This is a genomic window from Clostridium sp. FP1, from assembly GCF_011065975.2.
Classification (GTDB): domain Bacteria; phylum Bacillota; class Clostridia; order Clostridiales; family Clostridiaceae; genus Clostridium_AD; species Clostridium_AD tagluense.
Window position 1 is genome coordinate 4925586 of record NZ_JAAMNJ020000001.1, and the last position, 221379, is coordinate 5146964.

Genomic DNA, 221379 nt, shown 5'->3' on the forward strand with positions numbered 1-221379 from the left:
TTCTATAGAAATATTTTCTAGAAAGCGCTGGCAAATATATAGATCTAAACGCTCTAATCTTAATGCTTTTACCCATGAAGATTTTTCTGGCATAAGAGTAGTTCAATCTTTCGCCACCGAAGACAAAACCTCTAAAACCTTTGTAACCTATGTTGGCGACATGATGAATGCCTTTATGAAGGCTGTTAGATTAAATGATTTGTTTTGGCCCATGGTAGAATTATCTTGGGGACTTGGCAGTTTACTCGTATACTGGTATAGCGTGCCTCTTATAAAAGCAAAAACCTTAACTATTGGTGAACTCGTTGCATTTACTGCTTATATTTCAATGTTTTGGAGACCAATTATGAACATCAGCAATTTTTACAATACATTAATAACAAATTTCTCTTCTGCAGAAAGGATTTTTGAAATACTAGATATAAAACCAGATATTATAACTATTGATAAGGCTATAAAAATGACTAAAATAAAAGGTGATGTTGAATTCAAAAATGTAGTTTTTAGCTATGATAATGATGTTTCTGTATTAAATAATGTTAGCTTTAAAATAAAGGCTGGAGAAACTGTAGCTTTAGTAGGTCCTACCGGGGCTGGCAAAACTACTATAATAAACTTAATTAGTAGATTTTATGATGCAGGCAGCGGAGAAGTCTTAGTAGATGGTAAAAATGTATCTCATGTTGATATTGAATCCCTCCGAAGTCAAATGGGCATAATGCTTCAAGATACATTTCTCTTCTCTACTACTATTATGGAAAATATTCGTTATGGAAAACTAGATGCCACGGACGAAGAAGTAATAGCGGCGGCTATTGCCGTTAACGCAGATTCTTTTATCATGAAGCTAGATAATGGTTATGCTACAGAGGTAAATGAAAGAGGATCTAGACTTTCCGTTGGTCAAAGGCAGCTTATATCCTTTGCTCGCGCCTTACTTGCTAATCCAAGAATATTAATATTAGATGAAGCTACCTCTAATATTGATACTACTACAGAAAAGCTTGTACAAAAAGGCATTAAAAAACTCCTATTTAACAGAACCTCCTTTGTTATAGCACACAGACTATCAACTATAAGAGACTGCGACAAAATAATGGTTATAGATGATGGGAGAATAGTAGAGGGAGGCACCCACGCCGAACTTATAGACCTAAAAGGATTATATTATGATCTTTATATGTCTCAATATAAATTCTTAAATGAAGGGGCTTAAGGCATCTTAGATTGGAGTAAGAAATCAAAATAAAGCTATTAACAATTTATGATATTAAGATTTAAACCTACAACTTTCAGATGTAGGTTTATTTTTTATTTACATACTGCCATATTGGAACTATATTAGATAATATAGTCTGAAAATAAAAATTTCGCATTAGAAAGGAATGAATTATTTATGAAAAAAGTTATTTATGGAGTAGACGCATTTTCAGCTGTACCCTTTGGAGGTAATCCAGCTGGTGTAGTGCCTAATGCAATTGGTTTAAATCATAGGGATATGTTGAAAATTGCAATGGAAATGAATTTATCGGAAACTGCCTTTATTTTTCCACTACAAGATGATGTGGCAGATTACGAAGTAAGATTTTTTACACCTACTCAAGAGGTAGATTTATGCGGACATGCTACAATTGCTTCTTTTTTCGCCTTAGCTTCAAAAGGTATAATTACTGGAACTAATAATGTCAAAATTGTAAAACAAAAAACTAAGGCTGGTATTTTACCAGTTGAACTTTATTTTAAAGACAGTAAAATCCATAGTGTAATGATGACTCAAACTAAACCTAATTTTCTTTTTACGGTTGAAGACCTGTGTGAACTTGCTGAAATCATGGGAATAAATGCACAGGATATAGGCATTGACGGATACCGCCTTATTCCTCAAGCTGTATCTACCGGTCTTACAGATATTATGCTCCCAGTTAAAAGTCTATCTGCATTAAAGTCCATAAATCCAAACTATGATAGATTGGCACAGTATAGTAATAAGCTAAATATTATTGGAGTGCATGCCTTTACTCTTGAAACTGAAGAAGATTCCTCTACTCTAGCTTGTAGAAACTTTGGTCCTGCTGCTGGTATAAATGAAGAAGCTGCAACAGGAACTTCTAATGGAGCACTTGGTGCCTACCTAGTAAAAAATGATATGCTTAAATTTGAAGATAATATAACTATAATCTGTGAACAGGGCTACTATATGAATAGACCCAGCAAAATAGTTGTAAGACTAGAAGGAACTAAGGATGACTTAACAGTAAAGGTTGGAGGTGAGGCAGTTATTGTTATGTCAGGGGAAATACGCTGCAGCTAATATTCATTATCTATGCCACTAGAACACTTCTTCTAGTGGCGTTTAAATTTTCAATATATAAAATTTTATTTTATAAATAACCTAAAGCGTTTACTTATTCGTAATATCTACCTTGCTGCATTGCTTCAACTCTATCTATTATTTTACCTTCCAATAACCCAAAGATTCTCTCTCCTTTTTCCACTGTTGCTAAGGTAGCATCTCCAGTAAGTGCATCTTGAAAAATAGTTTTTCCTCTATCCTCAAATCGTACAGGTATAAGTTGCTTATTAGGATTTTTCATTGCTTTGTCCATTTGTACAAGCTCTTCATCGTAATATAAGATAGCTGAAGTTTCATCCTCCCCAGCATGCCCTTGACCTTCAGTGATTGTAAGTATATCCCTAGAAAAATCTAACCACCAATTTATTGTCATGACAGCAGCCCCAAGAGGTACCAACTTTTCAGCTGCTAAACTAAGCGCCGTTATGTTGCCTCCATGCCCGTTTAAGAAAATAATATTCTTAAGTCCATTTTCATAAAAGCTTTTTCCTACATAATAGACATACTCTGCCATAACTTCTGAGGGCATAGTCACAGTCCCTGGATAAATGGACAAATCATAGCTCTGCCCATAAGGTATTTCTGGAGCAATCCATATTTTATTACCTATTTTTTCATTTACTTTATCACAAAATAATCTTGGTGAAAAAATATCTGTTCCTAAAGGTAAATGATGCCCATGTGCTTCCAATGATCCTATAGGAATAATTATTGTATGGATTTTTTCACTATATTTTTTAAAATCATCAGAGGTATATTCTATTATATACATAAATTGTATTTAGTGGAGCACTATAAATCAAGTACCCAAACCCACTAAATATTCACTTCCTTTCTTAGTTAATTTTAAAACTATTTAGTATTATTGGCTTTATAAAATGATAGTAAAAATAAAATGAACAATATAAAAGAAATTCTATTACCAATTATATTATTAGGATATATGACGGTAATCATATCTACAGTATTATATATAGCAACAATAACAAATGTTATTATAATATATGTATCGTTAATCTTTTTTCTATATAAATATGTTAGCAAGAGTATAGCTAAATTTAATGATAATGATATAGATATTAGGAGTAATAAACTTATCATATTTTTTAAATAAAATAGTTTTAAGACAAAAACAATAGTAAATAAACATAGTAAATACACAGCATACTTATTTTTAATGATCTTTTTCATAATGTCACCCTTTCTGACTTATATTAATATAAGGACTTTACAAATTCTATATATTTATCAATATATAAAACTACACAACCACAATTAGGGCAAACTGCTGCTTTTACTTTGGCATACTCAGTATTAAAAATAACCCCTTTGCCTTTCTTCGAAATTGTAACTCCACCATAAGATTCCACCTTACAATCCTCTATCATTTCACTCTGGCACTGATTACATATTTTTTTCATTTCTTAATCCTCCAATTCCCATGATTATTTTCATATTGATGATTTTTCATACCTATTATATATATTTCCATATAAGTTTATTAAATCCTCTCCATAAGCTTATATAAAAAAGTAAAACTCATATCCTTATAATAAAATAAGGATATGAGTTTGTTATTATCACTATTACATTATTAAATTTAGGTAAGCAACCTAGGAAGAATAACAATTAATAGTTGTTTTGTGCCCCAGAGGAATCGGGAGTGCTACTTTAAATAGTATCTCCATAGTAAGTATGAAATTCGACCTAGTGACTTCCAAACGAAGCGAAAGGACTATTGAAATTCCATTTAGAAATTCTTGCTTTGCAAATATAAAATTCTCGTAAGCCTTCCAGGACGGCAGGCTAGCGAACCCGAGGCAGGACGCCGAGTGTGAGTGTTAGAGCCTTTTATATTTGCAAAACATTAGAATTTCTAAATGAAATTTCCAGTCCCGAGCTCGTTTGCAAGTCACGACGGAGAATTTTCACACTTTTATTTTCTATTATATTTCATAAAAAATTTTTCTACTTCTTTTCTGTTTTCAATCTCAATATGTTGAACAAGAATATTATAGATTTTTTTATCTACCTTTATTGCTATATATTTATTTGTTATTTCAACCTTACTTATATCATTAAACAGAATAACCTTACCCTTTGACGCAAAGTTACTATTAAGTTCGAATCTATCTTTTTCAAAGGTCAAATAATTTAAATTTTCTAGTCTTCTAAGTTTTATAATAAAGGATATTGAAAATCCTATAGATACAAGTGTTACCATTAAGAAGATTGCTGCAATTTCAGTTCTTCCTCTAGCAAACGATCCTATCACTCCAATTAATAGTGCAAAACTCATTAAAATACTAAAGGCGCCTTGCTTCATAGCTATTTTTTTTGTTACTTTACTAAATTTAATTTCTTTCATGTTTTCCTCCTACGAATATCCTTTTTAAATGTGATTATTTAATATAACAATCTTATATTATCATAAGCTAATCCCTTAGGGTGAATTAAGATAAGTGAATTTACTCCCCAAGCATTCTCATATCCACAAAATATTCAGTATTTCTTACTTCTATATATGTTTCACTATAATCCATCTCAAAGTTCGCCATAGTGGAATGAATTCCACTATCACTTAAAAAGTGCAGGGTACATGTATTATTATCTTCTATAGTGCAAAATCTAATAAGTATGCTTTTAACAGATGGAAATTGCACTCTTGACTTCATATATTTAGGCGCATTGTGTAAATACAGATTTACACATCTATTGCCTATTGGAACTATTAAATCCACGTTATGTTCATCCTTTTGTATTTCCCTTACCTCAAAATCACTTTCTATTTTCAAATTACTTTTTTCATAAATCATAGTTGCCTCCAATAAAATACTTAATATAACCATTTTATTCACAATATATTATTTCATAAGTTTCTTTAGCAATTTAATTTTATCATTATATGGAGCATATCTAACCTTAATATCTATAATATTACTCTTCTTTATTACGCTCTTTTTATGAGAAAACAGATCAAAACTTCCTTTGCCATGGTAACTTCCCATACCACTAGCCCCTACTCCACCAAAAGGTGCATAGGTAGATGCTACATGTATAACTGTATCATTTATACATCCTCCACCGTAAGAAATCATTTTTATTATTCTTTCTTGATGTTTCTTGTTATTAGAAAAGAAATATAATGCTAGGGGCCTAGGTTTTGAATTAACCATTTTTATAACTTGCTCTAGGTCTTCAAATTCTATAATCGGAAATATGGGACCAAATATTTCATTTAGCATAATTGGGTCTTCCCAAGTTATATTTTCAATAATAGTAGGTGCAATATATCGTTCTTGCTTATTGTATTCTCCTCCCGTTACAATATGACCTTTATCTAAAAGTCCTATAAGCCTGTCAAATTGCCTTTCATTTACTATTCTAGGGAAGTCATTGCTTTTTGATGGATCTTCTCCGAAAAACTCTTTTATACAATCCATTAGCTCATTTAAAAACTCTTTCTTAACGGTTTTATGAACTAGTAAATAATCTGGTGCAACGCAAGTTTGTCCTGCATTTAAAAATTTACCCCAAGCTATTCTTTTTGCAGCTAGTTTTATTTCAGAATCTGAGTCCACTATACAAGGACTCTTTCCACCTAATTCTAAAGTTACAGGAGTAAGATGCTTTGAAGCTTTCTCCATTACTACTTTCCCAACAGGTACACTACCTGTAAAGAATATATAGTCAAACTCTTCCTCTAAAAGTGCTTGAATGGATTCGCGACCACCATAAGGCTCTACCACAGAAACAAACTCCTCTGAAAAACATTCTGCAATAATTTTAATCACAATTTCAGTGGTTTTAGGAGAATATTTTGATGGCTTTAACATAGCACAGTTTCCAGCCGCTATGGAACCAATTAATGGTGCCATTGTTAATTGGAATGGATAATTCCATGGTGAAATAATTAAACTCACTCCATAAGGCTCTGAATAAATATAACTAGAAGATAAAAAATGTGTTATTGGAGTTCTTACTTTTTTAGTTTTTGACCAGGACCTTAAATGTTTCATAACAAAATTTATTTCTTCTAGGATTATTCCTATTTCAGTAGCATAAGCTTCAAATTCTGATTTATGCAAATCAGACCACAATGCATCTAATATATGTTTCTCATTTTTTTGTATAGACTTTTTTAAGGTATTTAACTTCTCCATACGAAAATCTAAATCTCTTGTAGCTCCTGTATGGAAATAAATCCTTTGCTTTTCTAAAACCGTCTCTATATCATTCATTATTCAACACTCCCCCTATAATGATATTTTTTTCTTGGTATATTCAGATAAATTTCACTAACTATTTAATAATACAATTTTTTCTATGGAATCTAACAGTTCTTTTAACATGCTTACGGTGGCTCTAAGAGTTAAAAAATAATAATTACCTGTGCCTCTGATCCATATCTACAAGTCCAGTCAGCTTTAGGCTCTTAAGATGATGTGAAATAGTGGCTCTCCGTTCTTTTGTTTAACCTATTAAACATAGTCTAGTATCCTTTATTTAATTTGTCAATGCATGGTTATAATTTAATTTCCTTACAAATCATTTACAGTAATCTATATTACCTATGAATAAGCCCTTTTTTGTTTTTCATTATTTTTACATTTTAAAATTACATAATTTTACACTGTAAAAGTAAGCTACTAATTCAAATACTTGTATTTATATAGTTTAGTTTCACTTTTTATAATTATATTGCGTAAAAGTATTAATCTTTGGTAACACTAACTAGGAAAAATTGTTTTGGAGGTATGTATAATGAAAAATTTTCTAGTTTCGGCTATAGTAGATATAATAATAATATTCTCTTCTTATTTTCTATTTAGAAGTGTTATAAGCGGACCAACTCGTCATAGATTATATGAAAAATTTATGAGTTCTTTGGCAAAATTTGTAATTATCATTTTTGTAGCTAGCGCATCAATCACTGCTCTTACTGCACTAGTTTTGTACAAAACAAGGTATATTGTATATATCAACGTAATTGCTCCTGCCTTAGTTTCTATACTGGTAGGTTTTGTTATGTCTACTGTACCCACAAGAGGTGTGGGTGATAAAAAAAAGGTTGCTAAAAAATAATTATACTAAAGAGAGCAGTTTCTCATATGATGTTATTTTACTATCATATGAGAAACTGCTCTCTTATTTTACAAATCCTTTTAGATAATCAATTTAACAAAGGAATATGCTAATTTAAATCCATATACAATTATAACTACTCCACATATTAAATTTATTATCCTAATAACCTTAATATTAAACTTAGCTTTAAATAGTGAAACAACTGTAGCTAATAAAGTAAACCAAATTAATGAAGCTAAGCATACCCCTATAATAAAGTAGCTTCCCATATCTACTGGTAGCACCGCTCTACTTCCCCCCAGTAATAATGAGCCGTCAATTATTGCTTGAGGGTTTAACCAAGTCACTGCAAAACATGTCCCTATTATTTTTATAATGGATTTATTCAGATCCACAGCCTCTTCAGATTTAACTTCTGGTACTTGCCTCACAAGCCCTGCTCCAATGTAAACTACAGCTATACTTCCTAATAAAAGAATAAGCATTTTTAAAAGGTTGAACCTTTCCATAAGTGCTCCTACCCCAAAAAAGCATGATACTGCAAGCGATATATCAAAGAATATAGTAATAAATGCAACTTGATATGTCTTTAGTATACTTTTACGTATAGCCGTATTTATTACAAATATGTTTTGTGTACCTATAGGTGCTACGTAAGCAAAGCCTACAAGCAATCCTTCCATTAGATATTTATACATCCTTTCCCCCCCTAACTATTACCTCTACAAAATTACCATACCCGCATCTACAATATTGCTTTTTTATTTTAAATTATAACTTATACATATTATCATGTATATACTGAAATATTTTATTGATTTTATTGTGGTTAAATCCTACCTTCCATGCTGTAATATTAACAACTTGAGAAAGAGATATACAATATATAAACCCTATATTTCTTGCATTTGGAAAAATGCTTGTAAATACTGTTGACATTTACCCCTTCCTATTATATAATAAAGAAGTCATCGGGGTGTAGCGCAGCTGGGAGCGCGCGTGGTTTGGGACCATGAGGTCGCAGGTTCAATCCCTGTCACCCCGACCAAAAAGAGTTGTCTAACGACAACTCTTTTTTTATTATAAATTTTTCATGGCTTAAGTATAAAATCACTCCTTTTTCACAAGCTAAACAATGCTTCACTATTTTATTGTTTTTTCTAAATATTATGCTAACATTATTACATAGCTAATAACAACTTAGGAGTGATTATTTTGAATAAAATGTATAATGAAATTTTTAAGACCCTAATTAAGTCCTATCATGAAGATAATTTTGAAAATAAGCTACAGGAATTACTATCAAAAGACAATATTAATAAAACCGAGTTAAGTTCTATAATTTCTTCACTTTGTGGAGTTAATGTAGTCTTCTCAAATAATTACATAAATGATTTAAAAAAAGCTATCCAATATTATGAATCAAATCACAAGATTGTAAATAAAGTTAAACATTGCGACATGGAGTGTGCAGATACGTCTGGAAAAACCCTTTGTCAAGCTTCTTGCCCATTTGATGCCATATTAATAGATAATAAATGTAATACTACCTATATTGATAATGATAAATGCATAGACTGTGGATTTTGTGTAGATGCCTGTCCTACTGGTGCATTAATGGATAAGGTAGAATTTATTCCCCTTTTGAATTTGTTAAAAGGGAATTCTACAGTAATAGCCGCTGTAGCCCCCGCCATTACTGGCCAATTTGGAGAAAGTGCTAATATAGATAAGCTTAGAACCGCCTTAAAAAAAATCGGATTCACAGATATGGTTGAAGTTGCTTTTTTCGCAGATATGCTTACATTAAAGGAAGCTATTGAGTTTGATGAACATGTTAAAGTAAAAGAAGATCTAATGCTTACCTCTTGCTGTTGTCCTATGTGGGTAGGAATGGTAAAGAAGGTATACCACAATTTAGTGAGACATGTATCCCCCTCCATTTCTCCTATGATTGCTGCTGGTAGAGTTTTAAAACAATTAAACCCTAACTGCAAAGTAGTCTTTATTGGACCCTGTATTGCAAAAAAAGGTGAAGCTAAAGACCCCGACCTTTTAGGCGACATAGATTACGTGCTTACCTTCTCCGAACTTAAGGATATTTTTGATACATTAAATATTGAGCCTGAAAAACTTAAGGCAGATGTATCTAGTGAATATGCGTCTAGAGGCGGTAGACTTTATGCTAGGACTGGAGGAGTATCTATAGCTATTGGAGAAGTTATAGAAAGATTATTTCCTGAAAAATACGATTTATTTAATCCTATTCAAGGAAATGGTGTAAAAGAATGTAAGGAATTGCTTACTAAAGCTCAAAACGGGGAAATCAATGCAAATTTTGTAGAAGGAATGGGCTGTGTTGGAGGTTGCGTTGGAGGACCTAAATCATTAATCGATGCAAGCTTCGGAAAAATTAGAGTAGATAAATTTGCACAAAATTCAAAGATTAAAGTAGCCATTGATAGCGATTGTATGAACGAAATCCTAAATAGAATTGGAATTAATAGTGCTGGGGATTTCAAAGATAAAGATAAGACCAAAATATTTCACAGGGAGTTCTAGTTAATATTTCACAATGTAAATCGGATCTAAAATATGATACAATATTAAGTAATCAAAAAAAATAATTCACTGTGCAGATTGGAGGTTTTTATGAAAGCATTATTTGAATATATAAGTCATAGAGATATTAACATACTTAGAATTATAAATAATTCTTGGAAGTGTAAGTTCTTAGATATTGTAATGCCAGCTATGACTTACTTAGGCTCTTTTACTTTTATGTTTATATTTTGCACTTTCGCCTTTTTGTTAAGTAACGCGCTGCTTCATGTCATGGCTATTCGTGCTATGGTTTCTATAACAATAAGTACTGGCATTGGCAAGCTTCTCAAGATAAGTGTTACTAGATTAAGACCATTTATAGATATTCCAAATTTAAATATAAAAAAAATAGGTATAGATAAATACTCTTTCCCCTCAGGTCATACTACCGGTGCATTTTCATTAGCTGTAATAGTAGCTTTATATTTTCCTATTTTTGGCTTTATATCTATACCCCTAGCTTGTTGTGTAGGGATTTCAAGGATGTATATAGGGGTTCATTACCCTACAGATGTAATTGTAGGTGCTTTATTAGGAATTACCTGTTCTTTTCTTACTTACAGGTTCTTTTAAGACCTATGAAAATAACTAAGAGTAGCTATCAGCTTAATTGTCCTGGTAGCTACTCTTAATTAATGCCCATAATTCCTTTTCAAATCTGAGTGTATTACTATATTTATTCATGTTATAATTTTATAAGAGGTGATTAAATGCTAACAAATATTAAAGCTGCAATTTTTGATTTAGATGGTACCCTTATCGACTCTATGTGGGTTTGGGGCAAAATAGATGAACATTATTTTAAAAAGATGAATATGGATTTACCTTCCAATCTTAAAAGCCAAATAGAACATCTTAGCTTCGATGACACTGCAGCATATTTTAAAAGTAATTTTGGTATATTAGATACTATAGAAGAAATTAAAAAGGAATGGACAGATTTGGCCTATGTGGAATATCTTAACAATGTAAAGCTAAAGCCTGGAGTAGTTGAGTTTTTATCTTTGCTTAAAACTCTGAACATAAAGATTGGACTTGCCACAAGTAATAGTAAGGATCTGTTAGAAGCTGTTCTTAATGCTAATGGTATATACCATTACTTTGACTGCATAACTCTTACGAGTGAAGTGTCTAGGGCGAAAAACTTTCCTGATGTATATTTACTTGCCGCTGAAAGATTAGGTGTAGAGCCATCAGAATGTATTGTATTTGAAGATATCCTACCTGCAGTTAAAGGTGCAAAAGCTGCTGGAATGAGGGTAGTAGGCGTATATGATGATTTTTCCAAAGAACAAAGAGAAGATATTATTAGTCATGCAGATATGTTTATATTTGAATATCATGAATTAACTACAGCTATTTAAAACTCATGTAATTACATGGGTTTTTTTTATGAATTTTTTTCATTTCTATAGAATAGTATATATTAAGCATATGCACAAATCTTTCAGTTAACCTCTATTATATTAGTACATAATTGTTGTGAATAAGTACTTTAGAAGGAGAGATACTATTGATTATTTTTCTATTCTCAGTTCTTTTGATATGTTTTGGCATATATTATTCCATCATGAATCAAAAATTATCAACACAAAAAACTCAACTAAAGATTATTTCTAGGCAAAATAGAGAATTCAAATCAAAAATAGCAAGCGTGCGAAGTGCTGAGGGTCCTATTATAATAAAATACAAGGCACCACTTTTTAAATCAGGAACTACAAAAGAAGTTTGCAATCTATATCTAAGCCCCCTGGAAAATTCGCTAGTTCTATCTAGCTTAGTTAAACTTACTCCTGTAGAAATTAAGGATTGTGCTGAGATTTTTGATATTGCATGGTATGAAGTATCTATAAAATCTCAGACTAATATTAATAATAAAGGATGGATAAAAAAAGATAGCATAATTACCCAAGATGACACTGTTAATAATCAAGATGATACAGTTACCTAAATCATCTCCTGCGGAGCTGCATATTAACGACTTCAGAAGGATATTTAGACTCCCACTGAAGTTTTCCCTCTGTTACAGGGTGTAACTCCCACTTATAGACGTAGGCGACTTTCCTTCTGAAATGTCGTTAAAATCAGCAAAAGGCATATATTTTTCACAATATATGCCTTTTAAAATTAATATTAATATCAATCTTTTTTATGTGTCTTTTTATTATGCTTAGCTCCTAAATTATTTGCTTTTTTCTCCTTTTCTTGTTGGCTTGCACAAGAAGGATCTTTTTTTTCGCCCATAGCATTTTTTCCTCCTTTTATAAAAAATTAATCATAGTATCCTTACTATTTTGTTCAATATACAAAATATAATGCTATGAAATTAATAACAAAAATATAATAAGCCAGCATGCTTGGCTTCTTATATGGACTAATTGTATGATTTATTAATAAAAAAGCTTTTCATATATCTTTTTCAAAAATTCTTTTTCACTTAGATTAGTAAAATCTTTCCTAATCTCAACTACTTTATCTTGTGATACTACTACAAATGTTTTTTTCACACTATCTGAATAGACCACAATATTATTAGGTAGTTTAGTCCTCTCTTCCAATAAATTAGCACCATAACGATTAAATTTACTTAATAATCTATTTTCATAGAATTTAATTATTATAGGATAGTCACTTTGAAACATTGTATAGCTTAAATAATTACCGTCGTTACCACCAGAATAGCCTACTCTTTGGGCTATTATACTTTTATCAAATTTAATATAAGGACTTTCATCATTATTTCCTACAACCCCAAAATCCTTAGTTGTTAAATTAAATTTATGGGTTGGCACATCATTTTGTAAAGTTTCACTACTAAAAAGAATTGAACCAATGCCAAGTATTAAAACTAAATATATTGAGACTACTACACTGCCTATAGTTATACCCATATTAATGTTTTTTGAATGCTTTTTTTTATCAATAAATTTTCGCACACAAATCATAATTATTATAGAAATGCATATTGTTATTATTATTAAGAAAGAAATATTAAATCCTGTAGTATCAAAAATTAACAGTTTTAAAAATATAAATAATATTATTAAGCCATAGCTATTTCTTAATATACTTTTTATCCTTACTTGCTTATAGTTACTATAATTCATGCCTTTATCCTTTTTTAACTTAGCCCTAACTTTTATGACCCAAATTAAAAAGCTAATAAATCCTCCACTATTTATAATTATAAGGGAAGACATTGTAACTATTGATAAGATGCCCATATTAGATGCTAGTACAAAACCTCCATCTCCCATAAATAATTGGATATATAGATTGAAACTCAATAGAAGAGTTAAAAAAAACTGAATTCCCATATTATATAATGAAGCTTTGAAAACTAATTTAAACTTTTCCTCTTCATCAGTATGAATAGAAATAGCTTCCTTATCCCCATGTGTATAAAATATTTGAGTTTTTACATGCTCACATACATATGTCCATCCTGCCGCCTCACAATATTCCCTATATTCTAGAGCTACATCACTATCTTTATGATCAAAAACAGAAACCCTATTAAGTACGTCTACTGAATACTTTATTTTCTCTATTTCTGTTTTCTTAAACTTAAAAAAAACTCCTTTTATAGATTGTAATAACCATCCTTTTTTTGCCATTTCATCAAGATATTCTTCTACAGCAGAACATTCATAGGGTAAATACATAAATATTGTTGTCTTTGTATCCTTACTTCTCATAATCTTACACCTCCACTCTATATTTTAAAATTCTCTTTATATCTCTCCATATACAATACTCCATCATTGGCCATAGTAATTAATCTTCTATACTCCTCTAGTAGTATTTCTTTTCCCTTATCAGTAATTATATAACTTCTTTTTCTGCCTTTCACTTCTGTTTCTATTATCATATCTTCCTTTTCAAACTTAGAAAGAAGCGCATATAACGTCCCAGGGCCAACCTTTACACGGCCTTTTGAAATTTCAATTACAGCCTCCATAATATCTACCCCGCACATTTCTTTGAGTAAGGACATTAATATATAATACATTGGTTCTGTTAAATTTTGAAATTGCTCTCTTGCCATTTCTTATCACCTCTTCAATATCGAGTATCGATATATATAATCTCAGTATATTATCGACACTCGATATTGTCAATGTATTTTTCCATTTGTTTAAATTTTTATATCATTCACTAAAAAAAGAGATTTGCCACCTTTGGATTATTGGGTAATCAGCAAATTAAATTGGACTTCATAAAACCATTAGGTATTTTTGTTATGATAGGTGGTATAATTATATTCAAGTTAAAGTTGGAAAATCAAGCAAAGTTATTAAAACTACAAATATAAGTATTTTATATTTTGCTAAGGGGTTTGTTGATGCAAGTTAGAAGCAATTTCTTTCTTTATCTCTTTCCTAAACACAATTCAGCTCACCACCTAAGCGGTTGGAGTATTCTTGTGAAATTTGATAAATCAAACTAACAATCTTGTTAGAACTAAAGGAGTTTACTATGCGAATAATATCTGAAAACAACCTATGTACAAACAGACCATATATAAATTTGAAGAAATTACCAATAAAAAGTTCATTGAGAGTTGGTGAAATTACTGGAGCTGGTTTTAAAAGTACTTATATAATAAATCAAGATACACAAAACTTATCTACTAATGAGAATTACACTATAGAATTTAGTAACGGAATTGAGAAAATAACACTTGATACGGCACTATTGAATGAAAGATTATTAGTTGAAGTCAATTATTCATCTAAAACTAGTAATAAATCTGCTAAATTCAAGATTTACCTTGTTTTAGATTGTATAAAATACGCCTTACCATTTAGTTCATTTGAAGATATTTATGATAATTGTATGAATATCTTAGCTAGAGAACTCCATGGAAAAGAAGAATTAACTTACATAAAAGAAAGTTTTAAAAGTTTAGAAAATGATGAAATCTCAGTAAATGTAGAGTTAAATTTAGAAAGATTAAAAGAATTTAAAGATAGGGTGAATTACAAAAGAAATATTGATTATTTTGTTGTAAATAACATTTCTTCAACTACTTCAAAGTATGATATAAACACTAAACCTAAAAAAATACTAGCAAGTAATATTTTAAAAGTTCTAAGATATGACTATCCTACAAGACTTTATAAAATAGTCGAGCCCATTGATAACATGACTAAAATAAAATTATACGAAACCGACATTATTTGTGACCTGGGTGAACTTAATTTCCCTACTGTTAGCATCTACACCGAGTATGGACTTGGAAAATTATTAGATGTTAAAAATAATGTTATCCCAAATACTAATTCCTTATTATTATTTGCTAATATACTAGACCTTGGACTCGAAGTTTTAAACTAGAAATACTATAAAAAAAGAGCTAGAAATTTATTCTAGCTCTTTTTTTGATAAATTATACTATTTTAGTTGTCCATTCTTCACAGTTCCATACATCTGTTACTATATCTTGATAAAAGTCTGGCTCATGGCAAACTATAAGTATACTTCCTGTATATTCTTTTAGGGCCCTCTTTAACTCATCTTTAGCATCTACATCTAAGTGATTGGTAGGCTCATCTAGGATTAATATATTAGTTTCCCTGTTTAGGAGTTTCGCAAGTCTTACCTTTGCTTGCTCTCCGCCACTAAGCACAGTAACTTTACTTTCAATATGCTTTGTAGTAAGTCCACATTTAGCAAGTGCAGATCTTACCTCACCTTGAGTAAAGCTAGGGAATTCTTGCCAAAATTCTTCAATACAATTATTGCGGTTGACTCCCTTTATTTCTTGCTCATAGTATCCTATATATTGATAATCTCCTAAGTTTGTATGACCCGAAAGAGCTTTTATATCACCCATAAGACTTTTTAGTAAAGTTGTTTTTCCAACACCATTAGCACCAGTTAAAGCAATCTTTTGTCCTCTTTCCATATATAAATCTAATGGCTTAGATAAGGGGCTATCATATCCAGTAACTAAATCTACAGTTTTAAATATTATTTTCCCTGAAGCTCTTGCAGATTTAAAATTAAATTGTGGTTTTGGTTTATCTTTTGTAACTTCTATTCTATCAATTTTATCCAATTTCTTTTGTCTTGATTTTGCCATTCCACTAGTAGAAGCTCTTGCTTTATTTTTAGCAACAAAAACCTCTAGTCTAGTAATTTCCTTTTGCTGTCTTTCATAATCAGCTTCCATTTGTAGCCTTTTAGCCTCATGAATTCTCAAAAATTCTTCATAAGAGCCTATATATCTAGTTAATTTTTTATTTTCTACATGATATATTATATTAATTGCATCTTTTAGGAATTCAATATCATGGGATATTAGGATAAATGCGCTTTCATAATTTTGAAGATATCTCTTAAGCCACTCTACATGCTGCTCATCCAAAAAGTTAGTAGGCTCATCAAGAAGCAAAACATCTGGAGCTTCTAATAAAAGTTTTACAAGGAGAACTTTCGTCCTTTGTCCTCCACTTAAATCTGCAACATCATTTTCAAGGCCAACATCTTTAAGTCCAATTCCTGCAGCTACCTCATCTATTTTAGAATCAATAGCATAGAATCCATTGTTATCCAATTGATCTTGAATTGTTCCCATTCTATCTAATAATTTTTCTAGCTGCTCAGGTGACGCATCTCCCATCTTGTCTGTTACATCTATCATTTCCTCTTCTAAATCAAAAAGATATTTAAAGGCCTCCCTTAAAACTTCTCGAATAGTTTTTCCTTTTTGCAAAACAGTATGTTGATCCATATATCCCACTCTTACGCTGCTCGACCATTGAACTTCCCCTTCATCTGGCATAAGCTTACCCGTAATAATGTTCATAAATGTTGATTTACCTTCTCCGTTAGCACCTATAAGCGCTATGTGTTCGCCTTTAAGTAATCTAAAAGATACATCTTCAAATATTGCTCTGTCACCAAAGCCATGGCTCATATTTTTTACTACTAATCTACTCATTTGTTTTTCTCCTTAATATAGTGTAATTTTTTATATTTGTAATTTTTTATATTTTAAAAGCATTTCTACTCATGCACTTATTTGTTTTTAATAACTGGATATTGTATACGGATTCCCACTCAAAGAAAATCCCTCCAATTTTTATCTAAATACCCTTAATCCAAGTGTGCATTTAAAAATGGCACATATATTAGTGTAATTTATAACTGCACTTTTGTCAAAAGAATTTTATGGATTTTATATTAGAAGTTAATTCAATGTGGTATACTACTATAGATAAATAACTTGATATTTTCAATTAAGAATTGTTTTATTACCCTAAACATATAGATAGTGTTAACACTGTCTAACAATACAGGAGGAATTTAAAATGAGTTGTAAATTTTACTTATATAGAGGTAAAGGCAGAAATGCAGAAAATGGTCACCTTTGGATATATGCCAACGAAATCGAAAATGTTGATGGTGAATATGAAAATGGAGATATAGTTGAAGCATATAATTTTAGAGGAGAGTTTATTGGAAAAGGATTCATAAACGACGTTTCTAAAATTGCCATAAGAATAATGACCCGAGATATTAACGAAGAAATAAATGAAGAGTTTTTCAGAAAAAGACTTCGGGCCGCTTGGGCATATAGAAAAACAGTTATAGACACTTCTAGTTGTAGATTCCTATTTGCAGAAGCAGATTTTGTGCCTGGAATGATTATAGATAAATATGAAGACTATTATGTTATTCAATCCTTAGCACTAGGTATAGATAAATATAAAGATATAATTGTTAAGCTACTAACAGATGAATATAATGCAAAAGGCGTATATGAAAGAAGTGACGCTAGAGTCCGCGAGCTTGAAGGGATGCAGCAGACAAAAGGCTTTTTAACAGAGCCCTTCGATACTAATTTAGAAATTATTGAAAACGGTGTTAAATATCACGTTGACATTGAAAATGGTCAAAAGACTGGATTTTTCCTAGACCAAAAAGAAAACAGAGCGGCTATCCAGAGATTATGCAAGGATGCTGAGGTTTTAGATTGTTTTACCCACACAGGTTCTTTTGCGCTTAATGCAGGTATAGCTGGTGCTAAAAGTGTACTTGGAGTAGATATTTCTGACTATGCAGTAGAATGCTCTAGAAAAAATGCAGAGCTTAACGGACTTTCAGATATAGTTAAATTCGAATCTCATAATGCCTTTGACGTGCTACGCGAATGGTCAAGAGAAGGAAGACAATATGATGTAGTAATACTAGATCCACCTGCATTTACAAAGTCACGTTCTACTATAGACGGTGCTACAAGAGGATATAAGGAAATAAATCTACGTGGTATTAAATTGGTTAAAACCGGCGGCTATTTTGTAACTTGCTCTTGCTCTCATTTTATGTACCCTGATTTATTCAGAGATACCATAGCTGAAGCGGCCTTAGATGCTAATCGAACACTTAGACAAGTAGAGTTTAGAACTCAATCAGCAGATCATCCAATACTATGGAATTCTGATGAATCTTACTACTTAAAGTTTTATATATTCCAGGTGGTTTAAAACGGAAAAGGTATAATCTATTATTATAGTGTTTTATCAAAAGGAGCTATCTAGAAATAGTAATTACTTCTATTTTCAGATAGCCATTTTCTTAAACTATAATCCCATCCTTATATTCTGGAACCTTATCTATAATGTCTTTTTTGCAGCAGTATTCCAAATCTGCTTCAAGTCCTAGCTCTGTAATCCTTTTGTAGTGACTTGCATATTTTATAAAACTATGAATATCTTCATTGTTTTTATAAATATAGTGAGAAGTTACAGCAATGTCTGTTAGCTCTGCTTGTACCAAGCTTAATACGCAATCTATTATGTACCCACTACATAAAAAATCATCTATAGAAAATTCACCATAAGTTCCAGCATTAACTATTACTACATCTTTATTTAATTCCACTATTCTTTTTGCAGTAGCCTTAGCGTTTACCATGGCACCTATTATAATATTGCTGGCACCCACGCAGCCCTTTATAGCTTTAGTGCCATTAGTTGTAGTCATAACAAGAGTTTTGCCTTCTATAGTCTCTCTGGTATATTCTAATGGAGAATTAGAATAGTGAAATCCCTCTATTTTCAATGCATTTCTCTCTCCGCCAAGCATAAACTCCTCTTTGCTATTTCTCACAATACCCGCAGCATCCTCCACTGTTAAAACAGGAATAACACCTGTGCATCCATTATTCATTGCAGTAGTTATTACACTAGTAGCCCTAAGCATATCTATTACTACCACTGTTTTGTTTGCTATTTTTTCTTTTTTTATATCATCAGCAGAAACTATTATATCTATTCTCATATCCTTCGCTCCCCTTTAATATTTTTTTGTCTTATGTCACGCACATATAATTATAGTACATATTTCTATTTTATATAATAGTCTAGGATGAAGTACCCCTATAAAATTTCATTTGTAGGCGTATAATACTATCCCCATGGATTCCATTCTAAAATTTATTTAAGAATCAAAATTAATTTTCCTCATATAAAGCTAAATATCTCTTATATCCAAATTTATATAATAGAAGCACTCCAAGTAACATTAATATTAAATCATATATTATTACACTGAGCCCTTTTGTATTGTTATTCATTATCAAATTGAACAATTTTGTCACATTAAGGTCAACTAGATTATTGAGTGGCCATATCTCAAATAAGATTCCTGTAGCTATTACATAAAATCCAAGTAATATATATGCTATAAACTTCTTCTGCGTAGCTGTTATTACTCCCAAAACAAAGATTGAAAAAGCAGCGGAAGACAGAGATATAACTACCAATATTAGGATAATATATGATATTTTTGAAACGTTATACACACTCATAAATGCACCGGTAGCAATATCTTTTACAACTGTATTGCTTACCCCTTTGATAATAATAAGATACAACATAAAAATACCATGGCTTACTGCAAAAACAATGAAAGTTATTAAAGTATTTACTGCTAATTTAACTTTAAAATAAGTTTTTATATTTATAATTTCCAGTAACTTATTTATAAATCCCGACTCCTTATCTTTAATTATTGATGTAGAATAAATTAAACCTGCTAGCACTGGTCCTATAAACCCTATATAGGAAAAATTAGAAATTCTCATGTAATAATCCACCCCATCTAACCCTGGAAATGGAAAAGCTATTTCTGCTAAATAAGGTATCACAAGTGATGTTAAAATTATTAAAATGAAAATTATAGTTCGCAAGGAAAATATGTTTTTTTGAAATTCTAGTTTAAAATATATCTTCATGTATGTGCCTCCTTTACTAATATTTATCTGTTACAGCGCCTATGGTAGCTGCCTTAATATACTTTTTATCCTTTAAGGCTTTTAAATCCTCCACATTTCCACTTACAACTACTCCTATTATTTTTAAATCCTCTTTATTAATTTCATCATTTCCATTGCTTAAAGTGTTATAAAGACGTTCATATCTACCGCTATAATCTTTCTTTCCTTTTCCTCTAATAATTGCATCTATGAAGTCTTTCTCAGGATTCTTAATTGAAATTCCTTGTCTATCTAAAGCTTTTATACCGTATACATCGTATTCCTCAAGTATTGATTTACTTGAATCATATTTATCATTTTTAGAGAAGGTATTTACCCAATACCAATTTAAAGTAATATCCCTTGGAATCATCGTTTTAACTTGTTCAAGGCTATAAGTTTTATCAAAGGATAGTGATATCTCCATTAATTTATTGCTACCTATTTCATTAAGATCTACTAAATCATTTATATAGCTTTCATATTTTGTAGCTGGATTATAAAACTTCATAACATGCTTGCCTACTTTGTTAAATTTTGTGATTTTGTCTAAATCTTCTGTTGATTCAGCAGCGCTTTCAAATAAATAATCACCCATGTCACCATAAATACCATTAATCAAAGGCATATAGGTATAACCCTCTTTATAACTTCCATCAGTTATAGGCTTACTTCCTAAAAATCTATATCGAACATAATCTATTTGTCCAACCATAATTCTGTCATCAACCTGGGTATTTCCAACGTAAGCATTAGGCATAGCTACATTAAACCAATCTTCTAATTCATCCTCCGTTTTATTACTCATCGTGTTTAAAATAGTGGCATTTAACATTAATACTATAAAGCTTACAATAATTAATATCATAAAACTTACTATTATAGTTCTTATTATTGAAAAAGTTTTAGCTCTTTTAATGGTATTATTAAAAGTAGGTTTTTCTTTCACTTCAAACAATTCTCTTAATTTTTCATCATCACTTTTCATACTTGTCCCTCCAAACTTTTTTAAATTGCTCCCTAGCTCTAAAGAGATAGGTTTTAACTGTATTTTGATTTATATCTAAGAGTTCCGCTATCTCCTTATAAGACAAGCCCATGTCGTATTTAAAAAACAACAGATTCTTATGAATATCACTAATTGAATTTAGAATCACAAGAATTTCTTCCCTTTTTTCTAGATCCAATATAAAATCTTCAACTAGCTTACTATCTGTTAGACTTTCTTTAAAAATTTCTTCATCAATACTCAGATGAACACGTCTATTGTTTTTTCTACACAAATCATAATATTTATTGGTTGCTACCTTAAAAAGCCATGAGGACAACTTATCATCCTGTATACCATCAATGTACTTTAGTGCATTATAGAAGGTATCTTGGACTATGTCTTCAGCATTGACTTGGCTACAGCCAAGCTTAATCAAATACTTATGTATGAGATTCATCTTTTTGTCGAACATCTCATTGATTAATTCATTGCTCATCATATCCCCCTTCCATAAAACAAGTTAGTTAATAGTTTTAGTTTTGAAGTACTTCTGTTATTATGACGTTTCAAATATAAATATGTATACATTTATTTTACACTAAATAATAAATCCACCAAACATTTAACTATTTGGTGGATTTTTAACATCTAATATTTACTTAATAAATTAATTTTCAAATAGTAAAACGCAATGTGCATTTTTGAAATAAGCTCTTTTTTCTTAGAGGATGCTAACAAAAGTATATATTGCGCAGAATGCATTTGAGTAAGCTCTAGTAATTCAAAATTTATTTTAATTACAGATGCGTAAAGAAAAATGCATGTTTGAGTGAAGCGAGTTTGCATTTTTTAGCAGCTATAATTAAAATAAATTTTAGAATTACTTAGCGATACGAAAGCATTTCTAGCAATATATACTTTTCGTTATAGCATGCTCTAAGAAAAAAAATATACCTATTCCTTATTTTCTTTCCATATTAAAAATCCTATAAGAAACACCGATGCATCTTTAAAGTCTCTTATATCAAAATTTGTTTCTTTCTTAATCTTATCTAATCTATAGATAAGAGTATTCCTATGAACATATAGTTTCCTAGCAGCATCACTTATATTAAGACCACAATTTACAAATTGCTCAATAGTTACTATCATTTCACTGTCCATAGCATCGAATTTGTCTTTGAGCATTCCTAACAGTTCTTGCTTAATTTTAACATCTACATTATATACAATTTTCTCAAATAGCATCTTATTGTAACTAAATGTATGGTCTTTTATATCGAATTTTTTACCTAGTTCCATACATTGAACAGCATCATTATAAGCTTTTTTAAGTCCTTTTATATCATAAGTTCTATCTGCATAACTTACATAACATTTGCAATACAAATCTGATGAGATAGATTCCTTTATACTTTCTGCGTGCTCCTCTACTTCATCAAAATCACCAATTACAATTATGCTATCATTATATATTAAACTTACAACTGGCTCATTATCATATATTTGTTTTATGACGCTCAGCGATTCATACTTACTTCCATCTACGCTCACTAATAGGGTATAACACCCATCTTCAAGAAAAGGTAAATTGTGATTAATATTATCAATAGAAATTTCTCTATTTTCTAAAATATCAATAACCGCTTGTTCTTTAGTTAAAAAATGCTCTGTATATTTGTTTTCAATAACATATTGGAGTAAAGATGTACAATTTCCATACTTCTTTTCTAAACTTATTATGCCTTTAACACGTCCAAGCATAATAGTATAGTTGGTTATATGTGAATTTTCAATATCTAAGTCACTAATATATAGCGCAATTCCATCTTCTGTAACTACATTAAATGGTATATTTGAAGAATGACTTAAATCCCTCAAGAATTCTGTAAAATTGTACATATTGAATTTCCCCCTATATTATTGTGTTTTCCGTTTCTTTGTCAAAGACATGAATTTTATTTGTATCTAGTGCAATTTTAATTTTATCGCCAACTTTGGCTGACGACGATCCGTTAACTCTAGCTACAATACTTATATCTCCTTTTGACAGGTAAATATTAGTCTCTGCACCCATAAGCTCAGTAACTTCAACTTTCGCTTCTATAACTGAATTTTTATTCTTGGAAAGAAAGTCAATACCATCGTCAATGTCTTCTGGTCTAATACCCATTAAAACAGTTTTGCCTATAAATGATTTTTCTTTCAAAATTTGAGCTTTATCCTTTGGTAGTACTATAATTTCATTATCAAAAGATAGTACTACTTCACCCTTTTGTTCTAAAACCACAGCTTCCATAAAGTTCATTTGAGGACTTCCTATAAATCCGGCAACAAACATATTAACTGGATGCTCATATATATTATGAGGAGTATCTACTTGTTGAGCAAGTCCATCTTTCATTACAACTATTCTTGTTCCCATAGTCATAGCTTCTGTTTGATCATGAGTTACATATATAAAAGTTGTTTGAAGTTTATGATGAAGTTTTGCTATTTCTGTTCTCATTTGAACTCTAAGTTTAGCATCTAAATTTGATAGTGGCTCGTCCATTAAGAATACCTTTGGATTTCTTACTATAGCTCTTCCAAGTGCTACCCTTTGCCTTTGTCCACCTGATAATGCCTTTGGTTTTCTATCAAGTAAATGTTCTATATCAAGTGTTTTAGCTACATCAGTAACCTTTTGTTTTATTTCATCTTTTGGCATTTTTCTTAATTTTAGCCCGAATGCCATGTTATCATATACAGTCATATGAGGGTATAATGCATAGTTTTGGAAAACCATAGCGATATCTCTATCCTTAGGCGCCATATCATTTACGAGTTTATCACCAATATATATTTCGCCTTGTGATATTTCTTCAAGACCTGCTATCATTCTTAAAGTTGTTGATTTACCACAGCCTGATGGTCCTACAAAAACTATAAATTCTTTATCTTCTATTTCAAGATTAAAATCCTTAACCGCTGTTACGTTTCCAGTATAAATCTTGTATAAATGCCTTAATGATAAATTTGACATAGTATATTCCTCCTAGATTTACATTCTATATATTTTTCTATATATACATATTGTAAACCTTTAAACTGCAATTATCTAGTTGCAAAACACCCAAAAGTGGTAAAGCTAATTTGTAGAAAGACACAAATGTCCTTGTGCTAGATTTCAAAATTTTTCCCTTGATATAGATCTAATTCCTTTAATTTATTATCTATAGAATTTAAAACTTCCCATTTTTTCAAACTCCACATCGGACCTATTAGCAGATCCCTTTGCGCATCCCCTGTTAATCTATGAATGACCATATTTGGTGGAAGCATAGCTATTGACCTGGTAATTATATCTATATACTCATCTTTTTCCAAAAACTTAAGCTTTCCAAGGTTGTATAACTCAACCATTGGTGTATGCTCTACAAGATAGAGCAAATGCATTTTTATACCCTTTATATCACTATGTGCCACATAGTCTATTGTTTTTAACATGTCCTCTTCAGTTTCGCCAGGTAGGCCAAATATAGTATGAACCACCACATCAATATTTCTTTTATTAAGCCCTTTTAGCGCCTCTTCAAATTTTGATAATTTATATCCTCTATTAATAATTTTTGCACTTTCGTCCTTACTGGTTTGAAGCCCTAATTCTACCCAGGTATATACTCTACGTGAGTATTCTTCTATAAGGTCTAATACATCCTCATCTAAGCAATCAGGTCTAGTAGCTATAGCAAGTGCCACTACCCCCTCTTGTGATATTGCTTCCTCGTACTTTTCTCTTAATACTTCTATAGACCCATATGTATTGGTATAGGCCTGAAAATAAGCAATATACCTTCCTGTTTTCCACTTTTTACTCATCATATTAACTATATCTTCAAATTGACTTGTGATAGAAAATTTCCTATCCCCACCAAAATCTCCTGAACCTCGCTCGCTACAAAATAAACATCCTCCACTGCTAATAGTTCCATCCCTATTAGGACAAGAAAATCCAGCGTCCAAAGCAACCTTAAAAACCTTATCACCAAACTTCTCCCTTAAAAAATAATTCAAACTGTGATATTTTTTGTCACCCCATGTTTTCTGCATTAATCTCATCCTTTCTCTATTAAATCATCATCTGCGATGCTGTAATTAACGACTTCAGAAGGATATTTACCCCCTTGTAGACCTCTGGAGTAGATAACAATTCTCAATTGTTATCCCCCCACTTATAGAAATGGGAGACTTCCTTCTGAAATGTCGTTAAATCATCTCCTGGGTCGCTATAATTAACGACTAATCATTAGCCTAGTTATTTTATAAGAGACTAGGCTAATTATACCTTATAGTCTATAGAGAATGTATTAATTATAATTTATCTACTGTAAAGTCTTTTAAATTTAATTTCCATTTACCAATAATGTCTGTTTCTGAACTATTAATATTTGATTTAGGAATTACTTCATATGTCATACTATCCTCACCAAAAGAAGAAAATACTATTTGCACTTTTTCTATAGGATAATCTTTTTCAAAATTAACAGGAATCATATCTCCATTCTCTACTGTATAAACTCTAATATATTTTCCCATGTTTTCCTTAGTATATTGGACAAGCAGAAACTTTTCATCTAAAGAGAAGGTCATAAACTCCACTTTGCAATTAAAAAGCAAATCTAAAGTGATTAGCTCTTTTCCAATTGGTTTCTCCTTAACTATTATATCAGACCCTCCACCTTGCGATGACTGATTCCCTGATTTTCCAGCATCTCCTTGGACTGCTAGAGACTCATCAATACTCACAATTCCAATAAATGAATTTTTATTATAGGTACTAACTGCAAGTTTTTCTCCTTCATAACTAAAATTCATTGGGCTGAATTCTTTTAAGGGCACCATTATTTTATACAACTTCGCTACATCATCTCTTGAATATACGTATTTAGGAAATCCCGCTACATCAATAATCAAATTAGTTTTTACATTTTTTTTGTCTCTATATCTAATACCTACTCCTTCAACAAACGCTTCTTTTTGTGGCATATTATTAATTTCACTTATTTTGTATTCTGCACCATCTTTGACAACTTTAATAGAATATTCATCCAAGCTACACAATGGACTAACTATGGAGGTTCTTGTAACTCTAACCTTAAAAATCCCACTCCTACCAACTTCATTACTCTCTGTAACTTTATAGCCCTTTATCTTTACATCATTAAGTTTCACCTGGTCATTTTTTTTCGATAATTCCTTAGTATATAATTTCTTACCATTTTCGTAATCTTCCTTCATTAGGAAGCTCATATAATTATCAACTACATTAGTTGCACTTTTAATTTCAAAAGCATTTACTTTTGCCTTTTCTTCACTCTCTTTTTTTGCACATCCTGTGAAAGATAAAATATAAAATACTATTAATAAACAACTTAAAATTTTTTTCAATATTTTCACTCCTTTTTAATTCAATTTTGATTAATGATATAGCTTATAATTACCTTTACACTTATGATTTAAAAAATTAAATCATCATCTGGGATGCTGAAATATCATTAAATTCATTATTATAATTATAGTTTCCCACTAAATAAAATTTTAATTTATAAAATCATTATTTATTATTAATCAGTATACATATATTTATAAAGATAACATCTTATTTGTATATATTTAACAATTCAATAATTTTATGGAGGAGATATTTTGAAAAAAAACATCAGTTCAATATTTCAAACTGCAGCTGTATTTATAGGTACTATAGTTGGTGCGGGCCTTGCTTCTGGCCAAGAGATAACTCAATTTTTTAGCACTTATGGATATGTGAGCTTTTGGGGAATTCTCATATGCGGTTTAATCTACATTGTAATTAGTTCTATTATAGTTTCTATTAGTCTAAAATATAAATTAAGTTCCTATACTGAACTTATAACTATTGTAAGCCCAGGTTTTTTTGGTGTAATTACAGATATTTTTACCAGTTTCTTCTTAATTACTGGTGCTGCCATCATTTTAGCTGGAAGTGGTGCACTTGTTCATCAATATTTTGGTATTTCAAAATGGATAGGAATCTTACTTATGTCTATAATTTCTTTGTATACGTTGCTTAAGGATACCAAGGGGCTAATAACTATAAATTCCTTCATAGTACCTATTCTTACCACGATTATTATAACTATATTCGTTTTATACTTAGTACTTTACAAAGATATGGTAAACGCTTCCTATATAAAACAAATACCTTCTTATAAAGTCAATACCATTCCTGCTCAATGGTTTTTTTCAACCTTACTATATGCTGGTTTTAATATGCTGTGCTGTAGTGGTGTGTTAGTTCCAATTAGTCAAGAAATAAAACATAAACGTATCCTTATTCCCGGAGTTATAATAGGAGCTTTAGGCTTAACCATATTATGCTATTTGATAAATATAATGCTTTTATTAAATATACCTCAAATTTTCAAATACGAGATTCCACTACTATACATAACAAACCGTTTTGGTATGTTAATGCAAATTCTTTTGCTTTGCGTAATTTGGTTTGAAATGTTTTCCACTGAGGTTTCTAATATTTATAGCGTAGGCAAAACTTTGGAGAAAAAGTTTAATATATCTTATAAAAAAGCTGTATTTTTAATACTTATTATAGCTTTGCCTATTTCGCAAATTGGATTTAAAAATTTAATTAGAGTCCTTTATCCTGGTTTTGGTGCAATAAGTCTTATTTTTATGATCCAATGTATTATATTTTATAGTAAAACCACTAAAAAACATAATTGACATTATATATATCCAATTGTACAATTCTTATATATCGTAAGATGCATAAAAATAATTATTAATTGAAGGACTCTAACCATATTTATTTAAATGCACCTGTAAATTAAACTTGTAGTACAAGGAGATTAAAATGATTAATAAAGATACAGAAGAATTAAACAATTCCAATTTTTTAAGTGTGCTAGAAAAATGCTCTTTATGTCCTAGGAGATGCTCTGTTAATAGATTAGATGGAGAATTAGGCTTTTGCACTGCTTCTATGGATGTTAAAATAGCTAAAGTCAGCTTACATCAATGGGAAGAACCATGTATTTCTGGTACATTTGGTTCTGGAACTGTATTTTTCTCAAATTGCAATCTAAACTGTGTATTTTGTCAGAATCATACCATAAGTCAGAAAGGTACTGGGAAAAGAGTATCAATAGATGGCCTTAGTGAAATCTTTTTAGAGCAACAAATGCGAGGTGCCCACAATATAAATTTAGTTACGCCAACCCACTATGTACCACAGATAATAGAAGCACTAAAAATTGCTAAAAGTAGGGGCCTTACCATTCCTATTCTCTATAATTCAAATGCATATGAAAGTATAGATACAATTAAATCCTTAAGTGGTTTTATTGATGTTTATTTACCAGACTTAAAATATTATAAAAATAAATATGCTCTTAAATATTCAAAAGCTCCTAATTATTTTAACATAGCTAGCGAAGTTCTTACTGAAATGGTTTCCCAAGTAGGAGAAGTTAAATTTGATGATGCAGGTCTAATTCAAAAGGGAGTAATAATTAGACACCTAATGCTACCAGGCTTATTATTTGATTCTAAAAAAATAATAGATTTTATATATTCTACCTTTCATGATTCGGTATATATTAGCTTAATGAATCAATATACACCTATGCATAAGGCGGCTAAATATCCTGAAATAAACAAACCTTTAAACCCTAATCATTATGATACTCTAATTGACTACTGCATAAACCTAGGTATCACCAAATGCTTTATTCAAGAAAGTGGAACTGCCTCTATTGACTTTGTACCTGATTTTGATTTAAATGATGTATAAATTTTCTATAAGTAAAAGGTCTCCATGATTTTAATCATGGAGACCTTTTAAGATATAATCATCCTGTATGCTTTCATTTTGGTCCCTCATAGTAACCTTCATAAAAACTATATCTTATATCTTTTCAATTCATCTTTAAATGAGCTTGTTATCTTCTTAAATTCAAATATACTATCAATAAGCTTCTTTATTTCATTTGTATAACTTCCAACACTTGCACTTACCTCTTCTGAAGATGCAGAATTTTCTTCTGCAATTGCAGCTAGAGACTCTATTGTTTCATATATACTTGCAATAGATTTGGCTTCTCTATCTAAATCATTTATAGTATTTATCATTGATGTTGAAACTGTTCTAACAGACATTGTAGCCTCATAGCTTATGTCTCTTACTTCTTCTAGCCCCTTAGTTTCATTTTGGAGAATATCATACTGATCACCAATTTTATCAACAAGTGTATTTATCTCCTTAACAAATTGTATTAAATTACTATTAATTTCCTCTACAGCACTTTTAGACTGTTCTGCAAGTTTTCTAACCTCATCTGCAACTACAGCAAAACCCCTACCTTGTTCGCCTGCACGAGCTGCTTCTATAGATGCATTTAGGGCAAGTAGATTTGTTTGCTCCGCTATCTGGGAAACAATTGATACTATATTTGTTATGTCACGAGCCTTTGTTTCTAAGCTAATACCATTATCCTTAACCTCTTGAAATTTCTCTAGTGTTCCAAGTATATTTTTGCTAGTACTATCAACACTTTCATAGCTATTATTTATCTTTACAATAGCTTTTTCTAATTCATCCTTATTATCATTTTCATTTTTAACAATATCCTTCAATGATCTAATATTGTCATTTAAAATTAAAACAGCATTTTCAGTATTCTCTGCTTGACTTACAGAACAGCTAGCCATTTGATCAACCACTCCTGATATGTCTTCAGAGGTATTGTTCATAGTATGTGAGATTTTATTTATATTTTCAGCGAAAGTATCCATCTCATCAGTTACACCTTTAAACTCAACAAAATCTGTTCTAAACCCTTTTTTATACCCTTTAAGTTTTTTATATAGCTCTTCATATTCATCCCCAGTGACTATATCTCCATCTTCAACGTAATTATTGCTATTGATTTGGTCTATAGTTTGTGAAATTAGCTTTGCAGGTCTTCCCATTATAAAAGAGGCAAGGCTTGAAGTAGCTCCAGAAATTACAGCAAGGCCTAATACCTTTGCCATATTATCTAATCCCACTATTGGCATAGCTAAGAGTAAAGATATAATAAAAGTAAATGCCCCTACCTTTCCAGGTATATTCTTAATAAAGCCTAAAGATAAGATTTTATTAATTTTATATGTTTTCTTATAATAAATATCCTTTTCAAAGGTAAGCTTTAAACTTAAACTATCTGATGTTTTTTCTAATTGTTCAATTTCAATTTTCTCATTAAAGTACTCACAAGTTCCATCTAAAAGCCCTAGAAAATAATCAAACATTCCTCTTTTAGAATTGTAAGTAAAGATAGCCTGGCGACTTGAAATAGGTGTTATACCTACTAGTGGTGGTTTAGCTCCAGCAAATTTTTTCGTCATTACTACATGTATATCAAATAGCGATTTTAAAAATGAATATACATTTTCAGTGTCAAAAAACGCAGGGAAGTCTCTATGAAAAGCCACTAAATTGTCTTTTCCTATGATTCCCCACAATTTATCAATGGGTATATTTTGTTTTTTTGATATATTGTCAATTACACTTTTAACTTGTCCATCATCTACATTCTCTACTGGTGAAAATATCTTACTAGAATTCCACCCCACGGATTGCATAGCACTATCAACTACACTCTCACCGTAAAGTTTTCTACAAGTTTTCATCCAAGTAGCTACTACTGTTCCCTTCATAAAGCTAATCCCCCTATTTTATCTATTGTTTATCTTTCATTATCTAGGTTATTAACTGACTCTTCTCTTTGACATACCACTTTTTTCTCTAATATACATTATAACCTAATAGAGGTACTTTGTTAATAACATTTATCATTAATTTATGATTTTTTTTTATTTTCTTATTAATTAGTGTTAACTATACCTTAAACTCTACTCTATCTAGCCTTGCAATTACTTTAATATCTGTATGTTTAACCGTGTCAGTTCTTATAGAGCTTCTATTGCTTAAAAGCAATATTTTATTGGCCTCCAGTTTTTTTATTTGTCTTAATACTCTTTCTCCATTATAATCAACTAGTGAAATAGAGTTATTTTCTATTTCGTGTGTCAAATGAGCAAAAGCAATATCTCCCTTGCAAATTCTAAACCCACTCATATCATCATTCTCTATTTCTAAAAATAATACTTTATCTTGAGCATAGCCGTCTACTTTATTAGATATTATAGGCATTTGCTTTATACCTATAGCTTTTGCTAAATCATATTTATAAATAGCAACATCTTTTAAAACTGAGCTAAAGGCATCATTCCACACCTCTTGTACTTTTTCTGTACTAGGCCTCTCAAATTTAGGTTTTCTTTCCTCTACATGCTCATCCGCTTGAAAGGATACAGATGTATCTTCAATTTCTTCTCCTAAAATTTTAGATATTTTTTCTAAAAATTTTTCATTTATAACTTTTTTACCCAGTTCTACTTCATTGATAAAACTTTCAGAAACTCCAATTTTCTTACCTAATTGTTTTTGAGTTATTGCTTTTGATTCTCTTACTTGTTTAATCCTATCTCCTACTCTGCTCATAATTCTCCGCCTTTCCAATTGAATAATTTTTTTTAAAACATTTCTAAATATTTAGATTTTATGAAAGTATAAACCATTTTGAGTCCATATAAAAGCCTTTATTCCATTTTAGCACAAAATATAAATCTTCTACATATAGCAGAAGATTTATATTCCAATGTGTCTTATTACCTTTCCCTGTAAGCTTCTCTTTCTTCTATCAAGTGCTGCAAAAGATACCTAAGGGTCCAGTTTATAGATGTCGGTGTTACAGTGGCTAGTATAGTCTGAGGATTTTTAACTTCTTTTATGCTATCAATTAGAGCATATAGCTGCTTATCTTGATAGTTGTTAAATAAAAGTAATTTTTCATGGGGTAATTCAATATTACTTTCCTTAGCTTCTATGTTACACAATATTTCTTTAATTGTTAGTTCGCCCAGGTTTTTCTCCATTACTTTGCAAGGTAATATACCTTGTTTTGATAGTACACTATTAAGTTTTTCTTTTTCCATGTCATTTAGTCCATATGCAAGGATAAGTCTTTTATTAATAAGCTCCAAACTATCTTCCCCCCCCTGTATTCAATTTAATATTTTTTTAGGATTAGACACCTATAATTTTATTACATTTTATCTGGCTGACTATACTCAATATCAAAAGTTTCTACGCTCATACTTTTTATTTTTTGCTCTTTAGCTGGCTTATCTCTAAAATCTCTATCCACCTTAGCTATTTCTAAAGCATGCTCCATGCCCTCTGTTACTTTTCCAAAAGCTGCATAACTTCCGTCTAAATGATGAGAATTAGCTACCATAATAAAAAATTGGCTTCCTGCTGAATTTAAATCATTAGATCTAGCCATTGATAAAACACCTGTTGAATGTTTTAAATCATTTTTAAATTTATTAGTAGAAAACTCACCTTTTATTGAATATCCTGGTCCGCCAACTCCTGTTCCTTCAGGGCATCCACCTTGAATCATAAAGCCTGGAATTACTCTATGGAAAGTAATCCCATTGTAAAACCCCTTGTTTATAAGACTAATAAAATTGTTTACTGTGTTGGGTGCAACCTCCGGGTACAATTCCGCCTTTATGATATTACCATTTTCCATATTAATTGTTACTATTGGATTCATATATTTATCTCTCCTTTTATTATGTATTCACTATAAATTATATCACATTTTATAGTATTTACTATTTTTTATATATTAAGCACCTAAAAAAATAACTCGTATATAACCCTAGTCATTTTTTTTAGATGCTTTAACCAATAATGGCTTAAATAACTTGTTGACCCAGGCTTATTTTCAACATCATCTTTTCTTGAGGTTCCTCGAGTTTTATGTGAATATTTCCTCCTGGAAGTATTATTAAAAAATGTTCCTCTAGCATATCTATCTCTCGATTTTTATCAATATTAACTATATCTATTTCTAAATTACCAGAAGCTTCTGCTCGATCATACTCATAGCCAACATTTAAACTACCAAATCTAGTTATATCTTCTACCTGTTTATCCTCACTTGCAATGATTAGATGTGCAATATTTTTATTTTCTTCAGATTTACATACTAGATGATTTATAACACACAAACAATTACTTTGCACTGGATTATTGATTATTATACAATTGATTTTTTTTCTTTCTTCAATCTTCATGTTAAATATATCATGACCTATGTGATGTTCATTGTTTTTTTCTAATTTGAATACTTTCATTTCATCACCTTATTTCCGATGTTTTTTTATATAAGGCAAAAATAAACAAATAACAAGTCGGTATGCTAGTATGGATTGACTTGTTATTTATTTTTATGTGCCTAATTTAGTGTATTCACCTAGTGGTGATGTTGCTATACTTAATTTAGTTTTAAAATATTTTTACATGTATACATTATTAAAATCTATTTATGACTTTAATAATGTATAACTTAAATCTATCATGTTACTACTTGTAGCAGAACTGGTATTTATAGCAGAGCTGCTACTTGTAGCCGAACTGCTACTCGTAGCAGAATTATATATAGTTACAATTCCCTTTGTTTTCTTTTCATTTAACATATTATTAAGAGTAAGTTGCCTTTTTAGTTGATTTACTGTCCCTACACTTCCATCAATTATAATTGTTTCTTCTCCAACTATTTTGCTTAATTCCTTTTTTATAAATGGATAATGAGTACATCCAAGTACTATAGATGCAAGGTCTATTCCTATAAACTCTTTTAACTTATCTCTTAAATAACTTTGGATTTGATCTCCCTCTATAATTCCATTTTCTATTAATTCAACAAGGCCCGCACAAGGTAGAGATATCATATTTACTTCTTTATTGTATCTCTTCATTAAATTACTAAACTTCTTTTCAGAAAGTGTCATTGGAGTCGCCATAATAATTATACTTTTACCCCTACTTATTTCTACAGCAGGCTTTAGGGCTGGCTCTATACCAATTATAGGTATGTCCTTATATTTTCTTCGAAGGTCATCTATAGCTGCACTAGTGGCAGTATTGCAAGCAATTACTACTACTTTTGCCCCTTTTCCCAAAAGAAAATCTACTGCATTAAAAGTTAATTTTTTAACTTCATTTACATCTTTAGTTCCATAAGGTGCATTTAATGAATCTCCGAAATACACAAAATCTTCATTTGGCAGTATTTTTAGAGATTCCTTTAAAACACTTATTCCACCCACACCTGAGTCAAAAAATCCTATTGGTTTTTCTTTATTATTCACATTATCACCACCATATTAAGATTATAAATTCTACATTTAATTTATACAAAAGCTTTATATTACATAATCACATTTTTTAGTAACATATATACGTTACATTAAATAGTATATTATTAAGTCTATCCATTTAGTTAAATAATAACATAAAGGAGGAAATATTATGCCTTCATCGCATAATTTAAACAAAATAAAAGATTCTATAAGCAATGGGTTTGATGTTATCTCAAACAAATCTGAAAATCTTATTGAAATATCTAAACTTAAATATAAAATTCATTCTGAAGAGAACAGTATGGATGATCTCTACAAAGATATGGGAAAGGAATTATACACAATTTTCAAAAATGATAAACACATTGACGATTCCCTAATAGATTATTGCAATACCTTAAAGAAAATAGAAACCCGTATAAAAACCCTTCAGAAGGAACTTTATAAAGTTGATAATAAAAAATAATACCTTTCTATAATAGAAAAAATAGTAACAATCATACATTACTATTTTTTCTATTTTTTTTTAATGTGCCTTATATAGCTACTTCATTATCCTCACCATGTAATCTATTTAAATGCTTAATTTCCACAAATAAGAATATCGCTGTTAAAATTGATGCTAATGCATCGGATATAGGCCCTGACATCCATACACCATTTAATTCATAGCATCTTGGCAGTATAAATAGTAATGGTATAAGGATTATCACTTGCCTACTTAAGCCTAAGAATATGGATATTTTAGCTTTACCTATAGCTTGGAAATAATTAGAACTAACTATTTGAAAGCCTATTATAGGAAGCATAAATAGATATATTCTAATGCCATGAATTCCTATTCCTATAAGTTCTGGATCATTATTAAATATGCTTATAAGTTGTTTCGGAAATAACTGTATAATTATATATCCACTTGTAGTAATTATTGTAGCTGACAATATAGCGAGCTTTAAAGCCTTCTTTACACGATTATACTTTTTAGCTCCATAGTTATATCCAATAATTGGTTGCGACCCTTGATTTATTCCAAAAATAGGCATTAATACCATCATTACTATACTCGTAATAATTCCCATGGCTCCTATTGCATAATTGCCACCATATTTAAATAAACTTTTATTAGAAATAATAGTTACTACACTTGCTGCTATTTGCATGAAAAACGGAGACATACCTATAGCAAAAATACCCTTTACAACCTTAAAATCTAATTTTAAATTTTTGTAACGTATTTTCAATACACTACTACCACCAAAGAAATAGTATAATACCCATATTGTATTTGCAGCTTGTGAAATAACAGTTGCTATAGCTGCTCCTCTAGTTCCCATATGAAAAACAAAAATAAAAATAGGATCTAAAATTGTATTTAATATTCCACCAATCAACATGGTAAACATAGCTATTCGTGGATTTCCTTCAGATCGTATAGTATTATTCAATCCAAACCCTACGTTTTGGAAGATTACACCGATAAGTATTACTGTTATGTACTCCTTGGCATAAGGTAAAGTCTCACTACTAGCTCCAAATTTTAGTAACATGGGTTCTAAAAATATAAGCCCTACAGCAGTTACTATAATTGAGGTTATAATAATAAGGGTAAGGGCATTTCCTAAAATATGTTCTGCCTCTTCTTTTTTTTGTTGCCCAAGCTTTATAGATATAAGTGCAGCAGTTCCAATTCCCACTAGCATTCCAAAAGCCATAATTATAGTAGAAATGGGAAAAGTAACTGTAACTCCTGTTAGGGCAATTTTCCCTATGCCTCCCCCTATATGTCCTATAAACACTCTATCTACAACATTATATAGTGCATTAACTAGCATGCCTACAATTGCTGGGATAGAGAACTTCATAAGTAACTTACCTATACTTTCTTCTCCTAATTGTTTTGATTTATCCAACTAATCGCCTCCTAATATATTTAACTTTATAAGTTTATCACAAAAACTATGATTAATACAAAAAAAGCCTATATTATTACAAATACATTAGTCATAATATAGGCTTTTAAACCTACTAAAGAATATAAGTTATGAAACAAAAAATACCAACATTACATTAACTCCTATATTGATTATCATTTATTTATTAATTCCTTTAGTTTTTCTTCTATGTATTCATTAAGTTCAATCTCTCCGATATATGTTTTACCCTCTAAAAAGTCAGGCCTTACTCTAAAGAAATTAACCACTAATTTATTTCCTGTAATTATATACTCTTCTGAATGCAATGGTGAAAATATAACCTCTACTTCATCATATTTATTAGCACCTTCAAGCTGCGCGAGTTTTCCTACTAGGTTATCTAAGTTAAGTTTCTTTACAGGAGAAGCCATTGCATTTGTATATTCGAAATCCTCCATCATCCACATGTTATTATTCCAAAACTTTAGCTCCTTCTTGTTTCCAGCAAAAGGCTCCCTATTTTTTATTGCACTTAAAGCTCTTCTTACTGATTCCCCATTAAATTCCTCATCATAGGCACAGATTAAACTTGGCATATCAGCTACGTCGTAGAAAAATTTTTCTGCTACATTTTCTTTTTCACTTGCAGCCATCCAAAAATAAAGCATAGCCTCTACCGCTTCTAAATTCACTTTAATTCTTTGTAACATTTCATTTCTCCCTTCACTATCAAACGTCTAGTAAATAAATTATTTGTTTTATTAAAACTACTCATATATAATATTTCTACACCTAAGTCTAAAACCCTTTGGATAAGATAAAATTTATAAAATTTCCATCTCTACTTTTTCCACAATCTATGGTAAGCACATACTTATCACTCATTTTCTTCCTCCTACAATCTGATTATAAATTTGCAACCTTTCTCTTTATCCTGCACTAAACATATATTTCCGCCATGCTTTTCAATTATAGACTTTGATATTGCAAGCCCAAGGCCTGTACCACCATTTTTCGAGTTTCTTGTAGTATCTACTCTAACAAAAGGATCGAAAATATTCCCCTCAAATTCTTTAGGTATTCCTATTCCATCATCTTCAATAATAATTACAGCCCCTCCCGCATCCATTAAAAATTTGATGCTAATAGTAATCCCAGGGCTATTATATTTCATACTATTTAGTATAATATTACTTAAGGCTCTATCCAAGTTTTTCCTATCAAATGAAAACTCTACTTCATCTTCTGCAATATCAAATTGGTATTGCACACCCTTTTGCTCCATTACGGGTACATAGCCTGCAATAAGTTCTCTTAAAAACTCACCTATATCATGCCTTTCTATATCTAATTTGTATTCCGTACTTTCAACACGTGAAAATTCAAAAAGATCTTGAATTAAGTCATTTGCGCGTCTGCTATTATTATTAATAACTTTTAATAACTTATTTTTGTCTTCTTGTAAAACATCATCATTTTCTAATAAAAACTCTGAATACCCCAAAATACTTGTTAATGGATTCCTTAAATCATGAGATATGTTAAGAATCATTCTTTTCCTGTTATTCTCTGCTTTTTTCTTTAATAATTTCTCTTGTTGTATTTTTTCTGCCATTAGATTAAAAGCATCCTTTAATTGACCTATTTCATTTAAAGAATTAATTTCAACCCGCGCTGAATATTCCCCATCTTTTAGTGTATTAACCCCTTCTAAAAGTTTTTTTAAGGGCTTAACAAAAATCCTTGATGTAAGTTTAGAATAAAGTACCATTGTAGATATTAAAAATATAAATATAATAAAAGGAAATATTCTTAAAAAAGTTAGCCCACTCTTTTTATGATTATTCACGCCTTCTAGTTGTTCTTTATGTTCAAGTCCCCAGGTATAGGTGTCAAAAATACTGTTAGGCATAGCCGTAATTAAAATAAAGTCTTCCTTCTCCCCATGTTTACTAGTATAAAAATAGCCATCCTTTAAATTATTAGTAATCATATCTTTATAATATTTCTGTGAGTATTTAAATCCGATTTTATGCTTACTTCCATTTTCCATAATAATAACTAGGTTTTTATCAAGCACTTCCACATAGCCCTTATACTTTATAAAATTTGAAACATTAATATCCTTATAATTTTCCTTTATAATATATAAGGCTTTAGTATTATCTCTTGCGGCGCCCATATAATTAATAGAGAAATAAAACAATAACGATCCCATAGTTAGAAGGAATATTGCAATTAAAATAATCAAAAACAGAATGTAATTTTTAAATAATTGAGTCTCCATTTTTTTGCTTTTAAAGTATGTAGCTACTTTTTTTACTTTTTTTCTGTTAATCATGATGCTGCTCCATCTTATACCCTATGCCTCTTATAGTTTTTAAATATTTAGGATTCTTAGGATCATCTTCAATCTTCTCTCTAATATGACTTATATGCACCATAATAGTATTGGAATCTCCATAATATAGGTTTTCCCAAACTATTTCATATAGTTGCTTTTTAGTGTATACCTTTCCGGGATTCTCTAAAATAAACCCAAGTAGCCTATACTCCTTTGGATTTAAAGCTAGCTCTATATTGTTTTTATAAATGCTACAACTTTCCTTGTCCAGCATTAACTCCCCAACTATTGTTACAGTTTTATGAGCTTTATTAGAATATTTATAATACCGCCTCAGTTGAGCCTTAACCCGTGCAATTATTTCGATAGGACTAAAAGGTTTTATAACATAATCATCTGCACCTAGTCCAAGGCCCAGGATTTTATCCGACTCTTCCTCTCTTGCTGTTATAAAAATTACTGGTATTTCACTAGTCTCTCTAATCTTTTTTAAAACATTAAATCCATCAATTCTCGGAATCATAACATCAAGTAGTGCAATATCTATATCTTTATTTTGAAATATATCCAAGGCTTGCATTCCATCTTCTGCTGTGAAAATTTTATATCCTTCTTTTGATAAATGGATCTCTAGCAATTCTCTTATATCCTGTTCATCTTCTACAATTAGAATATTCATCATCTACGCCTCCCCTTAAATCCTATACACATTGTAACTCGAAAGTACACTTTAACTCAATTAAAAAAGTATATATTACTACAACTTCATTTCGTTTCGCTGAGAAATTCTAAACCAATTTTAATAAAAGATGCTAAAAAGTGCAAACTCGCTTGCGCTCAAACATGCACTTTTCTTAACGCATCTTTCATTAAAATTAGTTAAGAATTTCTATAGCTCGCTCAAATGAAGCTTACGTAATATATACTTTTCTTAGCCACTAAAAGAATAGAACGTAAAAATAGAAGGTATATACCCTCTATTTTTACGTTCTAAAATATTTACTTAATATCTTGTTATCCCATCTTTTGTAACAATACCTTTAATTAATGGCTTAGCTTTTATTTCTTCTTGTACTATTTCATATGCATCCAATACCATTTTTACAGATATTTTTTGTTTTTGCCCATCATTTGCGTAAATAGTTGCAATAGCCTCGCCCATCTTTACAAAATCACCGATTTTCTTATGAAGAACAATACCCACTGCTAAATCTATTATACTTTCTTTAGTTTCACGGCCAGCGCCTAAAACTAATGCTGCTCTTCCTATGTCATCCGCTTTTATTGCTTTTACATAGCCTTCAACATTTGATATAACTTCCTCTACAATAGCTGGCACTGGGAATAATGATGGATCATCTACATAAGCTGGATTTCCACCTTGTGCTACTACAAGTTCTCTTAATTTTTGAAGACCTTTTCCTGATTTTATAATGTCTTTAAGTATTTTTCTTGCTTCCTGTGCATCCCTTGCTTTTTTTCCTAATACAAGCATATGTGCTCCTAAGGTTAAACAAAGTTCTGTAAGATCTTCAGGACCTTCACCTTTTAATGTATCTATAGCTTCTTTTACTTCTAGTGCATTACCAACTGCAAATCCTAATGGTTGGTCCATATCAGTTATTACACCAATGGTATTTCTACCAACGTTATTTCCTATATCAACCATTTCTCTTGCAAGTTCAAACGCATCATCTTCATTTTTCATAAATGCACCGCTACCTGTTTTTATATCAAGTACTATAGCATCTGCACCTGAAGCTATTTTTTTACTCATTATGCTTCCTGCAATTAAAGACATATTATCAACCGTTGCAGTAACATCACGAAGTGCATATAACTTTTTGTCTGCTGGTGCTAAATCAGCAGTTTGACCGCCTATAGCAATTTTAACTCCATTTACATTTTGCATAAACTTTTCAATTGACATAGCTACTGAGAAGCCCTCAAAAGCTTCTAGCTTATCAATAGTTCCACCAGTATGTCCAAGTCCCCTTCCTGACATTTTAGCAACTGGCACACCAGCTGCTGCAACAATAGGCCCAAGTATTAGTGTAGTTGTATCACCTACTCCACCTGTACTATGTTTATCAACTTTCACACCCTCAATAGCGGATAAATCAATAGTTTCCCCACTATTAACCATTGCCATTGTTAAATCTGCTGTTTCTCTCTTATTCATCTTTTGAAAGTATATAGCCATAAGCAGTGCTGAAACTTGATAATCTGGAATAGTCCCATCTGTATATCCACCTATAAAAAAATCAATTTCTTCTGTAGTAAGTTCGTCGCCATTTCTTTTTTTCATTATTAAATCGTACATTCTCATGGTACTCAACCCCTAATTATTTATTTTTTTGCATGTATTCAAATTTAATAATTAGAATTTGAATCCTTAGTTCCCTCAACTATTGCTATAGAACTACTAGCCCCTATTCTACTAGCACCAGCTTCAATAACGGCTTTTGCATCTTCAGTTGTTCTTACTGCCCCAGAAGCCTTAACTCCCATGTCAGGTCCAACGGTTTGTCTCATTAATCTTATATCATGAACTGTTGCTCCGCCTGTTGAGAATCCCGTTGAAGTTTTTACAAAGTTTGCATTAGCTTCTTTAGCTATTTCACATACCTTAATTTTTTCCGCGTCAGTTAAAAGACAAGTTTCTATTATTACCTTTACTATTGCGAGGCCCCTCGCAACTTCAACAACCGCTTGGATATCTTCTTTTACTACATCATATTTATTTGATTTTATAGCGCCAACATTAACTACCATATCTATTTCCTCTGCACCATTTTCAATTGCTTGTTTAGCTTCAAAGGCTTTTACTTCTTTAGTAGTAGCTCCCAGTGGGAATCCAACAACGATACAAGTTTTTATGTTACTTCCTTTCAATTCACTACTTACAAGTGGTGCGTAATATGCATTAGCGCACACTGAAGCAAATCCGTATTTTTTAGCCTCAGCACAAACTTTTATAATCTCTTCCTCACTTGCTTGTGGTTTTAATAGTGTATGGTCTATATATTGTTCCATTTTCATATTAATCTTCTCCTTTATATTTTATAAATTTATTTTATTCTCATTTTTTTCTATATATTTTTCTGATCCTTTTAAAATGAGCTCTGGCAAAATAGTTTGTCTTTTTATTGACCTGGGCTCTTTGCTATTCAGATTTTCTAATAACATTTTCATACCAATTCTACCAAGTTCGGTGGATGGGCCATTAACAAAACTAATATTCATACCTATTATATTTAAAACATCAACCTTATCAAAGCCTATAATCGCCATATCACGCGGTATATTTATCTTTTCTTCATATAAAGCTTTTATGCACCCTAAAATCATGGTATTGCTACTTACAAAAATAGCAGTAGGCCTATTGTCCATTTTCAATATTTTCTTTGTAATTTCATAAGCAGTCTGGTGTGTATAATCACCATAAAAGATATATTCATTATCTATAGGGATATTATTAGCTTCTAAGGCTTTTTCATATCCTAGCAATCTTTCTTTTGCTGGTCTAGACTTCATGTCTCCTGTAATTATAGCCATTTTTCTATGACCCGCTTCTATTAAAGCAAGGGTTCCATCATAAGCTCCCTTTATGTGATCTATAAAAACCCCACTAAACTCCAGATATTCAACATGACCATCTATTAAAATTATTGGGATTCCTAGGTTCTTAAGCACATTTAAGTTTTCACTATTGTCTGAGTTCCTGTAGAAGGTTGGCGTTATAATGAGGCCTTGAATCCTTTGCTCTTTGAGAACATTAATAGCCTTTAATTCTTTATCTTTATTCTCATCAGTGTTGCAAAGAATTATATTTAAGTTATTATCATCAGCAATTTCAGTAACACCTTTAATTATCTCACCAAAAAATAGATTGTTTATATCCGGAACTATAACTCCAATAGTATTAGTTTTACTTGTAGACAAGCTCCTAGCTATAGCACTAGGCGTATAATTTAGATCTTTTATTGCCTTTAGCACTTTTTCTCTTGTTTCATCCTTTACATAACCTGAACTATTTAGAACTCTTGATACCGTTGCATGTGATACTCCAACCCTTACCGCAATATCACTTATTGTCACTGTCATTTTAATCCTCCTCACACTAGAGAAAACGCTTACAGGACTCTGAATAAATATAAAGCTTAGTTTATAATCCAGTATACAAGTATTACATCATAACCTAAGTATGCTATATTAAATACTTAATTTTCTGAAATATGTTACCGCTTTCATATTTAGTATACTTCAAGGTTATCTAAATTTCAATAGGATTTTTTATGAATTTTACAATTAGGTGTCTTAAAATAAATAACAAGTCAAATATGCTAATATATTTTTTTATACTTGAACTATTAAAATAATAATAGTATAATGAACACAGTTCATAAAAGAGGTGACAAGATGCCCAAAGTTATCGAAAATTTAAGAGAAACTATACTCTTAGAAGCTAAAAATATTCTATTAAATCAAAGTTTTAAAGATTTAAGCATAAGAGAAATTGCTAAAAGTTGTAATATTGGCACAGGTACTTTTTATAATTATTTTTCCACTAAAGAAGAACTTGTAACCGAAATCTTTAGAGAAGATTGGAAAAAAGTATCTAATCTAGTAGAGGACTTAAAGCTTACGAATGAGCCCTGCAAAGAAAAAATCAGAAAAATATATATATCTATTGGAATATTTGTAAATAGTTACATACCAATTTTTTATGAAATGGCTATACTTAGTGGAAATGATTATAGATGTAGAGAAGCTAATAGGTATGATGTTCTATACACTAAAATAAGCGAACTACTAGATATTGAAAAATTTAAAGGTAACGTAATCTCCACTCTTTCTTCTTATAAATTGGCAGAACTTATTATTTCTAACTTGATGTATCTTAACAAAAACAAGTTTATAAGTTTCGATGAGCTATATGACAATTTGAGAATTTGAAAATTTAATAGTTTTTTTATCTTATATTAGAAAGTAATATAAGATATTCTTTTAAAATTATATGAACATAGTTCATATAATTAATGTTGTTAAAAAATCTTATTTTTATTCTAAATATATATAAAAATGGAGGATGTAAATATGTTAATTTATGCAATTGTTTTTATAACCTTAGCTCTTGTATTCTATACCATCGGTGTTTGGAGTGAGAAACTTCAAGGAACTCTTAAACCTTGGCATTTGGGTTTATTCCTACTTGGCCTCCTATGTGATACAACTGGCACACTCCTTATGGAAAGTATAGCAAACAGTTCAGCTGAAATAGCCTCAGGCTTTAATTTACATGGAATTACTGGTGTTATTGCTATAGCCCTAATGCTTATTCACGCTATATGGGCCGCAGTGGTTCTTATTCGGAAAAATGAAAATATGATATCAAAATTCCATAAATTCAGTATAATAGTTTGGATTATTTGGCTTCTTCCTTTTATCTCTGGAGCTATGTCTCACATGAACTAATAAAAAATTTAGGCACATGAAAATAAATAAAATAGACAAAAGACAGGGTATAAATTTCACCCTGCCTTTTGTCTTCTAGATTTTATTTATTTTTTTCTTTATCAAATTCAGAAAGATTGTGCTGCTTCCATTGAATACTTGCTTTGCTATAATTTATTTTACTTATAGTAGTATTTCCCCAGATGCTATTTACTTTAGCTTTGTTGTTTGATGTCATATTAGAAACGGGTAGAGTTATACTTTCAGTATAAATATCTTTTCCTGTTTTTATGATATATTCATATTGGTTTTTTAAGCTTTCTAAATCATATATCTTGGTTTCATCTTCTTTTACGAATTTCCTAATAGCATTCAAATCATATTCTTTTTCGATATAATATAGTTTCGCCCCCTTGTATTCACCTGATTGAATCTTGATATTTGCGAGTCCCATATGGATTTCGTCATCCTTTAAATAGATCTCAATCCTATTTTTAATAGTTTCACTCATTTCCTTTGTATCAAGTCCTGAATACATATCTACACGTATATTACTAGTGGGTTCAAGTGCACTAAGATACTCATTGTTACTGATATCCCCTCTATAGTTTGGATCAGCATATAAGTCAATACCAGAATAGCTATCATTAAAGTTATATCCATTTCTAGAAATATTAAAGCTTCTCGTTAATTTTGTTCCAAAATCATACTTTTTCATTTTTACTTCTTTTGAATCATTTAAATTTATTAAAGACTTAGCTGTAATAATTTCACCTAAATATTCACTTATACCCTCTTTATCTAAGCTAAATGAATTTATCATACTTTCAAAAGCATTTTTCTTTTTTGCATCATTATACTGCTCTTCCTTCATTGTAGCAGTCACTAAGTATTTATATCCATTTCCTACAGCATACAATTGATGTACAATATACTGATTTTTAGTAACTGTTTTATACCGAATTACTACATGATGAACATTAATATTTGCCTGTGTTTTTGTTTCATTTCTAAGTATTTCATAAACTTCACTATTATACTTATCTTTTAATACTTGTATTTCTTCTGCCGCCCATTTTGAAGCAGTTTCATCTTTTCCTGCTGAACTTATTAAGCTAACAGATACTCCTTCTGGTACTTTAAATTCTTTTTCATCATTTTTAACTTTCTTTTCTACCTGTTCTAGCTCCTCATCGCTATACACTGGAGTAAATTTTTGAGTACGTGCATTAGGTATTCCTTCCACTCTCCAGTAAGGACTCATAATCATTTTCCAACCATAGCTTGTATTTTTATATTCTCTAGTTGTACTAACTGAGTCTGATAATTCTTTAATAAATGCATTTTTCTCATCAAAAGAAAGTTTAAAAGAAGATGTTAATTTATCAAACATTTCTTTATGCTCTCTATAAAAATCGCCTTTCATAGTTATTGTTAAATTGTATATATAATTATTTTTTATATAAATTCTATTTTCCACATATTCTCCTAACTGCTGTGCTGCCTCGTCCACTAAAAGATAATCTATAAATGGATTAGATTTAATTATACGAATATATTCTTCTCCTGAACTATCTTTAGCAATGTTTATAACCAATTCTTTTTCCTGCTCAACCCTATATAAATCCCTTGTTGTAGCATTTTGCATTTTATATAGTAACTCTTCCAATGATAGCTCATCCTTGTTTTTCTCCACTTGTAATTGAACCCCAGCCTTATAACTAGCTGTTGCCATATTGAAAAAATTTGCTCTATCTGACTTAAAAACAATCCCATCATCAGGTAGGTGCATAGACCATTTATATATGCGGCTTCCTACCCCAGTTTTCATTTGATCTGCTTTATTAGAAAACGCTTGGTATAAATCAATTTTCCCATCATCCACTTTAGCTTGGACTGATGGCGCAGTTAGCCCAATTGATAAACAAAGAGTAAGTACAATTGCCGTAGCTTTATTCTTATTCATATTTATTACTCCTTTCCTTTTTTCTTTTCTTTACTTGTTTCTTCCTTTAAAACCACTGTTACATCAAATTTTTTACCTTCACGACTAAAGGTTAATTTCACCTTATCACCAGGCAAATGTCCTTTTAAAATCTCGTTATAATGAGCTATGGAATTAGTAGGCTTATTATCTATAGCATCTAATATATCTCCTTCTTTTACCTGACCCACCGTTACCACTGCATCCTTTTGAAGTGTCACTACTTTTAGCCCTTGATTAGTAGGAAGTCCAAGCATCGCTGCCCAGTTTTCTTCAAACTCAACACCAGTAAAGCATCTTTTTATCCTGCCAAATTTATTATAATGGTCTAGGAAATAATTAATGTTTCCCACAGGAATTGAAAAGCTCATTCCTTGATAGAACATATACCCTAATGTGTTTATACCAACTAACTCACAGTTCATATTAATAAGCGGGCCTCCACTATTACCTGGGTTTATAGCTGCATCCGTCTGTAAATATGTGTACATACTTTCTACAGGTCTATCTAGTCCACTTACAATTCCTTTAGAAGCACTATTTCTATATCCAAAAGACAAGGGTGTTCCTACCGCTACAACATCGTCCCCAACTTTTATTTCACTTTCAATTGCTAATTTTATAGGCTTTAAATCCGTCTTATTAATCTTTAATAATGCTAAATCAATTTCCTTATCTGCATATAAAAGTTCTGCTTTATAAACATTACCATCATATGTAACCACATAAATGTCCGCCAGGCCATCTACTACGTGGTTATTAGTTAGAATTCTTCCTTCCTTTCCTATTACAACTCCAGAACCATGTTGTAAATTTTTAGGTAATTTTGAGAATATTTGCTCCTGTTCTCTATAGTTTGTATTTTTTCCTATGACAGCAACTACGGATTGATTTACTTCTTCAATAACGCTTGATACTTTTTTTGTTTCCTTTTGGGCTGATTTTTGTGGTTGCTCAATTGTCTTCTCTGGTGACTTAGGCACTAATTCATTTCCACCTAATGCAAAAACAGGTGTTGTGTTTAAAAATAATGTAGCCATGATTAAAATAGATGATAAAATTTTTTTCATGTTAATCCCCCTTTTAAATAAGTAATTGAGCCACCTATTACTAAGTTCAAGCTCCTTGAGTTTTCATAGTTTATTAATAATTACTTGTATATAATACCATATTTAAATATATTTTCCAACTTATTTTTCAAGAAAATAGTTTTTTAAAATTGTTAAATAATCATCTTCGATATTGAAATATTAAGGACTAAAAAAGCAGTAGGGAAGATTATTAATTTTCCCTACTGCTTTTTTTATGTTTATATTGTAAAGTTGAGTATAGTTTTCGACCCAACTTTTAAGAACCCACATTTTTTATACATTTCTTTGGCAGTATCTTCGCTATCTGTTAATACATATGCTGTCTCTACGCCAAAACTATTAGACCGTTTTAGCAATTCTTTCAAAACAGAGGTACCAAACCCTTTTCTTTGATATTTCTCTAAAATATCAAAATCTTCAATTTTAGCAGTTTTTTTGTTAAAAAATAACTCGCAGTTACCAATAGGGACTTCATTAAGATAACACAGAAAAAAATCAAGATTATTTTCTGCTCTATAAGCCATTGCTTTTCTTTGGATTCTCTTAATTGCGAAATCTTCTCCCATAGCATGTGAATTTGCCTCAATATCAACTCTAATACCATCTTCCATAACATCTTCTGTTTTCGCAGATTTTATAGTGCATTCATTATTGCCACATAAAACATTAAATTTATCTGATGTAATATACATATAATCCTGTATTGTTACTTCAGGTTTAATTTCAAAGGAATTTAACAGCTCACTGTTTATATTAAAATTATATTCAACTTGCAGGAAACTTTTACATTCTTTCTTACTGCGCATAATCTCTTTTGTTATTAGATCATATATTTCCTGTTCAGACATACTGCACTTTACTAAAGTATAGTTATGAGCAAACATATTACAAATATGCTCATCTCTAAACCTAATAATTTTCTCATCTTCAAAGTATTTAGAAAAGCATTTTGTATATTCTATTTCAGTATCTATTAAAAATTTTAACATAATTCAATTCCTTCCATATGTATTATAAAATTTATAATTTACACACCCGATTAATAAGAATGATTTTTTATATGCATAATCAAAAATAATAAATTTAAATATATTAAATTTATGAATTTCTATACTCCCCAAATGAGAATTCCTACACGCCAAAAAAATATTGGCCAAAATAATAATATAAAATTAATTGCTATTAAGAATAACCCTAATTTCGTTTTGTGTTTAATTAATCCAAATATTGAAAGTATTCCGCCAATAATTGCAAATATAGATGGTCCAAAATACAATAATAATCCTTCTAAAGCTGTAGACTGAGTCGGTATTAGTTGAATAAACTCATTTACTAATACCAAAAAGGATACTATTAAAATGCCTAATGAGCATTTCGTAAATATGTTTTCTTTTTTCATAGGCTACCTCCTTAAACTATAAATACTTTTCACTTTATTCTACAATTCCAACCTAACTTTATGGAAATTATAGCATATTATTCATATTTATACATTACTATATTTCTATATTAGAAGAAACTCATGGTAAATGCACAATTCCCCTCCTTATTTAGTAAAGTGTATTTTTCCAAAAAATAATTAATTTAGGTCTATTTCAAGTTATTAATTATATAATTAATACATATTTCAAAGTTAAGGAGATGAAACTATGTTTTCAAATGAAACAGGCTTATTTAAACAAACAAAAGCAGCTAAATTTTTACCCCATATAATTTTAGCTCCTATCTTAGCTATTATTTTCATGATTGTGGGTCAGCTTATTGGCGTTGTTACGTTTTCATTATTGAGCCCTCTAATTCATGCTTCTATAGCAAAATCACTATTTTATCTTTCATTTACTTTCTTATTTATATCTTTATTAGTATTTGCCTGGGTAAAATTTATTGAGAAACGTGATGTTTCTACCCTAGGTTTCTGCAAAGAAAATTTTATAAAAAAGTATTTACTTGGTTTTGTTTTTGGATTTATAATGTTTACTGCAGTAATTGTATTACTTTCTATAACTGGTCATGTTGTAGTCGATAAAAATCCAGTAATTCCTGTAGGAATATCTGCTTTAAGTAGCATATTTATTATTTTACCGGGATGGATCATACAAAGTGGAACGGAAGAAGTGGTAACAAGAGGATGGCTTATGAATGTAATAGGCGCAAGGTACAATGTGCCTATAGGTTTATTTGTTTCTTCATCATTATTTGGTTTGCTTCATATATTCAACCAGAATGTAAGTATTATCGCTATTATGAATATTATCCTTGTAGGAATATTCTTCGGGCTTTATGTAATTAGAACCCATAATTTGTGGGGAGCTTGTGGGTTACATTGTGCCTGGAATTGGGCTCAAGGTAATATTTTCGGATTAGAAGTAAGTGGATCAAGTATAGATACTGGTAGCTTACTAAAATTAAATTTAACAGGATCCCAATGGTTTACAGGTGGTGCATTCGGTCCTGAAGCAGGTTTTGCAACAACTATTATTTTATTAATGGGCATAGTTATTGTATTTGTTATGTTAAAAAAGAAAAGTAGCCTGTAAATTTGCTCAGGCTACTTACGATTTATATTTCAGTACTACATACATACCTAGTTTTTCTAAAGAATTAGGTACACTCAATAAAGATATTTTTTATCATTAACCAGTTTCAGTCCATAATTTCTTTTCCTATTTTCTAATTCCAATATTAACAAATTAGGATAAGAAATTATATTTATAAATGTTATTATATAGTTACCGTACGGGAATTAATGATTTCAAATGAGGTGACTTGATGGAGTATATTAACTTGATTCAAAAAACTATTGATTATATTGATGATCATATCCATGATAATATATCTGTAGATATGCTAGCTTCAATTGCAGGTTTTTCAACCTATCATTTTTATAAAATATTCAGTAGTTTTGTCCATATGTCTGTAATGGATTATGTGACAAAAAGAAAACTGCAATTCGCTTTACATGATTTAAGCACTGGAGCAAAGATAATTGATATCGCAATGGATTATGGCTATGAAACTCATGGAGGTTTTAATAAGGCCTTTAAACTTGCTTTTGGTTATCCCCCAAGTCTATACAGACTTCATGCTCCAAAGGGGTTACCCCCAAAAATTAATTTAGTATATTTAAGAGAAAATTTAACTGGAGGGATTATTATGGAACCTAAAATGATTGAAATGCCTAGCTTTAAGGTGGTTGGGTATAAATTTAAGAATAACCTTAAAAATATATTACGTTCAAGCGATATTCCAGCATTCTGGGCCCAACGTGGTTTTGATGATAATAATTGTGAAGAGAAATTGTATAAGCAGCTAAATCCGCCAAGGCATGGAGAGTATTGCATCTGTATTAATACCAATATGGCTACTGATGACTTTTCATATCTAATGGCCGTTGGTGTTGATAGCTTTGATAAAGCCACTGATGATATGTGCAAACTAGAGATTCCTGCTGCTACCTATGCGGTATTTACATCGCCACAGGTACATGAAGATGACTTTGTAGCTTCCATAAATGGAACCTGGACCTATATACTTCAAGAATGGTTCCCAAATTCACAATATGAAATTGATGAAAGTAAATTTGACTTTGAGCACTATGATGAGCATTGTCATCCCTGGGAATACGATAAAGTTTCAATGAAAATTTATATTCCAATTAAAAACATATAAAATCTATAGGGACTATCTCAAAAAAATATTTTGAGATAGCCCCTATAGATTAATTTCAACAGTCTTCTAAAAATATTCTTAAATCTTAATCATAGACATATTTATGTGATTTACTGGTAATGGATCAAATGTGTATTGTATTACGCCTGGTATTAATTCTCTTTTTAACATTTCCCTTAAAACTCCTTAAATTTATATAATTTTAAAATATTGTTAATAACTATGGAAAAATGCTAATTTTATTTTTTATCTTTAATATTTTTTAACCAGTTATAATCATCTTTAATTTCCTCATCATTTTTATAAATATTCATTACTTTGCCAAGTTCAATAGAGAATTCAATAAACGCTTGTCCAATTGAGGTTATACAATTCCCATCTCGAACCACATCCTTATCTACTATAATTACTTTTTCATATATATGCTTATTGCTTTCATCTACTCTAAATCCCTCACCATCACCGTTAGCCTCTTTATTATCAAGCAATCCGTAATATGCCATAAGTTCAGTTCCACCACAAATACCTGCAATAAATTTATTTTTTTCATTTAATTTTAACATAAACTCTTTTAGTTCTGTTTTCTCATAAAGTTGCACAGGGTTTCCACCAGGGATAATAAAAAGATCAATATCATCTGGATTTAATTGTTGTATTGTTTTATCTGGCAAGTATTTTTGGTTTTCTTCACTTATATACACACGATTTTCTAAAGCTACGGAAAAAATATTATTCCTAAACTTAGCAAAGGCAAAAACAACTTCAAATTCACAAAACCCATCATAATAAAGAACACATACATTCATCTCATAACCTTCTTTCTTTTATTTTATAGCTCCCTAAGTATTTTTTTAATTTCTTCAAAGTTCTATTCTTCCATTATAAAACACAATGACTGACACCTATATGTCAGTCATTGTATTTACTGTATATATTTTTTATGTATTCCACCATTTTTTTTCTTAATTTATCTGGCCCTATGACTTCACAGTCGTTACCAAATCCTAAAATAAATTTCTTCAGTCCTTCATCCTCAGGAAAGAAATCTTCAACTATATACGTTCCATTTTCCAAAAGTGTAATTTTTTCTTTTGAAAAATATTCACTTAATTGCCCACCTATTTCACTAGAAAACTTTAATGTAACTAAAATACTATTTTTTTCATAACTTTCACTAAATATTTTTTTTATTTCCTCTTTTGAAATTGGATTTTTTTTAAATACACCACCTAGCTTCATATTTCTTACTCTAACAAGTTTAAACTTTCTATAGTCTTTTCTTATTGTGCAAAATGCAATAATATACCAATGCCCATCCGTGAATTCTATCTGAATTGGTTCCACTACTCTCTTTAAATATTCCATTTTTCTATTTATATATTCAAACTCCAATATTCTATTTTCTTCAATTGCTTTATTCATAAGGAATAAATATTCTCTAAGTTCTTTCTCCATACTAAAGTGAGACATATCTATACTAAGATTATCACATTCCTTTTTTTCAGTGTTACGTAAAGTTTCAAACTTAAGTACTATATCATTAAATTGTGGGTTATTCCCAAATAAAAACTTTAGATTATCCATTACAGCAATCAAAGGCTCAATTTCTTTTCTATTAAGGAATAGGTTATTTAAAGTATAGTTTTCCATAATATAATAGCCTCCACCCTTACCACCAGTAGCTGCTATGGGGACTCCTGCTTCACTTATTTTTTCTATATCACGATATATTGTTCTTAAAGATACTTCAAAATGCTCGGCAAGCGCTCTTCCTGTTACCAAACCTTTTTGAGAAATAATTATTAAAATTGATAAAAACCTTTCTGCTCTCATAATATAAACGTTCCCTACCTTCCCCTCGAAGTTTACGTTCTTTTAAGTTTATTTACCCTACGCATGGACAATTAAAATTTTAAAACTCCCCTTCATATTTAAAAATTAAAGATAGACTTAAATAAGTCTATCTTTCAAACAAGAACTTCAAATATATTTTTATCTTCTACATAATATTCACTATTGGTATATTGTTTATTTTCATTAAAATTAAATATCAATAAATATCCCTTACTTAACCCTTCTATTTCAAGATAATTTTTCAATTGATTTAATCCATTCTTATGCGCTCTTTCACCATGCCATATTTTTGTTTCTATAACATATTTACATTTATTATATTGAATAACAATGTCCAATCTTCTTTCTTCAGAAATCTGAACCTCTTTATAATCAAATCCAACACCGTTAATTATTGGTTTTATAAAGGATAGAAACAAAAGAACTCCTTGTCTTTCTAAAAAATCTATATCTTTAGAGCTGTAATTTTCTTTCATAAACTGCTGAAATCTTAATAATACCTTTTCCATATCAAGTGTATTATCTTCCTTTATGAAATTACTTTTAAAATTGTATCTAGATATAGTCCTAGTATCTGTTTTAGATATCATATAACTATAAATAACTTCCTTAAGAATTTGATTAGATACTACAATATTATTATCTTTATCTGTTGTTAAGTATCCGAGCATATGTCCAAGTTCTATTAATGGATTATTTATATTAAATACTTGGTTTATGTTTAATATAAGTACATTATATATGCACTCGTATAAATCCTTATTATTTTCCATATTCTTTATAAGGTCATCAAAAAGCATATTTTTTTCATTTATTATTATTTTTACTGCTTTTTGAATTTCATGTATTGTCCACGGTTTTTTATCATCTATTAATATCTCTTCATCTATAACTTGACATATTCTAGATACTAAAAATGGATATCCATTTGTAAATTTAAATATTTCCTTACTTAAATCCTCTACATCTAATTTTAAAATATTTTCTTTTGAATAATCATTTAACATAGTTCCTATTTCAAATTCATTAAACGTCATATCTATATCGAAATTTACTGCTATGTTCCAAGGGGAATTATATCTTATATCTGCATTATCTCTAAACTTTAACTTAAGGTTTTTAATATCATGAACTCCAGCTAGTATTACAGATTTAAATGTTGAACTTTCATTTGCCGCTCTTGATAAGTATAATGACCTAAGCATCCCCAAGAAATCTAAAAATAATTTATTATTTGAAGCCTTATCAACCTCATCAATAATTAATATTATGTCCATAGTATCAGTAATTTTCTTGATAGAATCACCTAAATCTACAAAACTAAAAACCTGTGGTAATACTATATCAATTGATTTATTTATTGACTTTATAAAATAACTACAAAATTCTTTCTCACAATCCAATATAGAACCTAATCCTTCAAAATCTAACTTAATCACTTTATATCTACTTTTTAAAATTTTTTCAAGCTGGTTAATAGTTGTTGTTTTTCCATACTGTCTAGGTCTATTTATTACAAAGTAATTCTCTCTTTGAACTAACTTAATTATACTTTTGAGTTTATCATCTATATTAACCATATAATGCTTACCTGGTATACACAAGCCTGTTGTATTGAAAAATCTGCCTTTAAACTCACTCTCAGCAAAAAAATTAATATAATCCTTCATAGGGTTCCCCTCCTAACCTTACAATAAAGCTTAAACAACAACTTCAAATATATTTTTATCTTCTACATAATATTCACTATGGTTATATTGCTTATTTTCATTAAAATTAAATATCAATAAATATCCCTTACTTAATCCTTCTATTTCAAGATAATTTTTCAATTGATTTAATCCATTCTTATGCGCTCTTTCACCATGCCATATTTTTGTTTCTATAACATATTTACATTTATTATATTGAATAACAATGTCCAACCTTCTCTCTTCAGAAATTTGAACCTCCTTGTAATCAAATCCAACCCCGTTAATTATTGGTTTTATAAATGATAGAAACAAAAGAACTCCTTGTCTTTCTAAAAAATCTATATCTTTAGAGCTGTAATTTTCTTTCATAAACTGCTGAAATCTTAATAGTACCTTTTCCATATCAAGTGTATTATCCTTCTTTATGAAATTACCTTTAAAATTATATTTAGATATCGTCCTAGTATCTGTTTTAGATATCATATAACTATAAATAACTTCCTTAAGAATTTGATTTGCTACAGCAATATTATTATTTTTATCTTTTACTAAATATCCAAACATATGTCCTAAATCTATAATAGGATTATTTATATTGTATGTTGTTGGTAACCCACTAACTAGTATATTGTACATATAATCATATAGCTCAGAGTTATTTTCAAGACTCTTAATCAAATCATCAAATAAGGTATTCTTGTCCTCTAACAACAATTTTACAGCTTTTTGTATATCTGGCACTCTCCATGCTCTTTTATGTTTTGATAATAAATCCTCATCTACTATTTGACATATCCTTGATACCAAAAATGGATATCCTGATGTAAATTTATATATTTCCGTACTAAGTAATTCTACATCTAGTACTAAATTATTTTCATCAGTATATGTCTTTAGCATAGTGCCTATTTCTACTTCACTAAAACTCATATCTATATTAAAATTAACTGCTATGTTCCAGGGTGAATTATATCTTATTTCAGAGTCATCTCTAACCTTTAACTTTAAATTTTTAATATCATATACTCCTGCTAGTACAACTGATTTAAAAGTTGTTGCAAGGTCCTGCTCTCTACTTAAATATAATGATCTAAGCATTCCAAGAAAACTTATAAATAATCTATTATTAGAATTTTTATCAACCTCATCTATGATAAGTATAACTTCATTATCTTTTGTTAAGTCCATAATTATATAAGAAAGTTCTGTTAAGGTAGATGCCTTCTTAATATCTCTATTTATAAATCTAGCCATATAATTTACAAAGGTCTCACAAAATCTTTCTTCACGTGCAAAATCTTCACCTATAAGTTCAAAATCCATTCTTATTACACTATATTTAGTATTTAATCTTTTATATAGCTCATTTAATGTTGTTGTTTTTCCAAACTGTCTTGGCCTATTTATAACAAAGTAAAATTCTTCATCTACAAGTTTCTCTATCTCATCTATCTTATTTGATATATCTACCATATAATGTTTTCTAGGTATACATACCCCTGTTGTATTAAATCTTTTCGCCATAATTTCACTCCCTTCTAAGAGTTACTTTCTAATTAATTAGTTTAATTATACCACAACTATATAGTCATCTTGACTATCCTTTCCGTTGTATAACTGAAATTTTTGGTAGCTTGAATTAACTCATTACATTTAGCTATAGTAATATGTATTAATATCATTAACTGCAATCTAAATGTATAATTAATGTAGTATGTATATGTATAAAAATCCTTTTATAACAATAATTATACTAAATAAATATCAATTCAAATATTCAGTAAGCTTTCCATAAAAGCCATGTAGTAAATATTTTTATTTTTACCTAAATTTTCTTTTTATTTTAAAAAAAGTATTTACAACTGAGAAAATTTAGGTTAAAATAAATACATAAAATATATTAAAAACTTCTGAAAGGAGACTGTAAAATGTTAATTTATAAAGATAAAATTAAAGTACACTCAATAAATAAAATATACAGTCTGCTGTCAGTAAATTAGGTATATTAAGATTTAATATACTATGTTATTTGATGTGTAAAAGTTTTGACCGCAGACTTCATATCTGCGGTTTTGTTATATTTTAAGGATCCAATTTAGAAATTGGTTCTATTAAATAGAAAGTAAGCTGGATTTTTTCAGTTTTTGCATCTATTTAAATTTATATACCATTACCGCAGAGAAAATCTGCGGTTTTTTGATTTCCATCAATATTTTAGCCGCAAATCAATGCTAAACTTCTATAGTTTACATTGTTTCTGTGGCTTTTATATATTTATCCCACTTCAAAAATAGCTAGCACAAAATACCTTAGGGGGAGTTAGAAATGAGCCTAAAATAATAATATTAACCTGAGCAATAAAGTTGAATTTTTAAATAGGGGGCAAAAAAATGAGGTTAAAACTTTTATAGATAAAAACGAAATTAAGATAGTTATATTATAAATATCTTTTGATGGGAGGAAATTATATGATAACAGGAAATATTAATGGAATTAAAAAAATAATACTTGAAAGACTAGAAAACTTATATGAATTAACAATAGATAATGACAGCGTTTTTTCTTATGAATTGGTAAAAGAAATGAATGAAATTAGTAGAATAATAAAAAAAGAACTATGTGTGGTTATTAATAGGCGAGGTAAACTCACTGGCATTTCAGCTGGTAACATCAATAGTGCTAAAATACCTTCTATGGATGCTCCGGGTAAAAAGTTAAGTGGATTTCGGGTAATTCATACCCATCCTACTGGTGATAGCACACTGTCTTCAATGGATACTTCAGCTTTAGTAGACCTAAAATTAGATGCTATTGCTGCAATTGGAGTTAAAGAAAATATGGAAGATGTTAAGATAAATATAGGTTTCTGTGATGTTTACAATAATATCCTAACCTTTAGCGAGCTTGAAAGCTTAAACTTAGAAACTTCATTACAATTAAATTTTAGAGATAAAGTAGCTTATATTGATAAAATAACTAGTAACCTAATCAAATATGAAGATGATATAGAAAGAGCTATTTTAGTGGGGACTGATGGCGAAGAAAGTCTTGAGGAGCTTTCCAATCTTGCTGAAGCTTGCAATGTTACTTCTGTATGCAAGGTGATTCAAAAGAAAAATAAAGTAGACTCTGCTTATTATGCAGGGCAAGGTAAAGTTCAGGAAATAGCGCATTTAAAACAGCTAAAAAATGCGAATGTAGTAATATTTGATGATGAGCTATCAGGTTCTCAGGTTAGAAATTTAGAAGGAATTATTAAATGCAAAGTAATAGATAGAACTACCTTGATCCTAGATATATTTGCAAGACGTGCTAAGAGCAAGGAAGGTATACTTCAAGTTGAGCTTGCTATTCTTAATCATAAGCTTCCTAGATTAAGAGATGCAAATGCAAACCTTGCAAGAATTAAAGGCGGTGTCGGGGTAAAAGGTGGCGTTGGCTCAAGGGGCCCTGGAGAGAAAAAGCTTGAAACTGATAGAAGACACATAGAATACAGAATAGAAGAAATAAAGAATACGCTGTCTAAAGTTATAGAGCAAAGAACTGTCAAAAAAACAAAACGAACTAAAAATAATATCAGCAAGGTAGCTATTGTGGGCTACACTAATGCAGGTAAATCAACTTTAAGAAACAAGCTCTGTGAAATTTCTTCATCCAATAATATAAATAAACAAGGCATTCTAGAAGCTGACATGCTTTTTGCAACATTAGATACTACCGTTAGAGCTATAACTTTAAGTGACAATCGAAAAATTGCTTTATCGGATACTGTTGGTTTTATTAGTAAACTTCCTCATGAGCTTGTTAACGCTTTTAAATCCACCTTAGAAGAAGTTACTTCTGCTGACTTACTTTTACATGTGGTGGATGTGGCCAATGAAGAGGCAATAAAACAAATACAATCAGTAAACATAGTTCTTAATGAACTTAATGCTAAAGATAAAAACACTATAGTTGTTTTAAACAAAGTTGATAAAGCCTCCCATAAAAATTTAAAGGGAGTACGTGATTTCTTAAAAGGTAAAGAAATAATAGAAGTCAGCGCTCTAAAAGAACTAAATTTACATGAATTGCTGCATATTATAGGCAGAGAAATTCCAATTAAATTAATAGAAAAAGAATTTATTATCCCTTATGATGAGCAAAAATTAATTTCATTACTTCATGAAAATTCCAATGTTATTAGTGAGGATTATATTGAAGGAGGAACTCATATCAAAGCTTTGGTTCACGCGGAAATCTATAAAAAATGTATGAACTTTGAGCTACCAGCTTTATCTTAACAAAAAGGACTCCTTAAAATTAAGGAGTCCTTCGCTTTTAATAACATCTATTCTATAGACGCTAAAATTTCTAAAATAAACGCGTTGCTTAGAAACATCTTATATTTATCTTTCAATAATATATCTTTCAAAAAACTCATTTACATTCATACCTGTTTCTTCTTCCATCTTTTTATTTAAGTCAACAGTTATTTTTGTCATGTTTTCCATATATTTTTTATAATCTTCATTAAGAATAATCAAATATTCACTAATTTTTTTGTGTAAGCGTCCAAAAATTTTAGAATAATCTTTGGAAAATGAACCGAATTCATTTATTTCTTCCTTTTCTTTTTCATCTTCTTTTAACAATAGGTACCCGTCTATAGTCCTTTTTATATACTCTTTAATGTATAGTTCATCATAATTTACTATTTTTCCAATGCCAGACAAATGTCTTCTCTTATCTTCTTCTGAAATGACTTCATTTATAAATTTATTTAAATAGATATTATCTAAAAAAAACTCTTCTGTTTCATTTATTTCATCCAATGCCTCCACAAGCTTTAACCACACTCTTCTTTTTTCCTCATTATCAATAACAATATTTAAAAATGGTTCAAAGTTCATAATTAAACTTTCCCCATATATTCCCGGAAATATTCTGCGCAGAGCATTTGAAATATATTCTTTCTTTTCCCCCATGGACAATTCTAAGGTTTCGCGAAGTAGCTTTATATGTTCTCCCGCAGTATCATAATCAGTTAAATTTTTCTCGATAATGTTTAAAATAATTAATCTACTTTTTTCTAAATTGTCAATATCACTATCTATTCTGGAAAGAGCTTGTCTCATAACTTCAGGAATACTTTTGTTACCAGAAGTCACAGTTTTGATTTGCGCAATGGAAATATCCACTGCTCTAAGCGCCCCTATCAAATTAAGCTTTATAACATCTTGACAAGTGTACTCTCTATAATTATTTTCAATATTTTTTAAAGGTGTAATTAAGCCTTCACTTTCATAATATTTTATTGCCCTTTTAGTTAATCCCGTTTTTTCAGCAGCAGCTTTTATATTCATACAGCACCCCTCCCTTGTAATTCAATTTTAAACCTTACAGTAAGGTACATGTCAATACTTTTTATAGTATTTCTAAATATCTGAAGATTCTACCTCATTAGTATTTATGAAAAATTACAACATAGGCCAAGAATACATTGACCCTAATATATATATCTATCTTTATTATCTAGGTAAATGTTACAATTATACTAAACAAAGCAATTTTCACTGAAAATTTTAAGATTTTTAATCTATATAATATTAGGCGAAACTAACCATTCAGGTTTCACCTTATTTTAGGGGTGTAAAAAATGTATAAGATAATGATAGTTGAAGATGATAAAGCGCTGTGCACCAATATGAATCAAATGTTGATAAAATGGGGTTTTGATGCGGTGGCTGTGGATAACTTTGAAAACATAACTGCAGAGTTTGCTGCCAAGGAGCCTCATTTGATTATTATGGATGTAAACCTACCTTATTTTGATGGGTTTTACTTTTGTAATAAAATTCGCGAAATATCAAAGGTGCCTATCGTATTTGTTTCTTCCAGGGATACAAATATGGATATTATTATGGCCATGAATACTGGGGGTGATGATTATATAACCAAGCCCTTTTCTATGGATATTTTAATTGCTAAAATAAATGCACTACTTAGAAGAGCCTATTCTTATGGTGAGCAACCTTCTGATTTAATAGAATGTGATGGAGTAATCCTAAACTTAATGGAAAATACTCTTTTATATAAAGAAGATAAAATGGAACTTACAAAAAATGAGTTTAAAGTAATGCTACTGCTTATGAAAAACAGGGGAAAGACCATATCTAGGGAGAAGATAATGAGAGCACTTTGGGATGATGATAATTTTATTAATGATAATACTCTCACAGTAAATATTAACAGGCTTCGCACTAAACTTTGCGACATAGGCCTTAAGGATTATATCGTTACTAAAAAAGGATATGGGTACATGCTACTATGAATATGATGGTGGCATATATAAAAAATTCTACCTTAAAGATATTATATTTCATCTGCATTTCGTTTACTATAAATATAGTCCTATTGTGTAGCAAGCCTATTAATTCACAGTTTACTGATATAGCCTACATGGATTTTTTACTGCTTTTTATATCATTAATCTTTGCATTTATTGATTATAAAAGGTGGCATCATAGTTATAAGGGACTTTGCGAAGCTATAAATAAAGAAGATAATATAGATGCAAGTTTGCCTAGTAGCAGTTATTATTTTGAAGCTACGCTTATGAAAGACATAATTAATCTTAAAAATGCTGAAATGGATGGGAAGGTTCAAGAAGTAAAGTCAGCTCTTGAGGAAATGGATGATTATATAACAAAGTGGGTTCATGAAATAAAAATACCTGTTTGTGTATGCGAGCTCCTTTCTGATAAAATAGAAGAAATAGATGTATCAGAACAGCTTATACTTGAATTTAACAGGATAAAATTTCTTATCAATCAGGTGCTATATACAAGTCGCGCCTCTAGCTATTCGGAAGATTTACAAATCAATGAAATTAATATTCAGCGGCTAGTTAAAGAAGTTGTAAAAAGAAATGCTACCCTTTTCATATCAAAAAATATAAGTTTAGAACTTGGAAACATAAACTGTACTGTTATATCAGATGAAAAATGGCTTTCATATATTATTGATCAGCTTATTAATAATGGCTGCAAATATGTCCCTAAGAATGGAAAAATAAATATTTATGCTAAAGAGGAAGATAAGGTTATTGTGCTTTATGTTAAAGATAGTGGTGTGGGAATAAAAACGAAAGACATAAATAGAATATTTGACAGAGGTTTTACAGGCGAAAATGGAAGAAGCCTCGCAAAATCTACAGGCATGGGTTTATATTTATCTAAAAAGATGGCTCATAAACTAAGTCATGATATATATGTTGAATCTGAGGAAGGAAAGGGTACAGAATTTAGCATATGTTTTTATAAACTATCAGATTACTTTAAGGTTACATAAATGTAACCTTAAAGTACTAAATGTAACCTATATTCAATGGCAGGCTATGAGCCTAACAGGTAGAATAGTGGTAAGATTTTAGTTTGTGAGGAGGATTTTTTATGAGTATTGTTATTGAAACTAAAGATTTAAGAAAAGTTTACGGCTTAAAAGGTATGATGTCCAACGCTTTAGATGGCCTTGATCTGCAAGTGGAAAAGGGTGAGTTTTTAGGCATAATGGGACCTTCTGGGTCAGGTAAAACCACTCTTTTAAATATTATTTCTACCATTGATGAACCTACTAGCGGAAGTTATTTCTTTGAAGGAAAAGATATGAAAAATACTAAGGGACACGATCTTGCATCTTTTAGGAAAAACAAAATAGGTTTTATATTTCAGGATTTTAACCTACTGGATACAATGTCTGTTCAGGATAATATAGCCCTTCCGCTTGCCCTTAGTAAGGTAAATCATGTTGAAATACTAAAAAAGGTAAATGAACTTGCTACCTTTTTAGGTTTAAAGGATCATCTAAGCAAATATCCGTATCAACTTTCAGGAGGACAAAAGCAAAGAACTGCCGCAGCTAGGGCACTTATAACTTCACCTTCTGTTATATTTGCAGACGAGCCTACCGGAGCATTGGATTCAAAATCAGCAGCAGAACTTTTGCAATGTCTTACGCAGCTAAACGAGAAATTTAAAACTACTATAATAATGGTGACTCATGATGCCTTTGCTGCCAGCTACTGCAGAAGAATAATGTTTATAAAAGATGGTAAGATTCATGCAAAGCTCCATAAAAACGGAGAAAGAAAAGAGTTTTTCCAAAGAATTATGGACATGGGAGCATCCATGAGTGGTGGTACAGATTATTACGGACAAAGTGAAGAAAACAGGGGGGATTTTTAATGAATTCCTTCAGCATAGCTTTCGATAATTTTAAGAGAAATATAAAAGTTTACAGCCTGTATATAATGTCTATGATTTTTTCTGTGCTTGTTTTCTACAACTTTGCAGCACTAAAATATAACCCAGATTTTCAAAAAGCCAATGAAACCAGTTATTATATTAACGGTGTATCAATTTCAGTTTCTTATTTGCTCCTTATATTTATTATATTTTTTATCTGGTTTTCAAGTTCTTTCTTTTTAAATCAAAGAAAAAAGGAAATAGGCATTTATGCTTTTATGGGAGTATCCAATGCTCAAATAGCTCTTATTTATTCTATAGAGCTTATTTTTATGGGTATAGTAGCAACGGCTACGGGACTTTTACTTGGAGTTGTATTTTGTAAGCTATTTCTAATGATGCTGGCTAAAGTGGCTATATTAAATATGAAAATAGGTTTTTTCATATCTACTAAAGCAATAATTGAAACTTCCATCACATTTTTTGTAATTTTCTTTATAAATGCAGTTTTAGGTTATATAAATATATCTAAAAGTAAGTTAATTGACTTGTTTAATGCGTCTAAACGAGAAGAAAGACTTCCAAATGTTAATTATGTAAAAGGTCTATTTTCTATAATATTCATACTGGTGGGATATTACTTTGCAAAAAATGCTATTGGTATGCATTTTATTAGGAACCTACCTCTTGCCATTATATTTGTAGTAATAGGCACCTATTGGTTTTTTGGCTCTGTGTATTCTATAATAATGAAATTTATAATAAATAGAAAGAAAATATTATATAATGGAATAAATATAGTGTGCATGTCTAATATTGCCTTTAGAATTAAAAATAACTATAGAACCTTAGCGGCAGTTGCCATATTAGCTACAATTACTTTAACTTCTTATGGAACAGTAGCATCTCTTAAGTATTTTATTGGAATGAGAGATTATATACAAGCTCCTTATGAAATTTCCTATGTTTCTTCTGATAATACAGTAAAGCAGAAGGTAAGAGACAAGTTAAAAGAATATAAAAAAGATATAATCCTTGAAGAAAACACTGAATTTCTTATTATAAAACCTCATATTTATGTAGAAAATAAATTGCCCATTGAAGAAACAGTAGCCTTAAAATATTCAGATTTTATAAAAATAAGTTCTGACCTAAAAGTAAATAATATGAATGATTTAAAAAAAGAGACCTTGTCCAAAGGTGAAATATTATATGTATCCCCACCTACTGTGGTAATGAGTCTTTATGCTTATAAAAACGAAAAAGCTTCTGTAAATAGTAAAGACTACACCATAAAGAATTCACTTAAAACTCCTATTTTTGGTATTGGTATACCTATGGCGTGTCTAATATTAAATGATGAAGACTATAATTTGCTTAGAGCTACTTCTCACATATATGAGTTTAATGGAATAAAAATAAATAAAACAGACACTATGAAATTGCTAAAACAGGAATTATACAAAATTGACTCCTCTAAAGAGCCTTTGCGTTCAAAGGTGAGTGAGAATGTATCTTCTTTACATGAATTATTTACAACTAATTCAATTAAAGATTCTTTACGTGTAAATGTGAGTAAGGATACATCTTCTTACAGTATTTTCGGGATAATTTATTTTCTTGGAGCTTTCCTTGCACTGGTTTTCATAATTGCAACAGGGAGCATAATATATTTCAAACTTGTATCCGAAGCCTATTTAGATAAGGATAAATATGTTTTGCTAAAAAGGCTTGGAATGACAGAGAAGGAGATTTTCAAAGCTACTGCTAGGCAAATAGGAATGTCATATATGCTACCTTTAATTGTAGGCATAATTCATAGTTGCGTCGCAATGTCCGTTTTAAGCGAACTTATGAATTACAACATAATAGTACCCGCTATCAGAAGCATACTTATTTTTATAGCAGTATATGTTGTTTATTTTATTGCTACTACAAGGAAGTATATGAGGATAGTTATGTAACTGAAAATCAGGTAAAGAGGTGATGATTTAATTACAGGACTAATCTTTGTATGTTTTTAATACACTCAATTTGAAATACTTATATCCCTTTGGAATTTGTAGATTCTTTAAAAAAATTATATAAAAGTTGCTTTTTTTCATAAGTTTATATCCACTAGCAGTATAATATGAATCATTTTAAAAAAACACTGGCTCATATATTAAAATCTTATCTCCTGGTTTTACTTTACCTTTATATGTTTTCAAAACTTCTACTTCGGATAATGTAGCTTGACTATATAGACGTCTATTACCAGTTAACTACTTTGGTAATGCTACTGCTATTGCAAAATAACTCCCGAAAATGCCAAGAAAAACCGATAGTTTATTTTTTGTATAAATAAAAAATAGTGCGTAAGCTAAAATTGATAACAATGCTGCGGTTAAACTTATGATAATCATATAAGTTACGTTAAATAGCAAGGGATTCTGTATTCTTGTAAGATCTAGCGCCATATTGCTATTGTAGTTTTGAACACCAATGTCATAAAGTAGTAAAGAATGATTGTCAATTAGACCCATCTTTGAAAAAACTACACCATATAAAAATTGATTTACAATCATCGGTACTAAAAAAGCAAAAAATATAATACCTCTGCTAAAAAACTTCCTAAAGCTAAGAACATTAATATAGCAAAAATAAATTTAAATTCTTTTCTCCTCAAACAATTTCTTATTTCAATTACTAATAAATTTTTTATTTTCACACTCCCCAATAACTAGCTACTTAATGCTACTTTGATGTAAATTTTATAATATATATTTAAAGTAACTATACCCGTTTAATGTATTTTAAATTTCGTTATTCTATAGCAAATATATCTAGTAAAAACTCAAAGTAGTATTAACAAATATAATACTACTTTGATGTAAAATTACCTAAAATCAACGCATCCTGATACATTTCCAGTATAACCAGTATAATTATCGTTTTGCATTGCCATCCTTACTTTGTCGTTTTTATCTTTATCGACACATGATTTAAGCACTATTTTCCTCTCAGTATCTACAGCCTGAGCACAACTAACTGATAAGTCTGTACCCCCAGAAGTTTTCATATGCCAAGAAACATTATTATCTACAAAAGTTAAAGAGGCACTGCAACCTATTCCCATACAACTTTCCCCTGCTTTTGACCAGGATTCCCACCTGCCAGAATATACGCCCTGTCGGGACGCACTGCCTATGTCGAATGTACCCATTTTGGGCAACAAATGTATTAATGTATAAAATCCGCGCTTCTCGGTTACTACCCCTACAAGATAGCATTGTTAATAATAATGCCATCTTCCATTCTAATAATTTTATTACAGAATTTGGCGATTTGTTCATCGTGAGTAACCACTATTATAGTAGTATTATTAGTTTCATTAATATTTTTCAACATATTAATAATATTTAAACTGTTATTCTTATCTAAAGAACCTGTTGGTTCATCTGCTAAAATTACATCTGGCGTATTGACTAAAGCCCTTGCTATTGCAACTCTTTGTTGTTCTCCACCAGATAACTGATTAACTTTCTTATTAGCATATCCATCTATACCAACTTCTTTTAAATGCTTTAATGCTAAATTTTTAATTTCGTGTTTGTCTAATTTTTTATTATTACCTAAAAGTAAATTCCTATATAAAAGAGGAATTTCAACATTTTCTATAACATTATAATCTGTGATTAAAGAAAAATTTTGAAATATAAACCCCATCTTGGTGTTTCTTATTATAGCTAATTCTTTATCTTTATAATTTGTGATATCCTTACCGTCAAATATGTATTTTCCGCTAGTACATTTGTCTAAACATCCAATTAAATTTAATAATGTTGATTTTCCTGAGCCTGATGTTCCTAAAATAGCAATCATCTCACCTTTTTCTATATTAAAATTAACCTTATTTAAAGCATGTACAGTTTCTTGTTTATCTCCATAGTCTTTCATGATATCTATTAGCTGTATGTAACTCAAAACTAATTCCCCCTTATTAAATCAACAATATTTTTCTTTAATATATTAGATTTATATATTAAAAATGTTATAAAACCTAGAGTAAGAGAGATAATAAAAGAAGGTATACTAGATTTAATAATTAATAATGGATTTAAGTCCATCTTTACTACATAATTTGTAACAATTAGAATAAGAATAGATATAAAATTAGTTATAATTAGTGACAAAGATATTTCACCACATACTAATCTTGATAACTCTTTACTTGTTGATCCTAATGCGAATCTAATTCCGTATTCTCTCTTTCTAAAAGTAATATAGCTTATTAATATCCCTATAAATCCTATGCATGATAAAACAGATAATAAAAATGAAAATGTTAATGTCATCATAATCCAAGGTTTACTAATCTCATATATTTGAGTTATCAATTCATTAACTTTAAAAAATTCAAGTGAGGTATTACTAGACTTAAGTTTTGAAAAATAAGTTATAAATCCATTTAAGTCCTCCATTTTTTTTGTTGAAACAACTGTATAACGAGATTTCATTCTAATATCAATACTCTCATCAAAAAAGTATTGTTTATCAAATGGTATAATAATAGAATTTTTCAAAGAAGTAATCGATGATTTATCACCTATCCTAGAATTCCAAAAAACAGCATTCTTATTTGTTATTCCTATAATTTTCAATTTGAAATCTTTTAATCGGCTATTTTGATACATTTTAACAGTAATTATATTACCTACATTCCATTTGTTTGATAAATTGTTACTAATAATAATTGGAATCTCATCTTGATTTTTACTATAATTGAAAATTTTATTACTACCTTTACAAATATCGATATTATATAAATCAATAGCACCTCTATTGAAAAAAACAGCATTAATCTCGCTTTGATCGACTTTAACTTCGTCTATACAATAACTTCCTATTTTATCAACCATTTTATTTTTTGAAATTTGTTCATGTATTTTATTAATTGAATTCAGAGGATCTTCATTTTGTGAACCTACTGAAATTTTAAGTAGTGCTGATGTATCTTTATTAACCAGTTTATTAATGTTGCTTTTTACTTCTATGTTTTTATTTATTAAAGTAAAAGCAAAATTTAAAGATATAAATACTATAATTAATTGAAAAAAAACTAATTTAAACTTTATACCTTGCTTTGTTATAGATTTAATCAATACTCGTAATCTAAACATACTACTCCCCTTTTAATTCTGTTATAAGATTTAACTTGAAAAACTTTTTCACACTTATTATTGATATTAAAAAACTCATTATAACAGTAGCTAAAGAAGTTACTATTATATTTAAATAACTAAATTGCATATCTTGTATATTTAGAATATTCGTAAAATTGTTTTTAACAAATGGCGTTAATAAATTTGCAACTATAAATGCAGAAACAATAGCACATAATGATACTAATATGAGTTCGATAAATATTTGTTTCCAAATTATTTTTCTGTTTGCACCTAAAGCAATACTAATTAAAATATTTTTTTTGTTTTTTAACATTAAATAAAATACTAAAATAATTATATTACTTACAGATACTAATATAATTAAACAACTTACAACTGTAGTTATTGACACCGTAGTATAAAACTGAGATAAGTTTTCGCCTATTTCAACTTGGGCTGCCTTTATATTGGGTAACCTATTAACATCATTTAATATTTCATTCATTTCATTTTTACAATTATCATTGTTTTTCAATAAATATATATTAATTGTTTTTATATTTTTTTTCATTTTATCAGGCAAAGATTCTAATGGAATAAAAACAGAACCTAGATAATTAGAAAAATTACGTAACTTACCTGCAGTACCCATAATTTCAAATTTTTCTCCGCCTAAATTAATATAGTTATTTTCACTTATTTTATTAGCTTCTACACCAGTACCTATAACAGCGATTTTAGCTTTTGACTTACTTTCATGTGGGTTTAAGTATCGTCCGCGAGTAATTGTGGGAATCCATTCCGGTGTTTCATCAAATAGTACTGGTTGAATTGGGATTTGCCACACGCCACCACCACCAGGTTTTTCTGCCATTAAACCGTCTATTCTGATTGCTATTGTTTTTGAATGCTTTTTTAAAATATTCGTTAATTTATCATAATCTATGTTATTTGAACCTTTACTAATATTAACGGAAATTAATTGTTGATGGCTTAATCTACCATTTGTATAATCAATATTTATATCTTTGCTACATTTTAAAAAAGTAAATCCAAATGAAATCACTAACATAGCTGAAAAATAACCTATATATATTAAAAAATAATGAAAAAAATTGCTCTTAATTTTTCTTGAAATTAATTTAAACATTGCGTCACTCCACTATTAATTTTATAGTATTAGAAATAAAATATATTTGATTTCCTTTATTTTTGCATTTCATTGCAACTTTAATGTTGTAATTTCCTTTTTGGTTTGGTGCTTCAACACACAAAAATATAAATTTAGCCAATGAGTTATTTAATTTTATATTAATATAGTCTTTATTAGCTACTTTGTATTGTTCATCATTAACTAAAAGCATAATATTTGATTCATTATACTTACTATCATTTTTTATTATAACAGGAATATCTATTTTTTGATTTGTTTTCGATTTTATAAAAGGATTAATATCTTTTTTGTTATTATTTAACCATTGATTTAGGTAGATACCGTTATTCATTTTAATATCTTTCTCCGAATCAAGATGTTGGTATTCTTTTTTACTGTCACCATTATTTTTACTATTATAATTAAATAATTTTAAATTAAAAAAATTCGTTGAATTACTTTGTCGTTCTTCATAACTACTCGTCATATCATAATTTGAACATTTTTTTGATATTATGATTAATAAATCATTTTCTTTTTTATTAACGTTTAAGTTATTTATTTTTAGGTTAAAACAATTACTATTAGGTTTTATAGCAAATTCATATTTTTTATTATTAATTTTATCATTGAAATCAAAATAAACTTGAACATTATTTACAAATACAGTAATAATGTTATTATCTATATTCAAATTATCAAAATTTTCAATGTTTAAAATAAAATCCACAGAATTATTAGTTATGGTTAAATTTTCTAATTTTAAATTTTTATCTTTAGAAGAAATAAAATAATTAGTTCCTGAATTTTTAGCAGTTCTCGTTATAGTACTTGTAGGTATATCAGAAGTATTATTAGTATTTTTATTAGAATAAAAATTATATAATAAAGCTATAAATATGCCAAGCATTAAAAAAAATATGTAAGGAGAAAATCTTTTTAATATTGTCAAAATCATCACCATTCTTACTTAATAAATTAAATTATTATGATTTAAAAAATTTAAAAACTATATAGTTTATCTCCTATATTAGTTTTTAAATTTTAATTATACATTATTACATTATATTAAAATTTCCATTTTTAAATTGAATTTTTCTGTTAAAAACATCTCCTCTGTGGTTATCAGCGTGATGATCTGACAAAGCATCTGCACTGCTTATTTTAGCCTTTACATATGCCGAAGTAGTATCGTGAGCAAAATTATCCTCCTGCCACCATTCTTTTTTTCCATCTAATGTTACAGAAATATTTGCCATGATTTTATCTGCATAAGTTCCAGCTCTAAAGACTGTACCTTCCATGTTTAATTGTGCCTGACATGGAACATTATTGCAAGATCCTTTAGCTTCGAATGCACCTGCTGACATTGATAAAGTACTTATCAATCCTACGCTTAATAAAAGAGCCGATATACCTTTTTTCATTTTCATAATAATCCACCTTCCTTAATCTTTAAAATATATTAATAATAAAATTTAAATCCATTAGGTAACGTCACCAATATTTCTATATAAGTTAGGATGCGCATCCCAACAAAACAATATCATTTATATTAATATGTGTATACAATATTTAAGTGAACAGCATAATAATTGTATTATTATGTACTTTAATATGCTTATATGTCATTCGATACAACTTATATGTCGTTCAATGCAATTCTATTGACAACTAGTTATATACTTGGTAAATTTTATATATATAAAAATCCATTTTATTAAGGAAGTACTTGCATGAGATTATCAGAAAAGTTTAGTGTGAACCTATCTAATTACATAAAAAAAACATTACCGAATAAGACAGAAGAGGAATTAGAAATTATAAGGTATGGGACAGAAGTGTTATTTATGAACATTACAAAACTCCCTATTATTTTAGCTGTAGGATATATACTAGGTTTATTCTGGTACACGCTATATAGCTTAATAATTTTTGGGATTTTGCGCCGCTTTGTTGGGGGAATCCATGCTAGGAAAAGTATTACATGCTTAATATCTACAGGATTTATTATATTGGGTGCCGTACATATTTCTTTAGCCTATCCACTTACCATTATTGCAAAATTGCTTATTTTTATAGTTGTTTTATATGTATTTTTCAAATACGCACCGGCAGATACAGAGGAAAAACCCTATTTAGATAAATCAGTTAGACAAAATCTTAAAATAAAAAGTATACTTACAGCTAGTGTTTATTTTTTTCTTTCTATATTTATAAAGAACTCATTTTTTTCTAATGTTTTTCTACATATACTATGGATAGAAGCCATTCTTATATGCCCGATTACATACAAAATACTAAATAGGAGGTATAACAATTATGAATATTACAGAGAAAATATCTAAAATTTTAGCAATAAAAATAAGTGACATAACTACAAATATCGCTCATACATCCACTCAAGCTTGTGCCGCTTATGCTTTAGAAGAACCTAAAATGCCAAAATCATTATTGAAAAAAGCTAAGTAGTCCTACCTACTTAGCTTCTATATATAAATCTTGAATAAAAAAATTTTTTTCAACAGATGTTTTTAATAAAACATTAGGATATTTTTTATTTATAATTTCTTTTACATTATTTAAGCCTATTCCACGATTAGGCCCTTTTGTGGAATAGCTTTTCTTATATATACTACTTATATTTATACTGTTGTTATAAGAATTAGCAATAGTTATATTTAAATATTCATCTTGAATAAAAGTTACAGATACAAGTTTTTCTTTGCTATCCTTTGCAGCTTCATAGGCATTATCTAGAAGTATACCTACAATTCTACATAAATCTATCATATCTATATGAAAAGTATCTATTGTATCTAAAATTTCTATTGATAGTGTTATATTATCTAAGTAGAGTTTTACTATTTTAGAGGTCAGCAATCCTTTTAATCCAGCGTCTTTAATTTTTTTAAGCTTTAGTATTTCATTGTTTTCATAGTTACATTCATGAATCAACTCTTTATTAAAAATTCTTTTTAATTCTTCAACATTATTGTCTTCTAAATATCCTCTGGTCATAAAAAGAATATTATTATAATCATGTTTGAACTTGGCTACATCATCTACTAAATTTTCTATAATACTAGTATATGTTTTTAATTGTATAAATTCTTGTTGCTTTATTTTTAACATGTAATTTTTATGAAAAAATATTAGAATCAACATTAAGCAAACGATGGAACTTAGAAGTGTAATAACAACTGTGTCTTTATTGAAAGACTTATATGCTAAAAAATAAATAACAATAAATACAATCATTAAACTTGCCATAAATATAGTGTTTACCATAAAATCATTATCTTTAATTTTGAATTTAGAAATTAAAAATACAGTAACTACTTCTTTTAAGTTAATAATAGAAACAGCAGTGATAAACAAAATAATATTAAAAAATACAAATATTATTTTGTTTGAACTTAAAACTTTTAAATTAATACTTAATATATTTATAAAAAATTGCGCTGTTATAGCTTCAGAAAATATCATTATTAAAGTTATAAAAAATGTAGTTTGAATCAAATATAAGATGCTGCGTTCAATCAATACTGCTAAAATTATCATAAGGAATATAGTGGTAATGATAACTTTGTAATCATTTAAGTAATTAAGCTTAAGTACATAATAATGTAATATAGCGCTACTTAGTATTATTATGAAATTATTTATATTTATAATAAATTTAATTTTTTTTAGTTTACAACCAATATAAAGTTGAACATAAAATGTAATAAATAAAAGAACTATATTTATTCTCCCCACGCCTTGCTCACCTCTTTTAACCCTGTCCTAGAAATAGAACACCTGTCTCCTGTCGTCATTTCTACATAAGGATTATTAGAATTTTTACATACACTTTTTATATATTTCTTATTCACTATACTTGTTTTATGAATTTGAATAAAATTACCATCTAATGAATTCATTAATTCTTTTAATGTGCTGTAAAATTCAACCATAGTATTGGTACTATAAAGAATCACTTTACGGCTATTTTTTATAGTTTCAATATAAATAATGTCTTGAAGCAGTATATTAAATGTTTCAGTGCCTATTTTAATTATTAATTTCTTTTTCTTTTCATCTTTTTGCTTATTTAATATTTCGGTAGCAATTAAAAGACTTTCTTTTAACTGACTTTCAAGGTGTATGCTTTTATTTATGAATGTTACTACACGGAGTTTGTATTGGAATACTTTAAAGCTTAATTCAATATGATTGGTAACAAAAATCATTTCACCTGAATACTGATCTAATTTTCTTATCTCTCTTCCTAATTTTAAGCCGTTTTTTTCTTCATTTAAATCGATATCCAATATGTATATGTTTTTTTCAACACTGTTTTTAACATATGAAATAAGATCAGCGGATTTATTAAAAGTTAATACATTGAAATCTTTTAAATTCATTTCTTCTTCGTAAGTTTTTATAACTATATTTTTTATTAGATGTAATGTTTTTGAACAATCATCACATATAAGTATGTTAATCATTAGTTAATCTCCTTTTGTTAAATGTCTAGTATGTTGTAATTAAGTTATTAAAGCGTGAACATATGCTAAATTGGGGTATTTTATAGGTTGAAATTGAGCCAGGGGAATGATGAGTGAGAAACTATAGTATAAATCAATAGATTATTATTTAGCATTTTACTTGTAATCCTTCATGGGATATTAAAAATAACTAATTACATTAATTCGTTATTTGTCAATTATACTCTATTTTCTCTATTAAAGGTTTATTCTACAAATATATCTAAATACCTTCAATATTTTACAATTGTATAAGTTGATTTATCTTGTTCACTTGTTCTTTTATAGGACTGTACCTTAAAAAATAACTTTGTAGATTGCATAATAACTATTTAAAAATCGTTAAAAAAGTAGCCTGTACTTTTACTCAGGCTACTTCAACTACAATATTGAACTCATCAATTTGAAACATATTCACTGTTTTACCATACTTCCCAAATTCATTTTGTAATAACTCAATGTTTGAATAATACTCGTCTTCAATTTCATCAATTTGCTCACTTGTGAGGTTTTTCATAATTTTATGTTTCTGTTTTTCATTTTCAAACATAAGATCTCCAATGATTATTTTACCATCATTCTTTAAAATCCTTAACATTTCCTTAATAGCAACGCCTTTTTCCTCCTCATTCAAGTGATGGAATGCATAGGTGGATACAATAATATCAAAAGTATTATTTTCAAAGGGTAGCTTTAAAAATTCTCCTAGTCTCAGTTTTAACTTTGGAAACTTTTCTTTTGCCACATTCAGCATTTCCCTGGATTGATCTAGTCCTGTGATATGGAATCCTTTTGATAAAAATCGGTTTGCAAGATTTCCAGTACCTACACCTATTTCCAATATTTCTACTTCTTTATCTATATTGTACATTGCTTTTTTAAAAACCGTATCTAAAATCACTTCATAGTTTTTATAAATTTTTAAACTACCTCTGTCTCTCTTTACGTCCTTATCATAGTTTTTTGCCCACCCATCAAAATCCCATTTATCCTTCCAGTTTTCTTTTATTTTATAAATCTCATTCATCTTTTTAATGGATTCAATAATACTCATATGGTATTTCTCATCATTTGCTTCATAAATTGTATCCATTATCTCTTCTAATGAATTTTGAATAAGTTTTGATCTATGAACTTCATTGTTTATGATTTCCCACTGCTTATAAAAGTGATTTAATACATTATTCTTATAATCATTCTTCATTATATCTTCAATATCTTCTATGGGTATATTTAATATTCTATACATAAGAATAGTCTGTAATTTTATTAGGTCCTTTTCTGTATAGTAGCGATAGTTATTTTCTTCATCCCGTGCAGGTGTTATTAGCCCCTTCTTTTCATAAAATCGAATCTTATTTTTTGTTATGCTAAACAATTCTCCCACTTCTTTAATACTATACTTTATTTTCATTGCGCCACCTCATATAAATTCATTTTTAGAGGGTAAATTTTAGTCTTAACCTCTAACTTGTTTATAGTATAAACCTTCACCTTAGGCGAAGGTCAAGTGGTGAAAATATTTTTTTTATTATGGGTAGCCCATATTACTTATGGTACGTTTTACCTTTCCTAATCATAAACACTCTAACAACTCACACTGCACTTTTTTTGAAATTTCACATAATCTTCACACTGAAATACTTTTATGTATCCAAGTTTTTCAAACACTCTGCAAGAAGGTATATTACCTTCTCTAATATATGCAACTAACTTGCTATTAGCAGTAAACAAATCTTTATTTTCATTTATAAATCTTTGGGCATCTCTAATTGTAGCAGTACCAAATCCATTACCTCTATGTTCTTTAGCAATGCTATAGTTAAATGTTATCTCTTGCTGTGAAATTTCAAGTTTTACTTGTCCAACATCTTTTTCATCAACTACTTGAATAAACATAAAAAGGTTTTTGTCCTTTAGTGCCTTAAAAAACCAGTCCTTATATTCTTCTAAATTTTTCTCCTCCGTATACCTTGAATTTTTTCTTACCTCTTCATCATTAACCCAAGTAAATAGCTTTTGAAAGTCTTCCCTAGTAACTTTTCTTAACATAATTCATCTCCCAAAGAAAATATTTTTCCTTAATGCTAATCTTTATCATTTGCCCCAAAAAAATTATTATAAAAACTGATGACCAATATCGCTAGTATTTTATCTTACAAGTTGAAATACTGCACGTTCATTGGATTCCCATACCTCAAGTTTTGTTTTATCCAAAGCTTTTGACAAGAAATAATCAAATATATAGTTAAGTATAGTTTTGGATATTCATTTAAATACCCTCCATTTCTATTTATTGATATTTGATCTTTAATTTATAAATACACCTATCATTATAAAAACATGTTATATTTACAATATAACATGTTTTTGTCATAATTAATAATTAAATACATATGGAGTTATTTCTGATATAGCTATTAATACACTACAAACCTAATTTATTTTAAAATCCCGTATAATAATATTGTCATCACATCATTCATGGCATCTTTCATGGTCATATCATTTTTACTTAAGAATTTATAATCTAAAAATGTGTTACTAATACCTTCCAACATCAAAGTAATCATATGCGGTTGAATGTCACTTCTTAAAAAACCTTCTTTCATCCCCTCTTTTATTGTAATTTCAATAAGATTTAATTTAAAATCCCTTAATTGCTGAATTTTCTTCCATTCATCATTATAAAATTTATATGCTTCATCTAATACATTAACCGGTAATTTGTATTTATGATAAGAATAAACTATAGAATTCAACTTCTCTACTAAAGGACAGTCTTTTTTTGCAGACTCAAGGGTGTCATTTTTATCAGTTTCTATTATGTCTTTAAAATATTCAACTATAATATCATCTTTATTTTTAAAATACTTATAGATAGTTTTTTTACTAATTTTAAGTTCTGAAGCAATTTCATCCATAGTAAATTTTCTTAAACCATATATCTGTATCTTTTCAGAAGCAACTTTCATTATTATATCTCTCATTTTATCATCCTCAATCTAATTTTTATTTAATTCATTGAACTGTTAATTTTAGTTTTTTTTACAGTAAATACACCCATTATAGATATTCCTATTATTAAAAGTAATACAACATTTTCATGGTTATTCCATAGAGCACCAGTAATCACTGCTCCAAAAAAAGAGCCGATATATTGAAAACTATTTATTATTCCATTTGCAGTACCTCTATAACTATTTTCTGCAATATCATTTGCTACAGAAGGTATTATCGTAGATAAAGAAATATACCCTGTCATAAATAGTATAGTACCTACCAATATAAAATAAAATGATTTACTATTAAAATAAAAACATATACCTATAGCAGTTATCATAAATGATACAGCAATCAACTTTGAACTATATCCGCTCTCAACAAATTTAATAGCTCTTCGCATACATATTATAGCAATAATTACTGCCGGCATAAAAATCTTCCACATGCCATTAATACCTGTAATTTTGTCAAGATATTGAGGTACTACATAAAATACTGCAACCATTATAAAATTATTAAAGAACCCTGCTAAGTTAAGTGCTAAAAATGTTTTATTTTTTAATAATACCCTAATGCTATCTCTTGTACTAATTTGTTTTTCTGGTATCTCATAAGAGTTTAAGTCATAAGTCTCCTTTAGAAAAAATAGTATAATAATCCATACTAAGAAAATCAAGATTGCGCATATTAAAAATATCTGTCTTACTGATAAATAGTTGTGAATTAAAGGTCCTAAAGCAAAAGAAGCCGCTGCTGAAAAGCCAATAAATATTCCTACAATACTTAAAGCCCTTGGTCGCTTTTTGCTATCTACACTACCAGTAACCCATGAATATCCAGTGGCAATTACAGCTCCACTTCCTTGCAAAGCCCTTGCAAAGATAAGCATATATATGCTTTTAGCAAAAAATGCAACTATTAACCCTATTATTACTTGCATAATCCCAATTAAAAGAACAGGTTTATTTCCTACTTTATCACTCCATATACCAAAAGGTATTTGAAAAATAGCTTGAGTCAGCCCAAATATACCCAATGCTAATCCAGATAAGGTTGCATTACTGTAGCTTAAAGTCTTGCTGTAAGTTGAAATAAAAGGCATAACCATAGTCATTGCCATTTGCCTAATTCCTAAAGCTAAACTTATTGTAATTAAAAATAGTAACTCTTTTCGAGAAAATACGTTATCTTTCATATTTATATACTCACCCCCGTAGTGGAAACTCATTTAGTTTATATAGTTTCCACTATAGAGTATACATCCTTTACCTTATAATATCAATCATTTTATAAATTTTTCCATATTCAATTAAAAATTAATATTGATATTATATTATTTTTGTTTTATAATATAATAAAAACCGTCTGGTCGTTTTTATGGAGGGATGAATATGCCAAAAATAAGTTCAGAAAAATTTCAGCTTCGGAAACTAGAAATTATAGACGAGGCTTTTGAGGTCTTTAGTTCAAAAGGGTATTCCCAATCCTCTATGGAGGATATTGTTAAACATTCCGGTATCAGTAAAGGAGGTCTTTACACTTATTTTAAGAGCAAAGAAGAGATTTTCCTGGCAATTGCCGAACAACGCTTTCAAATGAGAAGTAATGTACTTCATGAAATGACTGATATAGAGAGCGCGTCGCAGAAGGTAACTCTCTATCTACGCTGGTTTCTGGATAGTCTTCAAACCGAAAGCGTTTGTATGGGCATTAGATTTACCACGGAATTTTGGAGTATAATGTCAAGAAGCACCTGTAAAAACGAGATTGCCCAAGTACGCTACAAAAAATTTGAAGAGGATTTGGAACAACTCCTTTTAGAAGGCATTCAAAATGGCGAGTTCCGTCAGAATTTAAACACAAAAAGTGCTGTTTATCTCATTATTACATCACTAGATGGTGTGGGATTCACTGATGCTGTAATGGGCATTAAGATTAATGAAGCTACAATCTCTGAATACATTAATATGATTCTCAATTATTTAAGGGGGTAAGTGATTATGATTACTTATAAAACTTGCACTGATGTAACTATAAACGAAATATTCCAAGCTTTTAGCCTTGGCTTCTCAGACTATATCCTCCCGCTAACAATGAGCCAGGATGACTTCGAAGCTAGATTCTTTGGTCCTGAAGGCAACGCACTAAATCTATCCTTTATGGCATTTGATCAGAACCATCCCATCGGTTTGATTCTCAGTGGCATCCGAGTATTTGATGGCTTAGCTACCCTGCGCTGTGGCACCCTTTGCCTCAGTCCAGACTATCGAGGTCAAGGCATTAGCCAGAAGTTATTTGAAATGCATAAATCCACTGCGCTTACTTTCCAATGCAATCAATTATTCCTTGAAGTAATAAAAGATAATCACAGGGCCGTGAAGTTCTATGAAAACTGTGGTTATAGACATGTTTGCACATTAAAATACTACTCTAGCATGATACAAACAATAGCTTCACCCACCGATACACTGCCATACATTGTAAAACAAGTCACCTTTGATAAACTGGAGTCCTTTAGAAAATCACTCTTAGACTGCCACATCAGCTGGCAAAGTGACACTCCCTACTATGCTTCCAGCACACATGAATCTCTCCTTGGTGCATACCATGCTGATAGACAAGTGGCTCTAATTGCCATGAGTTCACAAGGTAAAATCAACTTTCTCTGGGTCCACCCAAACTGCCGCCATCAGGGTCTTGGACGCAGTATGATGCAAAAAGCAGCCCAGGCTCAAAATCTAGAAAAAGTGACTATATGCCTGCCAAGCAACGCCTCATTAGAAGATTTCCTCCGAAAGCTACACTTCCAAAAAGAAACAATTGAGCAATACGAAATGTATTTACCATTATAGCAGTTGTTATTTACCAAACCTTATTTTTATATTGGAAAGAAGGTTGGTACAAAAAGTAAGGCCCCTATAATAATACATATTCCTGTAATACTAGTACCCCCAAGTATACATTTCATACATCTTTTATTGTATTTATCATTTTTAAAATACTTTATTCCCATAATAAAAAAAAGTAATGCTGTTATTATTACTAGAATATTCATTGCAAACATTATTTTGATCATTTTAGATATTCCCCCCCATATTTTAAAACTTATCAACTTCACTCTATAAATAATTATACAAGGTATTTTTTACAAAATACTTACCATAATTCTTACATATTTATTAAGAAAAATATTTTTCTATTTATATTTTAATATTCCAATAATCTAATTGTAAAATATAATCCTAGATTTTTCCTAAACTAAGTATAAACAAAGTATAAACTTTTCTTAAAAACCCTCAACCAATTAATTAGTTAATAGTTTCAATGATGGAGGCAAAACATCCAAGCCTCCTATAAGTGTGCTTAACGTAAAAAAATCTTGTACAAAGCTTAATTAGTCTTGTACAAGATTTTAATTATTATTTATTTTGATATTATCTCTATACCATCCTCAGTTACAAGAATCGTATGCTCCCACTGTGCTGAAAGAGATCCATCAGCTGTAAAAGCTGTCCATCCATTATCTTCATCTATAAATATTTCATGACTTCCGCCATTTATCATTGGTTCAATGGTAAATACCATCCCTGGTGCTAAAATCATATCTGTTCCTCTAATTCCAAAATGAGAAACAAATGGCTCCTCATGAATATTTAATCCAACTCCATGCCCTCCAAAATCTCTAACTACTGAATATCCATTACTTTCTGCATATTCTTGAATAACTGCTCCTATGTCACCTAAAAAGCCCCAAGGTTTTACTGATTCTATTGCCTTATTTAAGCATTCCTTAGTTATTTCTACTATCTTCCTCGCTTCAGCACTTACTTCTCCGATCATAAACATTCTTGATGCATCTGAATAATATCCATTAAGAATAGTAGTTGCATCAACATTTATAATATCACCATTTTTAAGTACTACATCTTTACTTGGTATTCCATGACACACTTCATCATTAATTGATGTACAAATACTTTTTGGAAATCCATCATAATTAAGAGTAGCTGGAATTCCACCCTGAGATATTGTATATTCATGAGCTAGTTTATTAATTTCTTCTGTAGTCATTCCTTCTTTAATATTCTCACTAACCAAATCTAGAAGACCATTATTAATTTTAGCACTTTTTCTTATCCCTTCAATTTGCTCTTTGCTCTTAATAAGATTTCTTGTTGGTACTATGCAGCCTTGATTCTTCAAGGTTTCTAGTTTTTTATCAAAGTCCAAATGGCAATTCTTATATTTTAGTCTACTTCCACACCAGCATTTATCATTTCTATTTAAAATCATATACATTCTCCTTTACTAATATTAATTTAACTTAAGATTACATTGAATTAATCTATTATTTATGCCTTAGTTTATATTTAAATTTGCTGAAAATGTAGGATGCTCTTAATAATGAATATTATTAAGAGCCATACAATTATAATAATTGTTTACTCCATAGGGTTAATTCCCTTATTTAATATTTCTTTAATTTCTTTATTGTCCGAAATCATAAGTTCGAAAATATCAGTGTTCCTGTTTATAATAGAAGATACGTTTTCATAAACCTGCTTTTCTATATATAATTCTTCTGAATTACTCCCGTCTATCAAGCTATATATATATTCAAGGGTTTTATCTAAAAATACAGATATATCTTTTAATAAATTAGTATCTTTGGTTTTATAACTTTCTAAACAAAAGGAAACAGATTCCTTTATTAGTGAAACATTCCCACTACTTACAGTAGTTCCACCTTCCAAAATCAATAAATTTAATTCGATTTTTTTTAATTTCAACAATATATCATCATTAAAGCTCACCAATAAATTTAGCGATTTTTTATCAGGTTTTTCACTTTTAGGGATATCTTTAATTAAACTTTCAGGTAAATTATTTTTTAAATATACGTAAGTTAACACACCTGCAATTAAATATATCATATTAATTATTGAACTTAATAAAGCCTTACCAAATATTGAACAAACAACTGTTATAAAACATCCAATAATAAAAAACATTAAGATCTTATTAATTTCATTTGTAATTTTAGAGGTTTCATTAATGGAAGGGCTAGTAGTATTTTGTACTATATTTGGTCTTAAAACTTTTATAATCTTTTTAATTTTTTCTATTTCAAGATTATTCAAATCCTTTATATTTTGTAGCTTGTTTTGTTCATCTAAAGATTTTTGAATCTCATTTTTTTTAGCATTTTCAAATTCTAATTTTTCATCTAAGACCTTTTGCTCCTCTTTTTTTCTCAAATCTTCAAATTCTAATACTTCTTCTGTTTTTGCTTTCTTAAAATCGGAAAGTTCCTCTTTAGTCATTTTAAGATATTCAGCCTCTGAAACAAACAAGGATGTAGGATATGTTTTTAGTTTATTTGAATTATCAAATATGCTATAAACAAGTTCCCCTTTTTCTTCATGCATTTTAAACACAGAATATATTTCACCCTCCACTAAACTATCTATATCTAGAATACCTAAATATACTACGTCTTTTATGGATTGCAATAACCTATTGGTTGGATAGAAAATTTGGTCAGGCACAACTATTTCCACAGCACCCCTTTCGTTTACAATCCTATAACAAGGCAATACTTCGCATTCATATTCATATGTCTGTTCACTTGTTGTACCAAGTACAACATATTCTCTTCCCCTTATAAATTCTGCTTTTTCAGTACGACATGTTTTCAATTCCAAATATTCTCTTTTCATAAATATCCCTCCTTTATAAAAAAATTAACTCACCAAATTGAAAGATAATACTTTTAGCACTCACCTTATTTTAACTTTGCCTCTCTTTATTGTACTACAACTTTTATCATTTTATCTTTATTTTACCTGTAATATTTCCTTGATGCTTTTTTTCTTATAGACAAACAATAATATATAAGCAAGAATACACATAATTACGCAAGTTATAAAAGCTGATGAAGTAGAGCGATGTCACACCCTGAAATTCCAGCTAAAGGCACTGATAATAACACTCGTTCTAAAAAGAACATCCCAAATGAATTTGCTTTATAAAAAACAAATCCCTGTAGGAATACAATAATGTACATTAAATAAATATTAGCCTTTTTATTCAATTTTAATACACCTCCAAAATTACATAGCAAAAAAACCTTGTTTTAAAGGTTAATTTTGAAATATCTTGTAATTTTATTGTGTATTAAATTGGTCTGTACATTTGCCTCTCTCCTTGAAAATCAAATTCATTTTAATCATTCTATCATATTTTCAATACAACTATACTTATTTTGTAAATTTATTTTGTTTAATTAAATCGAAATACTTGTGGTAAGGTTCTCCGTATCAGTAGCAAGTCAGGTTTTCCTAACAAATTTAATCATATAAAATTATTTCAAACTATATTCTAAAGTGATTTTATGTACATATTTTTAGACAATTCTTTAAGTTGCTCTATATCTAATATATATATTTTTTTATCATCACATTTTATAATTGATTTTGATTCCATTTCTTTAAGAGTTCTATTTAAATGTCTATATGTTGCACCTAAAAATTGTGCAATTTCTAAATATGATGAATTCAAAATTATATAATTCTTGTCTGTCAAATGCTCAACTAAATAACTAGATAATCTATTAATAAGTGGATATACAAAATTATATGAGCTGTTATTAATCGTCCCACAAAGCTTCTCACTCAAAGAATCTACCAAATGATTCAAAAGCTTTGTATTATTGAAATACTTTCCTCTAAGTATAGCTGCAGGTATTGCTATCAAATAAGTATCTTCTACTGCATCAATATTGCAAAGTATAGGAATACCTTTTAAAAGTTCTAAATCTCCTATAGTATTAAAATCTTTATAGAATTTTAAAAACATTGATTTTCCATTTTCAAAAGGATAATAAATTTTAATTTTACCATCCACAAGTAAATAATAATATTCAAGATTTTCCCCTGATTCTAATATATGCTCTTCTTTTTCATAGAAATCAAGTTGTACATATTTTAATATTTCATCATCAAAAATCCTTTCTATATTATGCTTTATAATATACCGATTTAAAATCTTAACATCTAAAATTCTTCTCATAAACCCTCCCTAACATGACTAATGTCATGTTCTAATTGTTATAAATATATTATTCTATTTATAACGACTTGTAAAGGGGTGAATGAATTTGAATAAGTATAGAAATTTAGCCGTTTTAAACGGTATTCTTCTTGCTATAATGATATTTTTAAATCGCGTTCTATCAGAAAAGATAGGTTTATATATTAGTACATTAATTTACCACGTCTTAGGACTTCTATTAATTTTACTAGTATCCATAGTAGGAAAAAATAAACTTCCTAAATTCAATAAAATACCTATTATTCTTCTTATACCAGGTGTACTAAGTGTTTTAGTTATATTCTTGAATAATCTATCTTCATCCAAAATAGGGATAACACTTACCGCAGGTATGGGGTTATTTGGACAACTTGTACTATCTACTTTAATAGACCATTTCGGCTTATTTAGTATGAAAGTTACTAAACTAAGAAAAGAAAAAATATTAAGCTTTTCACTAATTATAATAGGCTTAATTTTTATGATTATCTTATAGGGGGGTGCACATAATGTATATATTTTTTTCATTTTTGACAGGAGTATTAATTGTTATAAGCATGATGTTAAATGGAGAATTGTCTAAAAAAATAGGGATTGTAAATAGTGTAGTTATAAATTATTTAACAGCTACAATCTCTTCTCTTGTTTTATGCTTTACTATGATAAATCCCATATCTAGCTATTCTTCCATATCAAATATTCCCTTAATTTATTTTTTAGGTGGCGCTATAGGAGTTTTAACAACATATTTATTTAATGTTATAGTTCATAAAGTATCCACAGTATATACAGTTATACTTCGTTTTATAGGTCAAATGCTTACAAGTGCAATTATAGACTATGTATACTTAAATATTTTTTCTTTAGGGACGATAGTAGGATGTATCCTATTTTTAATAGGTATTATACTTAATGCAAAATCTGATGAAAACTATAAACAAAAGCAACTTAAATTACTTAATAATTAAATTATTTATATAAAATTTGGAGGAGATATTATGAAATATGAAGTGATATTATTTGATGCAGATGAAACATTATATGATTTTAAAAAATCTGAAAGAAAAGCATTTAAAAACACATTGCTTAAGTTTAACATAAAATATGATGAAAGTTATCATTTAAAAATTTATCAAGAAATAAATACAGTTCTATGGAAAGAATTTGAACAAGGACTTATTACACAAGAGAAATTAAAGGTAGAAAGATTTAAAAGATTATCGGATCGATTAAATGTAAGTTTTGATGAAACTAACTTTGCAAAGTCATATATAGAACATTTAGCCGATGCATCATTTCTATATGATTATAGTATAGATCTTATAGAGAATTTAAATAAGTCTTACAAACTTGCCATAGTAACTAATGGTCTTACCTTTGTTCAAGATAGAAGAATCAGAAAATCTATTATAGCAAAATATTTTGAGACTATAGTAATATCTGAAGAAATATTAATATCAAAACCAAATCCTAAAATCTTTGAATATGTTCTAAAAAATATAAACCATACTGATAAAAGCAAAGTCTTGATAGTAGGAGATAGCTTGACTTCTGATATACAAGGTGGAATAAACTTTGGTATAGATACATGTTGGTATAACCCTAATAAAATTGTAAATGGAACATCAATAAAACCTACTTATGAGATTTCTAATTTTAGTGAGCTTAAAGTTTTACTACTCGATCCACAAAAAAATCATAAATAATGGCATAAAAGGTATAGAATTAAATTTAGTTCCATACCTTTTTAAATATTTATAAAAACCTCATTTATTTGTGATACGGTTCATCGTATCAGTAGCAAGTGATAACACTTCTTTAATTGTTCAAAACATTTAAAGCTCTTCTATCTCCTCATAAGTGAAATCAATTCTCTTCCTCTCAATATTTCATTAAGTTGCCATTAATATTAACTTTTATTTTATTCCCTCAAATACATATTTTATTAAATTCTTTATAAAATCTTCATCAACCACATCGCCTGTAATTAATAATCTATAGAATAATGGGCCAAAAATTAAATCCATAACTAATTCTATATCCAAATCTTCCTTTAGTTCTCCTCTTGAAATTCCACGTTCTAGAATATATCGTGAATCAAGTCTACGAGGCTTAAAATATATTGTTCTATAGGTTTCAGCAAGCTTTTGATCATATTGTCCTTCTGCTATTACCTCATTAATTACCTTTCCCTCTCGACTAATTAGAAATTTTGCTAAATTATTTACTTGAATTATAATATCATTAATAGTTGATCCTGTATCAGGTATTGGAAGTCTCACAACAGCAGCATCAAAAAAAGCATCCATAACAACAGCAGCTTTATTCGGCCACCATTTGTAAATGGTAGCTTTACTAACTCCAGCTCTTTCAGCAATTTTTTCAATTGTAACCGCTCCAAAACCATTTTCAAGCAATAACTCATATCCAGCAGTAAGAATGGCCTTTTTAGTTTTTTCACTACGCGGACGTCCCAACTTTTTCTCCATTATAATTACCTCCATTATAATTACCTCCATTGTAATTAATTTATAGTAATCTACTTACTAAACTATACGTATATTATACTATATATATTTCAGTTATCAATTGTCAATTTTCAATGTTCAATTTTCATGACCACTTATCATCGATTTCGTTTTAAAAATTCTTAAATTCAAATTGAATAAATATTTTTTTATTTTTCAAAAAAACTATTTACAATACTGAACGTTTAGTATATTATATATTTATAAACTAAACGTTCAGTTTTATTAAGTTGTTTGAGAAAAAATTTGAATTATTGAAGTACTTAATTGATATAATAACTAAAATGCTAGTCAGATCAACCCCTGTGTAATTAATCATGTGTATAAATAGTTTTAAATATAAGGAGGAAAAATAAATGAAAGTTATAGCTTTTAACGGAAGTCCCACTAAAGAGGGCAATACTTATCACGTAATAAAAATAGTTATAGAGGAACTTGAAAAAGAAGGGATAGAAACAGAAATAATCCATGTAGGAAATAAAACTATCAGAGGATGCATTGCTTGTGGATATTGTACAAAAAATAAAAACAGGAAATGTGCTATTACTACTGATCCAGTTAATGATTGGATTGAAAAAATGAAAGATGCTGATGGAATAATCTTTGGCTCACCAGTACATTATTCAGCAATTGCCGGAACAATGAAAGCATTTTTAGATAGAGCTTTTCGTGTAGCAGAAGCCAATGATAGTATGCTAAGACATAAAGTCGGAGTTGCAGTAGTAGCTGTAAGACGTGCTGGCGGAATTCCAGCCTTCGATCAATTAAATAATTATATTAACCATTCTGAAATGCTAATCCCTACTTCAAATTATTGGAATGTTATTAATGGACGATTACCAGGTGAGGTAATGCAAGACGAAGAAGGAATACAAATAATGCGGATACTAGGTAAAAATATGGCTTGGCTTATGAAACTTGTGGAAAACGGACAAGGGATTATAAATAAACCAGAAAGAGAAGAAAAGATGTTCACTAATTTTATTCGCTAAATTATTATTTTACCTAAGCATTAGAATATTAATGTCGTTATTTGAGATAGTGAAATTTCCATTCAATTCTTATTCTAATTCTTTATTCAATTAAAAATATTATTTTATAAGGACGTGATTTTAAAATGTGTCAAGCAAGTAATACTATTATAAAAACCAATTCTACCTCAAAAAATTTAGAAGCTACGCCTACTCCATTGAGCAGTTTATTAATTTTAGTTATGTCCATAGCTTGTGGCGCTACTGTGGCAAATTTATACTATATCCAGCCTTTACTAGCTGACATAGCTAAAACTTTTCATGTTAATCAATTAAGTATAGGTTTTGCAGCAATGCTTACACAAATAGGTTATGCTGTTGGAATGATATTTATATTACCCTTAGGAGATATAAAAGAAAAAAGAAAATTAATTATCATAATGCTTTTATGCTCAATAATTGCACTTATGAGTATGTTTTTCTCTTCAAATATCTTCACCCTCACCTTATCTTCTTTTGCTGTTGGCTTTACTTCTATTATTCCTCAACTAATTATTCCGTTAGCTGCACAATTATCAGATCCAAAACAAAGAGGTCAAATAATTGGAATGATTATGAGCGGTTTATTAATTGGAATATTAATTTCTCGTACAATCAGTGGAATTTTAGGCGGCTACTTTGGTTGGAGAACTGTTTATCTTATTGCAGCAATTATGATGCTGATTCTTATGTTTATTCTAAGAAAATTAATACCCTTATGCAAACCTGTCTCTGATCTTAAGTATACTGAGTTATTAAAATCAATGATATATTTGATAAAAACTGAGCCTATTTTAAGAAAAACTTCTCTTAATGGTGCCCTTATGTTTTCAGCTTTTAGCGCATTTTGGACATCCCTTATATTTTTGCTTGAAAGCTCTCATTACAATATGGGGTCTGAAGCAGCTGGCCTATTAGGATTAGTTGGTATTAGCGGTGCTCTTGCAGCTCCAATAGTTGGGAAAATGGCTGATAAGAGAGGTCCTAGATTTGCAATAGGTATAAGTATAATTGTAGTTATAATTTCTTATTTATTCTTCTTTATATTTGGTTTTAAGATATGGGGACTTATTTTAGGAATTATTTTTCTTGATTTAGGAGTACAATCTTGCAATGTCTCAAATCAAGCAATAGTACAAGCCTTAAACGAGAAAACACGTAATAGACTCACTACTATTTATATGGTCAGCTTTTTTCTTGGAGGAGCAGTTGGTTCCTTCTTAGGTTCCTACAGCTATTCCCATTTTGGATGGTATGGGGTTTGCATTTTTGGAATGGCAACTCAAATTATAGCAATTATTCTTTACAAAACAGGAAAAAAATCATGACAATATATTTCTTTGAATTCAAATTATAAAATAAACCATAAAAAAATCAGTATTTATATTCTAGGGAGAATACCCCTTCAGATAAAATAGACATTTTAATCTATACTTTGTACAAAAATAAAAAATAAATAACTATATAGAGTTATCAACTAACTATAAACTTATTATCCGAGGAGAATCAATTATGAATTTAATAACTATATCTCAAGACAAGTGTATAAAATGCGGACTTTGTGTAAATGAATGTCCAGAAAATGTATTAAGCTTTGGAAAAAATGGTCCTGAAGAAATTTGTCCCGAAAACTGTATTGCCTGCGGTCATTGTGTAGCTATTTGTCCTAGAGAAGCTATTGATAACAAAAAAACTCCATTAACTAATCAAATTAGCTCAAAAGCTTTTCCAAAATTAAGTTCTGAAGAAGCTAAAAACTTTCTTCGCTCTAGGCGTTCAATTAGATCCTATAAAGAAACTACAGTTCCAAAAGAAAAATTAATTGAACTTGTTAATATTGCTCACTTTGCTCCTACTGGAAGTAATCTGCAAGGAATATCCTATGTAATTGTAGATGATAGGAATATACTTGATAAGGCTATTAAACTTACTATTGAAAAACTAGCTAACGATGAGTTATTAACCAAAAGATTCCATCACTATATTGAATCTTATCACAGTAAGGGAATTGACACTGTTTTACGTGGAGCACCTTGTCTTATTCTAGCAACCGCTGATGCTGATTTCACACGAGGTAGAGAAAATTCTATTTTCTCATTAGCATATCTGGAATTATATGCTCCAACACTTGGATTGGGTTCTTGTTGGGCTGGTGTCTTTGAAAAGATTGCTCTTAATGATGATTCCCCAATGCTTGAATTATTCAATATCCCTAAAGGCCAAAAAATAACAGGTGCTGTTATGATAGGATATCCAAAATATAATTTTCCACGATTAATTGATAGAAATCCTTTAGAAGTTACTTTTTATCAATCTAGAATATAACATCATAAAGTTAGACTTACCTTAATACGTAAGTCTAACTTTATTAATTAAGCATTAATAAAATTGCACCAATCCTTCAGTATCATTCCATAGTTCATTTTTCATATTGCTATCTCCTCCAGGATACGTAGAAATAATAGGCTTACTACTTCCTACATTGAAATATACACCTGCTACACCAAATACCGTTCTTTTATCAATTAATTGTTGATAACACTTCTAATTAGATTATCTTATATTAAATCCTATTCTAACTTACCCTAAATATTGCTTATTATCCTTTATTTATGATATGGTTCCCCACTTATTATTCTAAACCCCCTATAAACCTGTTCCAGTAGCATAACCCTAAATAATTGGTGTGGGAAAGTCATCTTTGAAAAACATAATTTGTAATTTGACCTTTCTAGAACATCCTTAGATAACCCTAAGGACCCTCCAATTATAAAAGCTATATTACTTTCACCCTTAACGCCCAAATCCATTATGAAATTAGATAGTTCCTCAGAGGATAGCATATTTCCCTTTAACTCTAGAGCAATTACAAACATATTATCCTTTATGCTCTTAAGTATTGCCTCCCCTTCTTTTTCTTTTATTAAAATCTCTTGTTTTCCAGAGGCATTATCTGGAGTTTTCTCATCACCTAACTCAACTATGCTGAGCTTACAGTATCTAGATAGTCTTTTTGTATATTCATCTATAGCACTTTTTAAATATTTCTCTTTTATTTTTCCTACGCAAATTATAGTTATGTTCATAGTAAATCTCCTTAACTTCTATTTTATTGTGATTATCATACATATCATATACTATGCCATCAATCCTCCCTATAAGCAATCCATAAATAGGTTTTGTCTTTATTTTCAAACCTTAATAGATAATCCCTGGCGAATTTTTTTTAACAAACCCATATACTCTAGCTGTAATAATTCCTTTTAGAACACCTACAACCGCTAAATGTGGGAGTATAAGTCTCCTTCTGAAGTCGTTAATACTCCAGCATGGTCGATGATGATTTAATAGTAATTTTGTTTGAGTTAAAAATAGAATATACATACTAATTATAGTATAATAACAATTATGTATACAAAAATAAAATTCATTATATTATAAATTATTTTGGGGGTATTACCATGAAAATAGCTGTACTAGATGCACAAGGTGCAGGTCTTGGTCAGACAATTATAAAAAAAATTCGTAAAGAAATTAGCCTTGATGTTTATATTACTGCACTTGGTACAAATGCAATTGCTACTTCAAATATGATAAGAGCGGGTGCAAATGTTGGTATAAGTGGTGAAAATGCAATCTGCTCATTTTGCATTACAAATAAGATTGATAGTGTAATCGGACCAATTGGAATGATATGTAGTGGTGGTATAAACGGAGAAATTACTCCCGTGATTGCCAAGTCAATATTTAATATGGATTGTACTAAATATATAATCCCACTACAAAAACATGGTATTTATATACCAGGCACAAGAAATCTGCAAATCAAAGATATAATTGAAGAGATTGTACTGGATATAAAAAGTAATATGTCCTAAAAAAATGTTTATAGCATGGATCAAGTCCCATGTTATAAACATTTTTTAACATTGCTATATATTCAAATCCCTTTTCTTATAAAAAACATATGTTATGCATAACATTACCAAAATAATTATAATTGATAATATCACAAAACTCCATTGAAAGCCACCGCCATTCATCAAATTTTTAGCTTCAAAATACTTAAATGGCGTAAGATATTTGAGGTTTTCAAGTTTACTGTTTATGTCTATGACTATAGATAGTATAAACGTTATTAACAGTATGGCTGTAGATATAGATGTAGCTGTCTTCGGGTTTTTGCTCACAGCAGCTATTGCTGTGCCAATAAGCATAAACATAAGCTGCAAAATAAGCATTCCCATCATTAATATCGCTATGTCCGCACTTACTGCTTCACCTTTACTGTATTTCCCTACTATAATAATTGAAGATACCAAGGTAATAACGTTAAATATCAAAATATTCATTGTGGCAGCTAACAATTTTGATGTTACAATTTTATTCCTTGAAATAGGCTTTGCTAGTAGAAACTCTGCGGTTTTATCTCGCTCTTCCTTTGAAATTATATCAGCTCCAAGCATAGCGGCATGAATCGTTGCCATAAGCACTAAGTATAAAAACAGCACTCCATAATAACCACTAGCCTTTGACAAATCTAAAGTGCCAATACCCATAATTGCTAGCATAGATTTTGGCATTTGAGCCAATAGCTCATTCATAGATTGACCTGAGGATGATAATGCAACAAATTTGCCCATACCAGCTCCAACCATAAATAGTATACCTAAAGCCCATATAATAAGACCTTTTCTCTGAGCCTTCATCTCTACAATAAATATATTCATAACTAGCCTCCTTATATTACTAGATAATCATCACTATTAAACCGCGTGGACATCCTTCTTATCATAAACAAAATAACTGGCAGCAATTGCTACAATAATAACCACTATTTCTATTATAATAAATGAAATCTCATAACTAGAATTTTTCATAATGTAACCCGTGTCAAAATATTTAAAAGGGGTAATATAACGTATAGCATCATCGCCCGTTGTGGATGAAAACATTCCAATAATAAAAAATGTAAATACCGTTCCAAGGGAAATAGGTAGCACAGATTTAATCTTAGGCCCCACCACAGAAATTATAATTCCCAGTGATAGAAACATAAGCTGGATAAAAAACAATGTAATAGAGATCATAAAGAATATTTTATAACTATAGTCTTCTGTCTTTACAAGGGATGCCATAATGCTAGCGGCCGCTAAATAAGTTACATTAGTAATTATTAGACAGGTTAATGCAGCCATTAGCTTTGATGTCATAATACCCCTACGAGTAACAGGTTTAGTTAAAAGGAAATCTGCTGTTTTTGCGCGAACTTCCTTTGATATAATGGAGGTACCTAGATTCATAGCTTGAATTGCACCACAAAGTGTTAAATATAAAAATGTATAGGAGTAAAACCCTAAAATAGAAGACATACTCTCTACAGAGAGACCCAATGCTTTTCTTACTGGCTCTGGAAATCCTTCCATTAACTTTTTGAATGCTTCAACTTCCTTTGAAAAAGCTGGATACATTGACAAGAAAAGCACGATAATGGCAATCAAAGAACATGTCCATATTATAGTGGATTTTCTATAAGCCTTAAGTTCATGTAAAAACATATTCATAGCTTTTACTCCTCCTTCACATAATAATGCATAAATATCTCTTCAAGATCTGGCTCTTCAATCCAAAGATTTGTTATATCTATTTCTGAAATCTTTTTCATAATAAAATTAATATTACCTCTAAATAAAAAGCTTATTATCTTACCTTTTATATCTAAAGCACTGACACCACTTATGTTAAAATAATTATCTTCTATTTTTGATGCCACTTGAATTTTGAATTTTTTATGGTTACTTTCTTGTAGCGTACTAATCTTTTCAACCTTTATAATTTTACCCTCTTTAATAATGGCAACACGATTACATAACCTCTGAACCTCACTTAAAATATGAGAAGAAAGCAAAATTGTTGCTCCCCGCTTATTCTCCTTCTCTAGAAGTTCAAAGAATTTTTGTTGCATAAGGGGGTCAAGTCCACTAGTAGGCTCATCAAGTATGATAAGTTTAGGCGAATGTAACAGGCCTTGAACTATGCCAACTTTCTTTTTATTACCATAAGATAAATCATCAATTTTCTTATTAAGATCAAGGTTCATTATCTCAGCTAGTTCAATAATTCTCTTGCTACAATCTTTCTTATAAAAACTTGCTGAATACTTTAGAAGGTCAATAACCTTCATATTGTCATAATAAAAAACCTCTGATGGTAGGTATCCTATTTCCTTCTTTATCTCTGGTCCAAACTTAACACAGTCCTTGCCAAAAATTGTAGCACTACCAGACGTCGGATAAATTAGAGATAATAATGTTCTTATTGTTGTTGATTTTCCTGCACCATTGGGCCCAATAAATCCAAAAATTTCTCCTTGCTGAACATTAAAACTCACATCAGTGATTCCTCTTGCTGCGCCGTAATTTTTAGTCAAATTTTTGATTTCAATAATATTCATTGCTAAATCCTCCTTATAATTTTCTGTATACAGTTCACTACAATTTATATTATATATATCATACCCTTTGTTCTCGTATCAGTCACATATATTTATAAAAATTCTCAAAAAAAATAAATAAAACCTATACATATATGCAAGGTTTTATTTATTACAATTACTTATAATTTCACATAATTATTTGTAGAATTATTTTCCACAACATTTTTTGTATTTTTTCCCACTACCACAAGTGCATACATCATTTCTTCCAACTTTATCAGTATTAACTACCATTTTGGAATCTCTATAAGCTCTTTGAATTTCTTTTCTCTTTTCTTTCGAGAAAATCCCTTCCCATTGCGGAAGCTCATATAAATAATCTGCTTTTGCGTCTAGCATATTAAAATAAAGTTTTTCATAGTCTACTTTAAAATCTACTTCAGTGTCCGCTTCAGTTTCTTCTAATACTACTGGTTCTAAAAGACTATCGTTTATTCCATCAGTAAATCCCATAAAATAAATGTTAGATACATCAAAGTGTTTTGCAAGTTCTCCTAATGTACCTTTAACCTCATCTTTATGGTTTGATAATAATTTAGTATAAATACGTTTTTCTACTTCTCCGTATTCTTGCCAAAACGCAGGTTCTCCTCTACGTTTAACATAATCAACCACCATATCTGTCCACTCTTTATATAAACTCATGTTTCATTCTCCTTCAAATCATAATGTATTTTGTTATATTCCATTATTATAATAAAGATTTCACTAATTTTCAACGTTTATGTTTAAATCTCTTAAATTAAATCATCTAACCTGTGGTTAAATGATTTTTTAGCATTTTCCACAGCTAGATTCCTATTTTTTTATTGGTACTATCTCTGCTTTACTAAAGGGCTTGGATATATCAAAGTTCCCACCTATGGTATCAATATCTTCATTTTCCATAGTTAGCTTTACTTTTTCTACAGAAGGTAATTGGGCTAATGACGCAGCTATGCTTTTTAAGCAACTTTTTTCTTTTGCAACTGACATCTTTATTTTAGCTTCTTTGCTCAAATTAACATACGCAATACTATCTTTAATAGAAAAACTTAATAATCTAGTTTCTTTAGGAAGTATTGGTTTTAACTCACTTTTTACAGTTGGTCCTTTTATAAGTTCCTGCATAATAGCTTCCCCAATAAGCTCTTCTTTATTAATAATCCTCTCATCCTTAACTACTTGTACATTAGAATCATCTTTAGTACCATCAAAATAAATACCAAATTGGATAGAAGCATCTTTTTCTAGAGGAAGTTTTAGATTTTCGATTTTTTCCTTATTTGCTACACTTTTTTTATCCTTTTTTTCACACCCAAAAAATCCTACTGTTGAAATAACAAGTAATGAACATAATACTACTTTTATTACCTTTTTCATATTAGATCTCTCCTTTAAATCATCATCTTCGCTGCTGCAATATTAACGACTTCAGAAGGATATTTACCCCTTTGTAGACCTCTTGAGTAGATAACAATTCTCAATTGTTATCCTCCTACTGAAGTTTTTTCTTTGTTATAGTATGGGAACCCTAATTATACAAGCAGGTGAATTCCCTTCTAAAATGTCGTTAAAAATCAATTACATCACTTGGCATGTCCCTTCTAGCTAGATCTAAAAAAATGTCCTTCCCTATTTCAATACTATTATCTTTAAGTATATTAACCACTGTTTGGTAGGCTAAATCAGGAAAATTATTTGTTTTACTCAAATGTCCTAGAATAATACGTTTTTGTTTATCATTCATTATTTCTACTATAGCATTTCCACATGCATCATTGGATAAATGACCTACATCACTTAATATCCTTCTTTTCAATGGGTATGGATAAGGTCCAAACTTTACCATTTCTACATCATGATTACTCTCCAGTAGAATTACATCTGCATCTTTTATTATATTCTTTACTACTTCAGAAAAGTAGCCTAAATCCGTAGCTATGCACGCTTTCTTTTTTCCACTATAAAAAGCATACCCTATGGGATCTACAGCATCATGTGATATTTTATAATTTACTATATGCATATCATTTATGTCCACAGAATTGTTATTAATAATCCTTATATTATGTTCTTTTACATTGCCTATTTTGCTTTCCATAGCTTTCCAGGTATTCTCATTGGCATATATTGGTGTATCATATCTTCTAGAAATAATTCCGGCACCTTTTATGTGATCAGAATGTTCATGAGTAATAAAAATACCATGGATCTCGCTAGGGTTTTGATTAATATGTTTAAGAGCACTTTCAATGCTTTTTCCAGGCATACCAACATCCACTAAAATCTTTGTATTTTCTGACGCTACAAATACGCTATTTCCACTGCTTCCACTATATAATGGACAAAATATCATAATTGTCTCCTTTAATTTTAAATTGTAACTCTACTTATATCTGCCCCTATACTCCTGAATTTTTCTTCAATATTTGGATATCCTCTATCAATATGCTCTATTCCTAAAATTTCTGTAGTACCTTCTGCTATAAGGCCTGCTATAACTAGTGCTGCTCCGGCTCTTAAATCCGATGCTGTTACAACTGTTCCTATAAGTTTATCTACACCATCTACTGTAGCTACACTTCCCTCAACTTTTATGGAAGCCCCCATCTTTTTTAATTCATCTACATGTTTAAATCTAGCTTCCCAGATACTTTCATTTATTATGCTTCTGCCCTCTGAAATGCATAATAATGTATTCATTGGTTGTTGCACATCCGTTGGAAATCCTGGGTATGGAAGCGTCTTAATATTTACGGCCTTGAGTCTTCCTTTTGATTTAACCGTAACACTGTCTCCACCTTCATGTACCTCTGCTCCCATTTCCATGAGTTTTGCAGAAATTGATTCAAGATGCTTTGGAATAACATTATTTATAGTTACTTCACCACCACAAGCAGCGGCTGCTATCATAAAGGTACCCGCCTCAATCTGATCTGGAATTACACTGTATGTACATCCTGTTAATTCTTTTACACCTATAATTCTTATAACATCTGTACCTGCACCTTTAATACTCGCTCCCATAGAGTTTAAAAAGTTAGCTACGTCAACCACATGAGGTTCTTTTGCAGAATTTTCTAAAATAGTTGTACCTTCTGCAAGAGTTGCTGCAGTCATTACATTTATTGTTGCACCTACACTAACAACGTCAAAATAAATACTGGTTCCAATTAGTCTATCAGCCTCAACCTTTACAGCACCACTCTCAATAGTTACAGTTGCTCCAAGTGCCTCAAACCCTTTTATATGTTGATCTATAGGTCTTACTCCTATAGGGCAACCCCCTGGAAGGTCTACTTTAGCCTTTTTAAATCTAGCTAAAAGTGCGCCAATCAAATAATAAGATGCTCTCATTTTTCTTACATCTTCTGTATTCGCATCCATGCTAATTATGTTTGTACTATCTATAGAAACTGAATTGTTTTCTCTTTTAATTTCACAACCTAAATCCTCTAATATTCTTTCAATACAATTTACATCTTCTATATCAGGAATATTTTCAATTATACATTTACCCTTACTTGCGATTATAGCTACTGGTAGAATCGCTACCGCTGCATTTTTCGCACCGCTTATTTCTACTTGACCAAGGATAGGTCGACCACCTTTAATTACCAATTTTTCCATATTCGTATCATCCTCACTATACTTTATATATTAATTTACTTTTTAATTTACTTTTATTTTTATATATACACGCCATTATAGCATATCTAAATTATATTCTAACATTTATTTTGGAAATGTAAAATGGTATTCTTTTGTTTAAGGACATTTTAGAAGGAAAGTCTCCTTTTGAAGTCGTTAATATTTCAGCTTCGAAGAAGATGAACAGCTATGTAAGTGATGATTTAATGCAGAATTTATTAAAATAGCTATAGTTTCTTCATACTAATATAAAAATCACCCGCTAAAGTGCGGGTGATTTTTATATTAGTATGATGTTTTAAAACTTCCGCAGTCTGTACATTCTTGTGTTTTAGCAACACTTTCATGTTTTATAACTTCGATTTTGTTTAAAGTACAATAATCATCATCTTTACAATGAAATTTACACTCATCTACTGTACATCCTATGCTATCATTATGCTCCATATTAAAAGCACCTCCTTATAATTAATTACAAAACTATTATTAGCATAATTAAAATTAATTATGCTAATAAAATGTGTATACATAAATTTACATGTAAAATACAAAACTAAAAAAATATGTTATAATTAGTTTGTAATTTAATCAAAATAACGTTAACCAATCTTGGTTATTAATTTAATTCGGAGGAAAAATATGAAATACTTTTTAGTTGCTTTATTTGATGATGGATCTAATGCTACAATTCAAAATATCCAAAGAGATATTTGTAGAAAATATAAACTATATAAAAGTTCACCTAATCTTTATATATCAATATGTACTATAACGAACCCTGATTTAGAAAAATTAGATGTAGTTGTTTCTAAAATTATGGTTCCTTATAAAAAATTCAAAGTTAACATAAATAATAGTATTAGTTTAACTGAAAATCTTACCCAAGTTAATCTTAAAGTTGAAGATAAAGGATATATTTATCGTTTATCTAGAAGTATTACAGATACTTTAGATTTACATGGTTTTAACGTTAAGAGTGAGAATTATAATATCGATTTACGCATTCCGCTGGCTAATGCCAATCATATAATTAAAAAATCAAATAGCACAGGAACAATTACTATTGATACTAATTTAGATCAAGATGCTTTTTTTAAATTTGCAAAGGTTTGCCGGCTTGAATTATGGAAACAGGTTAGTAATAAAAAAGAAATGGTAGTTAAAACTTATGATTTAAGAGAGTACTAAAAACATAAGTTATATTTTATTTTGAGGGTGATAAAAATGATTTACTACTTGGTTGCTTTGTTTGACAGTGTTTCTTATAAATATGTAGAATTACTGCAAAAGACACTTTGTGAGAAGTATAACCTGTACAGATCTGAAACAGACTTACCCATGCTTCATATAACCCTGGAAATAATCACAAATCCCAACCTTTGTGATTTGGATATTTCTTTAAAAAATATTCTTACAAATTATACTAAGTTCCAAGTTGAATTAAATGGTGTAATATGTTTTGACTATCCATTTAAATCTGTAAACTTAAATATTAATAATAAAGGCACTATATATGAATTATCTAAACACATAAATTCTGTTTTAAATTCACAGGGCTTTAATGTTCGCGAACAAATTGAAAATTGGAATTTACATATTTCACTAGCTAATACAACCTTTGCTGATAGAGAATGGTCCCATAGTGAATATTTATCTGCTTGTAAATTAGCTAAGGATCAAGAATTCTTAAAAACTATTACGATCCACTCTGTAGAGCTTTGGAAGCCTATAAATAATAATAAAGAGATGGTGGTTAAAAAATACACCCTATAAAATATATAATTTAGAAAAAAGGCGGTTTAAAACATGAACTTACAGAGATTATTTCAAATGCAAGATACTTTAGATAAACGAATTGAGTCAGAGCATAACCTATGCGGAATACCATTGCTTAGAAAAAAAATACTATCCCTTCAAGTAGAACTAGGGGAACTAGCAAATGAAACACGTTGTTTTAAATTTTGGAGTACAAAAGCGCCTTCAAGCAATGATGTAATTCTTGAGGAGTATGTTGACTGTTTACATTTTATTTTAAGCATTGGACTAGAAAATAAATTTCAAGGTATTACTTTAAACACTAACCATATTACATGTGAATTGTCTGAGCAGTTTTTAAGCTTATATATAAATATTTCAGATTTTATAACTTGTTCTTCATTGGATAATTATTTAAATATTTTTCAGGATTTTTTAAGTTTAGGTGAAAATTTAGGTTTTTCTAAGGAAGACATTGAAAATGCATATTTACATAAAAACAACATCAATCACGAAAGACAGGATAATGGGTATTAAATTCTGTCTTTTTAAACTTCTATAGTTATATTCTTTTAATATTACAATACATTCTGGGCAAACTAACCTAGAGGAGTGTGATTGTAATTGGGATTAATATTTTCTGTCATTGCTGGTGTTTGCATGAGTCTTCAAGGTGTTTTTAATACAAGGTTAAGTGAAAAAATTGGGCTTTGGGAAACTAATGTTTTCGTTCAAGGCACTGCTTTAATTGTCACCTTAATAATACTCCTTGTAGCTGGTAATGGTAATTTTAAAGCTATAAAAGATGTAAATAAATTATATTTACTAGGCGGACTTCTAGGTGCTATAATTATTTTTTCTGTTATGCAAGGTATAACAAAGCTTGGCCCCACCTATTCTATTGCAACTATATTAGTTGCTCAACTTTTTGCAGCTGGTATAATTGATAGCTTTGGAATGTTTGGCGCAGAGCAAATAAAATTCACTCTATCTAAGTTTATAGGAATTGGCATAATGATTGTAGGTATAACAATATTTAAATGGAAAGGGTAAAAGCTCTTTCTATTTTTTATCTTACCTATTGAAATTAACTATAAATACCCCCATAATTATAAATGAATTGCAATAATATTAAATTTTAAATATAACTACTACATATTCAATATACAAGGAGGATACTTATGGATTTCAAACAGATTGAAGCCTTCATTAATGTAGCAAAGTTTAAAAGTTTCTCTAAAGCGGCTAGTACAATTTTTTTATCTCAACCTACAATAAGTTCTCATATAGCTAGCTTAGAAAGAGAATTAAATGTCCAACTTTTTGACAGAACATCTAAAGAAGTATATTTAACACCTGCGGGCCATTCTTTTTTAGACTATGCAATAAATATAATAAATATTCGAAATAATGCGGTTTCTAATCTTTCTAATTTTAATGCTACAATATCCGGAAAATTAAATTTATATGCTAGTACCACTCCCTGTAACTCATTGGTGCCCGAGCTTATAAAAAAATTTAGTAAGTCTTACCCTGATGTTCGTTTTAATATTACAGAAGAAAGTTCTGGGAATATAATTAAGGATATTTTAGATCTTCAATGTGAAATCGCTATAATTGGAACTGCAGTTAAAAATGAAAAAATAAAAAGTTACAAGCTCATGGAAGATGACCTTGTTCTAATCTCTAGCACTGAACTTAATATACCTGATGAAATAACTTTAAAGGATTTGCTTAAATATAAGTTTATAATTAGAGAGAAAAATTCAGCAACTAGGACTACTCTTGATACCGCTCTTGAATCAAAAGGTCTCAATCCTAATTTATTAAACGTATTTTGTGAAGTGAATACTTTGGACAACCTTCTTCAATTTGTAAAACTAGGAACGGGTGTATCAATCATTTCAGAAAAAATTTCTTTTGATTATATTGATAAGAGTAATATAAAGATAAGCAAAATTAAAGATTTACTTTTAAAAAGAAATCTATATTTAATTGTTAATTCAAAACGAACCTTAACTCCTATTGCTAATGCTTTCTTTAACATGTGTAGCGAGATGTTTTCGCTGATAGAATATGAAGGTTAAAAAGTATATATTACTAATTTTATTTAGTAATATATACTTTTTTTTATTAACATATTTTCATAATTTACATATACTATTATAATGTAACAATATCTTAGGAGGCATACATGTTTTCCCTTAAACATAAATTAGATCCTACCTTAAATCATGCTTTGCTCAGTAACCTATATGAAAACTATAGGGTAATAATATACTGCAAGTCCCTTGAAATTAAAACCATGGATAAAATTAAATCGTTAAAATGCGATATTCTACGTCATGTTCCCAGTGTAAACTGTATTTGTGCTATATTAACCCCCAGTGCTATAGACAGATTATTAGAATATCCACAAATAGTATATATAACTTTAGATTCTTATGCACATTTGTGTGGCAATAGCATACTCTCATCTAATGGTGTATCCTTTCAAACAAACTATGACTTAACTGGCAAGGGTATTGGCGTTGGAATAGTTGATAGTGGTGTGTATCCACATGGTGACTTATTGAATCCTAGCAATAGTATTAAAAAATTTGTGGATTTTGTTAATAATTTAAATTATCCTTATGATGACAATGGTCACGGCACCTTTATGAGCGGATTAATTTGTGGTAGTGGTTCTGGGTCAAAGGGTATGTACAAAGGTGTGGCAAAAAATAGCCACATATATATGATTAAGGCCTTTGATAAACTAGGAAAGGGATTTATATCTGATATTTTATTTTCATTAGAAACTCTAATTAATGAAAGTTGCGACTTCAATATTAAAATTATTTGCCTTCCCTTTGAAACTCTTGAGACTGATGAATTTGTACTTTCACTATTTTCAAAACTTTTTGACCTTGCAATATCAAAGGGCCTGGTAGTAATTGTTCCTAGTGGGAGTAACAAAAGCATTAAAAATTCAATACGAGGCATAGCAACCCTTAGTAATTGTATAACTGTAGGTGGGTATGATAGCACTTTCAGTCCAAAAATATATGAATACTCTTCCTGTGGCCCTTTTAAAAAACAAGATAAACCAAATTTGATTTCTGCCTGTGTTGATATTTGTTCCTTAATTTCAGACACAAAATTCATCTCTGAAAAGAATGGTGTGAAACTCTATCCTCCTCATATTACTAATTTATATACCACCTATACAGGAACTTCCTGCGGAGCTGCTTTTATAAGTGGTATATGCGCTCTCCTCTATGAAAACAATAAAAATTTATGTTTTAAAGATATATTGGCATTACTAAAGGTATCTTCAAATTTATTAAATTTCCCGAAATATATGCAAGGGTCAGGAATTATAAATTTAGAGAGACTATTACCTTAAAAGTCATATATTAATATATTTTAAACATTAGTTAATAATATATACAGTACAATTTATTAGGTGTATAATTAAGATATTCTTTAATATTGATAATTAATTAAAAACTATTATCAATACTCAAACAATATTATATACTATTATGAATTTACGTTTTCAAGGGCATAATTATTATTTTGTGCCCAAAGAAGCACGAGGAGGATTATTATGATAAGCGAGAAATTATTAAGTGAACTAAACAAACAAATAAACTTTGAGTTTTATTCTGCACACATTTATTTAGCTATGGCAGCTTATTGTGCATCAGAAGATTTTAATGGTTTTTCTAATTGGTTTAAAGTTCAAGCCGAAGAAGAAAAATTTCATGCTATGAAATTTTATAATTATGTAAATGATATGAATGGAAGAATAGTTTTAGAAGGGATGCCTAACCCTCAAAATGATTTTAAATCACTTCTTGAAGCTTTCCAAATATCATATAATCATGAAAAAATTGTAACTAGTAAAATTTACAATCTTACTGACATTGCTACAGAAGAAAGAGAACATGCTACTATAAGCTTACTTAAGTGGTTTATCGATGAGCAAGTTGAGGAAGAATCTAACTTTAGTGGCCTAATAAAGAGACTTGAAAGAATTAATGATGACCCTACAAGTCTTTATCTACTAGACACAGAACTTGCAGCAAGAGTTTTTGTTCCACCTGTTACTACTAGATAAAATTTATGAATCTATGAAATCATCATCTGAAATGTCGTTAAAGTAACATATTTTTTTTTAAGACACATACCATTATTGGTATGTGTCTTTATACTTATAGTAGCTCTCGTCTAAGCCAGTCCAAAAGTTGCATAGTTGCTCTTTCCCTTATTTTTTGCCTATCTCCTGATAATTTAAGCATCTTAGTCTTAACCTCACCATTTATACATAAACCCACATATACAAGCCCCACTGGCTTTTCGATACTTCCACCACCTGGGCCTGCAATGCCGGTTGTGGAAATTCCAATATTAGTGCCTGCAGTCTTTGCTATACCTTGTGCCATCGCGGATGCTACTTCACTACTTACTGCACCATGCTTATCCAATGTTTCTATGGAAACTCCCAATCTATTAATTTTTGCCTCATTACTATAAGTCACGACGCCATCCATAAACACAGAAGATATGCCCGGATAATTTATAAGCTTTGCGGCTACCATTCCTCCTGTGCAGGACTCAGCTGTAGCTATAGTTAACTTTTTATTTATAAGCATTTCTCCAAGTACATTCTCTAGGGTTATATCCCCTTCCCCATAAATGTTATTGCCTAGTCTGCTACGGATTGCATCTTCCATAGGCCCTATAAGTTTTATACCCTGCTCCTGCGTGTTTGCCTTTGCTGTAATTCTAAAAAGCATTTCTCCATCTTTAGCATAAGGTGCCACAGTTGGATTTGTTTGCTTATCTAATATATCTTCTATCATTTCCTCAGCTGAGCTCTCTCCCACACCTATAACACGAAGCACCTTTGAAACTAATACACCCTGCTGAAACTTTTCAAGATAAGGGACTACAGCCTCCTCAAACATAGGTTTCATTTCTCTAGGTGGTCCAGGTAAGAGTGCAACTACCTTCCCATTTTCCTCAATTATGCATCCTGGTGCTGTGCCATTATTATTTGGAAGTATAACTGCATCTACTGGGAAATATGCCTGTTTCACATTGCTTTTAGCCATTGGTTTATTCATTTCCTTAAAATATCCCTCAATAATTTTCATAGAAGCTTCATGAACTACGCTCTTCTTCCCGAAATACTCAAAGGCTACTTCCTTAGTTAAATCATCCTTTGTAGGTCCAAGTCCCCCAGTAGTTATAACTAAGTCAGCTCTACTAAAAGCTAGTCTATATGCTTCTAGTAGCCTCTCTGGGTTGTCTCCAACTACTGACTGATGGTAAACTGCTATGCCTAAATCTGCAAGTCTCTTGGCTATATATTGCGCATTTGTATTGACTATATCCCCCAGCAATATTTCCGTTCCTACTGCTAATATTTCTGCTTTCATAATTTCCTCCTTGTGCCACCCACATGGCAATTGTCACCTATATATTTGCATTTATCACTAATACCCTTTTTTCAGGTCTACTGTATTCACTAACTCTTCCCCCTGAGCATATTTTTCCATGTTTTTATAGATAAAATCAAACCTTCGGGCGTTTCTCATCTCTGAAACCCATGAATTATGGGAGGTTAATATAACGTTACTCAAATCCCATAATGGATTATTTTCTTTTAAAGGCTCTTCTTCATACACATCTAACGCTGCCCCTGCTAATTTTCCATTTTTTAAGTTTTTAATTAGGGAAACTTCATCTACAATACTACCTCTAGCTACATTTATGAAATAAGCTCCGGACTTCATTTCCATGAATTTCTCCTCATTAATTAAATGATGAGTAGCTTTTGTATAGGGCAACGTAACAACTACCACATCACATATCTTAAGCATTTGATTTAGCTCACTCATAGGATAACAGCTATTAAAATATTCACTATCCCTACCATTTGTATTCACACCTACTATATTTACCCCAAAACCCTGAAATCTTTTAGCTGCCTCAGTAGCTATAGTGCCTGTTCCTATAAAGCCTATAGTCTTTCCATATAACTCCATAATACTTGTATCCATCTTCCATTTCCTTTTGCTCTGGTTTTCATATAGCCCCTTACTATTCTTAAAAAGCTCTAGGGTTTTTAATACAATCCATTCCCCCATAGGTATACTGTAGCCACCTTTATTATTGGTAATTGTAATTGAAGTATTTTTAACATACTCTATTGGTAGCTGGTCAATCCCTATACTAGATAATTGAATCCATTTTAGCTTTTTCATTTTTTCTATATCTAGAGTTTTAAAAGGGTCATAACAAACTAAAACCTCTACCTCCTCCAAATCATCATTATAAATTAAACCTTCCTCTGGAATAACTTTTACATCATACCCAAAGGCTTTTATATCTTTGATTTTATCTCCGCCGTAGTTGTATGTGAAAAGTGTTTTAATAGCCATCAAAAACCCTCCCTTGTATTAAATCATAATCTTCCATGCTGAACTTGGCATTAAACCATTACTCTATAATATACTACAAATACCACCAGTTACCTTCTATATTTTATAAAGTTCATACAAATTTATCTAATTCTTTTTAAAAAAAGATGCCACTTGCCACATGAGTGGCAGCAGCATCTTTTTATATTATTTAAATACATTTACTAGACTAGTGAATATATCTTTGTTATCTTTAAGCTTATTTTCATTTCCAAGTACACAAAAACAGTTTTCTTTTATAATATCATCTAATAGTGATTTAAAAGACTTAATGTCCTCAGACTTTGTACTTAAAACTTCGTCTCTTTCCATTTGTCTTTGCTCCTCAGAAATACCTCTTATATAATATGCTGTAGCTCTTTCACCCTTCATAGAAGGTGTTAGTGGTGAATCAAGCTCACTGATTGTTCCTATAATATATTTGGTCATTTCTCTTTCAGAGGCCTCAAAACTTCCTATATAGTCACATATTCCATCATAAGCTTTTAATGTCTCCGAAACATTAGGGTCCCTATAAGAAACAAATACTATATTACCGCTTCTAGCTAAGTTTGCAAAACCACCATAGGCACCACCCTGAACGCGAACCCTATTCCATAAGTAGTCCAAACTTGCTATAGTTTTCAGCACTAGCATCTTACCTGAATAAGCGTAACCTTGTTTAATGAAGTTATAACCTTTAGCTACATACTGAACATCTGATGAAGATAATAAGCCTTCATTATTTTTATTAAGGTCAAAATCATATTTCGCATCTGGCAATTCTTCTTGTCCTAAGATGCTTATAATCTTAGGTAGCTCTGTAGCAAAAGCAGTATAAATATCCTCTTCTCCTGTAATACTTACTATAAGATTATTCTTATTAAATATAAGTTTTGATACCTTATTTAAATTTTCAATAATTTCATCTGCCTTATTATCAAAATTTCTTTCGATATCATTTATAAATTCATAAAAAGATACTCCTGTAGTTTTTTCTATATAAGCTGAAGCTGGTGAAAAGTAGGAAGTAAGTCTTCCAGCTGCTGCCATATGTCCTCTATCAAGGATTTTCATTTCCTGCCTTGATTTCAATTGTTGAATTAGCTCCTTCAAACGCTTCTTTTCATCAAATTTAGTAGTATTAATTATCTCTGCCATAATATCAAATAGTTTAGGAAGCTTTGGAACTAGTGCTTTACTCTTTACTACAAGCTTAGGACTATATTTTTCAAAATTTTCATTATCCCCGTACACTTCAGTTGTAAAATGAATCCCGCCTGTATGGATATTAATTTCATTAGATAAATCAGGATAATTAGTACTCTCCGTACTTACCCTTCCTAAAAGAGTTGATAGTAAGGTTACATAAGGTAATAACTCCCTATCTACTTTTTTAGCATCAAATAATATATTTATATAGGCAATTTTATTAGTAAATATATTATGAGATAATACCTTTACTCCATTTTCATCCTTTTCCTTTAGTGGTAAATGCTCTACTGTAGTTTCAATGTCTGAACGCTCAAGCAGTGGAATAGTTTCAAGCACTTCTACAGCATCCGGTGTCATTTGTCTTTCTTTAAGAGCTTTTGTCTCTTGCACTATTTTCTCTATTTCACTATCTGAAATACTAGCCTTATACCTGGCTAACTTTTCTTCTACTGCCTTGGACTTTTGTTCTGCTAGGCCCTTTTTACCATTTAAAATAACCATAGAACTATGGGTATTATTTATTAAGTACTTCTCTATAAGGTTTTCAAAATAATTAGTAGTTAATGCAGCTTTTATTTTACTTAAATAACTTTCATACTCTAAATGCATAGTTGGATCTTTATCATAAAGCCAACTATCCATACTAGTTATATAATAGAATAATCCTTTTGGGAAACCTCCTAAATCAGCTTCTCGCAATTTAAATTCTGTGATATTTATACAAGCCTCTATTAGCTTTTTGTCTATTCCATCTTTAACTAAATTCTTTAATGTTGTATACACGATTTCCTTAAATTCTTCTTTTTTAGCTTCACTCGAGTTCTTTACTACTATACTGAACACTGGCTGCAATATGCTATTATCAAAGCTTCCAAATACATCTTTGCCAAGGTCTGCTTCAACAAGGGCTCTCTTTAGTGGTGCTGCAGCACTTTCTAGTAATAAATACTCTAAAATTTCAAATGCTAAATGAAGTTCAGGCTGGCTAATATTATCCCCTGAAACAAAGTTCATACTTAAGAAGCTTTTGTCTTCTTCATCATCCTCTGAGGAAATAGGATAATCTATTTTAAGTTCACTCATACTGCTAAATGGTTTTTGAAGTTGTATCGCTGAGTCCACAGAAATTCTATCAAAATCATTTAGATATTTTTCACTAATGAATTGTAGCTCTTTATCAATATTTCCATCCCCATATAGGAATATATAACTATTTGAAGGATGATAATATTTCTTATGAAACTCTATAAATTCCTCTTGAGTTAAGTCTGGTATAAATTCTGGGTCTCCTCCGGACTCTACGCCGTAAGAAGTGTCTGGGAATAAAGATTCTTGAATCTTACGCATAAGACAACCTTCAGGTGAGGAAAACGCGCCCTTCATCTCATTATAAACTACACCTTTATAAGATAATTTATCTTCCTTGTTTTCTAATTCATAATGCCAACCTTCTTGCATTAATATTTCAGGTTGTGAGTATAAATTAGGATAAAAAACTGCATCTAAATAAACATCCATAAGATTAAAAAAATCTTTTTCATTTTTACTAGCTAGAGGGTATATTGTTTTATCTGAAAAAGTCATAGCATTTAAAAATGTATTTAAAGACCCCTTTATGAGTTCCACAAAAGGCTCCTTTGTAGGAAATTTTCTAGAGCCACAAAGCACTGAATGCTCTAATATATGTGGAAGTCCATTACTGCTTTTAGGTGGCGTCCTAAATCCTATAGAAAACACCTTGTTATCATCATCATTTTCTAAATGCAATAATCTAGCTCCACTTTTCTCATGTTCAAATAGTCTTGTAACTGAATTTAACTCTTCTATATTTTTCTCCTGGATTAACTTAAAGCCATGATATGTGCTGCCAATTGTAAATTTCATTTTTTTCCTCCTCATACTTTCTTGCAAAACTCGAAAACCTATTTTATGTTTTAGCTCTTGCAAACTTGCCACTTGAGTGGCACCAGACTTTTAATATATTCATTATACACCACTTTATTCCACACTGCTAACAACATAAATGCTTTTATACATCTATGTTCCCTCATTTTTATTTTGTCTATACCATAGTTGAAAAACAAAATCATTTATTTTTTTGATTTAAAATTCTATAATTCCCTTTAAAGGCCTAAAAGGGGCTGTCTCAAAATAGAAAGTGATTTCTACAGCGAGATGGCTCTTTTTTTCTTTTCCAAATACAAAAGTGGACTCCAAGGAGTCCACTTTTGGTGTATAATTTAAATATGATAAATAAAGAAATTACACAAAAGAATTATACCAATAATTGCGAGGTTTATCAATTAGTTTTTCCTATTGAAACAGGAATTTTGATACCCGAGGATGATTCAGTGAGACTGCTAAGCCAAATATTGGAGGAATTATATTATAAAAATTTAAATGAGGCGTACTCTTCACAAGGAAGAAAACCGGCAGTTGAACCGAAGATTCTATTTAAAATATTAGTTTATGCTTATATGAATGACATTTATTCAAGTAGAAAAATAGAAAAAGCTTGTAAGCGAGACATCAACTTCATGTGGCTTTTACAAGGTCGAAAGGCCCCTGATCATAATACAATAGCTAGGTTTAGAAGCAAAAGACTTGTTGGTGTTGTAGATGATTTATTTAATCAATTAGTTGAAAAGTTAAAAACCTACGGTGAGGTTGAATTTAAGAATATATTTATTGATGGAACAAAAATTGAAGCCAATGCTAATAAGTATACTTTCGTATGGAAAAAATCTACGGATAAATTTCAAGCGAAGCTTCAAGAAAAAATAAAGGAAATTATTGAAAAAATAAATTTTGAATTTAAAACAGAATATATAATTTCAGAGCCGGAGGCTAAAATAGAATATCTTCAAGAGATTTTAAAATTTTTAAATAAAAATAGAGAACATGAGAATATAGAATTTGTGCATGGACAAGGCAAAAGAAAAACTAAAATACAGAAGTTTATAGAAAATCTTTCAGAGTTTATAGAAAAGCAAAAAAAATATGATGATTATACCAAAACTTTTGATGGGAGAAATAGTTTTTCAAAAACTGATAAAGATTCAACCTTTATGCATATGAAAGAAGATCATATGAGAAATTCGCAACTAAAACCAGGATATAACATGCAAATAGGAGTGGAAGGTGAATATATTGTTGGGATAGATATTTCTAGTGAAAGATCTGATCAACTTACTTTTATTCCGTTTTTAAAAAAATTAAGAGAAACATTATCACAAATATTTGATAGTGTAATAGCTGACGCTGGATATGAGAGTGAAGAAAATTATATGTATTTAGAATCCACTGGACAAAACACATTTATAAAACCTCAAACTTATGAAAGCATGAAAAAGAGAAGCTTTAAAAATAATATAAGCAAGCGAGAAAACATGAATTATGATGAAGTAAATGATGAATATACTTGCCATAACAATAAAAAATTAAAGGTTCTTTATAACACGATAAGAAAGTCAAAGTCTGGATATAAAGCTAGTGTAACAGTTTATGAATGTGAGGATTGTGATTCATGCCAGTATAAACCAAAATGTACAAAAGCAAAAGGTAACAAAAGACTAAGTGTATCTAAAAAATTTATACAAAAAAGATTAAAGTCATTAGAAAATATAACAAGTTTAGAAGGAATAATGTTAAGAACTAATAGGTCAATTCAAGTTGAAGGAGCATTTGGAGTTTTGAAAGAAGATCATGGGTTTAGAAGATTTTTAACTAAAGGAAAAATCAATGTTAAAACTGAATTTACCCTTTTATGCTTTGGATATAACATAAATAAATTTCATAACAAAATCCAAAATGATAGATGTGGAATTTTATTGCATGAAATAAAATCAGCTTAAAGTTCAAAATAAAAAACAACATTTTAAAATTAGGAGATTTAAAAATCTTCTTTTTGTAGTGTAAAAAATAAAAACGAACTAAAAAATAACAATAAAAAGAGTAGTTTTTTATTGCTTTTATTAAAATCAAGAAGGAAAAGAGGCTGTCTCTTCAAATGATTTTTTAATCATTTTGAGACAGCCCCTTTACTTAGAAATAGTGCTATAGTATTGGAACTATTATCTTGCCCAACGTATTTACAAAGTTAAAATCCTCAAAACCAAATTCTTTTGTCACCGTAGATTCCGTTAAGTACAATACTCCTTTTACTATATCACCTTGAATCAATGGAATTACCATAACAGATTGCCAGTTTGGAACACCTGTAACGGTGTCATACTCAGTTATTGTGTCCCAATCTATCTTGCATACTCCCTGCTTACTCTTAATTACAGATTTTATTATATTCTCATTATAGGTATGGATATCCATCCATTCATTTTTGAAAATTTTTCTTGAATATTTGTCTATAATACTGTCATTATCCATAATAAACAATATTCCTTTTTGTGCTTCTGTAATTTCAATAATTCTACCTAATAAATTATATATTTTATCTTCTCTTGCAATATTTATGTTTGTAAGCTCAATTAATTCTATCATAGCAAGTACATTTCTATGATCTTGAATTGTATTACCAGATATTATTCCAGTAAGTCTATCTGTTCTTTTCGCCTTTTTAGAGAATTCACTGTTCCAAATATCATATCTATTTCGCCCTTGCTGCTTTGCCACATATAGGGCTTGATCTACTCTTTCAACCAATTCATCCTGCCACTCACCATGCAGAGGATAGGATGCCACGCCCAAACTTACAGTAACCTCTCGTCTATTGTCCAGTATTTTTTGTCCTTCTATTTTAGTCCTAAGTTTTTCAGCTATAAGCTCAGCATCGCAAACACCAGTGCCTGGAAGAATAACAATAAATTCTTCACCACCATATCTACCTACAACATCGGTTTCTCTTAAATTGCTCATAACAACATCACAAACCCTTTTTAACACATAATCGCCTGTCCTATGTCCAAACTTATCATTTATTATTTTAAAATAATCTAAATCATACATAATAAGTGAAAATTCACTGCCTGTCTGACTTGATAGTTCAATTTGTTCATCTAATGCCTCTTCTAGATATTTTCTAGTAAGAGTTCCTGTCAATTTATCAATAGACGCAGTTAATCTAAATTTATATTTTTCAATTATTATACCTATAACTTTACTGAGCTCCATACATTTTTTCATGCTATCATTATTAAGATTGTTTAATACCCTTTGTGATTCTATATATACATATCCAATAACATCCTTACTGCCTTGTATGTTTTTTCTTCTTTCACTTTTAATAAAGCCTTTTTCATTAGCATTTTCCATAATAATAGGAATGCAAATAAAGGCTTTTAAAGTATTATTAATAATATTTGTATCTCCATTTATATTTTGTTCTAGAGATACATCCCCTACTAAAACCGGTCTCTCTCCAGTTAAAATTTTAGATAATACCTCTTGGTTTTGTGGCAATTCATATCTTCTATCACTAGATGCAATAACTTTATAACCTTTGTCATTATCATTTATAATAATAGTTCCCCTAGTTGCTAGTGTTATATATGATAAATAATCTATTATAAGCTCTAAGTTTTTTCCATTATCCTCTTGTAGATTTTCTAAAACATCACTTATGTCATGGATATCTTCATGAAGAGATGATGAATATATTTTTTTTATAGACTTTATAAAATTCTTATTTTTCAAAATATCTTTATGATTTACTTGCTCTAGTAAAGATAACAGTCCAACCTCATCCTTAACATTAACAGGCGCAACTTCTAACACTTTCACATCTTTATTTTCCTTATAATATCTATTAATGACTAAAAATTTATTGAAAGGTCTCAATGCACTATTTAACTTAATATAAGACACTCTACACTGTACTGGTAATTTATTAATTATATCCTTTAATATCCCACAAGCCTCAAAATAATAGATTACTGCATACAAATAATCCTTTTTATCAAAGTAATGATCTCCCATTGCAGTGTATACTCTCCAATATATATCTACTTCATTATATTTATTTGAATATTCTAATGCTTCTTTGAAAATTTTAATGCTTTTCTTCTTATACATTAATCCATCAACATATAGCTTTTTAACATAGACTCTATGATCTTTTATATCAATATCAATCTTTTTAATTTCACTAAGAATATTAGATATATATTGCTGTTTTCCATTTTCATTCAAAAAAATTATTGCATCGTAAAATATGTTAAGTCTACTACTCAATGAGGATATTTTACTCGCTATAGTTATAATATTTTTAATGATTTCATTTGAATTTCCATCATCTTCTCTAAAATAAAATATTATATATTCATTTAAAATCTGAGACTGCCATTTAAAAATACATTCGTCATCTTCATATATATCTAGTGATTGCTGTATATATAACTGAGCCTTTTTCAAATCACCAAATTTATAGTTTATTTCAGCGGCTAAAAAATAAAATTCACCTATTTCTTTCCCTTGATTAGGATAATTTTCTAGTTCTTTATTGCAAAGTTCATAATACTTATAAGCATTATCGTAATCACCCAATTTTAAATATGAGCTAGCAATAGAATTATAACAATAAAAAACATGGAATTCATCTTCATATTTTTTACATATTTTTAATGTCTCCATGAAATATTGTAAAGATACTTCGTACTGCTGCTTAGAAAAATATGTAGCACCAATATTTATTAAAGCAAGTACCTCTTCTGAGCTCATATTGTTTTTTTCACATAGGTCCTTCATTTCCACAAAATATTTTATAGCTTTATTATCTTCTTGATAATAATCTCCATAAATAACGCCTATTCTATTTAAGGATTTTATTAACCCCTTAATATTATTATACTTATTGCAAACCTCTATATTTTTTTCAAATATTACTAATGCTTCCTGAACTCTACCACTTCTCAAATAAGCTAATCCCTTGTGGTTGTAAAATATGGTTTTAAGTTCTTCATATTCACCTATACACTCCTCTATGCAGCTGTTACATATAGTTTGTATACCTTCATAGTCTTGCTTTATGTCATATACCGATGCAAGAATACTTTGGCATTTAAGCATTCCCGAAACATAATCTACTTTTGAAAGCATAGTCTGAATTTTTTCAATATAATAAACAGTACTATCTATATTATTTTTGCTTAAGTACACCTGCGCTACTTTAATCAAGCTATCTATTATATATTTATGAAACTGAGTATTCCCCTTATACTTCTGTATTGATAGATAGTATTTTAGAGCTAAATCAATATGCCCCTCTTCTTCATGCAGCGCTGCGAGCTCCATAATAAGCTTTATATTTTTAACTGGATCCCAATCATAATTTATTATAGATATAGCTTTAGTTAAATTTTTTATTGCATCACTTCTATTTTTTAGAAGCTTCATTTTTTCAGCATTCTCAATGCAATAATCAATAATCTTTTCCTCTTGATTAGATTTTTCTAAGTGATAAATTAATTCCTCAATATATTCCCTGCCACCCTGTTTATATTGATTTTCAAGCACTAGCGAAGCCAATTTATGCATGCTTTTTCTGTCTTTCGACCCGATTTTTTCATACATAAGACTTTTAAGAAATTTATTATAAAAATCAAATACAAAACCTCTATCCTCAATTTTTTTGCACAGTATTCCCAAGGAAATAAGGCCTTCAATAGCTTTCTCTAACTCACTATTCTTCTTTTCAATAAAACTCACAATTATTTCTAAAGAAACAGCGCTGTTAAATATTGATATTATTTGTAAAATATTATAATTTAATTGTCCCATTTCTTTAACTTGATTTAATAGTACTCCATGCATATCTGTTGGTACTATAAACTCAGAATATTTATAATCTGTAGACCAATACCCCTTTTCACTATCTGCATAGATGTATTTTTTACTAAAAAAACTCTTTATAATTTCTTGCACAAATAATGGATTACCCTTTGTCTTTTCATATATACTAGCTACAAATTTATATGGTATAGTAGGCATACTAAGAATACTTTGAATCATTCTACCTACTTCTTTTTCATCTAGCTCTTTTAAAAAAATATTAGTTAAACCATCGCTCTTTGATATATTTTTATTGAATTCTGTAAATTTCTTATTTAGCACACATTCTCCGTCACAGTAAGACATTATGACCATAATATTTTTATTTGGTAGTTTTTTTCTCGTAAGATATTCCATTAACTCTATGGTAAAATCATCAGCTAAGTGAAAATTATCAATAATAATAACTATGGGCATGTTATTTATACATTCTTCAATAAATCCCGTTGCAGAATGCATAAGTCTAAACTTTTCTTTATGTCCACTTAATGGTTCAGATGGTATTATATTCTTTTTACCACTTAGTTCAGGTATAAATTTTACTAGCTCGGACTCATATTTTTCTAGCACCTCTGGTTCACATTCAGAAATGAATTGTTTTAATATATCTATAAAAGCCTTATTAGTATTTTTAGTAGAAGCATCCAAAATAAAACTACTATAAACATTTACTTTATTCAATGAAAAAAGATATTTTATTGAATTAATAAACCTAGTTTTACCAATACCTGATTCTCCATGAATTAAGATAGTAGAATTATAGTTATTTTTATTTTTAATAGAATCATACATATTAATAATTTTATTAACTTCCTCATCTCTACCTATCATTTTCAATTTAAAATTTAATTTTTCTATTTCTTCTTTTCTATGTGGTACATATTTCTTGCTAAAAACAATATTTATATCCATAACTAGTTCTGAAATACTTTTGTATCTTTTTGTGGCATCACTATAAATCATTTTGTAGATTATTTTTTTAAAAGATACATTAAAATTTTTATTTTTACTAATTATCTCCTGAATTTTAAACCCACTTTGATCTATACTGTCTTCATTAATACTGAAATTATGATCTTTACTTTTCATATATATAATAAAAAGTAATACCCCTAGAGAATATATATCACTAGAAATACTATCTTTTTCCCCTGCTAATATTTCTGGTGCCTTAAAATAATCGGCTTTATTTTCTTCCTTCCAGAAACCCTGTTTTTCAAGCTCCAAAGTGGCAAAATCTTTAAATTTAATGCAATACTTTTCACCATTTTCTATATTTGAAACTATGATATTAGATAAATTTATACCGCTATAAATAAAGCCTTTTAAGTGAAGATAGTTTATACTTTGGCAAATCTCTATAAACATATCTAATATCTCTTCATTTGGCATTTCACCTACAATATCTAAAATGCTAAAGTTATCTTGCACATATTCATTTGTGTAAAAATACACTTTATCATTTAATTTTTTATTATCTAACAGATTAACTAAGTCAAAATCATATACTAATGTTATATTTTTACAATCAAGGTTAGTTAAACTAATGAACTCTTTTGTATAGAATTCTATTAATTCTTTTTTAAGATATTCTGAATTAATAATATTTAATTGTACCATATCATAATTTTTTATTATGTCATTAACTACATAACTGGAAACTACCCTGTTTTGCTTTATACATTTAACTATCCTATATCTATTATTAATAATTTCCATTTTAATCACTTCCTTAAATATTAATTAATTCATAAACTGAAGTGATAGCATCCTAAAATCACCTTTGATCCTGTATCACAATACAAATATACCATATTTTTTGTATATCATCATCACTTTTCAGAAAAATATTTCTATAATTTCCTATTTTTTATAATCTCTTTAAAATTTGTACTTATCTATGATTATAACAAATTCTCATAGAGTTTAGCTTTTTTTTTAATAAAACATCAAATATCAGTGCTAAAACAACATTTGCAATACTGTTGTTGCATGCATGGGAATTGAATTGCATCACTTTCAAGCTTTTTTTGCTTCAGTGTTAATAATAATTATGCCTACTATAACTAAAATAACTGCCATTATAACCTTAGTTCCAACCACCCTTTCGCCTAGGAGCACATAGGATAAAAACACACCAAATAAAGGTATAGAAAATACCTCATACCCTACCTTTACTGACGGAAAAGCACTTCCCCATAAAAAACAACTTATAAGTGCTAGAATCATAATCATATATGGTTTATTAAATATTATATTTTCTTTATCTTTATTAATTTTCAATCGTATCTCTCCTTTTGATGATATTTATAGAACTAAGCTTTTACCCCTATTATCCATTTAACCTTAAAAACACCCCCAATAATTGGGGGTGTTTTTAAGGTTAAATGGATAATACAGTTCTATGTTAGTATCTCATATCCCGTTTCAGTAACACGTATGGTATGTTCCCACTGAGATGATAATGATCCGTCAATTGTAACAGCTGTCCAATCATCTTCAAGTACATCCGCTTCTGGGCTACCAATATTAATCATAGGTTCAATAGTAAAGGTCATGTTAGGTAGTAATATTGTACCCTCTCCTTTTTTGCCTATATGAGGTACAAAAGGTTCTTCATGGAATTCAAGTCCAACGCCGTGTCCACCATAATCATATACTACAGAATATCCAAGACTTTCTGCATGCTTCTGAATCGCATTCCCTATATCTCCAAGGGTATTATAAGGTTTAACCTGCTGTATTCCAAGATCTAAACACTCTTTTGATACACGTACCAGATCTATTGCTTCTTTTGATGCTTCACCCATTATAAACATTCTATTAGCATCACCATAATAGCCATCTAATATACAAGTCACATCTACATTAACTATATCGCCATCTTTTAAAACCGTATCATCAGGTATGCCATGGCATATTACATCATTTATTGATGTACATACACTTTTAGGAAAACCACCATAGCCTAGTGGTGCTGGATATGCATTATGCTCAACAGTATATTCATGCACCCAAGTATTTATTTCATTTGTAGCTACTCCGACTTTTATCCGCTCTCCCACCATATCAAGTATCTCATGAGTTAGCTTGCAACTCTTCCTTATGCCATCTATTTGTTCCTCTGTTTTCATTATATCCCTAGGTATTTTATAACCCACTTTTTGTTCTATATTACTTATAAATATATCCTGCTCCATATGGCATTTTTTATATTTCTTCCCACTGCCACACCAGCAAATATCATTTCGTGATAGTATGCTCATTATATTTCCTCCCAATTAGAATTATTCAAGCCATCAATTACAATTTAGTTTAACGACATATGCTTATTTCTAAGTGATCTTGAATTCTCAAGATTATATGCTATATTGATAGTTTCACTTTTAATTATAGTTTATAATTGTAAGTATTCAACCTTATTCCAAAATTTTTTTATAAATTGTCCTAAGATACGGTTTTTTCAAGCTCTTTTTTTATATTATGTGTATTATATTATATGTATTATATTTTCAATATCATATATTTCTATTTTTAGTGTAAATAATCTTTATATTTACATTTAAAATTACAAATTTTGTCATAAAATATATTATTTATAATATTAATAAGTAATACTGTGATTTTCGCTCTTAATAGTGTAAAATATATTATTATATCTTTATATTCCATGAATTTAAATTTTTGTTCATATGTGGTTTTCTTTCATTAAAAATAGGCTTTAATATTAATTTAAATATTAAAACTCATTTAAATTATATAAAATTACTTAATTGTTTATATTTAAGTTGGGATGTGATGTAATTATGCGACTTGTACCAATAGAATTTGTAAAACCAGGAGATTCCTTGGCTAAAACTATATTCGATAATGACGGAAGGGTTTTACTAAGAAAAGGTGTTACATTAACCGAAAACTTTTTATTAAGAATTAAGGGGTTACAAATTTATTCTGTTTATATTAATGATAAATATAGCAACATTATAATTGAAGATGTAATAAAACCCGAGTTACGCCAAAATGCTATAAAAGCTATAAAAGATACCTTCTATAGCTTAGAAAAATACAGTTTATATTCTAATGACGCAAATTTCAACAAAAAAAAATTTGCAAAAGAGAAGCAATCCTATTTTGAATCTATAGGGAATATTGCTAAAAATATAATTGACGAAATTATAAGCAAGAAAAACGTAATGATTAATCTGGTAGACATTAAAAGTATAGATAATTACACCTACCAACATAGTGTAAATGTAGCTATAATTTCTCTAGTACTCGGTGTTCAATTGCAACTAAATCAAGGTGATCTTTATACTTTATGTATGGGTGCACTTATACATGACATAGGTAAAGTTCTTATTCCAAAAGAAATAATTCTAAAACCCGGTCCCTTAACTGAAGAAGAGTTTAAAATTATGAAAGAGCATACTACTAAAGGATATGATTATTTAAAAGATTCTTTGGATATATCTGCTCCCGCGAGAATCGTAGCCCTTCAACATCATGAAAAAGTTAATGGATGCGGATATCCAGATAATATAAAGAATAAATCTATAAATAGATTTGCTAGAATTGTTGCTATTGCAGATGTGTATGATGCACTTACCTCAGACAGGCCTTATAAAAAAGCTATGTGCCCTAATAATGCTATAGAGTATATTTTCGCCCATAGTGATACTCAATTTGATTATAAAATGGTTAAAGCATTTTCCAAGGCTGTTGTACCTTACCCACCTGGAACCCTAGTTAAACTTAACACTGGTGATATCTGTGTGGTAACAAAGGTATTTCCTACCTATGCTTTAAGGCCGGAGGTTAAAATTATAAAAAGTGGAGCCTATTATAATTCCCAAGAGGTTGGGATAACTATTTCATTGGTAGAGAAGTTAGATTTAGTAATCGAAAATATTGAATTTACCATTTAACGACATTTCAGAAGGAAAGTCTCCTACTTCTATAAGTGGGAGTTACATTCTACAACAAAAACAAAACTTCAGTTGGAGTCTAAATCTCCTTCTGAAGTCTTTAATATTGCAGCACCGCAGGTGATGATTTAATATTTTATATGCATAGATTATTATCCATTAGATCATAACCTATGTTTTCATATCCTTTTAATATATTCATGTTTATTAGAGCCTGCGTTAGCTACTAGATTATTGTTAGCTATTTCTGTAGCTTCTTCTATATTCTTTGCCTTAAACATTATAGTTCCACCATTTCTATTATACATTCCCCCACAAATTAGATACTTAGAGGGATGATTAACCTTGCCCTTACTCGCGGCATAAGTTATCGCTAAACTTTCATTCCCATCTTGCGAATAATTAATTTTAACCCATAAATCCTTTGTTTCCATATGGTTTTACCTCCAGTTAAATCATCTACTAAAGTAGTCCATTAAATCTTCAGCTGTAAATTCAAGCTGCTATAAAACACAATAACTATATATTAAAAAATACTTTACAGGTATTTTTAGTCTTAATACTATATTGATAGTATATCGAACGTTTGTTCGTAAGTCAATAGATTTTATAATTTTTTAATGCCTTTGCTAAATATATATGTTTGTCCTATAATAAATATTACTCCTAATAAGTATTATTAATAATACTTATTAGGAGTAATATTTTAAAAAATCTAAAGGACTAAAAAGGTACAAATTTAGAATATTTTTTACACCCTAAGCCTGTACCCAGTACCCCAAACCGTTTCAATATATTGAGGCGCAGACGTAGATACCTCAATTTTTTCTCTGACTCTGCCAATATGCACTGTAACAGTTGCAGTATCTCCTATAGCATCAAACCCCCAAATTTTTTCAAATAATTCATTTTTGCTAAATACTCTATTGGGGTTTTCAGCCAAATATAACAATAGGTCAAATTCTTTTTGAGCTAAATTTATTTCAGCCCCATTCATAAATACCTGCCTACAATCTTTTTTTATTTCTAGCCCTCTTATTATAAGGGTATCGCTTTTTACACTTCTGTTAAATTTATTCTTTATTCTTTCATAATTTCGAATATGTGACTTAACTCTAGCAACTAGTTCACTAGGATTGAAGGGCTTTGTAATATAGTCATCTGCACCAAGACTTAAACCTTTTATTTTATCAATGTCTTCTTTTTTTGCAGAAACCATTAAAACTGGAATGTCCTTCTCCTCTTGCAAACTACGCAAAATAGTATACCCATCCATTTTAGGAAGCATAACATCAAGAATTAACAAGTCAAATTGATTTGTTTTTAATGCATTTAATCCATCTACTCCATTATTACATATAATAACTTCAAAGCCTTCAAGCTCTAAATAGTCTTTTTCAAGTTCAGCAATGCATTCATCATCTTCAACTATTAAAATCCTTTTCATAATAATCCTCTACCCTTCTGATATTTTTCCAAATGATATCAAAATGCTTGTACCATTATTTTCATGACTTACAGCCCAAATTGTACCCTTGTGTCCCTCTACAATTTGTTTTGCAATGGCAAGTCCAAGTCCACTTCCATTAGCTTCGCTTCTTGCAGCATCTGCTCTGTAAAACCTATCAAAGATTTTATTTACATCATTCTCCTCAATGCCGCAACCGTTATCCCTTATCTCGATAATAATGCTAGAATTAGTTTCTCTAAGCATTATGGTAATTTCACCTTGCTCTTTATCCATATATTTACGAGCATTATCAATAATATTTAGTATAACCCTCATCAATCTTTCTCTATCGATTTTAACGTATTTTGACCCTTTTAAATCATTTTTCAAGCAGATTTTTATATTGGATTTTTCAAGTTCTATGGAGCTTTCATTAATACAGTAGTTAAAGTAATCTATAATATCTGTTTTTTCAAAGTTAAAAGGAAGCTGACTTAAATCCAATTTGGAATATAAAAGTAAATCATCAATCATAACATCCATTTGTTCTGCCTTTGAATAAACAGTTTTTAAGTAGCGCTCTACCTTTTCAGGAGTATTTGCTACACCATCTAACACACCTTTAACATAACCTTTTATTGAAGTTATTGGGGTTTTAAGATCATGGGATATACTAGAAACTAGAATTGTCCTATTATCGTCGTACTTTTTTTTCAAACGAATAGAATCCTTAAGTTGTATTCTCATCTTTTCAAAATCAGCACATAACTCCACAATTTCTTTATCTCCAACTTCAATTATTTCTAGTTCTAAATCACCTTTACTAATTTCTCCCACTGCCGTTTTTAAAAGTGATAGGGGCTTTATTATTCTTTTTGAAAGTAGATAGGACATATTCATGTTAACCCCTATAAACGTCATAATAAATACCACAAGGATAAATATAATAAATTTTTCAAAAGTATTTGAATAATCTAGAATTGGTGCCAATAAAATGGCATGGCCTAGAGCTTCATCTTTAAACCTAAGTGGTGATACTTCAACCATGTAAGCTTTAGTACCAATTATGACTTGTTTTTTTTGAGATTTACTTTCAGCTTCTAATAAACATTTTTCTATATCAATTTTATTCATATCCTTTGATGCAAAAACAACAATATTGTTTTTAAGGATTATAAGGTCTCCATCTATATTTGATAACTTCTGGTACAAATACTTTTGAAACTTAGGATCCTCTATATCCTCAGAATTTTGTTTCCATATAGCACTGCTAGTATGAGCCAACTCCGTTTTTATAAGTATGATTTTTTTAAAATTATCATAACTTACGTCCTTGTTAAAAACTGTTGAGGCAGCAAAAATAAATAGAAACGCCGCTATAATTGTAATGACAAAAGGAATTACTATAGTTATAGTATTGGAGACAATTAACCGTTTTTTTATATTCATTTTTTCACCTCAAAAAGCCACTAAATTAACTTAACAGCTACTTTTAAAATTCTTTTTTATCAAATAAATAATATCCTGCTGTAAAAAATATTATACCATAACTAAGCATCATCATAAACTGAAGAAAAATTTTAATAGTAGGGATAGTATCCATGTTATATAGCGTATACCAGTTCATCATAGACGTAATAAATATGCCAGCATATCTGTAAAATATAACTCCTAGTCCTTTAAATGTAACAAAAGCAAAAATAGATAGGAAAAATACGCCTATTCCACTTCTAATTATATTGGTGAAAAACGCAATTATTATTGATAAAATCACCATAGGTATTAGTGTTACAGTATAAGAAATTATAATTTTAAAAACACTTCCTAAAGTAAAGGAATTTGAATTAAAAAGACAACCAGCCAGTATTGAAAAAATCATTACGAATAAAAGGTTGGCAATTATAAATAGCATAATTGCAGTTAGCTTGGCTGTATAAAACTTTAATCTTGAAATAGGCCTTGTAAGTGCTATTTTCATAGTATTGTGTGAAAATTCTCCTGAAAAACTTTCTATGGTAACAAGAGCAGTAAATAGTGGCAGAATAGTGTTTACCACTACAGAAAGTACAAGTATAGGAAATTCCATGCTAGAAACCCCACGCACCCCAAAACCCGTTCTTAATACAACCATAGATAGCTGCCCTATTATTATGAATATAAGTGATATAATCACTGCAACTAAAACTTTTTTTCTTTTATATAATTTTTCAATTTCATTTGTTAAAGCAGCTTTAAATTCTACCATTTCTTTCTACCTCGCTAACAAAATAATTTTCAAGGGAAGCATAGTTGTTTAGTATATTTTTCATAGTATCTACATTAAGCATTCGTCCATTGTATAATACACCAATATGAGTACAAGTAAGTTCAACATCATGGATAAGGTGACTTGAAATAAAAAATGTAGCATTTTCTTTTTCTACTAGGCTTTTTATTATATTTCTCATAGAAATCATCCCTTCAACATCAAGTCCATTTAAGGGTTCATCTAAAATAATCACTTCAGGCCGAGATAAAATTGCAGCTGCAATTCCTAGTCTTTGTTTCATTCCAAGAGAAAATTTTCTTGGTTTCTCGTTTTTATATTTTAAAAGTCCTGTAAGCTCTAAAACTTCATTTATTCTCTCATCATCAACATTTTTATAATACCTGGAAATTTGTTTTAAATTCTCATAGGCAGTTAAATATAGATAAGATTCTGCAGTTTCTATAATGCAACCTACTTTACCCATAGCCTTTTGATATTCTTCCACGATGCTGTGCCCTAAAATTTTAACATCACCACTGTCTGGTTTTATAAGACCAGTCATGACTTTCATAGCAGTAGTCTTCCCTGCACCATTTGGTCCTAAAAAACCAAATATTTCGCCTTTATGTATATCTAGATTAATATCTGTTATACCTCTTCCGTTTTTATATACCTTGGAAAGGTTTTTAATTTCAATTACTTTTTCCATTGTGCACCCCCAATTTAGTTTGATAAGTTTTATTATTATAGATTTAAAGTCACATCAATCACCATATAATAAAAATCAAATTATAATAGAATTAATAAGTTGGGGACCCCCAACTTATCTTGTTTTAGAGTCCCCTACCCATAATACCATTAAATCATCTTCTTCGAAGCTGCAATATTAGTTGAATACTTTACTATATTGATCATCGTTAATTATATTTCCGCTTATGTTTTCACCTGTGTTAAAGTATATTTTTGCTGAACCTTGGTTAATAGATATATTACCTTTTATGCTTTTATTTGAAGAACCTTCTGCAATAACTGTTCCATTAAACTGACCTTTTTCGAATTTTGCATCAAACTTAAAGTCTTTTTTATCCTTTGCGTATTCTTCATATCCCTTTGCATATTCCTCATAATGTCTTCCACTAATGCCCTTTTCGTTTACTGTAGTAACATCTATAAATCTTTCACCTATTTTTATGAATTTAGCATCCTTCTCCATTAGAATATCTGATTTGTATTTTCCTATATATTTTTCAGGATTAGATAATTTACTATGATCTTGTTCTATATTTTTTTCTACTTTCTTACCAGTAAGATCTGGTTTACTAACCTTAGTTGAGTTAATACCCGTCATCTTTACTAATAGTTCGAAGGTTAATTTATGATCTTTACCACTGTCATCTTTACCTGAAATCACTCCACTGCCAAGAACATTTTGAATTAATCCCTCTTTAGTTGTTACCATATTCCCCTTAACTTCTTTTACAAATACATCTTTTGTTATTTTAGGCATGTTACTATCATCATTAGGATTATTAGATCTACTACCAAATTCGTTCTTCGATTGAAAAGATACCACTGCATTAACAAGCGCTGGTATTTGAGCTTCACTTAAAGAACCAGATAAAGTCTTAGTTCCATCTGAATTTTCGGCAACTACCACTGCATCTTTTAAATTACCCACAAGAGCATCTGCAATTTTCTCCATATCATCAGCTCCTTTTTCTTTAAAAGGGTTTTTAGAAGTTATAATTTCCTGAGGACTTGCAAATTCAGTTGCATAATAGATGTTTTTTGTACTGTCTTTCAATATAGACCCATTTTTATCAGAGTAATTATAGTCTTCACTCTTAGTTAATCCTTCTAATTTTGTTGATACAGTTTCTTTAGCTCCCTTTGGTACATCAACTTTATTAAGAGAATTACCAGAATAAATAACTGTACCATTATCCTTTAAACTAAATGACATATCCATGGTATAGCTTGAAAGTTTAGTGGTACAACTTTCTGCTGTATACTTTACAGAATCTTTAAGTTGATCATACCCACTTTTAGATAATACTTGAGCAATAGCTGTAGTTGTAAACATTACCGTACCTAGAGCAAAACTTATGATTGTTGTTGTTGTTTTATTTAATTTCATTTTATAGAATCCCCTTTTTATTTAAATTTGCTTTATAACATGAAAGCCTTTCATAATTCTATTTTAAAGTACATGTCTCTACTTTCTATAAACAAATTATAAACAAAGTATAAACTTTGTTCTTCTTTATAGCAAACCCACTATATTTTATTGCATTAGATTGAGTTATTCTATAGCTTTAGAGGCATTTTAGAATATAAAAAAAGCAGCCTGAGAAAGCGCAAACTTTTTATTAGGCTGTTTTACAATTAAGATTATTTTTTACCCATTTTAATTGCCTTTTCTGTGCAACTTTCCATAGCTGAAATTACTGAGCCCCTAAAATTATTTTTCTCTAGGGTATATACTGCTTCTATGGTAGTTCCTCCTGGTGAACATACATTGTCTTTAAGCTTTCCTGGGTGTTCACCAGTTTCAAGAACCATTTTAGCTGCTCCTAGCACTGCTTGAGCTGCCATTCTATAAGCCTTATCTCTTGGCATTCCTTGAAGTACAGCACCATCTCCTAAGGCTTCAATAAACATATACACATAAGCAGGTGATGAACCACTTACCGCTGGAACTATCTCAATAAGATTTTCTTCTAATATTTCTACCTTACCAAAGCTTTCAAAAATACTTACTACCTCTTGCAATTCTTCTTTAGTTATATTTTTATTAGCACACAGTGCACTCATTCCTTCGCCTACAAGTGCCGGAGTATTCGGCATAGTTCTTATAACTTTTGCCGAGTCTCCTAATGCGCTGCCCATACTCTCAAGCGTTATCCCCGCAGCTATAGTTATTATGACTACATCCCTCTTTAAATATGGTTTTATTTCATGGATAACCTCAAAATATTTATAAGGCTTTACAGCTAATATTAATATATCAGAAAACTTCGCAACTTCCACATTATCCTTAGTTACTAAAATATTATATTCTTCTTTTACCTTATTCAAACTCCTATCTGATGGATTACTCCCTATTACTTTTTTACTAGGAACTAAATTAGATTTTACTATTCCACCTATCATAGCTTGTGCCATATTACCGCAACCTATAAATCCTATTGTTTTATCCATATTAACATTTCCTCCCAAGTAACTTTTTTAAATATTACTAATTATATCATTTTAAAATACATTTTTCTCGAATACATTTCATGATTTTGGTTATATTATTATTGAACAGATTTATTAGAAAGCGTAGAAAACAATACAAGGAGGGTTATACAATGTCACATAAAGACAACAAAAATAGCAAAGATAATAAAAAGGCTAATCCAAAAACAAAACAAGAATTATCTAAAATGAGAATGGAAACTGCAAATGAAATAGGTGTTTCTAAAGAATCTAAGAAATTAGGAAAAGAAACCGAATAGATTTCCCCATATAAGATGGGAATATTCTATACCCAACAGCTTGCCTTTTGAAGTCCAATTTTAATAATATATAAATAAAAACAACATTAATATAGAAAAATATTAATGTTGTTTTTATGTTTTATAAATCAAAATGAAGCCATCGTAATAAGACGTCTCCCTTTTACCTTATTTATATAAATTTCTTTTAATCTATTAAATGAAATTATAATTGCGATTTTATTCCCCACAATATAGTTTAGCCCTATCTTTCATCGGCTATAAAATATAATCCTAATATTTCTGGTCCTGTATGAGACCCTATGGCTGTACCCACATAATTTAAAATAACATCTTTAACATTTCCATTCTCGCGAACCAATGCCTCAAGCGTTAATGCATCAGAAAGACAATCCCCATGACTTATGGCAATAACTTGCAATACATTTGGGTCTGTTCTTTCTTTGAATTTTTCAGCTAGGGTATGTATTGCCTTTTTTCTTCCTCTACATTTAGAAAAAGGAGTAAGTAGTCCTTCGTTGTCAATAAACAAAACAGGTTTTATATTTAACAATGTACCAACGGTTGCAGCTGAACTTGATATTCTTCCACCTCTTTTTAAATGGTTTAAATCATTAACTGTAAACCAATGGTTAATCTTAAGTTTATTTGTCTCAAGCCAGGTAACTATTTCATCTTTCGAGCTTCCTTTTTTCAACATCTCATAGGCATAATGAACTAAAAGTCCTTGCCCAAGGCTTGCACATTTACTATCAACTATGCTTATATCTGCCTCTGGGAAGTCTTCAAGTATAGTTTCTCTTGCTAGATTTGCACTATTTATAGTTCCTGATATTCCAGAAGACATGACAATATATATGATAGATTTTTTTTTCTTAACATACTTTCTAAAAACTTCTACATACCTTTGGCTATTTATCTGTGAGGTCGTTGGCATTTCCCCTTGCCTTAAAGCATCATAAAAGTCCTTACGAATAAATTTTTTTCCAAAGTCATCCTCTATCGCCTCACCTTTAAAATTGCATACTAACCCTATGGGTACTATATTATCTTGTCCAATATAATCTAAAGGTAAATCGCATCCTGAATCTATTACTAAAATTGTCTCACTATGTTTTTTACTCATAACTCAATTCCCCTTTGCCCTTCTGCTAAATATTATTCTCATCTTCTATTATGTATGATTTATACATACACTTCAATACAAAAAAAAAGAAAAGTATATATACTTTTCTTAAACACACCAAAATTAAACACATTAATGACCTTATGAGCCTATTGTTTATTCTACTACCTTGCCAATCTTTCTAAATTTATAATATCTTTTGGTAAGTAATGATTCTATAGGTTCCGCTGTTAATCTATTAATTGACTCCTCTAAATTACGCTTAATACCTAATGCCATCTCATCTACATTAGTATGCGCGCCCCCTAGTGGCTCTTTTATAATTCTATCTATTATTCCAAAATTAATTAAATCTTGAGCTGTTATTTTCATTGCATTAGCAGCTTCACGCGCAAGCCTTGCATCTTTAAATAATATAGAAGCAAAACCCTCTGGTGATAAAATAGAATAAATTGCATGCTCAAGCATCCAAACCTCATCCGCTACCGCCAAAGCTAAAGCTCCCCCACTTCCACCTTCTCCTATAACTATGGATATTACTGGTGTTTTTAAATTTGACATTTCCATAAGATTTCTAGCAATCGCTTCGCCTTGGCCTCTTTCTTCTGCACCTAGTCCACAATATGCTCCTGGAGTATCTACAAGACAAATAACGGGCCTTTTAAACTTTTCTGCCTGTTTCATAAGTCTTAAAGCTTTTCTATATCCTTCTGGATTTGGCATTCCAAAGTTTCTCTTTATATTTTCCTTTGTGTTATTTCCCTTTTGCTGAGCAATAACAGTTACAGCAATACCATTAATATATGCAATGCCACCTACAATAGCCGCATCATCTCCATAATATCTATCTCCATGCAGTTCCATAAAATTTTCAAAAATTCTATTTATATAATCAAGTGCAGTAGGACGTTCCACAAGCCTTGCAATGCTTACTTTATCCCAGGCAGTTAAATTTTTATAGGCTTCCTTTTGCATATTATAGAGTTTAACTTCCATCTGCCTTATTTCTTTTTCTAAATCCATATTTTGCTCTGTTGCTAAATTTTTAAGTTCATCAATTTTACTTTTAAGTTCATACATGTGCTTTTCAAAAGGCAAAGTTCCCATAAAATCTCCTCCCCATGTGTTGCTTTTATCACTCTATATTAGCTATGAATTTTCAATATCTCAGTTAATGTATCCTTCATAGCCTTTCTATCCACCACCATATCTATAAAACCCTTTTGAAGCAAAAATTCAGCCCTCTGAAAGCCATCAGGCAATTTTTGCTTTATGGTTTGTTCAATAACTCTTTTACCTGCGAACCCTATTAGTGCATTGGGCTCAGCTATTATTATATCTCCAAGCATTGCAAAACTTGCAGTAACTCCTCCTGTAGTGGGATCAGTAAGCACTGTTACATAAAGGCACCCTTTTTCATTATGTCTTGCAATAGCAGCACTAGTTTTAGCCATTTGCATTAATGAATATATACCTTCCTGCATCCTAGCCCCCCCAGAAGCTGTAAATATAATAATTGGCTTTTTAGCTTCTGTTGCGCTTTCAATAGCCCTTGTGATTTTCTCTCCAACAACGCTACCCATGCTCCCCATCATAAAATTACTATCCATCACCGCAATTACAGTATCATGACCGTTTATCTTTCCTTCACCAGTTATCACAGCTTCATTTAATAATGTTTTGTCTCTTAAATCTTGAAGTTTATCTTCATACCCTTCAAATTCTATAGGATTGCCTGAGATCATATCTTTATCATATTCTATAAAAGTTTCACTATCTATAGTGTAATTTATTCTTTCTCTAGACCCAATTCTAAAATGTGTTCTACAATTTTCACAGGTCATTATACTACTTTCTAAATCCTTACTATAAAGGATTTTACCACAAGTTTCACATTTAACCCACATTCCGGTGGGTATATTAGGTTTTTTCTCGCCATCTTCATCTTCTAAATTTTTAACCTCGATATATCTACTCTTTTTAAATATACGTTTAAACTCAAACATATAACTGCCCCTTTCTAAAAATATACCATCACTCAGCTTAGAATTGAGAGTTGTAATCTAACTTCCCTATATCAATTCTCCTATATCCTATACTCATTCTTCTAGTATAAAACTTTCAGGCAATAAATTCCAGTATATATTTAGCTACTTTTAGATATTTTTGAATTCTTTACTAATAAAGCTAGTATCAAAATTCCCATTTATAAAGTTTTTATTGTTTACTATTTTAAATTGGAAGTCTATATTAGTATCCACACCTTCAATTATAAACTCTCCTAAGGCCCTTCTCATTTTACATAGCGCTTCCTGCCTATCTTTTCCGTGTACAATTAGTTTTCCTATCATGGAGTCATAGGTAGGCGGAATTTTGTACCCTTGATATGCCGCACTATCAATCCTTACTCCATTTCCCCCAGGAAGGTGAAGCGATTTTATTTCACCTGGGCAAGGCATGAAGTTTTTACTTGGATTTTCTGCATTTATTCTACATTCAATAGCATGCCCCTGAATCTTTATATCCTTCTGCTTATAAGGGAGCACTTGTCCCGAAGCAATCATTATCTGAGCTTTAACTAAATCTACTCCTGTGATCATTTCTGTTATTGGATGCTCTACCTGAATGCGTGTATTCATCTCCATAAAATAGTATTTCCCATACTTATCTAATAAAAACTCTATAGTTCCAGCATTTTTATATTTAATAGACTTAGCTGCTTTAACTGCAACCTCACCCATCTGTTTTCTAAGTTCCTCCGTCATTACAACTCCTGGTGCCTCTTCTATTACCTTTTGATTCCGCCTTTGTATAGAACAGTCTCTCTCTCCAAGATGAATAGCATTTCCGTGCTCATCTGCAAGTATTTGAAACTCTATATGTCTTGGCTCTTCTATGAATTTCTCCATATACATTGTGTCATCACCAAAAGCTGTCTTTGACTCTGTTTTAGCAGTATTGAATGCGGTTATAAGATCTTCTACTTTTGCAACAACTCTTATACCACGTCCACCTCCACCCGCTGAAGCTTTTATCATTACAGGATACCCTATTTCCTGCGCTGAACTTATTGCATCTTCTTCAGACTCAATGGCTCCTTCTGATCCGGGTACCACCGGTACTCCCGCCTTTATCATGATTTCTCTTGCCTTTAGCTTATTACCCATATTATCGATGTTTTGTGAATCCGGCCCTATAAATTTTATATTACATTCCTCACACATCTGTGCAAATTTACTGTTTTCAGATAAAAACCCAAATCCAGGATGAATTGCTTCTGCGCCTGTAAGCACTGTGGCACTTAAAATATTTTGCATGTTTAAATAACTATCCTTAGATTTAGCTGGTCCTATACATATAGCCTCATCTGCCATCTGGGTATGAAGAGCTGTTTTATCTACCTCAGAATATACCGCTACTGTTTGGATGCCCATTTCATGACAAGCCCTAATTATTCTTACTGCTATTTCGCCTCTATTAGCAATTAATATCTTCTTAAACATATTATTTACCTTCCCTGCCCTTAAAATTATTATTAGATCCCTACTGCAAACGTAATTTCAGCTTCTGCAACCTTTTCTCCATTTACTGTAGCTAATGCCTTTCCAATTCCAACAGGTCCCTTCATTTTGATTATTTCTACCTCAAGCTTTAGTACATCTCCAGGAACAACTTTTTTTCTAAATCTGGCTTTATTGATACCACCAAAATAAGCAATTTTACCTTTGTAATCTTCCATACTTAAAAGTGCTACTGCTCCAACCTGTGCAAGAGCTTCAATTATTATTACTCCTGGAAGTATAGGTTCCGTTGGAAAATGACCCTGAAAGAAATACTCATTCATAGTAATATTCTTGTACCCTACAGCTCTTTTTCCTGGCTCTAATTCCTCTACTTTATCCACAAATAAAAATGGATATCTATGAGGAATAATTTCTTGAATTTGTTTTATATTCAAAGTAGTACCTTTTATATTTTCCATAATACCCCTTCCACCTTTCACTCTATTACAATTCTCAGATGACGCCTCCACTATTTTTTACGTATTTTAAATAATGGCTGCCCGTACTCTACCATATCTTCATTTAAGACTAATACTTCTACAATTTCTCCATCTACTTCACTTTCAATTTCATTCATAAGCTTCATAGCTTCTAGAATACAAAGGGTGTCTCCCTTTTTAACCACAGACCCAATTTTTACGAAATTCTGTGATTCATCACCAGGTGATGAGTACATAGTTCCAACAATAGGTGATTTTACTACAAATAGACTTTCCTCAGGTACTACCTTAGCTACATTTTCTATAGTGCTCACTATATTGCTTTGTATTTTCTCTTCAGAAATTTTATTTGTAGCTATACTTTCTCTATTTAATGTATCGTTAATAACTGATTGTACAGGCGGAGCATTCACAGGAACTCTCGGAACTTGCACCTGCTCTTCTTTTTTCTCCATCTTTATTTTAATGCCTTCTGTCTCAATTTCAAAGGATGTAAGCTGTGACTCACTAACAGTTTTTATCAGTTCTTGAATATTTTTATAATCCATAATTATTTACCATCCCATTTTTTAAGCAATATAGTAGCATTATGACCACCGAAGCCTAGTGAATTAGACATTGCATATTTAAGTCCCTGTTCGCGTCCAATATTTGGAACGTAATCTAAATCACACTCTTCATCTGGAATACTATATCCTATAGTTGCTGGCACGAAACTTTCTTCTAAGGCTTTTACACATACTATAGCTTCTATAGCTCCCGATGCTCCCAGAAGGTGTCCTGTCATAGACTTTGTTGAACTTATAGGTATTTTATATGCGTATTCTCCAAATGCAGATTTTATAGCTGCAGTTTCAAACTTGTCATTATAAGGAGTACTGGTTCCGTGTGCATTGATGTAAGATACTTCTTCTGCCTTAACATCTCCATCCTCAAGGGCCATTACCATTGCTCTTGCAGCACCTTCTCCATTTGGCGCTGGTGAAGTTATATGATAGGCATCACAAGTTGCTCCATAACCACTCATCTCTGCATATATTTTTGCATTTCTTTTTTTAGCATGCTCTAAAGATTCAAGTATAACTATTCCTGCACCCTCACCCATAACAAAACCGCTTCGCTCTTTGTCAAAAGGAATAGATGCTCTTAGCGGATCTTCACTTTTAGTTAAAGCTGTTAAAGAAGTAAACCCTGCTAAAGCTAGTGGAGTTATTGATCCTTCTGCTCCTCCAGCTATTATTATGTCTGCTCTTCCATCTTGAATCATGTGGAAAGCATCTCCTATAGCATTAGTTCCTGTAGCACAAGCAGTAACTACACTAGTGCACTTACCTTTAGCGCCATACTTTATTGCAATGTTTCCTGCTGCCATATTTCCTATTATCATAGGTATTAAAAATGGTGACACTCTACCCGGGCCCTTTTCCATAAGTTTTGCATACTCTTGCTCAATAGTACCAAGTCCACCTATTCCTGAACCAACTATAACTGCTAATCTTTCACTATCTATCGCATTTAAGTCAAGTCCTGAATTTTTAATAGCTTCGTCTGCTGCAACCATTGCATACTGACAATATTTATCCATTTTCCTAGCTTCTCTTTTATCTAATGCCACTGTTACATCAAAATCTTTAACCTCTGCGCCCAACTTACATTTGAACTCTGAAATATCAAAAGATTTAATTACATCTATGCCGCAAGTACCTTCTTTTACATTATTCCAAAAATTAACTACATCATTTCCTATAGGAGTAACTGCTCCCATGCCTGTAATAACAACTCTATTTTTCATAAATTGAACCTCCTTTAATTATCACTAAAAGTAACCTATTAATTTTTGACTACATTACCATTCCACCATCTACGTTTATAACTTGACCTGTTATGTATGAAGCTTCCTCTGAGGCTAAAAATGCTACTGCATTTGCAACATCACAAGGCATGCCAAGTCTTTTTAATGGAATACCGCTAAGTACAGCCTCTTTTACTTTTTGGGACAAACTATCCGTCATATCTGTTTGAATATATCCTGGCGCTACTGCATTACAAGTAACTCCACGGCTTGCAAATTCTCTAGCAACAGCCTTTGTCATACCTATTATTCCCGCTTTAGCCGCGGAATAATTTACTTGACCTGCATTTCCTGTAAGTCCAGACACTGAGGATATATTTATTATTCTTCCACTTCGCTTCTTAAGCATTATTGCTGATACATGCCTTGTGCAATTAAAAGCACCCTTTAAGTTGATATCTATAACGCTATCAAAATCCTCTTCCTTCATTCTCATTAAAAGACCATCTTTTGTTATGCCGGCATTATTAACTAAAATATCTAAGCTTCCAAATTGTTCAACACATTTTTTCATCATATTCTCTACATCACTATAACTACTTATGTCACACTGAACTGCTAGTGCCTTAGCACCTAACGCTTCTATTTCTTTGACTACTTCCTGAACTGCGCCTGCACTGCTTCTATAATTAACAACTATATTTGCTCCAAGCTTTGCTAGCTTCAATGCTATAGCTCTTCCAATACCACGGCTAGCTCCTGTAACTACTGCTGTTTTTCCTTTTAACATATCTTCTCTCCTTTACATCTTTTGTAGTGACCTTGCTTCTTAAAGCTTTTGCTTCTTAGGAAATTCTACTTCTTAAGCACTTCTACTGCTTTGTCCAAAGATACCATATCTTCTACATTAAGTACTGTAAGTTTTCTATCTATATTCTTAATAAAGCCACGTAATACCTTACCTGGTCCTATCTCTACGAAGGTATCAACGCCATCTTTTATCATATTTCTTATAATTGTTTCCCATAAAACGCAGCTCATAACTTGAAGTTTTAAATTAGCTTTTATATCATCCTTATTCTTTACATAATCGCCGTTTACATTTGTCATTACTGGAACAATAATGTCTTTAAGTTTTATACTTTCAAGCTCAATTTCTAGCTTTTCTGCTGCTGGCTTTAGCATAGAAGTATGGAAGGGTGCACTTACTGGTAAAATCACTGCTTTTTTTGCACCTTTTTCCAATGCCACAGCACAAGCAAGTTCCACCGCCGCTATTTCCCCAGCAATTACTATTTGTCCCGGGCAATTTAAATTAGAGATTTCTACTATGCCAGAAGCTCTAGCTTCAATGCAAACTTCTTCAACACAATTTGTAGTAAGGCCTATTATTGCTGCCATAGTTCCTATTCCCACAGGCACCGCTTGTTGCATGAATCTTCCTCGCTTTTTAACAAGCTTTACAGCGTCTTTAAAATCCATAGCTCCACTACAAACAAGTGCTGAGTATTCTCCAAGACTAAGTCCTGCAGTTACATCACATTTTATGCCCTTTTGACTTAATGCCACAAGCGCTGCTATGCTAGTAGTTAAAATGGCTGGTTGTGTATTCTCTGTGATATTTAGCTCCTCCTGCGTCCCTTCAAAACAAAGTTTACTTAGTTCAAAGCCAAGTTCACTATCTGCTATATTAAATATATTCCTGCATTCCTCTATATTCTCAAATAATTCCTTGCCCATTCCAATATATTGGGCTCCCTGTCCCGGAAAAATAAAAGCAATTTTACTCATAATTCCCCTCCTTAATCATAGCCTTTGGTTCTTTTTATAACTTCATCTATTTCAAATAATAATATCCTTTTTTATATGAACTTTTTAATAGCTTCTTCTGCCTCTGTAAACATTTCTTCTATAATTTCCTTGCAGCTTTGTTCTTTCTTTACAAGACCTGCGATTTGTCCTGCCATAATAGACCCCATCTCTATATCGCCTTCTTTTGCTGCTCTTGGTAAACATCCTCGGCCGAGTTCCTCTAAAGCCTCTACTGGAGCATTTTCCTTTTCAAGCTTTTGGAATTGTCTTGATAACTTGTTTTTTAAAACCCTAATAGGATGCCCTGTAGATCTTCCTGTAACCACTGAATCTATATCCTTTGCCACTAATACTTTGTGCTTGTAATTTTCATGTATTGTACATTCATTTGCTACTAAAAACCTTGTTCCTACTTGAACTCCCTGTACTCCAAGCATAAAGGCTGCTGCCACGCCACGTCCGTCGCCTATGCCCCCCGCTGCAATTACAGGAATATTAACTGCATCAACAACTTGAGGAACCAGTGCCATAGTTGTAAGTTCACCAATATGCCCTCCTGATTCACATCCTTCTGCAATAACTGCATCTGCTCCTGCTCTCTCCATACGCTTAGCAAGGCCCACAGAAGGAACTACCGGTATTACTTTAATTCCATGTGCCTTCCAAAGTTCCATGTATTTTCCTGGGTTTCCTGCCCCTGTAGTAACCACTTTAACCCCTTCTTCGCATACAAGATGTGCAATTTCTTCTGCATTCTCACTGAGTAGCATTATATTCACACCAAAAGGTTTGTCTGTTAACTGTTTTGCTTTTCTAATTTCATCTCTTATATAAGAGGTAGGCGCATTGGCTGCTGCTATAATACCCAGCCCCCCTGCATTTGATACCGCAGAAGCTAAGCTACTATCTGCAACCCAAGCCATTCCACCTTGTATTATTGGATATTTTACACCTAAGCTTTTAAAAAATACAGAATTTAACATTTCGTTCCTCCTTGATTGTTTAAATCATCTCCTGGGGAGCTGTAATTAACGACTTCAGAAGGAGAGTTAGAGTCCCACTGAAGTTTTCTTTTTGTTATAGTATGTGACCCCCACTTATAGAAGTGGGGGACTTTCCTTCTGAAATGTCGTTAAAAGTATATAATTAGGGTTAGATAATTATATAAAAAAAAGTATATATTACTAAAACTACATTTCACGTAATATATACTTTTTTTAATGTACTGAAGGAAACTAAATTTTAATACACTTAGTAGTTCAGCTCTCTAATTATCTAACCCCACAATTTTTATTATTTAAGTTTTGCTTCTATATATGCAACAATTCCCTTTATATCCTTAATGTTTTCGATATCTTCATTTGGTATTTCGATTTCAAAAGCTTCTTCTAGTGACATTACAATCTCAAATATTTCAAGAGAATCTACTCCTAAATCATCCGCAAAATTTGCCTCCATTGTAACTTCTACCTCATCTATACCTAATTGTTCAACTATTACATTTTTAACTTTTTCAAATACCATTATTAATTCCTCCTAATATTTTATTTACTTTTTGTCCATTCTATTAATGAAGCTCCGTAGGTTAACCCACCGCCAAAGCCTACAAGTATAATTTTATCTCCAGCTGTAAGTAAATTCTTTTTGTTTATCTCATCTAAAGCTATGGGTATACTTGCTGCTGAAGTATTTCCATACATGTCTAAATTCACATAAAATTTATCTTTGTCAGCCTTCAATCTTTTAACAACAAAATCTATTATTCTAGAGTTTGCTTGATGGCAAACTACATACTTAATATCGCCGAGTGTACAATTGTTTTCTTTTAAAATTTTATCTATGCTACTCTCAATAACTCTTACTGCAAATCTAAAAATCTCTTTACCATCCATACTTAGTGTTGCTTTAAAATCTTCATTCCCTTTTGTAAAAGTATTTTTTACATCTACAGTTGGGCAAGTTAAAAATTCACCCTTTTCACCTTCTGAAGTTGAATTTACAGAAATAACCCCTGGCGTATTACCTGCCTCAATTACTGCTGCTCCTGCACCATCACCAAAGAGTACACAAGTGTTTCTGTCTGTCCAATCAACAATCTTTGATAATACCTCAGCACCTATTATTAAAGCCCTTTTGCGGTTACCAGTTTTTAAAAATTGCACTGCTATATTAAGGGCAAATATAAACCCCGTACATGCTGCTGATATATCAAAGGCCATAGCATTTACTGCTCCAATATTTCCTTGAACTATACATGCAGTAGCTGGAAGAAATTGATCTGGTGATGTACTTGCAAGAATTATAAGATCTATATCGCAAGCATTAACATTCGCATCCTTTAATGCCTCTAATGCAGCTTTTGTGGCCAGGTCTGAAGTGTTTTCACCTTGTGATATATGTCTCTGCTTGATGCCGGTTCTAGAAGTTATCCATTCATCAGAAGTATCTACAATCTCTGACATTTGATGATTAGTCATTATGTTTATAGGCGCATAACTTCCTGTACCAATTATTTGTACCTCATTCATTGCTCAACTACCCCTTTCGTTAACCTTCTAATTTATATTTTTCTTTGAAGAAATTGTTCAATTTTTCAAGAGATTTTATTAGTACCTCTTCTTCTTCATCATTAAGAACATCTATAGTTGCGTGCACCATATGAGAATGAAATTTATCATGTATTCTATAGGCCAGCTTTCCTTTTCTAGTAAGGGCAATCATTACTGATCTTCTATCTTCTTCCCCTCTTTTTCTATCTACATACCCTTTTTTTAAAAGTTTACTTACAGCTGTAGTAAGAGTACCCAAAGTTATTTTAAGATCTTGAGATACCTCTGTCATAGTTCTATATTCATACATTCCTATTGCATCAATAGTATGAACTTCTGTTATTGATAGATCCTTAAGTATCCCTTCTTTAAGTGCCTTATGTTCTATTTGCAATATATCATTAAAGGTCTCTACTAGAAGCTCATTGACAACGCCAACACATTTACTCATGCTTATCACCATTTCCCATACTTTGATTTTCAAATGCTTTGATAATCAAAGTATATCTTTGGTAGTGGTATTTGTCAATATTTTTAAAGCGCAAGTTCTGCCTCTGTTACTAGTTCACTCATAAGTTCTTTAACTGAAATGACTTTATCTACTTTGCAGGCATTGCTTCCCACAAAAATAAGTCCCTTGTCTAAGTTTCCTTTTACTGCTTGTATTAATGCTTCTGTAATACAGTAAGGGGTTTGTCTTGGGTCACAATCCTTTATGCATAAATAGCATTTATCTACTTTACATCCTTTTTCCAAGACGCTTTTCATAAACTCATTATTTATAGCTCTCCCTGGCATACCTACAGGGCTTTTTACTATCTTTATATCTTCTTGTTTTGAATTAACATAGGCCATTTTAAAAGCTAAAGAAGCGTCACATTCCTCAGTAGCTACAAATCTAGTAGCCATTTGTACCCCTGCCGCACCAAGTTTTATAAACTCGGCAATATCTGCTCCAGTATAAATTCCACCAGCAGCTATTACAGGAATTTTTTTATTATACTTTTCTTCAAAAGGCTTAATCGCCTCAATAACTTCTTTAACTATGTCCTTTAAGTCTTGGGCTTTATTTTCTATTAAGGATTCCATAGAAAAGCCAAGATGTCCGCCCGCTTCTGGTCCTTCAACAACAATTAAATCTGCAGCACAATTCTCTTTCCTATCCCACATCTTTGATATAACAGTAGCTGCTTTTGCTGATGATACTATAGGTGCAAGCTTTGTTTTGAATCCTTTAACTATTTTAGGTAAATTAAGTGGAAGACCTGCACCAGATATTATTAAATCTATGCCTTCTTCTAGAGCAGTTACTACTAATTCCTCATAATTATTCATAGCTACCATTATATTTATTCCTATAATACCCTTAGGACTTAATTCTCTAGCGCGCCTAATTTCACTTCTTAATGCTCTTTTATTTGCTTGCTTTGCATTGTTTGCAAAGTCTTTTTCATTATACCCAATTTGAGCAGTGGATATTATTCCAATTCCACCCTCATTTGCAACAGCCGATGCAAGACCGGAAAGGGATACTCCTACCCCCATACCGCCTTGAATTATAGGAACACTTGCTATTAATTCTCCAATTTTTAAAGGAGGTAACTTCATAATTATCCATCTCCCTTTACTTTGATTTTCAAATAGTTTGATAGTCAAAGTATATATATTTTTATATTGTATGTCAAGACAAAAAGTATTTTATAACTATTTTTTATAATATAGATTTATATTTCCATACTTCTTAGTATTTACTATATTTTAAAAAATATTAATATAATTGTGCTTTTATTTAATATTTTGGTTGTCATTAGCAATGATTGTATTATAATGGAATTATTATAGTTTGATACTTGTGAGTAGGCTTTCTTTTACTATTAAATCATCATCTGCGATGCTGCAATATTAACGACTTCAGAAGGAGAGTTAGACTCCTACTTACAGAAGTGGTAGTCTTTCCTTCTGAAATGTCGTTAAATAGTGTAATTACATTTTTATTTTACAAACATGTCCAAAGAAAGGATGAGTTTATTTGATTCGTGTTTTAGCTATTACAAAAGATCTAAAGCTAATTTATGATTTGCCTTTAGATGAGTTATCAAAAGATAACATAATGTGGTATTGGATGGATTTTAATGATCCTAACCAAGAAGAAATTTCCTTATTAGACACCTATTTTCATTTTCATCAATTGTCCATAGAGGATTGTGTGTTTTCATTAAATAGCCCTAAACTAGATTATTATGATGATTATAATTTTTTTGTACTTAATGCTTTAGATAAAGATACTTTAGATCCAGTGGAAGTCTCTCTTTTTGTAAGCACTAGGTACATCCTGTCTTATCACAGTACTCAACTAAAGGAATTAGATGAAGCCTGGCAGCGGGCAAAAATAAATGAAAAAAATTGGGATAAAGGCCCCTCTTATATTGTCCATCAAGTGTTAGATAAAATAGTTGATTACTTCTTTCCAGCTATTAATAAAATTGAAGATAGGTTAAATGAAATTGAAATTAATAGTTTGAAAAAGCCCATTCACAGCTTAATGGATGAAGTCTTTGATATAAGGAGTGATTTATTAAAGCTCCGAAGAATTGTAAATTCTATGCGCGATTTGTTATATAGGATATTAAACTCTGAGAGGCTTTATGGGTTTCATGAACATAAATTATATTTTTCTGATATTCACGATCATTTAGTTAAACTTTCAGATATGATAGCTTCTAATAGGGAAATGACTTCTGATATGCGTGATAATTATTTATCCATAAATTCAACTCGTATGAATAAAAATATGATGGTTTTAACTGTTATGACAAGTATATTTATACCACTAACATTTATAGTAGGAGTTTATGGTATGAATTTTCAAAATATGCCTGAACTTACTTGGAAGTATGGTTATTTTGTAGTTGTATTGATTATGGCTATTATTGCTATAGAGATGTTTTTATGGTTTAAACGTAAAGGGTGGTTTGATATATAGCTTATTTTTAATAAATCATAGGGGTCTAAGCAAGTTGGAGACTTTCCTTCTTAAATGTCGTTAAAAGCTTAATATATATTAGAAACGGGGTGTGTATTATGAAAAATAAAGAAATCAATTGTCAAAGTTGTGGAATGCCTTTGAATAAAGATGAAAAATATATTGGAACTGAAGCTAACGGAAGTTTAAGTGAAATGTATTGCCGTCATTGCTATGAAAATGGTGAATTCACTTCACCTGATATTACTGTGATTGAAATGAAAGAAATGGTAACTAATAAAATAATAGAAATGAAGCTCCCTAAATTTGTGGCAAAATTCTTAACAAGAAATACTCATAAACTAAAAAGGTGGAAAAAATAATATAAAGAAGAAAGTGAGATTAACTATGAATTGGATTAATTCAATAAAAAACTATACTCCTTATAATGAACAAGAGAAAAAAGATAAAGAGCTAATTGAGTATTGTATAAATAAATTTGATGATATTTTAACTCGGGATAATCGCATTGCTCACATAACAAGCTCTGGCTTTGTAGTAAATAAAACAAAAGATAAAGTGTTAATGGTACACCACAATATATATAATTCCTGGTCATGGACAGGTGGCCATGCAGATGGAGAAGATGATTTACTGGCTGTTGCAATTAAAGAAGCAAGTGAGGAAACTGGAGTGAAGAATATTTTCCCTGTGACCTCCCAGATATTATCATTAGACCTATTGCCCGTGCTTGGTCATGTAAAAAATGGCAACTACGTATCCGCACATTTACATTTGTCTCTTGCTTATTTAATCCAGGCTGATGAAGACGAACCACTTATTGTAAAAGTAGATGAAAATAGTGCTGTGAAATGGATTCCAATAGATGAGGTTAATTTATATAGCGATGAACCTCATATGCAAAAGGTGTATGAAAAATTAATATGTAAAATTAAAGCGTTGCTTTAAATTATATGAAAATATAACTTAAAGCAACACTTTTCATATGGCTAGCTTTCTAAAGGCAAAAGAGTGTCACCACCCACCTAAAATTCTTATAGGTATAATATAACTTCAAAATAAATATATTATAAAATATATAGTTAAAATATTTTACTTTAACTAGAGTTTTTATAATAAAAAAATAGAAAAGGAGATAAGCTATGTTTAGTATTTTTAAGGTAAAAGGCGAAAAAAACATTGTTGCTCTTATTATTAGCGTTCTACTAGCAGAAGGCGTAGGTTTTTTAAGTGGTTTTTTGAGCATGACCGCCTCTAAGGATTATAAAAATTTCAATAAACCCTCCTTTTCACCACCTGGATGGGTTTTTCCTGTAGTATGGACTATTCTATTCTTTTTAATGGCTGTAGCTGCTTATAGAATTTGGATGAAAGGTAAATCCGGGGAGGATGTAACAAAAGCATTAATTTTATATGTTGTCCAGTTATTTTTAAACTTTCTTTGGTCTATTATATTTTTCAGATTTAGGCTCTATGCAATAGCTTTTTTAGAATTGCTTCTATTATTAGTATTCATTCTTTTAACTACTTTTGAGTTTTATAGAATAGATAAACCTTCTGCCTATCTTATGATTCCCTATATAGTTTGGGTATCCTTTGCTGGGGTTTTAAATTATGCTATATGGATGCTAAATTAAATAATCACCTGCACTTGTTCTATATTAAGGGCTTGTGAAGGATATCTTTACTCATAATCTGACAGAGTTCCCCAAAGCTCCTGGCGATTAAACCTAGGATAAGCAGAATTAAATTTCACATAAATAGGTGCTTTGTATAAAAAAGTATTAGCTTTTAAAAGCTCCCTATCTCCATAAACAATTGCTTCTAATGCCAAAGGGAGCTCTTTTACAAATACATCATTACGGATAGCGGACATTACTGCGTTCTTTTCTTTGTCTACCATAACATTAACCATCAGGGCATAGTCATCATTAGCCCTACTCCATTCCCCTAGCACTTCATCTCTCATATTAGTGATTTTATCATAATCATATTTTGCTGCAATTGTGAGAAATAGTTCTCCTGTAGTATCTGAATGGGTAAGGGTATATTTTCTGGGTATAATTGGCTGTGTTTCACTTGTCATAGCACCAAATTTAACTTGTAGTTTTTCAGGATTTAATTTTTTCAAGGCTTTCCCTCCACAATATAAATACATTATTTATATTATGAAGTTAAGTGTTTTTATGTTCTTTTTTATGCAATAAAAGTTAAAATTTTCTTCACTCTACCATATTATCATCCGCCATAAAATCTATATCAACATTCTTTTCCCTAAGCTTACCAATATAAACCACTGCACTCCTAAAAGTCTTCTTGTCCTTTGGATTCTCTAGTCTCACTGAAAAATTCACAGGCTTATTATAGAATTTACAATACTGCATATTACTCAATTGTTTTTTAAAACTGCTCAGAGGTAACACCTCGTGGGTCACATTATGCTCTCTACAGTATTTTACAAACCTATCATAAAAGGATGTATAATTAAGGCGCAGCACAAAATCCCCGTCTAAATCTAGCACTGCATCATAGTCAATATTCCTTAAAAGTTCATTATTAGCTGCCATACGATTCATAGTTTCGAAATTTTGTTCTATAACTGTTTTATTACTTGAACCACCATCTAATAAATCCTCATAGGCTCCCTTTTCTATTGATGAAATAATATCCTTAATAGAATAGTCTGTACACTCCTCCATATTTAAAGCTAAGTCGTCAAATACTTTTTTAAGTAAAACTATACCAAGAATACAATTGCTTATAGAATTTCTAACCCTATCATTTTTAATATTATCGCCAATCACTTTTTCAAAAGTTGCACTATGAATTTCCTTAATTTTTTTCTCTTCCATTTTTAAGCCCTCCTTCAAAAGACTCGCTCCAAGTTTATTTAGTAAAATTGAGTTTTCCTTTAATTTTTCTAGACTTTCCTTAGTTCCCTGGTCAAAATAAGAAGTTGCAAATATAACTCTAAGGCTCCTTCCCACATTAGCCGTTTCCTCTATTCCTACCTCCCCAGACAAAATCACTGAAGCTCTAGGAATAAAGCATCTATTTTTATCTAAGGTGGCTACCCCTTTTATCCCCTTATAATTATCATAAGAATTTCTCATAACCCCTGATATTAAATCAACCTTGTACTTACCTATTATGTGAGGCTTGTATTCCTCTAAAATAAGAGGTATAAAATTGCTACTTCCGGCAGTTTTGTTTAATGCAAAATCTGTACACTGTGCCGCATTTAATATGCCATCCTCCATGCACAATATAGGAGTGATAATATACTTTACAGCACTACTTTTACCACTACTGCTCTCGCCTTCTATTAAAAGATGATTATATTGAATTTTATTGCTTTTAAGCTTTTCTTTCAAAAACAAACCACATACATACCCTAATATAGATGCCGTATTTTTTAATATACTAAATTTAAATAGGTATGGCGCAATTAATAAAAGCTCTTCTCTAGTTATAGCATCATTATCTAAAATATTAGTATTAAGCTCTGCATATTGATTTTGCATAACTATATCCAGGGTAGACTTTCCCTCAGAATCTAAAGCTCCCCGCTCTGATACAAAGCACCACTTATTATTAAGCCTATGGAACCCACTGAATGTAACTCCCTTCCTTATATCACAGGTTTTATTCGAAATAATAAATCTTATATATTGAAGGTCCTCTATCCTTCCTATATAAAAAGTCTTAAAGCTGTTTATTGCTTTTCTAAACGATATTACATCATCAAAATCAGAGCTCTTAAATATCCTCTCCCCTATAACCCCGTCCTCCGTAACAATATCTCCTGTAATTTGAGTATCCCCTTCATTTTCAATATAATATTTAGGATTAATAATAAAATTAGAAATATTAATTTTCTGATCCTTGTGATATTTATAGTAACAAAACTCGTCTTCAAAAATATTTCCTACAATTTTACTCCGAGGCCTGCATTCCTCTATAAATGTTTCTTCTGCACCCTTAACTAAAGTAATTAATTTCTCCACAGTGCCTCCATTTTCTATCCAATCTACAATATCTTCCTTAAGTTTTAAATCTGGAAGCTCTATTATTTTAATAGACTTAGCCTTATTCTTTACTGCATTTAAAACTTCCTTTGCATAAGCTCGTCCACTTTCATCATTGTCAGGCAAAATAACTATATTAGCTCCCACTAAAGAAGAAACATAATCCCCACTATACGCTGAAAATCCCCTAGCTCCAAAGGCAGTGGTAGTACCTACTAGACCCAGCTTTGATACCTTATCCGCACACTTCTCTCCCTCTACAAAGAAAATATTCTCATCCTTTTCAATGCCCTTTAAAACCTCTGGCAGCTTATAAATAACATGTCTTGCACTCTTTATTCCAAAACCCCAGCTACTATTATCTTTAGTATAAGCCATGAAATCCTTCTTTCTTTTGCCGTTATCCATCCACTCCCTTCTACAAATCTTATATAATGTATTTCCCTGTTCATCCTCATAATAGTAATTAGCTACAATATCCTTATGACAATTTTTAATATTATCATGTTCTACAAAAGTTCCTTTATGCTTTGTTGCAATTTTAATATTATATTTTTCACTTAAAAATTTTACTCCATTATAAAAACCCTCTATACCCTCTTTATACTGAGCAGCTTTAAAAATATCCCCTTTAGCTCCACAACTAAAACATATCCAAAATATTCCACTGCTTCCTGGCACTATTGCTGCACTTGGATCTTCATCCTTATGGCTATGGGCGCTTTTATTAAAACATGTGAATTTTCTATTTTTACTTTTACTACTATGCTCTATTATGTAATCTCTTAAATGATCCTGTATTTCACTTATACAACCTTTTGTAATTTTATTCATCAATTTTGTTACCCCCTAATTACTTTTGTACGGCTTATTTCTAAGCATTATTTTACTTAACTCATCTTCAAAATTCATTATACTTTATTACTTTTGTACGGCTTATCTAAGCATTATCTCTAGGATAAAAAACAACCAATTACTTGTTACAATTACACTTTCAGTGAATATATATGCCGCTCCGCTAAATTTTGAAGGAAAAATTAAAAATAATTACAAATTTATTTTTATTACAGTAAATATGTGCTATGTAATCATATGAATCCATTTATATATAAGGCTTTGTCATGAATCCACTTATTACATTACAAATTTTTCATGGGGGTATACATCTTATTAAAGTTTCTTAAATTTTAAATTTCACTTATGTTTGCGCTTTTTATACTTATATTAATAATATATTTTTGTTTTTTTGTAATATATATTTATGACTATGTTCTACTGTAGATGTTTTAAGGGTTTATGTGGATTACAATACGAGGTAATAAATTGAAATAAACTGTTATGAGTTTTCTTAAACTGTTTTAACTCCGTTGATAATGTAATTTAATGGTAGTTACAGATGGGGTAAAAGTAATTTTCATTAAAAAAAACCCACGTAAAAATCGTTGCTGCATAGCAGTCACCGAAGTTCAAGAGGTTTATAATATGAGTCCATTAATAAACTTTTACTTTCTATTTATATAAATTACCTAACTCATACTTAATTGTATAATTTATACTTATTTATCCAAACTAACAATATAAGTATTTATTTGACTATTACCTGCACGATAATCTCCATAAGTAAAGGATAAAGCAGCGCTTGTACCATCCCAACAAATATTTGAAATTGCTAGAACTATAGGTATCTTCGTTTTTACAACCTTACCGTTTTTGTCTATATAATGGTATGTACGATATTCAATTTTTGCATCTTTATCTTTTAAACTAGAAGCCTTAACTATTTCTTTTATAACACCTGTCTTAGTATCTATAATTTTAATAGTTGTTTCATGGTTAGGGGGAGTATTGATAGCATTAGCATATTCTACATAAGCAACTTTACTTCCATCAGGTGATAGTACGTAGGTATTACTAAGTCTACCTTTAGGTAATTTTATATCTTGCAGTTTTTTTCCAGTTTCATCCATAATAATAGCTCCAAAAGTTCTATTTACAAATACTCCATCAGGTGATTGTTCACCATTATTATCAAAATGCTCAATTATAATTGTTTTGCCTTTTTTATCTGCGCTGCTAGAGTATTTATTTGAAAAAATAGCTTTTATTTCTTTAGTTTTAACATCTACAGTACATAATTTAACTCCTTCTTTTCCATTTTTGTCTTGAGTATAATAGAATTTACCTTCTACACTGGTTCCTAAATCTTTAATATCATCAACACCAGATATCGACGCACTATCAAATTCATCAGCATTGTAGCTGCCCTGGTTATATATTTTTCCAGTTGTATCAATGATTTTCCATTTGTCAGAATAGTTTGCTAAAATTTTATTGTTACTTACCCATATGAATTGTGCATCACTATTAAGTTTTTGTGTATTTACATTAGTAATTTCGCCTGTAGACAAATTTAATAATTTTACATTTTTATGAAGAAGCTCCCCTGAATCAAGAGCCTTTTTCCACTCACTTTCGACTTTAGGAATAATTCTTTCCTCTGCATAAAGAACATACTTTTTATCTGGAGACACACCCATAAATTTATCTATATTTACATTTTTAAAGTCTTTAGAACTTTTTGTGTTTAAATTATAGATACTGCAGTATTTTATAGCTTCAGTAGAATATGGGATTTTAAACTCTCCCTTTTTAGTTAATGTTAAAACCTCATTATCATTAATCCAAGCAACACTTTCAATTTTTTGATATTTGTGGATTTGATAGCCCTTTTCATTTGTTTGAGCAGATGGTTTGTATGCCATTACCTTTATGTTTTGTGTATCTGAAGTATTATAGTTTATTCCATATGTAATTATGCCACCTACAACTGCTACCGTTAAAATCAGGGATAAAATCTTTTTTCTAAGCATTGAATTTTCCTCCTTTTTTCTTTCTAATCTCATAGTATCAAAAAATTTTCACAAAATTATAAACAAATGTCACAACTTTGCAAACTCTATATAGAAAATTCAATAGAAAAAATAGTACCTTCATTTAACTTAGAATCTACATTTATAGTGCCCTGTTGCTTTTCAACCAACTTTTTCACCAAGGCTAGTCCTAGCCCAGCTCCCCCTGTTTCACGACTTCTATGACTTTCAACTCTATAAAATGGTTCAAAAATTTTAGGCAAATCTTCTTTACAAATACCTATTCCTGTATCAGCAACTATTATAGTTATTTTATTACCATTTTTATGACATTCAATATCTATACTTCCACTAGGCCTATTGTATTTTATAGCATTATCAATCAAATTAATAATAACATGTCTCAAACTTTCTTCATCTATTGTAACAATAATATCTTCAATATTAGATTTGAAGGTTAAATCGTTTTTCTTTATTTTCCCCATGATTCGCGCACATATTTCATCAATTATTTCCTTTAAATTCACTTCTTTTTTCCGTATTTCAAAATCGTATTTTTCTAAAGCAGATAAATTTAAAACCTTATCTACCATAGTTGCCAAACGATCACATTCTTTTGATATATTTGTGGTTCCATCATTTATTAAACACAAGTCATTTTCATACATTCCAATTAATTCTGCATATGCTTTTATAATAGTAATGGGAGTCTTAAACTCATGAGTTACATTTCCTATAAACTCCTTTTGCTCCTTGTCCATTTTTTTTAATTTATCTATTGCATTGTTCAAAGAATCTCTCTCAACTTTAAGCTCTTCAATATTTTTTTCTATAGTATTACTCATGAATACTATACCTTTGCTTAGCTCCCCTAATTCATCATTACGATTGGCTAGTTGTATTTTATGAAAATTACCTCTTTGAATGTTCTCTACTGAATCTTTCATTATGTATATATCTCTTGTGAGGTTAAAAAAGTAAATAATTCCAAGAATTACACCAAATATCAATGCTACAAAACCTGTTCCATAAAACATTTTTTTTATATTATCATAAAATAAAGCACTTTCTTTAACTGAATATTCAAGTTCCAAAATCGCTACTATGCCATTTTTATATTTAATTGGTGAATAAAAATATATTACGCCATCCTTCTTTGCAAATGATACTTTACCTTGCATAGCATACTCAATCATAATATCTTTTTCTTTATTTTCATTTAACTTACCATCTACCTTAAATCCAGAAAGAAGCTCTCCTTTAGTATCATATACACTGGCAGGTATAGTTCTAAGCCAGGGCTTGTTAAATATGCTTCCACGAGCAAGCTCTGCCTTATCCCTAGTTCCATTATTACCCAAGCTTGAGCGTTCACTAAAATATTGCTCAAACATATCCTTTTGCTTAAACAGAATCGCTTCGTCTTCCTTATCTTGGTAAATTTTTATTCCATTAAGTACGAAAACACTTAAAAATAATATAACAATTAACAAGAGTGAGCCTGTAAACGCTATAAGTTTGAATTTAATTCCTATTTTCAAATAAGTCTTCAACCCCTTTATATCCTACACCATGAACAGTTTGTATTAAATTTTCATAATTTTCCCCTAACTTTTTCCTTATTCTTTGGACATGTGTATCAACCGTTCGTGTGCCACCAATATACTCCATATCCCATACTATATCCAGAAGCCGTCCCCTGGAATAGACTACATTTGGATTTAATAGTAGCAAATATAATAAATCAAATTCCATTTGTGTAAAATCTATTTTTACGTTTTTTATACTTACGCTTCTTTGTTTTTTATTAATATTAAAATCTTTAATATTAATAAGATAATCATTGCTCTTCTCATCTGTAGTCTTTTTAAACCTTCTTGCTAGAGACTTTACCCTTGCAAGAACTTCTCTTAGATCAAAAGGTTTTGTTAAATAATCATCTGCTCCTAGTTCTAGTCCTACTATTTTATCTATAATATCATTTTTTGCTGTAAGCATAATAATACCAATATTTTCATTTTCTAGTTTTTTGCAAACATCATAACCATTTATTACAGGAAGCATTAAATCCAGAATTATTATATGTGGATTAAAGCTTTTTACTTTATCAAGGGCTTCTTGTCCATTATGAGCTTTTTCTATTGAATAACCCTCTCTTTTTAATGCACAAGTTAATACATCCAAAATGCTTTCTTCATCATCTACTACTAGTATTTTCTCGTTCAAATGTTACACCCCCACATTTTACAGTAGATAGTTAATTACTAACCTACCTATTTTAAATTTACCGACGAATTGTATTATATTTTTCTCTTTGATAAAAACATTATATCAAACATTGTAACTTTTATACAAATATGAAAAAAGCAAAATGTTGAAGTATGCCTTGACTTATGGCACTTTTTATATAGCGTTGTGTAAATTTATGGTTTATAATGTATATATAGGTTATTGTTCGATTGCCAATAAAACACATTCCTTTGCTAGGAGGAGGCATTTTATATGATTAGAATATGAAACTCATCTTTATTACGGCAAAGTTAAATAAGAAAGCCTTAAGCATGGGTAGGCGAGAGGATTTAAACATTAATATTTTGGAGGTTTTGAAATGAGTAATAATTCAATATTAGATGGTAATATAAAAATTATTGTTCAAAGAGTAGTAGCAGAAGGTTGCGGTGCAATTTTACTTACCGGCCCCTCAAGTTGTGGTAAAGGTGAAATAGCTAAGGAACTAAGCAGTTTTTTATCAATACCAAAGGAAAGACATCTCTCAATGGGTGATATTTTACGTAGGACTATAAAAAAAGCACGTGAAGATGAAATCTTTAGAAATAGACTCGCTACTGCATACAACATTAGTGATAGAATATCCGTATTTGATGAATCCGAAAATAGAGTAGAAAATATATCCAAAGCTATAAACCATAAAAAAGAACTAATGTCCTTCTATGAGGGTAAAGAAACAATAAGTCAATTAGATTGGTTAGAGTTTTGTGTCATAGGGGGCCTATTAGTTCCTGATGAATGGACAGTAAATATTATAAATGCTACATTTGAAAATTCAAAGGAGTTTCAGAAAGGGATATTTATTTTAGATGGCTATCCACGGACAATTAAAGCATCAGAAGAGCTATTAAACACTTTCGTTAAGTTTAATATCCCAATTATAAAAGTAATACATTTATCCATATCCAAGGATGAAATGATTAAAAGGGCCTTAGGTAGAAAAAGATATGATGATAAAAAAGATAGTTTAAATAGAAGATACCAGTTTTATGTAGACAATGTACAGCCAAGCATTGATTATTTGAAAATACGTTTAGGTTCATCCAAAGTTACCTTGATTGATGCACATCAACCAGTTTATAACGAGCTGAATATCATAGATATAGGGAAATCTATAAACCAAGTTACTCTAAATGTTTTACAATCATTAGGATTACCTAGTTATCTATTAGATATGAAGAACTAAAAACAGCGCCTTGGCTGAAAAATATCATTAATTCAATATAAAAATATAATCTCTGCAATGGTAAAATTAAGTATTAGCGATATTACATTAAACCTACTGAAGGTGATTTAGATACACTAAGTTTTGAAACTAAGGAGAGGAATGTAAGTGAAGAGGAAATCTGCTTTGATTGTAACATTTATAATTATCACATTTAGTTTTTCAGCCTATTTTTATTTAAGTAATAGTTATAAAAAAATTGATATATTTACTGCTAAAGGCTTTAATAAAGAAACAAACACACCAATTATATCTATTACCGATAAATGGACTTTGATAGAAATCTCAACTATTTTCAAAACATCTTTTAAATTGAGCGGGAACCTTAATGTGGTCGAGCCTAAATACGTTCTAGAATTAAATAAGCTTAACACTCACACAGAAATCATGTATTTATGGATAGATAAATCCTCAACTGAAGGCATGTATATGTATAAAAGTAAAACTGAAACAGGCTATTCAATCTCAGAAAAGAATACTCTAAAGTTGAAGAAATTACTAGCAAAAGAGTAACTATTAGTAGTAATTATATTTATTCCAAAAATAAAGGTGATGCTTTCTCTAATCCTAAATCGGATAATTTTTTAAAACAAAACTCCATTGATGAAATTTTTATAGTTGACTTAAATGCTTCCGCCTGTGTATTAAAAACATCTATAGGTGCGAAAAATATAGGATATAGGAATCTATATTCTATATCCACATACCCTACATATTTGTACCCAAAATGCAGGGTAGTTTAACATTACCTTTGTTACAATTGAATACGAAAGGAGGATGCAAAATGGAGTGGATTGAGAGAATGACGGCAACAGTGGATTATATTGAAAATAACCTAACTTATGACATTATGTATGATGAAGTAGCAAAAATTGCTTGCTGCTCAATGCATCAATTCGGACGTGTTTTTTCCTACGTTGTAGGTATATCTCTATCTGAGTATGTTCGTCGTAGGCGATTAACCCTTTCAGCATTAGATTTACAAAATAGCACTGCAAAAGTAATTGATGTTGCTATGAAGTATGGATATAATTCACCTGATGCATTTACTCGTGCTTTTTTCGGAATGCATGGTGTAACGCCTAAAGTAGCGCGCACTTTGGGAGTAAAACTTAAAGCCTATCCACGCATCACTTTTCATATTTCAATTAAAGGAGATGTAGAGATGGAATATCGTATTGAAGAAAAACAAGACATAAATATAGTTGGAATGGTTAAGCATATCAAGAGGCAATCAGCAAACACTATGGAAAATGACTGGAAAGAGGCTTCTGGTGAGGTTTGGAGTACATGGAAAGAATTTTTAGAGGGTGGCACAGATGAGAAAATCGGAGCTGTTCATAATCTTTATCGCGCACCTATGTGACAAATGGGTTTCACAAAAACACTGGAGAATGGAGAAACTTTACTTGCAATCGGTGCAGAGGCAGATACAAATGTTTTAACCGATTTGCAGACCTATACTATTCCAGCGAATAAATGGGCAGTATTCACTGTAACAGGTAGCCTTAGCGGTAAGGCTCACCCAATTGATGCAATGTGGACAAGAATAACAACTGAGTGCTTTCCAATATATGGCTATAAATGGGCAGCTGATTATGAAATTGAGGTTTACCCTCCAGGAGACACAAGTTCTGATGATTATACTTGTGAAATATGGATTCCCATTACTAAATGATAATATTCTTTAGCTTTTAAACTTAATTTTTTCTATAAAAAATAAATAACCACTTAAAATACCGCATTATTCTAGAATGAATTTTGTGGTATTTATTGTAAAAAAATAAAGAATTGAGGATAAATTATGATTGGAAAATTTTTAGAAAATTCAAAGCACTTATATATACATGGTATTGTGGTGCTTCAAAATGGAGAAAAAATTGCAGAGCATCATTGGACTGAGAATATAAGAAGAAATCAACATTCAGTTACTAAAAGTTTCACATCAACAGCTGTAGGTATTGCAATTGATGAAGGCCTATTAACCTTAGATGATAAAGTAATTGATTTTTTTCCTTCTAACCTCCCCATAAATTCATCAAAACTACAAGTAAAGTATTTAAACAAATTAACTATTAAAGATCTTTTAATGATGGCCGCAGGATATGAAGAAGGAAAATTAATGGAAGATAGAAAAACTTTGCATGACCCCGACTGGGTTAAATTTTCTTTATCAGCACCTCTTATTTCAGCAGCAAAAGAGAAATTTAGGTACACTAATTGTACAGCCTACTTAGCCGGTGTTATTGTTGAAAAAGTGACAGGATGTTCTTTAATTGACTACCTTATGCCAAGACTATTTGAACCATTGGGAATACAACGACCCGGCTATGAATTGTGTCCCTTAGGACATGTATTTGGATCCAGTGGTCTCATGTTAACAGTAAATGAACTTAGTAAATTCGGACAATTATATTTACAAAAGGGTGTCTACAATGGGAATCAGTTAATTTCTAAGGAATGGGTGGAACAAGCTACGAAAAAACAAATAGATACATACAAAAGTTTTTTAGATGGTAGCATGGGCTATGGATATTTCTTTTGGAGGGGTTGTAATAATTCTTACCGTGCAAGCGGCAGGTTAGGGCAGGACTGTATTGTTTTAGAAGATAAAAATGCTGTCATTGCTATAAATGCAAACGAGGAAAATTCACAAGAAATTAGAGATTGTATCTGGGATAATATTTATCCTATGCTTTAAAAGATACGTTTGCAAGTTGCGATGCAATGGTAAAACAAAGATTGTTCTATTAACGATGAAATGCAAGAAGTAAATGCTGAAGTTAAAGTTAATCGCATGTTGTGGGTCAATGAAAATTTCTTCCACGAAAAAAATCTTGATGAGAACTTTCACGAAATATGTTTTTATTATTTGTTAGACATAACTGATGACAAATTAATAAATAAAGTAAATGAGTTTATTCTTAAAGACACTGACGAACATAATCATTCTTTTTACTGGGAAGATATAGACAAAATTAAAGATTTAAATATATATCCACTATTTATAAAAAATAATATTTTACAATTGCCACAAGTAATAAATCATCTATTAGAAATGAAAATTTAATCTTTTCTTCCACATTTTAATTCATTCTTATATCACAATTTACAAGTATATACTATATATAACATAAGTTTAAGTACCAATATTTCAATGTTTGCCTGACCACTATGGTATCCTCTTGGTATAGTTATAACAACTATTACCACTATACCAAGGGGACTTAACCTTATATTCTTTGGAATACAATCTTTCCTTCATCATCTATATGTTTCTTAAGATTATCATTTGATAAATTTTCATAATGAACTATGTCAAAAAAATATGGTAAAGGTAAAATTTCATTTAAGTAATCATCTAGCTTAAAAATAACTTCTTTTGTTATCTTTCCCCCAAAAACAGCTATATCTACATCTGATCCTTTTTTATAATTACCCATAGCTCTACTTCCAAATATAATAGCCTTTTCTATAGTTTCAATTTTTGATATTGCTTCTTTAATATACTCAATATCTCTATCTAATAATCCAAACATACTATAACTCCTCTGATAATCTATCATACATTTTTTTAAGTTCTGGAAAATATAGTTCCACTATTTCTTTTGTCATTTTATCAGCTAATGCTTCATCATAAGTATGCGTAGTTAGATTTCTATTTGCTAATGCATCTATCCATACATGTCCATTATCTATTAACCCAATTTGAAAAGCTTGCTTAATCGTTTCTCTGGGACTCTTTACAACATATCCTTCAGCCTCTAAATAATCTTTTAATACCTTCCATGCTAATTCAAAGGTCATTTCAAAAAATTGAATTATACCTGCTTTTTCTAGTTCTGAAGTTATTTTTTGTTTTGAATATTTCTCCATCAATTTATATGATTTGTTAAAATTTTCAAATCTTTGTTTCCACCTAATATCTTTTAAGTTATCCATAAATACACCTCTTATTATAACAGTATACATTAATTATATCCTATTTGTACAAATTAAATCTATAAGGTATTATGAAAAAATAACTATTAGCTTTATATGGTGCCTTGTTATCTTCGTTGTTAATACCACTTAATAGTGCTATAATAAAGTAAATATATTTTTTGAAAAAACTTAGATGTTCTGGAAGTAATTTTAAAATATGTATATTGCATTCAATTGGTTGAAAACTTTAAAATCTCTTATTGAAAAAGACGCTGTTAAAATAGATTATATTAAGTCCGGTGCATGGGGAACGTTTAATGAGGATTTTTCTACCATGCGTTCAATGAGGCCACTCTTACTACATGGTCTAAGATATTTTGAACACACGGGAATGAAAAATATAGAAATGATTGATTTTAATTTTGCAAATAATCTCCTTAAAAATTGTAATTCTCCCCATTATGGTCTGCATCTTTCAATTAAAAATTCGGACATGCATCAAGGTATAAGAAGAAACTGTTTCCAGTTTCTTCTATGGGGACGTAATTTTCATTTATTATTCATAAATCGTATTTCTACGATGGTTGAACAATTGTAGAAAAGCGCGAACTGAAGATTATAAATATAAGGTGGTGCAAAACATGAAAGTAAGAAAAACGGTTAAAGAGGATATTGACCTCCTCATAAAGATTCGTATGGAATACCTGTTTGCAGAAAAAGGTGTGTCTTCTTCGGAAGAAGTGCAAGATATTAGAACGAAGTTAGAAGAATATTTTACTCAACACCTTAACAAGGGATTTATTGCTATCATTGCTGAGAATGAAAATGAAGTATTAGCGACTGCATTTATGTCAATCGTGGAAAGACCTCCGCTAATAGCGTTTTCATCATATCTTGTCGGTACGGTATACAATGTTTTTACATACCCTCAATATAGAGGAAAATGCATTGCAACGAAAGTTATGACTGAACTTTTATCGGAAGCAAAGCTATTAGGCGTTGCCGCAGTTGATTTAATGTCGACTGAAAAAGGGAAACCATTATATGAAAATCTTGGATTTCGGGTATCAAATTATACATCAATGAATAAGTTCCTCTAACTCCTGCAAAATAAGCATAATCAGAAGTTATATTAATTCACAATATTCTTATATTGTGTACTAATTATAATCTAAAAACAGTTTTATGTATAGACTACATAAATTATATGTAGTCTATACATAAAACAAGTAAAATCAGTCAGTGTGGCGTGTGTTCCACTAGATATATAAAGGAGCCTTTAAATATGGATATTTCATTTAAAACTGATGAGGGGAGATTTAATTATAGAGTAGCAGGCATTATAATTCACGATAATAAATTATTGATTATGAAAGATGAGCATTCACCCTACTATTATATTCCTGGCGGCCGAGTTGCCATGAATGAATTAAGTGAAGATGCAATTATTAGAGAAATAAGAGAAGAATTAAATGCTGCAGTTAAAGTTAATCGCATGCTGTGGGTCAATGAAAATTTCTTCCACGAAGAAATTCTTGATGAGAACTTTCACGAAATATGTTTTTATTACTTGTTAGATATAACCGATGACAAATTAACAAATAAAGGAAATGAGTTTATTCTTAAAGACACTGACAAGCATAATCATTCTTTTTACTGGGAAGATATAGACAAGATTAAAGATTTAAATATATATCCACTATTTATAAAAAATAATATTTTACAATTACCACAAGCAATAGAGCATCTATTAGAAATGAAAATTTAATTTGTAATAAAGGGATAATATGAAGCATACTATCCAAATATTATGTAGTAAAATGTACTATTGTATAATCATTAACTTTACCTTTATTATCAAACATAATATAAAGCCCACTAACCTCTTCTGGCATTAGCCCTTTTTTAGTAAAGTAGAATATATTATTAGGGCCAGATTGGTTAATTGGATTTTTATTGAGACTTTCTAGAATCATGCCGCCTTCAAACTTTTCCTCTGGTTTACCTAACAATTGTATTACTTTCTCTTTTGTCATTTTCTCCAAATCATATTTTTTCAACATATTCTCTACTATTAAATATCTTTTACCTGGCTCTCTAATCCACTTCTCCTTTGTAAATAAACTCTTATCATTAAACTGATTTAATTTAACAATGCCAATAGCTCCTAGAAATCCAATCAACAAAAATATTAGCATAAAAGTTAATCTTTTCTTCCACATTTTAATTCCTCCTTATATCATAATTTACAATTATAGTTTGCTTATATACTATATACAGCATATGTTTAAGTACTAATATTCAACTCATATACACCTTATAAATGCATATTTTTACTTATTATAACATTATACGATGAATTTTTGTACAGCATTACTACCTATGTCTAATCTAGACTTTGGAAATATTATATATATGCCAAGGTATAATTATACCCTTTTTAAAGAATAACTGTTAATATAAGGTTTGTTATGATAAAATATAGTAAATATTTTTTATTTAGAGGAGAGAAAGAATAACTATAATTATTCTTTACCTTTATTTTCAATAGTATTATTTGTAAAATGGTAAAGTAAAACAAATATATATTAGTGAGGTAATAATAATGATTTATGAATGTAAAGTAAGTAACATGCAAAAAAAAGATATTAACAAAGCTATAAAGATATGGACTGATCAGTATAAAACCTATTGTGGTAATAACAATAATTTTCCTACTTATTGGGGAAATAATATAAATGAACTTGAAAGTTTTTTAAACAATAAAGTTGCAAACAATAATGCTATAGTCGCGAAATTAGATAAGGAAATAGTAGGTTTTTTGGCTTACGATGAATTTCCTTTTAATGGCGAAGATTCAGTGTTTTGTCCTGCAATAGGACATTGTGCTACGGAGGATTATAAGGAAATCGCTTATCTTTCATTATATAAGAACATTTCACAGCAGTGGATTAACAAAGGAATTTTAAATCATATGTGGACCATCTTTTATAATGATACAGAATTAAAAAATATTTTGTTTGATTTGGGGTACGGTTCCTACCTGATAGATGCCTTCAGCGGTTTGAATATTAAACCAGACAGCGAGTGTCTATTTGAAATCAAAAGAGCTTCTTCTGAAGATATAAACACTTTGTATGAGCTTGTAGAAGAATCAAAAGAGTATTATCAGTCTGCACCCTTATTCCTAAAAAGGGACAGAATATTAAAAGAAGAAATCTCTGAAATCATCTCAAAAAATAATGTGTTTATTGCCTGGGATAAAGAATTGACAGTTGGGTTTATTAACTTAAGTATATCAAAAAATAACAATCCAATAGATATGACTGCTTACAACTGTGGGTTAATTGATGAGATGGGCGCCTACATAAAATTAGAGTATAGAGGTAAAAAAATTGGGACGCAATTGTTAAAAAGTATAAGTGAATATTGCAATGCAAACAATATATCCTGCATTCATGTGGATTTTGAAACTGCAAATTTATATGCTAATAAATTTTGGAGAAAGTATTTTAATCCTATGTTATTATCCATGCGAAGAAGTATTAATAAGAATATCAATGACAAATGATATGAAAGTGGGAACTACTTTTATTTAGATATGATGGGAGAATGATGTGAAATATGTATATTGGGTGCAATTGGTCAAAAGCTTTAAAATCTCTTATTGAAAAAGACGCTGTTAAAATAGATTATATTAAGTCCGGTGCCTGGGGAACTTTTAATGAAGAATTTTCAACTATGCGTTCCATGAGGCCACTTTTACTACATGGTCTAGGATATTTTGAACACACGGGAATGAAAAATATAGAAATGATAGATTTTAATTTTGCAAATAGTCTTCTTAAAGATTGTAATTCTCCACATTATGGTCTACATCTTTCAATTAAGAATTCGGACATGCACCAAGGTATGACGGATGAAGATATATATGAACATATGAGTAAACAAATTCAGATTTTTAAAAAGAACCTAGCAGTGCCATTGCTGCTGGAAAATGTTCCTGATTCGCCACAAGATCGTATACTATTTGATCATTACCCTTATATTATGCCAGAGCAATATAATCGACTGTTTGTAGATAATGATGTGTCATTTTTGCTTGATCTAACACACGCAAAGATTACAGCGCAATATCGTGGCTGGAATATTTATGATTACCTCCGCAGCCTACCACTTAATCGTGTTGTAGAAATCCACGTAAATGGTTCTGGTTATGATAAAGATGGTTTTCCAGCAGATACACATCAATCTATGGAAAATGAAGATTACAAATTATTAGAATGGGTCCTTAATTACACAAATCCGGATATAGTTACATTGGAATATAACGGAATAGAGGCTGAGAGCAATGATACAGTTATTTTTTCTTTAGAAAAGCAACTAAATGAGATACAAAATATATGCAATCCAAATAAAAAAATTATTAGATAATACAATCTAAGTTTTTAAGGATGGGGTTTTAAATTTAATGAAATCGATACCAAGGTTACAGAAAATTTTAAACGTAAAAATAGAAAAGGAGTGGTACTAAATGACAAATAGTAATGTTACGCAAGAAATGAAAATCAACAAGTCTTGTTTTGATATATTCCCAGAATTGGAATCTGAAAGATTGATATATAGGGAGGTAACTTCAGAGGATGTAGATGATATATTTAAAATTTATAGTGACCCGCAGGTCGCTAAATATGATTGGTATAAACCAATTTCAACTAAAGATGATGCACTTTTTATAATAAATCGTTATAAGCGGGAATTTCAAGATAAAGAAGAGATTACGTGGGGGGTGGCAAAGAAGAGTGATAATAAAATCATTGGGTATTGCTGCTTGGGAACCTTTGATGATGATTCAATAAGAAGTGAGATTGGGTATGGCTTTAATCGTGATGAATGGAATAAAGGATATGCAACTGAAGCTATAAAGGTTATAGTTAAATTTGGATTTGAGAGTATGAGTTTTAATAGGATAGAGGCTGAAGTAACCCTTGGTAATGATGCTTCTGTAAAAGCTTTAAAGAAAGCTAATTTTCTTCAAGAGGGTATTGTTAGAGAAAGAACCATTATGAAGGGCGAGTTTGTAGATGATGTTATATTGGCCATAATAAAAAGAGATTATTCGTTATGTAAAAATAAGCTGTAATTATCCCGTTGTTTATTGTACTTTTTAGTGGAATTGGTAATTATAATTATGTTTAGACAATACATCGATTAAAATCCATACCAGCTATCTTATACAAGAAGGCCAATATGAAAAGATTTATGATTGGACAATTCGATAGATTCGATATCAATAGACAGAATAGAGATTTTAGAGATTACTTTTTTGGAATTGAAGTTAATCAAATGGAGTCACTCGATGAATTGCAAATATTGAAAGATAATATTAGGGATAGAGACTTAAAGATAGGCATTCATTTTCCACTCTTGAAAAATCAATGGAGAGCAAGAGACCCTCAATATCTTTCTAAAGATAATAGTACTTACGAAGAATCAATTAACTACATGGAAAGTGAATTTGAAAGAGCCGAACAATTAAATCCAGATTATATTTTGCTTCATTATCCAAAGCCAGTTATTTTAGATGGGGATGTTGATTGGTCCTCTTGGAGATTTTGTGATGATACTGAATATTATTATGAATCAGATATATCTTACAATTACTTCGAAGAGAGAAGTAGAAATTTTTTTAAGATACTATCCCAGCAAGGCAAAAAATATAATTTCACCCCAGTTTTAGAATTGGATGGATTGAATAAATATATATATGAAACAAATTTACTTGAGGATTTATTAGATGAATACTCAAATATCAAATTATGTCTTGATTTTGGTAGAATACATTTGCAAAATTGCATTGATAATAATTTTATAGGACAAGAGATAGTTAGGAAGTTCGGAAGATACACTCATCTAGTACATTTATGGAATGTGAAAATTGATATAAACGTTACAAATTCTCATTACCCAGCACTTAAGTCTTTGAAGACGGAGGATGGATGGGGGGATATGGAATCGTACTTTAAAATTTTGAATGAGGTTAATGATAATTATAAGGTTTTATTTGAGCATAAGTCTCATTTAATAAGCGATGCAGAGCTGGAAGAATGTTATCAGTGGATTGGGGAGCTTGTGAATAGGTAATCCATATGTATTATGATAAAAAATTGCAGGTGCCAATGTTATTTATCGCCAGTAGATGCTAGTGAAACAGAAAAAGTTGCTAAATGGAGTAATGATATTGAAGTAGCTATTAGAACAGGTGATATATCAGATATGATTACATATCAGTCACAAAGAGTCTATCTTGAAACCATGACTAATAGTCACGGTTATGCCTTTTATATTATAAGGGAAGATGATGATGAAGTTATTGGAATCGCAAGACTAATGAGAGTAAATTTTATAAATAGAAATGCCGTTATGGGTATGTTTATTGGTGATGGAAATGACAGAAGCAAAGGTATAGGATCGGAAGCTACGAACTTATTACTAGACTTTGGCTTTAATGCTCTTAATCTAAAAAATATAATGATTGAAACTTATTCTTTCAATGAACCAGCAATAAAAGCATGTAAAAAGTGTGGTTTTAAGGAAATTGGTAGACGAAGAAAATCAATTATATACGGAAATAATGAGTATGATGAAGTTTTTATGGATATGCTTAGCGACGAATTTCAAAACTCTATAATTAATAAAGTATTGAATAAATAATATAACTTCCATCAGCAAAGCATTCCGACACTAATAAATGTTAAAGAAAATGATGGTCAAGATAGAATAAACCTTATGTGGGAATATTAATGCCCTTTAATAAAGATACTGACCAAATTTAGTTGAAGAGACTATAAAGTTAATTACAGAGGAAGATAGTTTAATGAATTGATTCATTAAAAAAATACTGCAGTTCGCTTTGCATGAGGAGCAAATTTAATGAGAAGATTAAGAGACATTGTATATATTAATTCAAATTTGGAAGATCAAACAGTATGTTATTATGGGATAGAATTTAAAGAGTTTATAAACTCATTGAATAAACCAATAGATAATATTCTGCTTTTGAAACATCAATATTGGGATGCTGAATTTCATTATTCATCGAGACTAGAATATTTGAATATTAGTGGTATTACTGGGTTGACAGAAGAAAATGTTTATAGCTATGGAGATTTTTGTTGGATAGATTTCGAAGCTGAAAATGCTATAGATTTACTAGAAGCTGAAGAAATTGCAGAATTGTTGTATTTAGGTCACCTACATAAGCCTTTAAATTCAGCATTTTCTTCAAAGCTTAAAAATAGATTTGCATATTGTGCACATGATGATGGCTGGCATTGTTTATTATATTGTAAAGATATACATGATTTTACAGATGTTATAGCAAGTTCTATTATAAAAACGGTGGCCACTTCTAAAAGGAGAAAAATTTATCCATTGCCTGATGAACTAAAAAACTATCTTTTACAGCTTTCTCAAAATGGCTTATTGCTGGGTTTTGATAAAATTTATAAAGATAGTAGCACAATAGAATTTCCAATTTACACCATAGGTAAATTTACAAATATGGATGAAATGTATAATGATTTAGAAAGACATATAGGTCGATCAAATTTTAGAGCAGCTTTAGTTCATAAAAATAAAACTTGGACAATAGAAAAACGATTTCGGTAGTTTCATTAGTACCAGAGTTAAAGACTAAGCCTTACCTATGCCTGTATCCAAAATTATTTACTTAGGGGTGAAAAGATGAGAATAGGGTTAATAGCTGATATTCATGGAAACTTCCCAGCATTAAAGGTTATTTTGGATAAGTTTAAAAGCGAAGAGTGCGATTCTATTTACTGTTTAGGAGATACTATAGCAATTGGTCCATCTTCTAAAGAATGTATAGATTTATTATTAACTTTGCCTAATATAAATTTTATTATGGGCAATCATGAAGAATATTTTGTAAAAGGAGTTTCAAATATAACATCTGAATCTATGAGCGAAGGTGAAAAGCAACATCAGATTTGGACTGCTAACTCATTAAATGATGAAATAAAAGAAAGGCTCAGTAAGTTTCCATACTTAATAGAAGAAAATATAAGAGGTACTAATGTTGCATTTATGCATTATGCTTTAAATAATAGAGAAGATACTAAAACATTTAAGCCTATAGAAAAAAATGTAACAAAAGAGAGTATGAATACTTTATTTAAAGAGGTAGCTTCCGACCTTATATTCTTTGGCCATGAACATAATGCAAGTAATATATTAGGTGAAAAACATTATATTAATGTTGGTTCCAGTGGATGTACTAAGGATGATATTACTCATTGTACTATAGTAAAATTTAAAGATAAAAGTTATGATATTAAGGTACATAGTATGAAATATGATAAAGAAGACGTTCTTAGAGAATTATATAAAAGAGAAGTTCCTGAGAAAGAGTCTATATCAAAATATTTTTTTAATGTGTAAATCCACAAAATGTTAGTGAATACTTAGTATTATACGAAATAATAATAGTGATAGGGGATATTTATATGATATTGTCAGGTAAAGAAATTAAAAAAAAATTAGGAAATGAGATTATTATTGAACCATTTTTAGATAAACAACTTAACCCTAATAGTTATAATTTGAGGCTTCACAACGCGCTACTTGTTTATGAAGACTCTATTTTGGATATGAAGAAAGATAACAAAACAAAAAAATTGATTATACCACCAGAGGGATTGCTTCTTGAAACTGGAAAGTTGTACCTAGGTAGAACTGTTGAATATACAAAGACAGATAAGTATGTACCTATGTTAGAAGGTCGGTCCTCAATTGGAAGGCTTGGATTATTCATTCATATTACAGCTGGATTTGGAGATGTAGGATTTAGTGGCTATTGGACATTAGAAATATTTTGTGTTCAACCTATAAGAATATATCCGAATGTAGAGATATGCCAAATATATTACCATAATATCGAAGGAGAATATGATAAGTATTCAAGTGGAAAATATCAGAATAATACGGATATTCAGCCAAGCTTATTATTTAAGGATTTCCAATAAAGGTAAAGTATAACTGGTAGGTCATTAAGAAAAACTGAATAAATGCAGTTATTATTAAACCATAAATAAAGTGAGGATTTTAATATGATGAATGATATAAAAGTTGTATTTTTTGACTTGTTCTATACACTGGTAACTCCAAAGTACAATGATTTAAGAAATGAAAATGATGTTTTAGGAATAACGAAAACTCAATGGGAATCATATGCAGAAGATAATGAATTATATTTAAAAAGAGCAACTGGAAAGGAAAAAAGTCCTCAAAAAATAATTGGAAGTATTGTTGATAAAATAAGAATAACTGTTAGTGAGTGTGAGAAAAAAGAAATTTTAAAATTAAGAGAAGAGAGATTTAAAAAATCATTAATTGATGTGGATTTTACAATTTTTGACGTTCTTTTAGATATAAAGAAAAGTGGAAAGAAAATATGTTTACTTAGTAATGCAGATATAATTGATGTGATGCATTGGGATAAGTCTCCTCTAAATAATTTATTCGATGACACAATATTCTCATATGAAGTAGGATATTTAAAACCTCAAACCGAAATATACGAAATTGCATTAAAGAAAATGAATGTTAATCCAAAAAAATGCATTTTTATTGGAGATGGTGGTTCTGATGAATTGAAAGGTGCAAAAGAATTAGGTATAAAGACTATACTAACCGGATACTTATTAAAAAGAGACAAAAAACAACACAATATAATAAATAAATTTGCAGATTATTATATCGAAGATTTTAAAGAAATCAAAAATATATTATTTCAATAAAACATTAAAAATATCCGATAAAGTGTGTCGTGATAACACATAATATTGAGCAAAAATCGGTAAAATATTTTGTAATCAAGAAATTGAAATATTGATGTAGAAGGTAGGAGTATATGATGGCTGAATTATGTGATATTTATGATATTAATGGTATTAAAACTGGAGATATTTTTGAGAGAGGCAAACCTTTGAAAGATGGACAATACTATCTAGCCGCCAATATTTGGATTATTAATAATAATTTAGAGATATTAATCCAGAAAAGGTCTGAGCTAAAAAGTACTTCTCCAAATATTTGGGCAACCCATGGTGGATGTGTAAGTTCAGGTGAAACTAGTCTAAATGCTTGTATAAGAGAGGCTTGTCAATTACCCTCGACTGAAGTCGAAGGCTTGTTAGGAAACTAGCAAACCATTAATTTTAGTTTAATTGAGCAGACTAAGCTTATCGGAATTAGGTCACCTAAGCGAATAAGCTACGTTACTTTAGTTATCATAGTACTTAATGCTTTTCCAGTTAAGATTACTATGGGTTTTAGTCTAAACATTGGCTTTGAGGGAATGTATAAATTCAATTTATATTTCAAACCAAGTGCTATGCCATAAAGCTATGTGTAACATTGTCGAGGAAAGATACCTGAAAGGGTACGTTACGTTCTAAAGAATTATTTCTTGATTTTGAGGAATGGATATCTTAAATTGTAGGAGGAAGTTAATAATGGTTTTTGTATTATCTAAAAACAAGAAAAGTCAAAGTATGTGTTCAAATGCAAAAGCTCGTGTTCTTCTTAGTAAAGGTTATGCTGTAGTTCATAAAGTCTATCCATTTACAATTAGACTTAAAAAAGAAGTAGATAATCCGCAGCAACCTAAAGAATATAAGCTAAAAATAGATCCAGGGTCTAAAGGTACAGGACTTTCAATAATTGATAATAAAGATAATGTTGTGTTTTTAGCAACAATAGAGCATAGAGGCCAAGTAATAGTATCTAAATTAGAAACAAGAAGTGGTGCACGTAGAAATAGAAGGCAGCGCGAAACAAGATATCGCAAATGTAAATTTATTAATTATTATTTAAAGAAAGGCTCAAAATATAAAGCTACCTCACCAAGACCATTAGGGTGGCTACCACCATCTATAAAGTCAATTGAGCAAAATATTGTTAGTTGGACTAAAAAGTTAAGTAAATTATGTAATATAACCTCAGCATCCATAGAAGTAGTAAGTTTTGATATGCAATTTATGGATAATCCTAATATAGAAGGTGTTGAATATCAACAAGGCACACTTTTAGGCTATGAGATTAGAGCATATTTATTTGAAAAGTATGGTCATAAATGTCAATATTGCAATGGTGTTTCGGATGATAATAAATTAGAAATTGAGCATATGATTTCTGTAAAAAATGGAGGCTCATATGCAATTAAGAATCTATCGTTAGCTTGTCATACTTGTAATGATGCTAAAGGTTCTTTAAATTTAGCAGAATGGTTTGAAATCCTAAAATCTTCAAGAAAAACAAAATTAAATATAGAACGGATAAAATATATAGAGCCAATATTGAAAAATGCTACTATTCATAAGCCAAAACGTTTTGGTGCATGGGTAAATAGTTATAAAAATGCTCTCATTGATGATGTAAGAAAGCTAATTGACAATGTAGAACTATCTAGTGGTGGCAGAACAATGTATAACAGAATAGGTCTTAAACTACCTAAAGAACATTACTATGATGCTTTATGTGTAGGTGAGATACCAAAAACATTTAAATTTAAAACTAATGACGTATTAAGTATAAAAGCTTACGGTAGAGGTTCACATTTCAGAGGTAGAACAAATAAATGCGGGATAATTACAAATAACCTACCAAGACAAAAATACTTTTTCGGATTTCAAACAGGAGATATTGTTACTGCAATTGTATTGAAAGGCAAAAAACAAGGTAAATACTTTGGCAGAGTCGCTGTAAGAAGTAGTGGATTTTTTAATATACAGACTAAAGATAATGTTGTACAGGGAATAAGTCGTAAATATTTCACAATAATACAAAGAAATGATGGCTATTCTTACAATATAATAACTAGAAACAAAAAAAATGCTTAATTTCTTTATTTATTGGAGTAGGATTTCCTCTCATGACTGAAGTCGCGAGTCTCCATCCTATATTCTGCTTTATTTCTTTGTTTTTAAAATAAAGCAGAATTATGAATTAGAAGATATGGTTAAAAATAAGGAGTTTTTTAAATATCAGAACTTATCTTGTGTGATTAACTTTATTAACAACCGAAAATCCATTAGAAGAGTATAAACCTTAAAATTTTTTATTAATGCACATTTGTTAGGTTTTATAGACTATATAATAACCTTACGTATGGGAGTAAAAAGAAAGATTCATAGTGATGTTTAGTATACTGATTGGAGTGATGACCTGTGCCTTATAAATTTGTTCCTATGAATAAAGAATATTCACATGAAATTTCATATAACTGGAAGTATAGTGGAATTTATTCATTCTATGATATGACAGCTGATGAAGAGGATTTAAATGATTTTCTTAATAAAGAGAATTGGGATGGTCATTATTTTGCGGTGTTAAATAAAGAAAATGAATTAATTGGATTTTACTGCTTCTACTTTGAAAGTGAGATTATGCATCTGGGATTTGCCCTTAAGCCGGAGTTAGCAGGAATAGGACTTGGACGTGAATTTGTGATTTCAGGTATGAATTTTGCAGTTCAAAAAACAAATTATAGAAATAAATATGTCCTGCTGGCCGTGGCAGCCTTTAACAAAAGGGCAATAAAATTATATGAGAATATTGGATTTCAGCCTATAGAAAAATATATACAAAAAACAAATGGAGGAGAATTTGAATTTATTAAAATGAAATTCAATGTAATATATTGACATGATATACACAGGGATAACTGGTACCTACCCTAAAGTAGGAGGTTAAGGGAGCTTATACTCTTTTTTTATATATTAATATTCCAATTTATGAATTATAATGTAATTATAGGATGAAATAAAAGTAATTAAAATTTAGTGAATAAGGAGTAATATAATGAAAATTTTAGAAACAGAAAGATTAATACTTAGGAAGTTCTCTTGTGATGACTGGAAAGATCTATATGAATACCTCTCTCAAGAAACAGTGGTTAAATATGAACCCTATGAAGTTTATAGCAAAGATGCATGTAAAAAAGAGGCGATATATCGTTCACAGCAAGATGCTTTTTGGGCTGTTTGCTTAAAAGAGAATAATAAATTAATAGGCAATATATATTTTCAGGAGCAAGAGCCTGAAGCATTTCTTACATGGGAAATCGGTTATGTTTTTAACCCTATATATTATGGACAAGGTTATGCTACAGAAGCTTGTAGAGAAATTTTAGATTATGGATTTCAACAATTAAATGCACGCAGAATAGTTGCTATGTGTAATCCAGAAAACATAGCATCATGGAAGTTGTTAGAACGGTTAAATATGCGAAGAGAAGGACACCTACGAAAAAATATATTTTTCAAGTGTGACGAAAAGAGAGAACCTATTTGGAGTGACACATATGAGTATGCAGTATTAGCCGATGATTTAACTAAACCCATGCATTAATTAAATATAATTTGAAAATGGGGTGTATTAAATGGCAACTTGGATTACACATCTAAGAATAGCAGAAGAAATTCTAAAAAAAGGATATGATTTTGAAACAAAACCTTTCATGGTAGGAAATATTGCTCCTGACGCTGGCGTACCTAATGAAGATTATAGTGTCTTCAATCCAGCAAAAAAAATTACACATTGGGAGGGAGAAAACAAAGAAATTAATGCTCAAAGTTTTTGGGACACCTATTTAAATAATAATGGAACGAGAGAAAATAATGAGTTGTTCTCTTTTAAAATAGGCTATTTTGTGCATTTATTGACTGATATTGAATGGTCAAAACTATTCGTTCAGAAGCAGAATGAGATTTTATACAAAGAAGGATTAGAAAAGGATGCAAGTTTTATTTGGACTATAAAAAAGGATTGGTACGGGCTTGATTATATATATTTACAAAAACATCCACAATGTATGTTTTATACATTATTTAAAAATATAAATAGTGTTCCAGATTATCTGGATTATTTTCCACACAGTGCCTTTGAGAAAAAAGTAAAATACATTACTGAATTTTATTTGGGAGAAAATAATGAAACTAAAGACAACTTTATTTATTTAACAGAGAAAGAAATGGACAACTTTATTTACAGTACCACAAATGTAATAGATGATTTACTTAGCGATTTGTTAATTAAGAAAACGTTCTAGTAAAGGTCTTTTAGTTTCAATGTTTTGTAAAATATAGACCATAAAAATAGAACTAAAGGAGGTATTGATTTGAAGGGATTAAAATTTATAATAAGCATATTGTAATTTTTTCATTTTCAAGCTGTGGCGTAAATGTTAGCCCTCATACATCAAATAACACCATCGATAATACTGCTAATGTAGATACTACTAGTATAAATAAGACATCAATAAATATTGAAAATGTAAAGAAAGAATTAGAAGTCCTAGAGAAGGATTTAGGGGATGATAATAAAAAAGAGGTAATTTTAAAACACCTAAATAAATTCAAAGAAAAATCCGAACTCAAGACAGCTTTTATATATTTCGGTGATGAGAGGGGAAATTTTTATACGACTCCAATAGTAGAGTTGCCAGGTGACTATGACCCTAGAGCAAGGGACTGGTACAAAAATGCAAAAGAGAATGGAGAGTATGTTTCTGATATTTATATAGACGCTTCTAACAATAATAAAATATTAACTGTAAGTAAAGGAATTTATAAAAACAAAAAATTAATTGGCGTAATTGCTATTGATTTAGTTGTAGAAAATAATGAAAATAAGTAGACATTGAGCAAGGAGGAGCTTTATGGAAATTAAGGCAATGGCAATAGATGATTACGAAAATGTATATCAATTATGGTCTAATACAACTGGAATGGGAATAAGAAATTTAGATGATTCAAAAAAGGGAATATCTAAATTTTTATTAAGAAATCCAACATCAAATTTTGTTGCTATCATTAACGGTGAAATAGTTGGAGTAATACTTTGTGGTCACGATGGACGTAGAGGGTATATTTATCATGCCGCTGTTAGAATAAATTATCAAGGTCAAGGTATAGGAAAAGCTTTGCTTAAAACAGTATATTACGCCTTAGAACAAGAAGGAATTACAAAATCAGGATTAGTTGTTTTCAAGACAAATGAAATTGGAAATTCATTTTGGAAATCTCAAGGGTGGGAAGAACGAACAGACTTGAATTATTATAGTAATGCTATTAATAATAATATCTAATATTTCCAGGGTATCTTTTAGATATATCTTAAATAAACATGACAATGCATTAAAATTATATTTGATGGAGGAGTAAATTATGTTAATAAAACTTGAAAAATTTAAAACCTGTGATGTGAAAATCTTAGCATCATGGATTCCCGATAAAGAATTTTTACTTCAATGGGCAGGGCCAGCTTACAGTTTTCCACTAAGCGAAGATCAACTACAAGATGATATAAATATGATGTCAAGTGAGAATCCAAAAACTTTAATGTTTGCTGTTAAAATAGCTGATACAAATGAAATTATAGGGCATATCCAACTACTTGGTATAGATTTAGTAAATAGCTCTGCATGTATAGGAAGAGTTCTAGTAGGGAATCAAAAGCTTAGAAATAAAGGTATAGGGATTCAAATGATTAATGGCATCCTAGATATAGCATTTGAAACTTTAAAACTACATAGAGTGTATTTAGGTGTTTTTGATTTTAATAAATCAGCTATAGCTTGCTATGAAAAAGCTGGCTTCAAAATTGAAGGAACCTCAAGAGATTTCAGAAAAATAAATGATGAATATTGGTCCTTAATTAATATGAGCATTCTTGAAGAAGAATATAAAAAAGGTTTTAGGTTGGAAAATGCCACCCTAAAGGATGGCAAAAAATAGCCCTATTACAAAGGTATATTTTAATTTTAAAAACTACTGTATTGGTTGTTGAAAATTTTGAGCCTTTTGGTCTTTGATTTTCTGTTTACCTTCCTCCATAAATTGAGAGTCCTTTGCAGATAACATATATAAAACTTCTTCCAGTTCTCCAACGTGCCTTCTTTCTTCATCTGCAATATGATTCAAAACCTTTTTAACATTTTCATCATCTGTAGACATTACATGAGCTTCATAACCTATTATAGCTTCAAGTTCACCAGCAATGTCCACACGAATTGCTTGCGCTAGCTCTTCATTTGACATTTTCCTTGGTACATTTGCAACAAACGGATTTCCTAATAACGCCATAATTTCTTCCTCCATTTCAATGTTAAATCCTCATCTTCGATAATATCGTTAAATATATTTTAAGCTTTATACCAATTTATTATTCATTTATAAATTTAGAGCCTTATTAATATAAGAGGGTATGTTAATTTTTTATATTACATCATAGTTTGATATTTTTATATGCTACAATACATGTAGTATTTATATATTTACCCTATTGGAGGAAAAAACAATGGAATTAAAAAAGTTTAAAAAATTTTATATAGAAATTACAAATGTATGTAATCTTTGTTGCAGTTTTTGCCCACAAACACAACGGTCTCCTGAGTTTATGACCCTAGAAACCTTTAGCAAAATATTAGATCAAATAAAACCTCATACTGATTATATTTATTTTCATGTTAAAGGCGAACCACTAATGCATCCAAAATTAGATGAATTTTTGGATTTAAGTTATGAAAAAGGTTTTAAAGTTAACATAACCACCAATGGAACTCTAATAAACAAAGTTAAAAACAATATAATCTTAAAGCCCTCACTAAGACAAATTAATTTTTCTTTGCATAGCTTTGATGGCAATGAAGGTGCAACCTGTAAGGATGAATATGTTAATAACATTATTTCCTATGTGAAACAAGCTATAGCTACGACTGATACTTTGTTTTCTCTAAGGTTATGGAACCTTGATGTGGATAATACCACTAATCTTGAGGCTAAAAAAAATCGTGACTTACTTGCTGTAATTGAAAATGCCTTCAATCTACCTTATAAAATCGAAGAAGAAATACATCCAGGTCGGGGTATTAAAATTTGTGATAAAGTATATTTAAATCAAGATCATGAATTTAAGTGGCCAGATTTATTAGTAGAGGAAGATAATAGTCCCGGCTTTTGTTATGGTCTTAGAAGTCAAGTAGCCATATTAGTAGATGGCACAGTAGTACCTTGCTGCCTTGATGGAGAAGGTGTAATTAACCTAGGCAATATTCATAAAACTCCTTTTTCTGAAATAGTTGAAAGTCAGAGGGCAAAAGATATTTTTAATGGTTTTTCTAGAAGAGAAGCGGTTGAAGAATTATGTAGAAAGTGTGGATACAGAAAGAAATTTAACGACATTTCAGAAGGAAAATCACCTACTTCTATAAATGGGTGTCAGACACTGTAACAATAACTTCCCTCAACTTTAGTTATTACCCTCTGAATTATGATGAATTTTTATAATATCGTGGATTAATATAGTAATAATGGAGATACTATGATTTATACATTATAAAAATTCACAAATAAAGGGTGATGAAGATGAGAATACCAGATCATATCGGAGTAATTCCCGATGGAAATAGAAGATGGTCTGTAGATAATGGGCTATCAAAAGATAAGGGATATACCTTTGGTCTAGATCCTGGTTTATCGCTGTATAAACTTTGCAAAGATTTGGGTGTAAAAGAAATAACTTATTATGGGTTTACTACCGATAATACAAAGCGACCGGCCTTGCAGCGAGAAGCTTTTGTTAAAGCTTGTGTGGATGCAGTCAAGCTTTTAAGCACACAGGATGCTGATTTATTAGTAGTAGGAAACAGTGACTCACCTATGTTTCCTCCAGAACTACTTCCTTATACTACACGAAAAACTTTTGGTAAGGGCGGTATAAAGCTAAATTTCCTTGTAAACTACGGTTGGGAATGGGATTTAAGTAATCTTGACAAAAATAAAAGTAGCAAACGAAGTAATATATTTAATTGCATAAAAACTAATGATATTTCTAGAGTAGATTTAATTATTCGTTGGGGTGGGAGAAGGCGCCTTAGTGGATTTTTGCCGCTACAATCCATATACTCCGACTTTTATGTTGTAGATGACTTTTGGCCTGACTTCAAACCAGAACATTTATCAACAGCTTTAAATTGGTATAACACGCAAGATGTAACCCTTGGTGGTTAAATCGTTTTTTTATTTTGTAATAGATATAAGTTTTAAAACAAACTATATCTATTTTTTTATATGCTAAAATATGCTATTATTAAATTGAATTTTATCGAAATCAATTTTATTAAAGGAGTTTTTTATGGTTAATGAAAAAATAAACTGTTATAAATGTAAATATTACTATGTAACTTGGGATGCTTCATTCCCTAAAGGTTGTAAATTTTATGGTTTCAAATCTATGAATTTACCTTCCATACTAGTAAAGCAATCATCTGGAATATCTTGTGTTAAATTTACACCGAAATAAAAACAAATGAATTTCTTATAAAAATTACTAATATATATAATAGAGCATACAACTAAATAGTACAAACTCCACCTGAAGTTATATGCTCTATAATTTTTTGATGATTTAATCTGTAACACCTTTATTTCGCTGAACTATCTCATAGGCGTAGGGCTCAATTTCTTCTTGTTTTATAGTTCCATCCTCATTAAGGCCTGTAACTATTGTAGGTATATTTACAAACTTGCTGTCTACACCTTGAATTTTAACAGAGCCATATAATCCATCTTTAAATCTTTCGTATTCACGCTTGCCTAAGTGTCTTCCCTTCAATTTTATAACCTCCTTTTAAATATTATGCTATCCATATACAAATGCTAATATACTTAGCATTTTCAAGAATGATTTTTGGGAATTATAAGCATGCATAAAAGATATTTTTTCAAAAAAATTAAAACGCATATTAGGCGTTTTAAATGTTAAAATCATTTTGTTTTATGTATAACTCTATAAATAACATTAGCTAGCTGTTCTATGCTATAAGGTTTTTTTATACAGTCTTTAAATCCATAATTTTTACAATTATCCATTACCGAATCACTACTATATCCACTTACTACTATTGCATTCACATTTGTATCAAGCTCTAAAAGTTTTACAATGGTTTCTTTCCCGCCCATGCCTCCACGTATGGTTAAGTCTAGTATTACGGCATCAAATATATTATTTTGTATAATTGAATTTTTATAGGCTTTAAGGGCCTCTTCACCATTTTTCGCCACCTCTACACCATATCCTAGCTCCATAAGCATAAGTCTATTAATTTCTCTAATATTTTTATCATCATCCATTACTAGCACTTTCCCTGTACCTTGTATCACTTTTTCATATCTGGCCTTTTCTATAGTCACTTCTGCTTCTGAAGCCATCAAATAAACGTAAAAGGTTGTCCCAACTAATACCTCAGATTCTGCATATATATATCCATTGTGCTTAGCAATTATTGAATAACTAGCCGCAAGTCCAAGGCCTGTGCCATCATTTTTTGTAGTAAAGTAAGGTTCAAATATTTTTTCTATATTTTCTTTAGGAATTCCTTTTCCCTTATCCCTTATTTTTATCATTACATATTTACCTTGCTTTATATTGTTTTTATTCTTTTCTTCTACATATACATTAGTAGCACATACTTCAATATTGCCTCCATTTGGCATAGCTTGCTTAGCATTTATTAATAAATTATTAATAACTTGTCTAATTTGCCCTTCATCTACTTCCACAGGCCATAAATCATGTGCTATTGAAAAATTGCACATATTATTAGAGCCGCTTAATACCATGCTGGCTGTCTTCCTAATTAACCTTTTTATGTATATATTTTTTTTGACAGGAACCCCATCTTTTGAAAAATTCATTAATTGTTGATTAAGATCTTGTGCTTGTAATGTTAACTTTTCAATTTGTGAAAATTTATTATAAATTTTATTATATACCTTATTAGTACTTATATTTAAATATCTTTTCATAATATAAATATTTCCTAAAACTATAGTTAATATATTATTAAAATCATGAGCAATTCCTGCTGCAAGAATGCTTAAAGAATTTGATTTTTCTAATTTTACTAATTGTTCTTCAAGTAAATTTCTCATTTCTTGTAATTTTTTCTGAAGTTCCTCCTTTGATTCTAAATACTCGCTTATATCATTTATAATTAATTTTATTTCATTACAATTATTATCTTTATCAAGTATCTTTTTAAAAATTAATTGTAGGAAATAAAGTGTTTCTTGGGCTTTAATTTTTTTTATGTAATTTTGCCGTTCCTCATCACTTTTAATAAACTCTTGGGTTTTTATATTAAGCCATATTGGTATAGCAACTTCACTTTCATAATTACAGTCAGATATGTTTATCTTTTTTAGTATATCTTTTGCTTCACTATTTAAATAATTAACTTTAATATCTTTATTAAATGATATTATTGGAATAGGCAACTGCTCATACTCAATATCTATAGTTTCTTCTTTTAAACCCATGTTTCTTAGCCTCCTATGTATTAATAATTAAAAATCACACAATAACTTTCATAAATTTAATAATGCTGTAAATAAAATTCATCTATTAATGTAAATACAAGAATATTATACCATTATATGTATTTGTTTTCATCTATTTGTTTTATAATCCAACATCCTTTTATAAATAACAAAATAAAATAGCCATAAAAATGTTTAAACATTCTTATCGCTATTTTACTCTTAACGTTACCTTCAGTTTTTAAAGTATTTACTTAGCTATAATTTGATTTACTGACCTTACATTATTATATTCTAAACCCTGGATAAAATTATAAGTATATCTTTCATTAGAATTTTCAATAAATGCTTTAATCCAGTTATGCCTAAGATTGTAAAATATATTTACATCTCCATTTACCATTTCCCAATATTTTTTATGAATGCAGCTTGTAGTTTCCCACTCTAATACATTGTTTTCTGATTTTATAATCCTTGTAACTCTATCACAAGGCATACCTTCTAACAAATAAATATTAAGAGCATTATACAATTCTTCTGCACCTTCTGGCATTTCTTTTGCTTTTAAAGTTTCTCCAACAGTTCTACCTTGATTTTTAAAACTTAGCTCAGCAATGCCTTGTGCATCTTCTCCGCATTTTTTAATCATCTCTGTTATTACATACGCTGTTCTAGTTTCAACGCTGCTAATTTTATCTTGTAACCAACCATGTATATTTGATTTATCAATTATATCCTCTATATTTTTCGTGATATCTATGGGGCTACCATAAACTAGGGATTTTTCAACCACCTCTTTTGCAACGTCTTTGTATTTATCTATATAAACTTCTTTTAAACTTTTCTCTAATTCCTCTGCCAATAAAATTTTATTAAATAACCAGGTGTGAATAGGTGCTAAAAAAGCGCTCATTATTATTCCTCCAATATTTGTTTATTTATCTATTCTATATATTAATAATAATATATTTAGCCTAAAATCACAGTAACTTATGTTACCATATAAAATATTACTAGTAATTAATTCTTCTTTAAAAATAAAAAGAGCATGATAGCTCTTTTTATTAAAAATATCTTAAATCCATTGCGCACTTTATTTATTCTTCAAATTTTATTGCTGACTTACGTTTCTTCTTCTGCATATCAGAATCTTCAATAGTCTCTGGCTTTTTTGGTTTATTATCTTTTTCTTTTGCTGGCGACTTCATTTCTTTATATGGCATAAAATCACTCCTTTATTATATATTTTTTACTTTTAACATATTTTTATTCATATATTTATTTTTACCTTATATATTTTTGAGGATTTTTAGGTTCACCATTTTCTCTTACCTCAAAATGTAGATGAGGTCCCGTACTATTACCAGTACTTCCTACTTCTCCTATTTTTTCGCCCAGTTTTACAACTTCACCCTTTTTAACATTAATAGCACTACAATGTGCATAGGTAGTCTCTATTCCTCCTCCATGATTAATTTTTATTACATTACCATAACCATCTTGCCAAGCTGCATAAGCAACGGTACCATCTAATACGGCACTTATTGCCGCACCAAAACTCGCCGCTATATCAACGCCTTTATGCATTTTCCCCCAGCGCATACCAAAGTTTGAACTTATGCTCCCTCTTGATGGACTATTCATATTGGTAAGTCCAACTATTACGGGTTTATAATTTCCAACGTATATCTCTTTGTTTTTCGCAGGTATTATGATTTCCGACTTTAAAACCTTTTCAGACACAGTCTTATTATTAAGGGCTATTATCTCAGTAGTAACCTTTTTAATCCCCTCTTTACCTTCACACTTAATCTTGGTAACCCCATTCATTAGTGTACTAGAGGCCGTTATAATTGTAGTTGGGTATATAGCTTTTTCTTTACTTGTATTACCTACTACTTTGACAGTTATAAAGGGTATTTGTGCTCTAGTGTTATACTTTATTAATTCACTCACAATTTCAGAGCTTTCATATAGATTTCTTATTTTAACCACAACAGATTCATATTTAATTTTATTTACTATGTCTGTTTTTTTAATACTATTTAACTTTGCTTCTTTAGAGTAATAATCTTTTACAGAATTCAAAATTTCTTTTCCTTGATTTTCGGATGCAACATATGCTATTTTTCTATTATCTGATTTCATTAGAAATCCATCTGCTACTATGTCTAATTTTTTTAACATTACCTTCTTAAGGTTATCCCCACTTATAAACATATCAACATCTTCTACCTTTGTCTTATCTAAAGTGAAATCTTTTTTTATAATCACATTTCTATGTTTAGACTCTATTTCACTTTGTAATTGTTTATATGTTTTATTAAATTCTTTTTTACTTTTCACATAGGTTATGGCACTTTTCCCTATAGAAACCTTATAACCTTTAAACCTATAAACATTAAAATACATAGTAGTAGCTGTAATCATAAGTGTTATTACTATAACACTTATATTCATTTTGTTTCGTCTTATAATATTCAATTTTATACCTCCTATGACACTTACTTAATATGCCCTATATGTCTAATTTTAAACACCATTGAAATATATTTTTTTTATTTCTATGTTTAACTATATGGTATACTATAAGTTGTATAATGAATTTTTTATAGACTGTACTATTAAACATAATTTATAAGGTACATCATATAAATTAATTGTAGCTTTTTTATTTAAGATCATACTTCTATACTATAAAAGAAAGGTAGTGACTTTATGAGCACTTTCATGTTTAAAAATGAAAATTATAGATATACTCCTGTGAGTAATATTTTTATAGATAAGTTTATGCCTAGAGCTAGGGGAGAATTCGTTAAAGTTTACCTTCTTGGACTGAAATATTGTGCATCTGGAGAAATAGGTGCTACATCTTCAGTTATAGCAAATACCCTTGGGCTCCTAGAGACTGATGTTGTTAATGCTTGGAACTATTGGAATGACCAGAATACAATTAAAATGACTCCCATTGATAATATGGGTAATTTTAATATTGAATTCTTAGATTTACTAGATGTTCCTGATGAAAATATTCAAAATATAAATCTGCTTGAAGAATTGGCCAATTCTTCTATAAAAGGTATGCTTCAAGATATTGAAAAGTTACTAGCCAAACCTCTTTCACCAAAAGAAATGACTATGTACCTAAGTTGGCAAAAGGATTATAGTTTCGCTCCTGAGCTAATACTTCTGTTAATTCAATATTGTGTATCAAAAGGTAAGGTTGACTATAGGTATATTGAAACCATTGCAATTGCATGGCATGATGCCAATATTAAAGATATTGAAGATGCCCAATCTTATATAAAAAAACATGAGGATAAATGGATAAATATTAGGAAAATATTAAATTACTTAGGAATAAAAGCCCCTGAAATAATGAAGCCTCAAGAACAAATATTAGATAAATGGGTAAATGTTTATAAATTTTCCCTAGAAGTAATATTTAAAGCTTGCGATATCTGTTTTGATAGACTGAGTAGAGCTGATTTTAAATATATTGATGGAATTCTAAATAGTTGGTTTAAAGATGGTATAAAATCACTAGAAGATATTGAGAAAAAAGATAAAAAAAGATTAGTGACTACTAAAAACGTTACTGCTGGTGGGAAACCTGCCAAAGGAAGTTTTAATGATTATGAACAAAGAGCCTATGACTTTGATGAACTAGAAAAAAAATTACTAGGATGGGATAAGAATGATTAAAGGGTACCAAACTAAAATATTAGCACTATATGATAGAGTAAGAGAAGAAGAAGAGAGTGACTTTAGAAAAAGAAAAACTCACATAGAAAAAAATCACCCTGAAATTATTGAATTAGACCGCAAAATAGGTAAGCTTTGTATAGAATTATCCATTAGTGCCTTGAAAAGCATCCATAATAGAGATGAATATTTACGTGATCTAAGAGAAAAAATAGTAGATTTAAGGGTGAAGAAATCTGAACTATTAGTTTCTAATGGTTTTGATATGGAATACTTGAATTTACATTATAGATGTAATAAATGTCGCGATACAGGTTTTATTGGGAATACTAAATGCTCCTGTTTTAAGCAAAAGGTTATAGATGTTTATTACACTGGTTCTGAACTCCGCGGCATGCTAAAAACTCATAATTTCGATAATTTTAACATGGATTATTATCCTTCTAGAAAAAGTGAACATGCATCAGAATCTCCAAAAAAGAACATGGAAAATATTTTATCTACGTCTATGGATTTTTTGAAAAATTTCAACGACTCTGATGAAAATCTATTATTCTACGGAGGCCCCGGCACAGGGAAAACTTTTCTGTCTCACTGCATTACAAAGGAATTAATGGACAAAGGCTTTTTTGTAGTATATAGAACTGCGGAAGAATTAATAAAGAGTTTAAAAGAAGTTCGGTTTAATGGTGACAGCTCTTTAGAGGAGTTACTAATAAATTGTGACTTACTTATTATAGATGATTTGGGTACTGAGCAAATTTCAGATTTTACTAAAATGGAAATGTTTAATTTGCTTAACACAAAGTTATTAAAACAAAAGAAAATGCTAGTATCTACTAATTTAACTCTTGGAAATTTATTAAATACCTATTCTGAAAGAATAACCTCTAGATTGCTTGGCAATTTTACCGCCTGCAAATTCTTTTGTGAGGATATAAGAATAAAGAAAAATTTAAGTAAATAAAAAGAACCACTAAATGGAGTCGGTGTCCATTTAGTGGGTTTTTCTATTAATTTTAATTTATAACCATAATTCTTTTATCATTGATTTTCTTTAATGAAGCTTCGCCAACCATATCTTTCCTCATTTCTATGATTTAAAGTTTAACATATGAGCTATAAACATATCCTACTTTACCTTTATAAGAGATTTTAACCCACTTGTTTGTCATTCCGAGCACCTCAAGTTTTTCCCCTTTAGCAACATATCCAATAACCTCAGACTTCGCTGAAGCTCCACTTCTAACGTTAAGAGCATATGAAGTTACTACCCCGTATTTTTTACTTGCTTTTTCCTTTACTGATACTGGTGTTTCTGGCTTAACTACCACCAGCTCAGGATTCATAATTGCATTTAACTTATGGTAGAATTCACCCTTACGAGTTCCAGCAGTAAATTTTCCTAGCTCTATATTTGCCTTCTTGCATAGGTCACTTATTTCATCCAAAGGTGTAGCATCCTTAATATTTATTGATGCTATATTTGTATATTTTCCATCAGCTGTTTTTGCTACTTCAAGTATTCCTGAATTTACAAGTTTAACTATATCTTTTCTTTCTAATGAAGTTGTGTCAACACCTATTATCCTCCAATTGTCTTGAATACTTGATGTTATAATACCCTTTTTAACTTCTTTTATATATCTAATTGCAAGATTTCTTATTGTTCCTTGTTCCTCACCAAAAGCAGTTTTATCTGTTGAACTCCAAAGCTTCTTAAAGGTTTTTCCTTCAAACACTCCACCTTTTCCTATTAATGCCTGCATTCTATAATCATTCATGCCAAGCTTCAAAACTTCATCACTTTTTATTGTAGTTCCATTCATATGTCTTAAATTCACTATTCTGCTTCCTTCTTGCTTCGTAAGGTCTATTTCATATTTAACTCCACCAAACATATCATTTGTACTATATTTTGATGCACGCCTATTACTATTAAAACTTACAGTAACATCTCCAGGACTCGTTGAGTTAAAGTAGCCAGCGGACCACTCCATATACCCCTTTAAATCTTTACCTGTTAATTCAAAAACCGTTACTTCTCCACCTGCATACTGATAATTATATGAAATATCCTTTTTCTTTATTGGTCCAACATTAAGCTTTGCTTTATCATTATCAATTTGCATTCCTACTACATCCGCTTTACTATAGTAAAGCATAACTTCTTGAAAGAAATCTGCTAGCGGTGTTTGCTGTATTTGTACCTGAGGTATTCCATTTATTTCATCTGATGGAACAAGATCTATTCCCTTCAACTGCCCAACAATTGTATTTGCATCTGCGCGAGCAACATTATGATATAGTTCAAGCGACTTTTCAAGTCCCTTATCTGATTGAACACTACTATCAATAACTATAGCGTCACTAGATTTTTTATCTAATTCAATTTTTCCATTTACTTTCTTAAATGATAAATCTATTTTTGATAAAGCTGATCCATATTTATTAGGTTCGGTAATTAATACTCCATTTATGGTTTCTTGTTTAACAAGCTTATGCATGTGTCCCGATACAATAGCTGTTAACTCTGGACAAGCATTTGCAATATCTCGTACACCAGTACCTGCAATATTGTTTTCATTATCAATACCCATATGCATAATTCCTACCATAGCATCAACTGTGCCTCTTAGTTCATTAATTACCTTTTTAGTTTCATCTATGGGATTCACTACTTTAAGTCCTTTAAGATGATCAGTTCCTGCCTCAAACTGAGTAATTAGTGGAGTATCCATCCCAATTAGGGCAATCTTAACCCCTTCTTTTTCAATAATTGTATATGCAGGAGCAAATCTGCTTCCATCTTCTTTATATATATTTCCTGAGATAACCTTTCCATTAAACTGCTTAGTTACAGTGCTGAGCACATCAAGTCCAAAGTTAAACTCATGATTACCCATATTCCATACATCGTAACCCATTTCATTCAATGCAACCATAGCTGGGTGCTTTGGCGAATTGTTAAAAAGTTCAGCAGAATTGTCTTGAATTAAATCTCCAGCGTCTACTAAAATTGTGTTTGGATTTTCATTACGAATTGATTTGACCTTTGTATAGATTTGCGTCAAACTACCTGCCATACTTTGTGCATCCATTGAGTAATCCCATGGCATATATCTTCCATGAATATCTGACGTTCCTAGAATTGTAATCTTTACCCCATCGCTTGCTACCTCCGCATTAACGGTTTTCGGTGAAATGGTACTAATAAGATTAATTAACATAAGTACCCCAACAACCGTACTGAGAACTTTTTTGTTTGTTTTATGCATTTTTGTCCCCCTTGTTTTTAATGTTTTTTAGTTTTGACCTATAACATTTTTGTAATACTTATTATACCACTTATAGTAGGTTATTCAATAACTCTGTTGGAAATTTATCGCTACAAATAATTTCCCAAAAAACAAAAAAAAGCACTAAACAAATGTTTAGTGCTTTTTTGGAGCTAGCAATAGGAATCGAACCTACAACCTGCTGATTACAAGTCAGCTGCTCTACCGTTGAGCCATGCTAGCAAGGATTGGCGACCCAGAACGGACTCGAACCGTCGACCTCCGCCGTGACAGGGCGGCACTCTAACCAACTGAGCCACTGGGCCATATATGGTGGGAACAACAGGGTTCGAACCTGTGACCCTCTGCTTGTAAGGCAGATGCTCTCCCAGCTGAGCTATGCTCCCATATATTGGTGACTCCTAGGGGAATTGAACCCCTGTTACTACCGTGAAAGGGTGGTGTCTTAACCTCTTGACCAAGGAGCCTTATTAATTTATTAAGTTTTTATTGGAGCTAGCAATAGGAATTGAACCTACAACCTGCTGATTACAAGTCAGCTGCTCTACCGTTGAGCCATGCTAGCTAACAAAAATGGCGACCCAGAACGGACTCGAACCGTCGACCTCCGCCGTGACAGGGCGGCACTCTAACCAACTGAGCCACTGGGCCATATATGGTGGGAACAACAGGGTTCGAACCTGTGACCCTCTGCTTGTAAGGCAGATGCTCTCCCAGCTGAGCTATGCTCCCATATATGTTTTATTGGTGACTCCTAGGGGAATTGAACCCCTGTTACCACCGTGAAAGGGTGGTGTCTTAACCGCTTGACCAAGGAGCCATACTAAACTGTTACTTTATTTATCATGTGCTTCCGTCTCGCAACCCAACATAAACTATAATAAAGCATTTTTCCCGAAGTGTCAACATGTTTTCTTGTTTTTATTTATTTATTTTTTAATATAATACACAAACCCAGTAAATTCAACAGTTTGTTATACAAAAAAATATAGTTCATAATTACAAATACCTATTCCACTTCTAAGTAATTCTAAAAATTCTTATAACATAAAATAAAAATTAATATTAAAGGTCGCCGTTTTAGGGTAAAATCATAGATATCATACTTTATACTACAAATATATTTTTTTCTCGAAGGGAGAGATTTTCTTGAAACATTCTCTTATAATAGTTGGCGGAGGTGCCGCCGGTTTAACCTCTGCAATAATAGCAAAAGATTCTGGACTAGATGTAGCAATAATTGAAGGAACCGATCGAATAGGCAAAAAAATATTAACCACCGGTAATGGAAGATGCAATATCAGTAATGCGAACATAAATAGAACTTGCTATCACAGCGAAAATCCAGATTTTGCAAGTCATACACTAGATTCTTTTAACGTAGTGGATACTATAGATTTTTTTGCCTCTTTAGGTATACCTTTAGTAACTTTAGAGGGTGGTAAAATGTTTCCTATGTCAATGCAAGCATCATCAGTCATTGATATACTACGCTTTGCAATAGAAGAAAAGCATATTCCTATATATACAAACACAAAAGCTAAAGAGATTATTAAAAATAATAATGGCTTTAAAATTTTCACTGCAGACAACACTACATATGAATGTGAAAAGTTAATTATTGCCACTGGCGGTAAATCTGCCCCTAAGACAGGTTCTGACGGTTCTGGATACATACTAGCTAAACAATTAGGGCACAGTATAATACCGCCAATGCCGGCCCTTGTGCAGCTTAAATTAAACTACAATAGATTAAAGGCATTATCTGGAGTTAAATTCGACGGTTATGCAGAAATATTTATAAATGGCGAATGTGTCCAAAAGGAATTTGGAGAGATACTTTTCACTGACTATGGTATTTCAGGACCTCCAATCCTTCAGCTTAGCAGAACTGTGTCTTATAGTTTATCTAAAAATAACAAAGTTTCTTTAAAAATTGATATGTTACCAACTATTTCTTCTGAAAATTTAAAGGAATTTTTAGGAAACCATTGGTCAGTATTTGAAAGTCGAGGCGTGCACGATTCTTTTATTGGAGTAATTAACAAGAAAGTCATCCCGATAATTTTAAAAGAGGCAAAAATAGAAGATATTCATAAGCCTTGTTGCGATCTTGATTTCAAAGAAAAAAGTGCTATTTATACACTTTTAAAACAATGGGAATTTGAAGTTTCAGGCACTAATTCTTTCTCCAATGCTCAGGTAACCGCCGGGGGAATTAACACAAAAGAAGTTAACTCCGAAACTCTAGAATCCAATATTGCTACCAATCTATTCCTTGCGGGTGAAGTATTAGATGTAGATGGTAACTGTGGCGGTTTCAATCTTCAATGGGCATGGAGTTCTGGTGCCATTGCAGGAAGAAGTGCCTCCAAGTAGTGAATTATTCTATTGATGACTAATAATTTTTTCTTATATTATGCTAACAAAAGTTTATGTTGCGCAGAATGCTTCTGAACAAGCCTTAGTAATTCTTAATTTATTTTATTTATAGATGCGTAAAGAAAATCACATGTTTGAGCGATAGCGAGTTTGTGATTTTTAGCATCTATAAATAAAATAAGTTTTAGAATTACTTAGCGAAGTGAAAGCATTCCAGCAATATATACTTTTCGTTATAGCATAATATAAGAAAAGCTACTTAAAACATGTATTGACATTAAAATGCAATAGGTATATAATTTCAACAAAGTAAAGACTATGAAGAGGAAAAGTAAATAATTTACTGTTCTAACAGAGATAGAAATCCATGGGCTGAAAGGTTTCTAAGGCAAGTATTATTGAAAACCACCTCTGAGTTGAGTACTGAATTTTAGTAAGTATCTCCGCAAACCAGCGTTAAAGGTATCGAGTGATAGTGTTACACATTTTTTGTGCATTGCTGTAATTTGGGTGGAATAGCGAGTATACTCGTCCCTTTTTTAGGGACGAGTTTTTTTTGTTTTTATTAATTTCATATCATAAAGCATTGAAGAGGACGAGTAAATAATCTACTGTTCTAACAGAGATAGAAATCCATGGGCTGAAAGGTTTCTAAGGCAAGTATTATTGAAAACCACCTCTGAGTTGAATACTGAATCTTAGTAAGTATCTCCGCAAACCGGCGTTAAAGGTATCGAGTGATAGTGTTGCACATTTTTGTGGATTGCTATAATTTGGGTGGAATCGCGAGTATACTCGTCCCTTTTTTAGGGGCGAGTTTTTTTGTTTTTATTAATTTATTTATATTATGAGGAGGAAATATTTATGTTAAATATTATGTTAAAGGATGGAAATGTTATTCAAATTGAACAAGGTAAAAAGGTTTATGATGTTGCTATGAAAATTAGTCCAGCACTAGCTAAAAAGGCTTTGATTGCAAAAATCAATGGTAAAGCTGCAGAACTTATGACTGAAATAAATTGTGATTGCGACCTAGAAATCTTAACATTTGAGGATATCGAAGGAAGATTAGCATTAAGACATACTGCAGCTCATGTGCTTTCTCAAGCAGTAAAAAGGTTATATCCAAATGTTAAGCTTGCTATTGGTCCCGCAATTGACAATGGGTTTTACTATGATTTTGACTTAGAAGAAACACTTACTCCAGAAATTCTAGAAAAAATAGAGAAGGAAATGGAGAAGATAGTTAAAGAAAGTTTAAATCTTGAAAGATTTGTACTCTCAAGGGAGGAAGCTACAAAGCTTATGCTGGAAAAAGAAGAACCCTATAAAACTGAATTAATTGAAAATCTACCAGAGGGAGAGATTATATCCTTCTATAGACAAGGGGAATTTGTTGATCTTTGTGCAGGTCCACATGTTCCAGCCACTTCATATATTAAAGCATTTAAGCTTTTATCTGTTGCAGGCGCTTACTTTCGAGGTGATGATAATAATAAGATGCTCCAAAGAATATATGGAACAGTATTTACTAAAAAAAGTGAATTAGAAGCTTATATTAATATGCTTGAAGAAGCAAAAAAAAGAGATCATAAAAAGCTAGGAAGGGAACTTAAATTATTTACATTTATGGAGGAAGGACCAGGATTTCCATTTTTCCTACCAAATGGTGTTGTTTTAAAGAATAATTTAATTGAGTATTGGAGAGGTCTTCATAAAAAATTTGGATACGTAGAAATTGAAACTCCATTAATCTTAAACAGAAAACTTTGGGAAACTTCGGGACATTGGCAACACTATAAAGAAAATATGTACACAGTTAATATTGATGAAGAAGATTTCGCAATTAAGCCAATGAACTGCCCTGGAGGCATGCTTGTTTATAAGTCAGAACCTCATTCATATAGGGATTTACCTATAAGGGTAGGAGAGCTTGGCAAAGTGCACAGGCATGAGTTGTCTGGTGCTATACAAGGACTTATGAGAGCAAGAGCCTTCACTCAGGATGATGCTCATATATTTATGCTTCCACAACAAATAAAAGAAGAAATAAAAGGCGTTATCAGACTTATAGATGAAGTTTACTCAAGGTTTGGATTTAAATATAATGTTGAACTTTCAACAAGGCCAGAAAATTCTATGGGGAGCGATGAGGAGTGGCAAATAGCAGAAAGCTCACTTGCTGCAGCATTAGATGAGATGAATATACAATATAAGATAAATGAGGGTGATGGAGCGTTTTATGGTCCAAAAATCGATTTTCACTTAGAAGATAGTATAGGTAGAAGTTGGCAGTGTGGAACTATACAATTAGACTTTCAACTTCCTCAAAGATTCGATTTGAATTATATTGGCAGTGATGGTGAGAAGCATAGACCCATAGTAATACACAGAGTAATCTTTGGAAGTTTAGAGAGATTTATTGGAGTATTAATAGAGCATTTTGCAGGTAAGTTTCCAACTTGGATTGCACCTGTACAGGTAAAAGTATTACCTATTTCAGAAAAATTTGCTGATTATGCAAAAGATGTGGCAACCAGCCTTAATGAAAATAATATCAGAGTAGAATTTGATGGTAGGGTAGAAAAAATTGGTTATAAAATTCGCGAAGCAAGAAACGAGAGAGTTCCCTATATTTTAGTTATAGGAGAAAAAGAGCAACAAGAAGGCAATATATCTATAAGAAGTAGAAAAGATGGCGATGAGGGAGCAGCTTCTTTAAGTGAATTTATTTCAAGGCTTAAACATGAAATAGACAATAAAATTCTAGAAGTTTAATAATAACTAACAAAATATAAAATTATGGGAGTTTATTTTATGCATTCCTCATCCATTATTTCCTAGGACATTAGAGAAATAGTATTAGAATTGATTAATAAATCAAAGTGGATTTAATCACCTAGGAAACAAAAATACCTTATATTTTTTTTAGATTATGCTAACAAAAGTATATGTTGCGCGGAATGCTTCTGAACAAGCCTTAGTAATTCTTAATTTATTTTATCTATAGATGCGTAAAGAAAATCACATGTTTGAGCGATAGCGAGTTTGTGATTTTTAGCATCTATAAATAAAATAAATTTTAGAATTACTTGGCGAAGTGAAAGCATTCCTAGTAACATATACTTTTCGTTATAGCATAATCTAAGAAAAAACCCTTTAAATCCAAGTACTTTCTAACAGTGTGAGCTCAGTACCCTCTTCATTTATTATTTTATGCCTACATATTGTTTTATTCTCTTCTCTTATAACTTCTGTGCTTACCTTTATTGTTTCTCCATAGATTGTTTCTTTTTCGTAGTTTACCTTAATATTCTTTAATTCACAATTTAGTATCACATCCCCAGGCACCGTTTCTAAAGCCCAAGCAACATAATTAACATTATTCACATGCATATTTGTATCAATATCACTATATCTCACTTGGAAACTTTTCTCACTATCAACTGTATTTATTGGTTTTATATCCTCAATTTCTATAGAGGTATTATTGCTATCATCTATACCATATGCGCCATACATCTCTTCTGTAATTCTTATTGGACGTCTTCTATCTGTATTTATTAAAATCCACACAGAAGTCGCATATCCTATTGTATTTCCTTCTATATCAATAATTTCATGCTTTCTATAGGCATAAAATTTTCTAAATGAATATGCAAAAGTTTTTACTTTTATAGTTTCGTTTAAAAGTGGATACGACTCCATTGTTATGTCCCATTTATATAAAACCCACGCCATATGATTCTCTTTAAGATGCTCTATCCCCACTCCTAAAACTTCACTTTGGTACATTGCCATATCACCAAGATAATCTATAATACTTGTAATTAAAGCTCTTTTATGAATATCTACTTCATAATAATGAATGTTGTAATTTCTATCTGAAACCATTGGAATCCTACTCATACTATGCCTCCTGTATTTTATATTTGGCACAATAACTATTAATTTTTATGCCTCTTAATTTTGTTCATACTTAAAATCATATCAAACTAAACTAATACGGTAAACATTAACACTCTAATGTTTACACAAAGTTTTATATTTTTAATAATTTGTTGATTTTAAGGACAAAATTTACATCATATTTACAGCCACTAATGTAAATCAATACTAATGCTTTAAAATTTATTTTTTCTTGTATTTTGCTAACAAAAGCATATGTTGCGCAGAATCCATTGTAACAAGCCTTAGTAATCCTTTATTTTGTTTATTTTAGAATATTCAGAGTTTTATGAAATTGTTTTCATCTATGTAATTTTTATGAAAAAAGTGATAAAATACTATTGTCAGTATTCATTGTGAAACTGAACTATATATAAGGATTATCAATATAATCGACTTATATCCTTATGGAATAAGAGCGGAGGTAAAATATGATTAATAATTCTATTCAAAAAAGAAGAATAAAAACAAATCAACTTACAACTATCGGTATGCTGTCAGCTATTTGCGTCGTACTCGGATTAACTGGATATGGTTTTATTCCACTGCCTGGTGCAAAAGCTACTATCATGCATATTCCTGTTATTATTGGCTCTATAATAGGTGGACCTATGGTTGGAATGACTATCGGATTAATATTTGGAATTTTTAGCATTATGCAAAATATTATGGCTCCAAATATACTATCTTTTGCTTTTATAAATCCGTTAGTATCCGTATTGCCAAGAGTTCTTATTGGCTTTACTTCTTACTATGTTTATAACCTAAGCTTTATTAAAAAAGATAGCCTAAAAATTGGCCTAGCTACTGTTATTGGTTCTTTAACTAACACCTTTGGTGTTCTTACTATGATATATATTTTATATGCAGCTAAATTTGCCGTTTCTAAGGGCATAGATCCCTCTATTGCTGCCAAGACCATTTATGGTATAGCTGTAATAAACGGCGTTCCGGAGGCTATAATAGCTACTATAATTACTATACCTGTAATTCTTTCGATTAAAAAGATAAAAAAATAAAAAAAAACAAAGACACTTAGCTTTTGCTAAGTGTCTTTGTTTTTTTATGCGTTTAATTTAGCCATTAATGCTTCTAAATCAAGACCATGAACCATTGCTGCTTCTTCTATTGTTTCAGCTTGTGCTGAAGGACATCCTACACAACCCATTCCAAATCCCATTAATACTTCAACTGATTCTGGTTTTTGTCTTACAACTTCACCTATTGTCATATCCTTAGTTATTATCATAGTATCTACCTCGCTTTTTTTTAATTTTAAATAATTATATCAGAATTTAACTAGCAAATAAATAAAAATATTTATTTAACTTTAATTATCATTCTCATTCTATTGCATATGCTTCTATTTTGCAAGTACGCACTTTTTTAATCTTTAGTATATACTTGTATACCTTAAATCATCTCCACAATATTATAATTCCCTATAATATATAAGACATACCTATTGCAAAAATTATCTTTACAATAGGTATGTCTATTTTCTATATTTCAGTTAATACCATTGTTTGATCTCTTTTTGGTCCTACTGATACTATTGAAACTTTAACTCCTGTAAATTCTTCAATTCTCTTTATGTATATTTTAGCATTTGCTGGAAGCTCATCATAACTTCTTGCCTCTGCTATACCTTCGTCCCAACCTTCAAACTCTTCATATACTGGAACGCATTTAGCTAAATCCTCAAGACTTGCTGGGAAGTAATCTATAACGCTTCCTTCGAATTCATAACCTACACAAATTTTAATTTTTTCAAGTCCTGCTAGCGTATCTATTTTAGTTACAGCAAAGCTAGTAAGTCCTGAAATTCTTGCTGCAGTTTTTAGTATAACAAGGTCAAGCCATCCACATCTTCTTGCTCTGCCTGTTGTTACACCAAATTCAAATCCCTTTTCTCGAATCCATTCTCCAACTTCATTATCAAGTTCTGTTGGAAATGGTCCTTTTCCTACTCTTGTAGTATAAGCTTTCGCTATTCCTACAGCATTTGTTATCATAGTAGGTCCTATTCCAGCCCCAGTGCAAACTCCTCCTGCAATAGTGTTAGAAGAAGTTACAAAAGGATATGAACCATAATCTATATCAAGTAGAGTTCCTTGTGCTCCTTCAAATAAAACATTTTTTCCTGATTTTATTGCGTCAAAAACTTTTACTGATATATCTTTTACAAAAGGTCTCATTCTTTCTGCATACTCTAAGTATTGTGTATATATTGTATCAAAATCTAGTGCTTTTCCACCCAAAACTTTTGTTATTATATCATTCTTCATTGATAAACTAGTTTTAAGTTTTTCTTTGAAAACATCTTTTTTCATTAAATCACAAACTCGAATTCCACTTCTTTCAAACTTGTCAGTGTAACAAGGGCCTATACCTTTTTTTGTAGTTCCTATATCATTTTTACCTCTAGCTATTTCATATAGGCTATCTAACTCTTTATGGTATGGCATTATAACCTGTGATCTATCACTAATCATTAATCTTTCTGGAGTTATGTTCTCACCTAGCGCTTCTAAGTAGTCAATTTCTGTAAATAGCGCTTCTGGGTCTACAACCACGCCATTACCTATTACATTCAATTTATCTTTATATAATATTCCTGATGGTATTAAGTGAAGCTTATATTCTTTTTCTCCTACGACTACAGTATGACCTGCATTATTTCCGCCTTGGAATCTGACAACCACATCAGCTCCCTCAGCTAGATAATCCGTCATCTTACCTTTACCTTCGTCTCCCCATTGGGCCCCTAAAATAATAAATGCTGACATATAAATTCCTCGCTTTCTTTCATTTCGCAATAAAATTTCACAATTAATGTATTTAAAAAATTCTATTGTCTCATATGTTTACATACCTTTTAAATTATACACTTTTAATATTGATATAACCAATTATTTAGTTTAAATACTATTAGTCTTCCTTTTTAGCTATGTCTCTAGCTACAACTACACCGGTTGTTGATGCTTGCATCAGTCCTCTAGTTATTCCTGCTCCATCACCTATGGTGTACAAATTGCTAATAGATGTTTCAAATTTATCATTTGTGCTAATCTTACTAGAATAGAACTTTACTTCCACTCCATAGAGTAGTGTATTTTTACTATATAAACCTGGTGCTATCTTATCAAAAGCCTTTAATGCTTCTACTATAGAAGTTAAATGCCTTTGTGGCAATACAAAGCTTAAATCTCCTGGTACTGCTGATTTTAAAGTAGGCACAGTAGTTGATTTAGCTAATCTGTCATAATCTGTTCTTCTTCCTTTTAATAAATCTCCCAGTCTTTGGACCATTATGCCTCCGCCAGTTAACATATTACCTAGCTGAGCTATATATTTACCATAAGAAATAGGCTGATCAAAAGGCTCTGTAAAAGTAGTAGATACAAGCATTGCAAAATTTGTATTAGTTGTTCTTAGCTTTTGGTCTGAATAGCTATGACCATTTACAACTGCTATTTTATTATCATCATAGTATTCTGCCGACACTACTCCACCTGGGTTCATACAAAAGGTTCTAACCTTACTGTCAAATGTATCAGAATAATATACTAATTTTGCTTCATATAAATCCTTAGTTAAATGATCCATAACAGAATTAGGTACCTCTACGCGAAGTCCAATATCTACTGCATTATTAGTAACCACAATATTATGTTTTTTGGCTTCATTTGAAACCCATTCCGCCCCACCTCTACCTGGTGCTGCTACAACATATTTTGCATCAACCTTAACCACACCGTCTTTATTTTTTAACAATATCCCAGTGGCTTTATTATCTTCTATTAATATTTCTTCTACTTCACTAAGTTCTATAAATTCTGTATTTGTATTATCTATTAAATGATGGTACATAGATTTTAAAACTTCATAGGCAAGTTCTGTTCCTAAATGCCTTACTGGGCATTCAACAAGACGGATATTATGTTTACTTGCTTCGTATTTAACCTCTTCAACCTTATCACTATTGAGTCCATATATCTTTTCATTTGCTCCAAATTTTATATAAATGTCATCACAATACTTTATTAATTTTTTTGATTCATCTTCAGAATAATATTCAAGAAGTCTTCCACCCACCTCTGGGCTTAAAGAAAGTTTACCATCTGAAAAAGCTCCAGCACCTGACCACCCAAATGTTATCCCACAAGGATTACATTTAACACATTTTCCATTAACTCTCGCCGGACATTTTCTTTTCTCTATACTTCTTCCCTTATCAACTATAAGTACACTAAGTTCAGGTTTTTTATTTGTAATTTCTAGTGCCGTAAATATTCCCGCAGGTCCGGCTCCTACAATAACTACATCGTAAAAATTTTTCATTTCACATACCCCCTTGCATGTCTCTGTGGGTAGATAACAATTATCAATCGCTATCTCTACTGTATTAATTTCGGGCAAATAACAATTATAAGTGTTTCTTTACCCACTTAATAGTATCAGAGCTAGGTGTCTCAGTCAATATAAAACGCGAATATTTATAATTTATTTTTAATAATAGTTCGTGTATTTTCATTGCAAATCTATGCTACTCATCCCATAAACCCTCTGTTAATTTTTCTATTTCTTTTTTTCTTTTCAAAGTTCCTTCATTATCAATAGTTATACTTTCTGATATCTCTATAACCGTACCTTCCTGGGCTTCTATTGGCAATTTTCTTTTATCTATATTAATTGTTTTTCTGCCCTGCAGCTCTACCACTGCATAGTTTCCTTCAAATCTATCTATTATTCCCTTCATTACTATCACCTTTACCTAAACATTTCTTATTTACTTATAAAACTCTTATAAATACTTATATTATCTAAGGACCATATTCTTTCTGAAAATTTACCTTGTGCTGTATCAGTTAATGCCTTATTCATATCATACATTCTTGCATCCATTATATCCAAATGATGTAGCATCTCAGCTTCCGGTATCATAGGTTTTTTAGGACTTCCATATTCCGCTTCATAATGATGAGCTAGCACCATATGTTGTAATAACATGGATACCTCTTTGTCTGCTTTAACCTGGATACTCGCTGTTTCTATCATTTTAATTCCTTGAACTATATGTCCTATAAGTTGGCCTTCTATTGTATATTCAGATACAATCCCAAGTTCACTAGCATTCATTTCATATATTTTACCAATATCATGAAGTATTATACCTGCATATAGTAAATCCGTATTTAGAAAAGTATAAATTTCACTTAATTTTTCCCCTGCCTTAAGCATAGTGGTTGTATGATATAAAAGTCCTGCCCTTATAGCATGATGATTAGACTTAGCTGCAGGATAATGCATTAACTTTTCTTCATTATCACTTAAAATATTTGTAACTATATTTTGAATATCTGTATTTTTAATTTTAGATAGATAATTTAAAATATCATCATACATTTTTTCTGCTGGATATGGTGCCACTGCAACATAATCACCAATTTTAACTTCATCTTTTTCCTCTGCCAGCCTTATCATTTCTATTTTTAATTGAAGTTTTCCTCTCCACTCATTTACAGTACCTTTTACCTTCACTAAAATATTTTGTTTGAATGTATTTTCTAATTCTTCATTACATTCCCAAAGTTTTGCATTTATATCGCCTGTAGCATCTCCTAAGTTAAAATCGAAATATTTATTTGTATTACTATTATTGGAAACCTTGATATCTACAGATTTTATAACGAAAAAGCCTTCAACTCTATCACCTTTTTTTATTTCACTTATCTTTTTAACTTCCATATTTATCTCCTTATATTGTATTGAACTTATTATATATAATACATTATGCTGATATAAGTGCTTAATATTTCTATATCTGTTAAATAAATTACACAACTTAAATATACTCTCTAATTATACATCATTATTGTTTTTCCTCCAATATTATTATAATTGCCTATAAATTAAGAAATCCTTCGCTTAAGAAGGATTTTTTAATTTTCTTTTTATAATCCAAATTGAAGATAGTCTATTTTTCATTGTAGCAATATGTTCTTTTTTAGCATTATTTGTAAATCTAAATATTACTTCACTTAATAGTATAGCAAATACCAAATCTAGTATCACATGTTGCTTAACAAATTGGGTAGATATAATTATAAGTATCCCTATTATATTAAAAATTAAGCTTACAATTGTACTATTTTTAGTATGATTAATGCCTTTCATTAGAATATAAGTTGTTGTGACATGCATACTTGGAAAGCAGTTAAATGGATTATCATATTTATATATTATAGTTACTAATTTAGATAATATGTCCAAATTAGTAATTATCGGCCTAGGTACTGTAGTTTGAAAAACAGTATAGATAATATAGCATATGGCTATTCCAATATTTAAACTAATTAGAGAAATATAATAATTTTTACGATTTTTCATGCATAAATATATTAAACCTATAGCAATATAAGCATACCAAGTTATATATGGCAGTATAAATATTTTAAGAAATGGTATTGTTCCATCTAAATTTGTTACTAAACTATTTATATTTCCATCTCCATTATTTAAAAGTTTATAAAAAATAATAGAAATTGCAATAGATATCATAAAACTCAATGCAATTAAGTCTTCCTTAAACTTTTTCATAAAGTCTCCTTTCTACCTTACTCTTGCAATCATCACAAAATATTCTTAACCTTTAAACTCAAATTTAAATTTTAGTATATATACATTTTCTGCAGTACAAGGATTAATATTCATGTTTTTTTAATTTTACATAAAAAAAGCTATTTATATATGGAATACTCATATATAAATAGCCTTTTCTATTCTATAAATTTGGAGCTGAAAAAGGGGATCGAACCCTCGACCTACGCGTTACGAGTGCGTTACTCTACCAACTGAGCTATTTCAGCATATCTAAAGAGGGTTTAACCCTCTTTAGTAATTATACATATTTTTATTTAAATGTAACCCATTTATATCAGTAAATGAATTAGTAGCAATTAAAATCAAATCAATTAACGCCCATATTCCAAAACCACCAAAGGTTAAGATCATTAAAATTCCTGTACCTGTTTTACCTACATAAAATCTATGAATACCAAGCGGTCCAATAAAAATACAGAGCAACAATGCAACTAACCAGTTTTTGTCACTAATAGTCCTTACTTCGGTCTTACTCTGTTGAATTAATAAATTAATACCACAGGTTTTACAAAAATTAGATCCATCATCATTTTGAGCTCCACAATTATGGCAGAACATTAAATCACCCTTTTCACATTATTTCAATATCATATTTACATTTTATCATATGTGTCAACATTTTACTATATGTATAACATTTATCTATTTACCAATAATTTTTAATTACCTATCGCCACCAATGCATTTCTAGCAATATATATCTTTTTTTATATCATAAAAAAATAATATTATTTTCTTAGAGGATGTAAGCAAAAGTATATATTGCGTAAAATGCGTATGAGCAAGCCTTAGTAATTCTTAATTTATTTTATTTACGGCTGCGTAAAAAAAAATGCATGTTTGAGCGAAGCGAGTTTGCATTTTTTAGCAGCTGTAAATAAAATAAATTTTAGAATTACCTGGCGACGCGAACGCATTTGTAGCAATATATACTTTTAGTTAAAACATCCTCTAAGAAAAATATTTTCAATTTACATAATATTATTGGTTAATCTCTATGAATTACATCAAGCCTCGCAAATTTACTGAATTGACCTATCCATGCCAGTCTTACTGTACCTACAGGACCATTCCTTTGTTTTGCTATAATACACTCTGCTACATTCTTATCTTCTGTTTCTTTATCATAATACTCATCTCTATATAAGAACATAACAATGTCAGCATCCTGCTCAATGGATCCTGACTCTCTAAGGTCAGAAAGCATTGGCCGATGATCAGCTCTTTGCTCTGGCGCACGTGACAGCTGTGATAATGCTATAACAGGGCACTGCATCTCTTTTGCAAGGGCTTTAATAGATCTTGATATTTCTGATACTTCTTGTTGTCTACTTTCCGGATTACTCCCAGACATAAGTTGAAGATAATCTATAACTATCATGTCTATACCATGCTCCATTTTTAGTTTCCTACATTTTGAACGCATATCCATAACAGAAGTTCCTGCTGTATCATCAATAAATATTTTAGCAGCAGCTAGAGGCCCAGATGCTTTCGCTATGTTTTCCCAATCCTTATCTTCTAAATTACCATGTCTAAGCTTTGACATATCAACATTTGCTTCTGAACAAAGTAATTTGTAGGCAAGTTGTTCCTTAGACATTTCCAGTGAAAATATAGCTACGTTTTTCCCTTCTCGAAGGGCTGCATACTCAGCTAAATTTAGTGCAAAGGTAGTTTTACCCATAGAAGGTCTCGCAGCAATAAGAATCATATCACCCTTTTGAAATCCAGCGGTCTTTTCATCTAGTTCTGGGAAACCACTAGGTATTCCAGTTGTTTCTCCTTTATTATTAAAGATTCTTTCTATTTCTAAAAAGCCTCTCTCAAGCACTGTATTCATTGGTTCAAAATCACTTGAATTTTTTCTTTCTGCTATATTAAAGACCTTTTGCTCTGCAAGGTCCATTACTGCTTCCACATCATCTTGCTTATTATAACAATTTTCCATAATTTCCGTAGAAGCTCTAATAAGTTTTCTTAAAGTAGACTTATCATCTACAATTTTTATGTAAGAACTTAAATTAGCAGTAGAGGGTATCGAGTTACTTATTTCTGTAATATAAGTAATCCCCCCTGAAGCTTCTAACTTTTCAGAAGAACGTAAATGCTCCAGTAGTGTAATCATATCAATAGGCGTGTCCTTTTGATATAAATCAAAAATAGCGTTGAATATAACCTTATGAGAATCTCTGTAAAAATCATCACCGTTTAAAATCTCCACGACCCTTGATATGGCAGTTTTATCTATAAGCATTGATCCAATTACCGATTGTTCTGCTTCTAAGTTATAAGGCAAACTTCTAAGGGGTGTATCCATTTTTCATCTCTCCTAAGGTAATGTTTATGCCCTGCTAAAATTTCAGCCTGGAAGATGTAATCATCTTCCAGGGTGATTATTTAACAGGGCCATTAATTATAGTTAATTATATTTTATGCGAAGACTAATTTCATTAGTTCCTCAATGGTCGATATAGCTTTTGTTTCAATATCCACAAGATCAATAGGTACTTCTTTTTCATTCTCCTTGGGAACAATGACTAGCTTAATTCCTTTTCTTCTTGCACCATAAATTTTCTCAAATATGCCGCCTACTGGTTTTATAATACCACGAAGTGATATCTCTCCAGTTACTGCGATATCCTGCCTTAAAGGTTTATCTAAAAGCGAACTAATTATGCATACAGTTATAGCGGCTCCGGCGGATGGTCCATCTATTTTACCTCCACCTACTATATTTACATGTATGTCATAATCCTTAATATCCTTATTTGTGGTCTTTCTTATTACTGACGCAGCATTAAATACTGAATCCTTAGCCATACTTCCAGCCGTATCATTAAATCTTACTTGGCCCTTACCTTTTTCCTTGGCTTCAAATACTGATGTTTCTATTTCTATAGTTGAACCTATGTACCCCGATACTCCAAGTCCATATATATGACCCACTTCAAATTTAACTTCAGTATCTAATTCCTCATAAGGCGTAAGTCTACTTATAGATATAACATCTAAAAGATCATTAAGCTCAATTTTAATTTTAGAAGTCTTTACTAATTCTCTATTATGCAATACATATCCATAAGCATCTGCTAAAATATTTACGGCCTTTCTTCCTTCAATAGTATATCTACTAATGGTTTCCGCCACTCCATCTGCAACTTCAACTTTCAATTTATGGGCAGCATTAACTACTATAGTTTCAATATCTTTCGCAGTTAATGGTTCGAAATAAACTTCAGTACATCTTGATCGGAGCGCCGGGTTTATTTCTGATGGTTCGCGAGTTGTAGCTCCTATTAAAACAAAATCTGCTGGAGCACCTTTATCAAACAAATATTTTATATATTTAGGTGTGTTTTCATCTTCAGGATCGTAATAAGATGATGAAAACTCAACTCTTTTATCTTCTAGTACTTTAAGAAGTTTGTTTTGAAGTATATTATCCAGTTCTCCTATTTCATCAATAAATAATATTCCTCCATGAGCCTCCGTAACAAGACCTGTTTTGGGTTCAGGAATTCCAACTTCAGCTAGATCTCTTTTACTTCCCTGATATATTGGGTCGTGAACAGATCCCAGCAGAGGATTTGTTATTTCTCTTGGATCCCATCTGAGTGTTGTGCCATCTACTTCTATAAATTTAGCATCTTTGCCATAAATAGTGTAACTCAGCTTTTTAGCTTCCTCAAGAGCAAGTCTAGCTGCAGTGGTCTTACCCACTCCAGGAGGTCCATAAAGGATAATATGTTGAGGATATGGTGACGCCATTTTAGATATCAGTGATTTTATAGCTCTTTCTTGCCCAACTATTTCACTAAAACTCTCTGGCCTTAATATAGCTTGTATATTTTTCGTTAGTTTTCTGCTATCAAGTAATTCTAAATCATCATATTTCTTAAGGGTTTTAGCATTTTCAGGGCCCTTTTGTTTTTTAATTATGCTAAGTCTTACCTCATCAATATACTTATCTTGCTTTTCCATTAGATTTTTTTCTACTTCAGCTTCAATCTTATTTTGCACATATCTTTTAGCTATTTCTTCAGTAAGAAAGTCATTAGTATTATCTAACACCTCATGAATATTTTTGGGACTCGGTACTACATCTATGCCCTTACCATTGCTTACAATTTTATTTAGTGCATATAATCTTTTATATATATCTTCGCTTTTTATATACTTTTGAAGTTTGAATTTTATGGTTTTAGCCTTTATACTGCTTTCGTCTATTACGTTTCTCATTATTTCATATAAAACGTCAATTTGTGTATCCAGTGGTAAAGTATCTTTTGCAATGGGTTCTCCCATCTTATTAACAAGTAATGTCTTCAAGCTCAATCCGCTTTAATAGATAACATTATCAATTTATTTACTAAAGCGTTTCCTCCCTTCTTTTTATATGATTATTCCTCACAAACAAGAACTTTTATCTTAGTAGATATTTCTGGGTATACTTTAACTTCTACTTCATAAGTTCCTAATAATTTTATTGTATCTGTTACTATTTTCTTTTTATCAACATCTAAATTATATTGTTTATTTAATGCCATTGCTATATCTTTATTTGTAATTGCGCCAAAAAGTTTTCCATTTTCTCCAGCCTTGCCGATTATTTTTACAACCTTATCTTTAAGTTCGTTAGCTATTTTTTGCGCTTCCTCAATTTCAGCAGTTTTCTTTTTTCTTTCAGTTTCATTCTTTTTATTTAATATGTGCATATTTGGGTCTGTAGCTTCTTCTGCCAATTTCCTAGGAAATAAAAAATTCCTTGCATACCCATCTGCGGCGTTTACCACATCTCCCTTTTTACCTACACTTTTAATATCTTTTAATAAAATAACTTTCATTATTTTTCACCTTCCTTTAAATATTCAGCTATAGCTTCATTTAATTTCGCCACTACTTCTTGAGTTTTAAGCGAAGTAAATTTTGTACCAGCCATAGTCATATGTCCACCTCCGCCTAACGTCTCTAATATCAATTGTACATTGATTTTTCCAAGAGACCTTCCGCTAACAAATACTTCATCTCCTATTTTAACAATAACAAATGACGCCTCAATACCAGTAATATTTAAAAGCTCATCAGCTGCTTGAGCCGCAAGTACGGTATCTTCTATTGCCTGGGGACAAACCGCTATAGCAATTTCATTTTTAACTTCTGCTGATCTTATTATATCAGCTCTTTTTAAATAAATGTCTAAATCATCAGAAAACATTTTTTTAACATCCATAGTATCCGCACCATGACGCCTTAAAAAAGCAGCGGCTTCAAAAGTTCTAACTCCTGTTTTAAAATAGAAATTTTTTGTATCTATACATATTCCTGCTAGAAGACATACTGCTTCTATATGTTTAAGCTTTGGCTTATCTACCATATATTGAACCATTTCAGTAACTAGTTCAGCAGTAGATGATGCGTAAGTTTCCATATAGCTAAGCACTACCCCTTGTATAAAATCTTGCGATTTTCTATGATGATCAATTATAACTACTTTTTCTACTTCTTTAACTATTTCTAAATTCAGCACATGACCTTCATTATGAACATCTACTATTATAAGCAAATTATTAGATTTTTTAACACTTTTAAATTTTTCACTTGATATAAAGGTGTTTTTATATTCCTCATCAACCAATAATATATCCATCATGCTTTTTATGCCCGTACTTATTCCTTCGAGAATAATATAGCATTCTTTATTCGTACTTTTAATAATACTATATAGACCAATTGCCGAGCCTAGACAATCAGCATCAGGGTTTTTATGTCCCATAATGAAAATTACATCACTCTCATTTACTAAATCCATTAATGCATGAGCAATAACTCTTGCGCGAACTTTAGTTCTTTTCTCAACTTCTTTTGTTTTTCCTCCAAAGAAAGATAATTTATCACCTTTTTTTACTACTACCTGATCACCGCCACGACCTAAGGCAAGCTCCTTCGCTGAAGTCGCAAATTCATAGTTTTTTGAAGGCGTATCTTCTCCTCTTCCTATTCCTACACTTAAAGTAACTGCTAGTTTGTTACCATTGCTTATTTCGCGAACACTATCTAGTATATCAAATTTCTTCTCTATTTCTTTTTCAATGTACTTATCTTGAACTATAATAACATATTTATTAGATGTATACTTTTTTACTACAGCATTTACGCTCTGTCCATAGCTATTTATTGTTCGCTCAATATCAGCCGCAAGTAGTGGTGCCTTATCTTCTTCTGTAGTTTTAATAACATCATCAAGATTATCGACCTCTACTAGCATAACACTTTCTCTATTGCCGTTAATACCTTTTATCAGATTGTTTTTTTCCGTTATATCATAAAAATATAAAAGCATAATTTTATCTTTAACATTTTTATTTTCGTCTGTATCCACAATATTAGTATAAATCTCATAAAAACTATCTTTTATTTTAATATTTGAAAAAATATTTTTTTTTCCATCTAAAACCTGCTTTAAAGGCAGTTCCTTAATTATATCTCTAATATTTTTATTAAAAAGATCTTCCCCTTCAAGCATTGTGGTTACACTTTGATTGTACCATAAAATGTTTCCCATATATCCTATAATTATTAAGGGAAATGGAAGCTTTACTAAAGTACTTGTAGTTGCTATATCAAGTTTAGAGGAAAAATTTTCAATAAATTTTTTCCACTCACTTTTTTTTATCTTCGTGTTGTAAATATTGTACACTACTAGTATGGCGTATAATCCTAGTGTAAGTATACCCACTTCAAAATGTCCATAATAAAATATTATACATATAAATAGAGCCATAGTCACCATATATATTTTATTATTAACATCGAAGTAATTATATTTGCTATCCATAATCCGCCCCCAATTATTTTCTTTTAATTCTATATGGGTCAAGCTTCCTAAAATCAAAAGCCATTTCCATGAGTCCTATTGAAAAGTAAATATTACCTAGAGACGAAAGTGCTGTTAACCCTATAATTATTGCTACTACTGGCTTTGATAAATTTCTTTTAACCCTTAAAAAATATACACTTGCAGCCAGACCATTTATCATAAATACATACTGCGTAAGAAGCTGAGAAGCGTTTAGTATATAATTCCCACCAGTTATTTTTTTTGATGATAGTATTATTCCTATACATACTATGCCTATAAGTACAGCTCCTACTATGTTAGAAACATAAACTTTGCTAAAAGGTAATACCTCTTGCATTTTATAGTTTAAATTCCTTAGTATTGCTCTAGATACTATATGATTCAAATAAGCTGCTATCAATGCAAGAATAAAAATAAGTGTAGGTATTACTATCAATATCATCATAACATCCATTTTTTTTATCATTTCAAGATTTTCATCTAAAAACTTCAACCTGTTTGGAGCTATTCCTGCTTGTAAATAAACTATTTTTAATTGATCCACAGAGGCCTTCATGCTTTGTTTCATAAATTCTAATTTATTTGTAATAAAATTTACAAAACTTACTTTTTCTATAAATAGCAATGAAAAAGCTAGGGTTAATATATTAGATATAGCAGAAGCAATAGCTAAAAATAATAATGTTACAGAGGGTTTTTTATTTTCCTTAATACAATAGCCAAGTACAATACCAACAATGATACAAGTTATAGCTGAATATATTGCCATTATTGGATTATAGACTAAGGATGTTATAATTATACTGAGTAATATAGCAGTGAATGTTATTTTGATGTTATGCCTTGTATAGAGTATCGCCACAGGAATTGGTAATAACAATGTTCCTACCACCGATACAAATGGCAAATATCCTGTTATAATCATTATTATTGAAATTATAACAGCCATAAGTGAAGCTTCCACCATTGCCTTTGTACTATAATCCTTATTCTTCATTTTTTCCTCCATCATTTATCTTCCTTTTATGTGTATATATAGTCTACTTAGATCTTTTCCATCTTTTTCTATGTTATCTCCTTCAACTATACCTACCTTTAGTTTCTTTTTCATACTTTCGTCCACAGCTACATTAGAATATCCTAGCCTTTCAGCTAATATATATAAAAGTATTATTGCCCCTGAAATACAATCTAGTATAGCGTCTTGAGCAACATTACTTCCTTTACTTAGCAATTTGAAGAAATCACCTATTATACATAGTAGCTCAGCCTTCAAACTTTCAATTAGCTTAACATTAGACATTATATTAAAATCATCTCTTTTCATAGTATATCATCTCCCCCTGTAGGCTTATGCGTATAACTCTATTTTAGTTATTTTTGTAGGATTATGCAACTAAAGTTTATTTTTATATATGGATATATAATCTGAAATAGGCAATCTAATATTTAAAAATTTTAAATGTTTACATTTTATGGGTTGTAACTACAAGTATACTACAAATCACAGCCAATCATATATATTTTAAAATTTATATTTCTATTATTCACTGAAATTTTTATTTTTATTTTAAAAAAATAAAAGCAGCTACCGTAAGGCGCTGCTTTCAGTCATTTACTACTCAGTAGTAAATGGTAGTAATGCTATATTTCTTGCTCTTTTTATAGATACAGTAAGCATTCTTTGATGTTTTGCACAGTTTCCAGAAATTCTTCTAGGAAGAATCTTTCCTCTTTCTGTAACATACTTTCTCAATTTGTTTATATCTTTATAATCAATTGCAGTTGCTTTATCCATACAGAAAGCACAAACTTTTCTTTTCATTCTCTTTCTGTTTCCACCAGCAGCACTTCCGCCACTGCTTCTTTTACGCTCGTTCATAGCCATTAATTTTTTCCTCCTTACCTAATATTAGAATGGGATGTCTCCATCATCAATTGGTGTTATATCGCTAGCACCGCCAAAATCTTTAGATCCAGCATTTGATTCGCCATTATAGCCACCTTGATTAGTATTCGTTTCTGATGCTTTATTGCCTCCCCATTCGAGGAAACCAACTTCATCAGCAATCACTTCAGTAACATATCTTTTATTACCGTCTTTAGCTTCATAATTTCTAGTTTGAATGTTTCCAGAAACGCTTATAAGTTTACCTTTACTCATATAATTAGCAGTAGCTTCCGCTTGCTTGCCAAATACAACTACAGGTATAAAATCAGCTTCTGGTTGACCTTCTCGCTTAAATCTTCTATTAACGGCTACAGTAAAAGTGGCTACAGCTGTTCCTGTTCCTTGAGCAAATTTAAGCTCAGGATCTTTTGTTAATCTACCAACTAAAACAACTTTATTCATAAAAGCACCACCTATTTTTCTGGATTTATTATGATATGTCTTATAACACTGTCAGTAATTCTGAATACTCTATCTAATTCTTTCGGTAATTCAGGATTTGAATTGAAATTGATTAATGTATAGTGGCCTTCGCCAACTTTTTGTATTTCGTAAGCTAACTTTCTCTTACCCCACGCATCAATATTTTCAATTACTCCACCATTATTTTCTATTACACCTTTAAACTTTTCAACGTTAGCTTTAACAGCTTCTTCGTCTAATGAAGGATGTAATATGAATATAGTTTCATACTTTCTCATTAATTTCACCTCCTCCCCTCGGACTAACGGCTGCGCATTGCACAGCAGGGATTACCCAATAGATTATATCACTTAATTATACAAAAATCAAGTTATAATTTTGTAGTAATTACATTTTCTTTTATAATTTTCTTTACTCCAGAATCAAATTTAATCCTTGGAAGCATAACTAGCCTTCCACAACCTAAACATTTTATTTTTATATCTGCACCCAACCTTACAATTTCCCAGTTCTTGCTACCACAAGGGTGTGTCTTTTTCATTTCAACAATATCACCTAAATTAAATACCTTCATTATGCATCCCACCTTCTACATTGTCATAACTTTTACACTTTCTCCATCGCAAGCGAAAATTTCTTTTACTTTTATATTTTCTGAATTTATAAGTTTAATTATACCTTGAATGTTTTCTTCGTCTATTTTTAAACTAATCCCACAACTTTTAGTTATATAGGTAGGCGTAGGAATAACTACTACCTTTATCTTTTCATTTATAGTTTCTCTTTCTGCTTTCATAGCTTCATGCGTATTTTGAAATGTTACTACATAATATTTACTCATGTTTTCACTCTACCCCCTACATAAATCATCATCTGCGATGCTGCAATTAACGACTTCAGAAGGAGATTTACCCCCTTGTAGACCTCTGGAGGATAACAATTCTCAATTGTTATCCTCCCACTGAAGTTTTCTTTTTGCTGTAGCATGTGACCCCCACTTATAGAAGTGGGAGACTTCCTTCTGAAATGTCGTTAAAGTTTGATAGTTTTATCTGCACTATTCATTAACTGTACAATAGTGTACATGTTAGATATTTCTCCAACTGAAAGCTTATCCTTTATATTATAAAAATCAAGACAAACTCCACAAACCAAAATATTTGCTCCTCTACTAACTAATTTCTCTAAGCTATCCAGCACTTTTGAACCCTCTGCGGTAAGTTTTACCCCTCCATTAATAAAAAGTATATCATTAGGTATTACATCCGCTTCTGATAATGCAAATATGTAGCTTTTCATAAGTATAGCTCCCAGTTCATCATCTCCTAGTCCTAACTTATCAGTAGATACTACCAATGTAAATTTTTTATTTTCATTTGCTTTTTCACTTGCTTTTTCACATTTTTCTTTAGTTATTTTTATAAAATACAATTCTTCTTTTTCTTCTACAATACTATTATATCCACTACCGCCTGCTAATTTTACTATATTGTTTTTAGCAACTAAATTATCCACAATGACTGTACCTTCTCCACTTTGGATTGAATCAAAATATTTTTTTGTTTTAACCACTGGAATTGGACATAGTAACCCCTTACAATCTATTATATTATTCATATTATTTCCGTTCTAAGTTGTTTTTTAGAAAACTAACCTAAAACTGTCACACCCCTTTCTTTGTTAAAACTATTGATCTCATATACATTTAAAGAACTTTAGCTTATAATATTGTATTATATGTTAATATTGAAATAAGTAATTATAATGTACAAATCACTAGTTTTTTATCTTATAAATAGTTTGTATTTTGTTCTTAAGCTAATGCTATTATAAACTATTTACACTTTTAATTATATCAAAACAAAATTTAACTTGTTATTGATAATATTAATAGATGTTGCATCTTCTATAGAATGTGACAATGCTATTATTTTATAAAATTGGAGGAAACCATGAAAATATATTTAGATAACGCAGCCACTACATTTCCTAAACCACCGGAAGTTTATACTTCCATGATGAATTATATGACAAACATAGGAACAAACCCAGGAAGAGGTGCATCCACCGCTTCTCTTGCAGGAAATAAAGTTATTTTAAATTGTAGATATGCATTAATGGATTTTTTTCACTTTGATAAAGTAGAAAATGTAATTTTTACACCAAATATTACAACTTCCCTGAATACTCTTATAAAATCCGTTGTAAAGCAGGGATGGCATGTAATAACCTCCTCAATGGATCATAATGCTACCTTGAGACCCTTAAACTCACTTTGTCAAAAGGGTATTATAGAACTGGACATTGTCCCTTGTTCAAAACAAGGATTAATAAATATAGATGATTTTATAAATGCAATTAAACCTAATACAAAACTAGTGGTTCTCTCTCATGCCTCTAATATTATTGGCACAATTCAACCACTAGAAGCTATAGGTAAAATATGCAAGGAAAGGGGTATTTATTTTGTTATAGATGCTGCCCAAACTGCCGGAGTGTTACCCTTAGATTTCTATAAATTAAATTGTAATGCACTAGCTTTTACAGGCCATAAAAGTTTATTGGGACCTCAAGGTATAGGTGGCTTCTTAATTGACGATAATTTAAATAAACAGTGTAGTACATTTATAGAAGGTGGCACTGGTAGTCTTTCATCTAGTATTATTCAACCAGATTTTTTACCTGATAAATTTGAAAGCGGGACTTTAAATGGACCAGGAGTAGCAGGGCTTTTAGAAGGAATTAATTTTATTAATACCCAAGGCCTTGACACTATTCGTGAGCATGAAGAATATCTATGTGAAAATTTTATAAGTGGCTTATTAAATATAAACTCTATTGAAGTTTATGGTTTACGAGACAGTACTAAGCGAATGGCCGCAATCTCTGTTAATTCTACAAAAATCGACAATTCTGAGTTAGGATTTATCCTAGATACTGAATATGGAATTACAACGAGAACTGGCCTTCATTGTGCACCACTAGCTCATGAAACCGTTGGCACATATCCAACTGGATCCTTAAGATTTGGCATTGGACCTTTTAACGATATTAAAGACATTAATTATACCCTGAGCTCTCTCAATTCTATTATTAGAAAGGTGTGATTTTTTCAATTGGAAAATATCCTAAAAAAAGTTGATAAACTAACTGTGTTCTTTGTTTTATATACATTTGTTTTTGTAATTTTTTTTGGAACTATAGGATATACTCTACCCTTTGTATTAGCTCTTATTTTAGCTTCACTGCTTAAGATACCAACAAAATTTTTGATGAGAAAATTCAAAATTAAAAGCACTATAGCTTCAATAATTACTACTACCGTATTCTTCTCAGTAATTGTTGTATTGTTATCTTTAATAATAACCACCATAACTTCAGAAACAATACAATTGGTCAAAAACATTCAATCTTATTTCTCTATTAATAAAAATAATATACTAGATTTTTTTAGTAATTTACAAAATTATTATAAAAATTTAGATCCCAGTATTATCAGTAATATTGAGTCAAATATTTCTAACTATATAACCAAAACTATAAACATTAGTATGAATGCGTCAACAAAAATATTTTCCATAACCCTAAGTTTTATGTCTACTATACCTTATACTTTAATGGTTTTATTATTTACATTGCTTACTACATATTTTTTTACAAAAGATTTATCATCTTCTAGTAATAAAATATTTGATTTACTTCCTAATAAAAATGGAGATAGAGTACATTATATATTTGATGAATCAAAAAAAATGCTTAAAAATTATTTGCTATCTTACTTACTTATAATCACTATAACATTTTTAGAAACCCTAGTTGTTTTTTTAGTTTTCAAAGTTAAGTATGCTGTAACGTTAAGCATACTATGTGGAATATTTGATTTGCTTCCCATTTTCGGTATAGGTGCTATATATATCCCTTTAATAATAATATTTTTTATATCTGGAAATTATATAGCCGGTTTAGGTCTTTTAATATCTTATGTAATTATAACCATAGTAAGACAAATTATAGAACCTAAAATAGTTTCATCATCACTAGGTATTAATCCAGTTGCAGTTCTTGCATCTATATTTATAGGATTAAAGGCCAATGGTCTTATTGGCATGTTGTTTTGTATGTTTTTAGTAGTGTTTTACAATATATTAAAAAAAGTTGAAGTTTTATAGAATAAAAAACCTCCTACATGGATAAAATCCAAATAGGAGGTTTTTTTATGGTAGATAAAGTCATTTTAGATTCAATGTCCCGTGATTGTACTTTTAAGTTAAGAGATACTATAAGTGAATACATTTTTCCCATAGCTAAATGCTCACGTCCTATTGTAGTTTTATGTATTGGAACCGACAGATCTACTGGTGATAGTTTGGGACCGCTGGTTGGAAACAAACTTAAATTTTTAGTTAGAAATAAAATTCATATTTACGGTAGTCTCGAGTGCCCAGTACATGCAAAAAATTTATGCCAAATAATTGATGAGATTAACTATACCTATACCGACCCCTACGTTATTGCGATTGATGCTTGCCTTGGAAGTTTACAAAATGTAGGAAAAATTATTGTTGAAGAAAAACCATTGTCTCCAGGTGCCGCTATGAATAAAGATTTGCCTAAAGTAGGTAATCTAAGTATAACCGGGGTTGTAAATATATCTGGCGCCCTTGAATTTATGGTTCTTCAAAACACAAGATTGTACACAGTAATGATGCTTGCAGATGCTATTGCAAATGGTTTATATCATTCAATACTCAAAACTGTTGGAGGAAGAAAATTCGATTCTAATTATGATGATTTCAAGATAAAAGATGTTGAAGGTTAATTTGTGCATGTAAAAATACTGGTAGATCAGCGATGCAATTCTATTTTCATATTCCTCAAGCTTATTAATGTAATTTATAGTTTTTAAAATAAAAAACAAATATAAAATCTAAGGCATGTTTTAACAACATCTTAGAATATTATATTTGTTTTTTATTTGTTTCATATGAAATTAAATCATCTTCTGCGAAGCTGCAATATTAACGACTTCAGAAGGAGATTTAGACCACCACTAAGTTTTCTTTTTGTTATAAGTACAGGACTCCCACTTATAGAAGTAGGAGACTTCCTTCTGAAATGTCGTTAAATAAAAGCTCAGTATACTAGTGTATTTCCATATACCCAAAAATGCTTTTGCATGAAGTTTGTACATGACTTTCATAGAAGCTAAAAATATATTAAAGAGTAATCTTTTTAAAATAGTGAATTATATACTCTGTTACACAATATATATTCTATTTCATCAATAGTTTTACTTCCACTATCTATAATTAAGGTTCCTTCTCTTCGTATATTATTTTGCATATTTAAATTTATAAGTCCACCATCTTTAAGCTTACATATTATTGCATCACAACTAGAATTATTTTCTCTATTATTTATCACAGTATATCCCCTTTTAATTAGTTCATCCTGTAAATATTCAAGTTCTTGTGAAATACATATTACCATAAAAAACCCCTTTGTTTTTAGTGTGCCACAAAAAAGATTTTTTATTATTAAATCTCAAATAAAAACGCTATAATTCTTTATTTATTTTTTGAACTAACGGCATCTTTTAACACCTTATTTTCTTCCTCGGATAAATCATACCTAGATATTCCTTTATCTATAGGTTTTGCATAAGTTGTACTCTCGTTTCTACCATAAATACTTGTTAATACAACACCATTATTGTTTCCATCTAAGAGTGCTATAGAGAAACTTAAATCGCTCCCAACATCATCAAACGCCCTATATCTTACTATTGAGGTCTTTTGAATACAAGTTTTTAATTCTCCATTTATTTCTTCATACATTTGTTTCATGACCATATTTTCTTCTTTAACCCCATCAATTTTATCCAAATAAGATATAACCATATCCTCTAGATTTTTATTGTTTACACCCCTCATTAATTTTCTGTATTTAGTTTCTAATCTATTTAAAGATACATAGGTTGTTATAATTATTATAATTAATATAAGCACAAGAACCATAAGCACTAATGTTATATATATATGTGAACTATTTATAAAACTGAATATACTTTGCATTATGAATTACATCCTCTCCATTATGTTTCACGTGAAACATTATATATTAAAAACTTCTAAAATTCTTTCAAAATCCTCTTCTGAGTAATATTCAATTTCTATTTTACCCTTGTTTTTATTTTTAGAATTTATAAAAACTTTAGTACCAAATCTATTTTCTAATTTATTCATTATATCTTTATAATATATATTATTTTCATGTTTTACTACTTTTTCTTTTTTTTCATTTTCAAAGTTTTTCACTAACTTCTCTGTTTCTCTCACTGAAAGACTGTCATCTATAACCATTTGCGCAATTCCATATTGAATTTCCTTATCACTTATCCCAAGGATAGCCCTTCCATGCCCCTCAGAAATAACTCCATCTATTATATAATCTTGAACTCTTTCATCTAAATTTAATAATCTCATGCAATTTGTTATAGCTGTTCTTGATTTACATACCTTTTTACTTATTTCTTCTTGAGTAAGATTAAAATCTACCAATAATCTTTTATAAGCTAGAGCTTCTTCTATAGGATTTAGATCTTCTCTTTGAATATTTTCTATTAATGATATTTCTAATACTTCTTTATTTTCTATATTCATAATAATTGCAGGTATTTCCACAAGTCCAATACTTTTAGCAGCTCTGAATCTTCTTTCACCCGCTATAACTGCATATGTATCATCTTCTCTGTTTAATATAATAGGCTGAATCACTCCATGTTCTTTTATAGATTGTGCCAGTTCTGATATTTTTTCAGGGTCAAAACTTTTTCTTGGTTGATCTTTATTAGCTTTAATCAAATTCATAGATATCTTAAGTACCGTGGAACCCTCCTCCATAATTTCTTCTTCTGGTATTAAAGCCCCTAGTCCCTTACCTAACCCAAATTTTTTGTTCAATTTATATCATCTCCTTTGCCTTTCTAAAAATTCATTTGCTAATTGTTCGTAAGCTTCTGCACCTTTGCATTTATCATCATACAGCATAATTGGAAGTCCAAAACTTGGTGCTTCAGCGAGTCTTATATTTCTTGGTATTGTGGTTTTATAAACTTTGTCATTAAAATATTTTTTAACTTCTGACACAACTTCATTACATAGTTTAGTTCTATTATCATACATACTAAGAATTATACCCTGAATCTCCAGCTCTTTATTTAAAGATTTTTTAACTAATTGAATTGTATTTACTAATTGTCCAACACCTTCTAAAGCATAAAATTCACATTGAATAGGTGTAAGCACGCTAGTTGAAGCCGTAAGTGCATTTATAGTTAAAATTCCTAGTGAAGGTGGACAGTCTATAAAAATAAAATCGAATTCACCTTCAATTTCTTTAAGTTTTTCTTTTAGTATATTTTCACGGTTGCTTCTATTTATCAATTCAACTTCCGCACCTGCAAGTTCCATTTTTGATGGTACTAAATACAAATTATTTATTAGCTCGCATTCTTTTATAGTATCTCTTATAGAAATATCTGATGTTAACAAATCATATGTTGATAGATTTATTTTTTTCTTATCAAACCCAAGTCCACTTGTGGTATTTCCCTGAGGATCAATGTCTATTGTTAAAATCTTTTTTCCTTGCAGAGCCAAATAAGAACATAAGTTGATGTTTGTAGTAGTTTTACCTACTCCTCCCTTTTGATTAAAAATACATATTGTTTCCATGACTGCACCTACCCTCCATAATATTATTCCTTCTTATACAATTTACACCTAAAAAATAAAGCTTGATATTGTACTTGTTCTTATTATTTACTACAATGTCCCTATGTTAATTTTCCCATATAATTTATTATATATTTATGTTAAGTATATTAATAGTATTATTTTCAATATTTTAAAAAAAATAAAAAAAACAGAATGTTTCACGTGAAACATTCTGTTTTTACAATCTATTTTTTAGGTATTCTTATTGTTACTTCTATACTATCTTCTAATTCTCTAGATTTATATTCTGCATTTATGCCATACTTATCGAAAACCTGTTTAATCGTATTTATATAAACTCTAGGTGCAAATATACCCTTGATTTTTTTCTTTCCATCGGCAGCTACTTCATCTCTGCATAGCTTTAATAATTCTTTTTCAATAAGTTCTTCTGTCTTTTTAACATTAAGTGATTTATTAACAACTACTTTAAGTACTTTCTTTTGAATATTTATATCAGGTAATTTGAGCAGTGCTCTAGCATGTCTCTCAGTAAGCTTATTTTCTATTAAACTATTTGTTATCTCCTTGTCCAACTTTAATAACCTTAATTTATTAGCTATGGTTGATTGTTTCTTTCCTATTATCTGTGCTAATTGCTCCTGTGTATAAGAGTGATCCTGAATAAGGTTAAAGTAAGCAAATGCTTCTTCTAAAAAATTCAAATCTTCTCTTTGTAAATTTTCCAGTAGCGCAATTGCAGCAGAATCCTTATCTGTAATATCTATAATAATTACTGGGACTTCATTAAGTCCTATTTTTTTCGCTGCTCTTAATCTTCTTTCTCCTGCTACTAGTTCGTATCTGCTATCCCCGCTTTTTCTAACTGTTAAAGGTTGGATTATCCCATAAGCTTTTATTGACTGTGAAAGTTCTTCAATAGTTTCTTCATTAAAATGCTTTCGCGGCTGATAGACATTTGGAGAAATTAATTCTACAGATACATATTTTACATCATTTTGCATAATATACCATCCTTAAGTTTTTCCTTTTTCCTTTTCTTAACAATTCTCTATCTTTTCTTTATTTCCTTCTTTTTTTTTTATTTTTCGTACGACAATTTATAGCAGTAATCATCACCTACAAAGATTCCTTCTGAAATGTCGTTAAATCATCTTCTTCGAAGCTGCAATATTAACGACTTCAGAAGGATATTTAGACTCCTCTTATAGAAATATGAGATATTCCTTCTGAAATGTCGTTAAACCAGTGGATTTTTAGTAACCATACCAGCTTTTCTAGGATACTTCTTATGAGTTTCTGCAATTTTGCGTATTATTACTAAATTGTGGTTAAAATCACTATCTTCAATTTGTACCTTTTCTATATGTTCTATATGTCCACCTAGCATTCTAATTGCATTTTTGGAAGACTTAATTTCTTCTTCAACTGCTGGTCCCTTCATTGCAACAAAATATCCACCAACCTTTACATAAGGTATGCAAAATTCACTAAGTACTGTTAAATTAGCAACAGCTCTTGAAACTGCTACATCAAATTTTTCTCTATATTGCTTTTCTTGTGCAAAATCTTCTGCTCTGCCATGGATAGCTTTAATATTTTTTAATTGGAGTTCCTTAATTACCTCGTTTAAAAAATTAATTCTCTTGTTTAGTGAATCTAATAAAACTATATTTATTTCAGGTTTTATTATCTTCACAGGGATACCTGGAAATCCTCCTCCAGTTCCTATATCTATGATATTTTTTGCACTTTTTAGCTCTTTAAACTTAAAAACTTTTATAGAATCAATGAAATGTTTTTTTACTATTTCTTCATCTTCTTTTATAGCAGTTAAATTTACTTTTTCATTCCACTCTTGTATGAGGTCTTTATATCTCATAAATTGCTCATACTTTTTTTCATTAAATTCGAGTCCTTCATTATTACTAGATGTATTCATTATATCAAAGTATTTCATCCTTCACCCCCGAGTTATTCTTGTTGTTTTCTAATCATCATCTGCGAAGCTGTTCATCACCTTCGGTGCTGTAATATTAACAACTTCAGAAGGAGGCTTAGTCTCCCTCCGAAGGTAATTTTCTTCTAGATCACTTCATCCCGATATAATTAGGTGGTAACCTTTCCTTCTGAACTGTTGTTAATTCTATTCTGTTGTTCAAGATATATCATTAAAACAGACATATCTGCAGGTGATACCCCTGATATTCTTGAAGCTTGACCTATACTTTCAGGTTTAATTTTACCTAATTTCTGCATAGCCTCTATTCTTAATCCTTTTATATTGTCATAAATTATATCTTTTGGTATAATTTTGTTTTCAAACTTCTTAAATTGGTGAATTTGCTCTAATTGTTTTTGGATATAACCCTCATATTTTGACACAATATTTACTTGCTGCTCTATATACTTGTTTAATTTGGGCCTCTCTGGATCTAATTTCTCAACTATATAATAATCAAGCTCCGGTCTTTTTATAAGCTCGTATAAACTAATAGGTTTTTTAAGTGGTGTTGAATTACAAGAAATTAAGAATTCCTCAATTTCTTTTTTATTTGTAATTTGCAAATTTTTTATTCTGCTCAGTTCTTCCTCTAATTGCGTTTTCTTTTTTTTGAATATTTCATATCTATCTGCCTTAACAAGTCCCACAGTATATCCTATTTCAGTTAACCTTAAATCCGCGTTATCTTGTCTTAGAAGCAATCTATACTCCGCTCTTGAGGTCATCATCCTATATGGCTCATTAGTACCTTTAGTAACTAAATCATCAATTAAAACACCTATATATCCATCAGATCTTTTTAATATTAACGGATCCTTATTTTGAATAAAAAGAGCAGCATTAATTCCTGCTATAATACCCTGAGCTGCAGCTTCCTCATATCCCGAGCTACCATTTATTTGTCCTGCTGAAAATAAGCCAATCGTATTTTTAAATTCTAGTGAAAGTTTTAAATCCGTGGAATCTATACAATCATATTCTATGGCATAAGCAGTTCTCATAATTTCTACATTTTCAAGCCCCGGCACCGTTTTTAACACTTCAACCTGAATATCCTCTGGAAGTGAACTAGACATACCTTGAACATACATTTCCTGCGTACTCTCTCCCTCAGGTTCAATAAATATTTGGTGTCTTTCCTTGTCTGCAAATCTCATTACTTTATCCTCAATGGAAGGACAATATCTAGGACCTGTACTCACAATAGATCCATTATAAAGAGGAGACCTATGAATATTTTTTCTAATTACATTATGAGTGTTCTCGTTTGTATAAGTTAAATAGCAGCATATCTGCTGCCTACTTATATCCCCACTAATAAATGAAAATGGTACTACGTCTATATCTCCAGATTGTTCTTCCATTTTAGAAAAGTCCACGGACCTTTTATTTATTCTAGCTGGGGTTCCCGTTTTAAACCTTCGGAGTTCTATTCCTATTTCATCTAAAGATTTAGAAAGTTCATTAGCTGGCAGTAATCCACTAGGGCCTTCATCATAAGTACAATCCCCAATTATAACTTTTGATTTTAAATATGTTCCCGAAGCTATAATTACAGCCTTTGCTGTAAAATATGCACCATTTTTAGTAAGAACACCCACAACTTTTTCGTTTTCAACATCTATAGATACTACTTCTAATTGTCTTAATTGTAAATTTTCTTGTTTTTCTAATACACTTTTCATTCTTTGTCCATATGCTTTTTTATCAGCTTGAGCCCTGAGTGAGAATACGGCAGGACCCTTAGATGTGTTTAGCATTCTTGATTGTATATATGTATTATCAATATTTACTCCCATTTCTCCCCCAAGAGCATCTATTTCCCTTACTAAATGTCCTTTAGCTGTGCCACCAATATTGGGGTTGCATGGCATTAAAGCCACGCTATCTAAGTTCATAGCACAGATTAAAGTCTTACTTCCTATTCTTGCAGCTGCTAGCGCTGCCTCACAACCTGCGTGACCAGCTCCAATAACTACAACATCAAAATCTCCTGCAACATATTTCATATTTATCCCTACTTTCCTAAACAAAATTCTGAGAATATCTTATGTATAATATCTTCTTCTAGTGCCTCTCCTGTAATCTCACCTAAATTCATCCATGCATTGCGTATATCAATGGATGCCAAATCTATAGCTGAGGTATATTCTAGTGCATTTAGTGATGACTCTAAATTTTCCTTTGCTTTTATTAGAGACTGCTTATGTCTATTATTTGTAACAAAAACTCCTTCAGTTTTAATTTCACCATTAAAGAATAAATCTTTTATATGTCCTTTAACTTGACTTAATCCTTCACCTGTTTTTGCCGAAATATTAGTTATATATTTTGACTTCAGACTTTGTAATTCACTCCTTTCTATTTTACCACCTAAATCACTTTTATTTAATAGTACAATATATTTTTTTTCTTTAATATATTCAATAATTTGTTCATCTTCATGAGTGAGTTTTTTACTCCAATCTAATATTAAGATAACTAGATCCGCCTCATCTATCTTTTCTTTTGATGTCCGTACTCCTATTTTTTCAACTATATCTTCTGTTTCACGAATTCCTGCCGTATCTACTATCTTAACTGGTATACCTTCAATACTTATATATTCTTCTATTGCATCTCTTGTTGTGCCTGGTACGTCTGTAACAATAGCTCTTTTTTCTTTAAGTAAAGCATTAAGAAGCGATGATTTACCTACATTAGGTTTTCCAACTATTACAGTACTTAAGCCTTCTCTTAGAATTTTTCCTTCATCTGCCGTACTGAGTAGTGTATCTATCTCACTTATTACTAATGCAACGTCTTCAGCAACCATTCCTGCAGTTACTTCTTCAATATCCTCTTCTGGATAATCAACAGTTACCTCTATATTTGCAATTACGCTAAGTAATTTATTTCTTATTGTTTTTATTTCCCTGGAAATTGAACCTTCCGATTGCATAAGGGCTGACTTCATACTAAGCTCTGTTTTGGCTCTTATTATATCTATAACTGCCTCTGCTTGGCTTAAGTCAATTCTACCATTTAAAAAGGCTCTTTTAGTAAATTCTCCGGGTTCTGCCATTCTTGCCCCAGCTCTAATAATTTCTTGTAATATTCTATTGGTTCCAACTACTCCACCATGGCAATTTACCTCAATAGTATCTTCTGCTGTAAAACTTTTAGGACCTTTCATATAGGAAATAATAACTTCATCAAGTTTACTAGCATTTTTATCAATAATATGGCCATATCTCATAGTATAAGATTTAAAATCATGAAGCTTTCTATTATTTTTACCTACAAATATACTATCTATTATATCTATAGACTTATCACCAGATACTCTAATTATAGATATACCACCTTCCCCTATACTAGTTGCTATTGCAGCTATAGTATCAAATTCTTTCATTAAATATGACCTCCTAATTTTATGAGTATTTATTATTATATCCTTTTTAAATATATTATATCAAAGCAACTCCTATGGTTTTTATTACCTTATTATAAGTGGTTTTAATAATATTCGTAAAGTTCAATGTTAAATCCTCAGCTAACGGCGCTGCATTGTGGAATTTAAAATGTTAATCTTCCATAATATACTTATAATATAACTTTGAAACTTAAGAATATAATTAATATTACACTTAGTTTTGTGAATTTAAAAAGAAAGCCCTTAGGCTTTCTTTAAATCAACTACAACTCTTCTATAGGGTTCTTCACCTTCACTAAAGGTATAAATATATGAATCATTTTGAAGCGTAGAGTGTATTATTCTTCTCTCATAAGGATTCATAGGTTCAAGTTTTAATACTCTACCACTAACCCTTACCTTATAGGCGATTTTTGATGCAAGTCTTTTTAGTGTTTCTTCTCTTTTCGCTCTATAATTTTCAGTATCTAATATTACTCTTTTATACTCTTCATCATGACTTTTGTTTACAACTAAACTTACAAGATACTGTAGTGAGTCTAGTGTTTCACCTCTGTATCCTATTAATAGTCCCATATTAGGTCCAATTAAGTCAATCCTAATTTCATTATTTTCATCTTTAAGATTTATTTCAGCTTTCATACTCATAGAATTCAATACTTCCGTTAAGAAATTTTTAGCTTCATATAAACTATCTCTTTTAACTGTAACTCTAATTTTAGCAGGTTTTACACCTATAATATTTAAAAATCCCTTACTACCTTCATCTATGGTTTCTACTTTTACTTTATCTCTTGTAACTTTTAATTCTTTCAGGGCATTACCTATTGCATCCTCTACATTCTTCCCCATCATTTCTATAATCTTCATACCGCACTACACCCGCCTTTCTCAATATAAAAATTAGGCAATTGGGTTAAATCTGTTTTTTTACAAGATCTGTTTTTCCAAGTTCTATCTTATTTATAACCAAAGTTTGGATTACTTGTAATACGTTATTTATTACCCAATATAATACTAATGCACCTTTCATTTTAATACCCATAACTCCCATCATAATAGCCATTCCGGTATTCATTGTTGAAGTTTGTTTAGATTGAGCACCGCCAGCTGGTGGTTGCATAAGTTTTGATGAAAAATATGTTGTAATAGCAGATAATATTGGTAATATATAATAAGGGTCGGCCTTTGTTAAATCCGACATCCATAAAAATCCAGAACCTTGCATATTTAGCTTTTGAAAAACAGCAAACAAAGCAAATAAAATAGGCATTTGAATAAGCATTGGTAAACAACCAGCCATTGGATTTACTCCATTTTCTTTATAAAGCTTCATTACTTCTTGCTGGGACTTTTGTGGATCTTTTTTATATTTTTCTTGAACTTTCTTCATTTCTGGTTGAATTGCACCCATTTTAGCCGTTGATTTAGTTTGTTTAATACTTAAAGGCAACAATAATACTCTTATTATAACTGTGAAAAGGATTATTGCGAGTCCAAATGAGATATTATTATTTGGTATAATCGTATGGACGCCACTATGTAAAAAGTAAAAGAACTTTTCAAGTGGAAGAGTTAAAAAATTTAAATTCAAATATAAAACCTCCCAAGTGGTTATTTAACTGGATCAAAGCCGCCCTTATTATAAGGATGACATCTAAGTATTCTCTTTATTCCCATAATAGAGCCTTTTACTGCTCCATACTTTTCAATAGCTTCTAAAGTATACTGAGAACATGTAGGGTAAAATATACAACAAGGCCTCTTAAGAGGTGATATATATTTTCTATAACTTTTAATACCCAGTATAAGTATTTTTTTCATTATTAATTAAACCTGCTTTCTTAAGCAAATTCTTCAAAGCATTCTCAACTTCTTTATAATTTTTACCATTAGAAGGATTCCTTGCAATAAATACGAAATCATATCCTATCTTTAATCCCTCATTGTTAAGCCTATAGCTTTCACCGATAAGTCTTTTAACTCTACTTCGAGTTACACTTTTCCCAACCTTCTTACTTACAGATATTCCACATCTATTAATATCTTTGCCATTTCTATAGATATATAACACTAGTAGTAGGTTAGAAAAAGATTTTCCTCTTCTATATACTGTTCTAAATTCAGTATTCTTTCTAATTCTGTATTTCTTAACGTTAAAATTCATATTAGCCGCCCTCGTTTCCGCAAATTGCAGAAAAAGGCCACATTAGCGGCCCTTATGCTGTCAATCTTTTTCTACCTTTTTGTCTTCTTTTTTGAAGAATGTTTCTTCCAGAAGCGGTTTTCATTCTCTTTCTGAATCCGTGCTCTTTCTTTCTTTGTCTTTTCTTAGGTTGGTAAGTCATGAACATATCTACTACACCCCCTTCTTTCTAACCTTTAAATTATAACAATCATATTTCAATCGCATATTTATGGTTTTACTATTAGATTATATATTCACAACCTCACATTGTCAAGATAACCATTTTAAATAATATTGTTGATGTTTTTTATATTTATATGATTTTTTGTGGATAACTTCTTGAACACCTTGTTATTTTTTGATATTATATAAGAAAGAACTGTGAATAACCTATATATTAATAAAGTTATTCACAACTTGTGGACAAAATTGTGAATAACTACTATAATATTGTACTAAACTTGTTTTTTCTTAACTATTTTTGGCTATATAAATGGATTTATTCATTATTCAATCTGTTAATATTTTTTTTTTATAATAGTTAACAACTTAATTGATATTAAAAATGTTAACATAGTTATTAACATGTGAATATTTTTAATGCTATTTATCAACAACACATAATGTATTTATTTATTGTTTATAACTATGTTTATACATTGTTTGTTTTTACATAAAATTTTTTTTTATTTGAACTGGAGGGTAGAACATGAACACCCAAATTAAAGATATCTGGGAAAAAACCTTAAATATAATAAAAGGCGAGCTTACAGAAGTTAGTTTTAATACTTGGATCAAAAGTATAGAACCTATGGCCTTAGATAATAATACTTTTAAATTAGGTGTTCCTAATAATTTTACCAAAGATATTCTTGAAAATAGATATAAGGATTTAATAATGAATGCAGTTAAATTACTTACTTCTAAAACATATAAAATAGAATTCTTTATATTATCCGAAGAAGTAGCCGAAATTGAAACACCGAAAGTAAAAAGAGAAGCCGAAAGAAATAACATAATGGTTAATGATGAA

The 221379-nt window shown here is 30.3% G+C and carries 228 protein-coding genes, 10 tRNA genes and 2 other annotated features (1 of these 240 cut by a window edge); of the genes, 86 read left to right on the forward strand and 152 right to left on the reverse strand.

Translation table 11 applies throughout. From position 1 onward, the window contains the following. Positions 1-1216, forward strand: partial view of an ABC transporter ATP-binding protein gene (locus G9F70_RS23425; protein WP_164945036.1) — the 3' portion only. It extends 572 nt beyond the left edge of the window; only the last 1216 of its 1788 coding nucleotides appear in the window; its start codon lies off the left edge, out of view; it ends in the stop codon at positions 1214-1216. A 180-nt stretch (positions 1217-1396) separates the two neighbouring features. Then, a complete protein-coding gene (locus G9F70_RS23430) occupies positions 1397-2311 on the forward strand; it encodes a PhzF family phenazine biosynthesis protein (protein ID WP_164945037.1) in 915 nt (304 codons plus the stop codon). A gap of 94 nt (positions 2312-2405) precedes the next feature. Here the strand turns inward: G9F70_RS23430 and G9F70_RS23435 are convergent, their stop codons facing one another. The 5 genes from G9F70_RS23435 to G9F70_RS23455 all read right to left on the reverse strand — a co-directional run bounded on the left by G9F70_RS23435 (position 2406) and on the right by G9F70_RS23455 (position 6594). Beyond that, positions 2406-3125, reverse strand: coding sequence for a creatininase family protein (locus G9F70_RS23435; RefSeq protein ID WP_164945038.1), 720 nt, complete (start codon positions 3123-3125; stop codon positions 2406-2408). 442 nt (positions 3126-3567) lie between these two features. After that, the gene (locus tag G9F70_RS23440) at positions 3568-3774 is read right to left on the reverse strand and encodes a nucleic acid-binding protein (protein WP_164945039.1); all 207 of its coding nucleotides are present in this window, start codon (positions 3772-3774) and stop codon (positions 3568-3570) included. 515 nt (positions 3775-4289) lie between these two features. Then, on the reverse strand, positions 4290-4721 hold the full coding sequence (locus G9F70_RS23445; protein ID WP_164945040.1) for a hypothetical protein: 432 nt from the start codon (positions 4719-4721) through the stop codon (positions 4290-4292). Between the two features lie 100 nt (positions 4722-4821). Then, a complete protein-coding gene (locus G9F70_RS23450) occupies positions 4822-5169 on the reverse strand; it encodes a hypothetical protein (RefSeq protein ID WP_164945041.1) in 348 nt (115 codons plus the stop codon). A 48-nt stretch (positions 5170-5217) separates the two neighbouring features. Further along, positions 5218-6594: an aldehyde dehydrogenase gene (locus G9F70_RS23455; RefSeq protein WP_164945042.1), complete on the reverse strand. Its 1377-nt coding sequence runs from the start codon at positions 6592-6594 to the stop codon at positions 5218-5220. A 523-nt stretch (positions 6595-7117) separates the two neighbouring features. Here G9F70_RS23455 and G9F70_RS23460 point away from each other — a divergent pair. Next, positions 7118-7438 carry a hypothetical protein gene (locus G9F70_RS23460; RefSeq protein WP_164945043.1) on the forward strand — a complete coding sequence of 107 codons (321 nt, stop codon included), beginning with the start codon at positions 7118-7120 and terminating at the stop codon, positions 7436-7438. Positions 7439-7518: 80 nt separating this feature from the next. On the opposite strand, the gene G9F70_RS23465 is transcribed toward G9F70_RS23460, so the two are convergent. Together G9F70_RS23465 and G9F70_RS23470 are read right to left on the reverse strand one after the other, a co-directional pair. Beyond that, a complete protein-coding gene (locus tag G9F70_RS23465) occupies positions 7519-8139 on the reverse strand; it encodes a LysE/ArgO family amino acid transporter (RefSeq protein ID WP_164945044.1) in 621 nt (206 codons plus the stop codon). 73 nt (positions 8140-8212) lie between these two features. Then, positions 8213-8380, reverse strand: coding sequence for a hypothetical protein (locus tag G9F70_RS23470; RefSeq protein ID WP_164945045.1), 168 nt, complete (start codon positions 8378-8380; stop codon positions 8213-8215). A gap of 33 nt (positions 8381-8413) precedes the next feature. Between G9F70_RS23470 and G9F70_RS23475 the strand changes: the two genes are divergently transcribed. From G9F70_RS23475 to G9F70_RS23495, 5 genes are all read left to right on the forward strand, one after another. Then, positions 8414-8489, forward strand: a tRNA-Pro gene (locus tag G9F70_RS23475). 167 nt (positions 8490-8656) lie between these two features. Then, positions 8657-10003: a [Fe-Fe] hydrogenase large subunit C-terminal domain-containing protein gene (locus G9F70_RS23480; protein WP_164945046.1), complete on the forward strand. Its 1347-nt coding sequence runs from the start codon at positions 8657-8659 to the stop codon at positions 10001-10003. A gap of 90 nt (positions 10004-10093) precedes the next feature. After that, positions 10094-10618, forward strand: coding sequence for a phosphatase PAP2 family protein (locus G9F70_RS23485; RefSeq protein WP_164945047.1), 525 nt, complete (start codon positions 10094-10096; stop codon positions 10616-10618). Between the two features lie 137 nt (positions 10619-10755). After that, the gene (locus G9F70_RS23490; RefSeq protein ID WP_164945048.1) at positions 10756-11409 is read left to right on the forward strand and encodes an HAD family hydrolase; all 654 of its coding nucleotides are present in this window, start codon (positions 10756-10758) and stop codon (positions 11407-11409) included. Positions 11410-11558: 149 nt separating this feature from the next. Next, on the forward strand, positions 11559-11996 hold the full coding sequence (locus G9F70_RS23495; RefSeq protein WP_164945049.1) for a hypothetical protein: 438 nt from the start codon (positions 11559-11561) through the stop codon (positions 11994-11996). A gap of 439 nt (positions 11997-12435) precedes the next feature. Here G9F70_RS23495 and G9F70_RS23500 read toward each other — a convergent pair whose 3' ends face one another. Together G9F70_RS23500 and G9F70_RS23505 are read right to left on the reverse strand one after the other, a co-directional pair. Beyond that, a complete protein-coding gene (locus tag G9F70_RS23500; RefSeq protein WP_164945050.1) occupies positions 12436-13743 on the reverse strand; it encodes a DUF2812 domain-containing protein in 1308 nt (435 codons plus the stop codon). Between the two features lie 17 nt (positions 13744-13760). After that, positions 13761-14093 carry a PadR family transcriptional regulator gene (locus G9F70_RS23505; protein ID WP_124998454.1) on the reverse strand — a complete coding sequence of 111 codons (333 nt, stop codon included), beginning with the start codon at positions 14091-14093 and terminating at the stop codon, positions 13761-13763. Positions 14094-14524: 431 nt separating this feature from the next. On the opposite strand from G9F70_RS23505, the gene G9F70_RS23510 reads away from it, so the two are divergent. Next, a complete protein-coding gene (locus G9F70_RS23510) occupies positions 14525-15385 on the forward strand; it encodes a hypothetical protein (protein ID WP_164945051.1) in 861 nt (286 codons plus the stop codon). Between the two features lie 52 nt (positions 15386-15437). Here G9F70_RS23510 and G9F70_RS23515 read toward each other — a convergent pair whose 3' ends face one another. After that, positions 15438-16994, reverse strand: coding sequence for an ABC-F family ATP-binding cassette domain-containing protein (locus G9F70_RS23515; protein WP_164945052.1), 1557 nt, complete (start codon positions 16992-16994; stop codon positions 15438-15440). A gap of 370 nt (positions 16995-17364) precedes the next feature. Here G9F70_RS23515 and G9F70_RS23520 point away from each other — a divergent pair, with 370 nt between their 5' ends. Beyond that, a complete protein-coding gene (locus G9F70_RS23520; RefSeq protein WP_164945053.1) occupies positions 17365-18540 on the forward strand; it encodes a class I SAM-dependent rRNA methyltransferase in 1176 nt (391 codons plus the stop codon). A gap of 91 nt (positions 18541-18631) precedes the next feature. Here the strand turns inward: G9F70_RS23520 and G9F70_RS23525 are convergent, their stop codons facing one another. The 8 genes from G9F70_RS23525 to G9F70_RS23560 form a co-directional block, all read right to left on the reverse strand. Beyond that, positions 18632-19336 carry a 2-phosphosulfolactate phosphatase family protein gene (locus G9F70_RS23525; RefSeq protein WP_164945054.1) on the reverse strand — a complete coding sequence of 235 codons (705 nt, stop codon included), beginning with the start codon at positions 19334-19336 and terminating at the stop codon, positions 18632-18634. Between the two features lie 172 nt (positions 19337-19508). Further along, entirely contained in the window at positions 19509-20291 is a 783-nt protein-coding gene (locus G9F70_RS23530; protein ID WP_164945055.1) for a hypothetical protein, read from the reverse strand. Between the two features lie 16 nt (positions 20292-20307). After that, positions 20308-21300, reverse strand: a complete 993-nt coding sequence (locus G9F70_RS23535) for an anti sigma factor C-terminal domain-containing protein (protein WP_164945056.1) — start codon at positions 21298-21300, stop codon at positions 20308-20310. Next, entirely contained in the window at positions 21290-21799 is a 510-nt protein-coding gene (locus G9F70_RS23540) for an RNA polymerase sigma factor (protein ID WP_164945057.1), read from the reverse strand. The genes G9F70_RS23535 and G9F70_RS23540 overlap by 11 nt, the downstream gene beginning before the upstream one ends. Before the next feature lie 458 nt (positions 21800-22257). Then, positions 22258-23205, reverse strand: coding sequence for a PucR family transcriptional regulator (locus G9F70_RS23545; RefSeq protein WP_164945058.1), 948 nt, complete (start codon positions 23203-23205; stop codon positions 22258-22260). A 13-nt stretch (positions 23206-23218) separates the two neighbouring features. Continuing rightward, the gene (locus tag G9F70_RS23550) at positions 23219-24328 is read right to left on the reverse strand and encodes an ABC transporter ATP-binding protein (protein ID WP_164945059.1); all 1110 of its coding nucleotides are present in this window, start codon (positions 24326-24328) and stop codon (positions 23219-23221) included. A gap of 137 nt (positions 24329-24465) precedes the next feature. Then, positions 24466-25395 (reverse strand): TIGR01212 family radical SAM protein, encoded by a 930-nt coding sequence (locus G9F70_RS23555; protein ID WP_164945060.1) that lies wholly within the window; start codon positions 25393-25395, stop codon positions 24466-24468. A 261-nt stretch (positions 25396-25656) separates the two neighbouring features. Continuing rightward, complete coding sequence (locus G9F70_RS23560) at positions 25657-26733, reverse strand: hypothetical protein (protein WP_164945061.1); 1077 nt, start codon at positions 26731-26733, stop codon at positions 25657-25659. A 255-nt stretch (positions 26734-26988) separates the two neighbouring features. Between G9F70_RS23560 and G9F70_RS23565 the strand changes: the two genes are divergently transcribed. Then, positions 26989-28065, forward strand: coding sequence for a transporter (locus tag G9F70_RS23565; protein WP_164945138.1), 1077 nt, complete (start codon positions 26989-26991; stop codon positions 28063-28065). 130 nt (positions 28066-28195) lie between these two features. Further along, complete coding sequence (locus G9F70_RS23570; RefSeq protein ID WP_164945062.1) at positions 28196-29134, forward strand: radical SAM protein; 939 nt, start codon at positions 28196-28198, stop codon at positions 29132-29134. A 107-nt stretch (positions 29135-29241) separates the two neighbouring features. On the opposite strand, the gene G9F70_RS23575 is transcribed toward G9F70_RS23570, so the two are convergent. From G9F70_RS23575 to murI, 6 genes are all read right to left on the reverse strand, one after another. After that, entirely contained in the window at positions 29242-31041 is a 1800-nt protein-coding gene (locus G9F70_RS23575; protein ID WP_164945063.1) for a heme NO-binding domain-containing protein, read from the reverse strand. A gap of 181 nt (positions 31042-31222) precedes the next feature. Further along, positions 31223-31888: a S24 family peptidase gene (locus tag G9F70_RS23580; RefSeq protein ID WP_164945064.1), complete on the reverse strand. Its 666-nt coding sequence runs from the start codon at positions 31886-31888 to the stop codon at positions 31223-31225. Between the two features lie 167 nt (positions 31889-32055). Next, entirely contained in the window at positions 32056-32430 is a 375-nt protein-coding gene (locus tag G9F70_RS23585; RefSeq protein WP_164945065.1) for a DUF3783 domain-containing protein, read from the reverse strand. 62 nt (positions 32431-32492) lie between these two features. After that, positions 32493-33008: a peptidylprolyl isomerase gene (locus G9F70_RS23590; protein WP_164945066.1), complete on the reverse strand. Its 516-nt coding sequence runs from the start codon at positions 33006-33008 to the stop codon at positions 32493-32495. A gap of 145 nt (positions 33009-33153) precedes the next feature. Further along, complete coding sequence (locus G9F70_RS23595; protein ID WP_164945067.1) at positions 33154-33594, reverse strand: hypothetical protein; 441 nt, start codon at positions 33592-33594, stop codon at positions 33154-33156. A gap of 189 nt (positions 33595-33783) precedes the next feature. Then, the gene (gene murI / locus G9F70_RS23600) at positions 33784-34611 is read right to left on the reverse strand and encodes a glutamate racemase (RefSeq protein WP_164945068.1); all 828 of its coding nucleotides are present in this window, start codon (positions 34609-34611) and stop codon (positions 33784-33786) included. A 160-nt stretch (positions 34612-34771) separates the two neighbouring features. Here murI and G9F70_RS23605 point away from each other — a divergent pair, with 160 nt between their 5' ends. After that, positions 34772-35068 (forward strand): hypothetical protein, encoded by a 297-nt coding sequence (locus G9F70_RS23605; protein WP_164945069.1) that lies wholly within the window; start codon positions 34772-34774, stop codon positions 35066-35068. 70 nt (positions 35069-35138) lie between these two features. On the opposite strand, the gene G9F70_RS23610 is transcribed toward G9F70_RS23605, so the two are convergent. The 7 genes from G9F70_RS23610 to G9F70_RS23640 form a co-directional block, all read right to left on the reverse strand. Continuing rightward, entirely contained in the window at positions 35139-36512 is a 1374-nt protein-coding gene (locus G9F70_RS23610; RefSeq protein WP_164945070.1) for an MATE family efflux transporter, read from the reverse strand. A 176-nt stretch (positions 36513-36688) separates the two neighbouring features. Next, the gene (locus G9F70_RS23615; RefSeq protein WP_164945071.1) at positions 36689-37225 is read right to left on the reverse strand and encodes a hypothetical protein; all 537 of its coding nucleotides are present in this window, start codon (positions 37223-37225) and stop codon (positions 36689-36691) included. A 185-nt stretch (positions 37226-37410) separates the two neighbouring features. Then, a complete protein-coding gene (locus G9F70_RS23620) occupies positions 37411-38856 on the reverse strand; it encodes a sensor histidine kinase (protein ID WP_164945072.1) in 1446 nt (481 codons plus the stop codon). Further along, entirely contained in the window at positions 38849-39538 is a 690-nt protein-coding gene (locus G9F70_RS23625; protein ID WP_164945139.1) for a response regulator transcription factor, read from the reverse strand. Before G9F70_RS23625 ends, G9F70_RS23620 begins: the two co-directional genes overlap by 8 nt. Before the next feature lie 324 nt (positions 39539-39862). Continuing rightward, positions 39863-41188 carry a pyrimidine-nucleoside phosphorylase gene (locus G9F70_RS23630; protein ID WP_164945073.1) on the reverse strand — a complete coding sequence of 442 codons (1326 nt, stop codon included), beginning with the start codon at positions 41186-41188 and terminating at the stop codon, positions 39863-39865. 44 nt (positions 41189-41232) lie between these two features. Then, entirely contained in the window at positions 41233-41901 is a 669-nt protein-coding gene (gene deoC / locus G9F70_RS23635; RefSeq protein ID WP_164945074.1) for a deoxyribose-phosphate aldolase, read from the reverse strand. Between the two features lie 21 nt (positions 41902-41922). After that, the gene (locus tag G9F70_RS23640) at positions 41923-42966 is read right to left on the reverse strand and encodes a LacI family DNA-binding transcriptional regulator (protein WP_164945075.1); all 1044 of its coding nucleotides are present in this window, start codon (positions 42964-42966) and stop codon (positions 41923-41925) included. 315 nt (positions 42967-43281) lie between these two features. Here G9F70_RS23640 and G9F70_RS23645 point away from each other — a divergent pair, with 315 nt between their 5' ends. Together G9F70_RS23645 and G9F70_RS23650 are read left to right on the forward strand one after the other, a co-directional pair. Further along, positions 43282-43818, forward strand: a complete 537-nt coding sequence (locus G9F70_RS23645) for a TetR/AcrR family transcriptional regulator (protein WP_164945076.1) — start codon at positions 43282-43284, stop codon at positions 43816-43818. 141 nt (positions 43819-43959) lie between these two features. Then, positions 43960-44337 (forward strand): HsmA family protein, encoded by a 378-nt coding sequence (locus G9F70_RS23650; RefSeq protein WP_164945077.1) that lies wholly within the window; start codon positions 43960-43962, stop codon positions 44335-44337. A gap of 82 nt (positions 44338-44419) precedes the next feature. On the opposite strand, the gene G9F70_RS23655 is transcribed toward G9F70_RS23650, so the two are convergent. From G9F70_RS23655 to G9F70_RS23670, 4 genes are all read right to left on the reverse strand, one after another. Continuing rightward, positions 44420-46282 carry a hypothetical protein gene (locus tag G9F70_RS23655; RefSeq protein WP_164945078.1) on the reverse strand — a complete coding sequence of 621 codons (1863 nt, stop codon included), beginning with the start codon at positions 46280-46282 and terminating at the stop codon, positions 44420-44422. 5 nt (positions 46283-46287) lie between these two features. Continuing rightward, the gene (locus tag G9F70_RS23660; RefSeq protein WP_164945079.1) at positions 46288-47370 is read right to left on the reverse strand and encodes a S1C family serine protease; all 1083 of its coding nucleotides are present in this window, start codon (positions 47368-47370) and stop codon (positions 46288-46290) included. Between the two features lie 239 nt (positions 47371-47609). Next, the gene (locus G9F70_RS23665) at positions 47610-48380 is read right to left on the reverse strand and encodes a GNAT family N-acetyltransferase (RefSeq protein WP_164945080.1); all 771 of its coding nucleotides are present in this window, start codon (positions 48378-48380) and stop codon (positions 47610-47612) included. Between the two features lie 119 nt (positions 48381-48499). After that, on the reverse strand, positions 48500-48790 hold the full coding sequence (locus G9F70_RS23670; protein ID WP_164945081.1) for a hypothetical protein: 291 nt from the start codon (positions 48788-48790) through the stop codon (positions 48500-48502). A gap of 250 nt (positions 48791-49040) precedes the next feature. Between G9F70_RS23670 and G9F70_RS23675 the strand changes: the two genes are divergently transcribed. Together G9F70_RS23675 and G9F70_RS23680 are read left to right on the forward strand one after the other, a co-directional pair. Beyond that, entirely contained in the window at positions 49041-49928 is an 888-nt protein-coding gene (locus G9F70_RS23675) for a CPBP family intramembrane glutamic endopeptidase (protein WP_164945082.1), read from the forward strand. 232 nt (positions 49929-50160) lie between these two features. Next, positions 50161-51060 (forward strand): AraC family transcriptional regulator, encoded by a 900-nt coding sequence (locus G9F70_RS23680; RefSeq protein ID WP_164945083.1) that lies wholly within the window; start codon positions 50161-50163, stop codon positions 51058-51060. A gap of 239 nt (positions 51061-51299) precedes the next feature. Here the strand turns inward: G9F70_RS23680 and G9F70_RS23685 are convergent, their stop codons facing one another. From G9F70_RS23685 to G9F70_RS23700, 4 genes are all read right to left on the reverse strand, one after another. Continuing rightward, positions 51300-51866, reverse strand: coding sequence for a DJ-1/PfpI family protein (locus G9F70_RS23685; protein ID WP_164945084.1), 567 nt, complete (start codon positions 51864-51866; stop codon positions 51300-51302). Positions 51867-51969: 103 nt separating this feature from the next. Beyond that, a complete protein-coding gene (locus G9F70_RS23690; RefSeq protein WP_164945085.1) occupies positions 51970-52893 on the reverse strand; it encodes a helix-turn-helix transcriptional regulator in 924 nt (307 codons plus the stop codon). 134 nt (positions 52894-53027) lie between these two features. Then, positions 53028-54584 (reverse strand): GxxExxY protein, encoded by a 1557-nt coding sequence (locus G9F70_RS23695; RefSeq protein ID WP_164945086.1) that lies wholly within the window; start codon positions 54582-54584, stop codon positions 53028-53030. Positions 54585-54614: 30 nt separating this feature from the next. Next, entirely contained in the window at positions 54615-56132 is a 1518-nt protein-coding gene (locus tag G9F70_RS23700) for a GxxExxY protein (protein WP_164945087.1), read from the reverse strand. Positions 56133-57076: 944 nt separating this feature from the next. Between G9F70_RS23700 and hflX the strand changes: the two genes are divergently transcribed. Continuing rightward, on the forward strand, positions 57077-58891 hold the full coding sequence (gene hflX / locus G9F70_RS23705) for a GTPase HflX (protein WP_164945088.1): 1815 nt from the start codon (positions 57077-57079) through the stop codon (positions 58889-58891). A gap of 105 nt (positions 58892-58996) precedes the next feature. Here hflX and G9F70_RS23710 read toward each other — a convergent pair whose 3' ends face one another. Continuing rightward, entirely contained in the window at positions 58997-59953 is a 957-nt protein-coding gene (locus G9F70_RS23710) for a MerR family transcriptional regulator (RefSeq protein WP_164945089.1), read from the reverse strand. Between the two features lie 293 nt (positions 59954-60246). Between G9F70_RS23710 and G9F70_RS23715 the strand changes: the two genes are divergently transcribed. The 4 genes from G9F70_RS23715 (at position 60247) to G9F70_RS23730 (ending at position 64797) form a co-directional block, all read left to right on the forward strand. Beyond that, positions 60247-60921 (forward strand): response regulator transcription factor, encoded by a 675-nt coding sequence (locus tag G9F70_RS23715; protein WP_164945090.1) that lies wholly within the window; start codon positions 60247-60249, stop codon positions 60919-60921. Beyond that, positions 60918-61940, forward strand: a complete 1023-nt coding sequence (locus G9F70_RS23720) for a sensor histidine kinase (protein ID WP_164945091.1) — start codon at positions 60918-60920, stop codon at positions 61938-61940. The genes G9F70_RS23715 and G9F70_RS23720 overlap by 4 nt, the downstream gene beginning before the upstream one ends. A 101-nt stretch (positions 61941-62041) precedes the next feature. Next, positions 62042-62833: an ABC transporter ATP-binding protein gene (locus tag G9F70_RS23725; RefSeq protein ID WP_164945092.1), complete on the forward strand. Its 792-nt coding sequence runs from the start codon at positions 62042-62044 to the stop codon at positions 62831-62833. Then, complete coding sequence (locus tag G9F70_RS23730) at positions 62833-64797, forward strand: FtsX-like permease family protein (protein ID WP_164945093.1); 1965 nt, start codon at positions 62833-62835, stop codon at positions 64795-64797. The genes G9F70_RS23725 and G9F70_RS23730 overlap by 1 nt, the downstream gene beginning before the upstream one ends. Before the next feature lie 300 nt (positions 64798-65097). Here the strand turns inward: G9F70_RS23730 and G9F70_RS23735 are convergent, their stop codons facing one another. The 7 genes from G9F70_RS23735 to G9F70_RS23765 all read right to left on the reverse strand — a co-directional run bounded on the left by G9F70_RS23735 (position 65098) and on the right by G9F70_RS23765 (position 70566). After that, a complete protein-coding gene (locus tag G9F70_RS23735) occupies positions 65098-65358 on the reverse strand; it encodes a hypothetical protein (protein WP_224617761.1) in 261 nt (86 codons plus the stop codon). 353 nt (positions 65359-65711) lie between these two features. Further along, a complete protein-coding gene (locus tag G9F70_RS23740; RefSeq protein WP_164945094.1) occupies positions 65712-65951 on the reverse strand; it encodes a hypothetical protein in 240 nt (79 codons plus the stop codon). A gap of 140 nt (positions 65952-66091) precedes the next feature. Further along, positions 66092-66799, reverse strand: coding sequence for an ABC transporter ATP-binding protein (locus tag G9F70_RS23745; RefSeq protein ID WP_164945095.1), 708 nt, complete (start codon positions 66797-66799; stop codon positions 66092-66094). Positions 66800-66801: 2 nt separating this feature from the next. Beyond that, complete coding sequence (locus G9F70_RS23750) at positions 66802-67995, reverse strand: FtsX-like permease family protein (RefSeq protein ID WP_164945096.1); 1194 nt, start codon at positions 67993-67995, stop codon at positions 66802-66804. A gap of 1 nt (position 67996) precedes the next feature. Then, positions 67997-69130 carry an ABC transporter permease gene (locus G9F70_RS23755; protein WP_164945097.1) on the reverse strand — a complete coding sequence of 378 codons (1134 nt, stop codon included), beginning with the start codon at positions 69128-69130 and terminating at the stop codon, positions 67997-67999. Positions 69131-69134: 4 nt separating this feature from the next. Then, entirely contained in the window at positions 69135-70043 is a 909-nt protein-coding gene (locus G9F70_RS23760) for a hypothetical protein (protein ID WP_224617763.1), read from the reverse strand. A gap of 148 nt (positions 70044-70191) precedes the next feature. Next, on the reverse strand, positions 70192-70566 hold the full coding sequence (locus tag G9F70_RS23765) for a hypothetical protein (protein ID WP_164945099.1): 375 nt from the start codon (positions 70564-70566) through the stop codon (positions 70192-70194). A gap of 303 nt (positions 70567-70869) precedes the next feature. Here G9F70_RS23765 and G9F70_RS23770 point away from each other — a divergent pair, with 303 nt between their 5' ends. Continuing rightward, a complete protein-coding gene (locus G9F70_RS23770) occupies positions 70870-71481 on the forward strand; it encodes an accessory gene regulator B family protein (protein ID WP_164945100.1) in 612 nt (203 codons plus the stop codon). Beyond that, positions 71456-71605, forward strand: coding sequence for a cyclic lactone autoinducer peptide (locus G9F70_RS23775; protein WP_164945101.1), 150 nt, complete (start codon positions 71456-71458; stop codon positions 71603-71605). The genes G9F70_RS23770 and G9F70_RS23775 overlap by 26 nt, the downstream gene beginning before the upstream one ends. 6 nt (positions 71606-71611) lie before the next feature. On the opposite strand, the gene G9F70_RS27365 is transcribed toward G9F70_RS23775, so the two are convergent. From G9F70_RS27365 to G9F70_RS23805, 6 genes are all read right to left on the reverse strand, one after another. Beyond that, a complete protein-coding gene (locus G9F70_RS27365; protein ID WP_164945102.1) occupies positions 71612-72895 on the reverse strand; it encodes a sensor histidine kinase in 1284 nt (427 codons plus the stop codon). Beyond that, positions 72883-73626, reverse strand: a complete 744-nt coding sequence (locus G9F70_RS23785) for a LytR/AlgR family response regulator transcription factor (RefSeq protein ID WP_164945103.1) — start codon at positions 73624-73626, stop codon at positions 72883-72885. Before G9F70_RS23785 ends, G9F70_RS27365 begins: the two co-directional genes overlap by 13 nt. Positions 73627-74032: 406 nt before the next feature. Then, positions 74033-75079: a MerR family transcriptional regulator gene (locus tag G9F70_RS23790; protein WP_164945104.1), complete on the reverse strand. Its 1047-nt coding sequence runs from the start codon at positions 75077-75079 to the stop codon at positions 74033-74035. A 173-nt stretch (positions 75080-75252) separates the two neighbouring features. Continuing rightward, the gene (locus G9F70_RS23795) at positions 75253-75717 is read right to left on the reverse strand and encodes a GNAT family N-acetyltransferase (protein ID WP_164945105.1); all 465 of its coding nucleotides are present in this window, start codon (positions 75715-75717) and stop codon (positions 75253-75255) included. A gap of 389 nt (positions 75718-76106) precedes the next feature. Further along, positions 76107-76655 (reverse strand): TetR/AcrR family transcriptional regulator, encoded by a 549-nt coding sequence (locus tag G9F70_RS23800; protein WP_164945106.1) that lies wholly within the window; start codon positions 76653-76655, stop codon positions 76107-76109. A 26-nt stretch (positions 76656-76681) separates the two neighbouring features. Then, positions 76682-77866, reverse strand: a complete 1185-nt coding sequence (locus tag G9F70_RS23805; protein ID WP_164945107.1) for an MFS transporter — start codon at positions 77864-77866, stop codon at positions 76682-76684. Positions 77867-78062: 196 nt separating this feature from the next. Between G9F70_RS23805 and G9F70_RS23810 the strand changes: the two genes are divergently transcribed. Together G9F70_RS23810 and G9F70_RS23815 are read left to right on the forward strand one after the other, a co-directional pair. Continuing rightward, positions 78063-78665 (forward strand): TetR/AcrR family transcriptional regulator, encoded by a 603-nt coding sequence (locus G9F70_RS23810; RefSeq protein WP_164945108.1) that lies wholly within the window; start codon positions 78063-78065, stop codon positions 78663-78665. A 6-nt stretch (positions 78666-78671) separates the two neighbouring features. Then, complete coding sequence (locus G9F70_RS23815) at positions 78672-79523, forward strand: GNAT family N-acetyltransferase (RefSeq protein WP_164945109.1); 852 nt, start codon at positions 78672-78674, stop codon at positions 79521-79523. 26 nt (positions 79524-79549) lie between these two features. Here G9F70_RS23815 and G9F70_RS23820 read toward each other — a convergent pair whose 3' ends face one another. The 5 genes from G9F70_RS23820 to G9F70_RS23840 form a co-directional block, all read right to left on the reverse strand. Continuing rightward, the gene (locus G9F70_RS23820; RefSeq protein WP_124998595.1) at positions 79550-79747 is read right to left on the reverse strand and encodes a hypothetical protein; all 198 of its coding nucleotides are present in this window, start codon (positions 79745-79747) and stop codon (positions 79550-79552) included. Between the two features lie 347 nt (positions 79748-80094). Continuing rightward, on the reverse strand, positions 80095-80964 hold the full coding sequence (locus G9F70_RS23825) for a methionyl aminopeptidase (protein ID WP_164945110.1): 870 nt from the start codon (positions 80962-80964) through the stop codon (positions 80095-80097). 149 nt (positions 80965-81113) lie between these two features. Continuing rightward, on the reverse strand, positions 81114-82391 hold the full coding sequence (locus G9F70_RS23830) for a hypothetical protein (RefSeq protein WP_164945111.1): 1278 nt from the start codon (positions 82389-82391) through the stop codon (positions 81114-81116). Positions 82392-82594: 203 nt separating this feature from the next. Further along, positions 82595-82765, reverse strand: a complete 171-nt coding sequence (locus G9F70_RS23835) for a hypothetical protein (protein ID WP_187352983.1) — start codon at positions 82763-82765, stop codon at positions 82595-82597. Positions 82766-83052: 287 nt separating this feature from the next. After that, positions 83053-83742: a Crp/Fnr family transcriptional regulator gene (locus tag G9F70_RS23840; protein ID WP_164945112.1), complete on the reverse strand. Its 690-nt coding sequence runs from the start codon at positions 83740-83742 to the stop codon at positions 83053-83055. An 82-nt stretch (positions 83743-83824) separates the two neighbouring features. On the opposite strand from G9F70_RS23840, the gene G9F70_RS23845 reads away from it, so the two are divergent. The 3 genes from G9F70_RS23845 to G9F70_RS23855 are packed head-to-tail and all read left to right on the forward strand — an operon-like array spanning position 83825 to position 85469. Then, positions 83825-84259: a DMT family transporter gene (locus G9F70_RS23845; protein WP_224617764.1), complete on the forward strand. Its 435-nt coding sequence runs from the start codon at positions 83825-83827 to the stop codon at positions 84257-84259. Positions 84260-84272: 13 nt separating this feature from the next. After that, positions 84273-84731 carry a DMT family transporter gene (locus G9F70_RS23850; protein WP_164945114.1) on the forward strand — a complete coding sequence of 153 codons (459 nt, stop codon included), beginning with the start codon at positions 84273-84275 and terminating at the stop codon, positions 84729-84731. A 30-nt stretch (positions 84732-84761) separates the two neighbouring features. Then, positions 84762-85469 (forward strand): YjjG family noncanonical pyrimidine nucleotidase, encoded by a 708-nt coding sequence (locus tag G9F70_RS23855; protein ID WP_164945115.1) that lies wholly within the window; start codon positions 84762-84764, stop codon positions 85467-85469. A gap of 210 nt (positions 85470-85679) precedes the next feature. Here the strand turns inward: G9F70_RS23855 and G9F70_RS23860 are convergent, their stop codons facing one another. Beyond that, complete coding sequence (locus tag G9F70_RS23860; RefSeq protein WP_164945116.1) at positions 85680-86252, reverse strand: TetR/AcrR family transcriptional regulator; 573 nt, start codon at positions 86250-86252, stop codon at positions 85680-85682. 395 nt (positions 86253-86647) lie between these two features. On the opposite strand from G9F70_RS23860, the gene G9F70_RS23865 reads away from it, so the two are divergent. The 3 genes from G9F70_RS23865 (at position 86648) to G9F70_RS23875 (ending at position 89626) form a co-directional block, all read left to right on the forward strand. Then, positions 86648-87283: a flavodoxin family protein gene (locus G9F70_RS23865; RefSeq protein WP_164945117.1), complete on the forward strand. Its 636-nt coding sequence runs from the start codon at positions 86648-86650 to the stop codon at positions 87281-87283. A 125-nt stretch (positions 87284-87408) separates the two neighbouring features. After that, positions 87409-88629 (forward strand): MFS transporter, encoded by a 1221-nt coding sequence (locus G9F70_RS23870; protein WP_164945118.1) that lies wholly within the window; start codon positions 87409-87411, stop codon positions 88627-88629. A 184-nt stretch (positions 88630-88813) separates the two neighbouring features. Further along, positions 88814-89626, forward strand: a complete 813-nt coding sequence (locus G9F70_RS23875) for a nitroreductase family protein (protein ID WP_164945119.1) — start codon at positions 88814-88816, stop codon at positions 89624-89626. A 281-nt stretch (positions 89627-89907) separates the two neighbouring features. On the opposite strand, the gene rlmH is transcribed toward G9F70_RS23875, so the two are convergent. Continuing rightward, positions 89908-90387 (reverse strand): 23S rRNA (pseudouridine(1915)-N(3))-methyltransferase RlmH, encoded by a 480-nt coding sequence (gene rlmH / locus G9F70_RS23880; protein WP_164945120.1) that lies wholly within the window; start codon positions 90385-90387, stop codon positions 89908-89910. A 375-nt stretch (positions 90388-90762) separates the two neighbouring features. Here rlmH and G9F70_RS23885 point away from each other — a divergent pair, with 375 nt between their 5' ends. Next, the gene (locus G9F70_RS23885) at positions 90763-91179 is read left to right on the forward strand and encodes a DUF3842 family protein (RefSeq protein ID WP_164945121.1); all 417 of its coding nucleotides are present in this window, start codon (positions 90763-90765) and stop codon (positions 91177-91179) included. Between the two features lie 54 nt (positions 91180-91233). Here the strand turns inward: G9F70_RS23885 and G9F70_RS23890 are convergent, their stop codons facing one another. From G9F70_RS23890 to G9F70_RS23925, 8 genes are all read right to left on the reverse strand, one after another. Then, entirely contained in the window at positions 91234-92031 is a 798-nt protein-coding gene (locus tag G9F70_RS23890; RefSeq protein WP_164945122.1) for an ABC transporter permease subunit, read from the reverse strand. Between the two features lie 36 nt (positions 92032-92067). Continuing rightward, the gene (locus tag G9F70_RS23895; RefSeq protein ID WP_164945123.1) at positions 92068-92865 is read right to left on the reverse strand and encodes an ABC transporter permease subunit; all 798 of its coding nucleotides are present in this window, start codon (positions 92863-92865) and stop codon (positions 92068-92070) included. 5 nt (positions 92866-92870) lie between these two features. Further along, positions 92871-93755 carry an ABC transporter ATP-binding protein gene (locus tag G9F70_RS23900; RefSeq protein WP_164945124.1) on the reverse strand — a complete coding sequence of 295 codons (885 nt, stop codon included), beginning with the start codon at positions 93753-93755 and terminating at the stop codon, positions 92871-92873. A gap of 189 nt (positions 93756-93944) precedes the next feature. Beyond that, entirely contained in the window at positions 93945-94442 is a 498-nt protein-coding gene (locus tag G9F70_RS23905; protein ID WP_164945125.1) for an SEC-C metal-binding domain-containing protein, read from the reverse strand. Positions 94443-94595: 153 nt separating this feature from the next. After that, positions 94596-95159, reverse strand: a complete 564-nt coding sequence (locus G9F70_RS23910; RefSeq protein ID WP_164945126.1) for a GerMN domain-containing protein — start codon at positions 95157-95159, stop codon at positions 94596-94598. 190 nt (positions 95160-95349) lie between these two features. Further along, on the reverse strand, positions 95350-96135 hold the full coding sequence (locus G9F70_RS23915; protein ID WP_164945127.1) for an MBL fold metallo-hydrolase: 786 nt from the start codon (positions 96133-96135) through the stop codon (positions 95350-95352). 17 nt (positions 96136-96152) lie between these two features. Beyond that, positions 96153-97409, reverse strand: a complete 1257-nt coding sequence (locus tag G9F70_RS23920; protein ID WP_164945128.1) for a UDP-N-acetylglucosamine 1-carboxyvinyltransferase — start codon at positions 97407-97409, stop codon at positions 96153-96155. A 306-nt stretch (positions 97410-97715) separates the two neighbouring features. Then, positions 97716-97877 carry a DUF1540 domain-containing protein gene (locus tag G9F70_RS23925; protein WP_164945129.1) on the reverse strand — a complete coding sequence of 54 codons (162 nt, stop codon included), beginning with the start codon at positions 97875-97877 and terminating at the stop codon, positions 97716-97718. A gap of 192 nt (positions 97878-98069) precedes the next feature. Between G9F70_RS23925 and G9F70_RS23930 the strand changes: the two genes are divergently transcribed. The 7 genes from G9F70_RS23930 (at position 98070) to G9F70_RS23960 (ending at position 103290) form a co-directional block, all read left to right on the forward strand. Beyond that, the gene (locus G9F70_RS23930; protein WP_164945130.1) at positions 98070-98618 is read left to right on the forward strand and encodes a hypothetical protein; all 549 of its coding nucleotides are present in this window, start codon (positions 98070-98072) and stop codon (positions 98616-98618) included. 36 nt (positions 98619-98654) lie between these two features. Then, a complete protein-coding gene (locus G9F70_RS23935; protein WP_164945131.1) occupies positions 98655-99203 on the forward strand; it encodes a 2'-5' RNA ligase family protein in 549 nt (182 codons plus the stop codon). Between the two features lie 33 nt (positions 99204-99236). Continuing rightward, positions 99237-99722, forward strand: a complete 486-nt coding sequence (locus G9F70_RS23940; RefSeq protein ID WP_164945132.1) for a dUTP diphosphatase — start codon at positions 99237-99239, stop codon at positions 99720-99722. A 123-nt stretch (positions 99723-99845) separates the two neighbouring features. Next, positions 99846-100238, forward strand: a complete 393-nt coding sequence (locus G9F70_RS23945) for a DMT family transporter (protein ID WP_164945140.1) — start codon at positions 99846-99848, stop codon at positions 100236-100238. 128 nt (positions 100239-100366) lie between these two features. Beyond that, complete coding sequence (locus G9F70_RS23950; protein ID WP_164945133.1) at positions 100367-101272, forward strand: selenium metabolism-associated LysR family transcriptional regulator; 906 nt, start codon at positions 100367-100369, stop codon at positions 101270-101272. A gap of 107 nt (positions 101273-101379) precedes the next feature. Beyond that, positions 101380-102573, forward strand: a complete 1194-nt coding sequence (locus G9F70_RS23955) for a S8 family serine peptidase (RefSeq protein ID WP_164945134.1) — start codon at positions 101380-101382, stop codon at positions 102571-102573. 204 nt (positions 102574-102777) lie between these two features. Then, positions 102778-103290: a ferritin gene (locus G9F70_RS23960; protein ID WP_124998632.1), complete on the forward strand. Its 513-nt coding sequence runs from the start codon at positions 102778-102780 to the stop codon at positions 103288-103290. A gap of 94 nt (positions 103291-103384) precedes the next feature. Here the strand turns inward: G9F70_RS23960 and G9F70_RS23965 are convergent, their stop codons facing one another. The 3 genes from G9F70_RS23965 to G9F70_RS23975 form a co-directional block, all read right to left on the reverse strand. Beyond that, positions 103385-104614 (reverse strand): competence/damage-inducible protein A, encoded by a 1230-nt coding sequence (locus G9F70_RS23965; RefSeq protein ID WP_164945135.1) that lies wholly within the window; start codon positions 104612-104614, stop codon positions 103385-103387. Positions 104615-104671: 57 nt separating this feature from the next. Further along, entirely contained in the window at positions 104672-105619 is a 948-nt protein-coding gene (locus G9F70_RS23970) for a phosphoglycerate dehydrogenase (protein WP_164945136.1), read from the reverse strand. A 186-nt stretch (positions 105620-105805) separates the two neighbouring features. Then, positions 105806-108736 (reverse strand): insulinase family protein, encoded by a 2931-nt coding sequence (locus G9F70_RS23975; RefSeq protein WP_164945137.1) that lies wholly within the window; start codon positions 108734-108736, stop codon positions 105806-105808. A gap of 362 nt (positions 108737-109098) precedes the next feature. Between G9F70_RS23975 and G9F70_RS23980 the strand changes: the two genes are divergently transcribed. Beyond that, a complete protein-coding gene (locus tag G9F70_RS23980) occupies positions 109099-110706 on the forward strand; it encodes an IS1182 family transposase (protein ID WP_224617775.1) in 1608 nt (535 codons plus the stop codon). Positions 110707-110908: 202 nt separating this feature from the next. Here the strand turns inward: G9F70_RS23980 and G9F70_RS23985 are convergent, their stop codons facing one another. The 3 genes from G9F70_RS23985 to G9F70_RS23995 form a co-directional block, all read right to left on the reverse strand. Continuing rightward, positions 110909-116353 carry a diguanylate cyclase gene (locus G9F70_RS23985; RefSeq protein ID WP_164945880.1) on the reverse strand — a complete coding sequence of 1815 codons (5445 nt, stop codon included), beginning with the start codon at positions 116351-116353 and terminating at the stop codon, positions 110909-110911. Between the two features lie 300 nt (positions 116354-116653). Next, complete coding sequence (locus G9F70_RS23990; RefSeq protein ID WP_164945878.1) at positions 116654-116917, reverse strand: hypothetical protein; 264 nt, start codon at positions 116915-116917, stop codon at positions 116654-116656. 119 nt (positions 116918-117036) lie between these two features. Beyond that, positions 117037-117900, reverse strand: a complete 864-nt coding sequence (locus G9F70_RS23995) for a methionyl aminopeptidase (protein ID WP_164945881.1) — start codon at positions 117898-117900, stop codon at positions 117037-117039. A gap of 540 nt (positions 117901-118440) precedes the next feature. On the opposite strand from G9F70_RS23995, the gene G9F70_RS24000 reads away from it, so the two are divergent. After that, positions 118441-119559: an HD-GYP domain-containing protein gene (locus G9F70_RS24000; protein ID WP_164945882.1), complete on the forward strand. Its 1119-nt coding sequence runs from the start codon at positions 118441-118443 to the stop codon at positions 119557-119559. A 179-nt stretch (positions 119560-119738) separates the two neighbouring features. On the opposite strand, the gene G9F70_RS24005 is transcribed toward G9F70_RS24000, so the two are convergent. The 7 genes from G9F70_RS24005 to proC form a co-directional block, all read right to left on the reverse strand. After that, complete coding sequence (locus G9F70_RS24005) at positions 119739-119993, reverse strand: hypothetical protein (RefSeq protein WP_164945883.1); 255 nt, start codon at positions 119991-119993, stop codon at positions 119739-119741. 317 nt (positions 119994-120310) lie between these two features. After that, positions 120311-121006 carry a response regulator transcription factor gene (locus G9F70_RS24010; RefSeq protein WP_164945884.1) on the reverse strand — a complete coding sequence of 232 codons (696 nt, stop codon included), beginning with the start codon at positions 121004-121006 and terminating at the stop codon, positions 120311-120313. A gap of 9 nt (positions 121007-121015) precedes the next feature. Beyond that, positions 121016-122458, reverse strand: coding sequence for a sensor histidine kinase (locus tag G9F70_RS24015; RefSeq protein WP_164945885.1), 1443 nt, complete (start codon positions 122456-122458; stop codon positions 121016-121018). Positions 122459-122501: 43 nt separating this feature from the next. Continuing rightward, positions 122502-123254: an ABC transporter permease gene (locus G9F70_RS24020; protein WP_164945886.1), complete on the reverse strand. Its 753-nt coding sequence runs from the start codon at positions 123252-123254 to the stop codon at positions 122502-122504. Then, a complete protein-coding gene (locus G9F70_RS24025; protein ID WP_164945887.1) occupies positions 123241-123966 on the reverse strand; it encodes an ABC transporter ATP-binding protein in 726 nt (241 codons plus the stop codon). The genes G9F70_RS24020 and G9F70_RS24025 overlap by 14 nt, the downstream gene beginning before the upstream one ends. A gap of 177 nt (positions 123967-124143) precedes the next feature. Next, complete coding sequence (locus tag G9F70_RS24030) at positions 124144-125394, reverse strand: hypothetical protein (RefSeq protein WP_164945888.1); 1251 nt, start codon at positions 125392-125394, stop codon at positions 124144-124146. A gap of 254 nt (positions 125395-125648) precedes the next feature. Next, positions 125649-126458: a pyrroline-5-carboxylate reductase gene (gene proC, locus G9F70_RS24035; RefSeq protein ID WP_164945889.1), complete on the reverse strand. Its 810-nt coding sequence runs from the start codon at positions 126456-126458 to the stop codon at positions 125649-125651. A 152-nt stretch (positions 126459-126610) separates the two neighbouring features. Here proC and G9F70_RS24040 point away from each other — a divergent pair, with 152 nt between their 5' ends. Continuing rightward, a complete protein-coding gene (locus tag G9F70_RS24040; RefSeq protein ID WP_124998663.1) occupies positions 126611-126757 on the forward strand; it encodes a small, acid-soluble spore protein, alpha/beta type in 147 nt (48 codons plus the stop codon). A gap of 244 nt (positions 126758-127001) precedes the next feature. Here G9F70_RS24040 and G9F70_RS24045 read toward each other — a convergent pair whose 3' ends face one another. The 14 genes from G9F70_RS24045 to G9F70_RS24110 form a co-directional block, all read right to left on the reverse strand. Next, positions 127002-127883, reverse strand: a complete 882-nt coding sequence (locus G9F70_RS24045; protein ID WP_164945890.1) for a DegV family protein — start codon at positions 127881-127883, stop codon at positions 127002-127004. Between the two features lie 156 nt (positions 127884-128039). After that, entirely contained in the window at positions 128040-128990 is a 951-nt protein-coding gene (locus G9F70_RS24050) for an acetyl-CoA carboxylase carboxyltransferase subunit alpha (RefSeq protein ID WP_164945891.1), read from the reverse strand. Positions 128991-129028: 38 nt separating this feature from the next. Continuing rightward, positions 129029-129889, reverse strand: coding sequence for an acetyl-CoA carboxylase, carboxyltransferase subunit beta (accD, locus tag G9F70_RS24055; protein WP_164945892.1), 861 nt, complete (start codon positions 129887-129889; stop codon positions 129029-129031). Between the two features lie 150 nt (positions 129890-130039). Beyond that, a complete protein-coding gene (locus G9F70_RS24060; protein WP_164945893.1) occupies positions 130040-131386 on the reverse strand; it encodes an acetyl-CoA carboxylase biotin carboxylase subunit in 1347 nt (448 codons plus the stop codon). Between the two features lie 32 nt (positions 131387-131418). Then, positions 131419-131865 carry a 3-hydroxyacyl-ACP dehydratase FabZ gene (fabZ, locus tag G9F70_RS24065; RefSeq protein WP_164945894.1) on the reverse strand — a complete coding sequence of 149 codons (447 nt, stop codon included), beginning with the start codon at positions 131863-131865 and terminating at the stop codon, positions 131419-131421. 50 nt (positions 131866-131915) lie between these two features. After that, a complete protein-coding gene (gene accB / locus G9F70_RS24070) occupies positions 131916-132434 on the reverse strand; it encodes an acetyl-CoA carboxylase biotin carboxyl carrier protein (protein WP_164945895.1) in 519 nt (172 codons plus the stop codon). A 2-nt stretch (positions 132435-132436) separates the two neighbouring features. Further along, a complete protein-coding gene (gene fabF, locus G9F70_RS24075) occupies positions 132437-133678 on the reverse strand; it encodes a beta-ketoacyl-ACP synthase II (RefSeq protein WP_164945896.1) in 1242 nt (413 codons plus the stop codon). Between the two features lie 49 nt (positions 133679-133727). Then, positions 133728-134468, reverse strand: coding sequence for a 3-oxoacyl-[acyl-carrier-protein] reductase (gene fabG / locus G9F70_RS24080; RefSeq protein ID WP_164945897.1), 741 nt, complete (start codon positions 134466-134468; stop codon positions 133728-133730). 65 nt (positions 134469-134533) lie between these two features. Then, positions 134534-135469 (reverse strand): ACP S-malonyltransferase, encoded by a 936-nt coding sequence (gene fabD / locus G9F70_RS24085; protein WP_164945898.1) that lies wholly within the window; start codon positions 135467-135469, stop codon positions 134534-134536. Positions 135470-135540: 71 nt separating this feature from the next. After that, positions 135541-136473 carry an enoyl-[acyl-carrier-protein] reductase FabK gene (gene fabK / locus G9F70_RS24090; protein WP_164945899.1) on the reverse strand — a complete coding sequence of 311 codons (933 nt, stop codon included), beginning with the start codon at positions 136471-136473 and terminating at the stop codon, positions 135541-135543. Positions 136474-136783: 310 nt separating this feature from the next. Beyond that, positions 136784-137014, reverse strand: coding sequence for an acyl carrier protein (gene acpP / locus G9F70_RS24095; protein ID WP_164945900.1), 231 nt, complete (start codon positions 137012-137014; stop codon positions 136784-136786). A gap of 20 nt (positions 137015-137034) precedes the next feature. Further along, positions 137035-138018, reverse strand: a complete 984-nt coding sequence (locus tag G9F70_RS24100; RefSeq protein ID WP_164945901.1) for a beta-ketoacyl-ACP synthase III — start codon at positions 138016-138018, stop codon at positions 137035-137037. 19 nt (positions 138019-138037) lie between these two features. Continuing rightward, positions 138038-138490: a MarR family winged helix-turn-helix transcriptional regulator gene (locus G9F70_RS24105; RefSeq protein ID WP_164945902.1), complete on the reverse strand. Its 453-nt coding sequence runs from the start codon at positions 138488-138490 to the stop codon at positions 138038-138040. A gap of 83 nt (positions 138491-138573) precedes the next feature. Beyond that, complete coding sequence (locus G9F70_RS24110; RefSeq protein ID WP_164945903.1) at positions 138574-139647, reverse strand: NAD(P)H-dependent flavin oxidoreductase; 1074 nt, start codon at positions 139645-139647, stop codon at positions 138574-138576. Between the two features lie 421 nt (positions 139648-140068). Here G9F70_RS24110 and corA point away from each other — a divergent pair, with 421 nt between their 5' ends. The 4 genes from corA to G9F70_RS24130 all read left to right on the forward strand — a co-directional run bounded on the left by corA (position 140069) and on the right by G9F70_RS24130 (position 142659). After that, positions 140069-141022, forward strand: coding sequence for a magnesium/cobalt transporter CorA (gene corA / locus G9F70_RS24115; RefSeq protein WP_164945904.1), 954 nt, complete (start codon positions 140069-140071; stop codon positions 141020-141022). Positions 141023-141120: 98 nt separating this feature from the next. Beyond that, on the forward strand, positions 141121-141384 hold the full coding sequence (locus tag G9F70_RS24120) for a zinc ribbon domain-containing protein (protein ID WP_164945905.1): 264 nt from the start codon (positions 141121-141123) through the stop codon (positions 141382-141384). Positions 141385-141409: 25 nt separating this feature from the next. Beyond that, positions 141410-141970 carry an NUDIX hydrolase gene (locus G9F70_RS24125; RefSeq protein WP_164945906.1) on the forward strand — a complete coding sequence of 187 codons (561 nt, stop codon included), beginning with the start codon at positions 141410-141412 and terminating at the stop codon, positions 141968-141970. Positions 141971-142164: 194 nt separating this feature from the next. After that, positions 142165-142659 carry a TspO/MBR family protein gene (locus tag G9F70_RS24130; protein ID WP_164945907.1) on the forward strand — a complete coding sequence of 165 codons (495 nt, stop codon included), beginning with the start codon at positions 142165-142167 and terminating at the stop codon, positions 142657-142659. A gap of 47 nt (positions 142660-142706) precedes the next feature. On the opposite strand, the gene G9F70_RS24135 is transcribed toward G9F70_RS24130, so the two are convergent. The 5 genes from G9F70_RS24135 to G9F70_RS24155 all read right to left on the reverse strand — a co-directional run bounded on the left by G9F70_RS24135 (position 142707) and on the right by G9F70_RS24155 (position 150146). Continuing rightward, positions 142707-143153: a staygreen family protein gene (locus G9F70_RS24135; RefSeq protein ID WP_164945908.1), complete on the reverse strand. Its 447-nt coding sequence runs from the start codon at positions 143151-143153 to the stop codon at positions 142707-142709. A 91-nt stretch (positions 143154-143244) separates the two neighbouring features. Beyond that, a complete protein-coding gene (locus G9F70_RS24140) occupies positions 143245-145887 on the reverse strand; it encodes a hypothetical protein (RefSeq protein ID WP_164945909.1) in 2643 nt (880 codons plus the stop codon). 719 nt (positions 145888-146606) lie between these two features. After that, the gene (locus G9F70_RS24145; RefSeq protein ID WP_164945910.1) at positions 146607-147920 is read right to left on the reverse strand and encodes a hypothetical protein; all 1314 of its coding nucleotides are present in this window, start codon (positions 147918-147920) and stop codon (positions 146607-146609) included. 86 nt (positions 147921-148006) lie between these two features. Then, positions 148007-149461: a sensor histidine kinase gene (locus G9F70_RS24150; protein WP_164945911.1), complete on the reverse strand. Its 1455-nt coding sequence runs from the start codon at positions 149459-149461 to the stop codon at positions 148007-148009. Further along, complete coding sequence (locus G9F70_RS24155) at positions 149445-150146, reverse strand: response regulator transcription factor (RefSeq protein ID WP_164945912.1); 702 nt, start codon at positions 150144-150146, stop codon at positions 149445-149447. Before G9F70_RS24155 ends, G9F70_RS24150 begins: the two co-directional genes overlap by 17 nt. Positions 150147-150528: 382 nt before the next feature. On the opposite strand from G9F70_RS24155, the gene G9F70_RS24160 reads away from it, so the two are divergent. From G9F70_RS24160 to G9F70_RS24190, 7 genes are all read left to right on the forward strand, one after another. After that, positions 150529-151395 (forward strand): nucleoside monophosphate kinase, encoded by an 867-nt coding sequence (locus tag G9F70_RS24160; RefSeq protein ID WP_164945913.1) that lies wholly within the window; start codon positions 150529-150531, stop codon positions 151393-151395. Between the two features lie 147 nt (positions 151396-151542). Further along, positions 151543-151947 (forward strand): hypothetical protein, encoded by a 405-nt coding sequence (locus G9F70_RS24165; RefSeq protein ID WP_164945914.1) that lies wholly within the window; start codon positions 151543-151545, stop codon positions 151945-151947. A gap of 17 nt (positions 151948-151964) precedes the next feature. Then, complete coding sequence (locus G9F70_RS27550; RefSeq protein ID WP_224617893.1) at positions 151965-152177, forward strand: isochorismatase family protein; 213 nt, start codon at positions 151965-151967, stop codon at positions 152175-152177. Between the two features lie 41 nt (positions 152178-152218). Then, the gene (locus G9F70_RS24175) at positions 152219-152800 is read left to right on the forward strand and encodes a helix-turn-helix transcriptional regulator (protein WP_164945915.1); all 582 of its coding nucleotides are present in this window, start codon (positions 152219-152221) and stop codon (positions 152798-152800) included. A gap of 3 nt (positions 152801-152803) precedes the next feature. Beyond that, on the forward strand, positions 152804-153112 hold the full coding sequence (locus G9F70_RS24180) for a GyrI-like domain-containing protein (RefSeq protein WP_164945916.1): 309 nt from the start codon (positions 152804-152806) through the stop codon (positions 153110-153112). Positions 153113-153238: 126 nt separating this feature from the next. Continuing rightward, positions 153239-154135 (forward strand): serine hydrolase domain-containing protein, encoded by an 897-nt coding sequence (locus G9F70_RS24185; RefSeq protein ID WP_164945917.1) that lies wholly within the window; start codon positions 153239-153241, stop codon positions 154133-154135. A 96-nt stretch (positions 154136-154231) separates the two neighbouring features. Continuing rightward, a complete protein-coding gene (locus G9F70_RS24190; RefSeq protein WP_224617766.1) occupies positions 154232-154504 on the forward strand; it encodes a hypothetical protein in 273 nt (90 codons plus the stop codon). A 163-nt stretch (positions 154505-154667) separates the two neighbouring features. Here the strand turns inward: G9F70_RS24190 and G9F70_RS24195 are convergent, their stop codons facing one another. Together G9F70_RS24195 and G9F70_RS24200 are read right to left on the reverse strand one after the other, a co-directional pair. Beyond that, positions 154668-154973 carry a nucleotidyltransferase family protein gene (locus G9F70_RS24195; RefSeq protein ID WP_164945919.1) on the reverse strand — a complete coding sequence of 102 codons (306 nt, stop codon included), beginning with the start codon at positions 154971-154973 and terminating at the stop codon, positions 154668-154670. A 1-nt stretch (position 154974) separates the two neighbouring features. Further along, complete coding sequence (locus G9F70_RS24200; protein ID WP_164945920.1) at positions 154975-155376, reverse strand: nucleotidyltransferase substrate binding protein; 402 nt, start codon at positions 155374-155376, stop codon at positions 154975-154977. A gap of 199 nt (positions 155377-155575) precedes the next feature. Between G9F70_RS24200 and G9F70_RS24205 the strand changes: the two genes are divergently transcribed. From G9F70_RS24205 to G9F70_RS24215, 3 genes are all read left to right on the forward strand, one after another. Further along, positions 155576-155956, forward strand: coding sequence for a hypothetical protein (locus tag G9F70_RS24205; RefSeq protein WP_224617772.1), 381 nt, complete (start codon positions 155576-155578; stop codon positions 155954-155956). Between the two features lie 43 nt (positions 155957-155999). Then, complete coding sequence (locus tag G9F70_RS24210) at positions 156000-156458, forward strand: GNAT family N-acetyltransferase (RefSeq protein ID WP_164945921.1); 459 nt, start codon at positions 156000-156002, stop codon at positions 156456-156458. Between the two features lie 185 nt (positions 156459-156643). Then, positions 156644-157126 (forward strand): NUDIX hydrolase, encoded by a 483-nt coding sequence (locus G9F70_RS24215; RefSeq protein ID WP_164945922.1) that lies wholly within the window; start codon positions 156644-156646, stop codon positions 157124-157126. Between the two features lie 40 nt (positions 157127-157166). On the opposite strand, the gene G9F70_RS24220 is transcribed toward G9F70_RS24215, so the two are convergent. After that, the gene (locus tag G9F70_RS24220) at positions 157167-157580 is read right to left on the reverse strand and encodes a hypothetical protein (protein ID WP_164945923.1); all 414 of its coding nucleotides are present in this window, start codon (positions 157578-157580) and stop codon (positions 157167-157169) included. A gap of 383 nt (positions 157581-157963) precedes the next feature. On the opposite strand from G9F70_RS24220, the gene G9F70_RS24225 reads away from it, so the two are divergent. From G9F70_RS24225 to G9F70_RS24305, 17 genes are all read left to right on the forward strand, one after another. Continuing rightward, complete coding sequence (locus G9F70_RS24225) at positions 157964-158929, forward strand: GNAT family N-acetyltransferase (RefSeq protein WP_164945924.1); 966 nt, start codon at positions 157964-157966, stop codon at positions 158927-158929. A gap of 53 nt (positions 158930-158982) precedes the next feature. After that, entirely contained in the window at positions 158983-159792 is an 810-nt protein-coding gene (locus tag G9F70_RS24230; RefSeq protein ID WP_164945925.1) for a DUF692 family multinuclear iron-containing protein, read from the forward strand. Between the two features lie 100 nt (positions 159793-159892). After that, a complete protein-coding gene (locus tag G9F70_RS24235; RefSeq protein WP_164945926.1) occupies positions 159893-160501 on the forward strand; it encodes a GNAT family N-acetyltransferase in 609 nt (202 codons plus the stop codon). A gap of 107 nt (positions 160502-160608) precedes the next feature. Beyond that, positions 160609-161502: a TIM barrel protein gene (locus G9F70_RS24240; protein WP_164945927.1), complete on the forward strand. Its 894-nt coding sequence runs from the start codon at positions 160609-160611 to the stop codon at positions 161500-161502. A 12-nt stretch (positions 161503-161514) separates the two neighbouring features. After that, a complete protein-coding gene (locus tag G9F70_RS24245; RefSeq protein ID WP_164945928.1) occupies positions 161515-162072 on the forward strand; it encodes a GNAT family N-acetyltransferase in 558 nt (185 codons plus the stop codon). Between the two features lie 219 nt (positions 162073-162291). After that, complete coding sequence (locus G9F70_RS24250) at positions 162292-163029, forward strand: hypothetical protein (protein WP_164945929.1); 738 nt, start codon at positions 162292-162294, stop codon at positions 163027-163029. Between the two features lie 75 nt (positions 163030-163104). Next, positions 163105-163821 (forward strand): metallophosphoesterase family protein, encoded by a 717-nt coding sequence (locus G9F70_RS24255; protein WP_164945930.1) that lies wholly within the window; start codon positions 163105-163107, stop codon positions 163819-163821. A 65-nt stretch (positions 163822-163886) separates the two neighbouring features. After that, positions 163887-164405 carry a dCTP deaminase gene (dcd, locus tag G9F70_RS24260; RefSeq protein WP_164945931.1) on the forward strand — a complete coding sequence of 173 codons (519 nt, stop codon included), beginning with the start codon at positions 163887-163889 and terminating at the stop codon, positions 164403-164405. A gap of 84 nt (positions 164406-164489) precedes the next feature. Continuing rightward, the gene (locus G9F70_RS24265) at positions 164490-165179 is read left to right on the forward strand and encodes an HAD family hydrolase (RefSeq protein ID WP_164945932.1); all 690 of its coding nucleotides are present in this window, start codon (positions 164490-164492) and stop codon (positions 165177-165179) included. A 113-nt stretch (positions 165180-165292) separates the two neighbouring features. After that, positions 165293-165586 (forward strand): NUDIX domain-containing protein, encoded by a 294-nt coding sequence (locus G9F70_RS24270; protein ID WP_224617773.1) that lies wholly within the window; start codon positions 165293-165295, stop codon positions 165584-165586. Between the two features lie 310 nt (positions 165587-165896). Continuing rightward, a complete protein-coding gene (iscB, locus tag G9F70_RS24275; RefSeq protein ID WP_164945934.1) occupies positions 165897-167282 on the forward strand; it encodes an RNA-guided endonuclease IscB in 1386 nt (461 codons plus the stop codon). Between the two features lie 327 nt (positions 167283-167609). Beyond that, on the forward strand, positions 167610-168086 hold the full coding sequence (locus G9F70_RS24280; RefSeq protein WP_202882639.1) for a GNAT family N-acetyltransferase: 477 nt from the start codon (positions 167610-167612) through the stop codon (positions 168084-168086). A gap of 157 nt (positions 168087-168243) precedes the next feature. Next, positions 168244-168792: a GNAT family N-acetyltransferase gene (locus G9F70_RS24285; protein WP_164945935.1), complete on the forward strand. Its 549-nt coding sequence runs from the start codon at positions 168244-168246 to the stop codon at positions 168790-168792. A 31-nt stretch (positions 168793-168823) separates the two neighbouring features. Continuing rightward, positions 168824-169492, forward strand: coding sequence for a zinc dependent phospholipase C family protein (locus G9F70_RS24290; RefSeq protein ID WP_164945936.1), 669 nt, complete (start codon positions 168824-168826; stop codon positions 169490-169492). A gap of 215 nt (positions 169493-169707) precedes the next feature. After that, positions 169708-170079, forward strand: a complete 372-nt coding sequence (locus G9F70_RS24295) for a cache domain-containing protein (RefSeq protein ID WP_318011023.1) — start codon at positions 169708-169710, stop codon at positions 170077-170079. Positions 170080-170101: 22 nt separating this feature from the next. After that, the gene (locus G9F70_RS24300) at positions 170102-170530 is read left to right on the forward strand and encodes a GNAT family N-acetyltransferase (protein WP_164945937.1); all 429 of its coding nucleotides are present in this window, start codon (positions 170102-170104) and stop codon (positions 170528-170530) included. A gap of 79 nt (positions 170531-170609) precedes the next feature. Next, positions 170610-171179: a GNAT family N-acetyltransferase gene (locus G9F70_RS24305; RefSeq protein WP_164945938.1), complete on the forward strand. Its 570-nt coding sequence runs from the start codon at positions 170610-170612 to the stop codon at positions 171177-171179. A 33-nt stretch (positions 171180-171212) separates the two neighbouring features. On the opposite strand, the gene G9F70_RS24310 is transcribed toward G9F70_RS24305, so the two are convergent. Then, entirely contained in the window at positions 171213-171527 is a 315-nt protein-coding gene (locus G9F70_RS24310) for a demethoxyubiquinone hydroxylase family protein (protein WP_164945939.1), read from the reverse strand. 214 nt (positions 171528-171741) lie between these two features. Between G9F70_RS24310 and G9F70_RS24315 the strand changes: the two genes are divergently transcribed. The 3 genes from G9F70_RS24315 (at position 171742) to G9F70_RS24325 (ending at position 173745) form a co-directional block, all read left to right on the forward strand. Beyond that, a complete protein-coding gene (locus tag G9F70_RS24315) occupies positions 171742-172674 on the forward strand; it encodes a radical SAM/SPASM domain-containing protein (protein ID WP_164945940.1) in 933 nt (310 codons plus the stop codon). Between the two features lie 134 nt (positions 172675-172808). Continuing rightward, a complete protein-coding gene (locus G9F70_RS24320; RefSeq protein WP_164945941.1) occupies positions 172809-173453 on the forward strand; it encodes an undecaprenyl diphosphate synthase family protein in 645 nt (214 codons plus the stop codon). Positions 173454-173577: 124 nt separating this feature from the next. After that, on the forward strand, positions 173578-173745 hold the full coding sequence (locus G9F70_RS24325) for a uracil-DNA glycosylase (protein WP_124998759.1): 168 nt from the start codon (positions 173578-173580) through the stop codon (positions 173743-173745). A gap of 105 nt (positions 173746-173850) precedes the next feature. Here G9F70_RS24325 and G9F70_RS24330 read toward each other — a convergent pair whose 3' ends face one another. From G9F70_RS24330 to G9F70_RS24345, 5 genes are all read right to left on the reverse strand, one after another. Then, positions 173851-174057, reverse strand: a complete 207-nt coding sequence (locus G9F70_RS24330; protein WP_164945942.1) for a hypothetical protein — start codon at positions 174055-174057, stop codon at positions 173851-173853. Positions 174058-174209: 152 nt separating this feature from the next. Further along, positions 174210-175763 carry an ATP-binding protein gene (locus tag G9F70_RS24335; protein WP_164945943.1) on the reverse strand — a complete coding sequence of 518 codons (1554 nt, stop codon included), beginning with the start codon at positions 175761-175763 and terminating at the stop codon, positions 174210-174212. 250 nt (positions 175764-176013) lie between these two features. Further along, a complete protein-coding gene (locus G9F70_RS24340; protein ID WP_164945944.1) occupies positions 176014-176676 on the reverse strand; it encodes a hypothetical protein in 663 nt (220 codons plus the stop codon). Positions 176677-176860: 184 nt separating this feature from the next. Then, positions 176861-176986: a hypothetical protein gene (locus tag G9F70_RS27170; RefSeq protein WP_258880989.1), complete on the reverse strand. Its 126-nt coding sequence runs from the start codon at positions 176984-176986 to the stop codon at positions 176861-176863. A gap of 61 nt (positions 176987-177047) precedes the next feature. After that, complete coding sequence (locus G9F70_RS24345) at positions 177048-178247, reverse strand: M23 family metallopeptidase (protein ID WP_164945945.1); 1200 nt, start codon at positions 178245-178247, stop codon at positions 177048-177050. A gap of 234 nt (positions 178248-178481) precedes the next feature. Here G9F70_RS24345 and G9F70_RS24350 point away from each other — a divergent pair, with 234 nt between their 5' ends. Both G9F70_RS24350 and G9F70_RS24355 read left to right on the forward strand, forming a co-directional pair. Next, positions 178482-179468 (forward strand): DnaD domain protein, encoded by a 987-nt coding sequence (locus G9F70_RS24350; RefSeq protein WP_164945946.1) that lies wholly within the window; start codon positions 178482-178484, stop codon positions 179466-179468. Then, complete coding sequence (locus G9F70_RS24355) at positions 179461-180435, forward strand: ATP-binding protein (RefSeq protein WP_164945947.1); 975 nt, start codon at positions 179461-179463, stop codon at positions 180433-180435. Before G9F70_RS24350 ends, G9F70_RS24355 begins: the two co-directional genes overlap by 8 nt. A gap of 133 nt (positions 180436-180568) precedes the next feature. Here the strand turns inward: G9F70_RS24355 and G9F70_RS24360 are convergent, their stop codons facing one another. The 9 genes from G9F70_RS24360 to G9F70_RS24400 all read right to left on the reverse strand — a co-directional run bounded on the left by G9F70_RS24360 (position 180569) and on the right by G9F70_RS24400 (position 183587). Beyond that, positions 180569-182746, reverse strand: a complete 2178-nt coding sequence (locus G9F70_RS24360) for a 5'-nucleotidase C-terminal domain-containing protein (RefSeq protein WP_202882640.1) — start codon at positions 182744-182746, stop codon at positions 180569-180571. 168 nt (positions 182747-182914) lie between these two features. After that, positions 182915-182989, reverse strand: a tRNA-Thr gene (locus G9F70_RS24365). A gap of 6 nt (positions 182990-182995) precedes the next feature. After that, positions 182996-183072, reverse strand: a tRNA-Asp gene (locus tag G9F70_RS24370). Between the two features lie 5 nt (positions 183073-183077). Then, positions 183078-183153: transfer RNA gene (locus G9F70_RS24375), tRNA-Val, on the reverse strand. Positions 183154-183159: 6 nt separating this feature from the next. Then, a tRNA-Glu gene (locus tag G9F70_RS24380) sits at positions 183160-183234 on the reverse strand. 23 nt (positions 183235-183257) lie between these two features. After that, positions 183258-183332: transfer RNA gene (locus G9F70_RS24385), tRNA-Thr, on the reverse strand. A gap of 9 nt (positions 183333-183341) precedes the next feature. Then, positions 183342-183418: transfer RNA gene (locus G9F70_RS24390), tRNA-Asp, on the reverse strand. A gap of 5 nt (positions 183419-183423) precedes the next feature. Continuing rightward, positions 183424-183499, reverse strand: a tRNA-Val gene (locus G9F70_RS24395). Between the two features lie 13 nt (positions 183500-183512). Further along, positions 183513-183587, reverse strand: a tRNA-Glu gene (locus G9F70_RS24400). A 329-nt stretch (positions 183588-183916) separates the two neighbouring features. On the opposite strand from G9F70_RS24400, the gene G9F70_RS24405 reads away from it, so the two are divergent. Together G9F70_RS24405 and thrS are read left to right on the forward strand one after the other, a co-directional pair. Then, positions 183917-185146, forward strand: coding sequence for an NAD(P)/FAD-dependent oxidoreductase (locus G9F70_RS24405; protein WP_164945948.1), 1230 nt, complete (start codon positions 183917-183919; stop codon positions 185144-185146). Positions 185147-185458: 312 nt separating this feature from the next. After that, positions 185459-185688: a binding site (T-box leader), on the forward strand. 38 nt (positions 185689-185726) lie between these two features. Next, positions 185727-185955, forward strand: a binding site (T-box leader). Between the two features lie 58 nt (positions 185956-186013). Then, positions 186014-187927, forward strand: coding sequence for a threonine--tRNA ligase (thrS, locus tag G9F70_RS24410; protein WP_164945949.1), 1914 nt, complete (start codon positions 186014-186016; stop codon positions 187925-187927). Between the two features lie 381 nt (positions 187928-188308). Here thrS and G9F70_RS24415 read toward each other — a convergent pair whose 3' ends face one another. Then, the gene (locus G9F70_RS24415) at positions 188309-189058 is read right to left on the reverse strand and encodes an acyl-[acyl-carrier-protein] thioesterase (protein ID WP_164945950.1); all 750 of its coding nucleotides are present in this window, start codon (positions 189056-189058) and stop codon (positions 188309-188311) included. Positions 189059-189528: 470 nt separating this feature from the next. On the opposite strand from G9F70_RS24415, the gene G9F70_RS24420 reads away from it, so the two are divergent. Then, complete coding sequence (locus G9F70_RS24420; protein WP_124998780.1) at positions 189529-190116, forward strand: ECF transporter S component; 588 nt, start codon at positions 189529-189531, stop codon at positions 190114-190116. A 44-nt stretch (positions 190117-190160) separates the two neighbouring features. Here the strand turns inward: G9F70_RS24420 and G9F70_RS24425 are convergent, their stop codons facing one another. The 20 genes from G9F70_RS24425 to yedF all read right to left on the reverse strand — a co-directional run bounded on the left by G9F70_RS24425 (position 190161) and on the right by yedF (position 206616). Continuing rightward, positions 190161-190343 (reverse strand): DUF1858 domain-containing protein, encoded by a 183-nt coding sequence (locus tag G9F70_RS24425; protein ID WP_124998866.1) that lies wholly within the window; start codon positions 190341-190343, stop codon positions 190161-190163. 256 nt (positions 190344-190599) lie between these two features. Further along, positions 190600-191886 (reverse strand): adenylosuccinate synthase, encoded by a 1287-nt coding sequence (locus G9F70_RS24430; protein ID WP_164945951.1) that lies wholly within the window; start codon positions 191884-191886, stop codon positions 190600-190602. A 142-nt stretch (positions 191887-192028) separates the two neighbouring features. Beyond that, the gene (locus tag G9F70_RS24435; protein ID WP_164945952.1) at positions 192029-193441 is read right to left on the reverse strand and encodes an NAD(P)/FAD-dependent oxidoreductase; all 1413 of its coding nucleotides are present in this window, start codon (positions 193439-193441) and stop codon (positions 192029-192031) included. A 205-nt stretch (positions 193442-193646) separates the two neighbouring features. Further along, positions 193647-193859 (reverse strand): DUF3006 domain-containing protein, encoded by a 213-nt coding sequence (locus tag G9F70_RS24440; RefSeq protein WP_164945953.1) that lies wholly within the window; start codon positions 193857-193859, stop codon positions 193647-193649. Between the two features lie 26 nt (positions 193860-193885). Next, a complete protein-coding gene (locus G9F70_RS24445) occupies positions 193886-194848 on the reverse strand; it encodes a 3'-5' exoribonuclease YhaM family protein (RefSeq protein WP_164945954.1) in 963 nt (320 codons plus the stop codon). A gap of 180 nt (positions 194849-195028) precedes the next feature. Beyond that, a complete protein-coding gene (locus tag G9F70_RS24450) occupies positions 195029-195700 on the reverse strand; it encodes a phosphatase PAP2 family protein (RefSeq protein ID WP_164945955.1) in 672 nt (223 codons plus the stop codon). Positions 195701-195893: 193 nt separating this feature from the next. Then, positions 195894-195969, reverse strand: a tRNA-Thr gene (locus G9F70_RS24455). Positions 195970-195994: 25 nt separating this feature from the next. Beyond that, entirely contained in the window at positions 195995-196321 is a 327-nt protein-coding gene (locus G9F70_RS24460; protein WP_164945956.1) for a zinc-ribbon domain and TM2 domain-containing protein, read from the reverse strand. Between the two features lie 430 nt (positions 196322-196751). After that, positions 196752-198083, reverse strand: a complete 1332-nt coding sequence (locus G9F70_RS24465) for a replicative DNA helicase (protein WP_164945957.1) — start codon at positions 198081-198083, stop codon at positions 196752-196754. A gap of 113 nt (positions 198084-198196) precedes the next feature. Then, positions 198197-200071 (reverse strand): Lon family ATP-dependent protease, encoded by a 1875-nt coding sequence (gene lonC, locus G9F70_RS24470; protein WP_164945986.1) that lies wholly within the window; start codon positions 200069-200071, stop codon positions 198197-198199. 95 nt (positions 200072-200166) lie between these two features. Further along, positions 200167-200610 (reverse strand): 50S ribosomal protein L9, encoded by a 444-nt coding sequence (gene rplI, locus G9F70_RS24475; protein ID WP_164945958.1) that lies wholly within the window; start codon positions 200608-200610, stop codon positions 200167-200169. Further along, on the reverse strand, positions 200610-202601 hold the full coding sequence (locus tag G9F70_RS24480; protein ID WP_164945959.1) for a DHH family phosphoesterase: 1992 nt from the start codon (positions 202599-202601) through the stop codon (positions 200610-200612). Before G9F70_RS24480 ends, rplI begins: the two co-directional genes overlap by 1 nt. Positions 202602-202614: 13 nt before the next feature. Next, on the reverse strand, positions 202615-203622 hold the full coding sequence (locus G9F70_RS24485; protein ID WP_164945960.1) for a DUF2232 domain-containing protein: 1008 nt from the start codon (positions 203620-203622) through the stop codon (positions 202615-202617). A gap of 15 nt (positions 203623-203637) precedes the next feature. Next, positions 203638-203952: a MazG-like family protein gene (locus G9F70_RS24490; RefSeq protein WP_124998803.1), complete on the reverse strand. Its 315-nt coding sequence runs from the start codon at positions 203950-203952 to the stop codon at positions 203638-203640. Positions 203953-204243: 291 nt separating this feature from the next. Next, positions 204244-204507 carry a 30S ribosomal protein S18 gene (rpsR, locus tag G9F70_RS24495; protein ID WP_372481131.1) on the reverse strand — a complete coding sequence of 88 codons (264 nt, stop codon included), beginning with the start codon at positions 204505-204507 and terminating at the stop codon, positions 204244-204246. Between the two features lie 30 nt (positions 204508-204537). After that, positions 204538-204978 carry a single-stranded DNA-binding protein gene (locus G9F70_RS24500; protein ID WP_124998807.1) on the reverse strand — a complete coding sequence of 147 codons (441 nt, stop codon included), beginning with the start codon at positions 204976-204978 and terminating at the stop codon, positions 204538-204540. Between the two features lie 11 nt (positions 204979-204989). Then, positions 204990-205277, reverse strand: coding sequence for a 30S ribosomal protein S6 (rpsF, locus tag G9F70_RS24505; RefSeq protein ID WP_124998809.1), 288 nt, complete (start codon positions 205275-205277; stop codon positions 204990-204992). Between the two features lie 92 nt (positions 205278-205369). Continuing rightward, positions 205370-205573 (reverse strand): DUF951 domain-containing protein, encoded by a 204-nt coding sequence (locus G9F70_RS24510; protein ID WP_263484359.1) that lies wholly within the window; start codon positions 205571-205573, stop codon positions 205370-205372. Positions 205574-205588: 15 nt separating this feature from the next. After that, a complete protein-coding gene (locus tag G9F70_RS24515; protein WP_164945961.1) occupies positions 205589-205840 on the reverse strand; it encodes a DUF3343 domain-containing protein in 252 nt (83 codons plus the stop codon). 191 nt (positions 205841-206031) lie between these two features. Continuing rightward, positions 206032-206616, reverse strand: a complete 585-nt coding sequence (yedF, locus tag G9F70_RS24520) for a sulfurtransferase-like selenium metabolism protein YedF (protein WP_164945962.1) — start codon at positions 206614-206616, stop codon at positions 206032-206034. Between the two features lie 335 nt (positions 206617-206951). On the opposite strand from yedF, the gene G9F70_RS24525 reads away from it, so the two are divergent. The 3 genes from G9F70_RS24525 to yyaC are packed head-to-tail and all read left to right on the forward strand — an operon-like array spanning position 206952 to position 209818. Further along, on the forward strand, positions 206952-208106 hold the full coding sequence (locus tag G9F70_RS24525) for an aminotransferase class V-fold PLP-dependent enzyme (RefSeq protein WP_164945963.1): 1155 nt from the start codon (positions 206952-206954) through the stop codon (positions 208104-208106). A gap of 9 nt (positions 208107-208115) precedes the next feature. Then, the gene (gene ytvI, locus G9F70_RS24530) at positions 208116-209168 is read left to right on the forward strand and encodes a sporulation integral membrane protein YtvI (RefSeq protein ID WP_164945964.1); all 1053 of its coding nucleotides are present in this window, start codon (positions 208116-208118) and stop codon (positions 209166-209168) included. Positions 209169-209215: 47 nt separating this feature from the next. Continuing rightward, positions 209216-209818 (forward strand): spore protease YyaC, encoded by a 603-nt coding sequence (gene yyaC, locus G9F70_RS24535; protein WP_164945965.1) that lies wholly within the window; start codon positions 209216-209218, stop codon positions 209816-209818. Between the two features lie 413 nt (positions 209819-210231). Here yyaC and G9F70_RS24540 read toward each other — a convergent pair whose 3' ends face one another. The 13 genes from G9F70_RS24540 to rpmH all read right to left on the reverse strand — a co-directional run bounded on the left by G9F70_RS24540 (position 210232) and on the right by rpmH (position 220512). Then, on the reverse strand, positions 210232-210489 hold the full coding sequence (locus tag G9F70_RS24540; protein WP_164945966.1) for a YkuS family protein: 258 nt from the start codon (positions 210487-210489) through the stop codon (positions 210232-210234). 77 nt (positions 210490-210566) lie between these two features. Next, on the reverse strand, positions 210567-211073 hold the full coding sequence (locus G9F70_RS24545; protein ID WP_164945967.1) for a DUF4446 family protein: 507 nt from the start codon (positions 211071-211073) through the stop codon (positions 210567-210569). Positions 211074-211112: 39 nt separating this feature from the next. Continuing rightward, a complete protein-coding gene (locus G9F70_RS24550; RefSeq protein WP_164945968.1) occupies positions 211113-211961 on the reverse strand; it encodes a ParB/RepB/Spo0J family partition protein in 849 nt (282 codons plus the stop codon). A 6-nt stretch (positions 211962-211967) separates the two neighbouring features. Then, complete coding sequence (locus tag G9F70_RS24555; protein ID WP_164945969.1) at positions 211968-212735, reverse strand: ParA family protein; 768 nt, start codon at positions 212733-212735, stop codon at positions 211968-211970. Positions 212736-212962: 227 nt separating this feature from the next. After that, the gene (gene noc / locus G9F70_RS24560) at positions 212963-213742 is read right to left on the reverse strand and encodes a nucleoid occlusion protein (RefSeq protein ID WP_124998830.1); all 780 of its coding nucleotides are present in this window, start codon (positions 213740-213742) and stop codon (positions 212963-212965) included. Between the two features lie 236 nt (positions 213743-213978). Then, on the reverse strand, positions 213979-214698 hold the full coding sequence (gene rsmG, locus G9F70_RS24565; protein WP_164945970.1) for a 16S rRNA (guanine(527)-N(7))-methyltransferase RsmG: 720 nt from the start codon (positions 214696-214698) through the stop codon (positions 213979-213981). A 149-nt stretch (positions 214699-214847) separates the two neighbouring features. After that, on the reverse strand, positions 214848-216752 hold the full coding sequence (gene mnmG / locus G9F70_RS24570) for a tRNA uridine-5-carboxymethylaminomethyl(34) synthesis enzyme MnmG (RefSeq protein WP_164945971.1): 1905 nt from the start codon (positions 216750-216752) through the stop codon (positions 214848-214850). A gap of 8 nt (positions 216753-216760) precedes the next feature. Continuing rightward, positions 216761-218137, reverse strand: a complete 1377-nt coding sequence (gene mnmE / locus G9F70_RS24575; RefSeq protein WP_164945972.1) for a tRNA uridine-5-carboxymethylaminomethyl(34) synthesis GTPase MnmE — start codon at positions 218135-218137, stop codon at positions 216761-216763. A 264-nt stretch (positions 218138-218401) separates the two neighbouring features. Then, on the reverse strand, positions 218402-219028 hold the full coding sequence (gene jag, locus G9F70_RS24580; protein ID WP_164945973.1) for an RNA-binding cell elongation regulator Jag/EloR: 627 nt from the start codon (positions 219026-219028) through the stop codon (positions 218402-218404). 46 nt (positions 219029-219074) lie between these two features. After that, the gene (yidC, locus tag G9F70_RS24585; RefSeq protein ID WP_164945974.1) at positions 219075-219752 is read right to left on the reverse strand and encodes a membrane protein insertase YidC; all 678 of its coding nucleotides are present in this window, start codon (positions 219750-219752) and stop codon (positions 219075-219077) included. Positions 219753-219772: 20 nt separating this feature from the next. Beyond that, positions 219773-219982, reverse strand: a complete 210-nt coding sequence (gene yidD, locus G9F70_RS24590; RefSeq protein WP_164945975.1) for a membrane protein insertion efficiency factor YidD — start codon at positions 219980-219982, stop codon at positions 219773-219775. Beyond that, entirely contained in the window at positions 219954-220325 is a 372-nt protein-coding gene (gene rnpA, locus G9F70_RS24595) for a ribonuclease P protein component (protein WP_124998844.1), read from the reverse strand. The genes yidD and rnpA overlap by 29 nt, the downstream gene beginning before the upstream one ends. Before the next feature lie 52 nt (positions 220326-220377). Then, positions 220378-220512 carry a 50S ribosomal protein L34 gene (rpmH, locus tag G9F70_RS24600; protein ID WP_071614800.1) on the reverse strand — a complete coding sequence of 45 codons (135 nt, stop codon included), beginning with the start codon at positions 220510-220512 and terminating at the stop codon, positions 220378-220380. A gap of 543 nt (positions 220513-221055) precedes the next feature. On the opposite strand from rpmH, the gene G9F70_RS24605 reads away from it, so the two are divergent. Beyond that, positions 221056-221379 (forward strand): DnaA N-terminal domain-containing protein (locus G9F70_RS24605; protein ID WP_318011008.1); only part of this gene is annotated, 324 nt, incomplete at its 3' end.

Excerpts from the sequence above, each read along its gene's own strand:
- G9F70_RS23430 (WP_164945037.1), top strand. The coding sequence starts at position 1,397 with ATGAAAAAAGTTATTTATGGAGTAGACGCATTTTCAGCTGTACCCTTT.
- G9F70_RS23435 (WP_164945038.1), bottom strand. The coding sequence starts at position 3,125 with ATGTATATAATAGAATATACCTCTGATGATTTTAAAAAATATAGTGAA.
- G9F70_RS23440 (WP_164945039.1), bottom strand. The coding sequence starts at position 3,774 with ATGAAAAAAATATGTAATCAGTGCCAGAGTGAAATGATAGAGGATTGT.
- G9F70_RS23445 (WP_164945040.1), bottom strand. The coding sequence starts at position 4,721 with ATGAAAGAAATTAAATTTAGTAAAGTAACAAAAAAAATAGCTATGAAG.
- G9F70_RS23450 (WP_164945041.1), bottom strand. The coding sequence starts at position 5,169 with ATGATTTATGAAAAAAGTAATTTGAAAATAGAAAGTGATTTTGAGGTA.
- G9F70_RS23455 (WP_164945042.1), bottom strand. The coding sequence starts at position 6,594 with ATGAATGATATAGAGACGGTTTTAGAAAAGCAAAGGATTTATTTCCAT.
- G9F70_RS23460 (WP_164945043.1), top strand. The coding sequence starts at position 7,118 with ATGAAAAATTTTCTAGTTTCGGCTATAGTAGATATAATAATAATATTC.
- G9F70_RS23465 (WP_164945044.1), bottom strand. The coding sequence starts at position 8,139 with ATGTATAAATATCTAATGGAAGGATTGCTTGTAGGCTTTGCTTACGTA.
- G9F70_RS23470 (WP_164945045.1), bottom strand. The coding sequence starts at position 8,380 with ATGTCAACAGTATTTACAAGCATTTTTCCAAATGCAAGAAATATAGGG.
- G9F70_RS23485 (WP_164945047.1), top strand. The coding sequence starts at position 10,094 with ATGAAAGCATTATTTGAATATATAAGTCATAGAGATATTAACATACTT.
- G9F70_RS23490 (WP_164945048.1), top strand. The coding sequence starts at position 10,756 with ATGCTAACAAATATTAAAGCTGCAATTTTTGATTTAGATGGTACCCTT.
- G9F70_RS23500 (WP_164945050.1), bottom strand. The coding sequence starts at position 13,743 with ATGAGAAGTAAGGATACAAAGACAACAATATTTATGTATTTACCCTAT.
- G9F70_RS23505 (WP_124998454.1), bottom strand. The coding sequence starts at position 14,093 with ATGGCAAGAGAGCAATTTCAAAATTTAACAGAACCAATGTATTATATA.
- G9F70_RS23510 (WP_164945051.1), top strand. The coding sequence starts at position 14,525 with ATGCGAATAATATCTGAAAACAACCTATGTACAAACAGACCATATATA.
- G9F70_RS23515 (WP_164945052.1), bottom strand. The coding sequence starts at position 16,994 with ATGAGTAGATTAGTAGTAAAAAATATGAGCCATGGCTTTGGTGACAGA.
- G9F70_RS23520 (WP_164945053.1), top strand. The coding sequence starts at position 17,365 with ATGAGTTGTAAATTTTACTTATATAGAGGTAAAGGCAGAAATGCAGAA.
- G9F70_RS23525 (WP_164945054.1), bottom strand. The coding sequence starts at position 19,336 with ATGAGAATAGATATAATAGTTTCTGCTGATGATATAAAAAAAGAAAAA.
- G9F70_RS23530 (WP_164945055.1), bottom strand. The coding sequence starts at position 20,291 with ATGAAGATATATTTTAAACTAGAATTTCAAAAAAACATATTTTCCTTG.
- G9F70_RS23535 (WP_164945056.1), bottom strand. The coding sequence starts at position 21,300 with ATGAAAAGTGATGATGAAAAATTAAGAGAATTGTTTGAAGTGAAAGAA.
- G9F70_RS23540 (WP_164945057.1), bottom strand. The coding sequence starts at position 21,799 with ATGAGCAATGAATTAATCAATGAGATGTTCGACAAAAAGATGAATCTC.
- G9F70_RS23545 (WP_164945058.1), bottom strand. The coding sequence starts at position 23,205 with ATGTACAATTTTACAGAATTCTTGAGGGATTTAAGTCATTCTTCAAAT.
- G9F70_RS23550 (WP_164945059.1), bottom strand. The coding sequence starts at position 24,328 with ATGTCAAATTTATCATTAAGGCATTTATACAAGATTTATACTGGAAAC.
- G9F70_RS23555 (WP_164945060.1), bottom strand. The coding sequence starts at position 25,395 with ATGCAGAAAACATGGGGTGACAAAAAATATCACAGTTTGAATTATTTT.
- G9F70_RS23570 (WP_164945062.1), top strand. The coding sequence starts at position 28,196 with ATGATTAATAAAGATACAGAAGAATTAAACAATTCCAATTTTTTAAGT.
- G9F70_RS23575 (WP_164945063.1), bottom strand. The coding sequence starts at position 31,041 with ATGAAGGGAACAGTAGTAGCTACTTGGATGAAAACTTGTAGAAAACTT.
- G9F70_RS23580 (WP_164945064.1), bottom strand. The coding sequence starts at position 31,888 with ATGAGCAGAGTAGGAGATAGGATTAAACAAGTAAGAGAATCAAAAGCA.
- G9F70_RS23590 (WP_164945066.1), bottom strand. The coding sequence starts at position 33,008 with ATGAATCCAATAGTAACAATTAATATGGAAAATGGTAATATCATAAAG.
- G9F70_RS23595 (WP_164945067.1), bottom strand. The coding sequence starts at position 33,594 with ATGAAAGTATTCAAATTAGAAAAAAACAATGAACATCACATAGGTCAT.
- G9F70_RS23605 (WP_164945069.1), top strand. The coding sequence starts at position 34,772 with ATGCCTTCATCGCATAATTTAAACAAAATAAAAGATTCTATAAGCAAT.
- G9F70_RS23615 (WP_164945071.1), bottom strand. The coding sequence starts at position 37,225 with ATGTTACAAAGAATTAAAGTGAATTTAGAAGCGGTAGAGGCTATGCTT.
- G9F70_RS23620 (WP_164945072.1), bottom strand. The coding sequence starts at position 38,856 with ATGATTAACAGAAAAAAAGTAAAAAAAGTAGCTACATACTTTAAAAGC.
- G9F70_RS23625 (WP_164945139.1), bottom strand. The coding sequence starts at position 39,538 with ATGAATATTCTAATTGTAGAAGATGAACAGGATATAAGAGAATTGCTA.
- G9F70_RS23630 (WP_164945073.1), bottom strand. The coding sequence starts at position 41,188 with ATGAGAATGTACGATTTAATAATGAAAAAAAGAAATGGCGACGAACTT.
- deoC (WP_164945074.1), bottom strand. The coding sequence starts at position 41,901 with ATGAAAATGGAACAATATATAGACCATACACTATTAAAACCACAAGCA.
- G9F70_RS23640 (WP_164945075.1), bottom strand. The coding sequence starts at position 42,966 with ATGACAGTGACAATAAGTGATATTGCGGTAAGGGTTGGAGTATCACAT.
- G9F70_RS23645 (WP_164945076.1), top strand. The coding sequence starts at position 43,282 with ATGCCCAAAGTTATCGAAAATTTAAGAGAAACTATACTCTTAGAAGCT.
- G9F70_RS23650 (WP_164945077.1), top strand. The coding sequence starts at position 43,960 with ATGTTAATTTATGCAATTGTTTTTATAACCTTAGCTCTTGTATTCTAT.
- G9F70_RS23655 (WP_164945078.1), bottom strand. The coding sequence starts at position 46,282 with ATGAATAAGAATAAAGCTACGGCAATTGTACTTACTCTTTGTTTATCA.
- G9F70_RS23660 (WP_164945079.1), bottom strand. The coding sequence starts at position 47,370 with ATGAAAAAAATTTTATCATCTATTTTAATCATGGCTACATTATTTTTA.
- G9F70_RS23665 (WP_164945080.1), bottom strand. The coding sequence starts at position 48,380 with ATGTTAAAATTTTTAATAGATACTGAAATAGAATATACAAAATGCTTT.
- G9F70_RS23670 (WP_164945081.1), bottom strand. The coding sequence starts at position 48,790 with ATGAAAAAAGAAAACATATTTACGAAATGCTCATTAGGCATTTTAATA.
- G9F70_RS23675 (WP_164945082.1), top strand. The coding sequence starts at position 49,041 with ATGTTTTCAAATGAAACAGGCTTATTTAAACAAACAAAAGCAGCTAAA.
- G9F70_RS23680 (WP_164945083.1), top strand. The coding sequence starts at position 50,161 with ATGGAGTATATTAACTTGATTCAAAAAACTATTGATTATATTGATGAT.
- G9F70_RS23685 (WP_164945084.1), bottom strand. The coding sequence starts at position 51,866 with ATGAATGTATGTGTTCTTTATTATGATGGGTTTTGTGAATTTGAAGTT.
- G9F70_RS23690 (WP_164945085.1), bottom strand. The coding sequence starts at position 52,893 with ATGAGAGCAGAAAGGTTTTTATCAATTTTAATAATTATTTCTCAAAAA.
- G9F70_RS23695 (WP_164945086.1), bottom strand. The coding sequence starts at position 54,584 with ATGAAGGATTATATTAATTTTTTTGCTGAGAGTGAGTTTAAAGGCAGA.
- G9F70_RS23700 (WP_164945087.1), bottom strand. The coding sequence starts at position 56,132 with ATGGCGAAAAGATTTAATACAACAGGGGTATGTATACCTAGAAAACAT.
- hflX (WP_164945088.1), top strand. The coding sequence starts at position 57,077 with ATGATAACAGGAAATATTAATGGAATTAAAAAAATAATACTTGAAAGA.
- G9F70_RS23710 (WP_164945089.1), bottom strand. The coding sequence starts at position 59,953 with ATGAATATAAAAGCTGCTGCTGAAAAAACGGGATTAACTAAAAGGGCA.
- G9F70_RS23715 (WP_164945090.1), top strand. The coding sequence starts at position 60,247 with ATGTATAAGATAATGATAGTTGAAGATGATAAAGCGCTGTGCACCAAT.
- G9F70_RS23720 (WP_164945091.1), top strand. The coding sequence starts at position 60,918 with ATGAATATGATGGTGGCATATATAAAAAATTCTACCTTAAAGATATTA.
- G9F70_RS23725 (WP_164945092.1), top strand. The coding sequence starts at position 62,042 with ATGAGTATTGTTATTGAAACTAAAGATTTAAGAAAAGTTTACGGCTTA.
- G9F70_RS23730 (WP_164945093.1), top strand. The coding sequence starts at position 62,833 with ATGAATTCCTTCAGCATAGCTTTCGATAATTTTAAGAGAAATATAAAA.
- G9F70_RS23735 (WP_224617761.1), bottom strand. The coding sequence starts at position 65,358 with ATGGGTCTAATTGACAATCATTCTTTACTACTTTATGACATTGGTGTT.
- G9F70_RS23740 (WP_164945094.1), bottom strand. The coding sequence starts at position 65,951 with ATGGGAATAGGTTGCAGTGCCTCTTTAACTTTTGTAGATAATAATGTT.
- G9F70_RS23750 (WP_164945096.1), bottom strand. The coding sequence starts at position 67,995 with ATGTTTAGATTACGAGTATTGATTAAATCTATAACAAAGCAAGGTATA.
- G9F70_RS23755 (WP_164945097.1), bottom strand. The coding sequence starts at position 69,130 with ATGTTTAAATTAATTTCAAGAAAAATTAAGAGCAATTTTTTTCATTAT.
- G9F70_RS23760 (WP_224617763.1), bottom strand. The coding sequence starts at position 70,043 with ATGCTTGGCATATTTATAGCTTTATTATATAATTTTTATTCTAATAAA.
- G9F70_RS23765 (WP_164945099.1), bottom strand. The coding sequence starts at position 70,566 with ATGAAAATGAAAAAAGGTATATCGGCTCTTTTATTAAGCGTAGGATTG.
- G9F70_RS23770 (WP_164945100.1), top strand. The coding sequence starts at position 70,870 with ATGAGATTATCAGAAAAGTTTAGTGTGAACCTATCTAATTACATAAAA.
- G9F70_RS23775 (WP_164945101.1), top strand. The coding sequence starts at position 71,456 with ATGAATATTACAGAGAAAATATCTAAAATTTTAGCAATAAAAATAAGT.
- G9F70_RS23785 (WP_164945103.1), bottom strand. The coding sequence starts at position 73,626 with ATGATTAACATACTTATATGTGATGATTGTTCAAAAACATTACATCTA.
- G9F70_RS23790 (WP_164945104.1), bottom strand. The coding sequence starts at position 75,079 with ATGAAAATAAAGTATAGTATTAAAGAAGTGGGAGAATTGTTTAGCATA.
- G9F70_RS23795 (WP_164945105.1), bottom strand. The coding sequence starts at position 75,717 with ATGTTAAGAAAAGTTACTAGGGAAGACTTTCAAAAGCTATTTACTTGG.
- G9F70_RS23800 (WP_164945106.1), bottom strand. The coding sequence starts at position 76,655 with ATGAGAGATATAATAATGAAAGTTGCTTCTGAAAAGATACAGATATAT.
- G9F70_RS23805 (WP_164945107.1), bottom strand. The coding sequence starts at position 77,866 with ATGAAAGATAACGTATTTTCTCGAAAAGAGTTACTATTTTTAATTACA.
- G9F70_RS23810 (WP_164945108.1), top strand. The coding sequence starts at position 78,063 with ATGCCAAAAATAAGTTCAGAAAAATTTCAGCTTCGGAAACTAGAAATT.
- G9F70_RS23815 (WP_164945109.1), top strand. The coding sequence starts at position 78,672 with ATGATTACTTATAAAACTTGCACTGATGTAACTATAAACGAAATATTC.
- G9F70_RS23820 (WP_124998595.1), bottom strand. The coding sequence starts at position 79,747 with ATGATCAAAATAATGTTTGCAATGAATATTCTAGTAATAATAACAGCA.
- G9F70_RS23825 (WP_164945110.1), bottom strand. The coding sequence starts at position 80,964 with ATGATTTTAAATAGAAATGATAAATGCTGGTGTGGAAGTAGACTAAAA.
- G9F70_RS23830 (WP_164945111.1), bottom strand. The coding sequence starts at position 82,391 with ATGAAAAGAGAATATTTGGAATTGAAAACATGTCGTACTGAAAAAGCA.
- G9F70_RS23840 (WP_164945112.1), bottom strand. The coding sequence starts at position 83,742 with ATGAGAAGAATTTTAGATGTTAAGATTTTAAATCGGTATATTATAAAG.
- G9F70_RS23845 (WP_224617764.1), top strand. The coding sequence starts at position 83,825 with ATGAATTTGAATAAGTATAGAAATTTAGCCGTTTTAAACGGTATTCTT.
- G9F70_RS23850 (WP_164945114.1), top strand. The coding sequence starts at position 84,273 with ATGTATATATTTTTTTCATTTTTGACAGGAGTATTAATTGTTATAAGC.
- G9F70_RS23855 (WP_164945115.1), top strand. The coding sequence starts at position 84,762 with ATGAAATATGAAGTGATATTATTTGATGCAGATGAAACATTATATGAT.
- G9F70_RS23860 (WP_164945116.1), bottom strand. The coding sequence starts at position 86,252 with ATGGAGAAAAAGTTGGGACGTCCGCGTAGTGAAAAAACTAAAAAGGCC.
- G9F70_RS23865 (WP_164945117.1), top strand. The coding sequence starts at position 86,648 with ATGAAAGTTATAGCTTTTAACGGAAGTCCCACTAAAGAGGGCAATACT.
- G9F70_RS23870 (WP_164945118.1), top strand. The coding sequence starts at position 87,409 with ATGTGTCAAGCAAGTAATACTATTATAAAAACCAATTCTACCTCAAAA.
- G9F70_RS23875 (WP_164945119.1), top strand. The coding sequence starts at position 88,814 with ATGAATTTAATAACTATATCTCAAGACAAGTGTATAAAATGCGGACTT.
- rlmH (WP_164945120.1), bottom strand. The coding sequence starts at position 90,387 with ATGAACATAACTATAATTTGCGTAGGAAAAATAAAAGAGAAATATTTA.
- G9F70_RS23885 (WP_164945121.1), top strand. The coding sequence starts at position 90,763 with ATGAAAATAGCTGTACTAGATGCACAAGGTGCAGGTCTTGGTCAGACA.
- G9F70_RS23890 (WP_164945122.1), bottom strand. The coding sequence starts at position 92,031 with ATGAATATATTTATTGTAGAGATGAAGGCTCAGAGAAAAGGTCTTATT.
- G9F70_RS23895 (WP_164945123.1), bottom strand. The coding sequence starts at position 92,865 with ATGAATATGTTTTTACATGAACTTAAGGCTTATAGAAAATCCACTATA.
- G9F70_RS23900 (WP_164945124.1), bottom strand. The coding sequence starts at position 93,755 with ATGAATATTATTGAAATCAAAAATTTGACTAAAAATTACGGCGCAGCA.
- G9F70_RS23905 (WP_164945125.1), bottom strand. The coding sequence starts at position 94,442 with ATGAGTTTATATAAAGAGTGGACAGATATGGTGGTTGATTATGTTAAA.
- G9F70_RS23910 (WP_164945126.1), bottom strand. The coding sequence starts at position 95,159 with ATGAAAAAGGTAATAAAAGTAGTATTATGTTCATTACTTGTTATTTCA.
- G9F70_RS23915 (WP_164945127.1), bottom strand. The coding sequence starts at position 96,135 with ATGATATTTTGTCCATTATATAGTGGAAGCAGTGGAAATAGCGTATTT.
- G9F70_RS23920 (WP_164945128.1), bottom strand. The coding sequence starts at position 97,409 with ATGGAAAAATTGGTAATTAAAGGTGGTCGACCTATCCTTGGTCAAGTA.
- G9F70_RS23925 (WP_164945129.1), bottom strand. The coding sequence starts at position 97,877 with ATGGAGCATAATGATAGCATAGGATGTACAGTAGATGAGTGTAAATTT.
- G9F70_RS23930 (WP_164945130.1), top strand. The coding sequence starts at position 98,070 with ATGAAATACTTTTTAGTTGCTTTATTTGATGATGGATCTAATGCTACA.
- G9F70_RS23935 (WP_164945131.1), top strand. The coding sequence starts at position 98,655 with ATGATTTACTACTTGGTTGCTTTGTTTGACAGTGTTTCTTATAAATAT.
- G9F70_RS23940 (WP_164945132.1), top strand. The coding sequence starts at position 99,237 with ATGAACTTACAGAGATTATTTCAAATGCAAGATACTTTAGATAAACGA.
- G9F70_RS23945 (WP_164945140.1), top strand. The coding sequence starts at position 99,846 with ATGAGTCTTCAAGGTGTTTTTAATACAAGGTTAAGTGAAAAAATTGGG.
- G9F70_RS23950 (WP_164945133.1), top strand. The coding sequence starts at position 100,367 with ATGGATTTCAAACAGATTGAAGCCTTCATTAATGTAGCAAAGTTTAAA.
- G9F70_RS23955 (WP_164945134.1), top strand. The coding sequence starts at position 101,380 with ATGTTTTCCCTTAAACATAAATTAGATCCTACCTTAAATCATGCTTTG.
- G9F70_RS23960 (WP_124998632.1), top strand. The coding sequence starts at position 102,778 with ATGATAAGCGAGAAATTATTAAGTGAACTAAACAAACAAATAAACTTT.
- G9F70_RS23965 (WP_164945135.1), bottom strand. The coding sequence starts at position 104,614 with ATGAAAGCAGAAATATTAGCAGTAGGAACGGAAATATTGCTGGGGGAT.
- G9F70_RS23970 (WP_164945136.1), bottom strand. The coding sequence starts at position 105,619 with ATGGCTATTAAAACACTTTTCACATACAACTACGGCGGAGATAAAATC.
- G9F70_RS23975 (WP_164945137.1), bottom strand. The coding sequence starts at position 108,736 with ATGAAATTTACAATTGGCAGCACATATCATGGCTTTAAGTTAATCCAG.
- G9F70_RS23980 (WP_224617775.1), top strand. The coding sequence starts at position 109,099 with ATGATAAATAAAGAAATTACACAAAAGAATTATACCAATAATTGCGAG.
- G9F70_RS23985 (WP_164945880.1), bottom strand. The coding sequence starts at position 116,353 with ATGGAAATTATTAATAATAGATATAGGATAGTTAAATGTATAAAGCAA.
- G9F70_RS23995 (WP_164945881.1), bottom strand. The coding sequence starts at position 117,900 with ATGAGCATACTATCACGAAATGATATTTGCTGGTGTGGCAGTGGGAAG.
- G9F70_RS24000 (WP_164945882.1), top strand. The coding sequence starts at position 118,441 with ATGCGACTTGTACCAATAGAATTTGTAAAACCAGGAGATTCCTTGGCT.
- G9F70_RS24005 (WP_164945883.1), bottom strand. The coding sequence starts at position 119,993 with ATGGAAACAAAGGATTTATGGGTTAAAATTAATTATTCGCAAGATGGG.
- G9F70_RS24010 (WP_164945884.1), bottom strand. The coding sequence starts at position 121,006 with ATGAAAAGGATTTTAATAGTTGAAGATGATGAATGCATTGCTGAACTT.
- G9F70_RS24015 (WP_164945885.1), bottom strand. The coding sequence starts at position 122,458 with ATGAATATAAAAAAACGGTTAATTGTCTCCAATACTATAACTATAGTA.
- G9F70_RS24020 (WP_164945886.1), bottom strand. The coding sequence starts at position 123,254 with ATGGTAGAATTTAAAGCTGCTTTAACAAATGAAATTGAAAAATTATAT.
- G9F70_RS24025 (WP_164945887.1), bottom strand. The coding sequence starts at position 123,966 with ATGGAAAAAGTAATTGAAATTAAAAACCTTTCCAAGGTATATAAAAAC.
- G9F70_RS24030 (WP_164945888.1), bottom strand. The coding sequence starts at position 125,394 with ATGAAATTAAATAAAACAACAACAACAATCATAAGTTTTGCTCTAGGT.
- proC (WP_164945889.1), bottom strand. The coding sequence starts at position 126,458 with ATGGATAAAACAATAGGATTTATAGGTTGCGGTAATATGGCACAAGCT.
- G9F70_RS24040 (WP_124998663.1), top strand. The coding sequence starts at position 126,611 with ATGTCACATAAAGACAACAAAAATAGCAAAGATAATAAAAAGGCTAAT.
- G9F70_RS24045 (WP_164945890.1), bottom strand. The coding sequence starts at position 127,883 with ATGAGTAAAAAACATAGTGAGACAATTTTAGTAATAGATTCAGGATGC.
- G9F70_RS24050 (WP_164945891.1), bottom strand. The coding sequence starts at position 128,990 with ATGGGAACTTTGCCTTTTGAAAAGCACATGTATGAACTTAAAAGTAAA.
- accD (WP_164945892.1), bottom strand. The coding sequence starts at position 129,889 with ATGTTTGAGTTTAAACGTATATTTAAAAAGAGTAGATATATCGAGGTT.
- G9F70_RS24060 (WP_164945893.1), bottom strand. The coding sequence starts at position 131,386 with ATGTTTAAGAAGATATTAATTGCTAATAGAGGCGAAATAGCAGTAAGA.
- fabZ (WP_164945894.1), bottom strand. The coding sequence starts at position 131,865 with ATGGAAAATATAAAAGGTACTACTTTGAATATAAAACAAATTCAAGAA.
- accB (WP_164945895.1), bottom strand. The coding sequence starts at position 132,434 with ATGGATTATAAAAATATTCAAGAACTGATAAAAACTGTTAGTGAGTCA.
- fabF (WP_164945896.1), bottom strand. The coding sequence starts at position 133,678 with ATGAAAAATAGAGTTGTTATTACAGGCATGGGAGCAGTTACTCCTATA.
- fabG (WP_164945897.1), bottom strand. The coding sequence starts at position 134,468 with ATGTTAAAAGGAAAAACAGCAGTAGTTACAGGAGCTAGCCGTGGTATT.
- fabD (WP_164945898.1), bottom strand. The coding sequence starts at position 135,469 with ATGAGTAAAATTGCTTTTATTTTTCCGGGACAGGGAGCCCAATATATT.
- fabK (WP_164945899.1), bottom strand. The coding sequence starts at position 136,473 with ATGTTAAATTCTGTATTTTTTAAAAGCTTAGGTGTAAAATATCCAATA.
- acpP (WP_164945900.1), bottom strand. The coding sequence starts at position 137,014 with ATGGTATTTGAAAAAGTTAAAAATGTAATAGTTGAACAATTAGGTATA.
- G9F70_RS24100 (WP_164945901.1), bottom strand. The coding sequence starts at position 138,018 with ATGAATGAGGTACAAATAATTGGTACAGGAAGTTATGCGCCTATAAAC.
- G9F70_RS24105 (WP_164945902.1), bottom strand. The coding sequence starts at position 138,490 with ATGAGTAAATGTGTTGGCGTTGTCAATGAGCTTCTAGTAGAGACCTTT.
- G9F70_RS24110 (WP_164945903.1), bottom strand. The coding sequence starts at position 139,647 with ATGAAGTTACCTCCTTTAAAAATTGGAGAATTAATAGCAAGTGTTCCT.
- G9F70_RS24120 (WP_164945905.1), top strand. The coding sequence starts at position 141,121 with ATGAAAAATAAAGAAATCAATTGTCAAAGTTGTGGAATGCCTTTGAAT.
- G9F70_RS24125 (WP_164945906.1), top strand. The coding sequence starts at position 141,410 with ATGAATTGGATTAATTCAATAAAAAACTATACTCCTTATAATGAACAA.
- G9F70_RS24130 (WP_164945907.1), top strand. The coding sequence starts at position 142,165 with ATGTTTAGTATTTTTAAGGTAAAAGGCGAAAAAAACATTGTTGCTCTT.
- G9F70_RS24145 (WP_164945910.1), bottom strand. The coding sequence starts at position 147,920 with ATGCTTAGAAAAAAGATTTTATCCCTGATTTTAACGGTAGCAGTTGTA.
- G9F70_RS24160 (WP_164945913.1), top strand. The coding sequence starts at position 150,529 with ATGAGTAATAATTCAATATTAGATGGTAATATAAAAATTATTGTTCAA.
- G9F70_RS24175 (WP_164945915.1), top strand. The coding sequence starts at position 152,219 with ATGGAGTGGATTGAGAGAATGACGGCAACAGTGGATTATATTGAAAAT.
- G9F70_RS24180 (WP_164945916.1), top strand. The coding sequence starts at position 152,804 with ATGGGTTTCACAAAAACACTGGAGAATGGAGAAACTTTACTTGCAATC.
- G9F70_RS24185 (WP_164945917.1), top strand. The coding sequence starts at position 153,239 with ATGATTGGAAAATTTTTAGAAAATTCAAAGCACTTATATATACATGGT.
- G9F70_RS24190 (WP_224617766.1), top strand. The coding sequence starts at position 154,232 with ATGTTGTGGGTCAATGAAAATTTCTTCCACGAAAAAAATCTTGATGAG.
- G9F70_RS24195 (WP_164945919.1), bottom strand. The coding sequence starts at position 154,973 with ATGTTTGGATTATTAGATAGAGATATTGAGTATATTAAAGAAGCAATA.
- G9F70_RS24200 (WP_164945920.1), bottom strand. The coding sequence starts at position 155,376 with ATGGATAACTTAAAAGATATTAGGTGGAAACAAAGATTTGAAAATTTT.
- G9F70_RS24205 (WP_224617772.1), top strand. The coding sequence starts at position 155,576 with ATGTATATTGCATTCAATTGGTTGAAAACTTTAAAATCTCTTATTGAA.
- G9F70_RS24210 (WP_164945921.1), top strand. The coding sequence starts at position 156,000 with ATGAAAGTAAGAAAAACGGTTAAAGAGGATATTGACCTCCTCATAAAG.
- G9F70_RS24215 (WP_164945922.1), top strand. The coding sequence starts at position 156,644 with ATGGATATTTCATTTAAAACTGATGAGGGGAGATTTAATTATAGAGTA.
- G9F70_RS24220 (WP_164945923.1), bottom strand. The coding sequence starts at position 157,580 with ATGTGGAAGAAAAGATTAACTTTTATGCTAATATTTTTGTTGATTGGA.
- G9F70_RS24225 (WP_164945924.1), top strand. The coding sequence starts at position 157,964 with ATGATTTATGAATGTAAAGTAAGTAACATGCAAAAAAAAGATATTAAC.
- G9F70_RS24230 (WP_164945925.1), top strand. The coding sequence starts at position 158,983 with ATGTATATTGGGTGCAATTGGTCAAAAGCTTTAAAATCTCTTATTGAA.
- G9F70_RS24235 (WP_164945926.1), top strand. The coding sequence starts at position 159,893 with ATGACAAATAGTAATGTTACGCAAGAAATGAAAATCAACAAGTCTTGT.
- G9F70_RS24240 (WP_164945927.1), top strand. The coding sequence starts at position 160,609 with ATGAAAAGATTTATGATTGGACAATTCGATAGATTCGATATCAATAGA.
- G9F70_RS24245 (WP_164945928.1), top strand. The coding sequence starts at position 161,515 with ATGATAAAAAATTGCAGGTGCCAATGTTATTTATCGCCAGTAGATGCT.
- G9F70_RS24250 (WP_164945929.1), top strand. The coding sequence starts at position 162,292 with ATGAGAAGATTAAGAGACATTGTATATATTAATTCAAATTTGGAAGAT.
- G9F70_RS24255 (WP_164945930.1), top strand. The coding sequence starts at position 163,105 with ATGAGAATAGGGTTAATAGCTGATATTCATGGAAACTTCCCAGCATTA.
- dcd (WP_164945931.1), top strand. The coding sequence starts at position 163,887 with ATGATATTGTCAGGTAAAGAAATTAAAAAAAAATTAGGAAATGAGATT.
- G9F70_RS24265 (WP_164945932.1), top strand. The coding sequence starts at position 164,490 with ATGATGAATGATATAAAAGTTGTATTTTTTGACTTGTTCTATACACTG.
- G9F70_RS24270 (WP_224617773.1), top strand. The coding sequence starts at position 165,293 with ATGATGGCTGAATTATGTGATATTTATGATATTAATGGTATTAAAACT.
- iscB (WP_164945934.1), top strand. The coding sequence starts at position 165,897 with ATGGTTTTTGTATTATCTAAAAACAAGAAAAGTCAAAGTATGTGTTCA.
- G9F70_RS24285 (WP_164945935.1), top strand. The coding sequence starts at position 168,244 with ATGAAAATTTTAGAAACAGAAAGATTAATACTTAGGAAGTTCTCTTGT.
- G9F70_RS24290 (WP_164945936.1), top strand. The coding sequence starts at position 168,824 with ATGGCAACTTGGATTACACATCTAAGAATAGCAGAAGAAATTCTAAAA.
- G9F70_RS24300 (WP_164945937.1), top strand. The coding sequence starts at position 170,102 with ATGGAAATTAAGGCAATGGCAATAGATGATTACGAAAATGTATATCAA.
- G9F70_RS24305 (WP_164945938.1), top strand. The coding sequence starts at position 170,610 with ATGTTAATAAAACTTGAAAAATTTAAAACCTGTGATGTGAAAATCTTA.
- G9F70_RS24310 (WP_164945939.1), bottom strand. The coding sequence starts at position 171,527 with ATGGCGTTATTAGGAAATCCGTTTGTTGCAAATGTACCAAGGAAAATG.
- G9F70_RS24315 (WP_164945940.1), top strand. The coding sequence starts at position 171,742 with ATGGAATTAAAAAAGTTTAAAAAATTTTATATAGAAATTACAAATGTA.
- G9F70_RS24320 (WP_164945941.1), top strand. The coding sequence starts at position 172,809 with ATGAGAATACCAGATCATATCGGAGTAATTCCCGATGGAAATAGAAGA.
- G9F70_RS24325 (WP_124998759.1), top strand. The coding sequence starts at position 173,578 with ATGGTTAATGAAAAAATAAACTGTTATAAATGTAAATATTACTATGTA.
- G9F70_RS24335 (WP_164945943.1), bottom strand. The coding sequence starts at position 175,763 with ATGGGTTTAAAAGAAGAAACTATAGATATTGAGTATGAGCAGTTGCCT.
- G9F70_RS24340 (WP_164945944.1), bottom strand. The coding sequence starts at position 176,676 with ATGAGCGCTTTTTTAGCACCTATTCACACCTGGTTATTTAATAAAATT.
- G9F70_RS27170 (WP_258880989.1), bottom strand. The coding sequence starts at position 176,986 with ATGCCATATAAAGAAATGAAGTCGCCAGCAAAAGAAAAAGATAATAAA.
- G9F70_RS24350 (WP_164945946.1), top strand. The coding sequence starts at position 178,482 with ATGAGCACTTTCATGTTTAAAAATGAAAATTATAGATATACTCCTGTG.
- G9F70_RS24355 (WP_164945947.1), top strand. The coding sequence starts at position 179,461 with ATGATTAAAGGGTACCAAACTAAAATATTAGCACTATATGATAGAGTA.
- G9F70_RS24360 (WP_202882640.1), bottom strand. The coding sequence starts at position 182,746 with ATGCATAAAACAAACAAAAAAGTTCTCAGTACGGTTGTTGGGGTACTT.
- thrS (WP_164945949.1), top strand. The coding sequence starts at position 186,014 with ATGTTAAATATTATGTTAAAGGATGGAAATGTTATTCAAATTGAACAA.
- G9F70_RS24415 (WP_164945950.1), bottom strand. The coding sequence starts at position 189,058 with ATGAGTAGGATTCCAATGGTTTCAGATAGAAATTACAACATTCATTAT.
- G9F70_RS24420 (WP_124998780.1), top strand. The coding sequence starts at position 189,529 with ATGATTAATAATTCTATTCAAAAAAGAAGAATAAAAACAAATCAACTT.
- G9F70_RS24430 (WP_164945951.1), bottom strand. The coding sequence starts at position 191,886 with ATGTCAGCATTTATTATTTTAGGGGCCCAATGGGGAGACGAAGGTAAA.
- G9F70_RS24435 (WP_164945952.1), bottom strand. The coding sequence starts at position 193,441 with ATGAAAAATTTTTACGATGTAGTTATTGTAGGAGCCGGACCTGCGGGA.
- G9F70_RS24440 (WP_164945953.1), bottom strand. The coding sequence starts at position 193,859 with ATGAAGGGAATAATAGATAGATTTGAAGGAAACTATGCAGTGGTAGAG.
- G9F70_RS24445 (WP_164945954.1), bottom strand. The coding sequence starts at position 194,848 with ATGGAAGTTAAAAAGATAAGTGAAATAAAAAAAGGTGATAGAGTTGAA.
- G9F70_RS24450 (WP_164945955.1), bottom strand. The coding sequence starts at position 195,700 with ATGAAAAAGTTTAAGGAAGACTTAATTGCATTGAGTTTTATGATATCT.
- G9F70_RS24460 (WP_164945956.1), bottom strand. The coding sequence starts at position 196,321 with ATGTTCTGCCATAATTGTGGAGCTCAAAATGATGATGGATCTAATTTT.
- G9F70_RS24465 (WP_164945957.1), bottom strand. The coding sequence starts at position 198,083 with ATGGATACACCCCTTAGAAGTTTGCCTTATAACTTAGAAGCAGAACAA.
- lonC (WP_164945986.1), bottom strand. The coding sequence starts at position 200,071 with ATGGGAGAACCCATTGCAAAAGATACTTTACCACTGGATACACAAATT.
- rplI (WP_164945958.1), bottom strand. The coding sequence starts at position 200,610 with ATGAAAGTTATTTTATTAAAAGATATTAAAAGTGTAGGTAAAAAGGGA.
- G9F70_RS24480 (WP_164945959.1), bottom strand. The coding sequence starts at position 202,601 with ATGGATAGCAAATATAATTACTTCGATGTTAATAATAAAATATATATG.
- G9F70_RS24485 (WP_164945960.1), bottom strand. The coding sequence starts at position 203,622 with ATGAAGAATAAGGATTATAGTACAAAGGCAATGGTGGAAGCTTCACTT.
- G9F70_RS24490 (WP_124998803.1), bottom strand. The coding sequence starts at position 203,952 with ATGAAAAGAGATGATTTTAATATAATGTCTAATGTTAAGCTAATTGAA.
- rpsR (WP_372481131.1), bottom strand. The coding sequence starts at position 204,507 with ATGAACGAGCGTAAAAGAAGCAGTGGCGGAAGTGCTGCTGGTGGAAAC.
- G9F70_RS24500 (WP_124998807.1), bottom strand. The coding sequence starts at position 204,978 with ATGAATAAAGTTGTTTTAGTTGGTAGATTAACAAAAGATCCTGAGCTT.
- rpsF (WP_124998809.1), bottom strand. The coding sequence starts at position 205,277 with ATGAGAAAGTATGAAACTATATTCATATTACATCCTTCATTAGACGAA.
- G9F70_RS24510 (WP_263484359.1), bottom strand. The coding sequence starts at position 205,573 with ATGAAGGTATTTAATTTAGGTGATATTGTTGAAATGAAAAAGACACAC.
- G9F70_RS24515 (WP_164945961.1), bottom strand. The coding sequence starts at position 205,840 with ATGAGTAAATATTATGTAGTAACATTTCAAAATACGCATGAAGCTATG.
- yedF (WP_164945962.1), bottom strand. The coding sequence starts at position 206,616 with ATGAATAATATAATAGATTGTAAGGGGTTACTATGTCCAATTCCAGTG.
- G9F70_RS24525 (WP_164945963.1), top strand. The coding sequence starts at position 206,952 with ATGAAAATATATTTAGATAACGCAGCCACTACATTTCCTAAACCACCG.
- yyaC (WP_164945965.1), top strand. The coding sequence starts at position 209,216 with ATGGTAGATAAAGTCATTTTAGATTCAATGTCCCGTGATTGTACTTTT.
- G9F70_RS24540 (WP_164945966.1), bottom strand. The coding sequence starts at position 210,489 with ATGGTAATATGTATTTCACAAGAACTTGAATATTTACAGGATGAACTA.
- G9F70_RS24545 (WP_164945967.1), bottom strand. The coding sequence starts at position 211,073 with ATGCAAAGTATATTCAGTTTTATAAATAGTTCACATATATATATAACA.
- G9F70_RS24555 (WP_164945969.1), bottom strand. The coding sequence starts at position 212,735 with ATGGAAACAATATGTATTTTTAATCAAAAGGGAGGAGTAGGTAAAACT.
- noc (WP_124998830.1), bottom strand. The coding sequence starts at position 213,742 with ATGCAAAATGATGTAAAATATGTATCTGTAGAATTAATTTCTCCAAAT.
- rsmG (WP_164945970.1), bottom strand. The coding sequence starts at position 214,698 with ATGAAATACTTTGATATAATGAATACATCTAGTAATAATGAAGGACTC.
- mnmG (WP_164945971.1), bottom strand. The coding sequence starts at position 216,752 with ATGAAATATGTTGCAGGAGATTTTGATGTTGTAGTTATTGGAGCTGGT.
- mnmE (WP_164945972.1), bottom strand. The coding sequence starts at position 218,137 with ATGAAAGAATTTGATACTATAGCTGCAATAGCAACTAGTATAGGGGAA.
- jag (WP_164945973.1), bottom strand. The coding sequence starts at position 219,028 with ATGAAGATTATAGAAATGATGGGGAAGAATGTAGAGGATGCAATAGGT.
- yidD (WP_164945975.1), bottom strand. The coding sequence starts at position 219,982 with ATGAAAAAAATACTTATACTGGGTATTAAAAGTTATAGAAAATATATA.
- rnpA (WP_124998844.1), bottom strand. The coding sequence starts at position 220,325 with ATGAATTTTAACGTTAAGAAATACAGAATTAGAAAGAATACTGAATTT.
- rpmH (WP_071614800.1), bottom strand. The coding sequence starts at position 220,512 with ATGTTCATGACTTACCAACCTAAGAAAAGACAAAGAAAGAAAGAGCAC.